The sequence below is a fragment of the Streptomyces sp. NPDC043680 genome, assembly GCF_056436685.1.
In genome coordinates this window covers 41,399-269,177 of record NZ_JBWKCE010000003.1, presented here as the reverse complement: position 1 = coordinate 269,177, position 227,779 = coordinate 41,399, and the positions used below count along the sequence as shown (strand labels likewise).

Below are 227,779 nucleotides of genomic sequence, written 5' to 3'. Positions count from 1 at the left end.
GCACGGTTTCACGTGAAACATCTCTCCCCGGCCGCGGAGGGACTCAGACCCCGGCCTCCGCTGCGATGCGCCCGCTGCGCACCGCAGCGACCAGCACCGCGTGGTCGGCCTCGCTCCGGTCCGCGTAGGCCACCGCGAACGCGGCCATGGCCTCGTCCAGCTCGTCGTTCTTGCCGCAGTACCCGGCGAGCAGCCGCGGATCGGCGCTGTGGGCGTGCGCGCGGGCCAGCAGGGCACCGGTCATGCGCCCGTAGTCGTCGATCTGGTCGGCGGCCAGCGCCGCCGGGTCCACGCTGCCCTTGCGGTTGCGGAACTGCCGCACCTGGTAGGGCCGCCCCTCCACCGTGGTCCAGCCCAGCAGGATGTCGGAGACCACCTGCATCCGCTTCTGGCCGGCCACCACCCGGCGGCCCTCGTGCTCCTCGGCGGGGGAGACGAAGCCCAGCGCCGGCAGGTACGGCAGCAGGACCGAAGGCCGGGCCTCCTTCACCTGGAGCACCAGCGGCTCGCCCCGGTGGTCGAGCAGCAGCACCACGTACGAGCGGGTCCCGACACTGCCGGTGCCCACCACCCGGAAGGCCACGTCGTGGATCGCGTACCGGGCGAGCAGCGGCAGCCGGTCGCCCTGGAGCGTGTGCAGGTACGGGCCCAGCGAGGCCGCGACGGCCGCCGCCTCGTGGTCGCCGACCCTGCGCAGCACCGGCAGGGCGTCGACGAAGCGCCGGCCCCCGTCGGGACCGATCTCGGTCGACTTGGCGGCGAACCGGGCCGAAGTGTTGTTGCGGGCCTTCTCCGAGACCCGCTCCAGGGTGCCCAGCAGATCCCGCGCATCGGTGTGCGAGACGAGCTCCTCGTCCGCAATGGCGTTCCAGGCGTCCAGGGCCGGCAGCTTGGCCAGCAGCCGCATGGTCCGGCGGTACGCGCCCACAGCGTCCAGCGCCGCGGCCCGGCAGGTGTCCTCGTCCGCGCCGGCCACCCGCCCGGCCAGCACCAAGGAGGTCGCCAGCCGCTTCAGGTCCCACTCCCAGGGGCCGAACACGGTCTCGTCGAAGTCGTTGAGGTCGATGACGAGCCGGCCGCGCGCATCCCCGTACAGCCCGAAGTTCGCCGCGTGCGCGTCACCGCAGATCTGCGCGCCGACGCCGGTCACCGGCCCGCCGGACAGGTCGTGTGCCATGAGCCCGGCCGAGCCGCGCAGGAACGCGAAGGGGTTCGCCGCCATCCGGCCCACCCGTATCGGCGCCAGCTCGGGGACCCGCCCGACGTTGGACTCCTCCACCGCGCGCACCGCGTCCGGCCGCCCGGCCGGAGCCTCGAAGTGTGCGTGGGCCGATCGCGGTACCCGGGCGCGCAGCGCCTTGCCCGCCTCCTTGGGCGACCCGGCGACCACCCGGGGCGCGAACCCCTCGACGGCGGGTATCCGCCTGCCACCCGCCGGTGCCGGTGCCGGCGCCACCGCTCTCGCCGCCGCTGCCGCCACCGCGAGCTCGTCCATCACAGCCGCCATGCCCTGCCGACCCCCACCCTCGTGTTCCCGGCCAACACCGCCTGCATGATGGCCAACATCATCAATGCGGCCCGACGGTACCTAGAGCCCGGCGTCCCTGGCCAGCAGGGCGGCCTGTACCCGGTTCTCGCAGCCCAGCTTCGCCAGGATCCGGCTCACGTAGGTCTTCACCGTCGCCTCGCTCATGTGGAGGCGCCGGCCGGCGTCCGCGTTCGACAGCCCTTCCCCGAGCAGCGCCAGCACCCCGCGCTCGCGCTCGCTCAGCCCGGCGACCCGTGCCCTCGCCTCCGCGGGGGAGATCCCGTGCCGGGCCTCGCCGCGCACCGGGTCGTGCCCGGCGGCGAGCTGGTCCACCACGTGCCGGGTCGCCCCGGGCGAGAGGTACGCGTCGCCGTTCGCGGCGGCCCGGACCGCGCCGATCAGCTCGCCGGGTGCCGAATCCTTGAGCAGGAAGCCCGCGCCGCCCTGCCGGAGCGCTCGCAGCACGTTCTCCTTCTCCCCGAACGTGGTGAGGATCAGCGCCCGTACCTCGGGAGCCGCCCGCCGCAGCTCGTCGAGCGCGCTCAGCCCGTCCATCACCGGCATCTGGATGTCCAGCAGCACGACGTCCGGCGCGTGTCCGCGGGCCAGCTCGACGGCCTCGCGGCCGTTCGCCGCCTCCGCCACGACCTCGATGTCCGACGCGGAGGTCAGGATCATCCTGATCCCGGCCCGGATCAGCGGCTCGTCGTCCGCGATCACCACTCGGATCGCCTTGGCTGTCATCCGTGCTCCTACTGCTTGACCTCGTACGCCTGCTTGTCGACGAGCTTGCCGCCCTGGAAGCAGAACCGGAAAACGGTATCGGTGGACAGACCCGAGTCCTCGCTCGACAGCAGCGCCAGGCACTGCGCCCCCTGCGGCCGGTCCGGGCCCCGGCGTTCCATGCCGTTGGTCAGGAAGCCGTCACCCTCAGGCAGCCGGGCGCGAACCGCCTCCTCCGACTCGCCCACCTGCACCCGGTCGTACTCGGCCCTGCTGATCATCGACTCGTTCACCGAGCCCACGAGCAGCACCATGACCGCCCCGACCACGATCACCAGCAGCACCACCGCCGCCACCGCTATCCCGCAGCCGAGCGCCATCCCACCGGTCCGGCTGCGCCGGCGTACGGCCAGTTCCCGGTCCACCGCCGCCCAGTCCATCGGCGGCCCGCCCGCGTGCCCGGGCACCTGCGCCTGCGCCTGCGCCTGCGCCTGCTGCCCGAAGTCGTCGGCGACCACCTCCGCCCCGGCCGGCTCCGCCCCGTAGGGCAGCACCCCGGCCACCCGGAAGCCACCGTCCTCGGTCGCGCCCGCGTGCACCATCCCGCCGACGAGCCGCGCCCGCTCCCGCAACCCCGTCAGCCCCTGCCCGCCCGAGACCACCTCGCCGGGCCCCGTCCCCGGCCCCGGCCCGTTGGCGATCTCCACCACCAGCGAGTCGTCCTCGTACCGCAGCTCCACCGAGATCGACGACCCAGAAGCGTGCTTGTACGCGTTCGTCAGCGCCTCCTGCACGATCCGGTACGCCGCGTGGTCACACGCGGCGACCAGCGGCCTCGGCTGCCCCGACGTGGTCATCCGTACGTCGGTCCCCGCGCTGCGCGCCGCATCGACGATCCCCGCGATCCCCGCCACACCCCGCGCCGCGGGCTGCGCCTCCTCCACGGGAGCCGGAGCCTCCACCCCGTCACGCAGGATCCCGACCACCTCGCGCAGCTCGTGCATGGCCGCGACCGAGGCCTGCCGCAGCACCCCCACCGCCTCCCGCTGCCGGTCGGTGAGCGCCGGATCCACCTCCAGGGCACCGGTGTGCACGGAGATCAGCGCGAGCTGGTGGCCCAGGCTGTCGTGCATGTCCTGGGCGATGCGCTGGCGCTCCCGCAGCCGGGCCTGCCCGGCTACCATCGCCCGCTCCCGCATCAGTTGGGCGTTGCGTTCCTGGAGCGCCCGCAGCAGGGTCCGGCGCTGCGACCAGTACCGGCTGGCCAGACCCGGCATCACCGTCGTCGCCAGGAACATCAGCGTAGAGAAGACGATCACCAGCACGGGTCGCATCTGCGCCCACTGCTGCACCACGCTGAGCCCGACCTCTGCGAGGAAGGCCGCGGTGAAGGCCCCCAGCGCCCGGCCCACACCGATGATCCGGCGCCCGGCCGACCAGCCCAGCAGGCTCGTGACCAGCAGCGTCCCGGGCAGGAACGGGGACACTGCCGCGCCCACCACCAAGGTCGCCACGGGCAGTCGGCGCCGCAGCAGCGTCAGCGCCACCACGACCCCGGCGCTGGCCAGCATCCGCCGCACACCGCCGTGGTCGAGCTCCTCCACCCCCAGGCCGAGCAGCGCCAGCAGCCCGGCGATCGCCAGGTCCCCCGCCAGCATCCGCCGGGTCCAGGGCTCGGGCCCCCTCAGCCAGTCCCAGCCGGCCCGCGCTCTCGCCTTCGCATCCACGCGCCCGACCCTAGACACCGCCGTCCGACCCGGACACCTCTCTTTCGTCGCGGGCCCGCCGACGAAAGTCGTCCGGATGAGACCCACCTCACACCGGAGAACACGCCAACTCGGCGCCCGGCGCCCATGATCGGCGCCCCGGGCCGTCCGGCCGGGGTCAACCACCGCAGCCACAGCGGTGGATGACAGGTGACCGGCATGACGGAAGGAAAGAAAAAATCTCGGCCGGCCCCTGCGGGAACACCACGGGAACGCCACGCCAAGGAACGGGAACGCCAAAGCGAAACGGCCGTCACCGCTTTCGCGATGACGACCGTTTCGTCGATGTGGGCGAGGGGGGATTTGAACCCCCACGTCCCGAAGGACACTGGCACCTGAAGCCAGCGCGTCTGCCGTTCCGCCACTCGCCCGAGCAGCGTCCCAGTGGTTCTTCCCTTTCGGGCCGTTCCCCTGGCGACGTCGAAACATTAGCACGTCGCAGGGGGTGGAATCACATCGCTTTCCCCGCGCTCCCCGGCCCCTCCCCGACAGGCCCCTCCCGCACCGCACTCCCGGTGCGGGACACTGTCCCCCGGGCGCCCCTACGATCCCTTGTGAGGACCAACACTCCTGCACACAGGACCTGTGGGGAACCAGCCGAATCCGCCACGCGTGGATACGATCAGTAAGCAGTACAGGGCGACAACGACGGAGGAGGTGCCCCATGGGAGTCCTGAAGCGTTTCGAGCAGCGACTCGAAGGTCTGGTGAACGGCACCTTCGCCAAGGTGTTCAAGTCCGAGGTCCAGCCCGTCGAGATCGCCGGCGCCCTCCAGCGGGAGTGCGACAACAACGCCACGATCTGGAACCGCGAGCGGACGGTCGTTCCCAACGACTTCATCGTCGAGCTCAGCACCGGTGACTACGAACGCCTCAGCCCGTACTCCGGCCAGCTCGGCGACGAGCTCGCGGGCCTCGTCCGCGACTACGCCAAGCAGCAGCGCTACAGCTTCATGGGCCCGATCAAGGTGCACCTGGAGAAGGCCGAGGACCTCGACACCGGTCTCTACCGGGTCCGCAGCCGCACCCTCGCCTCCAGCACCTCCCAGCCGCAGCCCCAGGCTCCCGCGGGCCCCCAGGGGCAGCAGGGCGGCTACGGATACCCGCCGGTCGCCGCTCCGCCCATGCCCGCAGGGCCGCCCCCGGGCCCGCCCGTGCGCCGGCCGGCCGGCAGCGGGCCGGCCCCGGCCGGCGGCGGCTCCCGGCGCCACTGGATCGAGATCAACGGCACCCGCCACCAGATTTCCCGCCCCACGCTCGTCCTCGGTCGAAGCACCGAGGCCGACGTGCGGATCGACGACCCCGGCGTATCCCGCCGGCACTGTGAGATCCGGACCGGAACGCCCTCGACGATCCAGGATCTCGGGTCCACCAACGGCATCGTGGTGGACGGGCAGCACACCACCCGCGCTACGCTCCGCGACGGCTCGCGGATCGTCGTGGGCAGCACCACCATCATTTACCGGCAAGCCGAAGGGTGAAGCGGGGGCAATGTCAGAGCTGACCCTGACGGTCATGCGGTTGGGTTTCCTGGCCGTTCTGTGGCTGTTCGTCATCGTGGCCGTCCAGGTCATCCGCAGCGACCTGTTCGGGACGCGCGTCACGCAGCGCGGCTCCCGCCGCGGCGGTGCCACCGGCGCCCCGCAGCAGGGCGGCCGCCAGCAGGCCGCGCCCCCGCAGCAGCGACAGCGCCGCGGAGCGCCCACCAAGCTCGTGGTCTCCGAGGGCACCCTCACCGGCACGACGGTGGCCCTCGCCGGGCAGACGATCACGCTGGGCCGCGCCCACGACTCCACGATCGTGCTGGACGACGACTACGCCTCCAGCCGCCATGCCAGGATCTACCCCGACCGTGACGGCCAGTGGATCGTCGAGGATCTCGGGTCCACCAACGGCACGTATCTCGACCGGACCCGGCTGACCACCCCGACGCCCATTCCGCCGGGCGCCCCGATCCGCATCGGCAAGACCGTCATCGAGCTGCGGAAGTAGTACGAGAATGAGCGAGCGGAGCGAGCGAGCCGCGGCAGTCCGTCCCCACCGGGAAACGGACCCGAGCGCGCTCCCGACCGGAGGGTGGGCAGTGTGGCTCGAGACCGGTTGTACCCGGAGTCAGCGGCGACAGGGCAGGTGCACATGAGTCTGTCCCTGCGGTTCGCCGCCGGATCCCACAAGGGCATGATCCGGGAGGGCAACGAGGACTCCGGCTATGCCGGCCCCCGTCTCCTCGCGGTCGCCGACGGCATGGGCGGCCAAGCAGCAGGCGAGGTCGCCAGCTCCGAGGTGATCTCCTCGCTCGTGCAGCTCGACGACGACGTCCCGGGCTCCGACATCCTGACCTCCCTCGCCACCGCCGTGCAGCGCGCCAACGACCAGCTGCGCGTGATGGTCGAGGAGGACGCCCAGCTCGAAGGCATGGGCACCACCCTGACCGCCCTCCTGTGGACGGGCCAGCGCCTCGGCCTCGTGCACGTCGGCGACTCCCGCGCCTACCTGCTCCGCGACGGCGTCCTCACCCAGATCACCCAGGACCACACCTGGGTGCAGCGGCTCGTCGACGAGGGCCGCATCACCGAAGAGGAAGCCACCACCCACCCGCAGCGCTCCCTGCTGATGCGCGCGCTGGGCAGCGGCGACACCGTCGAGCCCGACCTCTCGATCCGCGAGGTCCGCGCCGGCGACCGCTACCTGATCTGCTCCGACGGGCTCTCCGGCGTGGTCTCCCACCAGACCCTGGAGGAGACCCTCGCCGACTACCACGGCCCGCACGAGACCGTGCAGGCCCTGATCCAGCTCGCCCTGCGCGGCGGCGGACCCGACAACATCACCTGCATCGTCGCCGACGTCCTCGACACCGACAGCGGGGACACCCTCGCCGCCCAGCTGAGCGACACCCCGGTCGTCGTCGGCGCGGTCGCCGAGAACCAGCACCAGCTCTTCGACGGCGGCAACGCCATGCAGACCCCGGCCGGCCGCGCCGCGGGTCTGGGCCGCCAGGTTCCCCCGCCCGCCGGTGCCTTCGGGCCCCCGGGCAGCGGCGAGGCCCCCGGCTACGGATACCCCGACCAGAGCCAGGGGGGCGGCGCGTACGGCAACTTCGGCGAACCCGACCCGTACGACGACGAGGCCCGCTTCGACGACACGTACGACAACCCCCGCAGGCGCCGCAGCAAAGGGCGCAAGTGGACCACCCGCACGTTGATCCTGCTGCTGGTGGCCGGGGTCGTCGGCGGCGGTCTCTACGCCGCCCACCGGTGGACCCAGACGCAGTACTACCTCGGCGTCAAGGACAACCACGTCGCACTGTTCCGCGGCATCAGCCAGAAGCTCGGCCCGCTGGAGCTCTCCCAGGTGGAGACCGACCGCCCCGAGATCGAACTGAAGTACCTGCCGCCCTTCAAGCGCAAGCAGGTCGAGGCCACCATCAGCGAAAGCAGCCTCGCCAACGCCCGCCAGAAGATCGACGAACTCGGCGTCCAGGTCTCGGCCTGCAAGAAGGACGAGGAGCGCCGGAACGCCGAGGCGCAGAACAGCCAGACACCCGGCCCCAGCCTGACTGCCGCAGAGCAGCAGCTGGTAGGCCAGTGCGAAAAGCAGTAGTCACCCGCGGGCACAGGGGGCCTGCCACACCATGAGCGTTGTCACCAACACGACCACCATCGGCGCCATCGAGCTGCCGAGCCGGCGGAACACCGAGCTCCTGCTGCTCTGTTTCGCCGTGGTCATCCCGATCTTCGCCTACGCCAACGTGGGCCTGTCGATCCACGGCGAGCTGCCGCCCGGCATGGTCGCCTACGGCGGCGGCCTCGCCGTCCTCGCCGGCATCGCCCACCTCGTCGTACGGCGCTACGCCAAGTACGCCGACCCGCTGCTGCTGCCGATCGCCACCCTCCTGAACGGGCTCGGCTGCGTCCTGATCTGGCGGCTCGACCAGTCGCAGCGGCTCCAGAACCTGGCCAAGCGGCAGTTCGGCACGTTCTCCGAGTCAGCGCCCCGCCAGATGATGTACACGGCGCTGGCCATCGCCCTGTTCGTCGCCGTGCTGCTGCTGCTCAAGGACCACCGCACCCTCCAGCGGTTCACGTACATCTCCATGGCCGCCGCCCTGGTGCTGCTGATCCTCCCGGTGATCCCGGGGCTGGGCGCGGACGTCTTCGGCGCCAAGATCTGGATCAGCGTCGCCGGCTTCTCCATCCAGCCCGGCGAGTTCGCGAAGATCGTGATCGCGATCTTCTTCGCCGGCTACCTGATGGTGAAGCGCGACGCCCTGGCCCTGGCCAGCCGCCGCTTCATGGGCCTCTACCTGCCGCGCGGCCGCGACCTCGGCCCGATCCTGATGATCTGGGCGATGAGCCTGCTCGTCCTGGTCTTCGAGAACGACCTCGGCACCTCGCTGCTCTTCTTCGGCATGTTCGTGATCATGCTGTACGTGGCCACGGAGCGCACCAGCTGGATCGTCATCGGCCTGCTCATGAGCGTCGGCGGCGCGGCTGTCGTCGGCGCCACCGCCAGCCACGTCAAGGCCCGTGTCACCGCCTGGCTCGACCCCTTCGCCTGCTACTCCAAGTCGGGCGCCTGCGAGCAGGTCGGCCAGTCGATCATGAGCTTCGGTTCCGGCGGTGTCCTCGGCACCGGCTGGGGCCAGGGCAACTCCGACCTCATCGGCTTCGCCGCCAACTCCGACTTCATCTTCTCCACCGTCGGCGAAGAGCTCGGCCTCGCCGGGGTCATGGCCTTCCTGCTGCTCTACGGCCTGATCATCGAGCGCGGCGTACGCACCGCCCTCGCCGCCCGCGACCCCTTCGGCAAGCTGTTCGCGATCGGCCTCTCCGGCGCCTTCGCCCTCCAGATCTTCGTCGTCGCCGGCGGAGTCATGGGCCTGATCCCGCTCACCGGCATGACCATGCCCTTCCTCGCGTCCGGCGGCTCCTCCGTCCTCGCCAACTGGGCCCTCATCGGGATCCTCATCCGGATCAGCGACACCGCACGCCGCCCCGCACCGGCCCCGGCACCGTCCCCCGACTCCGAGATGACCCAGGTGGTCCGCCCGTCATGAACAAGCCCCTGCGCCGCATCTCGATCTTCTGCGGGCTGCTCATCCTCGCGCTGCTGATCCGGACCAACTGGCTCCAGTACGTCCAGGCTCAGGAGCTCAGCACCCGCAAGGAGAACCGCCGGGTCCAGATCGCCCAGTACGCGACCCAGCGCGGCAACATCATCGTCGCCGGCGGGCAGGCCATCACGGGTTCCGCCGTCACCAACGGCAGCGACTACAAGTACAAGCGGACCTACGCCGACGGCGCCCTGTGGGCACCGGTGACGGGCTACGCCTCCCAGGCGTTCGGCTCCACCCAGCTCGAATCGCTCGAAGACCAGATCCTCACCGGCAACGACGACCGGCTCTTCTTCGACCGCACCATCGGCATGTTCACCGGCGAGAAGAAGGCCGGCGGCAACGTCGTCACCACGCTGATGCCCGAGGTGCAGAAGGCCGCGTACGAGAATCTCGACACGCGCAAGGGCGCCGTCGCGGCGATCGACCCGCGCACCGGCGCCATCCTCGCCCTGGTCAGCACCCCCTCGTACGACCCCTCCACCTTCGCCGGCAACTCCAAGACGGACGAGAAGGCCTGGGTCGCCCTGAAGGACAGCGAGGACAAGCAGCTCGTCAACCGCGCCCTGCGCGAAACCTACCCGCCCGGCTCCACCTTCAAGGTGGTCACCTCCGCGGCGGCCCTGGAGAACGGCGTCGTCACCGACATCAACGCGCCGACGGACACCCCCGAGCCGTACATCCTCCCGGGCACCAAGACCCCGATGGTCAACCACGCCAGCGGATGCGAGAAGGCCAGCCTCAACGAGGCGCTGCGGGTCTCCTGCAACTCCGTCTTCGCCAACTTGGGCGACAAGGTGGGGCGGGACAACATGGTGAAGACCGCCGAGAAGTTCGGCTTCAACAACGACAAGATCGACACCCCGGTCCGCGCGTTCGCCAGCGTCTACGACAAGACGATGGGCAGGGACGGCAACGCCCAGAGCGCCATCGGCCAGTTCAACACCGCGGCCACCCCGCTCCAGATGGCCATGGTCACCGCCGCCATCGCCAACGACGGCAAGCTGATGAAGCCGTACATGGTCGACCAGCTGACGGCGCCCAACCTCGACGTGATCGAGAAGCACGAGCCGCAGGAGATGAGCCGGCCGCTCTCCGCCGCCAACGCGCAGAAGATCCAGCAGATGATGGTCAACGTCGTCGAGAAGGGCACCGGGGCCAACGCCAAGATCAAGAACGTCACCGTCGGCGGCAAGACCGGCACCGCCCAGCACGGCGAGAAGAACGCCAAGCGTCCGTACGCCTGGTTCATCTCCTACGCCGAGAACCCGGACGGCACGTCCCCCGTCGCCGTCGCCGTCGTCATCGAGGACAGCAGCGCCGACCGCGAGGACATCAGCGGCGGCGGGCTCGCCGCCCCGGTCGCCAAGGCCGTGATGGAAGCCGTACTGAAGAACAAGGGCTGACGCGCACGTGACCCAGACCACTGTTCCCGCCCGGATCCGAGCGTACGGTACCGGTCCGGTATCAGGCTGTGGTCACGAACCGATCACCGACGATCGGCCGGTAGCCTTTGCGCGAACAGCACACCGCCGGACCACACACGGGTGCGGTCGGGACTGACGGAGAGGGCTGCAACGTTATGGAAGAGCCGCGTCGCCTCGGCGGCCGGTACGAGCTGAGCCACGTGCTCGGCCGCGGTGGCATGGCCGAGGTCTACCTCGCCCACGACACCCGGCTCGGCCGTACCGTCGCCGTCAAGACCCTGCGCGCCGACCTCGCCCGCGACCCGTCCTTCCAGGCCCGGTTCCGACGCGAGGCCCAGTCGGCCGCCTCGCTCAACCACCCGGCGATCGTCGCGGTCTACGACACCGGCGAGGACTACGTCGACAACATCTCCATCCCGTACATCGTGATGGAGTACGTCGACGGCTCGACCCTGCGCGAGCTGCTGCACTCGGGCCGCAAGCTGCTGCCCGAGCGCACCCTGGAAATGACCATCGGCATCCTCCAGGCCCTTGAGTACTCGCACCGCGCCGGCATCGTGCACCGTGACATCAAGCCCGCCAACGTCATGCTCACGCGCACGGGCCAGGTCAAGGTCATGGACTTCGGCATCGCCCGCGCCATGGGCGACTCCGGCATGACCATGACCCAGACCGCGGCCGTCATCGGCACCGCCCAGTACCTCTCCCCGGAGCAGGCCAAGGGCGAGCAGGTCGACGCGCGCTCCGACCTCTACTCCGCGGGCTGCCTGCTGTACGAGCTGCTCTGCGTCCGGCCGCCGTTCATCGGCGACTCCCCGGTCGCCGTGGCGTACCAGCACGTGCGGGAAGAGCCCCAGCCGCCGTCGAACTTCGACCCCGAGATCACGCCCGAGATGGACGCGATCGTGCTGAAGGCCCTGGTCAAGGACCCGGACTACCGCTACCAGTCGGCCGACGAGATGCGCGCCGACATCGAGGCCTGCCTTGAGGGCCAGCCCGTTGCCGCGACCGCCGCCATGGGCGCCGCCGGCTACGGCTACCCCGACCAGGGCCACGGCTACGGCCACCCCGGCTACGACCAGCCCACCACCGCCCTGCGCGCCGCCGATTCCGGCGGCCAGACCTCCATGCTCCCGCCGATGCCCCCGGGCGACGGCGGATACGGGTACGGGGACCAGGGGCACGGCGGCTACGACCAGGGCCACGGCCGCCGCCAGAAGAAGAGCCGGGCCTCCACCATCCTGCTCGTCACGGCCGGCATCCTCGTGCTGGTCGGCGCGATCCTCATCGGCCGCTCCCTCTTCAGTGGCGGCGCCGACAACCGGCCCAACGTGCCGAGGCTCATCGGCCAGACCTTCGAGCAGGCGCAGAAGAGCGCCGACAATGTCGAGCTCAAGGTCGCGAAGGGACCGGACGAGCCCTGCGAGGACCAGCCCAAGGGCAACGTCTGCAAGCAGGACCCGGCGCCGGACACCAAGGTCGACAAGGGCTCCACGATCACGCTCACGATCTCCTCGGGCGCCCCCAGCGTGCCCATGATCAACGTGCTCAACCTGCAGTTCGACGAGGCGGAGAAGGCCCTCAAGGACAAGGGCTTCCAGGTCGAGCGGAAGAACCAGGAGTCCGACCGCCCGGCCGGCATCGTCCTCGACCAGAACCCCAAGAGCGGCCAGCAGGCCCAGAAGGGCTCCCTGGTCACCCTGACCGTCGCCAAGGAGCAGACCAAGGCCGAGGTCCCCAGCCTCCTCGGGAAGACCAAGGAGGAGGCGGTCAAGCTCCTCAACGACGCCAAGCTCAAGCTGGGCAGCACCACGGAGGTCGACTCCCCCGGCGCCCCGCCGAAGACGATCGTCCAGCAGCAGTACCAGCCGGGGGAGCAGGTCGCCCCGGGCACCACGGTCAACGTCTCCATCGCCAAGGCCTCGCAGCAGACCCAGGTCCCGCAGCTGGCCACCCATACGGTCGCCCAGGCCAAGGCCGAACTCGCCGCCAGGGGCCTGACCTTCGGCCGGGTGCTGGGCCCGACGGACGACAACGCGATCATCATCGCCAGCGACCCGCCCGCGAACACGCCCGTTCCGACGGGCACGGTCGTCAACGTCCAGACGATCGCCAACCAGCAGGGCGGCCAGCAAGGCGGCATCTTCGGCGGTCTCACCGGCGGCCGCCGCTAGCCGCCTGCCGCAGCCGCAGCCGCAGCCGCGAAGCATGGACGGGGCCCGGCTCCTCTCACCGAGAGGAGCCGGGCCCCGCCGTCTGCCCCGCAGGGACGACCGTCAGCGCAGCTCCGCCGGCGGCGTCCGCTGCGCGTCCACCTGCTGGGTGCGCACCAACTCGCCCCACACGACGTAGCGGAACTTGGACGTGTAGACCGGGGTGCAGGTCGTCAGCGTGATGTAGCGGCCGGGTGTGGTCCGCCCCGACTCCTTCGGGACCGGGGCCAGCACGTCCACGTCGTACTTCGACGTCTGGCGCAGCTCCGCGAAGACCTTGTACACGTACCAGGTGTCCCGCGTCTCGAAGACGACGGCGTCGCCGTTCTTCACCTTGTCGATGTCGTGGAACTTCGCCCCGTGGCCGTCGCGGTGCGCGGCCAGCGAGAAGTTCCCCTGCCGGTCCCAGGGCAGGGCCGACTTCACGGGCTCCGTGTAGTACCCGGCCACGCCGTCGTTCAGGACCTCCGGCGTCGTGCCCCGCTTCACGAGCACCTCGCCGTTCTTCATCGCCGGTACGTGCAGGAAGCCGATGCCGCCCTGGGTGTCCAGCGCACCGGGCCCGGCCGGCGCCCCCGGTGCCGGAGCCGTCAGCCACTGGCGGCGGACCTCGTCGCCCCGCGCCGACGCCTGCCGGTCCGCAAGCACGTTCGTCCACCACAGCGAGTACGCGACGAACAGGGCCAGCACCAGACCGGCCGTGATCAGGACTTCGCCCAGCAGGCTCAGGAACCCGGCGAGCACACGGCTGTTGCGGGGCGGCGGCGCGGCACGTGACACTGCTGGTTCGTCCTTACGGCGGCTTACGGGCTGGCGAGCGCGGGCGGAACGCCCTGGCTGCGGGGGCGTTCGTCGATCATCCTGCCCCATACGATCATCCGGTACGTGCTCGTGAACTCCGGCGTGCAGGTCGTCAGCGTGATGTACCGGCCCGGGGAGGTGAAGCCCGAGCCCTCCGGCACCGGCTTGATCACCGACACGTTCGTGGGGGACGTCTGCGGCAGCACCGAGGTCATCTCGTACGTGTAGTACGCGTCCCGCGTCTCGACCACGATCGGGTCGCCGGGCACCAGCCGGTTGATGTAGCGGAACGGTTCGCCGTGGGTGTTGCGGTGGCCCGCCAGGGCGAAGTTGCCCTGCCGGTCGGCAGGCATCGCCGTCTTCAGCGCCCCGTCCCCGTAGTGCCCGACCATTCCCTTGTCGAGCACCTTGGGCTTGCTGATCCCCTCGGCCACCGGCACCTTCACGTCCAGCTTGGGGATGTACAGGATCGCGAACCCCTGCCCCGGCTCGAAGGCCGAGACGGGCGGCGTGGCGGCCCCGCCCTGGTCACTCTCCCAGGTCTGGCGCAGTGAGCCCGCCGCCCCGTCCGCCGTGCGCTGCGCCAGCACGTTCGTGTACCAGAGCTGGTAGGCGACGAAGAGCAGCATCACCACGCCCAGCGTGATGAACAGCTCCCCGGCCAGTCGGCTCGCCACGATCAGCGGGCCGCCCGACGCGGGCCGCCTGCGCCGCCGCCCGCCCGCCCGGCCCCCGGGCCGGCCTCCGGCCCGCCCGCCGCCTCGTCTCCGCGTGCGCTTCGCGGCCTCCTGAGCTGCCCTGCGCCGCGCGGCCCGGCCCTCCGTGGGCACGGACGGCGCGAGCGCCGTCACGCGACGGCCTTGCCCACCACCGGGGCCAGCCCCACCGACCGCTCGACCGCTCCCGCGTCGCCGCAGCGCACCAGCCAGTTCGCGAGCATCCGGTGCCCCCACTCGGTCAGCACGGACTCGGGGTGGAACTGCACACCCTCCACGTCGTGCTCCCGGTGCCGCAAACCCATGATGATCCCGTCCTCGGTCCGCGCCGTGACCTGCAGGACGTCCGGCAGCGTCTGCGGTTCGGCCGCGAGCGAGTGGTAGCGGGTCGCGGTGAAGGGCGACGGCAGCCCCTCGAAGACGCCGAGGCCCTCGTGGACCACCGGCGAGGTCTTGCCGTGCAGCAGCTCCGGCGCCCGGTCCACGACCCCTCCGTAGGCCACCGCCATCGACTGCATGCCCAGGCACACCCCGAAGACCGGGACGCCGGTGTCGGCGCAGTGGCGGACCATGTCGATGCAGACGCCCGCCTCTTCCGGGGTTCCCGGGCCCGGCGACAGCAGGACGCCGTCGAAACCGTCCTGCGCGTGTGCGAGCTCGACCTCGTCGTTGCGCAGTACCTCGCACTCGGCGCCGAGCTGGTACAGGTACTGGACCAGGTTGAAGACAAAGCTGTCGTAGTTGTCGACCACCAGAATGCGCGCGCTCACGGAGTGGCTCCCGATCCCTCGTCCACCGTCACGTCATTGAAGGGAAGCAGCGGTTCGGCCCACGGGAAGACGTACTGGAACAGTACGAAGACCACCGCGAGGACCAGTACGAGACAGATCAGCCCGCGTACCCACGCGTTGCCCGGCAGATGCCGCCAGATCCAGCCGTACATGCCGCCCTGTTTCCTTTTCGTCCCACGTTCGTCCCATGCACCGCAAGGGCGGTACGCGAACAGACTAAAGCCAGCGGCCCGGCACGGAGGGTCAGCTCGGCAATCCCTCCGGCCTGCCCTGCCCGGCGGCGCGGGTCCCGGTCAGCTCCGCCCAGACGATCAGGCGGTGGCTGTGGCCCCATTCCGGATCGCAGGTCGTCAGCGTCAGGTAGCGGCCGGGAGCCGTGAACGGCGACCGGGCGGGGACCGGGTCGATCACGCCGACCTCGGTGGGCAGGGTCCGCAGCGGCTCGGCCCGGACGGTGTACGTGTACCAGTGCGTCGCGTCCTTGAGGATCACGGCGTCCCCGGGGCGCAGCCGCGGGATGTCCTTGAAGGGGTCCCCGTACGTCCGCCGGTGGCCCGCCACCGCGAAGTTGCCGGGGCCGCCGAGCCGGGCCGTGCCCGCGTAGTGGCCCAGGCCCTTCTTCAGCAGCTCCGCGTCGGTGCCCTCCAGGACCGGCTTGTTCCAGTCCGGGCCGAAGCGCGGGATGTACATCTCGGCGAAGGCCTGGCCGGGCGGGGGTCCGGGGTCCGCCCCGGGGGCCGCTGAGGGGGCGGGGGAGGCCCCAGGAGGCCGTGTGGGCCGCGGCTCGGGCGCGGGGGCCGCGGCGGCCGCCCCGGCCGTCCAGCGGTCGCGCAGGCGGGCCACTTCGCCGTCCATGGCCCGGTCGGCCTTGACCCCCGTCCACAGCAGCACGTACGCCACGAACAGGACGATCAGCGTGCCCGCGGTCAGGCACAGCTCGCTGAACGTCCGCAGCACCAGGCGCAGGACGGCGTCAGCGCGCGGTGGGAGCCGAGCCGGAGCTCGCACTTGAGCTTGAGCTCGGGGCCGTCGGGGATCCGTCCACCGGCTTCGCATAGTGGAGGTCCACTGTGCCGGAGTAGCCGGGGAGTTTCAGCTCCTTGTGCTCGTCCACTTTCCAGCCGAGGCCGTACGCCGCGACGTACAGCTGGTAGTTCTGCAGCGCGGGCGAGGCGCCGAGGGCCTTGCGCAGCGCGCCCGGGTCGCCGACCGCCGTCACCTTGTACGGGGGCGAGTACACCCGGCCCTGGAGGATCAGGGTGTTGCCCACGCAGCGCACCGCGCTGGTCGAGATCAGCCGCTGGTCCATGACCTGGATGCCCTGGGCGCCGCCCTGCCACAGGGCGTTCACGACGGCCTGGAGGTCCTGCTGGTGGATCACCAGGTCGTTGGGCTGCGGTTCGGGCACGTTGGGGATGCGGGCGGTGGCGTTCGGCGGGGCGTCGTTCAGGGTGACGGTGAGGCCCTTGCCGGACAGCTCGTCCGTGCCGGACGCGGTGCGCAGGGCGGCCAGCTTGGCGTCCTCGGCCTTGGTGCTGCCGTCGTCGCGCTCGGCGAGGGCGTCGACGCGACTGCGCACGGCCGCGGTGCTCTGTTCCAGCTGCGCGTTGTTCTGGCTGCGCTCGTGGATCAGGTCGGACAGCTTGAGCAGCGAGGCGTCCGTGCGGATGTTCGTACCCTTGGACGTGTTGAAACTGGTGACGAAGATCAGGCCGGCCAGGGCGAAAACGGCGGCCGTCAGCAGCCGGACGGCACCGGCCCGGGGACGGGGACCCGCGGAGGAGTCGTCGGAATTGCTCAACGTACCCTTCTCCTTCAACGCCACAGGTCCACTACGCTAACGGACGCCCGGGGCAGGCAAGGTCCCCAGCGCATCGACAGGAGAGCCCCTCGTGCCGAAGTCACGTATCCGCAAGAAGGACGACTACACGCCGCCGCCGGCGAAGCAGGCGCAGGCCATCAGGCTGACGAACCGCAGCTGGGTCGCCCCGGTCATGCTGGCGTTGTTCCTGATCGGTCTCGCGTGGATCGTCGTCTTCTACGTGACCGACACGCAGCTGCCCGTGGAGTCCCTGGGCAACTGGAACATCGTGGTCGGCTTCGGATTCATCGCGGCGGGATTCGGCGTTTCCACGCAGTGGAAGTAGGGGCTGCGTAGCGGGGCGGCCACCGCCCCGCAAGCTCTCCCCATGAGTTATCCACAGCGTCATCCACACCTGAGGAAAAGACAGAAGATCTGTGGATAACCCTGTGGAGGGTTGACGCCGGTGTGATCAGGTGAGTTCGGCCGTACGCAGCAGGATCAGCCCCGCTGCCAGCAGGAATGCGGCCGCGCAGGCCCCCCACTGGACCACCGCGCGGGCGCGGCCCGCCGGGGGCGTCACCATGCCCAGGCCGACCAGCACGCCGGTCACCAGACCACCGACGTGCGCCTGCCAGGACACCGACAGGCTCCCGCCGAAGGGCACGAAGGTCAGCACCAGCATGAGCACGACCATGGTCATCACCGGCCGCATGTCGTAGCGCAGGCGGCGCATCAACACAACCGTGGCGCCCAGCAGGCCGAAGACGGCGCCGGACGCCCCGAGGGTCGGCACGTTGGGCGGGGTCAGCAGGTAGACGAGGGCGCTTCCCCCCAGGCCGGACAGCAGGTACACGGCGAGATAACGGACCCGGCCCAGAGCGGCCTCCAGGGGCCCGCCGATGACCCACACCGCCAGCAGGTTGCCCGCGATGTGCCACCACTCGGCATGCAGGAACACCGAGGTCAGGAGCCGGTGGTACTCGCCGGTGGCCACCCCCTGGACCGGGGCGCCGAAGTACGCGGCGTACCGCCCGAGCAGCTCCAGCTGCACCACGAGCGGGGGCGCGAGCAGGCCCGCCAGGAACACCGCCGCATTGATCCCGATCAGGATCTTGGTGACGAGGTGCGGATCGCCGGAGACGACGCCGCCCGCGACCGTGCGCGGGGCGTTCGCCGCCGGGGCGTGGCCGGTGCCCGAGCCGCCGCGGACGCACTCCGGGCACTGGAAGCCGACCGAGGCGCTGATCATGCACTCGGGGCAGATGGGGCGCTCGCAGCGGGTGCAGCGGATGCCCGTGTCGCGGTCCGGGTGGCGGTAGCAGCCCGGCAGACGGTCGGTGTCCATCGGTCCCCTCGATCAGCGGCGGGGCCGGGGGTGCGCCCCGCCGGTCCGGTACGTACCGAGGACGGACGGACGGGGCGGAAGGTTCCCGGGCCGGATCAGCGCCGCTCGACGACGACGGACTGGATGATCACGTCGTCCAGGGGCCGCTCGGTGCGCGGGTTGGTCGGCAGGCCCGCGATGGTGTCCACGACCTTCTGGCTGGCCTTGTCGGTGACCTCGCCGAAGATGGTGTGCTTGCGCGTCAGCCACGCGGTGGGGGCGACGGTGATGAAGAACTGGCAGCCGTTGGTGCCCGGGCCGGCGTTGGCCATGGCCAGCAGATAGGGCTTGGTGAAGGCGAGGTCGGGGTGGAACTCGTCGGCGAACTGGTAGCCGGGGCCGCCGGTGCCGTTCCCCAGCGGGTCGCCGCCCTGGATCATGAAGCCGCTGATGACGCGGTGGAAGACGGTCCCGTCGTACAGCGGGTCCGTGGTCTTCTGACCGTCGGTGGGGCGGGTCCACTCGCGGGCCCCGGTGGCGAGCTCCACGAAATTGCGGACGGTCTTCGGCGCGTGGTTCGGCAGCAGCTCGATCTCGATGTCGCCGTGGTTCGTCTTCAGGGTGGCGTAGAGCTTCTCGGCCACGTCGGATCTGCCTTCCATAGTCATCACTGTCGGTTCCGAATCCTCCCACGCAGGGCTGTACACGGCTGAAATCCTCCACCCGTATGCCCTGTCGCGCATGCCGCGCGGCCCGGTGACAGGCATGATCCGACAAAGGGTGGAAAGGTGAACTGTGTCCGCCACCGAGGAGGAGGATCCCGTGACCCGCAAGGACAGCGTGCGCCTGGCCGCCGAGAGCGCCAGGGACAGTGCCCGGCACGCAGCGGAAGTGGTGGCGCCGTACGCAGGTAACGCCAAGGACGCGATGGTGCATTACGCACACGAGGCGAATGTACGGCTCGCACCGAAGGTCTCCCATGCCGCCGGCCAGGCCTCGCGTCAGGCCCGCATGGCGTACGACGCGCATCTGCACCCCCGCGTGAGGGCCGCCCGTCTGCACGTGCCGCCGAACGTCGACCGTGCGGCGACCATCGCGGCCAAGCAGACCCGGCGCGTGGCACGCCAGGCGGCGGACTACACCGGACCGCGGATCGAGAGCGCGCTCGCGGCGGCCCAGCCGATGGCGGAGGAGGCCGCGTCGCGGTCGGCCGCGGCGCTGGCGGCCCTGCGCGGCCAGGTGACGGCGAAGGAAGTGCAGAAGCTGGTGCGCCGCCACGAGCGGCGGGCCCGCACGGGCCGGTTCTTCAAGGGCGTCGCGGTGATCGGCCTCCTGGCCGGCGGCGCGTTCGCGGCCTGGAAGTGGTGGGACCAGCAGTCGAACCCGGACTGGCTGGTCGAGCCGCCGACGGCCACGGAGGTGTCGCGGGAGAGCGCCGCGGCCAGCTTCGACGACGAGCTGGCGGCGAAGGAGCGCGAGGCCTCGGACTCCGCCCCGGAGGACCAGCAGCCCTGACGCGCACCGGCCGATACGGCGACCGGCCGATACGGCGAGGGGCCCGGATCCGGTGGATCCGGGCCCCTCGCCGTATCGCTCGCCGTATGGACCGCCGTCGGTGGGTGCGTTCGGCGTCAGTGGGGGAGGGTGAGGACCTGGCCCGGCTGGATGAGCTCCGGGTTGGCGCCGACCACGCTCCGGTTCATGGCGTAGAGCTCGCGCCAGCGGGCCTCGTTGCCCAGTTCCCGGCGGGCGATCGAGGACAGCGTGTCACCGGACTGGACGGTGTACGTACGCTTCACGGCGCTGATCGGCGGCTCGTACGTGGGCGCCGAGGGAACGGCCTTGTGCGCCGCGGACGCCGGGGTGGGGGTGCGGTGCGGCGGGTGGCCGGCCTCCGGGGGCTTCGGCGGCGCGGACGCGGCCTTGGGCGGGGCCATGGCGGCCATCCGCTCGGCGGCCGCCTTGGTGGCCGAGACGGCGTCGGCGTACTTCGCCGCGTAGTCGGCGGAAGCGCGCCCTGCCGCCTTCTCGGCGGCCGCGTGCTTCTTCTTGTCTGACTTCAGGAAGTTGAAGAGACCCATGTCTGAACGCCTCCGGCGTGGTGTCGCCCCCCGGCTCGGTGCCTCTACCCACTCTCGGCCAGCCGACGCCGCCCGGCCCCGCGACGGACCCGTCCGGGCGACGGGCGGCTCACTGACGGGCCCTGCGGGCCGGACGCGGGCTCTCCGCGGGCTGGGCCAACTCCCCCTCCGCGAGCTGCTTAAGGGCGCTCAGCAGGGCTTCGCGGTCAGCGGCGGCCAGGGAGGCGAGGGCCTCCGCGTGGACCCGGTCGACGATGCGCCGGCTCCGGGCGGCCACGGCCGCACCTTCCTCGGTGACGGCGATGACGCGGGCCCGCCGGTCCTTGGAGGACGGCCGGCGCTCGGCCAGTCCCGCCTTCTCCAGGGCGTCGACCGTGACGACCATCGTCGTCTTGTCCATGTCGCCGATCTCGGCGAGCTGGATCTGGGTGCGTTCCTCCTCCAACGCGTGTACGAGGACGCAGTGCATGCGGGCGGTCAGCCCGATCTCGGCGAGCGCGGCCGCCATCCGGGTGCGCAGCACGTGGCTGGTGCGGTCCAGGAGGAAGGAGAGGTCGGGCTCGGTCCGGGTCGGTGCCATCGCAGTCATGGCCCCAGCGTACAACTCGATCCGAAATAAATCGTCTGCAACAAAACTATCTGCTACGGTCGCATCAGTCGCCCCGCACGGACCACGTCCTGCCCGTCCTCACCGACCGGAGAGACCGATGCCTGCCGCCACCCGCCCCGCACCCCCCTCGCCGCCCACACCCCCCACCGACCCCACCGACCCCACCGGCTCCACCGGCTCCACCGGCTCCACCGACCGGGCCCCGTCCGGGCAGCGCGGCGCGGCCGTCCGGCGTCCGCGCTCCCGCTGGACCGCCCTCGCCGTGATCTCCACCGGCATGCTGATGACGGTCCTCGACGGCAGCATCGTCACCGTCGCGATGCCCGCCATCCAGGGCGACCTCGGCTTCTCCCCCGCGGGCCTCAGCTGGGTCGTCAACGCCTACCTGGTCGCCTTCGGCAGCCTGCTGCTCCTCGCGGGCAGGCTGGGCGACCTGATCGGCCGCAAGCGGATGTTCCTCGCCGGCATCGCCGTCTTCACCGCCGCCTCGGTGCTCGCGGGGTTCGCCGCCTCTCCGGCGCTGCTGATCACCGCCCGCTTCCTCCAGGGCCTGGGCAGTGCCATGTCCTCGGCGGTGAGCCTCGGCATCCTGGTCACCCTGTTCACCGGGGCGCGGGAACGCGCCAGGGCGATCGCCGTGTTCTCCTTCACCGGCGCGGCCGGCGCCTCCCTCGGCCAGGTGCTCGGCGGCGTCCTCACCGACGCCCTCGACTGGCACTGGATCTTCTTCATCAACCTGCCCATCGGGCTCGCCGCGCTGCTGCTGGCCCTGGCCGCCCTCCCGGCCGACCGGGGACCGGGTCCGAGCGCGGGCGCCGACGTCTGGGGCGCCCTCCTGGTCACCGCCGGGTTGATGCTGGGCATCTCCACCGTGGTCGGGGTCGGGGAGCACGGCTGGACCTCCCTGCGGACCCTCGGCCTCGGGGCTCTCTCCCTGCTCCTGCTCGCCGGCTTCACCGTGCGCCAGGCCACGGCCCGTACCCCGCTGGTACCGCTGCGGATCTTCCGGTCCCGCACCGTGGTCGGCGCGAACCTGGTCCAGGTGCTCATGGTGGCCGCGCTGTTCTCGTTCCAGGTCCTGGTCGCCCTCTACCTCCAGAAGGTCCAGGGATACGGAGCCGCCGCGACCGGGCTGGCCATGCTCCCGGCCGCCGTGGCGATCGGCGCCGTCTCCCTCGGGGTCTCGGCCCGCCTGAACGCCCGCTTCGGGGAGCGCGCGGTCCTCCTGGCCGGACTCGCCCTGCTGGTCCTGGCGTTGGGCCTGCTGGTCCGGCTGCCGCTGCACGCCGTGTACGTCACCGACCTGCTCCCCGTCATGCTGCTGGCCTCCGGCTTCGGCCTGGCCCTGCCGGCCCTGACCACGCTGGCCATGTCCGGCGCCGGGGAGCAGGACGCGGGGCTCGCCTCGGGCCTTTTCAACACCACCCAGCAGATCGGCATGGCGCTCGGGGTGGCCGCCCTGTCCACCCTCGCCGCGTCCCGGACCCGCTCCCTGGGCCTCGCGGGCCGCTCCACCGCCGAGGCGCTCACCGGCGGCTACCACCTGGCCTTCGCCGCCGGCGCCGGCCTGCTCCTGACCGCCGCCGTGCTCGCCGCCGCCTTGCCGCGAAGCCCCCGCAGCCGCTGAGGCGCGTACGCAAAAAGCTCCCCTGACCCGCGTTTCCGCAGGTCAGGGGAGCTTCGATGTGGAGCTTAGGAGATTCGAACTCCTGACATCTGCCTTGCAAAGGCAGCGCTCTACCAACTGAGCTAAAGCCCCGAAAAGGTGGACGCGGCCGTCCCTCCGTGAAGGAGTGGCCGTTCCGCAGAACAGAGTACCGGGTGTACCCCCTCATCCCGCAAAATGATAGGGACTCCCGCCCCGCGACCACTCTCCGTAAGATGCTCGCGAGGTTCGCACCAGCGAAGGGGAGTAGTCAGCGTGGACGCAGTACAGCAAGAGGCCACGGCCAGAGCCAGAGAACTTCAGCGCAGTTGGTACGGGGAGCCGCTCGGCGCGCTCTTCCGTCGGCTCATAGATGACCTCGGCTTGAACCAGGCCCGCCTCGCTGCCGTCCTCGGACTGTCGGCGCCCATGCTCTCCCAGTTGATGAGCGGCCAGCGCGCCAAGATCGGGAACCCGGCCGTGGTCCAGCGGGTCCAGGCCCTGCAGGACCTGGCGGGCCAGGTGGCGGACGGCAGTGTCAGCGCCGCCGAGGCCACCGACCGGATGGACGAGATCAAGAGGACCCAGGGAGGCTCCGTCCTCAGCAACAGCGGCCAGTCCACCACCACCTCGGGCGCACCCACCGTCAAGCGCGTCGTCCGCGAGATCCAGTCGCTGCTGCGCTCGGTCTCGGCGGCCGGCGACATCATCGACGCGGCGGACTCCCTCGCCCCGAGCCATCCCGAGCTGGCAGAGTTCCTCCGGGTGTACGGCGCGGGCCGCACCGCCGACGCGGTGGCCCACTACGAGGCCCACCAGAACTGACGGTGTGACGGGGGACGGGGGACGGGCACAGCGATGGGTGAGGTCTTCGCCGGTCGGTACGAGCTGATCGACCCGATCGGCCGCGGGGGTGCGGGAGCCGTCTGGCGGGCCTGGGACCACCGCCGCCGCCGCTACGTCGCCGCCAAGGTCCTGCTCCAGAGCGACGCCCACATGCTCCTGCGGTTCGTGCGCGAGCAGGCGCTGCGCATCGACCATCCGCACGTACTGGCCCCCGCCAGCTGGGCGGCGGACGACGACAAGGTCCTGTTCACCATGGACCTCGTCGCCGGGGGCTCCCTCGGTCACGTGATCGGGGACTACGGGCCGCTGCCGCCCCGCTTCGTGTGCACCCTGCTCGACCAGCTCCTGTCGGGCCTGGCGGCGGTGCACGCGGAGGGTGTGGTCCACCGCGACATCAAACCGGCCAACCTCCTGATGGAGGCCACCGGTGGCGGGCGGCCGCACCTGCGGCTGTCCGACTTCGGCATCGCGATGCGCAAGGGCGAGCCCCGCCTCACCGAGACCGACCACGTGATGGGCACGCCCGGTTATTTCGCCCCGGAGCAACTGCTGGGCGCCGAACCCGACTTCCCCGCCGACCTCTTCGCCGTGGGGCTCGTCGCCCTCTACCTGCTGCAGGGCCGCAAACCCGACTCCCGGGCCCTGGTGGAGCGCTTCCTCGCCCACGGCACCCCCGGCGCCCCCGAGGGCGTCCCTGCGCCCCTGTGGGACGTCATCGCGAACCTCCTCCAGCCCGACCCGCAGAGCCGGTTCAAGACGGCCACAGGGGCCCGCAAGGCCCTTGCCGAGGCCGTGGAGCTGCTGCCGCCGCCCGCCCCGGACGAGGAGCCCGTGGAGGTCTTCGACCAACTCGGCCCACTCCCCCCGCCCTTCGGCCCCCAGGGCCCCCGGGACACGGCAGCGGCGGCCCCGCCGGCGGCCGCCTCCCCGACCGGGAGCTTCCACCTGGCACCCCCCGCGCAGCCCGCCCCCGTCTCCGTCACGCAGCCCGCCGCGGCCGAGCCGGCCACCTCGCCGGGTCCGGCCACCTCGCCGTACGCGGCCACCTCGCCGTACCCGGACGTCTCCCCGGACCCGGGCGTCTCCCCGTACGGGCCGACCTCCCCGTACCCGGTCACGCCGCCCCCGCCACCGCCCGTCCGTACGGGCAGGCTCGCCCCGCCGCCGCCGAAGGTCACCGCCGCCTTCCTCGTCGCCGCGCTGCTGTGCTTCGCCGTGGGCGTCTGGGCCCTGACCGGGACCTGAGCCGGGCCTGACCCGGCCCTGACCCGGCCCTGAGCCCCGGCCTCAGACCCCCGGGCGGCGCCGGGCCAGCAGCATCCAGCCGCCGAGCACCAGCAGCAGCACGGTCCCCGTGCCGAAGCCCGCGCCGGCCACCACCTGCATCACGGAGCGGGTCTCGGCCGCCTCGGCGGCCTCCGGGGCGGTGAGCCCCGCCCTGGCCGCGGTCCGGTCGTCGGCGCCGACCCCGAAGCCCGCCGCGGTCGGACTCTCCTTGTACGCCGGCGCCTTGGCCGCCGTACCGCCCACGTCCACGCGCAGGGTCAGCGGCACCGGGCTGGCGTCCTGGGTGAACTCGCCGACCTTCCGTCCCATGGTCACCGCGATGTAGTACCAGCCCGCCACGCCGGTGGCCTGCACGTCCTTGGCGTGCGAGAAGCGGTTCCCGTACGCCACCGGCGCCGTCTGCGGCAGGGCGGCCCCGGCCTGCTTCCCGTCGTACGGGACACCCTTGGACCCGATCAGGCCCCGGTAGGGGCTGTAGAGGGAGACGGTGAGCCCGTCCGAGGCGCTGCCGTACTGCTTGGTCAGCACCGCCGCGGAGAGCTCCGCGCCGACGGCGAGTTGCTGCCCCCAGTCGAGCGGGACCCGGTAGTAGCGGGTCTGGCCGGGCCGCAGGTCGTCGCTCCACACCCCGCCGCCCAGGGCCCGTGCGTCGTTGAAGCCGGTCCCGCCGGAGCGGGGAGCCGGCTCGGTGCCGGGGAGGGTCGGGGAGGCCGAGGGAGCCGCGCTCGGCGCGGGGCCGGCGGCGCTGCCGGCGGCGAGGCCGGGCTCGCGCTGGACCCGTAGCTCCAGCGGCCAGGCCGCCGGTCCCGAGTCCTTGGGCGCCTCGCGGGTGACCTTGGCGTAGTAGACGCCGGCCTGCTGGCACTCGGCGTCCTCCCGCAGCTGCCGGACGCCGACCGCGCTGATCGGGACGGGGTCGTCACCGAAGCGGGCCCGGCCGGGGTTGCCGGGACAGGGCTGCCCGTCGGTGGTCATGATCTCGACTTCGAGGTCGTCGCTGTAGGAGACCTTGGCCCCGGTGGGGGGCTGGACGACGGCCGAGACGTACACGGTGGACTTCTCGTCGAGGACGAGCCGGTAGACGCGTTCTCCGGGGGCGAGGTCGTCCCGGTAGACCGAGCCGGCTTCCAGCAGCGGGGCCCCGGCCGTGGAGGGCTTGCCCTCGATCCTCTTCGCGCCCTCGGCTCCGCGGTACGCGGGCACCGGCTGCGGAGCGCCCGTGGCGGCGTGCCCCACCCCGGCCAGCCCGACCCCGGCCAGCCCGGCCGCCACGAGCAGGGCCGCCGCCCCCGCCGGCACCGCTCTCCCCACCCGCACCATCACGCCACCCCGATTTTGCTAGCGCAAGCCAAATCTTTGCATAACGCAACTTTTTGTCACAGAACAGCACAAAGCCCCGGCCGCAGCGGCAGCCGGGGCTTCATGGATCAGCCTTCGGGTCTCACACGCCGGAACCAGAGGGCACGGAGTCGGTTGCCTCCGTCCACAGGTCCTGCTCGGCGCGGTCCGCCTGGATCTGGCGGTACACGAGGAGCCCGCCGATGGCGGCCAGTGCGACCAGGAGCAGCTTCTTCACCGCGCGACCTCGTCTTTCGTTGACGTTGGGTACTTCTGACGGCCAACAATACACACGGACCGATACCGTTCGGTGACCTGGAACCCCCGACCGGGCCCACGACAAAGACCCCCAGGCCGTGGCCTGGGGGTCTTCGACACTGTGGGGCTAACAGGATTTGAACCTGTGGCCTCATCCTTATCAGGGATGCGCTCTAACCAACTGAGCTATAGCCCCATCCGCGCTGCGCGCTGACTCCTGAAGATTAGCGCACAGACACGGTCACGCCAAAATCCGTTCCCCGCGGGCGTCCCCGCAGGTCATCCGTCGGTCATTCGTCCTCTGCGAGCGTGAGCTCCACACCGCCGACGAAGCCCGCCGACAGGTTGTAGATGAACGCGCCCAGCGTCGCCAGCGCCGTCGCCAGCACCACGTCGATGACCGCGATCACCGAAGTGAAGATCAGCACGCGCGGCAGCGACAGGAACGACTGGAGGTCGAAGCCGTTGCTCTCGTTCGAGCCGGTCGCCTCGCTGATCGTGCCGCCGACGGTCGAGAAGACGCCCATGGCGTCCATGACCATCCACAGCACCGCCGCCGCCACGATCGTGCACACGCCGAGCGCGATCGACAGCAGGAAGCTCACCTTCATCACCGACCACGGGTCGGCCTTGGCCACCCGCAGCCGCGCCTTGCGGGTCCTCGGCGTCGTACGGACCGGCGTACGCGGCTTGCGCTGCGTACCGGCCTCCGCAGACCCCCGGGGGGCACCCGGGCCCGCCGGGGCCGCGTAGGCCTGCGGCGGGTGGTAGGGCCCCGGGCCCGGCTGGCCGGCGGCCGGCGCCGTCGCGGGCGCCGGCGCGGCGGCCTGCGGGGCGCCCTGCTGCGGCTGTGAGTCGCGGTCGTCCGTCACAGTGCTCCCCTGGGAGTCCGCGGCGGGGCCACGGGCACCGCTGTCTCCAGTCTTGGCCGGTCCGGCGCCCGTGGCTCCACTCACGACTTACTCCTCGTGCTCCCCAGCCGAGGGCTGCATGCCCTCGGCGGCCTCGGCGGCCTGTCCTTCGGCTGCTTCGGTCTCGTCGACCTCGTCGGCTTCCGGGCCGGCCTCGGCGTTACGGGCGATGCCTACCACGGCATCGCGCTTGCCCAGGTTGATCAGCTGGACGCCCATGGTGTCACGGCCGGTCTCCCTGACTTCATTGACGCGCGTACGAATCACACCACCGCCGAGCGTGATGGCGAGAATCTCGTCCGTTTCGTGCACCACGAGCGCCCCGACGAGCGACCCGCGGTCCTCGACGATCTTCGCGGCCTTGATGCCCAGGCCACCGCGGCCCTGGACGCGGTACTCGTCCACCGCCGTGCGCTTGGCGTAGCCGCCGTCGGTCGCGGTGAAGACGAACGTACCGGGCCGGACCACGCTCATGGAGAGCAGTTCGTCGCCCTCGCGGAAGCTCATGCCCTTCACGCCCGAGGTCGCGCGGCCCATCGGCCGCAGTGCCTCGTCGGTCGCCGTGAAGCGGATCGACTGCGCCTTCTTGCTGATCAGCAGCAGGTCGTCCTCGGCGGACACCAGCTCCGCGCCGATCAGCTCGTCGTCGCTGCCGTCCTCCGTCTCCCGGAGGTTGATGGCGATGACACCACCCGAACGGGGCGAGTCGTAGTCCTTGAGCGCCGTCTTCTTCACCAGGCCGCCCTTGGTGGCCAGGATCAGGTACGGCGCGGCCTCGTAGTCGCGGATCGCGAGGATCTGGGCGATCTTCTCGTCCGGCTGGAAGGCCAGCAGGTTCGCGACGTGCTGCCCGCGCGCGTCGCGCCCGGCGTCCGGGAGCTCGTACGCCTTGGACCGGTAGACGCGGCCCTTGTTCGTGAAGAACAGCAGCCAGTGGTGGGTGGTGGACACGAAGAAGTGGTCGACCAGGTCGTCCTGCTTCAGCTTCGTGCCGCGCACGCCCTTGCCGCCGCGCTTCTGCGAGCGGTAGTCCTCGGTCTTGGTGCGCTTGACGTACCCGCCGTGGGTGATCGTGACGACGATGTCCTCTTCGGCGATCAGGTCCTCCATGGACATGTCGCCGTCGAAGGGCACCAGCTTGGAGCGCCGGTCGTCGCCGAACTTCTCGACGATCGCCGCCAGCTCCTCGCTGACGATGGATCGCTGCTTCTGCGGCGAGGCCAGGATCTGGTTGTACTCGTCGATCTTGGCCTGCAGCTCGTCGTGCTCGGCGACGATCTTCTGCCGCTCCAGGGCCGCCAGGCGGCGCAGCTGCATCTCCAGGATCGCGTTCGCCTGGATCTCGTCGATCTCCAGCAGGCCCATCAGGCCCTCGCGCGCGATCTCGACGGTGTTGCTGCGCCGGATCAGGGCGATGACCTCGTCGATCGCGTCCAGCGCCTTGAGCAGACCGCGCAGGATGTGCGCCCGCTCCTCCGCCTTGCGCAGGCGGAACTTCGTGCGCCGGACGATGACCTCGATCTGGTGCTGCACCCAGTGGCGGATGAACGCGTCGATCGACAGCGTGCGCGGCACGCCGTCCACCAGCGCCAGCATGTTCGCGCCGAAGTTCGTCTGCAGATCGGTGTGCTTGTAGAGGTTGTTCAGCACGACCTTGGCGACGGCGTCGCGCTTGAGCACGATCACCAGGCGCTGGCCGGTCCGGGACGAGGTCTCGTCGCGGACGTCGGCGATGCCGCCGATCTTGCCGTCCTTCACCAGGTCGGCGATCTTCTGGGCCAGGTTGTCCGGGTTGGTCTGGTACGGGAGCTCCGTGACCACCAGGCACTGGCGGTTCTGGATCTCCTCGACCTCGACCACCGCGCGCATCGTGATGGAGCCGCGGCCGGTCCGGTACGCCTCCTCGATGCCCTTGCGGCCCACGACCAGCGCGCCGGAAGGGAAGTCGGGGCCCTTGATCCGCTCCAGGAGTGCCTCCAGGAGCTCGTCGTGCGAGGCCTCCGGGTGTTCCAGCGCCCACTGCGCGCCCGCCGCGACCTCGCGGAGGTTGTGCGGCGGGATGTTGGTGGCCATGCCGACCGCGATGCCGGCGGAGCCGTTGACGAGCAGGTTCGGGAAGCGCGCCGGCAGGACCGTCGGCTCCTGGTTGCGGCCGTCGTAGTTGTCCGTGAAGTCGACGGTCTCCTCGTCGATGTCCCGGAGCATCTCCATGGCCTGCGGCATCAGCTTGCACTCGGTGTAGCGCATCGCGGCCGCCGGGTCGTTGCCCGGGGAGCCGAAGTTGCCGTTCGAGTCCACCAGCGGCATGCGCATCGACCACGGCTGGGCCAGGCGCACCAGGGCGTCGTAGATCGAGCTGTCGCCGTGCGGGTGGTAGGTGCCCATGACGTCGCCGACGACACGGGCACACTTGTAGAAGCCCTTCTCGGGCCGGTAGCCGCCGTCGTACATCGCGTACAGCACGCGCCGGTGGACCGGCTTGAGGCCGTCCCTCACGTCCGGCAGGGCGCGCGAGACGATGACGGACATCGCGTAGTCGAGGTACGAGCGCTGCATCTCCGTCTCAAGCCCCACGGGCTCGATGCGCAGCTGCGGACCTTCTTCTTCGATGTTCTCGGCGGTGGGAGTGGTTTCGTCGGCCATTGCTGGTCAGAAGTCCTTTCAGGCGGTCAGCGGAGACCGACTCAGATGTCGAGGAAGCGAACGTCCTTGGCGTTGCGCTGGATGAAGGAGCGCCGCGCCTCGACGTCCTCACCCATCAGCACCGAGAACAGGTCGTCGGCCTGAGCCGCGTCGTCCAGCGTGACCTGGCCGAGCACGCGGTGGTCCACGTCCATGGTGGTGACGCGCAGTTCCTCGGCGTTCATCTCGCCCAGACCCTTGAAGCGCTGGATCGAGTCTTCCTTGATCCGCTTGCCGTTCTGCTTGCCGAGCTCCACGAGGGCGTCGCGCTCGCGGTCGGAGTACGCGTACTCGAAGTCGTCCCGGCCCCACTTGATCTTGTACAGCGGCGGGCGGGACAGGTACACGTGCCCGGCCTCGACCAGCGGCCGCATGAAGCGGAACAGGAAGGTCAGCAGCAGGGTGTTGATGTGCTGGCCGTCGACGTCGGCGTCCGCCATCAGGATGATCTTGTGATAGCGGAGCTTCTCGATGTCGAAGTCCTCGTGCACACCCGTGCCGAAGGCGCTGATCAGCGCCTGGACCTCGGTGTTCTGGAGGATCTTGTCGATCCGGGCCTTCTCGACGTTCAGGATCTTGCCGCGGATGGGCAGGATGGCCTGGTACATGGGGTTGCGGCCGGACTTGGCCGAGCCGCCGGCGGAGTCGCCCTCGACGATGAAGATCTCGCACTTGGTCGGGTCGTTCGACTGGCAGTCGGAGAGCTTGCCCGGCAGCGAGGCGCTCTCCAGCAGGCCCTTGCGGCGGGTCAGGTCACGGGCCTTGCGGGCCGCGACGCGCGCCGTGGCCGCCTGGATGGCCTTGCGGACGATGTCCGCCGCCTCGACCGGGTTGCGGTCGAACCAGTCGTTGAGGTGCTCGTGGACGACCTTCTGCACGAAGGTCTTGGCCTCCGTGTTGCCCAGCTTGGTCTTGGTCTGGCCCTCGAACTGCGGCTCGCCCAGCTTCACCGAGATGATCGCCGTCAGACCCTCGCGGATGTCCTCGCCCGCGAGGTTGTCGTCCTTCTCGCGCAGCAGCTTCTTGTCACGCGCGTAGCGGTTGACCAGACCGGTCAGCGCCGCACGGAAGCCCTCCTCGTGCGTACCGCCCTCGTGCGTGTGGATCGTGTTCGCGAAGGAGTAGACGCCCTCCGTGTACTGCGAGTTCCACTGCATCGCGATCTCGACCGAGAGCATCCGCTCCTTGTCCTCGGCCTCGACGTCGATGACGGTCGGGTGGATCAGCTCGCCCTTGCGCGAGTTCAGGTACTTCACGAAGTCGACGATGCCGCCCTCGTAGTAGTACTTGACCGTCCGCGCCGGGGGCTCCTCGACCTCTTCCGCGCTGTCCGCGCCCATGGTCGCCTTCGCCGACTCGCGCTCGTCGGTCAGCGAGATCGTGAGGCCCTTGTTGAGGAAGGCCATCTCCTGGAAGCGGCGCGACAGCGTCTCGAAGGAGTACTCGGTCGTCTCGAAGATGTCCCCGTCGGCCCAGAACGTCACCGACGTGCCGTGCTCGTCGGTCTCCTCGTTCTGCGCCAGCGGGGCGGTCGGCACGCCCAGCTTGTAGTCCTGGGTCCAGCGGTGGCCGTCCGTCTTGACCTCGACCGCGACCTTGGTCGACAGGGCGTTCACGACGGACACACCGACGCCGTGCAGACCGCCGGAGACGGCGTAGCCGCCGCCGCCGAACTTGCCGCCCGCGTGCAGGACCGTCAGGACGACCTCGACGGCCGGCTTCCCCTCGGACGGCACGATGCCGACCGGGATACCGCGGCCGTTGTCGACCACGCGCACCCCGCCGTCGGCGAGGATCGTCACGTCGATGGTGTCCGCGTGCCCGGCCAGGGCCTCGTCGACGGAGTTGTCGACGACCTCGTACACGAGGTGGTGCAGACCGCGCTCACCGGTCGACCCGATGTACATGCCGGGCCGCTTGCGGACCGCGTCCAGGCCCTCCAGGACCTGGATCGCACTGGCGTCGTACGAGGAGGTGGCCTCGCCGTTCTCGCCGGCTGTGGACTGGTTGTCGTTGGGGTTGCCGGAATCGGCCACGAAGCGCCCTTTCTGGCACAGCACAGGCCGGACTCCGGGCCAGCAGGCATGCAAGCAGGAGCGGCTGCGTCGATCTGCGTTGTCAGCGTTTGTCAGCGTGATCCCGCGAGCGGGCGGGATTCGCTTCAGTCTACCGGTACCACGGACATGAATGGGGGTTTGCCGGTACCTGAGTCCGCATGTGCCGCCCTGAACCCGCACTCTCCGACTCCCCATATCCGGGAAGGGGCTCAAAGAGGCTCACACGGGCATTGAGCGCTTCGGCCTGTCAACCTCCCGCTACCGTGAGGGACGCCACCCGCGACCCCTCGCCGGAAGGGGCTACCCGTAGGTATCCCCGGGGCCCGTGCTCCCCGGTGCACGCCAGGGTCCGTACCCCTTGGGCCGGCCGCCCGGCCCCTGCACCTTGATCAACCGGACGGTGCCCTGCCCCAGGTCCGCGTTCAGCCGCGCCACCAGCTGCGGGGCCAGCAGCTTGAGCTGCGCCGCCCAGGCCGAGGAATCGCACCGCACGACCAGTTCACGGTCCTCGTAGCGCTCCGGTTCACAGTGCGCCGCGATCTCCGGCCCGACGATCTCCGGCCAGCGCTCCATCACACCGGCCACCGCCATCGGCATCTCCCAGCCGCGTTCCGTGCGCAGCCGGTCCAGCGCAGCCATGAGCGGCATCGGATCGCGTCCGTCGGCGCGCGCGCCCGAGCGCAGCCCGGGGTGCCGGGCGCCCTTCCGGCCGCCCGCGGCGTTGCCGCGCGCCCGGGCCTGCTCCCGCGCCGCCGCCAGGGCCTGGCGGGCAAGGTCCACGCCGGACATCTCGGGCGCCTTGCGCGGCGCGGACGCCTCGCGCGGCTCCTTCCCCTGGTCCTGGTCGCTCACAGCCGGGTCACCTCACCACCGGAGACCCCGAACCGCGCCCCCGCCAACACATCCGGAACGTCATCGTCCACAGCCGCGGTCACGAGCACCTGCTCGCCCGGGGCCACCAGCTCCGCCAGCCGCTCCCGGCGCCGCGCGTCCAGCTCTGCGAAGACGTCGTCCAGGATCAGCACCGGCTCGCCGCCCTCCGAGCGCAGCAGCTCGTACGAGGCCAGCCGCAGGGCCAGCGCGTACGACCAGGATTCGCCGTGGCTCGCGTACCCCTTCGCCGGCAGCTCCCCCAGCCGCAGCAGGACGTCGTCCCGGTGCGGGCCCACCAGGGTCACGCCCCGCTCGATCTCTTGCTTGCGCACCCCGCCGAGCGCCGCCAGCAGCGCCTCGTACAGTGCCTCGCGGGTGCGCGCCGCGCCGCTGTCCACCGCCTCGCCCGCCGAGGAGCGGTACGCCAGCCCGAGCGGGCCGCCGCCGGGCGCGAGCTGCTCGTACGCCTTGTCCGCCAAGGGCAGCAGCGCCGCGATCAGGTCGAGACGCTGAGCCAGCAGCTCCGCGCCCGCACGCGCCAGGTGCTGGTCCCACACGTCGAGGGTGGACAGGTCCATCGAGCGCCCGCCGTGCCGGCGCGCCATCGCCGCCGACTTCAGCAGGGTGTTGCGCTGCTTGAGCACCCGCTCGTAGTCCGAGCGGACCCCCGCCATCCGCGGGGAACGGGCGGTGACGAGCTCGTCCAGGAAGCGCCGGCGCTCGCCCGGGTCGCCCTTCACCAGGGCCAGGTCCTCCGGCGCGAACAGCACGGTCCGTACGATGCCCAGCACGTCCCGGGGCCTGACCTGCGAGGACCGGTTGATCCGGGCCCGGTTGGCCCGGCCGGGATTGAGTTCCAGCTCCACCAGCTGCCGGCGCTCGCCCTGCGTGACGGCGGCCCGGATGACGGCCCGTTCCGCTCCCATGCGGACCAGCGGGGCGTCGGAGGAGACCCGGTGGCTGCCCAGGGTCGCCAGGTAGCCGATGGCCTCGACCAGGTTCGTCTTGCCCTGGCCGTTGGGACCCACGAAAGCCGTGACGCCCGGGTCGAGGGGAACCTCGGCCCGGGCGTACGAGCGGAAGTCGGCCAACGAGAGATGCGTAACGTGCATACGGCGCCGACCTCCCCCGGCTTCCTGCTGTTTTCGTCCTGCTGTCGTGCTGCTTGCTGTTTGCTCTGCCCGGAGAGCCGTCCTGCTCTGCTGCGGTCCTGCCCGTGCTGCTGTGCTGCTGGCGGCTACTTCTTCTCCACCGCGTGACCGCCGAACTGGTTGCGCAGCGCGGCGATCATCTTCATCTGCGGCGAGTCGTCCTGCCGGGACGCGAACCGCGCGAAGAGCGAAGCGGTGATCGCCGGCAGCGGCACGGCGTTGTCGATCGCCGCCTCCACCGTCCAGCGGCCCTCGCCCGAGTCCTGCGCGAAGCCCTTCAGCCGCTCCAGGTGCTCGTCCTCGTCGAGGGCGTTCACCGCGAGGTCCAGCAGCCAGGAGCGGATGACCGTGCCCTCCTGCCAGGACCGGAACACCTCGCGGACGTCGGTGACCGAGTCCACCTTCTCCAGCAGCTCCCAGCCCTCGGCGTAGGCCTGCATCATGGCGTACTCGATGCCGTTGTGGACCATCTTCGCGAAGTGGCCCGCCCCGACCTTGCCGGCGTGCACCGCGCCGAACTCGCCCTCCGGCTTCAGCGCGTCGAAGATCGGCTGGACAGCGGCGACGTGCTCCTTCTCGCCGCCGTACATCAGCGCGTAGCCGTTCTCCAGGCCCCAGACCCCGCCGGAGACACCGCAGTCCACGAAGCCGATGCCCTTGGCCGCCAGCTCCTCGGCGTGCTTCTCGTCGTCCGTCCAGCGCGAGTTGCCGCCGTCCACGACGATGTCGCCGGGTGCGAGCAGCTCCCCGAGCTCGTCGACGGTGGACTGGGTCGCCGCACCGGCCGGAACCATCACCCACACCACGCGGGGGGCCTGCAGGCTGTCCACAAGTTCCGAGAGGCTGTGGACATCGGCGAGGTCCGGGTTGCGGTCGTATCCGATGACGGTGTGGCCTGCGCGGCGAATGCGCTCGCGCATGTTGCCGCCCATCTTGCCGAGACCGACGAGACCAAGCTCCATCAGGTGCTTCCTTAAGCGTTGTGGCCGTCTGTGCCGGGCCCCCGACTGCCGGGGCGCCCAGCCTCCGAGCCTACGCCGGGCCGTGCCGCACGGCCCAAGGGCGCTCCGCTCACGGGACGGGCGGATGCCGTCGGGCCCGGCCCGCAGCCTGCGAGACCGGGCCCGGTGCAGACGGTGTCAGCCGGACAGCCGGACCGGCATGATCAGGTACTTGTACGCCTCGTCCGCCTCGGCGTCGACCGCGGGGCGGCCGCTGAGCAGCGCCGGCTTGGTCGAGGTGGTGAAGCTCAGCTGCGCGGCCGGGGAGTCGATCGCGCTCAGGCCGTCCAGCAGGAAGGTCGGGTTGAAGGCGATCGAGATGTCGTCGCCCTCCAGCGTCGCGTCGACACGCTCCACAGCCTGTGCATCGTCGCTGGAGCCGGCCTCCAGGATCAGCACGCCCTGCTCGAAGCTGAGGCGGACCGGAGTGTTGCGCTCGGCGACGAGGGCCACGCGCTTGACGGCCTCGACGAACGGGGCGGTCTCGATCACGGCGATGGAGTTGAACTCCGTCGGGAACAGCGTGCGGTACTTCGGCAGGTCGCCTTCGAGCAGACGGGTCGTGGTGCGGCGGCCGGCGCCCTCGAAGCCGATGAGGCCCTCGCCCGCGCCGGACCCCGACAGCGCCAGGGTGACGGTGTCACCGCTGGTCAGGGACTTGGCAGTGTCCAGGAGCGTCTTGGCGGGCACCAGGGCCACGGCCGAGGCGTCCGGGTTCTCCGGCTTCCACAGGAACTCGCGGACCGCGAAGCGGTAGCGGTCGGTCGAGGCCAGGGTGACGCGGTCGCCCTCGATCTCGATGCGGACGCCGGTCAACACGGGCAGCGTGTCGTCACGGCCGGCGGCGATGGCGACCTGGGCGGCGGCCGAGGCGAAGACCTCGCCGGGCACGGTGCCGGTCGCGGTCGGCATCTGGGGCAGCGCCGGGTACTCCTCCACAGGCAGGGTGTGGAGGGTGAACCGGGAGGAGCCGCAGACCACGGTCGCCCGTACACCGTCTGTGGAAATCTCCACGGGGCGGTTGGGGAGGGCGCGGCAGATGTCGGCCAGCAGGCGGCCGGAGACCAGGACGGTGCCGTCCTCCTCGACGTCCGCCTCGACCGAGACGCGGGCCGAGACCTCGTAGTCGAAGCCGGAGAGGGACAGCGTCCCGTCCTCCGCCTTCAGCAGCAGGCCCGCGAGGACGGGCACCGGCGGCCGGGCCGGGAGGCTGCGGGCCGCCCAAGCCACCGCCTCCGCGAGTACGTCGCGTTCCACCCGGATCTTCACCGGAACCGCCTCCTGCTGTCGCTCGCTCGTCTGCCGGCCTGTCGTCGTCGGCCTCGGTGTCTCGATGGCTCGCTGCCGTCGGGGCCTCGATGCCGGGGACCAGTCTGACGTACGGCGCCGACAGTCGGTGCTGCTGGCGGTCAAATCGGGAGCGGGGCTTCGGGGCGGGCTTCCGGCGAGTTGTGCACAGGACCCGCTTGAAAACCGAAACCGGCCTCTCTCTCCATGGGGGTAGTAGTAGGGCCTGTGGAAACGGTGGATAACCCCGTTCTCGCAGGTCAGACCCCGTTTTTTATCCACCGGCCCTGTGGGCGGCACCGGTGGACAACCCAGGGGTGCTGTGGAGAAACAAAAGTTCTGCACAGGCCGTCCCCAGGTGACCCGCACTACTCCACAGGTGTGTCCCCAGCTTTCCCCAAGTACTCCACAGCCCAAACGTCGACTTCCGTGTGACCGCTTTCACTCGGGGCGGTGAGAGGGGGTGGCCGGTTGCCGAACAGTGGACAAGGGTGTGGGTAAGTCGTCGGATCCTGTGCACAGGATGCGGGAACCTGTGGGTCGACGGTGGACAACGGCGTGGACGGCCCTGTGGACGAAAGTTTTGTCCACAGGCTGTGGATAGTGGTTGCGCACAAATACACAGCCGACTGACCAGGGCTGATGATGCCTCAACCGGCACGCCTGTGGACAGATTGTGGGTGACGGAACCCGTCCCCAGGGTGTGGACGAAAGAAAGTCCGCGAATCTGTGGATGAGTTGCTCTCCAGGGGGCGCATTCGAACAGGTCAGGGGCGCGCGAACGAAAGAGGGCGCCCCCGGAGTGACCCGGGAGCGCCCTCTGAAAGCGTGCGGAGGAGCGGTGGCTCAGCCGTTCTTGATGCGGTTGGTGAGCTCGGTGACCTGGTTGTAGATGGAGCGCCGCTCCGCCATCAGGGCCCGGATCTTGCGGTCCGCGTGCATGACGGTGGTGTGGTCGCGGCCGCCGAACTGTGCCCCGATCTTGGGCAGGGACAGGTCCGTGAGCTCCCGGCACAGGTACATGGCGATCTGCCGGGCGGTGACCAGCACACGGCTGCGCGAGGAGCCGCACAGGTCGTCCACGGTGAGGCCGAAGTAGTCGGCGGTGGCCGCCATGATGTCCGAAGCGGTGATCTCGGGTGCGGAGTCCTCGCCGCCCGGGATCAGGTTCTTGAGGACGTCCTCGGTCAGGCCGAGGTCGACCGGCTGCCGGTTCAGGCTCGCGAAGGCGGTGACCCGGATCAGCGCCCCCTCCAGCTCCCGGATGTTGCGGGAGATCCGGGAGGCGATGAACTCCAGTACCTCCGGCGGGGCGTTGAGCTGCTCCTGGACGGCCTTCTTGCGCAGGATCGCGATACGGGTCTCCAGCTCGGGCGGCTGGACGTCGGTGATCAGGCCCCACTCGAAGCGGTTGCGGAGCCGGTCCTCCAGGGTGACGAGCTGCTTGGGCGGCCGGTCGGAGGACAGCACGATCTGCTTGTTGGCGTTGTGGAGCGTGTTGAAGGTGTGGAAGAACTCCTCCTGCGTCGACTCCTTGCTCGCGAGGAACTGGATGTCGTCGACCAGCAGGATGTCCATCTCGCGGTAGCGCTTGCGGAAGGCGTCGCCCTTGCCGTCGCGGATGGAGTTGATGAACTCGTTGGTGAACTCCTCGGAGCTCACGTAGCGCACGCGGGTGCCGGGGTACAGGCTCCGCGCGTAGTGCCCGATGGCGTGCAGCAGATGCGTTTTGCCAAGTCCCGACTCCCCATAGATGAAGAGGGGGTTGTACGCCTTCGCCGGTGCCTCGGCGACGGCCACCGCGGCGGCGTGCGCGAAGCGGTTGGACGCGCCGATGACGAAGGTGTCGAAGAGGTACTTGGGGTTGAGCCGCGCGGTCGGCTCCAGCGGCCCCGAGGTCGAGCCGCCGGAGGGGGCGGGCGGCGACGGCCGGCCGGGGGCCGGGCGCGGGGCGGACTGCTGCTCGTACTGCTGCTGCTCGTACTGGTGGGTCTTCTGGGAGTCGTACGGGGACTGCTCGTACTGCTGCTGCTCGTAGGAGCCCTGGTCGTAGCCGCCGCTCTCGGGCTGCTGGAGGTACCCGGGCTGCGGGGAGGCGTACGGATCGCGTTCGGGGAAGCCGCCGAGGCGCTGCTGCTGCCAGCCGTAGTCCTCCTGCTGGCCGCCGCGGGGCCAGGAGCCGGGCTCGGGGCGCGACTGCTGGTAGTCCGGGTAGGCGGGGCGGGCCGAGGGGAGCTGGTCGTCGGGGCCGCCGTGGCCGCCGGGACGCTGGCCGCCGTAGCCGTCGTACGCGTCGCCGCCGCGCTGCGGGGCGGGGGCGGGCGGGGCGGGCTCGCCGGCGGAGTCGTCGACGGTGATGGCGATACGGATCGGGCGGCCGCACTCACGGCTGAGCGCGTCGCTGATCAGGGGCGCGAGACGGCCTTCGAGGACCCGCTTGCCGTACTCGTTGGGGACGGCCAGGAGCGCCGTGTCGGCGACGAGGGCCAGCGGCTGGCAGCGCTCGACCCACTGCTTGTCCTTCGGCTCGATGGCCTGCTGCCCCTCCCCGAGGAGCTTTTCGAGCACCCTTGGCCACACTGCGGCAAGATCGGCAGGTACGTCAGCCACAGAGCACGCTCTCTCACAGGGGTCCCACGAATGTGTGGTTCTTTGGGACGGTCGGGACAAAAAATCCAGGGTCAGGCAACGGTAGTCAGCCCGACCGGTACGGTTCAAGTCGTTGTCCACAGCCTGTGCACAGCGCGGGGCGCTGCCGCCTCGGTTTGACCGGATGGCGTAGCCGCGCGTACCGTAACGAGGTCGAGTTGTCGATGGCTGCTGCCGCCTGCCTACCGATGGGCGAAGATCACTGATCGTGATCGTTTAGCGGTGCCACTCGGGCGAACACGCGAGTTTCCTCGTGGGCGCACGGTGACAGCCAGGCGATGTCCCGCCACAACGATTCATTCTCTGGAGCCCCCGAGTGAGCAAGCGCACCTTCCAGCCGAACAACCGCCGTCGTGCCAAGACCCACGGCTTCCGCCTGCGGATGCGTACCCGTGCCGGTCGCGCGATCCTGGCGAACCGCCGCAGCAAGGGCCGCGCCGCCCTCTCCGCGTAACAACGCGCAGGTCGTGACGTCGTGCTGTCTCCCGAAAATCGGCTGAGGCGGCGCGAGGACTTCGCGAGCGCGGTGCGCCGAGGGCGCCGGGCCGGTCGCCCGCTCCTCGTCGTCCACCTACGTACAAGCGGTGCAACGGACCCGCACGGGCCGGGGGAGACTGATCCCTCGACGCGTGCGGGTTTCGTCGTCAGCAAGGCTGTCGGCGGCGCGGTCGTACGCAACCGGGTCAAGCGTCGTCTGCGTCACCTCGTACGCGAGCGGCTCTCCGGGCTGCCCGCCGGTAGCCTGGTGGTGGTGCGGGCGTTGCCCGGTGCGGGTGAGGCCGGCGTCGACGAATTGGCCCGGGACCTGGACGCCGCTTTGCTGCGGCTCCTGGGAGGCGCGGCTCGATGAAGTACCCGCTGCTCGCTTTGATCAAGCTGTACCAGTGGACGATCAGTCCGCTGCTCGGGCCGGTGTGCCGCTATTACCCCTCGTGCTCGCACTACGGGTTCACGGCCATCGACCGGCATGGTGCGGTGAAGGGGACGGTTCTGACCGCCTGGCGGATCCTGCGGTGCAATCCGTGGTCCGCCGGTGGAGTTGATCATGTCCCACCTCGTAAACGCCCGCGTTGGCACGAGCAGCTGCGCAGTGCGTTGCGTAGATCTCGCAATGCTCAAGGAGCCTGATTAGTGGACACGATTGCCAGTCTGTTCAGCTTTATCACCACGCCCGTCTCGTGGATCATCGTCCAGTTCCACAGCCTGTACGGCGCGATCTTCGGCGCGGACAGCGGGTGGGCCTGGGGCCTGTCCATCGTGTCCCTGGTGATCTTGATCCGTATCTGCCTGATCCCGCTCTTCGTGAAGCAGATCAAGGCGACGCGCGGCATGCAGGCGCTCCAGCCGAAGATGAAGGCGATCCAGGAGCGCTACAAGAACGACAAGCAGCGTCAGTCCGAAGAGATGATGAAGCTGTACAAGGAGACGGGTACCAACCCGCTGTCCTCGTGCCTTCCCATCCTGGCGCAGTCCCCGTTCTTCTTCGCGCTGTACCACGTGCTCGCCGGCATCGCGAACGGCAAGCCGATCGGTGAGATCGACGGCCCGCTGCTGGAGAGCGCGCGCAAGGCGCACATCTTCGGCGCCCCGCTGGCCGCGAAGTTCATGGACAGCGAGGAGAAGGTCGCGGCGCTCAACGCCTCGCTGACCGACGTCCGGATCGTGACCGCGGTCATGATCATCTTGATGTCGCTGTCGCAGTTCTACACCCAGCGTCAGCTGATGCAGAAGAACGTCGACCTCTCGGTCAAGACGCCGTTCATGCAGCAGCAGAAGATGCTGATGTACATCTTCCCGCTGATCTTCGCGTTCATGGGCATCAACTTCCCCGTGGGTGTCCTTGTCTACTGGCTGACCACCAACGTGTGGACCATGGGCCAGCAGATGTACGTGATCAACCAGAACCCGACGCCGGGCAGCAAGGCGCAGGACCAGTACCTGACCCGCCTGCTGAAGCACGTCAGCACGCACGGCGACGTCAAGGGGCGGGGCAAGAAGAAGATCGTCGCGGCGATCGTGGCCAAGGGGCCGGACCGCAACGACAACGAGCGCAAGTTCATCACGTCCCTGACGAAGCAGGGTCTGGCCGCCCAGCCGGACGGTTCTGTGATCAAGAGCGTCGTGGCCACGGCCGACGCGGACTCGGCGAGCGGCAGTGCGCCCAAGCGGCAGCAGCCGAAGCGGCAGACGAAGGCGCAGCGCCAGACGCCCCCCAAGCCCTCTTCCAAGAAGTAAGAAGGAGTCCCTCCCGTGACGGAAGGCACCACCACCGCCGCCGCTGAGAGTGGCGACACCCTGACCCGCCTTGAGCAGGAGGGTGAGATCGCGGCCGACTACCTTGAGGGTCTGCTGGACATCGCCGACCTGGACGGTGACATCGACATGGACGTCGAGGCCGACCGGGCCGCGGTGTCGATCGTCAGCGACTCCGCCAGCCGTGATCTCCAGAAGCTCGTGGGTCGCGACGGAGAGGTGCTGGAGGCTCTGCAGGAGCTGACGCGCCTCGCCGTGCACCGCGAGACCGGGGACCGCAGCAGGCTGATGCTGGACATCGCCGGCTTCCGGGCGAAGAAGCGCGAGGAGCTGGCGGCCCTGGGAGCCAAGGCCGCGGCGGACGTGAAGGCGTCCGGCGAGCCGCTGAAGCTGGCGCCGATGACGCCGTTCGAGCGCAAGGTCGTTCACGACGCCGTGGCGGCCGCCGGTCTGAAGAGCGAGTCCGAGGGCGAGGAGCCGCAGCGCTTCGTCGTTGTGCTCCCGGCCTGACCGCACGTCTGAGTGTTCGGCCCCGTCTGTCTCGCAGGCGGGGCCGATGTTTGTCAGCCTGACAGTGCCGGTTCGGGCGGTGTCAGGCAGAGCAGTGCCCTTTTTCACGATCCATGCGGTACGGAAGGACGGTCCCCGTGACGGAGGCAGCGGAGCTTCCCCCGGCGCCTGAGGAGGCGCGCGCGGTATTCGGCGAGTTTTTCCCGGAAGCTGTGCGGTACGCGGAGCTGCTGGCGGACGCGGGGGTCAAGCGCGGCCTGATCGGGCCGCGTGAGGTACCGCGACTGTGGGAGCGGCACCTGTTGAACTGTGCGGTGCTCTCGGAGGTGGTGCCCGAGGGCGTCACGGTGTGCGATGTGGGTTCGGGCGCCGGCCTGCCCGGTATTCCGCTGGCCCTGGTGCGTCGGGATCTGAAGATCACGCTGCTGGAGCCGCTGCTGCGCCGGACGACGTTCCTCCAGGAGGCCGTGGAACTGCTCGGGCTGGACCATGTCACGGTGGTGCGTGGTCGGGCCGAGGAGGTGCTCGGCAAGGTGCAGCCGGTGCACGTGGTGACGGCGCGGGCGGTGGCCCCGCTGGACCGGCTGGCCGGCTGGGGTGTACCGCTGCTGCGTCCCTACGGGGAGATGCTGGCGCTGAAGGGCGACACCGCCGAGGAGGAGCTGGTGGCGGCGAAGGTCGCTCTGGCGAAGCTCGGTGTGGTGAAGACCTCGGTGCTCCAGGTGGGCGAGGGTGTGGTGGATCCGCTGTCCACGGTGGTCCGCGTGGAGGTCGGGGAGAGCCCCGGCGGGGTGCGGTTCGCGGCGAAGCGGGCCAAGGCCGCCAGGGTGGGGCGTACCCGCAGGCGTCGTTGATCCTCGGCTCTTCGGCTCTTTGCCTCCGGTGATCCCCGGCCTGCCTTTTCGGGGGTGTTGGGCCCTATAGGTATGGATTTCGGAGTGTCGTAGCGGCCCCGAGACCCCGTCCGGGCATCGTGTTTCACGTGAAACGTCGCTCTCTGCTGCACGGAATCATCAGCCGCAGTCGTGCGGCTGCGTCCCCGCTTCACCGGAAGGAAGAAGGGGGGACGGAGTTGTCCACATCGGTGGATTCATCCACAGGAGTACGGGCCCCGCTGGTTCGCGACCCCGGTGCCATGGCAGGCTCTGTTCATCGCGAGCCTGATGTCGAGGAGAGTGACACCGTGCGGTCCGACGCCAACCTCGCGGGGCCGATGGCCGACCCGGTCCCCGGTCCCCGCTCTGCATTGACGGATGTGGACGTCCCACCAGGGGCATCCCCAGCGGTGGCTGGGGGAGAAACACCGCCCCCGCCCCTGGTGGACAACGACACGCCCATTGGCCGTGCCGCCCAGATGGCGGTGGAAGCCCTCGGACGCGCCGGTGACGGGCTGCCCCGACCGGATCAGACGCGGGTCATCGTGGTGGCTAACCAGAAGGGCGGCGTCGGGAAGACCACGACGACCGTGAACCTGGCGGCCTCCCTGGCCCTGCACGGCGCTCGGGTCCTCGTGATCGACCTCGATCCGCAGGGCAATGCCTCGACGGCTCTGGGCATCGACCACCACGCGGATGTCCCGTCGATCTATGACGTGCTCGTGGACAGCCGACCGCTGCTGGAGGTCGTCCAGCCTGTGGTGGACGTGGAGGGACTCTTCTGTGCGCCGGCCACGATCGATCTGGCCGGCGCGGAGATCGAGCTGGTGTCGCTGGTGGCGCGTGAGAGCAGGCTTCAGCGGGCGATCCAGGCGTACGAGCAGCCGCTGGACTACATCCTGATCGACTGCCCGCCCTCGCTGGGACTGCTCACGGTGAACGCCCTGGTGGCCGGAGCCGAGGTACTGATCCCCATCCAGTGCGAGTACTACGCCCTGGAGGGGCTGGGCCAGCTGCTGCGTAATGTGGACCTGGTCAGGGCCCACCTGAATCCGACGTTGCACGTCTCGACGATCCTGCTGACGATGTACGACGGCAGGACCAGGCTGGCCTCGCAGGTGGCCGAGGAGGTGCGCACGCACTTCGGCAACGAGGTGCTGCGGACGAGCATCCCGAGGTCGGTGCGGATTTCCGAGGCGCCGAGCTACGGGCAGACGGTGCTCACCTATGACCCGGGTTCCAGCGGTTCCCTCTCCTACTTGGAAGCGGCGCGGGAGATCGCGCTGCGAGGGGCCGGAATTCATTACGACGCCCAGCATGCCCACACGGGCGCGGGCATGAACAGCACGCAGAGCATGGCGGAGGGGATCCAGTGAGTGAGCGACGTAGGGGTCTGGGGCGGGGGCTCGGCGCGCTGATCCCCGCGGCGCCGCAGGAGAAGACGCCGGCGGTGGCCGGCTCGGGGTCGACGTCCCCGTCGGCGGTGCCCGTGCTGACGTCGGAGCGAGGGATCGCGGCGGCGAAGCTGGCTGCGCTCGCGCAGGCCGGGTCGGCGGTAGCGGGCGATGTTTCACGTGAAACATCGGCGGTTGCGGTGGTGGCCGAGCCGGAGAAGGCCGAGTCCGATACCGACAGCGTGGCGGGAGCGACCTTCGCCGAGCTGCCGATGGATGCGATCACGCCCAACCCGCGGCAGCCCCGAGAGGTGTTCGACGAGGACGCACTGGCGGAGCTGGTCACCTCCATTCAGGAAGTCGGTCTGCTTCAGCCGGTGGTGGTGCGGCAGTCGTCTCCCGGCCGCTACGAACTGATCATGGGTGAGCGCCGGTGGCGGGCGTGCCGGGAGGCCGGACTGGAGCGCATTCCGGCGATCATCCGGGCGACGGACGACGAGAAGCTGCTGCTGGACGCCCTGCTGGAGAACCTGCACCGGGCCCAGCTGAACCCCCTGGAGGAGGCGGCCGCCTACGACCAGCTGCTCCAGGACTTCAATTGCACCCACGACCAGCTGGCAGACCGGATCGGGCGATCGCGTCCGCAGGTGTCGAACACCCTGCGCCTGCTGAAGCTGTCGCCGTCGGTGCAGCGGCGGGTGGCTGCCGGTGTCCTGTCGGCGGGGCATGCGCGGGCGCTGCTGTCGGTGGAGGAGTCCGAGGTCCAGGATCGCCTGGCACACCGGATCGTCGCCGAGGGACTGTCGGTGAGGGCGGTCGAGGAGATCGTCTCCCTGATGGGCTCCGAGAACGCGGTGGCGGTCAAGCCGAGGGGCCCTCGGGCCGGAGCCCGCGTGGCCCCGGCGCTCAGTGAGCTCGCGAACCGGCTGTCGGACCGCTTTGAAACCCGGGTGAAGGTGGACCTGGGTCAGAAGAAGGGCAAGATCACCGTCGAGTTCGCCTCGATGGAGGACCTGGAGCGGATTCTGGGAACCCTGGCACCGGGTGAGGGCCGGGTGCTGGAACAGGGACTGTCCGGGGAGTAGAGCCCAGGGGCACCGAGGGGCGGGTCATGCCAGTGGAAGCCGGCGCGGCCCGCCCCCTCGTTTGCAAGGGGCGGGCATCCGTCTCATTGTGCGCTCGAAGAACGAATGGCCTGTGGATACCATGCGGTCATGGGGCGTCGGTTGGTACCACTCACGCTGGACAACCTCCAAGACCTGCCTCCGCGTTGCCGGTCCTGTGTGTTCTGGGAGCTGGATCCGGTCACCGGGGAGGCCGCCGTCAAGGCGGGGAACTCGGCGCTGGAGAAGGAGGCGTGGATCTCGGCCGTCCTGCTGGAGTGGGGTTCATGCGGCCGGGTCGTCTACGTGGACGACGTCCCCGTGGGGTTCGTCTTGTACGCACCGCCTGCCTATGTGCCGCGGTCCACGGCATTTCCCACCAGCCCGGTGTCTCCGGATGCGGTACAGCTGATCACTGCGTGGATCATGCCCGGATACCAGGGTCAGGGGCTGGGACGGGTGATGGTCCAGACGGTGGCGAAGGATCTGCTGCGGCGGGGTTTCCGGGCCATCGAGGCGTTCGGTGATGCCCGGTGGGAGCGGCCGGCCTGTCTGCTGCCGGCGGATCACCTGCTCGCGGTGGGCTTCAAGACGGTGCGCCCGCACCCGGTGCACCCACGGCTGCGGCTCGAACTGCGTTCGACGCTGTCGTGGAAGGAAGACGTGGAGATGGCGCTGGACCGACTGCTGGGTGCGGCGCGGAAGGAACCCGCGCTGCGACCGCTGTGAGCTGCCGGGTACGGGAACGGGGCCGCCCCTTGAAGGGGCGGCCCCGTTTCACGTGAAACATTCCCGGCTACCGCCGGGCGGGCTCCGACCGTCAGGCGGTCTTGACCTCGATGAAGCCGTCCAGGTCGCGCAGGATGGCAGCCTTCGGCTTGGCGCCGACGATGGTCTTCGCGACCTCGCCGCCCTGGTAGACGTTCAGCGTCGGGATGGACATGACGCCGTACTTGGCAGCCGTGGCCGGGTTCTCGTCGATGTTGAGCTTGACGATCTCGATCTGGTCGCCGTACTCGGCCGCAATGGCCTCAAGCGAGGGAGCGATCTGGCGGCACGGACCGCACCAGGCTGCCCAGAAGTCCACCAGTACGGGCTTCTCGCTCCTGAGGACTTCGGCGTCGAAGTCGGCGTCGGTCACGTTCTTGAGGGTGCCGGCCACAGCGGCCTCCTAATTCTTCCTGCGGGGTGTGGGGTTGTGCGGTGGGGGGTGTTTGAGGGGCTTGGATCAGACCGTCGCGTGGGCCTTCTCGGCGTCCGCGAGGGCGGCGAGGAAGCGCTCGGCGTCGAGGGCAGAGGCGCAGCCAGTGCCCGCGGCGGTGATGGCCTGACGGTACGTGTGGTCCACGACGTCGCCGGCGCCGAACACGCCGGTGAGGTTGGTCCGCGTGGAGGGCGCCTCGACCTTGAGGTAGCCCTCCTCGTCCAGCGCGAGCTGGTCCTTGAACAGCTCGGTGCGCGGGTCGTGGCCGACGGCGATGAAGAGGCCGGTCACGGGCAGCTCGGAGGTCTCACCGGTCTTGGTGTTGCGCAGGGTGAGGCCGGTGAGCTTCTGCTCGCCGTGGATCTCGGCGACCTCGCTGTCCCAGGCGAACTTGATCTTCGGATCGGCGAAGGCGCGGTCCTGCATGGCCTTGGAGGCGCGCAGCGTGTCGCGGCGGTGGACGATGGTGACGGACTTGGCGAACCGGGAGAGGAAGGTGGCTTCCTCGATCGCGGTGTCGCCACCGCCGACGACGGCGATGTCCTGGTCCTTGAAGAAGAACCCGTCACAGGTCGCGCACCAGGAGACGCCGCGGCCGGAGAGCGCGTCCTCGTTGGGCAGGCCCAGCTTGCGGTGCTGCGAACCGGTGGCCACGATGACGGCCTTGGCACGGTGCACGGTGCCCGCGGTGTCCGTGACGGTCTTGATCTCACCAGTGAGGTCCACGGCCACGATGTCGTCGGGGACGAGCTCGGCGCCGAAGCGCTCGGCCTGGCCGCGCATGTTGTCCATGAGGTCGGGGCCCATGATGCCGTCTTGGAAGCCGGGGAAGTTCTCGACTTCGGTGGTGTTCATCAGCGCGCCACCGGCGGTGACGGCGCCTTCGAAGACCAGCGGCTTGAGCGAAGCGCGTGCGGTGTACAGGGCGGCGGTGTAACCGGCCGGCCCGGAGCCGATGATGATCACGTTTCGTACGTCGCTCACGGGTTTCTTCCTCGTCTCTGTGGACTGCGCGCTGCTTGCCGGGGGCCGGTGTGGAGTCCCAACCGACCCAACGGATCCTACGGCGCATGCATTCCCGGCCCGTCCCGGTACGGACCCCAAGCTGTCAGCTTCGGGGGTAGGTCCTGCTCAGCAGCAGCTTGCCGGGGACGGCCGCCGCCGAGTCCCGGCAGCCTGCGTCCACGAGGTAGGCGTCGACCCGGGCGGGCTCGCCGGGGTGCGGCAGAACGAGTAGATAGACGGGCGTGCCCTGGTAGTTGCCCTGTTCGGCGGCGAGTGGGTGGTCCGGGCGGCCGGTGGCGTCCTGGACACAGGACGGGACCGGTTCGGCGGCGGCGCGGTCGCCGGGGGCGAGCCCCGGGCCGGGGCTGGTGGTGTCCGTCCCGTACGTGTTGTTCTCGCCGGGTGCCGTCTTCGCGGTCTGCCCGGGCGTGAGGAGGCGGTGGACGCTCTCCTTCAGGCTCTGGGCGGTATAGCCACCGTCGACGGGAGCCTCCGCGGATGAGCTGGTGGCGGAGTTGCGTGCGGCGGTGTCCGGCTCGTTCGGGCCGAGCAGGTTGCCGGCCAGGAAGAATCCGAGCGCACACACTGCGGCCCCGGCGAGGCCGGTGAGGACGGCGATCCTGCGGCGGGCCCGACGGCGGCCGGGGCCGGTTGTGCCGACCGGGTGACCGGCCGGGCGCGGGGTGGCCGGACCCGCGGGCGCTGCGGATGTTTCACGTGAAACATCGCGCGGGGCTCGGGGAGCGTCGGCGGGGGCGGGCCGGGGAGTGGTGGAGTCGAGCAGCGCCTCGGCGGCGAGGGCGGCGTCGATGCGTCCCGAGACGTCGGCGGGCATACGGGGCGGCCCGGGCAGGGTGCCGAGGAGGGCGCGGATCTCCTCCAGGGACGCGAGGACGTCGGCGCACAGGTCGCACTCGGCGAGGTGGCGGCGGACTTCGGCGGTCCGGGCCGGGGAGAGGAGTCCTTCGGTCAGGTCGGAGATCTCCGAGACCTCCGGGTGCCGGATCGTGCCGGTCGTGGGAGTCACGTTCGTCCACCTCCGCCCTTCACCGTGTCTGCGTCTGACGCTGCCTGACTGGGGTCTGCCGCTGGTGGGACGGCTGCCCCCGGCGTCCGGTTCCTTCCCCCCTCGGCGTCGCTGTTATCCACGGCATTCGAGCGCAGATGAGTGACCAGCGGGACCAGTTTGGCCCGGCCGCGTGCGCACCGGCTCTTCACCGTGCCAGGGGGGACGTCGAGGATGCGGGCGGCTTCGGCGACGGGGTATCCCTGCATGTCGACGAGGACCAGAGCGGCCCGCTGGTCCGCCGGGAGGGTGCTGAGGGCGGCGAGGAGCTGGCGGTGGAGGTCATGGCGTTCCGCGGGCGCCTCGGCGGACTCGTGGGGCTCCAGGAGGTGCTCCAGGCGGTCCGTGTCGTCCAGGGGCGCAGTCCGGCGGGAGGCGGCCTTGCGGGCCCGGTCGATGCAGGCGTTCACGGTGATGCGGTGCAGCCAGGTGGTGACGGCGGATTCGCCGCGGAAGGTGTGGGCGGACCGGTAGGCGGAGACGAGTGCGTCCTGCACGGCGTCGGCGGCTTCCTCCCGGTCGCCGAGGGTGCGCAGCGCAACGGCCCACAGCCGGTCCCGGTGGCGGCGTACGAGCTCCCCGAAGGCCTCCGGATCTCCGGCCACATGCCGGGCCAGCAGCTCCTGGTCGCTGTCCCCGCTGGTCGTCGCGTCGTGCATCACACCTCCCCTCCGGAAGGGAGAGTACGGGTCGGGCGGGACGAATACGAGGGCCCGCCGCGTCGGCGGCGCAGCGGGCCCGGCGGGTGTCGCGGTCCGGTCTTATTCGGCCGTACCGAGCACCTTGATCTCGTTGATGCCGCCACGGTAGCTGTCGCCGCCCTCGGAGGGCAGGGCCGTGATGTGGATCAGCAGGTAGCGGGTCTTCACCGGGGTCTGCAGGGTCGTCTTCAAGTCCTTCCCCGTGTTGCCCAGCTTGACGATCTCGTGCGGGAAGTCCGAGAGGGAGCGCGCTGAGACGGCTTCCGGCGAGGCGGCCCGCACCTCGATCTTCTGCCCCGTCGCGTACAGGCCGACCTCAAGGCCGGCCACGTCCTGGGCGCTGCCGAGGTCGACGATGATGCCGCTGCCGTCGTCGTAGCTGGGCAGGTTGCCGAAGTTGGGGTAGCCGCGGAAGTGCAGGGTGACCCAGGCGGTCTCGGCGTCACCGTCGACGGCCTTGCCCACGTCGCCGGCCTTGATCGGATCCTTGCCGAAGACCGTGGCGTTGCCGATGGGGAGCGGCTTGCCCGGCTTGATTTCCTTGGGGGCGTCGTCGGGCTTGGTCTGCGGGTTGGAGCCGCTGTTGCCGGAGCCCCCGTTGTTGCGGTCGAGGAGTGTGTCGGCGAGCTGCCAGCTGCCCAGACCCAGGGCGGCGATCAGCAGTGCCGCGACAGCCCACTTGAGGGCCTTGCCGGTGCGGCTGTGCAGCGGTGGCGGGGGCGTGACGGCGACGGCCTGGGTGGCGGGCATGCCCGCGGGCATGGGCCGGCCGTAACTGCCCTGCTGGTAGGTGGTGTGCTGGTACTCGGGGGGCGGGGTGAACGCGGGCTCCGGCGGCCGGATGCGGGGCATCGCGGCGACGGCCTTGGCCAGTTCCTCCGGAGTGGTGCAGGGCGGCTCCTGGCGGGAGGCCGTGGCGCCGTCGTTGGCGAGGGCGCGCATCGCCAGCTCTCCCAGGCCCCGGTGGACGCCGGCGCGGACCTGGTCGGGGGCGAGGAGGCCGACGCCCTTGGGCAGGCCGGTGAGACCGTAGGCGTCGTTCTCGTACGGCCAGCGCTGGGTGAGCGCGGCGTAGAGCAGGGCGCCGATGGCCTCGGTGTCCGTGCGCTGCGGGGTGTCGCTGGTGATCCCGCGCAGGGCCGCGTTCACGGCGAGGCCGCGGATGCGGTACTGGCCGGTGGAGGTGCGCAGTATCGCGCTGGGGGTCAGGCGCAGATGGGCCAGGCCCTCGCGGTGCGCGGCGGCCATGGCTTGGGAGACCTGGCTGACGAGCTGGTAGGCCTCGTGGGCTTCGAGGGGACCGGAGGCGAGGAGGGTGGTCAGTTCGGTGGCGTCGGGCAGCCACTCGTGGACCACGTAGACGAGGTCGTTCTCCTCGACGGCGTCAAGGACGTGGACGAAGCGGGGGTCGCCGAGCAGGGCGGAGGAGCGCGCGGCGGCCAGGACGGCGCGGGCCCGCGGGTGGTCGGCGGGGAGCAGGTGGACGCCCACGGCCCGGCGTAGCTTCTCGTCCATGGCGCGCCAGCTGCTGAATCCGTCCAGACGGGTGACGCACTCTTCCAGGCGGTAGCGCCTGGCGAGCCTGTGGCCGCTGTGGAGTTCGGGTACGGCTGCGGGGGCCGTTTTTCTGCGTTCGCCGTCCTTGTCGGGCATGGATCCGTCCGCGGCTCGTCCGTTCTGGGTGTCCACCCCGTCGGCCGTGGCCTTCGCCGCATCTGCGGCCAGCGGCTTGTCGCCGCTGTTGTCGGCCACGTCGACGGCAGCCGTGCTACGTTCCGCCACCGTCGTTCCTGCCTCCCCATCCGTTACGCGCTGTCGGCCAGTCTGCGAAGCCATGCCAATTGTGCCCACAGTCCGGCCCTATGCACGACACGCGAAAGGGTCCGACGGTTGTGCGCATCAGCGCCCCAGGCGTCCACGGACCATGCCGACCATGGCGTTGAGCTCTTCGATCCGCATCCGCTTGGCAGCGACGAGGAACACGACGGCCAGAGCGACGCCTCCGGCGGCCAGCGCGGCAAGGGAACCGGTGACTCCGCTGCCGAGCCACTGGGTGACCGCGTAGGCCGCGGCGCCCGCCACGGCGGCGGCAGGGACGCACGCGCCGGTGAGGCGGGCGTAGGTGCGCATGACGTGGGCACCGTCCAGGTCGCCGCCGAGCCGGTTGCGCAGACGGCGCCAGGCGACACCGACACCGACGGTGTAGCCGAGGCCGTAGGCGGCGGCCATGCCGACCACGGCCCAGCGGGCGGGCAGCACGAAGAACGCGGCAGTGGATACGGCTGCGTTGACGCCGGCGACGATGACGGTGTTGTAGAAGGGCGTACGGGTGTCCTCGTAGGCGTAGAAGCCGCGCAGGACGACGTACTGGACCGAGTAGGGGATCAGGCCGAGGCCGAAGGCCATCAGGACGTAGCCGATGTTGCGGGCGCCCGCGCCCGAGCCGGCGTAGAGCAGGGTGGCCATCGGGACGCCGAGGGCGAGGAACGCGAAGGCGCAGGGCACGATCGCGACGGCCGAGGTCCGCAGGCCGTAGGAGATGTCGTCGCGGACCGCGGCGACGTCCCCGTCGTGCGCCGAGCGGGAGATGCGGGGCAGCACGGCCGTCATGACGGAGACGGTGATGATGGCCTGTGGCATCTGCCACAACAGGAGCGCGTAGTTGTAGGCGGTGATGCCGGTGCCCGGGTGGCCCTGCTTCTCGGCTACGGATCCGGCCCAGGTCGCGAGCTGGGTCACGACGACCAGGCCGACCTGGTTGGCCAGGACGAAGAAGAACGTCCACTTCGCCAGGCGGGCGGCCTTGCCGAGGCCGTGGCCCCTCCAGTCGAAGCGCAGCCGCGGGGTGAACCCGGCTTCGCGCAGGTAGGGCAGCATCGCGAGGGCCTGGACGGTCAGCCCCAGCAGGGTGCCGATACCGAGGAGGCGGATGCCCTCGGGGGTGACGGTGGTGGCGCTGACCCCGGAGGTGGTGAAGCCTCCGAAGGCCCAGATGAAGGCGCCGAACGTGGCGATGACGACGATGTTGTTGAGGACGGGGGTCCACATCATCGCGCCGAAGCGGCCGCGGGCGTTGAGGATCTGACCGAGGACCACATGGACGCCCATGAAGAACATGGTGGGCAGGCAGTAGCGGGCGAACGCGACCGCCACGTCCATCTGGTGGGGGTCGGAGGCGATCTTCGGCGACATCATGGTGATGAACACCGGTGCGGCGAGGACGCAGAGGGTGGTGATGGCGGCCAGGAGGACCACGACCAGGGTCAGGAGCCGGTTGGCGTAGGCCTCACCCCCGTCGCTGTCGTTCTTCATGGCCCGGACGAGCTGCGGGATGAAGACGGCGTTGAGGGCGCCGCCGCCGACCAGCACGTAGATCATCGTGGGCAGGGTGTTGGCGATCTGGTACGTGTCGTTGAACGTGCCGACGCCGATGGCTCCGGCGATGACCAGGGTCCGCAGGAAGCCGGTGATGCGGGAGACGATCGTGCCGGCGGCCATCAGGGCGCTGGACTTGAGCAGGCTGGAAGCGCGCCCTGCGGGCTTGCTCGGCGCCGGGACGGCGAGCGGGGGCTCGTCGGCGGGAGTGCCGGGCGTCGCCTGCTGGTCCCGGTAGAGGTGGGCGAAGGCGTCGGGCTCGGGCTCGGGCTCCTCATCCTCCGCCGCCTGGCTGACCAGGGAGTCCACGCCGACGAACTGCGTGGTGGCGGGGCGATCGCCGTAGGGCAGGTGGCGGGAGGGTCCGTCAGGCTCGGGCGGCGGGGTCTGGGCCCATACGCGGGGGTCGGGGGCATGGGCGGGCGTCTGCGGCGCCCCGTAGAGCGGACCGGGCTCCTGGTAGGTGCCGGGTGGCGGCGGGGGGTGTGAGGCCCGGTCGTAGAGCGCCTCGGCGACGGGGTCCTGGGCCGACAGGTCCTGCGACCGGTACGGGTCGTGCTCGTAGGCGTCCTGGAGGTACGGGTCGCGGTCCGGCGCCGGCGAAGGCACGGGAACCTGCCCGGGCACGGGGGTGCCCGGGGCAGTGCCCTGGGAGGGCGCGGGCCCGCCAGTGCCCTGCGCGCGGTCACCGTCGTACGGCGCGTTCATCGAAACCCCACCTCATCGTCCCCAGGCCGACCGGCCACGGCATCGCTCAACGGTCCACTGTCTCACCCGGGCCGGACGTGCCGGTGCTTTGCGGTCCGGTGTCCGGGGTCCCGTCACTCGGCTGCGTGCTCTCCTCTGCGGCCGCACGGGCCGCGATCCGCTTGCGGCTGGCGTACATCTTGATGCCCGCCAGAACGAGGAGGAGGACGCCGCCCGCGATGACCAGCATCACGGTGGGGGTGATCTCGGTGGCCTCGACGGTGAACTTGCGTTCCTTGCCGTAGGGCACGCCGTCCTTGGTGAAGAGCTGCGCGGTGACCTCGACAGGGCCGCTCGCGGTGGCGTTGGCGGTGAACTTTACCGTCTGGCTGTGGCCGCCCTGGACGGTCACCTCCTGCTCTGCCTGCCCGCTGTCGCCGAACATCAGGCGGGTGGGGTTGGCGGACTTCACGCGCAGGACCAGACCGTGCACGTCCTGGACGAGGCTGTTCTGGACGCTGACCGGGATGGTCGCGCTGTGCCCGGACAGGGTGGCGTCCGACTTGGGGACGACCTTGACCTTCTCGGTGAGGCCGATCAGGTAGTCCTGCACCTGGTCCCGGTAGGGCCGGGCCTCCTCGGGACGGCCGCGCCAGGAGGTCGACATCTCCCGGTTGGTGGTGTTGCCGAAGGGGATCTCGACGCGGTCGGGCGCCGTCAGGATCACCTTGAAGTGGTCCAGGGTGTTCTGGGTGGTGCGGATCTTCTCGAACGCCGAGACCGGCAGTTCCGTCTTGTGGAGGGCCTCGGGGTACTGCCCGGCTCCCGGCACCTGCGTGTTCACGCCGGTGTCGGGCTTGGCGGCGGCTGCCGCGTCGAGGTCGGCCGGCTGGGTCCAGCGGCCGGCCTGCAGGCCCCGCAGCGCCTCCGCCATCGTCTGGGCCTGGCTGGCGGACGGCATCCGCTGCGGGGTCACGACGAAGCTGCGCTGGTTGTCGGTCTTCTGCAGGTTCAGGGCGAGGCTGTGGGCGAGGAACTGCTGCACGGCCAGGGTGGAGCTCGCTGCGTTCAGCATGTCGCCCTCGAAGGCGGTGGAGAGCTCGGCGTCGGCGACGACGGCCGTGGCGCCCGCGCCGATGGGGCGGGCTGCCGAGGGCGTGTAGCCGAGGGCGCCCGTCTCCTGGAGGCTGTCGCTGCGGGTGAGGACGTTGTGGGCGCCGGCCGAGGTGGCGACATTGACGATCGCCGGGTCGATGGCGCCGTCCAGGGGCCAGGCGAAGTCGGTGGACGGAGTGACGTGCAGGACGGTCTCCACGGCCTGCTTTGCCTTGTCGGTGGCGGGCCGGAGCTGGCCCAGGGTGCCCGACACGTCCTTGCCCTGGTGGGCGAGGGAGGCGATGTCCGGGTCGGCGAACGGCAGGGCGACGACCTTCTTGCCCTGGACGGCCGCCTCCAGGGAGCTCAGCCACTGCTCGGCGACGGCCTTGTTCTTGCCCTGGACGATCCTCCCGTCGGGGGTCCGGTAGCGGTACCCCTTGGTCATCGCGTCGACCGTGTAGAGCAGGTCCGGGTCGATGACCCAGGTGACGGGCAGTTCCTTGCCGAGCGAGACCATCCGCTCCAGGCGGCCGCCGGTCCCGAGCTCGGCGGCGAGGGAGTCGTCGAGGAAGACGGGGGTCTGCACCTCGTCCGAGCCGGTCTCCGCGGTCAGATGCGTGGTGGAGATCAGCGGCCACAGGTAGGTGAGCTGGGACCGCTTGGCGGCCTGCTCCGGCTGCCAGGGCAGGAAGGTCCGCCTGATGCCGAGGACCTGTTCGTACGGGCGGCTCTCGGTCTCCCCGGACACGGAGACACCGAGCTGGTACACGCCGTCCTTGTCCAGCTCCAGCTTGGCCACCGGGACCCGCAGGGTGAACTCCTGGCCGGCCTTCGAGGGCAGCGAGGCGATCTTCACGGAGTAGGCCTGGTCGATCTCCGCCGGGTCCGTGCCCGCCCGGAAGCCGCTGCGCTCCGCCGCCTCGTCGATGGAGGACCGGTCCCCCAGCGCAGGACCGACCCGCAGCCCCACGTGGGCGCCGTTGATCGTTTCGCGGCCGGTGTTGACCACGGTGCCGGAGATGGTGAGGGTGTCGCCCTTCACCGGGGCAGCGGGGCTCAGGCCGGTCAGCTGGACGTCGACCGAGGACGTCTCGGCGGCCTGTGCCAGGGGGGCGGGAGAGTAGACCAAAGCGGCGAGCAGAGGTGTCCCGGCCAGCAGGACGATGGTGCGCCGCAGCCAGCGGCGCCGGGCAGGTGCGGGGGAGGTCCCCTGGATGTCTGCCGCCTCGGCCACGCGCTAGCCCGTCCCTCGAAGTGTCAGTGGTCGTCGTCTGTGCGTCCCCGCATGGTAACGAGACCCGCTGTGCGCGAGTGCCGCGCCTTGCTCCACATGATCGGGTCCGGCTCCGGGGTGCCGGAGGGCGGGGTGGCCACAAACGGGGAAGCTCCCGCCGGGCCGGGCACGTACCCTTTTCTGTTGTGCCGAACGCCAACGAAGACAATCCCAGTGCCCTGAGTCAGGTGCAGCGCCGCGCGGTCAGTGAACTGCTGCGGGTCGCCCCTGTCGCCGACGAGCTCGGCCGCCGTTTCCAGGAGGCGGGTTTCCGCCTCGCCCTGGTCGGCGGGTCCGTCCGCGATGCGCTGCTGGAGCGTCTCGGCAACGACCTCGACTTCACCACCGATGCCCGCCCCGAGGACGTCTTGAAGATCGTCCGGCCGTGGGCCGACTCGGTGTGGGACGTCGGCATCGCCTTCGGCACGGTCGGGGCCCAGAAAGAAGCCCGCGTCGGAGACGTGGACCGCACCTTCCAGATCGAGATCACCACGTACCGCTCCGAGGCGTACGACCGCACCTCGCGCAAGCCGGAGGTCTCCTACGGCGACTCGATCGAGGAGGACCTGGTCCGCCGTGACTTCACGGTGAACGCGATGGCGGTCGCCCTGCCGGAGAAGGAGTTCGTGGATCCGCACGGCGGGCTGAAGGATCTCCAGGCCGGCGTGCTGCGCACCCCCGGGACCCCGGAGGACTCGTTCTCCGACGACCCGCTGCGGATGCTGCGGGCGGCCCGGTTCGCCGCTCAGCTCGACTTCGAGGTGGCCCCCGAGGTGGTGGCCGCGATGCAGGCGATGTCCGACCGGATCGAGATCGTCTCGGCGGAGCGGGTGCAGGGCGAGCTGAACAAGCTGCTGCTGTCCGCGCACCCCCGCAAGGGCCTGGGGCTCCTCGTGGACACCGGGCTCGCCGCCCACGTCCTGCCCGAGCTGCCCGCGCTGCGGCTGGAGAGCGACGAGCACCACCGGCACAAGGACGTCTACGAGCACTCGCTGATCGTCCTTGAGCAGGCCATCGCGCTGGAGGAGGACGGCCCCGACCTGGTGCTGCGCCTGGCCGCCCTGCTGCACGACATCGGCAAGCCCCGCACGCGCCGGTTCGAGAGCGACGGCCGGGTTTCCTTCCACCACCACGAGGTGGTGGGCGCCAAGATGACCAAGAAGCGCATGACCGCGCTGAAGTACTCCAACGACATGGTCAAGGACGTCTCCCGGCTGGTGGAGCTGCACCTGCGCTTCCACGGTTACGGTGACGGGGAGTGGACCGACTCCGCGGTGCGCCGCTACGTCCGGGACGCCGGCCCGCTGCTGGAGCGCCTGCACAAGCTCACCCGGTCCGACTGCACCACGCGGAACAAGCGCAAGGCCAATGCCCTCTCCCGTACCTACGACGGTCTGGAGGAGCGCATTGCGCAGCTCAAGGAGCAGGAGGAGCTGGATGCGATCCGGCCCGACCTGGACGGCAACCAGATCATGCAGGTCCTGGGCGTCGGTCCCGGTCCGGTGATCGGCAAGGCCTACGCGTTCCTGCTCGACCTGCGGCTGGAGAACGGGCCCATGGGGCAGGACGAGGCGATCGCCGCCCTCAAGCAGTGGTGGGCCGCGCAGGACTGACGGCCGGTCCGTCCGCGCGGGGACTGCTCGCGCGGACGGTTGACTCAGCCTTCGGTCCGGGGCGACGTTTCACGTGAAACATCGCGCTGCCGGGCGAGGAGGACCACGGTCAGGGCGTAGAGCGCGGCGACGCTCACGATCAGCGCGACGGACCGCCCGTCGGGGGGCAGCATCAGCGCGGCCACGGCGGCGGCCCCTACGAAGGCGACGTTGACCAGCACGTCGTAGACGGAGAAGACCCGGCCCCGGTACGCGTCGTCCACACGGAACTGCACGACCGTATCGGTGGAGATCTTGGCTCCCTGGGTGGCGAGCCCGAGGACGAAGGCAGCGACCAGCATCGGGCCCGGTGCGAAGAACAGGCCGAGCGCGGGAACCAGGACCGCGGCCCCGCCGGCGCAGGCCATGGTCCAGCCCCGGGTGCCCAGCCTGCCCACCAGCCAGGGGGTGACCACGGCGGCGGCGAAGAAGCCGGCCCCTGAGGCGCCGACGGCGACGCCCAGCAGGGCGAGGCCGTCGGACTCGCTCTCCGACCAGGAGTAGCGGCAGAGCATCAGCAGGGCGACGGTCAGCGCCCCGTAGCAGAACCGCATCATCGTCATCGCGGTGAGTGCCTGGGCGGCTTCCCGCCGCCGGTGCAGGTGTCTCAGCCCCTCGGCCATCCCCCGGACGGTGAGAGCGACTGCTTCCAGGGCCGACGGGTGGGCCGCACCGGGCGGGTGGGCGGGCCCGAGGAGCCCGGCGGCCAGCCTGAGGGAGACGAGGGCCGCGCACAGGTAGAAGGCGGCACCGAGCAGGACGACGAGGGCGTTGGAGCCGGAGGCCAGCAGCCGCAGGAGGAAGGCCAGTCCCCCGCCAGCGGTGGCGGCCAGGGTTCCGGCGGTGGGGGACAGGGCGTTCGCGGTGACGAGCTGGTCGGGGGCGACGACGCGCGGCAGGGAGGCCGCGAGCCCGGCCAGCACGAAGCGGTTGACCGCGGTCACGGAGAGCGCAGAGGCGTAGAAGAGCCAGTCGGGAACGTGCGCGACGATCAGGACGGCCGTGACGCAGGCGAGGAAGGCGCGCAGGAGATTGCCGTAGAGCAAGACCTGGCGGCGGCGCCAGCGGTCGAGCAGTACCCCGGCGAAGGGGCCGATCGCCGAGTAGGGCAGCAGCAGGACCGCCATCGCCGAGGCGATGGCCGCGGGCGAGGTCTGCTTCTCCGGGGAGAAGACCACATAGGTGGCGAGCGCCACCTGGTAGACGCCGTCGGCGGCCTGGGAGAGCAGCCGTACGGCGAGCAGGTTGCGGAAATCCCTCAGGCGCAGGAGTACGCGCAGATCACGTACGACAGGCATGAGGGCAAGGGTCACACACGCGGAGGGTCCCCGGGCATATTGCCCGGGGACCCTCCGCGGAAGAACAGTCGAAGACCAGGTGGCGCTTAGCGCTCGACCTCGCCCCTGATGAACTTCTCGACGTTGGCCAGCGCCTCGTCGTCGAAGTACTGCACCGGCGGGGACTTCATGAAGTAGCTGGAGGCCGACAGGATCGGGCCGCCGATGCCGCGGTCCTTGGCGATCTTCGCGGCGCGCAGGGCGTCGATGATGACACCGGCCGAGTTCGGGGAGTCCCACACCTCAAGCTTGTACTCAAGGTTCAGCGGGACGTCGCCGAAGGCACGGCCCTCAAGGCGGACGTAGGCCCACTTGCGGTCGTCGAGCCACGCCACGTAGTCGGACGGGCCGATGTGGACGTTCTTCTCGCCGAGCTCACGGTCGGGGATCTGCGAGGTGACGGCCTGCGTCTTGGAGATCTTCTTCGACTCCAGGCGGTCGCGCTCCAGCATGTTCTTGAAGTCCATGTTGCCGCCGACGTTGAGCTGCATGGTGCGCTCAAGACGGACACCGCGGTCCTCGAACAGCTTCGCCATCACGCGGTGCGTGATGGTGGCGCCGACCTGCGACTTGATGTCGTCGCCGACGATCGGGACACCGGCCTCGGTGAACTTGTCGGCCCACTCCTTGGTGCCGGCGATGAAGACCGGGAGGGCGTTGACGAAGGCGACCTTGGCGTCGATGGCGCACTGGGCGTAGAACTTCGCCGCGTCCTCGGAGCCGACGGGCAGGTAGCAGACGAGAACGTCGACCTCGCGGTCCTTGAGGACCTGGACCACGTCGACCGGGGCCTCGGAGGACTCCTCGATCGTCATGCGGTAGTACTTGCCCAGGCCGTCCAGGGTGTGGCCGCGCTGCACGGTCACGCCCTTGTTCGGGACGTCGCAGATCTTGATGGTGTTGTTCTCGCTGGCGCCGATGGCGTCCGAGAGGTCGAGGCCGACCTTCTTCGCGTCGACGTCGAACGCGGCGACGAACTCGACGTCACCCACGTGGTAGTCGCCGAACTGGACGTGCATCAGACCGGGGACCTTGGCCGCCGGGTCGGCGTCCTTGTAGTACTCGACGCCCTGCACCAGCGAGGCGGCGCAGTTGCCCACGCCGACGATGGCTACGCGAACCGAACCCATTCCGGTTGCTCCCTGTTTGTTCTCGGACGAGGCCTGCGAGATGCAGGCCTCACTTTGCAGTTTCGTCGGGCGGACCGGATCGTCTCCGATCCCGTCCCGCCCGCTCGCTCTCGATGAGCTCGTTCAGCCAGCGCACTTCGCGCTCCACGGACTCCATGCCGTGCCGCTGCAGCTCAAGCGTGTAGTCGTCGAGGCGCTCCCGCGTCCGGGCGAGCGAGGCGCGCATCTTCTCCAGGCGCTCCTCCAGCCGGCTGCGGCGGCCCTCCAGAACCCGCATGCGCACCTCTCGCTCGGTCTGACCGAAGAAGGCGAAGCGGGCGGCGAAGGACTCGTCCTCCCAGGTTTCGGGGCCGGTGTGGGACAGGAGCTCCTCGAAGTGCTCCTTACCTGCTGCCGTCAACCGGTAGACGATCTTGGCGCGGCGCCCTGCGAGTGAAGCGGCGAGAGCGTCTTCCGGGGCGTTGCCCGGCTCTTCGATCAACCAGCCGTTGGCGACCAACGTCTTGAGGCAGGGGTAGAGCGTTCCGTAGCTGAACGCCCGGAACACCCCCAGTGAGGTGTTGAGCCGCTTGCGCAGCTCGTAGCCGTGCATGGGGGATTCGCGAAGCAGGCCGAGGACGGCGAATTCGAGGATGCCTGAGCGCCTGCTCATCCGCCTGCCCTCCTTCGCCCCTGAGTCTTTATACCGAGCTGATGTATCGGCTCGATACATCCAGACGATAGAACGACCCGTCTCCGGCGACAAGTGGCGATCTGGTGACCGGCGTCACATCACCAATTCGTACGAGGCGACTTGCCTGATTTGGGGTGAACTTCGGCACTGTTCGGGTTTTGGGCGTGCGTAGTCTGTGCGCCATGACAACGGGGGGAACCGGAACTCACCTGCCGCTTCCAGGCCACTCGCCTGCCCGAGGAGTAGTCGTTCGATGAGCGAGCACCGCCGCAAACCGCCGCAGCCCGAAGGTGGCGGACGCGCCGCGGCCCGCCGGGCCGCCCAGCAGCGCCCCGGCCGGGGCGCCGGGCCCGCACGGGACGTCCCGACCGCGTCACCCAGCGGACCCTACGCAGCGCGGCCCGGCCACGGCAGTCGCGCCGAGGCCCGCCGGGCCGCCCAACGAGGACCCGCAGGCCGCGGACGCGGCACGGGTCCGGATGGCAGAGGCGGAACCGGCCGCCCGGACAACCGGTTCATCAACTACCCGCGCTCCGACAAGGAGGGCTGGAAGCGCTTCCTGCCTTCCTGGAAGCTCGTCGGCGGCACGGCCCTGGGCTTCTTCGCGATCATCACGGCCGGCGCAGGCATCGGTATCGCCGCCGTGAACACGCCCGACCCCAACCTGGCGGCCCAGGCGCAGAACAACGTCTTCTACTGGGCGGACGAGGGCGGCCAGCCGGGAGCGCAGATGGTCGCCACCGGCGGTTCCATGAACCGCCAGATCGTTCCCATCGACCAGATCCCCAAGTCGATGCGCAACGCCGTGATCGCCGCCGAGAACGAGTCCTTCGAGACGGACAAGGGCGTCGACCCGATGGGCATCGCCCGCGCCGTGTGGAACATGGCCAAGGGCGGCTCCACCCAGGGCGGCTCCACCATCACCCAGCAGTACGTGAAGAACACGTACCTGGACTCCGACCAAACGCTCAAGCGGAAGGTCACCGAGCTCTTCATCTCGATAAAGCTGGGTGTGTACGAGGAGAAGGACACGATCCTCGCGGGCTACCTCAACACCGCCTACTACGGTCGCGACGCCTACGGCATCCAGGCGGCGGCCCGGGCCTACTTCGGCAAGGACTGCAAGGACCTCAACCCGTCCGAAAGCGCCTTCCTCGCCTCCGTCCTCAAGGGCCCGAACCTCTACAACCCCGACGGCGGCATCGGCACGGCGGCCACTCCCGAGCAGAACGAGAAGCGGGCGCGGCTGCGCTGGGCCTGGGTCCTGGACCGCGAGGTCGCGGTGGGCCGGATGGAGAAGTCCGAGCGGGACAAGTACAAGGACTTCCCGGCCCGCGTCGACTCCGAGCAGGCCCGCAGCCTCGCCGGCCAGACCGGCTACCTGGTCGAGACGGCCAAGCAGTACGTGATGAAGGTCGCCCACCTCACCCCCGAGCAGATGGCGCGGGGTGGCTACCAGATCCACACCACCTTCCAGAAGTCGAAGGTGGACGCCCTGTCCAAGGCCGTCGAGGAGACCCGCAACGACTTCCTCGACGAGAAGAAGCGCCCCGAGTACGACACCTTCGTCCAGTTCGGCGCCGCCTCGGTGGACGTCAAGAGCGGGGCGATCGTGGCCCTGTACGGCGGCCCGGGCATGGACAAGAAGTACTTCAGCAACAACGCCAACACCACCGGTGTCCCCGTCGGCTCGACCTGGAAGCCGTACGTGCTGGCGGCGGCCATGGAGTACGGCACCCAGAACTCCCGGGGCAAGGGCATCTCGGCCGACAGCAAGTACAACGCCAACGACCTGACAGTGATCAACAACCGCGACGGCAAGCCGCTGCTGGGCTCCGACGGCAAGCCGTTCCGGCAGAAGAACGAGAGCACCACCGCCTACGGGTACGTGACCCTCAACGAGGCGATGGAGAAGTCCATCAACGTGCCGTTCGCGCAGCTCGTCTTCGACGTCGGCCACAGCAAGGTCCGGCAGGTGGCCGAGTCCACGGGCATCCTCAAGGACTCGATGGACCCCAACAACAACGCCTCGTTCGCGCTGGGCACCTCGACGCCGAGCGCCATCCGCATGGCCGACTCGTACGCCACCTTCGCCGCCTCCGGCACCCACCACGAGCCCTTCTCGGTGACCAAGGTCGAGAAGGACGGCAACGCCCTGGCCGGCTTCGAGCCCCCCAAGGAAGAGCGGGCGATGAACAGCTCCATCGCCGACAACATCACCAAGGTCCTGCGCAACGTCGTCGAGAACGGCACCGGAACCAAGGTCAAGAAGCTCGGCCTCAACCGTCCCGCCGCCGGAAAGACCGGCACCACCGACCTGAACAAGTCGGCCTGGTTCGTCGGCTACACCCCGGAGCTGTCCACCTCGGTCACCCTGTTCCGCACCGACCCGAACTCGGCGGACAAGAAGCTGATCTCCATGAACGGCGTGGGCGGCATCGACTCCATCCACGGTGGCGACATCCCGGCCGCGATCTGGACCATGTACATGAAGGACGCGCTCAAGGACACCCCGGTCACCGACTTCCCCGAGGCGGACCCCATCGGCGTCACCGCGGACGCCTCCGGGGCTCCCTCCCCCACCCCCTCCGCCGTGGTCTCGCCCTCGGCGTCCCCGTCGCCCTCGATGAGCCCGTCCCCGTCTCCCAGCCCGACCCCGTCCAAGGGCGGCAAGCCGTCCTGCAAGCCGTGGGACCTGTACTGCGTGCCGGATCCCACCGGCACCCCCACGGGCGGGGGTACGGGTTCGCCGTCACCGACCGGCTCGGGCAAACCCGGCCGCCCGGGCGGCACCGGCTGGGGCAGCAGCCTCGGCACATCGGGCTAGCCCGACACGCTCCGACGAGGGCCGTCGCACCCGTTGCGGCGGCCCTCCCCCATGCCCGGCCCGGTACGGCAGGATGAGCCCATGACGAAGGTGCACGAGGACCGGCCCGTACTGCCCACCCAGCAGGACGAGGTCGCCGCGGCCGGGAGCGAGCTCATCGGCGGCCCGCTGGGCCGCTACGCCCGGACGGGCGGACACTGGCTGAACCCTGTCCGTGTGGTGGTCCTCGTGGCCCTGGGCATGTTCGCGCTGGGCATGGTCCAGAAGCTGCCCTGCTACGACTGGGCGTGGTTCCGCGGAGCCGGCTCGCAGTACACGCACGCCTGCTACTCCGACATCCCGCACCTGTTCGTCGCGCGCGGTTTCGCCGACGGTCTCACCCCCTACTTCGACCGGCTGCCCGGCGACATGGAGTACCTCGAATACCCGGTGCTGACCGGGCTCTTCATGCAGGTGGCCGCCTGGCTGACCCCCGGCGGCGGCAGCATGCAGCACCGCGAGCAGATGTACTGGATGGTCAACGCGGGCATGCTGATGGCCTGCGCCGCGGTGATCGCCGTGTGCGTGGCCCGCACCCACCGCCGCCGGCCCTGGGACGCGCTGCTCCTCGCCCTCGCTCCGGCCTTCGCGCTCACCGCGACGATCAACTGGGACCTCCTGGCGATCGCCCTGACCGCCGCCGCGATGCTCATGTGGTCGCGCGGCCGCACGCTGCTCTTCGGCATTCTGATCGGCCTGGCCACCGCGGCCAAGCTCTATCCGGTCCTGCTGCTCGGGGCGGTTTTCGTGCTCTGCTGGCGGGCCGGGAAGTGGAGGGCGTTCGGCTCCGCCGTGCTCGGGGCGGCCCTGTCCTGGCTCGTGGTGAACCTGCCCGTCATGATCCCCGCCTGGGACGGCTGGAAGAAGTTCTACACCTTCAGCCAGGAACGCCCGATCGACTTCGGATCCGTATGGCTGCTGATCTCCCAGCGCTCCGGTAACCCCCTGGAGGACGCCAACACCTATGCGACGGGCCTGACCCTGCTGCTGTGCGCGGGCATCGGCGTGCTCACGCTGACCGCCCCGCGGCGCCCGCGCTTCGCGCAGCTGGCCTTCCTGGTCGTGGCCGTCTTCATCCTGGCCAACAAGGTCTACTCGCCGCAGTACGTGCTGTGGCTCATCCCGCTCGCGGCGCTCGCCCGGCCCCGCTGGCGGGACTTCCTGATCTGGCAGGCCGGCGAGGTCGTGTACTTCCTCGGGATCTGGCTGTACCTCGCCTACACGACCAGCGGGGACAAGCACCAGGGCCTGCCGGTGGAGGGCTACCAGCTGGCCATCGCCGCCCACCTGCTGACGACCCTCTACCTGTGCGCGGTCGTCGTACGCGACATCCTGCTGCCCGACCGGGACGTCGTACGCCGGGACGGCTCGGACGACCCTTCCGGAGGCGTGCTCGACGGTGCCGAGGACGTCTTCGTGCTGTCCGACGCCGCGAGGGCGCCGCAGGATGCGGCGCCCTCGCAGGGACAGCGGGTCGAGTGGGGGACGGCCCCCCGGGACTGACCGGCGCCTCGCGCCCGTCCCGGGCGGATCAGGCGTCCAGCACCCGGTCGAACTGGGTGGTGGTGTGCCGCAGGTGCGCCACCAGCTCGTCGCCGACCTTCGGCTCCGGCGCGTCCGAGGGCACGAACAGGATCGAGACCTGCATGTGCGGCGGTTCCGCGAACCAGCGCTGCTTGCCCGCCCACACGAACGGCGACAGGTTCCGGTTGACGGTGGCCAGCCCCGCCCGGGCGACACCCTTGGCGCGGGGCATCACCCCGTGCAGGGCCTTCGGTGCCTCCAGGCCCACACCGTGCGAGGTGCCGCCCGCGACCACGACCAGCCAGCCGTCCGAAGCCGCCTTCTGCTGGCGGTAGCCGAACCGATCGCCCTTGGTGACGCGCGTGACGTCCAGGACGGCGCCGCGGTATTCGGTCGCCTCGTGGTCGCCCAGCCACAGCCGGGTGCCGATCCGGGCGCGGAAGCGGGTCTGCGGGAACTGCTGCTGCAGTCGCGCCAGCTCCTCGGCCCGCAGGTGGCTGACGAACATGGTGTGCAGCGGCAGCCGGGCCGCGCGCAGCCGGTCCATCCAGCCGATGACCTCTTCGACGGCGTCCGAGCCGTCCGGCCGGTCCAGCGGCAGGTGGAGGGCGAAGCCCTCCAGCCGGACGTCCTCGACCGCCGAGTGGAGCTGGCCCAGGTCCTGTTCGGAAATGCCGTGGCGGCGCATCGAGCTCATGCACTCGATGACCACGCGGGCGCCGACCAGGCCACGGACCCCGTCCAGTGAGGACACCGAGCGGATGACCCGGTCCGGCAGCGGCACCGGGTCCTCACCGCGCCGGAACGGGGTGAGGACGAGCAGGTCGCCGCTGAACCAGTCCTTGATGCTGGCGGCCTCGTACGTCGTCCCGACGGCCAGGATGTCGGCGCCCATCCGGGTCGCCTCCTCGCACAGCCGCTCGTGGCCGAAGCCGTAGCCGTTGCCCTTGCAGACCGGGATCAGTCCGGGGAACTGGTCCTGGACCTGCTTCTGGTGCGCACGCCAGCGCGCGGTGTCGACGTAGAGCGTGAGCGCCATGCCCGTCCGGAGCCTCTCTCGAAAAAGCTGCGTGTGCAGCGGTGCGGTGTGGTGGGTGCGGCGGCAGGTCAGCGACGGGACATGTAGATGTCGAGCGCCTTGTGCAGCATCTTGTTGAGCGGGAAGTCCCACTCGCCGACGTACTCGACGGCCTCGCCGCCCGTGCCGACCTTGAACTGGATCAGGCCGAACAGGTGGTCGTTCTCGTCCAGCGTGTCACTGATGCCGCGCAGGTCGTACACGCCGGCACCCAGAGCGTACGCATCGCGCAGCATCCGCCACTGCATCGCGTTCGAAGGCCGCACCTCGCGCTTGTGGTTGGCGGACGCGCCGTACGAGTACCAGACGTGCTGGCCGACGGTGAGCATCGTGGCGGCGGCCAGGGGCTCCCCCTCGTGCTTGGCGATGTAGAGGCGCATCCGGTTCGGGTCCTCGGAGTTGAGGGCCGTCCACTGGCGCTGGAAGTAGCTCAGGGGCCGCGGGCGGAACTTGTCGCGCTCGGCCGTGATCTCGTACAGCTCCTGCCACACCGGCAGGTCCTCGTAGCCGCCCTGGACGACCTCGACGCCGGCCTTCTCGGCCTTCTTGATGTTGCGGCGCCACAGCTGGTTGAAGCCCTTGAGGACGTCGTCCAGCGAGCGGTTGGCGAGCGGCACCTGGAAGACGTAGCGGGGCTGTACGTCGCCGAAGCCGGCGCCGCCGTCCTCGCCCTGCTGCCAGCCCATCCGGCGCAGCTTGTCGGACACCTCGAAGGCGCGGGGCTCGATGTGCGAGGCCTCCACGTCGCGCAGGCGCTTGACCTCGGGGTCCTGGATGCCGGCCTTGATGGCAGCGGCGTTCCAGCGGCGGATGACGACGGGCGGGCCCATCTTCACCGTGAACGCGCCCTGCCGCTTGAGGTGCGCCAGCATCGGCTGGAGCCACTCCTCCAGGTTCGGGGCGTACCAGTTGATGACCGGTCCCTCGGGGAGGTACGCGAGGTACCGCTTCACCTTGGGCAACTGCCGGTACAACACCAGGGCGGCGCCGACGAGTTCATCGTTCTGGTCGAACCAACCGAGGTTCTCGGACCGCCACTCGTTCTTCACGTCGGCCCACGCCGGGACCTGGCAGTGGCTCGCCGAGGGCAGGCTCTGGAGGTATCCCAGATGCTGCTCTCGGCTGATGGTCCTCAGGGACAGGCTCATGCGGGGCGTCTCCTCCGGCGGCTTCGCTGGCTATGGCGCGAAGCCTACTGCGACAAGGGCGCCACCCTTCTGGGGGACGGGCGTGCCCCGACCCCGTGGCGGGCCGGCGCCCTGTCGCGGAGGAGCCGCCGGTCAGCCCAGCCAGCCTCCGAAGAGGCCGCCGTGCGCCATACCGAGGAAGAAGCCGAAGGCCGAGGCGCCAAGGCCGATGATCAGTGCGAAGCGCTCGCGTGTCGTGGCGGAGACGAACTGTCCGTACGCGCCGGTCAGGATTCCGATCAGCCCGGTCCACGAGCTGAGCAGATGAAGGTTGTGGAAGAACGCCGTGATGAACGCCACGGCACCGAGGACCAGAGTGACCGCCAGCAGGGTGTCCTGCAGGGGGTGGGGCTTGCCGTCGGTCGAGAAGAGGGAGATCGGCTGGGACGAGGGCTGGCGACGCATTGCCTGTGCCATCGGAAGGCACCTCCTGGCTGAGCAGAGCGGTGCTGCGGTGGACACCCGCGGCCGAGCCGGGGACATAGCACCGCGCACACCCGATGCATACAGAGTGTGGCCTCCTCCTGCCGGATTTCAACCGGAAGGAGTCGAGCAGGTAGTCTGTACGGTCTGCGCGGTGTCTGCTCTGTGGGCACCGTGCGTACGCATCACGACCCTCCTGCCACGGAACGACCGTGGCCGCTGAGTCCAAAGGAGGTGGGTTCCACATGCGTCACTACGAAGTGATGGTCATCCTCGACCCCGATCTTGAGGAGCGCGCTGTCTCCCCGCTGATCGAGAACTTCCTCTCCGTCGTCCGTGAGGGCAACGGAAAGGTCGAGAAGGTCGACACCTGGGGCCGTCGTCGTCTCGCTTACGAGATCAAGAAGAAGCCCGAGGGCATCTACTCGGTCATCGACCTTCAGGCCGAGCCTGCGGTCGTCAAGGAGCTTGACCGACAGATGAACCTGAACGAGTCGGTTCTCCGGACCAAGGTCCTTCGCCCCGAGACCCACTGAACTCCGGTTCAGCGGTAATCGGGACCGAGTAGCACAGCAGCCCAGCAGCAATCCCCGCCGAGAGGTTCACCCATGGCAGGCGAGACCGTCATCACGGTCGTCGGCAATCTCGTCGACGACCCCGAGCTGCGCTTCACCCCCTCGGGTGCGGCGGTCGCGAAGTTCCGTGTCGCGTCCACCCCCCGCACCTTCGACCGTCAGACCAATGAGTGGAAGGACGGCGAGAGCCTGTTCCTGACCTGCTCGGTGTGGCGGCAGGCGGCCGAGAACGTCGCCGAGTCCCTCCAGCGGGGCATGCGCGTCATCGTGCAGGGCCGGCTGAGGCAGCGGTCGTACGAGGACCGTGAGGGTGTCAAGCGCACGGTCTACGAGCTGGACGTCGAGGAAGTCGGCCCCAGCCTGAAGAACGCCACGGCCAAGGTCGCCAAGACCACCGGTCGCGGCGGCCAGGGCGGGTACGGCGGCGGCCAGCAGCAGGGCGGCGGCGGTGGCTGGGGCGGAGCCCCCAGCGGCGGCGCACCCCAGGGCGGCGGAGCTCCCTCCGACGACCCGTGGGCGTCCAGCGCGCCGGCCGGCGGCCAGCAGCAGGGCGGCGGGGGCGGCTGGGGCGGAAGCTCCGGCGGTTCCGGCGGTGGCTACTCGGACGAGCCTCCCTTCTAGGGAAGCCCGCATCCAAACTTCTTGATCACACAGGAGAGACACAATGGCGAAGCCGCCTGTGCGCAAGCCTAAGAAGAAGGTCTGCGCGTTCTGCAAGGACAAGACCGCGTACGTGGACTACAAGGACACGAACATGCTGCGGAAGTTCATTTCCGACCGCGGCAAGATCCGTGCCCGCCGCGTCACCGGCAACTGCACGCAGCACCAGCGTGACGTCGCCACGGCCGTGAAGAACAGCCGTGAGATGGCGCTGCTGCCCTACACGTCCACCGCGCGATAAGGAAAGGGTGACCGACTAATGAAGATCATCCTGACCCACGAGGTCTCTGGCCTCGGTGCCGCCGGCGATGTCGTCGACGTCAAGGACGGTTACGCTCGCAACTACCTGGTCCCGCGCGGTTTTGCGATCCGCTGGACCAAGGGTGGCGAGAAGGACGTGGCGCAGATCCGCCGCGCCCGCAAGATCCACGAGATCGCGACCATCGAGCAGGCCAACGAGGTCAAGGCCAAGCTTGAGGGCACGAAGGTCCGTCTGGCCACCCGCTCGGGTGACGCCGGCCGTCTCTTCGGCTCCGTGACCCCGGCCGACATCGCCACGGCGATCGAGGCTTCCGGTGGTCCGAAGGTTGACAAGCGCCGCGTCGAGCTGGCTGCCCCGATCAAGACCCTCGGTTCGTACCAGGTCTCCGTGCGTCTGCACGCCGAGGTCGCCGCGAACGTGGGCGTCGAGGTTGTCGCCGCCTAAGTGCTGCGCATGAAGGGCCGCACCCTGTGGGGTGCGGCCCTTCGTCGTTCTCGTTGTTTCACGTGAAACAACGCTTCGCGCTCAGCGGGTCGCCCCCGCGACCAGCCACCGGCCCGAGCGGGCGCGGAGCTGGAGGGTGGCCATCCGGACCAGCATCATCGCCGTCATGGCCCACCACAGGGCGGTCAGACCGCCCCCCACGACGGGGACGAGCAGAGCGGCCGGGGTGAAGACCGCGAGGGTGATGAGCATGGCCCACGCCAGGTAGCGGCCGTCGCCCGCGCCCATCAGGACCCCGTCGAGCACGAACACGACCCCGGCGACCGGCTGGGCGACGGCCACGACGAGCAGAGCGGGCAGCAGGGCGTCCACGACCGTTTGGTCGCTCGTGAAGAGCGGGATGAACAGGGGACGCGCGGCGACCACCAGGGCGCCCAGCAAGACGCCGCAGACGATTCCCCACTGCACCATGCGGCGGCAGACGGCCCTGGCGCCCACGGTGTCACCGGCGCCGAGGTAGCGGCCGATGATGGCCTGCCCGGCGATGGCGATCGCGTCCAGGGCGAAGGCCAGCAGGCTCCAGAGCGAGAGCAGGATCTGGTGGGCGGCGATGTCCGCGTCGCCGAGGCGGGCCGCGACCGCGGTCGCGAGCATCAGAACGGCGCGCAGGGACAGGGTGCGGACGAGCAGGGGTACTCCGGCCTGGGCGCAGGCCCGTATGCCTGACACGTCGGGCCGCAGGGATGCCCCGTGCCTGCGGGCACCTCGGACGACCACGGCGAGGTAGACGGCTGCCATGGCGCACTGGGCGATGACCGTGCCCCAGGCCGAGCCGGCGATGCCCAGGCCGGCTCCGTAGACGAGGCCGGCGTTGAGGCCCGCGTTGAGCGCGAAGCCGCCCACGGCGACATAGAGCGGGGTCCGGGTGTCCTGGAGGCCGCGTATGACGCCGGTGGCGGCGAGGACCATGAGCATGGCCGGGATGCCGAGGGCCGAGATCCGCAGATAGGTGACTGCGTAGGGGGCGACAGTGTCGGAGGCTCCGAAGAGTGCGACGAGTTCGGGCGCCATGGGCACGACCGTGGCGACGACGGCTGTACCGAGCAGGAGGGCGAGCCAGATGCCGTCCATGCCCTGGCGGATGGCAGCCTGCAGATCGCCGGCTCCGACCCTGCGGGACACGGCCGCAGTGGTGGCGTAGGCGAGGAAGACGAAGACGCTCACGGCGGTGGTGAGCAGAGCCGCAGCGATGCCGAGGCCGGCCAGTTGGGGTGTGCCGAGGTGCCCCACGATGGCGCTGTCGGCCATGACGAACAGGGGCTCCGCGACGAGCGCGCCGAAGGCGGGGACGGCGAGCGTGAGTATCTCCCGGTCGTGCCGTCTCGGGGCAGCCTCCGGCGGGACGAGGGCTTGGGTCATGAGTCCAATCTAATCTTCCACAGGTAATAGACACAAGGCAGGAAGAGTCCTTACTCGGACACCCGCTGCGACGTTCTGGGCACCCCATTGGAGGCGAACTCGGACCTGGCGCCAAGAAAATTTCGACCCACAGGGCGTGGAGAGGGAAACGGCAGGTCAGAGGGGTGCAGGGGGTCGCCGGGTGATTTTGTCCACAGCGTCGTCCCCCGGTCCGTGCACAGCTTCCGGGGACTTACCCACAGCATTCGCTCCGTCATCCACATCTCATCCACACAGCCTGTGGATAACAAGATTGGCTGACGTCGCTCCCGGGCCTACCGTTGTGCGTTGCCCGGCTCGCCCACAGCCGATCCGGGCGTCCCGAATGTCAGAGCCGTGTCGTAGAAACTGTCGCACGGCAAGGTCCGCGTTGCGGACGGGAGGAGGCGGCGCGGTGAGCATGCCCGAGCCCTTGGACGACCCCTGGGCCGACAGCGGTCCGGGTGACCGTCTGCCCGCCCGTTCCCGCCGCGGTAGCGAGGCCCGGGACCGCAGGGATGAGCAGCACGAGCGGGGTCGCGAGGGCGGCTCCTGGGACGGCGGCGGGTTCGAGCGCGTTCCGCCGCAGGACCTCGACGCGGAGCAGTCCGTGCTCGGCGGCATGCTGCTGTCCAAGGACGCGATCGCCGACGTGGTCGAGGTGATCAAGGGCCACGACTTCTACCGGCCCTCGCACGAAACGATCTACCAGGCCATCCTCGACCTCTACGCCAAGGGCGAGCCGGCCGACCCGATCACGGTGGGCGCCGAGCTCACCAGGCGCGGCGAGATCAGCAAGGTCGGCGGAGCCTCCTACCTGCACACCCTGGTCCAGTCGGTACCGACCGCGGCGAACGCCGAGTACTACGCGGAGATCGTCCATGAGCGGGCCGTCCTGCGTCGCCTCGTCGCCGCCGGTACGAAGATCACGCAGATGGGATACGCGGCGGACGGCGACGTCGACGAGATCGTCAACAGCGCCCAAGCCGAGATCTACGCCGTCACCGAGCAGCGGACCTCCGAGGACTACCTGCCGCTGGGCGACATCATGGAGGGCGCCCTCGACGAGATCGAGGCGATCGGCTCCCGCAGCGGCCAGATGTCCGGTGTCCCGACCGGTTTCACGGACCTCGATTCGCTGACCAACGGCCTGCACCCGGGCCAGATGATCGTCATTGCCGCCCGTCCTGCCATGGGCAAGTCGACGCTCGCCCTGGACTTCGCGCGGGCCTGCTCCATCAAGAGCAACCTGCCGAGCGTGATCTTCTCGCTCGAAATGGGGCGCAACGAGATCGCGATGCGCCTGCTGTCCGCCGAGGCGCGGGTGGCGCTCCACCACATGCGTTCGGGGACGATGACGGACGACGACTGGACCCGGCTGGCCCGCCGGATGCCGGACGTCTCCGCTGCCCCTCTCTACATCGACGACTCGCCCAACCTGTCGATGATGGAGATCCGGGCCAAGTGCCGGCGCCTCAAGCAGCGCAACGACCTCTCGCTCGTCGTCATCGACTACCTCCAGCTGATGCAGTCGGGTGGTTCGCGCCGTCCCGAGAGCCGCCAGCAAGAGGTCTCGGACATGTCCCGAAACCTCAAGCTGCTGGCCAAGGAGCTTGAGGTCCCCGTGATCGCGCTGTCCCAGCTGAACCGTGGCCCCGAGCAGCGCACCGACAAGAAGCCGATGGTCTCCGACCTGCGCGAGTCGGGCTCGATCGAGCAGGACGCCGACATGGTGATCCTGCTGCACCGTGAGGACGCGTACGAGAAGGAGTCGCCCCGCGCGGGCGAGGCCGACCTGATCGTGGCGAAGCACCGCAACGGCCCGACGGCGACGATCACGGTCGCCTTCCAGGGCCATTATTCGAGGTTCGTGGACATGGCCAACACGTAACATCCGGGCATGGACGCCCACTCGGAAGTACTGGAACTACTCCCTGCCACGCGGCGCGCGCTGTGGCACCGGATTGCCGTCGCCCAGAGCGAAGGCCGGGCGCCCTCGGTGGTGGCAGCCGTCCTGCGGGACGGTGCGGTGGTCTGGGAGGGCTCCCGGACCTCGGTCGAGGGGCACGGGCCGGACGGGAACGTGCAGTACCGGATCGGTTCGATCACCAAGACCTTCACGGCCGTTCTCGTGATGCGCCTGCGGGACGAGGGCCTGCTGGGGCTCGGGGATCCCCTGGAGAAGCACCTGCCGGGGACCGGGGCCGGCGAGGTGACCGTCGGACAACTCCTGGCGCACACGGGGGGCCTGGCGGCGGAGACTCCCGGCGAGTGGTGGGAGCGGACTCCGGGTGCCCAGCGTACGGAGCTCGGGGACGTACTGGGGGAGGAGCCCTTCCGTTTCGAGCCCGGGCGGCGCCACCACTACTCCAACCCGGGCTACACCCTGCTGGGTTCACTCGTGGAGGCCGTGCGCGGCAAGCCCTGGGAAGAGGTGCTGCGGACGGAGGTGCTGGAGCCGCTGGGACTGCACCGGACGACGGCGCAGCCGCAGGCCCCGCACGCCGGCGGGTGGGCCGTGCACCCGTGGGCGGACCTCATGATGCCCGAGCCGGCGCAGGACCTGGGTCTGATGGCTGCGGCCGGTCAACTCTGGTCGACCACCCAGGACTTGGCGCGGTTCGCCCGGTTCCTGCTCCGGGGTGACGAGCAGGTCCTGAGCGCGGCGACGGTGCGGGAGATGCGGACGTCGGCGGCTCCCCCGGAGCCCGGCTTCGCCGACCTGGGATACGGGCTGGGGCTGCAGCTGGCGGAGAGCCGCGGGCGCCGGCTCGTCGGGCACAGCGGCTCGCTGCCGGGCTTCGTCGCAGGCCTGTGGATGAGCGAGGCGGACGACCTTGCGGCCGTCGTACTGGCGAACTGCACCTCCGGCCTGCCGGCCGCGACGGTGGCCATGGACCTGCTGAACCTGGTGGCGGACGCGGAGCCGCGGATCCCCGAGCCGTGGAAGCCGTTCCCCGAAGAGCACCCGGTGGAGCTGGACCTGTGCGGCCCCTGGTATTGGGGTACGGCCCCGCACCTCGTGCGGCTGACCGCCGACGGGCTCCTGCACCTGGGTCCGGTGGGCGCGCCGGGGCGTGCCGCCCGTTTCAGGGCGGAGCCGGACGGTACCTGGCGGGGCCTGGCGGGCTACTACGCGGGCGAGACGCTGCGCGCGGTACGGCGGACGGACGGTTCCATGAGCCACCTCGACCTGGGGTCGTTCGTGTTCACGCGGGAACCCTACGACCCCGAGGCACCGGTACCCGGCGGGGTGGACCCGCAGGGCTGGCGCGGCATCGGCCGGTGACACCGCACCGTCGGCTGCCTAGGCGGTGAGCTCCCGCTCCAACGGGGTGCGAAAGCGCGGGGTGATACGGGCGTCGCCCACCCACCGGCCGAGGCGGGCGGCCTCGGCGGTGATCGCCTCCTCGGCGGTGCGGCCGCGGTCGGCCAGCAGCCGCCAGACGATCTCGCCGTCGGGACGCTGCGCCCAGCCGCCGACGATCTCCCCGTTCCACCAGACCGTCGGACCGATGTTGCCGGCGTAGTCGAAGAGGACGCTCCGGTGGGCGGTGTCCAGGTGGAAGCTTCGGTCCGCCCAGCCCATGCTGCTGGGATCGAGGCCGGGGAGGAAGGCGGCCCAGGGCTCGGGGGCGGATACGGACCCGGTGTCCCCGGGGCTGACGAGAGCGAGGGTGCCGTCCTCCAGGCGGACCTGATCCGGCCCGACGGCAGCGAGGGCCTTGCGGACGTCGGTGAGCGTCCATCCGGTCCACCACGTGAGGTCGGCCTCGGTGGCCGGCCCATAGGAGCGGAGCCAGCGGCGGGCGATCTCGACGCGGGCTTCGGCGGCGGGTACGGCCGGCCAGGGTTCGGTGTGCACCCAGCGGTACTGACTGGAGGTCCAGGATCCGCGCGGCCGGTCCCGGCGGATCCTGCCGTCGGCAGCGAGCAGGCGGATGACGCGGGTGGCAACGCCGGTCTCGGTCTCGTACTTCTTGCCCCGCCCAAGGGTGATCTTTCGGCGGAGGGCCGGTACGGCGGCCGAGAGCTCGCTCCCCGTGGCAGGGCCCCCTTTATCCAGGGCGTCGAGCGCGGCTGTTTCGGCCTGGGCGAGCCAGTCGGCGTCGAGGCCTTGACCGTCCTCCTGAAGGTGCTTGAGCAGGGTGCGCCGTTCCTTCAGGGCGACGCCGCGGGCGGTGGAGGCGTATACGTACGGCGCGAGGTCGGTGGAGACGGCGAACAGGGTGTTGCGCATGCTGAGCAGCCGGACGAGGCTGACGTCCTCGTACAGCGCCTTCTCGATCACGGTGGGGCCGCCCTCCGCCAGCCGGGCACGGGCGGAGAGGAAGACGGTCGCCGCGTCCGTGGCGTGCAGGGCGACCACCGCGTCCGCCACCTCGGACACCGCGTCGGCGTGTGCCGAGGGTGCCAGACGGTGGCGACGGCCGAGCCGGTTGCGGCGCTCGGCGACCGTGATGAGGGGAAGGGCGCTCATCTTTCCGATCGTAGGCCGAGCCGCCGGTCCCGGCCCGGCCCTCGACGCTCTCGATCAGAGCGAGAGCTTGAAGCCGACGTGGGAAGCGGTGAAGCCGAGCCGCTCGTAGAAGCGGTGCGCGTCGGTGCGGGTCACGTCCGAGGTCAGCTGCACGAGTTGGCAGTTCTCCCGCCGGGACTGGTCGATGGCCCATTGGATGAGCCGGGTGCCCAGACCACTGCCCCGTTCGTCCGCGTGCACCCGTACGCCCTCGATCAGGGAGCGGGTGGCTCCCCTGCGGGACAGGCCCGGTATGACGGTGAGCTGGAGGGTGCCCACGACGCGGCCGGCGCGGACGGCGACGACCACGTGCTGGTGGGGGTCGTCCGCCAGGCGCTTGAGGGCCGCCAGGTACGGGGTGAGATCGCCGAGCGACTCCCGGGCGGCCCCGAGGGGGTCGTCCGCGAGCATCGCCACGACGGCGGGCAGGTCGTCTTCGGTGGCGGGCCGGATGTCGATCTCGGCGGCTTCGGCCATGGAGTGTTCCTTCCTGGAGCTACGGGATGTCAGGCGGGCCGGGCTGTGGCCTGATCCGCCGGACACTGCTCAGCCGGCTGCCACGGTGAGCGGGGCCCATCGACGGGTCCAGTCGCCGGGCAGTCCGGGGAGGCCGCGGGTCATGACGGCATTGAAGGCCACGGAGACCATGCCCCGGTTCTTGAGCCAGGCGAGGAGTTCCTCGTGGCGTACGTCGACGTCGGTACGCAGGGGCCGGTCGGTCGTCGCGGACAGCGCGCTGACGAGCGCCTGCGCGACGGCTGTGTCGCGGGCGACCAGCGGGCCGACGACATGGGTCTCCATGTTGGGCCAGAGCGAACCGTATCCGAGGAGGTCCCCCTCCCCGCCCTCCGCCACGAGCAGCCGATCCGCGAAAGCCGGAAGTCGCGTGATCATGTGCGTCCGGTCGGCGCCGAACACCTCGGTGTCCAGGCGGAGGATGCGCGAGATGTCCTCGGCGGCGGCAGGCCGCACCCGCAGGTCATGCGACGTCGACACTGCGGCATCGGCTCGGAAGTCTCCCACGAGCATCTCCGCGCGGCCCGTGGTCTCGAAACCGAGTTCCTCATACAGAGGGCGGCCGTACGGGGTGGCGTGCAGGGTCAGGGGGATGCCCTGGAGGACCCCGTTGCAGATGTGAGTCATCAGCCGGCGCCCCAACCCCTGGCGGGCGTACCGGTCGGCGACGAGGACCATCCCGATCGCGGCCAGGTCGGGCTTCGCGTGAGGGCTGCCGTACGAGGTGACAACGCAGGCGGCGGCCAGGCCCTGCCCGTCGGGGGCGTCCATGCCATAGCCGTTTCCGGCGGCGAGGAGGAGCCCCCACTTGTGATCCTCGGGGGGCCAGCCCCGGTCTTCGGACAGGTCGGCGCAGCGGCGGAGATCGTCCACAGTCAGCGCACGGATTGGCAGGTCGGTGAGGTGTGGTCGTGTCACCGGCTCAGCCTGGATCATCAAAGCGTGGCCCGTCCAGGGGATTTGAGCCCGATGTTTCACGTGAAACGAGCCGGTGTTCCACGGGCTGGGAGCCGTTGTTTCACGTGAAACGACGCGATGTTTCACGTGAAACGGACCTCGCTCTCGCGGCAACGAACAGGCTAGCCTCGGCTGCCATGACCCTCCTGCATCTCTTCGATCTCGACGGCACGCTGATGTACGGCTCGGCGGCACCGGTCGAGATCTCCCGGCAGCTCGGCCTGGCAGCGGAGATCGCTGAGCTGGAGCGGTCCTTCAGCGCACGGGAGATCGGGCCGCACGAGTTTTCGGTGGCCGTGCACCGGCTGTGGGCCGAGCTGACGCCTGCCCATGTCCGGGCGGCCTTCGACGGCTCTCCGTGGCTGACTGGGATCCGCGAGGTGTGGCAGGAGATCCGCGAGCGCGGGGATTACTGCGCGGTGATCTCGCTGTCGCCGTCGTTCTTCGTGGAGCTGCTGCTGGAGTGGGGTGCCCACGCCGCCCACGGCTCGGTCTTCCCCGAGGTGCCGTTCACCCGGCCTGTGGACAGGGCCGGGATCCTCACCCCGGAGGGCAAGGTGACCGTGGCGGACCAGCTGTGTGAGCGGTTCGGGGTCAGCCGCGCGGACTGTGTCGCGTACGGGGACTCCGTGACCGATGCGATCCTCTTCGAAGCCGTATCGGTGTCGGTTGCCGTCAACGCGCCCCCGTCACTCGCGGAGCGGGCGACGCACGTGTACGTGGGCCGGGATCTGCGGGAGGCGTATCAGCTGGTGCGTATGGCGCGCTCGGGAGTTGCGGCATCTTAAGGGGAAGCCGGTTCGAAACGCGGATTTTCCGCGTTTCCCCGCGAGCAGCCAGGGGGGCTGGCAGGCTGTAAAGCCCGGAACCACGGATTCGAAGGCCGTGGCGTGCTTACCGACGAGATGCTCGAAGCGAGGCACCACATGGACGCTCCGCCCACCAGACCGGCCACACGGACGGGCCGGATACCGTCCGGGGGCGGTGCGGCCGAGCCCTCTCCGGACGCGGTGCTGATCCGCCGGACCCTTGAGGAGATCGCACCGGTCGCCGACAAGATGACCTCCTACTTCTACGCCTTGGTCTTCACGGGGCATCCCGAGGTGCGCGGCATGTTCCCCGCCGCCATGGACGCACAGCGCGACCGGCTGCTGAAGGCCCTGCTGACCGCCGCCGAGCACATCGACAACCCGGACGTACTCGTCCCGTACCTGCGGCGGCTGGGCACCGGCCACCGCAAGTACGGCACGATGGCCGGGCACTATCCGGTGGTCGGTGAGGCGTTGATGGGCGCGCTGGCCCGGTACGCCGAGCGCAGCTGGGGTCCGGAAGCGGAGGCCGCGTGGGTGCGGGCCTACACGTCGATCTCCCAGATCATGATCGATGCCGCTGCCGAGGACGAGGTGAAGTCCCCGGCCTGGTGGCACGCCGAGGTGGTCTCCCATGATCTGCGGACGCCGGACATCGCGGTCCTGACGGTCCGCCCGGACCAGCCGTACGCATTCCTCGCGGGCCAGTACACGAGCCTGGAGACCCCGTGGTGGCCGCGGGTCTGGCGGCACTACTCCTTCGCCTCAGCCCCGCGAGCCGACGGACTGCTCTCGTTCCACGTCAAGGCCGTCCCGGCTGGCTGGGTCTCCAACGCCCTGGTCCGCCATGCGCGCCCCGGCGACGTGCTGCGGCTCGGTCCACCCGCCGGATCGATGGTGGTGGACCACAGCACCGACAACGGGATGCTGTGCCTGGGCGGCGGTACGGGCATCGCGCCGATCAAGGCGCTGATCGAGGACGTGGCCGAACACGGCGAGCGCCGCCCGGTCGAGGTGTTCTTCGGAGCCCGCCGGGACGACGACCTCTACGACAAGGACACCCTGCTGGGGCTCCAGCGCTCGCATCCGTGGCTGTCGGTGCGCCCGGTGGTCTGCGAGGGCCTGGCCGGACAGCTGCCCCAGGCGGTGGGCGAGCACGGGCCGTGGAGCTCGTACGACGCGTTCATATCGGGGCCGCCCGCGATGATCCGCAGCGGTGTCGACGAGCTGAAGCGGATCGGTATACCGCGTGAGCGTATCCGCTACGACGCGTTGGAGGAACTGGCGGGCGTCGCCGGCTGAGACCGGTGGGCGCCCGCCCTGCCCCGCCGGATCAGCCCAGGTCGGGGGCGTGCATGGCGCGTACGCCCTCGATGTTCCCGTCGAGGTAGTGGCGCAAGGACAGCGGGACGAGATGGACGGCGGCGATGCCGACCCGGCTGAAGGGCACGCGGACGATCTCGTACTCGCCCTCGGGCTCGTCGACCTCGGGACCGTGCCGTTGGCTGGGGTCCATCGATTCGAGGTGGCAGACGAAGAAATGCTGCACCTTGACGCCGGTCACTCCGCCACCCGCGATGTGCTCGACGGTGTCGACGAAGCAGGGCACCACGTCGGTGATCTTCGCGCCGAGTTCTTCGTGGACCTCGCGGTGGAGGGCGTCGACGACGGTGGCATCCGTGGGCTCCACCCCACCGCCGGGGGTGAGCCAGTACGGGTCGACGCCGGGCCTGGTGCGTTTGATGAGGATCAGGTCGTCACCGTCGAGCAGGATCGCGCGGGCGGTGCGTTTGACCACGGGACGTTCGGTCATGGGAGAAGAGTGGCCCAGAGTTCCGTTCCTGAAACGCGCGCCTGGGAAACGGTCCACAGGTGGGGCCCTGCCGCTGCGCCGGGTCTTACCAGTGGACGGCGGCGCGCAGCAGCTGGTCGTGGGCCCGGGCAAGGTGGGCGAGGGCGAGGCTGCCGGCGCGCACCACGAGGAACCAGGTACGCAAGGGCGGTACGGCCGGTTCCAGCAGGGCGACGATCTCCCCGCGGTCCAGCGAGTCCTGGCACAGGTAGCGGGGCAGTACCGCGAGTCCGGAGCCGGAGCGGACACATTCCAGTACCGCCCGGAGATCGGGCGCGACGACTGTGGCTGCGTCGGGGCGTGTACCGGGCCGGGTCTCGAAGACGGCGGCCCAGTAGCGGGTGACGAGCGGCAGGCTCTCGTGGACCTCGACGAGCGGAATGCCGTCGAGGGCGGCCGGCCCCTTGTCGCGGAGCCGGTCCGGATCGATGAGGGCGGCCCAGTACGGCGCAGTGACCAGGACGTGCTCCTCGTCGCACAGGGGCGTGGCGCTGAACAGGGCACCGCGGGGGCGCGCCGTGGTGACGACGAGGTCGTGGTGGCCGGAGGCCAGCCCGTCGAGGATCTCCTCCGTTCCGGTCAGCAGGGCGGTGCGCAGGGTGTGGCCCTGGCCGACGAGCGGTGCCAGGGCGGGCAGCACCCGCAGGGACAGGAACTCCGGTGGGCCGGCCAGGTGCAGGGTGCGTAACGCCCCGGCCGCCTCCCGCTCGACCTCGGTGATCCGCAGCAGGGCGTCGAGATGGGGAGCGGCCTTGTGCGCCAGTTCGTCACCGACGGCCGTGGGGGTGACTCCTCGGGCGCGGCGGTGGAACAGCGGCCGGCCCAGCTGGCGTTCGAGCGTGCGGATCTGCGAGGTGACGGCGGGCTGGGACAGCCCGAGGAGCGCGGCGGCCCGGGTGAACGAGCCGGCCCGGTGTACGGCGACGAACGTACGCAGCAGGGCCAGGTCCATGAAGGCCCCCTCTCGGTGGGACCTTCAACTATAAATATGCCGATAGGCCGCTGTCGTTACCGTGATTGGACTCTGACGCTGAGTCAACTAGCCTTGCCTTGTGGTTCTTCGTGCAGGAACCCGAGGCGGTCCGAGCCAGGAGGGGGGAGGCTCGGACCGCCGCACTGTTTCGCCTCTGCTCACACTTCCGCGGCCGCGGAATCCAGGGCGTGCAGCACATCGGCGATCAGGTCCTCGGTGTCCTCGGCCCCGGCGGAGAAGCGGATGAAGCCCTCCGGCACGGCGTCTCCGCCCCACCGTCCGCGCCGCTCCGCGGTGGACCGTACTCCGCCGAAGCTGGTGGCGTCCTCGACCAGGTGCAGGGCGGCCATGAAGCGCTCGGCGTGCGCGCGGTCCGGGAGGACGAAGGAGACGACGGAGCCGAAGCCCCGCATTTGCCGGGCGGCAGTCTTGTACGAGGGGTCCGTGGGCAGGCCCGGATAGCGCAGACCGGCCACCTCGCCGCGGTCGGTGAGCGCCTCGGCGACGGCCAGTGCATTGGCCCACTGCCGCTGGGTGCGCAGCTGGAGGGTGGCCAGGGAGCGGTGCGCGAGCCAGGCCTCCATGGGCCCCGGGATGGCGCCGACGATCTTGCGCCAGCGCCGGACAGCCGCCGCGAGCTGCGGGTCGCGGCAGACGACGTACCCGAGCAGCAGGTCGCCGTGGCCTGTCAGGCCCTTGGTGCCGCTGGCGACGGAGAAGTCCGCGCCGAGTTCCAGCGGGCGCTGGCCGAGCGGGGTGGCGAGGGTGTTGTCGACGGCCACGAGGGCGCCGCCCGCGTGGGCCGCCTCGGCCAGGCGCCGGATGTCGCAGACGTCGAGCCCGGGGTTGGACGGGGTCTCGATCCACAGAAGCCGCGTCCCGCCGAGCGCGGCGAGCTGTGCGTCGCCGCCGGTCGGGGCCGTGCGGATCTGGACGCCGTACGCCTCAAGCTGTTCCCGGACCAGCGGCAGCGCCTGGTAGCCGTCGTCGGGCAGGACGACCGTGTCGCCGGCGCGGGTCTGGGAGAGGAGGACGGCGGAGACGGCGGCCATGCCGGAAGCGAAGACGACCGTGTCCACCCCGTCCTGGCCGGGCGCCTCAAGTTCCCCGATGGCGCGTTCCAGCAGGGTCCAGGTCGGGTTGGTGTCGCGGCCGTAGGTGTACGGACCTTCGACGTCGCCGGGGAGGTGGAAATGGGCGGCGAAGACCGGCCCGGGCAGGGGCGGTTCGTTCTTGACGGGGTCGGGAAGTCCGGCGCGGACGGCCCGTGTGCCGTCGCCCGGCCGGACCGCCTCGGTCGGGGCGCCGCGGTCGCCGTCGTGCTGGTCGCGGTCGGGGTCGCTCATGCGTTGTTCAGTCCTTGTCCGGCAGGGCCATGTTCACGGCCCAGGACACGACGGAGATGATCAGGCCGCCGATCAGGGCGCTCCAGAAGTTCTCCACGTCGAAGCTGAGGTCCAGCTGCTTGGCCAGCCACGAGGTCAGGAGCAGCATCAGGGCGTTCACGACGAGGGTGAACAGGCCGAGGGTGAGGATGAACAGGGGCAGGGAAAAGAGTTTCACCACCGGCTTGACGATGAAGTTCACCACGCCGAAGACCAGTGCGACCAGAACCAGCGTCAGGGTCCTGCGGCCCAGGGAGCTGCTGTGGTCGTCCAGGGTGATGCCGGCGACCAGCCAGATGGCCACGGCGAGGGCTGCCGCGTTCGCGAGCGTCTTGACTACGAAATTCGTCATGTGTCTGATCGTGGCAGAGAAGATCCCCGTGGAACATGCGCAGATCAGCGGATGCCGGGGAACCTGACGAACACGAGGGGCACGACACGATGAAGGCCTTCCGGCTGGACGAGCTTGAGGCGGAGCGGCTCGCGAACGACGGCGCCTACCTGCAGTTCCTGCGCGAGCGGAACATGTCGGTGGGGCTGTATGCCCTCGATGCCGGCCAGAGCGACCCACAACAGCCGCACGGCCAGGACGAGGTGTACTTCGTGGTGAGCGGCCGTGCCTCCATCACGGTCGGCACGGAGACGACGGCGGTGGCCCGCGGCAGCGTGGTCTACGTTCCGGCCGGAGTCCCCCACAAGTTCCACCACATCACCGAGGACCTCAAGGTGCTCGTGGTGTTCTCGCCGCCGGAGGCGTAACGGCCCCGGTGGACGGAGGGCCGGGTCCCCCGCCCCCTAGGGGGCGGATCAGGGGACTGCGGGGGCTCGCGGGCCCCCGGCCCCGTCCGCGGACTCCTAGCATCGAGAGCAGGAAGTCACGGACGAGGAAGAGGAAGAGGTCGAGGACATGGACGGCATCCGCGAGACACTGGCAGGCATGCCCTGGTGGGTGAAGTGGGTCGCCATCCCGCTTCTGGTGGTCTTCGTGTTCGGCGGCGTCATCACCAGCATCCTCAGCGCGCTGATCGGTTTCGTCTTCAACGTGCTGCTGTTCGTCGCTCTCGTGGGCGCCCTGGTCTTCCTGGTGAAGAAGTTCAGTGGGAACGGGACGAAGTCCTCGTCCAACGAGTGGTAGGCACCTGCCCGGTAACCGCGGACTAACCCAGGTGGGCGAACATGAGGTGCGAAACCCCTCACACTGCGGGAATAGGCGGATAGAGTGGCAATCTGTGCCGATCCCTGGGCACCGAACGCCGGTAGATCCGCTCTGACCTGCGGTGATGTCTAGTACCAGCCGAGCACGACCCCCAGGAACACGGACCGTGCGGGGGCGGCCCCCGCACGGCGGGTCACTCCGAGGCCCGCTGCCACGCCTGGGGGTGAGCTTTGTCTTCGCTTCACAACGCCGGTGTGCCGACGCTGATCGGGTCGGTGCAGAGGGCGCTGAGGCTGCTCGAAGCGGTGGGTTCCCACAGTGAGGGAGCCCCGGCGAAACAACTGGCCCGCGAGGCCGGGCTCCCCCTTCCCACCGCGTACCACCTGCTGCGCACTCTCACGCACGAGGGCTATCTGCGCCGTGAGGGCGGGGTGTTCGTCCTTGGCGACGCCGCCGGGCGGCTGGCACGTGCCGGACTGCAGCAGAAACGTCGCAGCATGATCCTTGAATCACTGGCCCACTTCCGCGACGCGGTCGGCGCCCCCGTCTACTTCGCGGTGTTCCGCGAGGGTGAGATCGAGGTCGTCGGTGTCTCCGACACCCCGGCCAGCCCCGCCTGCGAGGAGTGGGCCGATTTCCGCGAGACCGGTCATGCGCACGCCATCGGGCAGTGCCTGCTGGCGCAGCTCGACGAGGAGACGCGGAAGGACTACTACGACCGCCACCCCGTCGGTCCCCTCACCGCATACACGGTCCGGGACCAACGTGCGCTGGAACACCGGATTGCGTCCCTCGGCCGGATGCAGCCGGTTACGGAGCGTCAGGAGTATGTGCTCGGCACGGTCTGCGCGGCGATCCCCATCACGGCCGGCGATACGGCCGCAACGATGGCCATTTCCCTTCCCTTGCACCATGAAGACCGGTTGTGTTTTGCAGTTGATCGACTACGGAGTGAAGTAGGCGCGCTGTTGAGCACTCTCTCGTTCTCTATCAGTATCTGAAATCTCACTCCTTGTGATCTGCGAGCGCTTACACCACCCTTGTCAAGAGGTCCCTGGGGATCATTCCTGGCCACTTCCACTACAGCGGGGTAGGCAATGCGCGAGTCGGTACAGGCAGAGGTCATGATGAGCTTCCTCGTTTCCGAGGAGCTCTCGTTCCGGATCCCAGTGGAGCTCGGGTACGACGCCCGTGATCCCTATGCCGTACGCCTGACCTTCCACCTCCCCGGAGACGCCCCCGTGACCTGGGCGTTCGGCAGAGAGCTGCTCCTCGACGGCATCAACAAGCCCTGTGGCGACGGCGATGTGCACATCGCCCCCACCGACCCCGACGAGTTGTCAGACGTCCACATCCGTCTCCAGGTCGGGCCCGACCGCGCTTTGTTCCGCGCCGGTGCCGCGCCGCTCGTCGCCTTCCTCGACCGCACCGACCGGTTGGTTCCCCTCGGCCAGGAGCGCAGCCTCGGCGACTTCGAGGGGGACCTCGACCAAGCGCTCGGCAAGATCCTCGCCGAGGCCCAGCAGAACGAGCGGAACGCCGGCTGACCTTTCGCGGCAGCGGTGTTCAGCGCTTGCGGCGTCGGCCCCGGCCCGTGCGGACCGGCCCCGAGGCCGCGGCACCGGCCGGGGCCCCCGGCCGGTCGGCGGACACGACCAGCGCCGCCAGCGCCGTGGTGACCGGGACCGAGGCCACCAGGCCGATGGACCCGACGAGGGTACGGACGATCTCCTCCGCGACGAGCTCGCTGTTGGCCACCGAGCCCATGCTGCTGTTCGCGATCGAGAACAGCAGCAGCAGGGGCAGCGCGGCGCCCGCATAGGCGAGGACCAGGGTGTTGACCACCGAGGCGATGTGGTCGCGACCGATCCGGATGGCCGCCCGGTACAAGGCACGTGACCCCATGGACGGGTCTGCCTGGTGCAGTTCCCAGACGGCCGAGGTCTGGGTGACCGTCACATCGTCGAGCACGCCCAGGGATCCGATGATGACGCCTGCGAGCAGCAGGCCGCTCATGTCGATGGCGGGGTAGAGTCCGTGGATCAGTCCGGTGTTGTCGTCCGTGTTCCCGCTCAGGAACGCCCAGTCGATGAAGAGTGAGCCCAGTAGCCCGATCAACAGCAGCGAAACCAGCGTGCCGAGGACGGCTACCGAGGTCCGGGCGGTCAGTCCGTGACACATGTAGAGCGCGATGAGCATGATCGCGCTGGCGCCGATGACCGCGACCACCAGCGGGTTGGAGCCTTGCAGGATCGCCGGAAGGATGAAGAGCGTCAGCACTCCGAAGCTGACCACCAGTGCGATCAGCGCGAACACACCGCGCATCCGGCCGACAACGACCACCGCCACGGCGAAGAGCCCGGCCAGCAGGGCCAGCGGGAGCTTGCGGTTCACGTCGATCACGGAGTACTGGAGATCCCGCGGCGCGTCCGGGGCGTAGGCCACGACCACCTCCTGGCCGTCCGCCAACTGCCTTGGGGCGCCCGGCTGGACGATCTCGATGAAGGTGCGGCCCTTTTCCGGACCGGTGTCGACCTCGACGGTGGCTTTCTTGCACTGCCCGGTCTGCGCGGCCTGCGCCTCCCGACCCTCCGGGGTGGAGGTGTTGCCGGTCGGCGGTACCTGCGAGACGTTCACCGATTTGCAGTCGACCTGTTCGAGGGCGACGACCTTGCCCTGCTGGGTCTGCCGGTCGAAGCCCACTCCGGAACGCTCGTGGGCGGGGGCGCCGCCCGGCCAGAGCACCGCCATGCCGATGAAGACCGCGGCCGCGAAGGGGATCAGTACGGCCGCGATGACCCGGCGCAGATGCCGGGAGACGGGAGCCGCCGGTCCGTGGCCGTGGCTGTGCCCATGGCTGTGCCCGGAACCGTGGGAAGGCCCGTGCGCGTGCCCCGGACTCGCGTGCGCGTGGTCCGGGTGGCCGGAGGGCTCTGGCAGATCGGCGTGGGGCTGCGGCGAGGACTTCACCGGCCGATCATCGCAAGAGTTGAGGGGGCCCACTGTTCAGCACGCCACAGATGACGCTAGCGTGGGGGCACCTTTGCACAACGCGGGAGCTCGGAGCACCGGGCTGAGAGGACGCTGATCACCGTACGCGCGCAGTTCAGGCGTAGGGGAAGAGGCTGCGTCGACCGCCGAACCTGTTACCGGGTAATGCCGGCGTAGGGAGATCAGGTCTCATGACCATTCAGGACGCACGCACGCCTGCCGTCAGCCAGGACGCCGACGGCCAGACCGAGCGCCAGCCGGGCTGGCACAAGGGGTACGTGGCGGGTTCCCGCCCCGACATCCGGGTGCCGGTCCGCCAGGTCCACCTCACCAACGGCAAGGACGTCACGCTCTACGACACGTCCGGGCCGTACACCGACCCCCAGATCGAGACCGATGTACGCCGCGGCCTGCCGCCGCTGCGGGAGAACTGGATCATCGGCCGCGGTGACACCGAGGAGTACGCGGGCCGCCCCGTCCGCCCCGAGGACGACGGCATCAAGCACACCTCGCCGCGCGGTGGCCTCAAGAACCTCGACGCGGTCTTCCCGGGCCGCCCCCGCCAGCCCCGCCGGGGTCGCGACGGCGCCGCCGTCACGCAGCTCGCCTACGCCCGCCGTGGCGAGATCACCCCGGAGATGGAGTACGTCGCCATCCGGGAGAACGTCTCCCCCGAAGTGGTCCGCGAGGAGATCGCCGCAGGGCGCGCCGTGCTTCCTGCGAACGTGAACCACCCGGAGATCGAGCCGATGATCATCGGCAAGCGGTTCCTGGTGAAGGTCAACGCCAACATCGGCAACTCCGCGGTCACCTCCTCCATCGAGGAGGAGGTGGAGAAGATGACCTGGGCGACCCGTTGGGGTGCGGACACGGTCATGGACCTCTCCACCGGACGCAACATCCACACCACCCGCGAGTGGGTGCTGCGCAACTCCCCGGTCCCGATCGGAACCGTGCCGCTGTACCAGGCGCTGGAGAAGGTCGACGGCAAGGCCGAGGACCTGACCTGGGAGATCTACAAGGACACGGTCATCGAGCAGGCCGAGCAGGGCGTCGACTACATGACGGTCCACGCAGGTGTGCTGCTCCCGTACGTGCCGCTGACGGCGCGTCGCAAGACCGGCATCGTCTCGCGCGGCGGTTCGATCATGGCGGCGTGGTGCCTCGCGCACCACAAGGAGAACTTCCTCTACACCAACTTCGAGGAGCTCTGCGAGATCCTCGCGACGTACGACGTCACGTACTCCCTCGGTGACGGCCTGCGGCCCGGGTCCATCGCGGACGCCAACGACGCGGCGCAGTTCGCCGAGCTGAAGACGCTGGGCGAGCTGAACACGATCGCCAAGCGGCACAACGTGCAGACCATGATCGAGGGTCCGGGCCACGTCCCGATGCACAAGATCAAAGAGAACATCGACCTCCAGCAGGAGATCTGCGAGGAGGCGCCGTTCTACACGCTCGGTCCGCTGACCACGGACGTCGCCCCCGCGTACGACCACATCACCTCGGGCATCGGCGCCGCGATGATCGCCTGGTGGGGCACCGCGATGCTCTGCTACGTGACGCCGAAGGAGCACCTGGGTCTGCCCAACCGCGACGACGTGAAGACCGGCGTCATCACCTACAAGATCGCGGCGCACGCAGCGGACCTGGCCAAGGGACACCCGGGCGCCCAGGAATGGGACGACGCCCTGTCGGACGCGCGGTTCGAGTTCCGCTGGGAGGACCAGTTCAACCTGGCCCTCGACCCGGACACGGCGCGCGAGTTCCACGACGAGACCCTCCCGGCCGAGCCGGCCAAGACCGCGCACTTCTGCTCCATGTGCGGTCCGAAGTTCTGCTCGATGAAGATCTCTCAGGACATCCGCCGTGAGCACGGCGGGGACCTGAAGGCCGAGGAGATCGAGGCGGGCATGGCGGAGAAATCCGCCGAGTTCGCGGCGAGCGGCAACCGCGTGTACCTGCCGCTGGCCGACTGATCCGAACGCTGACGTCGTGCTGTACCGGGGAGAGGAGGGGGCTCCCCGGTACAGCGCTTCGGCCTGAAGTGCCCCGGTCAGACCGACGCGGGGTGCGATGTTTCACGTGAAACAGGGACGGTCGGGCCGAGCCGGGCTGCGGCGAAGCCCCGGTTGGTCTCCGTCTGCCGACGATAGGACTCCGGCAGGTCGGGCAGGGCCAGCAGCCGGTCGCACATGTGCAGCGATGTCTCCATGTCACCGACCCAGTAGGCGGTGATCGAGTGCTCGAAGAGCAGGCCCCAACGGTAGACCCAGGGCTGGACGAAGAGCAGGTCCGAAGGAGCCGGGCGGTCCAGCACGGCTGCGGTCACCGCATGCGCCGCGTGGTGCCGGCCCAGCAGACGCAGCCGTGAGGCGAGCTCGTAGCAGGCCTCCAGGCGGGTGGGACGGGCTTCCCAGGCGCGGGTGAAGGCGTCCATCGCGGACGGCCAGTCGCCCGACTCCGCGCTCAGGATTCCGACCTGGAGCAGGGCGAAGTAGACCTCTTCCTCCCAGCCGCCCATCGCCGCCCGCCGCTCGTAGAGCCGGATCGCCGCCGGGGCGTCGCCCATGTCGCGCATCGTCTGGGCGAGGTAGAAGACGGTCCGGGTGTTGGAGGGGTCCCGTTGGAATTCGGCGCCCAGGAGGCGGGCGTCGCGTTCGAACTTGTCGTGACGGGAGCCGCCGTCCGCGTGGTCCTCGATCACAAGGGCGTCGAGGTTCTCCTGGATGCCGGGGCGTGCGTCGTACTCGTCGGGACGGTCGCACGTGAGGTACTCGTGGGTGACACCCTCGTACCGCCAGGGAAGGTCACCGCGGACCAGGCGCTTGATGCGGTATTCCGTCATGCCCTCGTGGCGCAGCATGTACGACTGCGCCGTGAGCGGGGGCAGCGGGCCGGTGCGGCGCAGGACGAGGTCGGCGTCGAGGAGCAGCAGGTAGTCGGCCTTGCCGAGGGCGTGCCCCACGTTGAGGCTGCGGTTGTGCCCGAAGTTGACCCAGGGTTCCTCATGGAGTTCGCCGGGGATTCCCTCCAGGCTGTTGCGGATCAGCTGCTGGGTGCCGTCCGTGGACCCGGTGTCGGAGATGACCCAGGTGTCGATGAGATCCCGTACCGAGTCGAGGCAGCGTTCGATGACGGCGGACTCGTTCTTCACGATCATGCAGAGGCAAATGGTCGGCTTCACGGCCGCTGACCCTAGGGACGGGGCAGGTCGGGGCGGAGGCGGCTCGCCGCGGCGCGGACTCGGGTGGCCCTTTGGGGCACCGCCAAGTGGGGGTGTTCCATGGGCCGTTCCGCTGACAGGCGGGCGAGCCGGAGCGCTCTTCGTGGAAGGCCTCCTCAGGATGACTCGCAGGGTCCGGCTCCATGTCCGGACTCCGCAGACCCATTCGATTCGCTGTGCGCGAGGAGCGGTACATGAGTTCTGAGGACAGGGCCCGATCGATCCTGGGGCCGTTGCCCCGACGGGCCGGCTGGCTGGCCGGTGGCACGTTCGCCTCGGTGGCGCTGGTGCTGGCGAGTATCGCGGCTCCCGCCGCCGCCGGGGCTCCGCAGCCGACGGGGACGACGGTGACTTCGGACGGCGGGGACCACTGCGGCCCACGCGACACGAAGAAGGCCGGCAGCCCGGGGAAGACCGGTCAGGTCACCAGCGGCGACCGGTGCAAGGGCCCGACCGGCCCGCGGGGCCCGCGGGGCTTCACCGGTCCGACGGGTCCCACTGGCCCGACGGGCCCGACGGGTGCGACGGGTGCGACGGGTGCCACCGGCCCGACCGGTCCGACCGGTGCGCAGGGTACTCCGGGTGCCAGCGGCCAGTGCTTCGACGTGGACGCCGTCCGGCCCGCCGCCTCCCGTGAGGTCAAGGCGGTGCTCTCCGACGGCATCACCTACGCGGGAATCCGCGACCTGACGCCGGCCCGGACTCCGTGGCGCTGGTACGACCTGACCGACACCGGGGACACCTACCCGTCAGACGCCTGCGCCGTATCGGTCTCCTCGCAGGCCAATCTCGTCAACATCGAGGTGCTGACCACGGGTGGTGAGATCTTCGAGACCCAGTGCACCATCGTGCCCGACACTCCGGACGCCCTCACCTGCAACGAGGTGTGGACCGCGGCAGACCCCCAGCCCACCGCGGGCGACAACGGTCTGGCCCGGTTCGCCAACCGGGAGCTGACCAAGGAAGACATGAACCTGCGGCCGCACGAGACCAACTAGCGTGCCGAAGGTCAACGTCACTGCGGTCCGTGCCCCGGACCGCTGAAGTCCGGGCCGGTGAAATCCGGAGGCGTGTAGCCGGGCCGGGGCCCCTGTGAGGGGGAGCCCGGACTGGTGAAGTCGGGCCGGGTGTATCCCAGGTTGGGGATGCGCCCGGCCCCTGGCATACGTGGCGGCGGATACACCGGCCCCGTGCTCGGGTCGGCCAGCGCATCCCGCAGGAACGGCATGATGCCCCGCTCCAGCAGGGCATGGCGCCAGGCCTCACGGGCCAGCGCGACGTCGTCGGGTATCGCTGCGGTCCGGGCTTCGGCCACCACCTCGGTCGCCCGGTTGCGCAGGGCCGTCACCAGCAGGGCGATCACCGCGAACAGCAGCGTCACCACGGTCAGTGCGCCGAACAGCCAGCCCGCCGTCAGCATCGTGTCGGCGAAGGCCGGCTCCGGTTCGACCATCTTCAGCGTGTAGCCGACCAGCAGGAAGATCAACATGGCGGCGCCCGCCAGGAGCGGTGCGAGCACCGCCACCACGGCGCTGATCCCCGCACCGTCGCCGTCTCCTTCCGCGTCCTCCTCGGCGAGGCCACCCTGTCCTCGGCTCCCCGCGGAGCCCGGTGTGGAGAGGATCTCGTCGCGCCGTTCCCCGCGGACCTTCACGTAGTGGTCGTACTCGGCCGCGGCCGCGGCCGTCAGCAGTGCGCTGGCCCCGACGGCCATGGTGCGCAGTTGTTCGGCGTTCAGCCGTTCGCCCAGGGCGGCGAGTTCGGGCCGGTGGTGCGCGGTGCGCAGCGCCTCGTCGAGGAGCCGATCGAACTCCGGTCGGTCTTCGGTCAGCAGGTGCGGAGCGCTGTTCATGTGCATCCCCCGATGCTCCGTGGAGGCCGGTATGCCCGCGTAGAACGAGGCGCCGGCACAAACGGAGGAGAGCCTGCTACGGATAGAGCGATGGTAGAGCGACCATGCCACGCCGTGACAGGGGCTTTCCTGAATTAACCCGCTTCTGACAACCCTCAGGCGGTCAGCGGAAGTTGCACGACCAGCAGCTTGCCCGCCATCGTGACCCCACCGTCCATCGCGATGGCGAGGCCGTCGGCGTACACATGAGGTCCGTCCACCGCCTCCGGGCCGCGGGAATCGTCGCCTTCCTCGGTACCCACCTCGCCGAGCAGGTACGGGATGGGGCTGTGCCCGTGCACGACGCGTCCGCCGCCGTAGGTGCCCAGCAGCTCGCGTACGGCTTGCGGGCCCGTCTCCTCGTCGCGGAAGGCGAAGCGCTTGGTGAACTTGCGGAACAAGTCCCAGGTGATGTCGGCGTCGTTGCGGTTGAGCAACTCGTGGATGGTGTCGTTGACGTCCTCGATGGAGTCCCCGTAGTCGAGGTAGGCGGTGGTGTCGGAGTGCAGCAGCAGGTGCCCGTCCACCAGCACGGCCGCGTCCAGCCGTGACATCCACTGCAGGTGTACGTCCTCCAGGCGCTCCATGTCGGTGCGCTGGCCGCCGTTGAGCAGCCAGGCCGCCTGGAAGGTGGCGGTGCCGGCGCCCGAGGCGACGGGGGTGTCGCCGAACCGCTTGGCGCCGATGAGCAGCAGCTCGTGGTTGCCCATGAGCGCCTTGCAGTAGCCGCCGGCCGCTGCGGCCTCGGCGGAGAGCCGCATGACGAGGTCGATGACGCCGATGCCGTCGGGGCCGCGGTCGGTGAAGTCGCCGAGGAACCAGATGCGGGCGTTGCCGGCCGACCAGTGGTGGTCGGCGTCGATGAGGCCCTGGGCCTGGAGTTCGGTGACGAGTTCGTCGAGGTAGCCGTGGACGTCGCCCACGACGTACAGCGGTCCGGGGCCGGAGGAGGGCTGGGCCTCCTGGGGCACGTACTGGACCTGGACGGTGTCCCCGGGGCCGCCCATTCCCCCGCGCGTGATGATCGGCAGGTCGCGCTGGGTGGGCGTGTAGCCCTCGGGGTCGTCCTCCTCGGGTGTCTGGCCGGCCGGCTCCTGAGTGGGCTGGGGCGCCTGGGCTGCCTGGTGGCCGGGGTGGCCCTGGTGCCCGGGCGGTCCGGAGGGCTGCGGGGGGATCGAGGGCTGCGGGGGCGCGGAGGCCTGCGCGGGCGCGGCGGGCGCGCCCTCGTCGTAGTACGCGGGGTACTCGCCGTAGACGGGAGCCTCGTCGGGAAGCCCGGCGGGCACGCCGTACGGGGCGGGCTCGGTGACCGGCACCCGGAAGTCCCGCAGCGTCTCCGTCCGCATCGCGGGTCCCTGACCGGCCCCCTGAGTCATCGACCCCTCCACCACCGTCGCGCTGCCGTACACCTGCGGACCCTCCTGCCTCCTGGGCGGAGGGTCCGTGATGTCGTGCGCCCATCATAGGAATGCGGCTCGCGCTGTGTGACGCACCAGGGGTGGTGAATCCTGGGCGGAACCGATCGTTCCTGCCGCTTTCTCCCGATTTCGGTGTTGCTGAAATCCTCGGCGGGGCCGCCGACCCCGCAGATGTGGCGGAAAGCCGGTCAATCCTGCGCCGGTGACCGGGGCGGACTGACGGTCCTACGAGGCTGCCGGCGCTGCGAGGAGGTACGGACGATGAGCTCGGTCGGGACCACCTGCTCGACCGGCCGCCCGGTGTCGACGCCCTCGATCGCGTCGATGAGCAGTTGCACGACGGCGGTGCCGATGCGGCGCGGCTTCAGGGAGAGGGTGGTGATCGGCGGTTCGGTGTTGGCGTACACCGTGGACTCGCTGCAACACACGAGCAGCAGGTCCTCGGGTACGCGCAGCCCGTAGCGCCGGGCGGCGGCCAGCAGGTCGGTGCCGTTGGGGTCGAAGAGGCCGTAGACGGCGTCGGGCCGGTCCGGGCGGGCGAGCAGCCGGTCGGCGGCGACGGCGCCGGCGCACGGGTCGTGGGCGGGGTAGGACTCGTAGACGGGGTCCTGTCCGACGCGCTCGCACCAGCTGAGGTAGGCGGTGGTGGAGAGCCGGGTGTAGGTGTCGGTGCTGGTGCCGGTCAGCAGCCCGATCCGGCGGGCACCGGCGGCGGCGAGGTGGTCGAGCAGGTTGAGTACGGCGGCCTCGTGGTCGTTGTCGACCCACGCGGTGATGGGCAGGGAGCCGGCCGGGCGGCCGTCGGAGACGACGGGGAGGCCCTGGCGGACCAGTTCGGTGACGACGGGATCGTGGTCCGAGGGATCGATGACGACGGTGCCGTCGAGGGCGACGTTGGACCACACGTCGTGCCGGGAGGTGGCGGGGAGGATCACGAGGGCGTAGCCGCGGGCGAGCGCGGCGGAGGTGGCGGCCCGCGCCATCTCGGCGAAGTACGCGAATTCGGTGAAGGTGAAAGGTTCATCCCCGTACGTCGTCACGGTCAGGCCGATGAGCCCCGACTTGCCGGTACGGAGGGTGCGGGCGGCGGCGGAGGGGCGGTAGCCCAGCCGGTCGGCGACCTCGCGAACGTGGCGGCGGGTGGCGTCGGGCAGCCGTCCCTTGCCATTGAGCGCGTCGGAGACGGTTGTGATCGAGACGCCCGCCGCAGCGGCCACGTCCCGGATGCCGGCGCGGCCCTGTCGGCCGGCGGCCCGCCGGGTGGTCTCGGTCCGGCTCACCTGATGCTTCCCTGCTGCTGTCATGGCGAGCCGATAGTAGGGCTCGGGGGGTGGGGTGGTCCGGATGCATATGCACGCGTTGACAGGCACGTTTCCGCACGGTTCGCCACCCACAATGACCTTGGAATGCAAGGCATTTGAGCGCTGATAGTGATCAGGTCGTTTGTTCGCGGGTACGGGCATGCCAAAGCGGCATGGTCTCGGGACGGTCTCAACTCACCTGTACGAGGGATGCGCGCCACGGCGCGGGCCACCGGCGCGTGCATAAATGCGTGCGCTCCCTCGCATTCCAGGCGCCTCCATTTTCGTCAGGCCGGAATCTTCATAAGGTAAGCAGTATTGAGTCGACGGCGACGTCGTACGGGACGGTCTAGGAGGACCTGCGGTGAGCGAGAAGAGCCCGAAGCTGCGCGCCGAGCTGGACGGCATTCCCACCTACAAGCCCGGGAAGCCCGCTGCCGCGGGCGGTCCCGTTGCGTACAAGCTCTCCTCCAACGAGAACCCGTACCCGCCGCTGCCCGGGGTGCTGGAGAGCGCGGTCGCGGCAGCCGGCCAGTTCAACCGCTACCCCGACATGGCCTGCACCGGCCTGGTGAACGAGCTCGCCGAGCGCTTCGGGGTGCCGGTCGAGCACATCGCCACGGGCACCGGCTCGGTCGGCGTGGCCCAGTCGCTGATCCAGTCGACGGCAGGACCGGGCGACGAGGTCATCTACGCCTGGCGGTCCTTCGAGGCCTACCCGATCATCACCCAGATCTCCGGTGCGACGGCCGTGCCGGTGCCGCTGACCGAGGGTGACGTGCACGACCTGGACGCGATGGCGGCCGCGATCACCGAGCGGACCCGGCTGATCTTCGTCTGCAACCCCAACAACCCCACCGGCACCGTCGTGCGCCGGGCGGAGCTGGAGCGCTTCCTGGACCGCGTCCCCTCGGACGTCCTGGTGGTCCTGGACGAGGCCTACAAGGAGTTCATCCGCGACCCCGAGGTCCCGGACGGCATCGAGATCTACCGCAAGCGCCCGAACGTCGCGGTGCTGCGCACCTTCTCCAAGGCGTACGGGCTGGCGGGACTGCGTGTCGGCTTCGCGATCGCGCACGAGCCCGTGGCGGCTGCGCTGCGCAAGACGGCGGTGCCGTTCGGTGTGAGCCAGCTCGCCCAGGACGCGGCGGTCGCCTCGCTGCGCGCCGAGGACGAGCTGCTGGGCCGGGTCGGCTCGCTGGTGTGCGAGCGGCAGCGGGTTTACGACGGGCTGGTCGGCCAGGGCTGGACGGTGCCGGTGACCCAGGCGAACTTCGTGTGGATGCGGCTGGGGGAGCGGACCGCCGACTTCGCGGCGGCCTGCGAGAAGGCCGGTGTGGTGGTCCGGCCGTTCCCCGGCGAGGGCCTGCGGGTCACGATCGGTGAGCCCGAGGCGAATGACGTCTTCCTGCACACGGCGGAGGCGTTCTTCAAGGAGCTGTGACCAAGGAGTTCCGACGAACGAGCTCGGGGAGCCGGCCCCCCGGAAGGCGTGGTCAGACGAGCTCCACGCGGATCGGGTCGCCGTCGCGGACGGTGGACAGCAGGCGGGGGTCGCCGTCGAACGAGCCGAGCACGTTGCACGGGCTCGCCAGGCGGCTCTCGCCTCCGCGCGAGATGGGTGTGGGGCCGTAGGGCAGCGCGAGCGCGTCGCCCTCGGTCCAGAACGCGACCGTGCCGGGGTCGACGACCTGTCGGGCGTCGGCCTCCAGCGCCACGGAGACGCCCGTGTCGAAGTAGACCTCCTCGCCCCAGGTGTTCGCGGACGCGCAGATCGGAAGGGCGTTCCCCAGGGCCTTGGCCGTGGGCGTGTCGTCAAGGGTGGCGGTGAGCTGGCCGGCGGGCCAGGAGATTCGTATCTGCATGGCCGTATTCAACAATCTGTTGAATTGGTTGGCTAGGGGGTACCCCGCCTGAAAGGTCCGAAAGACGGTGCGCCATAATGCTTGTGAATGTGAACGCGTTCACAAGCGTGTCCTGCTTCCTCCGCATATGGGGGAACCCGCCAGGCAGTCTGCCCGCTGTGACCACGGCGACGACAAGGAGAAGACGACGTGGACCTAGCTTTGGCGCCTGAGACATTGGCCCGCTGGCAGTTCGGCATCACCACCGTCTACCACTTCCTCTTCGTTCCCCTCACGATCTCGCTGGCCGCGCTGACCGCCGGCCTGCAGACCGCCTGGGTGAGGACCGAGAAGGAGAAGTACCTCAAGGCCACCAAGTTCTGGGGCAAGCTGTTCCTGATCAACATCGCCATGGGTGTGGTCACCGGCATCGTCCAGGAGTTCCAGTTCGGCATGAACTGGTCGGCCTACTCGCGGTTCGTCGGTGACATCTTCGGTGCCCCGCTGGCCTTCGAGGCGCTGATCGCCTTCTTCTTCGAGTCCACCTTCATCGGCCTGTGGATCTTCGGCTGGGACAAGCTGCCGAAGAAGATCCACCTGGCCTGCATATGGATGGTCTCGATGGGCACCGTCCTTTCCGCGTACTTCATCCTCGCGGCGAACTCCTGGATGCAGCACCCGGTCGGCTACCGGATCAACGAAGAGCGGGGCCGGGCCGAGCTCACCGACTTCTGGCTGGTGCTCACGCAGAACACCGCGCTCACCCAGTTCTTCCACACCATTACGGCGGCCTTCCTGGTCGGCGGCGCGTTCATGGTCGGCATCTCGGCCTTCCACCTGGCGCGCAAGCGCCACATCCCCGTGATGCGGACCTCGCTGCGGCTCGGCCTGATCACGCTGATCATCGCCGGCATGGGCACCGCCATCAGCGGCGACCTGCTCGGCAAGGTGATGTTCAAGCAGCAGCCGATGAAGATGGCCGCCGCCGAGGCACTGTGGGACGGCGAGGCACCCGCGCCCTTCTCCGTCTTCGCCTACGGCGACGTGGAGAAGGGCCACAACAAGGTGGCCATCGAGATCCCCGGCGTGCTGTCCTTCCTGGCCAACGACGACTTCTCCTCGTTCGTCCCGGGCATCAACGACGTCAACAAGGCGGAGCAGGAGAAGTTCGGCCCGGGCGACTACCGGCCCAACATCCCGGTCGCGTACTGGGGCTTCCGCTGGATGATCGGCTTCGGCATGGCCTCCCTCGGGGTCGGAGTGCTGGGGCTGTGGCTGACCCGGAAGAAGTTCCTGCTGCCGCCGGGCCTGCGGACCGGTGAGGACGAGGTGCCGAACCTGGTGCTGTTCAAGACCAAGGTGCTCAGCCCTCGGTTCGCCGGCTGGTACTGGGTCGTGGCGCTCTGGACCATGGCGTTCCCGCTGATCGCCAACTCCTGGGGCTGGATCTTCACCGAGATGGGCCGCCAGCCGTGGGTCGTCTACGGCGTCCTGCGCACCCGAGACGCGGTCTCCCCCGGCGTCTCCCAGGGCGAAGTCCTCACTTCGATGATCGGCTTCACCCTGCTCTACGCCGTGCTCGCCGTCATCGAGGTCAGGCTGCTGGTCAAGTACGTCAAGGCCGGGCCGCCCGAGCTCACCGAGGCCGACCTCAACCCGCCCACCAAGATCGGCGGGAACGACACCTCCGACCGGCCGATGGCCTTCTCGTACTGAGGCTGGGGAGATCACACCATGGAACTTCACGACGTCTGGTTCGTCCTCATCGCCGTCCTGTGGACCGGCTACTTCTTCCTGGAGGGCTTCGACTTCGGGGTCGGCGTACTGACCAAGCTCCTCGCCCGCGACCGCACCGAGAAGCGGGTCCTGATCAACACGATCGGGCCCGTGTGGGACGGCAACGAGGTGTGGCTGCTCACGGCGGGCGGGGCGACCTTCGCCGCCTTCCCCGAGTGGTACGCCACGCTCTTCTCCGGCTTCTACCTGCCCCTGCTGATCATCCTGATCTGCCTGATCGTCCGCGGCGTCGCCTTCGAATACCGCCACAAGCGGGACGAGGAGCGCTGGCAGACCAACTGGGAACACGCGATCTTCTGGACCTCGCTGATCCCCGCGGTCCTGTGGGGCGTGGCCTTCGCCAACATCGTGCGCGGGGTGAAGATCGACGAGCACAAGGAGTACGTCGGGACCTTCCTCGACCTGCTCAACGGCTACTCGCTGCTCGGCGGTCTGGTCACCCTCACCCTGTTCACCTTCCACGGCGCGGTCTTCGTCTCGCTCAAGACCGTCGGGGAGGTCAGGGACCGCTCGCGTGCGCTGGCCACGCGGCTGGGCGTGGTCACCGCCGCGCTGGCACTCGTCTTCCTGGGGTGGACCCAGGTCTCGCGCGGAGACGGCTGGAGCCTGTTCGCGGCGATCGTCGCCGTACTGGCGCTGGTGGCCGCCCTGGCTGCGAACCTGGCCGGGCGTGAGGGATGGTCCTTCGCCTTCTCGGGGATCACCATCGCGGCGGCCGTCGCGATGCTCTTCCTGACGCTCTTCCCGAACGTCATGCCGTCCTCCCTGGACGACGCCTGGAACCTGACGGTCACCAACGCCTCGTCCAGCCCGTACACCCTGAAGATCATGACCTGGTGCGCAGCCGTGGCGACGCCCCTCGTGCTGCTCTACCAGGGATGGACCTACTGGGTGTTCCGCAAGCGGATCGGTACGCAGCACATCGCTGATGCGCACTGACCCGACCCTGCGGCCAGACCTGCCTGACCCCCCGTCCTGAGGGATGTTTCACGTGAAACCGATCGACCCGCGTCTGCTCCGGTACGCCCGCACCACCCGCCTCTTCCTGGGCGCCGTGGTGGCTCTGGGACTTGCCGGGGCGGGGCTGGTCGTCGGTCAGGCGATGCTCATCGCCGAGATCGTGGTCGGTGCCTTCGAGAAGGGGCTGGACGGGCAGGCGCTGCGGACGCCACTGCTGCTGCTCGCGGCCGTGGCACTCGGGCGGGCCCTGCTCGCCTGGCTCACCGAGCTGGCCGCCCACCGCGCCGGGGCGGCGGTCAAGTCACAGCTGCGGACGCGGCTGCTCGACCGGTCCGCGGAGCTGGGGCCGGGCTGGCTCAGCGGTCAGCGCACGGGATCTCTGGTGGCGCTGGCCACCCGGGGGGTGGACGCCCTTGACGACTACTTCGCCCGCTATCTGCCCCAACTCGGGCTCGCAGTGGTCGTCCCGGCGGCGGTGCTGGCCCGGATCGTCACGGAGGACTGGCTCTCGGCGGCCATCATCGTGGTCACCTTGCCGCTCATCCCCCTGTTCATGGTGCTGATCGGCATGGCCACCCAGTCTCGGATGAACCGCCAGTGGCGGCTGCTGTCACGGCTCTCGGGGCACTTCCTGGACGTGGTGGCCGGGTTGCCGACGCTGAAGGTCTTCGGACGGGCCAAGGCGCAGGCCGCCTCGATCCGCCGGATCACCGACGACTACCGGCAGGCGACGATGCGGACCCTGCGCATCGCGTTCCTCTCCTCTTTCGCCCTGGAGCTGCTGGCGACGCTGTCCGTGGCACTGGTGGCCGTGGCCATCGGCATGCGGCTGGTGCACGGGGAGCTGGACCTCTATACCGGGCTGGTCATCCTGATCCTGGCGCCCGAGGCGTACCTGCCGTTGCGCCAAGTCGGCGCCCAGTACCACGCGGCTGCCGAAGGGCTCGCCGCCGCGGAGGAGATCTTCGCCGTGCTGGAGACGTCGGACACCAGGACGGGCGGTGTCGCGCCCGTACCGGCGCAGGGGCTCCGGATCGAGATCGACGGGGTCGCCGTTCGCTACGAGGGACGGGACGAGGACTCCCCCGGACCGCTCTCGCTCGTCGTCGAGCCGGGGGAGTGCGTGGCGCTCACGGGGCCGAGCGGGGTGGGGAAGACCACCCTGCTCCAGGTGCTGCTGGGGTTTGTGACCCCGACCGCCGGGCGGGTGCGGGTCGCGGGCACGGACCTGGCCGAACTGTCGTCGGCGCAGTGGCGGGAGCGGATCGCGTGGGTGCCGCAGCGCCCGCACCTCTTCGCCGGGACGATCGCGGAGAACGTACGCCTCGCCAGTGCGGGGGCTCGCGACGAAGCCGTGGCGCAGGCACTCAAGGACGCCGGTGCCTGGGAGTTCGTGAGCGGCTTGCCGCAGGGGGTCGACACGAGGCTCGGTGAAGGCGGGGCCGGGCTGTCAGCCGGCCAGCGCCAGCGGCTGGCCTTGGCGCGGGCGTTCCTCGCGGACCGGCCGGTGCTGCTGCTGGACGAGCCGACCGCGGCGCTGGACGGCGAGAGCGAGGCCGCCGTGGTGGACGCGGTCCGCCGACTGGCCGTCGGACGGACCGTGCTGCTGGTGGTGCACCGGCCGGCGCTGCTCGCCGTGGCGGACCGGGTCGTCGAGGTGGGCCCCGCCGGAGCTCTCCCCCGCCCGGCGCCGGCCCGGCAGGAGGCTGCGCCGGCCCCGGCGAGCCCTGCTCCCGCTGTTCCGGCTCCCGCTGTTCCGGCCTCGGGTGCACCGGCCTCCGGCGCGCCTGCCGAAGTGGAGGCACCGGCACCCGCGGGGGCCGCGGTCGTCGAGGGGGCCTGGGCTCAGGCACGCGGCGGCGATCCGCTCCGCCGGGTCAGGGAGCTCGCCAGGGCGTGGCAGGGGCGGTTCCGGCTCGGCCTGTTGCTCGGGGCACTCGCGGTGGGCTGCAGCGTCGGGCTGATGGCCGTCTCCGGATGGCTCATCTCACGGGCCTCCGAACAGCCGCCGGTGCTCTACCTGATGGTGGCCGTCACCGCGACGCGGGCCTTCGGGATCGGGCGGGCCGTCTTCCGGTATGCGGAGCGGCTGGTGTCCCACGACGCCGTGCTGCGGATGCTGGCCGACCTGCGCGTATCGGTGTTCCGGCGATTGGAGCGCATTGCTCCGGCCGGCCTGAGGGAGCAGCGGCGCGGGGATCTGCTGGCCCGGCTGGTGGCCGATGCCGACGCCCTCCAGGACTACTGGCTGCGCTGGCTGCTGCCGCTCGGCACCGCAGTGCTCGTCGGCACCGGCTCGGTCGGGTTCACCGCCTGGCTGCTGCCCGAGGCGGGGGCGGTGCTCGCCGTCGGGCTGATTGTCGCCGGGGTCGGGGTGCCGCTGGTCAGTGGTGCGTGTTCCCGGCGGGCGGAGCGGCGGTTGGCGCCTGCCCGGGGCGAACTGGCCACCCGGGTGGCAGACCTCCTGACCGGGACGGCCGAGCTGACCGTGGCCGGTGCTCTGGAGGGGCGCAGGGCGGACGCGAAGGAGAGCGACCGGACGCTGACCGCGATCGCTGCCCGGGGGGCGGCGGCCACCGGGCTCGGGAGCGGGCTCTCCGCCCTGGTGTGCGGGCTGACCGTGGTGCTCGCGGCCTGCTTCGCCGCGAGCGCCGTGCAGGACGGACGGTTGTCCGGGGTGGCCATGGCGGTGGCGGTGCTGACCCCGCTCGCCGCCTTCGAGGCGGTGGCCGGGCTTCCGCAGGCCGTGCAGTACCGCCAGCGGGTGCGCCGCAGCGCCGAGCGGCTCTACGAGGTCATCGACGCTCCCGCCCCGGTCACCGAACCGGAACAGCCGGCCTCCCTCCCCGCCTCCCCCTTCCCGTTGGTGCTGTCGCGGCTCTCCGCCCGCCACCCGGGACAGGAGCGCGACGCGCTGTGCGGACTGGACCTGACCCTGGAGGCGGGGCGGCGCATCGCCGTCGTCGGTGCCTCGGGGGCCGGCAAGACCACTCTGGCTCAGGTTCTGCTGCGCTTCCTGGACCCCGCCGAAGGCTCGTACACCCTGGCCGGGACCGACGCGCGCACGCTCGACAGCGACGACGTACGCCGCATCGTGGGCCTGTGCGCGCAGGACGCGCACGTCTTCGACAGCTCGGTGCGCGAGAACCTGCGGCTGGCCCGTCCGGGGGCCAGCGAAGAGGAACTGCGAGGAGCACTGGCCGCCGCCCGGCTGCTGAAGTGGGTGGACGGGCTGCCCGACGGGCTCGACACCCTGGTCGGCGAACACGGTGAGCGGATCTCGGGGGGCCAGCGGCAACGCCTGGCACTGGCCAGGGCCCTGCTGGCCGATTTCCCCGTGCTCGTCCTGGACGAGCCGGCCGAGCACGTGGACCTGGTGACCGCGGACGCCCTGACGGCGGACCTGCTGGCAGCGACCGAGGGCCGTACGACGGTGCTGATCACCCACCGTCTGGCGGGTCTGGAAGCCGTCGACGAGGTTCTCGTGCTGGACCGCGGAGCGGTCGTGCAGCGCGGGTCCTACGCCGAACTCGCCGCGGCCGAAGGGCCCCTGCGCAGGTGGGTGGAGCGGGAACGGCGGGCCGAGCGGGTACCGGCTGACTTTCCCCGGTAAAAGGGACTAACTACTCTCAAGGTCATGTCGCTGCAGGAGTCGCAGGAACCGCCGGACGCCTCACCCGGAACACAGCCGGACCCGCTGGAGGCCGCCACGCGGGCAACGCGGAGCCTGCACGGGCTGTCCACCGAGCTCACGGCCCGCGTGCCGCAACTGCTGGAGGCCATGCGCTCGGTCGGCACCGGTCTGGAACTGCACTCCACACTGGACCGCATCTGCGAGACCGCGGCCGAACTCGCCGACGCCCGCTATGCGGCGATCGGCGTCGTCGACACCGAGGGCCAGGGCCTCTCCGACTTCGTGACCTTCGGGGTCAGTGCGGAGGTGGTGCAGGAGATCGGGCACCGGCCGGACGGCAAACGCGGCCTGCTCGGGGCCCTGATCTCCCATCCCGACACCGTGCGCCTCGCCGATCTGACCAAGGATCCGCGCTCGGCCGGCTTCCCCCCGCACCACCCGCCCATGAGCACATTCCTCGGTGTTCCGATCCGGGTGCAGGGGGAGATCTTCGGCAATCTCTACCTCGCCGAGAAGAACGGCGGCGGCGAGTTCAACGACTACGACGTCCACATGGTCCGGGTCCTGGCCACCGAGGCCGGGATCGCCATCGGCAACGCCCGACTGTACGAGGCGGCCACCCAGCGGGAGCGCTGGATCGACGGCTCGGTGGCCGTCACCACTGCCCTCCTGTCGGGAGGCGACGCGGACGACGCCCTCGTCGTGGTGGCCGAACAGGCCCGCCACCTGGCCGACTCCGCCGCCGGCATTGTGATGCTGCCGGCCGAGGAGGGCGGGATGGAGATCGTCGCCGTCTCGGCGGACGACCCGGCGACCTCGCTCGGGGTGGTGATCCCGGCCGAGAGCCCAGTGGTGGCCAAGCTGCTCCAGGGCGAGCCGGTCTTCGTGACCGACGCATCGTCCGACCCACGCATGATCACCAGGCTGACCAGCCCGTACGGGCCGTGCATGATGCTGCCGCTGCACAGCGGTGGACGGGTGCTCGGCGCGCTCGTCACCCCCCGCGCCCTCGGGGAGAGGCCGTTCAGCGAGGCGGAACGCACCCTGGCCACACAGTTCGCCTCTCAGGCGGCACTTGCGCTGATGATGGCCGAGGCGCAGCGCGACCGGGAGAGGCTCGCCGTGTTCGAGGACCGCGACCGGATCGCCCGCGACCTGCACGACCTTGTCATCCAGCGGTTGTTCGCGACGGGGATGATGCTGGAGGGAGCTCAGCGCCGGTCCGTCGTGCCCGAGGTGCGCGACGGAGTGGGCAAGGCCGTGGATGAGCTGGACGTGACGATCCAGGAGATCCGCACGGCTATCTTCGCCCTCCAGCAGGGCCCGGCGGAGGTTCCCGCGGGACTGCGCACCCGGGTACTGCGGGAGATCAACATGGCTGCGGTACCGCTCGGCTTCAAGCCCGCACACCGTTTCCTCGGCCCCCTCGACACCGTCGTCGGCGAACTGGTCGGCAAGAACCTGATCGCCGCGCTGCGTGAGGCCCTGTCGAACGCGTTCCGGCACGCGGACGCGTCCCGGATCGAGGTGGTCATCGACTGCACGGTCACCCTGGCGGACGGGCGGCCCGGGGTGCGGCTGGAGGTCGCGGACGACGGCGTGGGCATCACGGAGGGCGGACGGCGCAGCGGGCTGCGCAATCTGCGCAGACGGGCCGAGTCACTGGGCGGTGCCAGCTCGTACGGCCCCGGAATCGCCGAGGACGGCGGCGGGACCACCCTGGTCTGGGAGGTCCCGCTGCAGGCCTAAGGCTCTATCCGGCGGGTGGTGCGTTCGGCGAGGATGCGCTCGATCACGACGGCGACGCCGTCTTCGTTGTTGGCGACCGTGCGGCCCGACGCGGCTGCGATCACATCCGGGTGGGCATTGCCCATCGCATACGAGGTGCCCGCCCAGCGGAGCATCTCCACGTCGTTCGGCATGTCTCCGAAGGCGACGACCTCCGCCGGGCTGATGCCGCGCTCGGCGCAGCACAGCGCGAGGGTGCTGGCCTTGGAGACGCCGAGCCCGCTGATCTCCAGGAGGGCGGTGGGGCTGGAGCGGGTGATCGACGCGTACGCACCCGCGGCGGAGCGCGCCAGAGCCAGGAAGTCGTCGGGGGTGAGCTCCGTGTGGTGCGCGAGCAGCTTGAGGACCGGCGCTGCCTTGTCGTCCGCGTCCTCCTCCAGCAGCTTCTCGGCGGCCGCCACCTGCGCGCCCGGATCCAGGAAGAAGGGCGGGTAGAGCGGCTCGTAGTTGATTCCGGTGGTCGTCTCGACCGCGAAGGAGGTCCCGGGCGCGGCGGCCCGCAGGGTCTCCACGACCGTGAGGGCAGTGGCTCGGGGGAGCGCCCTCACCTCGACGAACTCGCGGCCCGCGTGGAGATCGACCACTGCGGCGCCGTTCGCGCAGATCGCCAGTCCGTGGCCGTGGACGTGATCGCTGACCACGTCCATCCAACGGGCCGGGCGGCCGGTGACGAAGAACACCTCGATCCCGGCCTCCTCGGCGGCAGCCAGCGCGGCGACCGTGCGCAGCGACACGGACTTGTCGTCGCGCAGCAGGGTGCCATCGAGATCGGTGGCGATGAGCCGGGGAGTGGGGGCGGGCCCGTCCGGGCGCTGGGGAGCCGAGGTCACGGCTCCATCTTCGCCCATGGCACCGCGACCCCCGACCAGACCCGGTACGGGCCGTGGCCCCGATGGCGATGTTTCACGTGAAACGAGACGGCCCGATGTTTCACGTGAAACATCGGTGGAGCCTTAGTCTCGAACGCATGAGTCTGCGTCTGAGCACTGTGATCCTCCCCGTACGCCCGTGGCGTGAGGGGGGCCGGGACCAGTGGGTGCGAGCCGAGGGGCTTGGGTTTCACACCGCCTACACCTACGACCACCTGTCCTGGCGCTCCTTCCGTGACCTCCCCTGGTTTGGCGCGATCCCGACCCTGACCGCCGCGGCCGCCGCTACGGAACGGATACGTCTGGGCACGCTGGTGACCTCGCCGAACTTCCGGCACCCGGTGACCCTGGCCAAGGAGCTCATGAGCCTGGACGACATCTCCGGCGGGCGGGTCACGCTCGGCATCGGCGCCGGCGGCAACGGGTTCGATGCGACTGCCTTGGGGCAGGACTCCTGGACTCCGCGGGAGCGCGCCGATCGCTTCGCCGAGTTCGTGCCGCTGCTGGACCGGCTGCTGACCGAGCCGGCGGTCAGCGAGAGGGGCACCTTCTACTCCGCTGACGAGGCCCGCAACATCCCCGGGTGCGTGCAGCGGCCGCGGCTGCCCTTCGCGGTTGCCGCAACCGGGCCGCGCGGCCTGAAGCTCGCCGCCGCCCACGGCCAGGCCTGGGTGACGACCGGCGACCCGAAGCTGTTCGAGGCGGGCACCCCCGAACAGTCGACGGAAACCCTGCGCGGGCAGCTCGCCAAGCTGGACCAGGCCTTCGCCGAGATCGGCCGCAGTCCGGAGCCGATGGAGAAGATCCTGCTGACCGGTTTCACCCCGGAACGCAACACCCTGCTGGAGTCCGTGGACGCCTTCGTCGACTTCGCGGGCCGCCACCAGGAGCTGGGCTTCACCGAGCTGGTGATCCACGCTCCGATCCCGGACTCCGACTTCGCTGCCGACGAGAGCGTCTTCGAGAAGATCGCCACCGACGGCATGGCGCAGCTGGCCGGCTGATCCGGTTGCCCAGGCGTCATGCCGATGCCCCTGCCGCTTTCGGGCGGCAGGGGCATCGGCACGGCAGCGCGGAGATCAGGAGCTCAGCCGGTCCAGCACGTACTGCGCACGTTCCAGGAAGGCTTCGGGGGCTCCCCCGGGCAGGGCCCGCAGTTCGTCGATCAGCGCCGACATCCGGGCGGCGCCTGCTTCTTCGCGGCCCAGCTCCTGCTCGGTCCACGCCGCGTACTGCACGCACTGCAGCCGGTCTCCCAGATGGTCCGGCCCGAGTTCCGCGTAGATGCCGGCCGCGCGCTCGGACAGAGTGACCTCCTCCAGCCTCAGGGCCTCGATCTGCGCCGCAGCGGGCCGCTCGGCGGAACCCTCACCGTCCTCGTCCTCGTCCTGCTCGTACGTGGTCACCAACCGGTCGAGCACCTGCGCCGACTGCTGCCAGGTCTGAGCGAGCTCGGAACGCAGATCCCGGCGTTGCGGGGCCGCGGCCAGCGCAGCGTCCAGTACGGCCGCCGCCTCATCCATCCGCGCCCGCGCCCGTGCGACCGAGGCGTCGTCGACCTCCTCGCGCAGGTCGAGCCAGGCCAGGGAACGCAGGATCCGCACCTCGGCGACAGGCGCGTCCCCGGTGGTCCGGTGCAGCTCCAGGGACCTCTCGTACGCGGCGGCAGCTTCCTGCGGCAGCTGCGCCGCGGAGAGTTGGTCGGCGGCCGACTGGGCGAGGCTCGCCTGTGGACGCGGGTCGTCCCAGCCCCGGGTCACGTCGGCCGCCAGCAGGTACTGCTCCGCCGCTGACCGCGGGTCGCCCAGTTCCTGAAGGAGATCCCCGAGGAACTCCCGTGCGGCCACGGCCTGTCCCTCACCGTGCTCCAGCAGGTCGGGCAGCGTCGACTGCAGTACTTCCGCCGCATCGGCGGTGCGACCCTTGCGCGCATAGGCGCGGGCCAGCAGCAGCCGTGCCTGGGCTCCGCCGTCGCCGCTCAGGCCGGCCTGGTCGAACCAGTGCGCCGCACTCAGCGCGTGCTCGTCCGCCTCCTGTGCTGTGTCGGGCCGGCGCAGCAAGATGTCCGCGAGGGTGAGCCGTACGACGGCTTGGGCCTCGGCATCGACGACCTCCTCCGAGTACTCCAGCGCGGAACGCGCCGCCTCCAGGGCTTCCTCGGGCCGGCCAAGGGACAGCAGGACGCCGGCCCGCAGTACCAGCGGATCCACCGCCTGCCACGGTCGGCCGGCGGCCGCCGCCCGCGCCGCTGCCGCCGCCAGCAGCGGTACGGCCCGTTCGGGATCACCCTGCGCCAGGCCGATCCGGCCCAGCATTTCCTCGGCCTCCGCGGCCAGGTCCGGCAGGGTGCCCCCGTATGCGGCGACGAATCCGGTGAGCTCGGCCGCAAGCTCATCGTGGCCGTGGCCGTGGTGGTCGTGCTCCTCGGTACTTTCCACCGAGCGCAGGTACGACTCCACCCGCAGCGAGGTCAGTTCGGTGAGCGCGATACGGCGCTCGCGCAGCGGCTCGCCCGCATCCAGCGCCTCCGCGGACCGCCGGGCCGCCCGCACCAACTCGCGCATCCGCTCCGGAGCCGCCCCGGACTGCGCGGCCAGGGTCGCCAGCCGCAGCTCCGCCAGTGCGGCGCGCTCTGCCTGACCGAGCGCCCGGTATTCGTCGCGGACCGCTGCCAGCAGCTCGGCCGCATCCGCTGCTCCCGCGCGCGCGGCGGTCAGGGCGCGGTGGTCCGCCACGTCCGCGGCGACCAGGGGGTCCACGTCGCCCTCCGGCTGCCCGTCCAGCCGTGCGGCGACCTCGGTCCACAGGGCGTCCGCCCCCGGATGCCCTCGGTCGCGTGCCTGCCGGGCCCGCTCCACCAGCCCCGCGAAACCGTCCCCGGTGTCCGGAGCCGGCAGGGCGGCTGCCCCCGGGCGCACGGCCGAAGCCGACTCCGCCTGCGGCAGGGCCGAGCTGCGCACGCCCAGGGGGAGCGCGTCCACCAGCGGCTCCCGCCCGATCCGGGCGAGCAGCCGGTCCGACACGCGGGTGGTGCCGTTGCGCGCGTCGAACCGCCGGGCGATGTCGAGGGAGCTCGCGCGCAGCACCTCGTACAGCTCGGAGACCGTGTGCGGGACGCCCTCGTACGGGACGGCCGGGCTCTGGCCGTGGCCCAGTTCCCGGAGCCGGCGCAGCAGGACGAGGATCCCGCCGTGGAAGGCCCGCTGGTCGTCTGCGTTGGCGAGCGGGTGCAGGTGGGCGGCGTGCTCGGCGAGGATCTCCAGGCCGCGCGATTCGTTGCCGCTCAGCGCGCAGAACTCGATGTGCCTGCCGATAGTCGGCAGCAGGCTCTCGTTGCCCCGGGCCATGCGGTAGCCGCGCAGGTGGTTCGAGCGGGCCTCGTCATACCGGCCGAGCCGCAGCAGCGGCAGCAGGGAGGTGCCGAGCAGCCGGTGCGGCTCCTCGGCGCAGGTCCGCTCGCCCGAGAGCACGGGCTGCCACGTCTCCAGGGCCCGGGCATCGTCGCCGCGCAGGGCCGCGTACTGGCCCTGCCCGTTGAGTTCGCAGGCGTGGCAGTCGCTCATGTCGTCGCGGTCGGCGGCCAGCCAGGCGGCCAGCGCCCGCTCGGCCCGCTCGTCGTCGCCGATGGCGTCGGCGAGCCACAGTTCGGCCTCGCGTACCGGCCGCTCGCTGTAGCCCGCGATCCGGTAGCGGCGCTCCATCTCGTCCAGCCAGCCGGCGGCGGATTCCAGCGGGATCTCGGGGGAGTCGGTGATGGCCGAGGCCACCCACTTGAACTCCCAGAAGAGCGAGTGGGCCTCCCATTCGGAGAAGGCGCCGGGGTCCTTGTCGTACTCCTGGAGCAGCCGGGCGAACGGCACCAGCATCTTCGGCGACTCGGAGCTGTAGAGGTAGGCGTTGATCAGGTTGTCCAGAGCTTCGCGGAACAGCGCCTGGTCGCCGCTCGCCTCCGCCGCGCCGACCAGGGCCTCGGCGTGGGCGTTGCGCGCCGTCCCGTTGGGCGACTGGCGGTTCTCGTGAAGGCCCTGCTCGATCTGCTCGCGCGTCAGCATGGTCACTGGTGGCCCTCCGTGGAGTCGATGGAGTGGGTCGCCCATTCCAGGAGTCCGAGGAAGGCCCGGTTGAGCAGGGTGGAGTCGGCCGGGCGCAGCGGCCGCTGGGACATCAGCAGGGCCTGGCCGTACAGCGATTCGACCGCGGTGCCGGTCAGGGCCTCGTCGGGGAGTGCCGCGATCCGGCGGATCAGCGGGTTGTTGTGGTTGAGCACGAGGCGGGCGCGCGGCGCCGAGCCGCGGAGGGCGCCGAGGATGCCGCTCCAGAGGGAGTCGGCACTGTCCAGGGCGGCGGTCCGGTCGCGCTCCTGGCGGGCCTGGCGGTCGTCGAGGTAGAGCGCCGGCACGGAGACGGGCTGGAAGGCGCGCAGCACCACGTCGCAGCCCTGCGCCTCCAGGCGGGTGCGGGCGGTGGACAGGAAGGGCGCCAAGGCCAGTTCGGCGGAGGTGGGGACCGGGTCGAGCCGCTCGGTGACGGCACCTGCGTCCAGCTCGGCGACCTTGAGGTCCGGGCGGACCGCGGGCAGCAGGGCGAGCAGGTCGGCGTCGTACGTGTAGCCGGCGTTGATGACGCCGAGGCCGTGTGCCGCCGCGATCGGCGCGATCTGGCGGAACTCCTCCACGGTGCGTGTGAAGTGGATCTCGCTGTGGGCGGCGGTGAACTCCTGCAGGCTCATCGATCCGTCGCTGGTCTCGAACGGCAGCCAGGGGAGCATCAGGCCGAGCAACTCGGCGTCGTGCCGGGCCAGCGACTTCACACCGAGGTGGTGGACGCTCAGGAACGCGGCCAGGCGCTCCGGTTCGCTCGCCGCGAGTTCGGCGAGCCAGGCCCGGATGCTGGTGCCGAGGGCCTCCCGTACGGCGGACAGGGTCTCGTCGTCATACAGGTTCTCGCGGGAGGCGGTGGGCCGCAGCGTGTCGGTGTCCAGGACGGCGCGGACGAAGAACGCCCAGTCGGGCAGCAGGTTGTCGGCCTGGTCGGTGAGGAGCATGCCCTTGAGGTGGACGCGGTGTCCGGCCCGGTGGGCGGGACTGGTCGGCTCGGGGAGGACGTAGGCCACGCCGCGCACCCCGGCCACGGGCAGGTCGAGGTCGATGCTGTCGAGCGGGGTGAAGCCGAAGAGCTCGGCGCAGTGCCCCGCGAGCGCGACGCGGCGGGCGGCGGGGGTCGGGAAGGAGCGGTCCCACACGGCCGGCCTGTCGGTGATGGGGCGCGGCTCGCCGCCCTCGCCTTCGTCGAAGGTGATGTCGTAGGGGAGCAGGGAACCGTAGCCACGGGCGAGCTGCTCGACCTTGGCCGGAGCGGTCCACTCCTCGGCTCCCGGGCGGGCCTGCAGGATGACGGTGGTGCCGGCCTCGGGCCGCGCCTCGTGCGGCAGCTCGCGGACGGTGTACGAGCCGTCGTCCGTGGCCAGCCATTCGACGGGCGCGGCCTGGGGGTCGCGGGCGGAGCGGGTGATGACGCGGATCTGCCGGGCCACGACGAAGCAGGCGAGCAGGCCGATGCCGAACTGGCCGAGGAACTCGCGGCGGGTGTTCTCCAAGCCGCCGGCCTCGATGCCCCCGTCGCCGCCGCGCTTGGAACTGCGGCCGATGGTGGCGAGGAGCGAGTGGGCCTCGGCAGCGGTCAGGCCGATGCCGCTGTCCTCGATGGTCACCCGGCCCCCGGACGCCGACAGGCGGATGCGGATCCGCGCCTGCGGGTCGAGCGCCTGGCGGGCGGTGACGGCGTCGACGGCGTTCTGGAGCAGCTCGCGGACGTAGACGCGGGGGCTGGAGTAGAGGTGGTGCGAGAGCAGGTCGACGAGGCCGCGCAGATCGACCTGAAAGCTGGAGGGAGAGCCGGAGGGAGAGGGAGCGGAGGACGGAGAGGAAGACGGAGAAGAAGGGGATGCGGACGTCATGGGGCGTCACCTCGCGTGCACGTGAAGGGTTCGGTGATCGCGAGGTACCCCCCCTCACAGATCCCGGAATGAGGAACAGAGTAGGGCGATGATCTGACAATCTCTCCCCGAATTCCGTCGCCTCCGGGCCGCTGCCGCAGTCAGCGCAGGCGCAGGAACTGCGGCGGTACGGCATCCACCAGCCACACGCCATTGGCGCTGATCCGGAACACGTGCCCGGCGGCGCGCATGGCCGCCGCGTCCACGGCGAGCACGACGGGCCGTCCGCGCCGCGCACCGACGCGGGTTGCCGTCTCCCGGTCGGGGGAGAGGTGTACGTGGTGGCGGGCCATGGGGCGCAGGCCCTCGGTGCGGATCGCGTCCAGCGCTGCCGCGACCGTGCCGTGGTAGAGGTACGCCGGCGGCTCGGCCTCCGCGAGCCCCAGGTCCACGGAAACGGTGTGGCCCTGGCTGGCCCTGATGCGGCTGCCTTCGACGGCGAAGCGCTGCTTGTCGTTGGTGGCGACGACGTGGTCGAGCTCGGCGCGGCTGAAGGGGAAGCCGTGGGCGGCGGCCGCGCCCAGAAGGTCGTCGATCTCCACCCAGCCGTGGTCGTCGAGCACCAGTCCGATGCGTTCCGGCTGATGGCGCAGGTGTTTCGAGACGTATTTGGACACCTTCACGGTGCGCTTGTCGTCCATGACCCCAGCTTGCCGGGTGGGAGGGGCTGCGGGCAGTGCATTTTCGCGGCGGCCAGAGCCGGGGCGACCTCTACCGCCTTTCCAAGATACGGAATACATTTTCCATTGAACATCTGTCCCAGGGGGAGAACCCATGACAAGCCACGCTTCTCTGCCGCGCCGTGCCGTCGCCGAGCTCATCGGAACGGCCGGCCTTCTCGTGGTGGTGATCGGTTCCGGTATCCAGGCCGAGGGCCTCAGCCGTGACACCGGAGTCGCCCTCGTCGCCAACTCGCTCGCCTCCGCCATCGGCCTCGGGCTGATCATCACCCTGCTCGGCCCCCTCTCCGGAGCCCACCTCAACCCGGTCGTCACCCTCACCTCCTGGTGGGCCCGGCGCACCGGCGGCGCAGGGCTGGGTGGCCGGGAGGCCCTCGTGTACACCACGGCCCAAACCGTCGGCGCGATCGGCGGCGCCGTCCTCGCCGAAGCCATGTTCGGGCGCCTCCCCGGCGGCTTCTCGACCCAGATCCGCGGCGGCGGCCACCTGCTCATCGGCGAGGTCGTCGCCACCGCCGGACTCGTCCTCGTCATCCAGGGCATGGAGCGCATCGGACGCCCCCGGCTGATCCCGGCCGCGGTCGCCGCGTACATCGCCTCGGCGATCTGGTTCACCTCGTCGGGCTCCTTTGCGAACCCGGCCGGTACCGTCGGGCGCGCCTTCAGTGACTCCTTCACCGGTATCGCGCCGCAGTCGCTGCCCGGGTTCGTCGCCGCCCAGCTGCTCGGTGCGGTCGTCGGTCTCGCCCTCGCCGCCCTCCTCTACGGCAGTGCCCACCGCGGTGCGAAAGGGGCGAGAGCCGTAGTGGTGGCGGCCGGTCCCACCGCTGCCGCGAACACCTCGTACGAGGCCATCGGTTGAGTTGTCCACCGGGTTGCCCACAGGAATCCCCGGCTTGTCCACAGCCGGTTGGGTGGGTTTTGACGGCAAACGGGTGACCTGCCCTGTGGACTACTGACCGAGGTCTAGCGCCCGCCGCGGCGGGCCAACTCGTTCATCGTCCGGGCCTGGAGCTCCCGCTCCGTGGCGGCCCGGACGAACTCCCCCACGTGCTCGGGGCCGACCAGCTCCTGTACCGCGCGCACCGTCTCGGCGGGCAGCGCCACCGCCGCGGGCCCCGACGGCTGCGGGGCGCCGGCCGCGCCCAGATGCCGCTGCAAGTGCCGGGTCGCGAACAGTCGCATCGCCCGCGCCAGCTCGGCATCGACCGTCTGCTGCGCCAGGGGCCGCAGTCTCCGTACCAGCGTCGCCGCCTCCGCCGCGTCGGCGTCCGTCGGCGGCACCTGCTCCAGGTAGCGGGCGAAGACGTGCTCGGTCGTGAACTCCAGGAACCGCGAGGCTATGTGCTCCACCTGTCCGCGCAGCTCCCGCAGGTGGCCGGTGATCGCCGCCAGCGGCACCCCGGCCGCGTACAGCTCCGCTGCCACGGCCAGCTCCTGCGGCGACGGCACCAGGAACTCGTCCGGGCGCCCCGGGATCCGCTCCAGCACCCCCAGCTCGCAGGCCTCGCTCACCGCTTCGTCGTCCGGCCTGCCGCCGAAGCGCTCGTTCAGCTCGGCCCGGCTGATCCGGGCCGCCTCCTCGTCCGTCCACGGCCCGTGCACCTCGGCGACCAGTCCCAGGACGCCGCCCAGCCCGCGCCCCGCGTCCCAGGCCTCCAGCAACTCCTTGATGGAAGCCAGCGTGTAGCCGCGGTCCAGCAGGTCGGCGATCTGGCGCAGGCGCGCCAGATGCGTGTCCCGGTAGACGTTGGAGCGGCCGCGCCGCTCCGGCTTCGGCAGCAGACCGCGGTCCTGGTACGCCCGGATCGTGCGCACCGTGGCTCCGCTGTGGTGTGCGAGATCCTCGATCCGGTATTCGGCTCCTGCCTGGTCTGACAATCCGGGCTCCCTACGACATGGCGGTGGGCCGACCGCGCCCGCGGCGGCCCGGGGCGGCCGGTGGAGCCGCACGGCAGGCGGCCGCCCCTGCGCAGCAGCGAGCCCTTCTGCGAGGGATGGTACGACCGCCGGAAGAAGCCCGGTATGGCCGTGCCGCTCTCTCTCGGCGCCGGCGTCCGCGAAGGTGCCCGTGGAGGCGTCCGTGCCGGGGCTCGCACCGCCCCCTACGAGGTCACAGCCGGGGCTCCAGCCGTGCCAGCCGCCGCAGGGCGGCGGGCGCGAACCGGGACATCCACAGGGCGCCCTTGGACTCCGGGGTCACCGGCACCACCGCCTCATTGCGCACCACCGCCCGCAGGATCGCGTCGGCCACCTTCTCCGGCGGGAAGTTGCGCAGCCCGTACAGCCGCGAGGAGCGCTCCTGGCGGCGCTTCTCCTCCGCCGCGTCCACCCCGGCGAAGCGCGAGGTGGCGGTGATGTTGGTGTTGACGATGCCCGGGCATACGGCCGAGACCCCGATCGACTTCGACGCGAGTTCGGCGCGCAGGCACTGCGACAGCATCAGCACCGCGGCCTTCGAGGTGCTGTAGGCGGGCAGCGTCCTGGACGGCAGATAAGCGGCGGCGGAGGCGGTGTTGACGATGTGCCCGCCCTGGCCGCGCTCGGCCATCTGCTTCCCGAAGATGCGGCAGCCGTGGATGACACCCCACAGGTTGACGTCGAGGACCTTGCGCCAGTCCTCCGAGGTGGTCTCCAGGAAGGGGCCCGACAGGCCGATCCCGGCATTGTTGACCAGCACGTCCACGATTCCGTACGCGTCGGCGACCTTCGCCGCGAGTTTCTCCATCGCCTGTTCGTCGCTGACGTCCACGCACTCGTCCCAGGCCTCGGGGGCCCCGACCAGCCGCGCCATGTCGGCCGTACGCGCCGCGCCCTCGGCGTCCCGGTCCACGCACACCACGCGGGCACCCGCCTCGGCGAACGCAAAGGCCGTGGCCCGTCCGATGCCACTGGCAGCCCCGGTGACGAGCACCAGCCGGCCGGCGAAGCGGTCGGCATACCTGCCCGGCGCCTTGTGCTCCGGGGCCCGGGTGGCGGGGTCCTCCCGGGCGGTGACGAAGTCGGAGATCCATCCGGCCAGCTGGTCCGGCCGGGTCCGCGGTACCCAGTGCTTGGCGGACAAGGTGCGCCGCACCAGGTCCGGGGCCCACCGCTCCAGGTCGTCGTAGAGCCGCTCGGAGAGGAAGGCGTCCCCCGTCGGCGTGATCAGCTGGACCGGTACGTGCGCGTACGCATCGGGGCGCGGCCTGCGCAGCCGAGGACGGACGTTGTCGCGGTACAGCCAGGCCCCGTGGGCGGCGTCCGAGCGCAGTGAAGCGGTCGGGTAGGCGCCGGCCGGGACCTTCTCGACGCGCTCCAGGATGCGCGGCCACCGCTTGCCGAGCGGGCCGCGCCAGGCGAGCTCCGGCAGCACAGGCGTGTGCAGCATGTACACGTACCAGGACTTGGCGCCCTGGCCCAGCAACTGTGCCGCCCGCCGCGGGGTCGGACGCGTCATCCGCTTCTTGATCCAGTGCCCGAAGTGGTCGAGGGAGGGCCCGGAGATGGAGGTGAAGGAGGCGATCCGGCCTTCGGTACGGGCGACCGTGGCGAACTCCCAGCCCTGGACGGAGCCCCAGTCGTGCCCGACCACGTGCACCGGCCGGTCCGGACTGACGGCGTCCGCGACCGCGAGGAAGTCGTCGGTCAGCTTCTCCAGGGTGAATCCTCCGCGCAGCGGCTGCGGAGCCGTCGAGCGACCGTGCCCGCGTACGTCGTAGAGCACCACGTGGAAGCGGGTCGCCAGCCGCTCGGCGACCTCCGACCAGACCTCCTTGCTGTCGGGGTACCCGTGCACCAGCAGCACGGTCGGCCGGTCCGCCTCGCCGAGTTCGGCGACGCACAGCTCGACCCCGCCGGTACTCACCCGGCGTTCGCGGGCCCCCGCGAGGCTCCCACCGCTCGTCGCGCCGTCCGCCGCGCCGTAGGCGCCGGTCCTGTCCGTCCCGCTCATGCTGTCGTCTCCTCGGCCCAGCGCCGCACGTGCGGCAGATCGTCGTCCAACCAGTACGCACTCTCCTCGGGATCCCGGGAGTCGGTGACCACCAGGATCTCCTCGAATTTGGCGCCGGTCCCCCGGAAGCCCAGATGCGGCTCCACCGCCCACAGCCCTGGCTGCGGCGGATGGTCCGAGAAGTGGTACGGGCTCCACAGCGGGGACCAGCCCTCGCGGTGTCCGTGCAGGGCGTCCGAGGCCAGCCCCTTCAGGGACTGAGCGCCGAAACCGAAGGCGGTCGGGGCCCAGCGCCGTTCCTTGACGCGGCCGATCTTGTGGGCGATCACGCCGAACGGATACGCGCGGTGCCGGTTGGCATAGCCCTGCCGGACCATCAGCCGTTCGACGTTCTCGTAGATCTCCCGCAGCGGCCGGCGTTCGCGGACCTGTTCCAGGATCAGGTCGCGGTGCGGCCGCAGATCGGACATCAGCCGGTCCTGCACCGGATTCAGCCCGAGGCTGCCCGAGTAGCCGATGTCGGCCGCGTACCCCCGGTGGACCGGCGCCATGTCGAGGATGAACGGCATGCCCGGCTCCAGCTTCCGGTTCGTCGGGAAGAACTGGAGGGGGATCTTGAAGTTCGTGAAGGCGGTGCGGTCCCCGAACCAGGCGAACGGCAGGTGGAACCAGTCCCGAACCCCCCGTTCCCGCAGCCACTCCCGCTGCATCCTCGCGGCCTCGCGCTCGGTCACACCCGGCCGCAGCTGTGCCGCGACGGTCTCCGCGCACTCGTACGCAAGGCGTTGTACTTCCCTGAACCCGCGCAGCTCGGCGGAGAGGTGCGCGGTGCCTTGCTTGGTGTCCCCAGCCATGCCAGCCGTCCGTCCGTAGAGCCGTACGCACCCGAAAGTTGACATTGATGAATGTGACAATGCCTGGAGGGCACGTCAAGGCCCGTGCACAGACCTGTGGATAAAGTTGGCCGGTCCCCGTCCCTGGGCGAGGCATCGCGCCGCCGGGGCATTCCGCCGCCGGGACGTTCCGCTGCCGAGCCTCCATGTCAGCCTTGGGGCAGGGGCCGTAGTCCTCAAGGCGGAGACGGGATGGCGCTCCAGGTCTGACGATCCGCGCGGTCCGCACCACTAACGTCGGTGCCGTGACTGTCATCGCGACCGAAAGCCTGAGCAAGCGGTACCCCCGAGTGACCGCCATCGACCGGCTCTCCCTGGACATCGGGCCCGGAGTGACCGGCCTCGTGGGCGCCAACGGAGCCGGCAAGTCCACGCTGATCAAGATCCTGCTGGGACTGTCCCCCGCCACCGAGGGCCGTGCCGCCGTACTCGGACTCGACGTCGCCACCCACGGCAGCGCCATCCGCGAACGCGTCGGCTACATGCCCGAGCACGACTGCCTGCCGCCCGACGTCTCGGCCACCGAGTTCGTCGTCCACATGGCGCGCATGTCCGGCCTCCCCCCGGCCGCCGCCCGCGAGCGGACCGCCGACACCCTGCGCCACGTGGGGCTGTACGAGGAGCGCTACCGCCCCATCGGGGGTTACTCCACCGGCATGAAGCAGCGCGTCAAGCTGGCCCAGGCGCTCGTCCACGACCCCCAGCTGGTCCTGCTCGACGAGCCCACCAACGGCCTCGACCCGGTAGGCCGCGACGAGATGCTCGGCCTGATCCGCCGGGTCTACACCGACTTCGGCATCTCCGTCCTGGTCACCTCCCACCTGCTCGGCGAACTGGAGCGGACCTGCGACCACGTGGTGGTCGTCGACGGCGGCAAGCTGCTGCGCTCCAGCTCCACGAGCGACTTCACCCAGACCACCGCCACCCTCGCGGTCGAGGTCACCGACTCCGACCTCCACCCGGACGGGACGGCGGCCCTGCGCAAGGCGCTGGCCTCGGCCGGTCTCACCCTTCACGCGGGCGAGGAGCAGGGCCTGCCCGGAGCCGGCCACATCCTGCTCGTCGAGGCCACCGGCGAGGACACCTACGACACCGTCCGCGACACCGTCGCCGACCTCGGTCTCGGCCTGGTCCGCATGGAGCAGCGCCGCCACCACATCGCCGAGGTCTTCCGCGACCACGACCGCCACCAGCAGAAGGGAGCCGGTTCCGATGGCGCCTGACACCTCCACCCAGATCCACAACATCGGCTACCGGTCCTATGAGGGCGCCCGGCTCGGCCGCTCCTACGCCCGCACCTCGCTGTTCTCGCAGTCCCTGCGCGGGGCCTACGGACTCGGCCGGTCCGCCAAGTCCAAGGTCCTCCCGATGATCCTCTTCGCGGTGATGTGCATCCCGGCGCTGATCATCGTGGCCATCGCCATCGCGGTGCCCGGCTCCACCGACCTGCCGATCAAGTACACGACGTACGCCCTGACCACCCAGATGATCATCGGTCTCTACCTGGCCTCGCAGGCGCCGCAGTCGGTCTCCCGGGACCTTCGGTTCAAGACCGTGCCGCTCTACTTCTCCCGCCCCATCGAGCGGGTCGACTACGTCCTCGCCAAGTTCGCCGCGATGGCCTCGGCCCTCTTCATCCTGACCGCCACACCGCTGCTGATCATGTGGATCGGCTCCCTGCTGGCGAAATTCGACTTCGCGGACCAGACGAAGGGGTTCGCCCAGGGACTGGTGTCCGTGCTGCTGCTGTCCGTCTTCTTCGCCGGCCTCGGCCTGGTCATGGCCGCGCTCACCCCGCGCCGCGGCTTCGGTGTCGCCGCCATCATCGCCCTGCTCCTGATTCCGTACGGCGCGGTGACCGCAGTGCAGGGCATCGCCTACAACACCGGTTCCACGGGGGCCGTCGAGTGGATGGGCCTGTTCTCGCCGATCACCCTGATCGACGGCGTACAGACCGCGTTCCTCGGCGCCACCTCCGCCTTCCCCGGCGGCGAAGGCCCCTCGGCCGCAGCCGGCTCCGTCTACCTGCTCGTCGTCCTCGCCCTCATCGCCGGCTCCTACGCCGCCCTGATGGCCCGCTACCGGAAGGCCGGGCTGTGACCATCATCGACATCGACCACACCTCCCGCTGGTTCGGGAACGTCGTCGCCGTCAACGACGTGACCATGCGCATCGGCCCCGGTGTGACCGGCCTGCTGGGCCCCAACGGTGCAGGGAAGTCCACCCTCATCAACATGATGGGCGGCTTCCTCGCCCCCTCCACGGGCACCGTCACCCTCGACGGCGCGCCGATCTGGCGCAACGAGCAGGTCTACCGGCAGATCGGCGTGGTCCCCGAGCGGGAGGCCATGTACGACTTCCTCACCGGCCGCGAGTTCGTCGTCGCCAACGCCGAACTCCACGGGCTCGACGAGGCGGCGGCCCAGCGGGCCCTGGCCACCGTGGAGATGGAGTACGCCCAGGACCGCAAGATCGCGACCTACTCCAAGGGCATGCGCCAGCGCGTGAAGATGGCCTCGGCCCTCGTCCACGACCCGTCCGTGCTCCTGCTCGACGAACCGTTCAACGGCATGGACCCGCGCCAGCGGATGCAGCTCATGGACCTGCTGCGGCGCATGGGCGAGGAAGGGCGCACCGTCCTGTTCTCCTCGCACATCCTCGAAGAGGTCGAACAGCTCGCCTCCCACATCGAGGTCGTGGTCGCCGGCCGGCACGCCGCCTCCGGCGACTTCCGCAAGATCCGCCGTCTGATGACGGACCGCCCGCACCGCTACCTCGTCCGCTCCTCCGACGACCGCGCCCTCGCGGCCGCTCTAATCGCCGACCCCTCCACCGCCGGTATCGAGGTCGACGTCAAGGAAGGCGCCCTGCGCATTCAGGCGGTCGACTTCGGCCGTTTCACCGAACTGCTGCCCCGGGTCGCGCGCGCCCACGGCATCCGGCTCCTGACCGTCTCGCCCTCCGACGAGTCGCTTGAGTCGGTCTTCTCCTACCTCGTCGCGGCCTGAAGGAGCTGGCACCCATGTACAACCCCACCGTGGCCCGGCTCACCTACCGCGCCCTGCTCGGCCGTCGCCGCGCTCTGATCCTCTTCGCGCTGCCGGCCCTGCTGATCGTCATCTCCCTCGCCGTCCGCGCCTTCACGGGCCTGGACGACAAGGTCGCCGCCGACCTGCTGGGCGGCTTCGCCCTGGCGACCATGGTCCCGCTGATCGGCGTCATCGCAGGGACCGGCGCCATCGGCCCGGAGATCGACGACGGCTCGATCGTCTACCTGCTCTCCAAGCCGGTGAAGCGTCCGACGATCATCATGACGAAGCTGATCGTCGCGATCGCGGTCACCATGGCCTTCTCCGCGATCCCCACGCTGATCGCCGGCTTCATCCTCAACGGCAACGGCCAGCAGATCGCCGTCGCCTACACCGTCGCCGCGCTCGTCGCCTCGATCGCCTACAGCGCCTTGTTCCTGCTGCTGGGCACCGTCAGCCGGCATGCCGTGGTCTTCGGCCTGGTCTACGCCCTGATCTGGGAGTCCCTCTTCGGCAGCCTGGTCTCCGGGGCCAAGACCCTCAGCGTCCAGCAGTGGGCGCTGGCGCTCGCCGAGAAGGTCGCCGGGGAGGGCTACGTCGACGCCACCGTCGCCCTGCCCACTGCCGCCGTCCTGCTCTGCGCGGTCACCGTCGGCGCCACCGTCTACGCCGGCCAGAAGCTGCGCCGCCTGACCCTGGCCGGGGAGGAGTAGACCTCCGCCACGCCGACTCCGCGAACTGTGCCCCGCCCGGCCCACCGGCCAGGCGGGGCACCGTCGTACGGGGCATCATCAGTGCATGGTCGAGCACCCCGAGCCCGAGCCGTCCAGGCCCGTGCGGGCCTGGATACGCTCCTCGCCCGGGACGCACATATGGCTGCTCGTCATCGCCATCACCAGCCTCATCGTGGTGGTAGCCCCCGACCGTGTCGAACACGTCCTGCTCCACCGCCACAGCAGCAATATCCACGAGCTCACCAGGCATCCTGTCCGGGCCCTGCTCTCCAGCGCGTTCTGGATCGAGGACCCGTCCTCGCTCGCCCTCTACGCCGTCCTCTTCGAGCTCTTCCACGCACCTGTGGAACGCTGGCTCGGCACCCTGCGCTGGCTGGCCATCGTCGCGACCGCGCACATCACGGCCACCTTGGTCAGCCAGAAGGTCGTGCTGATGGCGATTGAGGACCACCGGGCCCCGCACAGCATGGTCCACGTGGTCGATGTCGGTGTGAGCTACGGGCTGGCCGCGTCCATCGGGGTCCTCACCTACCGGCTCCCCCACCCGTTGCGCTGGTTCTATCTGGCCGGAGTGGTCGCCTTCTTCGGGATCCCCCTCTTCACCGGCGGCAATTTCACCGATCTCGGGCACGCGATCTCGCTCGCCGTCGGTCTGCTCGCCTGGCCGCTGACCCGGCACCCGCACTCGGCCGACGTTTCACGTGAAACATGAAATTCGCTGGTACGGGGCTTCCTCCCGGGGCAGAGTGATCCGTGCGGGGAGTAACAAGGGTCCGGGGCAGCCACTTCGAGCGCGCCGTCCGGCGCGGGCTGCCCCGGACGCCTCGTCAGGTCCTACGCGGCGCCCAGCAGGCGCTCCAGCACCACCGCGATGCCGTCCTCCTCGTGGGAGGTCGTCACCTCGTCGGCCACCGCCTTCAGCTCCGCATGGGCATTGGCCATGGCCACTCCGTGCGCCGCCCAGCCGAACATCGGGATGTCGTTGGGCATGTCACCGAACGCGATCGTCTCCGCCGCCTTCACGCCCAGTCGGCGTGCGGCCAGCGAGAGGCCGGTCGCCTTCGTCAGGCCCAGGGGCAGTATCTCCACGATGCCCGGACCGGCCATGACGATGTCGACCAAGGCGCCCACGGTCTCCCGGGCCGCCTTGACCAGGGTGTCGTCGTCGAGTTCCGGGTGCTGGATGTACAGCTTGGTCAGCGGAGCGGCCCACACCGCTGCGGTGTCCTCCAGGTAGACGGCCGGCAGGCCTCCCTGCACCCGGTAGCCGGGCCCGAACAGCACGTCGCCGTCCAGCCCGTCCCGGCTGGCCGCCAGCGCGAGCGGCCCCACCTCTGCCTCGATCTTCGACAGCGCAAGGCCGGCCAGCTGCCGGTCCAGCGTGACCGAGGTCAGCAGCCGGTGGGCCCCCGCGTCGTAGATCTGCGCGCCCTGCCCGCACACGGCGATGCCCTTGTAGCCGAGATCGTCCAGCACGCTCCGGGTCCAGGGCACGGCCCGGCCGGTGACGATGATGTGGGCCGCGCCCGCCGCGGTGGCCGCGGCGAGCGCCTCACGGGTGCGTTCCGAGACGGTGTCGTCGCCACGCAGCAGCGTGCCGTCGAGATCGGTCGCGACGAGCTTGTACGGGAACGGGGCCGAGCTCACTTGGTGATCGGCTCCAGCACCTCGCGGCCGCCCAGGTACGGGCGGAGCACCGCAGGCACCCGAACCGAACCGTCGGCCTGCTGGTGGTTCTCCAGGATGGCGACGATCGTGCGCGGGACGGCGCAGAGGGTGCCGTTCAGCGTGGAGAGCGGAGCGGTCTTCTTGCCGTCGCGGTAGCGGATCGAAAGCCGGCGGGCCTGGAAGCCGTCGCAGTTCGAGGCGGAGGTCAGCTCGCGGTACTTGCCCTGCGTCGGGATCCACGCCTCGCAGTCGAACTTGCGCGAGGCGGAGGCACCCAGGTCGCCGGTGGCGACGTCGATCACCTGGAACGGCAGCTCCAGGCTGGTCAGCCACTGCTTCTCCCAGGCGAGGAGACGCGCGTGCTCGGCCTCGGCGTCCTCCGGTGCGACGTAGGAGAACATCTCGACCTTGTCGAACTGGTGCACGCGGAAGATGCCGCGGGTGTCCTTGCCGTAGGTACCCGCTTCGCGGCGGAAGCACGGCGAGAAGCCGGCGTACCGCAGCGGCAGCTTGTCGGCGTCGATGATCTCGTCCATGTGGTACGCGGCGAGCGGGACCTCGGAGGTGCCGACCAGGTAGTAGTCGTCCTTCTCCAGGTGGTACACGTTCTCCGCGGCCTGGCCGAGGAAGCCGGTGCCCTCCATGGCGCGCGGGCGCACCAGCGCGGGGGTCAGCATCGGGATGAAACCGGCCTCGGTGGCCTGCGCGATGGCCGCGTTGACCAGGGCCAGTTCCAGCAGGGCGCCGACACCGGTCAGGTAGTAGAAGCGCGAGCCCGACACCTTGGCGCCGCGCTCGACGTCGATGGCGCCCAGCGCCTCGCCGAGCTCCAGGTGGTCCTTGGGCTCGAAGCCCTCGGCGGCGAAGTCGCGGATCGTGCCGTGCGTCTCCAGGACGGTGAAGTCCTCCTCGCCGCCGACCGGCACGTCCTCGTGGACGATGTTGCCGAGCCGGAGCAGCAGCTGCTTGGCCGCCTCGTCCGCCTCGTTCTGCTCGGCCTCGGCGGCCTTGACGTCCGCCTTGAGCTGCTCGGCCCTCTTCAGCAGCTCCGCCCGCTCCTCCGGGGAGGCCTTGGGGATGAGCTTGCCGAGCGACTTCTGCTCATTGCGCAGTTCGTCGAAGCGCATGCCGGAGGACCTGCGGCGCTCGTCGGCGGAGAGCAGTGCGTCGACGAGCTCGACGTCCTCTCCACGGGCGCGCTGCGAGGCGCGGACACGGTCAGGGTCTTCACGGAGCAGCCGAAGGTCAATCACCCCTCCAGGCTACCGGCCTGGGCTTGGCGGCCTCACATCGATATAACGCTGCGTGTCACTATGCCCCAATTGCCGTGAATGGAAAACTGTTCGGAACTGGCGGGAACCGATCCGTCCCCTCGCGGCCCACAAAGGCGGCCCATTCCTCGAAAAGGGGCACATCATCCCCGGCCGGGTCACGCCTGAGCAGGGGCGGAGGCTCCCTTGTCCACAGGAATAGCCGACGGGGCCAGTTTATCCACAGGCTGTGTGTCGGATCTGTGGACACGGAAAGAGATCAATCTCGACCGGGAGTCGCTCAGGAAGAATCAGGGTTCAAACCACCCTCACACACTCATTCGGGTGGGAATGACTCGCTCCAAAGAGTTGGTCGAGGATACGGAGGTGACGCCGTTCACCTTCCGCTCTCCAGCGCGAAACCCGAGCCACCCGACCGATTTGTCGACTTTGCCGGTCCGGCGTGTCGACTAGTCCACAGGTCCCCATCTCGCCCTGTGGATAACTCTGTGGACAGTGCTGGGGAAAACTACGGCCGACCGTCGAGGCAGCGCGTCAGCCAGTCCGAAGCAGCCGTGAAGTCGCCGTCCGAGGTTCCCGGCCGCGGATTCCGGACGTCACCGTGAGCGACCCCCGCACGGGGATACGAACCGAGGAAGCGCACCTGCGGACAGGTCCGCTTCAGCCCCATGAGTGCCTCGCTGACACGCCGGTCGGAAATGTGGCCCTCGGCGTCCACGGCGAAGCAGTAGTTCCCGATGCCCTCGCCGGTCGGCCGGGACTGGATCAGCATCAGGTTGACCCCGCGGACGGCGAACTCCTGGAGCAGCTCCAGCAGTGCGCCGGGGTGGTCGTCGCCCAGCCAGAGCACGACCGAGGTCTTGTCGGCACCGGTCGGCGCGGCGGGCCGGGCAGGCCGGCCGACGAGCACGAAACGGGTCTCCGCGTTCTGCGCGTCGTGGATCTCGGTGACCAGCGGGACGAGCCCGTACGTGGCGGCCGCGAACTCGCCCGCGAAGGCGGCGTCGAAGCGGCCCTCCTGCACCAGCCGGGCCCCATCGGCATTGGAGGCTGCCGACTCCCACACGGCGTCGGGCAGGTTCGCCCGCAGCCAGTTGCGCACCTGCGGCTGGGCGACCGGGTGCCCGGTGACCGTCTTGACGTCCGAAAGGGGGGTCCCCGGCCGCACGAGCAGCGCGAAGGCGATGGGCAGCAGCACCTCGCGGTAGATCATCAGCGGTTCACCGGAGGCCAGCTCGTCCAGGGTGGCCGTGACGCCGCCCTCCACCGAGTTCTCGATCGGCACCAGGGCTGCGGCTGCCTCGCCGTTACGCACGGCGTCCAGGGCGGCCGGGACCGACACCATCGGGACGAGCTCCCGGGTCGCGGCTTCCGGCAGGGTGCGCAGGGCGGCCTCGGTGAAGGTGCCCTCGGGGCCGAGGTAGGTGAAGCGGGTGGCTGACATGCGATCAGCGTAATGCCGCTGCGCAGACCGCGGCGGCGGTGTCCGTCATCCGTCGAGCAGCCGCTGACCCACGTACTCCCCGGCGCGTGGACCGGGCGGGACCGCGTACAGGCCACTGGACTCGTGCCGGATGAACTGCGACAGGGCGTCTCCCCGGTCGAGCTTGCGCTGGACCGGGACGAAACCGCGCAGCGGATCGGCCTGCCAGCAGATGAAGAGGAGTCCGGCGTCGGGGCTGCCGTCCGCGGAGATCCCGTCGTGGAAGGAGAACGGGCGCCGGAGCATGGCCGCCCCCCCGTTCTGCTCGGGGGCCGAGATCCGGGCGTGCGCATTGGAGGGGATGACGGGCTTGCCGTCGGGGCCGATCTTGTCGAGCTGCATCTTCGTGGTCTCGGTGCCGCCGGTGAGCGGGGCGCCGGTGGCCTTGGTCCGTCCTATGACCTGCTCCTGCTGGGCGAGGGACTGCTTGTCCCAGTCGTCGAGGAGCATCCGGATGCGCCGCACCACGGCGTACGAGCCTCCGCCCATCCAGGCGTGTCCGGCGGGCCCGGGACCGGCAGCAGGTACGAAGATCCGCCGGTCGAAGTCGGGCTCCGAGGGCTTCGGATTGCCGGTGCCGTCGACCTGGCCCATGAGGTTGCGGGCGGTCAACGCGGTGGCGGTGGCGCCGGGGGACCGGTTGAAGCCGTTCATCTGCCAGCGGACCCGGGCGGCCTCCCCGGCCTCCTTCTGGAGGGCGCGCAGGGCGTGGAAGGCGACCAGGCCGTCGTCGGCGCCGATCTGGACCCAGAGGTCGCCGTTGCTGCGCTGGGCGTCGAGCCGGTCGGAGGAGAAGTCCGGCAGCGGGTCGAGGGCGGTGGGACGGCGGTCGGTCAGGCCGGTGCGGTCGAAGAAGGAGTGGCCGAAGCCGAAGGTGATGGTGAGGGAGCACGGCCCGGCGTCCAGGGCGATGCCGGAGTCGGCTGTCGGCGCGGTCTCCCCCGCCATGAGCCGCCGTGCGGTGTCGGACCAGCGGCGCATGAGGGCGGCGGCCTCCTTGCGCCCGGCGCCGGGCACAAGATCGAAGGCGAGGACGTGCCCCTTGGCCTGCAACGGAGTGGTGATCCCGGCCTGGTGGTCGCCGTGGAAGGCGACCTGCGTGACGCCCAGCGAGGCAAGGGATCCGGGCGGCCCGGCGGCACCATCGGTGGAGTCGCCCAGTGCGGAGTGCACCAGGGCGCCGCCGGTGGCGCCGAGCGCGAGCCCGGCCGCACCCGCGGCGCCGACGGTGCCCAGCAGTCGCCGGCGGGAGATCTCGATGTCGGGGGTCTCGATCACGGGGTCAGCCGATCTTCACGTTCTTCTGGACGGTCGTCTGGTCGATGTCGGAGGTACGGACGGTCACGTCGATCCGCCATTCCCCGGCGAACGGCAGCTGGACGCCCGATGCGCTCCAGTGGCCGGGGGCCGCGCGTTCGGGCACGAGCGGGAGGGGTCCGATCTCCTGGGCGGGGAGGGTGAAGGCGACCTTGATCTCGGGAACGTCGAGGGGGCTGCCGTCGGGGTCGTTGACCCAGAGGTGGAGGGTGTTGGCGCCGACCCGGCCGGGGTCGACTTCGAGTCGGACGGAGCCCTTGCCCTTCGCGCCGCCGGTGTCGAAGGGGAGGATGATCTTGATGGCCCGGTTGGGGACAGCCGTGGCCGAGGTGGTGCGGCCCGCCTCCTGCTCGGCGGCGCGCCCCGGCTCGGTCCCGGTGAGCACGGTGGTCACCGCGAGCAGGGCAACCGCGACGGCCGCCTCGGCAAGCGCGGAGCGGCGCAGGCCCGCACGGGAGGGATCGGCGTCGCGAGCCTGCTTCTCCCGCGCGTTCTCACGGGCGGCGCGCTGCCTGGCCAGCTGCGCGGCCCGCTTCGGGTCCTCCGCACCTGTGGCGCGGACGCCGACGGCCGATGTTTCACGTGAAACAGCGCGCCGCGTTTCACGTGAAACATCACGCTGGGGAACGAGCCGCGCCGCAGTCCCGGCCGCCGCGCCGGACAATCGCGCGGTCCAACTCCGGGAGAGATAGGCAACTGCGACCAGGACGGCCACCAGGCCGATCTTGACGAGCAGGAGCTGCCCGTAGCTCGTGCCCGTGAGAGCGGACCAGGTGCCGAGCTGACGCCAGGATTGGTAGATCCCGGTGGCCGTGAGGACCAGGACACAGACGAAGGCGACCTTGGAGAACCGCTGGACTGCCTCGCGCTCCATGTCGGGCACCTTGTGGAGGGCCACGAGCAGCGCGGTGAGCCCGCCGAGCCAGAGGGCGACGGCCATCAGGTGCACGATGTCCACCGGCATGGCGATACCGGGCTGGACGCCGGTGGAGGCGTGCTCGGCCAGAGCCCACGTGGCGGCGATACCACCGGCGACCACGGCCCCGCCGATGGCGAGGCCGAAGAACAGGTCGCTGGTGTCCTCGCTCGCGTTCTCCTTCGCGGCCGGGGTGGTCTGCCGCCGGGCGTACGCACCGAAGAGCACCGCGACGAACAGCGCGGCGGCCCCGAGGAGGAGCAGTCGGGAGACGAGGGAGGCGCCGGTCTTCGTCTCCAGTACCGACTTGAGCCCGCTCAGGTCGAGCGCATCGGCGAACTTCCCCGAGCCGGTGTACGGGTTGCGGAGCACGACCATCGCGAGGGTGGCTGCGGTGAGCGTGACCCAGCCCCGCAGGACGAGCTTCTGTAGCGGGCGCTGAGCGGCGCCCGGGCGCCAGCACAGCAGGATGAACGCGGCGCCTCCCACCAGGACGGTGAAACCGGCGTAGGCGGCGTAGCGGGCGATGCCATACGCGATGCCCACCGGACCGCCGCCCGCCTGATGGGTGGGCAGGGTGACGCTCGTGCTGGACGGTGCCCCGATGGAGAAGGTGAAGGCTCCGGAGACGGGGTGGCTGTCGGCGGAGACCGCCTGCCAGGCAACCGTGTAGGTGCCGTCCGGCAGGCCGGAGTGCAGGGCAGTGCCATAGCGGATGGTGGATCCGCTGCACATGTCCCGGAGTTCGCCGGTGTCCACCCGCTTGCCCTGGGGGTCCATGACGCGGATGGAGTCGTCGCCCATGGCGACCTGCTCCGAGAAGGAGAGGGTGACCTGAGCGGGGGCCGTGGCGACCACCGCCCCGTCCTGGGGATCGCTCGCGGTGAGTGCGGCATGTGCCGTGGCCGGCGCGGCGGCGGTGAACAGCGTTACCAGCAGGGCCGCGAGGACCAGCGTGAGCCGTGGCAGGAGCGCCGCGGGCCGGACGCGGGCCGGGGAGGGGGCGAGGGCGGTGGCCGTCATGGCGTGTCAGTACCTCGGTCCGTCAGTGGGCATTGCCATCGGTGTGAGTCGGGGCCTGGGCGTTGTACGTCCGTTCTTTGACGTCCAGCTCGACCTTCACCGGGTCGGACTTCTCGAAGCGCAGCTCGACGGTGACCTTGTCGCCGACGTTCGGCTTGCTCTTGAGCCCCATGAACATGATGTGGCTGCCGCCGCGCTCCAGCCTGAGCTCTCCGTTCGCCGGCACGTCCATGGACGGGACCTGCTGCATCTTCTGGTCCTTGGTCTCATGGATCTGCAGATCGTCGGAGAGCGCACTGGTGACCGCGGTGAGCTTGTCCGCGGTCCCGGAGCCGTTCTTGATGACCATGAACGCGCCGGCCATCTTGTCGTTCACCGGTTCCGGCATGAAGGCACCGCTGACCGTCATCTTGGGCTTGGCCCCGTCGGCCGTGGCGCCCGAGCCGGAGCCGGAGTCCGAGGAGCAGCCGGATATGGCGAATGCTGCCGTCAGGGAGAGGACGGCGGCGAGGGTGCGGGTGGTGCGGGCGTTCACGGGTTCTCTCCCTTGACGATCTTCGGCAGGTCCTTGGTGTAGTCGTCGACGGTCGTGCCCTCGCCGTAGAGGAGGTACCCCTCGTCGGTCTTGGGCGAGAACGCGATGACCTGGGCGCCGTGCATGGACACGACGCTGCCGTCGGCCTGCTTCTTGGGTGCCTCGATACCGATGCCGAGCGTGCGGGCGGCGGCCTGGATGGTGGCGAAGTCCCCGGTGAGTCCGGTGAAGGCGGGGTCCTGGGACCTGAGCCACGCGCCGAGGGAGTCGGGAGTGTCCCGCTCGGGGTCCGTGGTGACGAAGACGACCTGGAGCTGGTCCTGGTCGGCCTTGGGAAGCGCCTTCTTGGCGACGGCGATGTTGCTCATCGTCAGGGGGCAGACGTCGGGGCAGTTGGTGTAGCCGAAGTAGATGAGCGTCGGCTTGCCCTTGGTCTGCTCCCGCAGGTTCCACGGCTTGCCCGTCGTGTCCGTCAGGACGAGGTCGGGCTTGTCGAAGGGGCGGTCGAGGACGGTCGCCTTGCCGGTCTTCGACTGGCTGGTGATCTGGGTGACCGAGTCGGTCTTCGCGGTCTCGCCACCGCAGGCGGTGAGGGCGAGTGCGGCCGCCGCCACGAGGGCGGCGACCGTCACACGTGTGGTGCGCATGGAGGAATGTCCCTGGGATCGGGGATGGTCTGACTCAGGCCTACGGCCCGGCGGTACGGCAGGTCAGGAGGCGCGGCGGCGCGAGGCGATGCCGAACGCGAGCCCGCCGAGGCCGACGACGATGCCCGCGATGCCCAGGGCGCGGGCCGTCGTGTCGGAGCTGCCCGCGGCCGCCTCGTCGTGCTCGTCCTTCGTGGCGTGGCCGGCGTCGGCTGCGGCCGGCTTCTTGCCGTCGTCGTGGTTGTCGGCGGCCTTGGCGGCCGTCAGCTTCAGGACGGGCGCCGGGTTCTGCGGCTCCGCGGCGCCTTCCTTGGCCTCCTCGATCCACCGGACGACCTCGTTGTTGTCGTACGTCTGGATCGCCTTGAAGACCATCTGGTCGGCGTTCTCGGGCAGCTTGCCGACGGAGACCGGGAACTGCTGGAACTTGCCGGGCTCGATCTTGCCGCCGCTCCACGTGACCTTGGTGACGGCCTCGTTGATCTGCTTGCCGTGCACGGTGAGCGGCTTGTCGAGCTTGCTCTTCTCGACGGTCACGGTCCAGCCGGGGATGTCCTGCGGCATGACGGACGTGAGCGGCTGGTCGACCGGGAAGGTGACTTCGAGCTGCGTGGTCGAGGCGTTGTCGCGTTCGTTGGGGACCTTGAAGTTGAGCGTCGCGTAACCGCCCTTGGCGGCCTCGCCCGGCTGCACGCTGACGTGGGCGAAGGCGGGACCGGACAGGACGAGAACGGCACCGGCGGCGAGGGCGGCGGCGAAGGAGACGCGAGAGGTCTTCATGGCAGGAACACTCCACAGAGCAGGGGGTGACGGTGGATCCGGGCGCGGCGCGCGCGGAGTTCGCGGCACCGGTGCTCCCCCGGCCCGGGGAAGGGGTGCCGCGTCAGGCTGCGAGGGCGAGTCCCGCGGGCGGCCCGCGCCTGATCACCGTGTGGTGGAGTGTCGCCCGGCCGGTGTCCACGGCCGCCGCCCCGGCGGTCCGGGCAGGGCGCGGGGTACGGGCGGAGGTGCCCGGGAGTCCGGCGGCGAGGGCCCGTACGAAGGCCAGCGCGGCGCGCAGCGGACGTACGGGGTCGGATTCGGCGGAGGCCCGGGACAGTTCGAGGAGGCGGAACAGGGCCGCCTCGCCGCGCGCGAGCAGCCAGCCGACGGCGAGCGCGGCCAGCAGGTGCCCGGCCAGCATGCCGGGGCTGAACAGGGCGGTGTCCGGCGCGGAGGCGGCCTGCGCCATGGATGCATGGCCGGCATGTCCCTGCGCCGCCAGCTCAGCCGTCATGGCGGCCGGGTCCAGTCCGGCGGTCTCCAGGACCCGCCGGGCGTCGGCCGGGCTGAGCGGTACGGAGTTGCCCCCGCAGATCAACCGGGCGGCGAGGGCCGGCAGCGCGGAGTCGGAGCCGGCAGGCGCCGGGGCCGCCGCACTGTGCTGGCCGAGGCCGAACACGGTGTGCAGGCCGAGTTGCCCGGCGGTGAGTCCGACCGCGATGCCGCTCAGCGAGCGCCGGCGTCCCGCGAGCGGAGCCGCGACCGCGAACACGGCAAGGAAGGCGACGGCGAAAGCCCACCACGGGACGGTGGCGCAGGACGCCACCGCATGCCCCGCCGCGGACAGCACGACACAGACCGCGGTGAACACCGCGGCCCGGATCAACCGGAGACCGGCTCCGGCGGACGTCGTGTGGAGGGCAGTCATGGCCGGGACATCATCGCACTGCGCTCCGGCCCTTCATGCGGCAGGTCCGGAAGGTCGTGAGTGACCCCGTACGACGCCGTTCGAGGCCTACGTTCGGGCCTGCGTTCGGGCCTGCGTTCGGGCCTGCGTTCGGGCCTGCGTTCAGGGTCTACGAGGCCCGCGCGTCGGCATACACGCCCCGCCGGGAGTGCCGCATCGGCCGAATGAGGGCTCCGACGGTCGCCAGGGGCTTACGCTCCGCCCACCGCGGCAATACGTAACCGTATGAGCATCTGGTGGTCTCTCCACTTGAGGCGCGAAGCCGCGAGCGTGCCGCTCGCCAGGCGACTGCTGCTCGGGACGATGGAGACCGCGGGGGTGGACCCGGACATCTCCTTCGACCTGTCGGTGGCACTGAGCGAGGCGTGTGCGAACGCGGTGGAGCACGGCGGGCCGGTGGCCGACACCGGTTCCGGCGGGGGATCCGTTCCGGAGGCGTGCGCGGCGTACCGCGTCACGGCCTACCTGGACGGTGACTGCTGCCGGATCGAGGTGACCGATTCGGGCCCGGGTTTCCCGGCGGCGACCGTGGCCGGACACAGACCCGCGCCGGCCGCGCCCGCCACCCCTGCCGACACCGCGGAGAAGGAACACGGCCGCGGCCTGTGGCTGATCGAGGAGCTCGCCGACCACGTCAGACTGCGCAACCGCCCGGGCCAGGGCGCGGTGGTCAGCTTCGACAAGGTCCTCAAATGGCGCGAGGGAGCGCTGCTGAAGGTCTCGTAGCGCCGGCAGTCCTCGGTCCTGGCCGAGGACGTCGTGACGCACGAAGGGCGGGACCCCGCGTGGAGGTCCCGCCCTTGTGACGTGGGCGCCGCCGCCGGCGTGCCGGTGCGGCGCGGGCGTCAGCCCTTCAGTCGCGCCATCCAAGCCTCGACCTCGGCGGAGGCCCGGGGCAGTCCGGCCGACAGGTTCCGGTTGCCGTCCTCCGTGACGAGGATGTCGTCCTCGATCCGGACGCCGATGCCCCGGTACTCCTCGGGCACGGTCAGGTCGTCGGCCTGGAAGTACAGGCCGGGCTCCACGGTCAGGCACATGCCCGGCTCCAGCGTGCCGTCCACGTACGCCTCGGTGCGCGCGGCGGCGCAGTCGTGGACGTCCATGCCGAGCATGTGGCCGGTGCCGTGCAGGGTCCACCGGCGCTGCAGGCCCAGCTCCAGGACGCGCTCGACCGGGCCCTCCAGCAGGCCCCACTCGACGAGCTTCTCGGCCAGCACGTGCTGCGAGGCGTCGTGGAAGTCGCGGAACTTCGCCCCGGGCTTCACGGCCGCGATGCCGGCCTCCTGGGACTCGTACACCGCGTCGTAGATCTTGCGCTGGATGTCGGTGTAGGTGCCGTTGATCGGCAGCGTGCGCGTGACGTCCGCGGTGTAGAGGGAGTGCGTCTCGACACCCGCGTCGAGCAGGAGGAGGTCGCCGGAGCGGACGTCGCCGTCGTTGCGCACCCAGTGCAGGGTGCAGGCGTGCGGGCCGGCGGCGCAGATGGAGCCGTAGCCGACGTCGTTGCCCTCCACGCGGGCGCGCAGGAAGAAGGTGCCCTCGATGTAGCGCTCGGAGGTCGCCTCGGCCTTGTCCAGGACCTTCACGACGTCCTCGAAGCCGCGGACGGTCGAGTCGACGGCCTTCTGCAGCTCGCCGATCTCGAAGGCGTCCTTCACCGCGCGGGCCTCGGAGAGGTAGACGCGCAGTTCCTCGTCGCGCTCGGCGGTGACCTTGTCGGTCAGGGCCTTCTCGATGACGGTGTCGTGGCCGCGGACGACGCGGACCGGGCCGGTGGCCTCCGCGAGCGCGTCGGCGAGCTCGCGCACGTCCTTGGCGGGGATGCCCAGGAGCTGCTCCGCCTCGGCGAGGGAGTGGCGGCGGCCGACCCACAGCTCGCCCTGGCCGGAGAGCCAGAACTCGCCGTTCTCGCGGTCGGAGCGGGGCAGCAGGTAGATCGTGGCGGTGTGGCCGCCGGCCTCGCCCGCGGGCTCCAGGACCAGGACGCCGTTCTCGGTCTGGTCACCGGTCAGGTACGCGTACTCGGTCGCGGCACGGAAGGGGTACTCGGTGTCGTTCGAACGGATCTTGAGACGGCCCGAGGGCACGACGAGGCGCTCGCCGGGGAAGCGCGCGGACAGCGCGGCGCGGCGGGCAGCGGTGTGCGCGGCCTGGGCGATCGGCTCAAGACCGTGCAGCTCGGTGTCGGCCCAGCCGGTGCGCATGTTCTCGGCGAGTTCGTCGCTGACGCCCGGGTACAGCCCGTTCTTGCGCTGCTTGTGCTTCTTCTGGGGCTGCTCTTCTTCCGGGGTCTCCGGGGTGAGCTCGTCCGCCACGTCTTCTCCTCAGCTACGACAGGACCGGGTATGGACCGCATCCATCGTATGTGCGAAGGGAAGAGGCCAGTCGGCACATGTGATAAATCAGTCAAAACGGGCAGCGAGCAGGACGATGTCCTCCCCCCGGACCTCCGCGGACGACGCGGCCCCGACCGAGGCGAGGGTCCCGGCGCACCCGCGGTGACCAGCGGAACCAGCAGGACCGGCGGAGGCCGACACCGCGGGATCGCGCTCCGGCAGTACCGTCCGCAGGATGTGGTCGCACAGGGCGGCCGGGTCCTCGCGGGCACTGCGGGGCGCCCCCGCCGCCGCGGCGTGCAGCCTGGCGTAGGCACGGTCCATGGCATCGCCGGTACGCCGCAGGAGCCCGTCGGTGTAGAGCAGCACCGTTTCTCCAGCAGCAGGTTCGATCTCCACGCTCGGCGCTTCCCAGCAGGCGAGCATCCCGAGCGGCGCGGAGAGCGTCGTCTCCACGTACTCGGTCCGGCGCGGGCCGATGAGCAGCGGCGGGGTGTGCCCCGCCCCGGCGACGATGATCTTGCGGTGGGCCGGTTCGCAGTAGGCGAAGAGTGCGGTCGCCGAGCGCGCGGACTCGGTCAGGCGCAGCAGCAGCTCCAGGTCGGAGAGGACCGCGACCGGGTCCTCGCCCTCCATGACGGCGTACGCCCGCAGCGAGGCCCGCAGCCGGCCCATCGCGGCCACGGCGCTCGGCCCCGCCCCGGTGACGGAGCCGACGGCCAGACCGAGGGCTCCCTCGGGCAGCGGCAGGGCGTCGAACCAGTCGCCGCCGCCCTGCGGCCCGGTGTGGTGGCGGGCGGCGAGCTGCACCCCGGGGATCCGGGGGAGCCGGCTGGGCAGCAGTTCCTCGGCGACGGTGGCCAGCCAGCTGCGGGAGCGCTCCACCTCCAGCATCCGGGCCAGGTGCTCGGCGGCGTGCCGGACGTAGAGCCCGGCGAGGTCGCGCTGCCGGTCGCTCGGCTCGGCCTGCTCGTCGTAGAGCCAGACGGCCGCGCCGAGCCGCCCGGTGGCCTCGGCGACCAGCGGAAGCGCGTAGCTGGCGGCATACCCGAGTCGGGCGGCGACCTCGCGGTGGCGGGGGTCGACGGGGACGCCGTACCCGCCGAGGCCGGGGGGAGCGTCGGGCTCGGGGAGCACCTCGGAGCCGCCCTGTGCGTCGGGCAGTCCGTCGAGGATGCGGCCGTACGAGGTGGCGGCGCGCGGCACGGTCTCGATGTGCCCCAGATCCGCCCGGCCGAGGCCGAGGCCGATCGTGGTGCTGGGTCCGAGTCCGTCGGAGGGCTCAAGGACGATCAGGCCGCGGCGGGCCCCGACGAGGGCGGCTCCGGCGCGCAGGAATTCCTGGAGGGAGGATTCGAGGTCGCAGGCGCGGGCGAGGCGTTCGGTGAGCTCGTGGAGGGTGGTGAGGTCGGAGACCATGCCCGCGAGCCGGTCCTGGATCAGGGTGCCGGGGCCGGGTGCGGGAGTCGGCGCGGGGGCTGTCCGGGCGAGGGCAGGCGCGGCAGTGTGCGGGACCGTATTAACTGCTGGATCGATTCCAGCCACTTTCGGCAGATGCGGGGCGCTCATGGCGTCCGCCTTTCCACCTGGTGCGATTCGCCATATAGCATCGCAAACCCCCAGATCGTGCTGCGCCGCCATCAATGAATCCACATCTACACGCACACGAGGATCGATGTCCAGCATTGCCCAGGTGGGAATCCTGGTGTCCGTGAGACTGCAACTCACGGTCCAGCCAAGGCTAGAACTTGGCTGGAAAAAGCCGGAAGCGGACGGTTTTTGCGATCGACTGGTCGGGCGTCGGAGCGGGCCCGGGTACGTAATCGGTGGGTGTCCGGGGCCAGTTGGGGCAGCCCGGCACCAGCCGGGAGCCGCCCGGCACCGTCGGGAACCACCCGGCATCCGCCGGGAACCGCCCGGCGCGAGCCGTCGTCCTTAGCGGCGGCAGTCGGTCTCGGCGCCGGCGCGGGTCGCGTTCCGCCCCGCCACGGGGCCCTTGTAAGAAAACTGCACGAACCGTGTGAACCTGCTTCTGGCGCACAGTGACGCGAAACGTGTACGTGTGGTGAGACACCGCTTACATGGTGTGATGTGGCCCTCGGCGTTCAACGGAAAGGAACGAGCGCTCATGCGCGAGATCCTCGGAAGGCGTCTCCAGCGGCTCCGCAAGCGCCTGACATCCCTCCGTCCCGTCCCGGGACAGAGCGGTGATCCGGCCCTCCTCGACACGGCGCTCACCTGCGCGACGGCCTGGCAGTGGCCCGTGCTGCCCGGGGTCGGCCGCTCCGGTGCCGACAGCCGCCGGTGCGCCTGTCCCGACCCCGACTGCGTCGTTCCCGGCGCGCACCCCTTCGACCCGGGGCTGCTCGCGGCCACCACGGACCCCCGGATGGTCGCCTGGTGGTGGGGCAACCGGCCCGCCGCCCCGGTCCTGCTCGCCACCGGCGGCGCCGCCCCGTGTGCCGTGAGCCTGCCCGCCGCCGCTGCCGCGCGTGCCGTCGTACGGCTGGACGCGCAGGGCATGCGGCTCGGGCCGATCGTGGCCACGCCGACCCGGTGGTCCCTGCTGGTGGCGCCGTACTCGCTGGAGCGGCTCGGCGAACTCCTCTACGCCAAGGACCACGTGCCCTCCGCGCTGCGCTTCCACGGCGAGGGCGGCTACCTGTTGCTGCCGCCCTCCCCCGCGTCCGGGGGTGGGCAGGTCCGCTGGGAGCGCAGGCCCGCCGGCGCCGGGAGCCCGTGGCTGCCGGAGGTCGAGGCCGTCGTCGACGCACTGGTCGAGGCGAGCAGCGGCGCGTCCGGTGGGGGCAGCCGGCTCGCGTACTGAGCGCGGCACCGAAGCTCGCCGATCACTCGTACGGGTGTCGGCGGGACGCGTTTACAAGGGAATTGGGCGCGGGGATCTCCGCGCCCCATTCCCGCATCGCTATCTTCGCCGAATGAATCTCCGCTTGATCGGTATCAGCGCCGGTGTGCTGATCATCTTGTCGCTCCCGCTGGCGGGAGCGATCGCCGGACCCGATTTCGCCGGTCAGGATGACGGAAAAGGCGGCGGCTTGTTCTCGTCCCTCGGCTTTGCCGACCCGTCGGGCCGATCCCATAAGGCGACACCCGACGCCGCGCCCGCCCGCCCGTCCGCATCCGCGGCACCCCGCACACCCCGGCAGTCCGCCCCGACCACGGCGCCCGGCCCGACCCAGCAGCCGCATACGGACTCCCGCTGCGGCCCCGAACTGGCCGCGCCACAAGGGCTGGAGGCGCAGACCTGCATCCTGGTCAGCGAGGGCCGGACCTGGGGACGCAGCTACTACCGCAACACCAGCGGCCACCCGCTGGACGCCGTACTGACGGTGATGGGACCGGCGGGGCGCACGGTGCAGATCCGCTGCGCGGTGGGGCCGGGCGATCATCCGGGGCTCTGCGAGACGCCGCGCGAGACCTCGGCCGGGACACCCGACAGCTACTCGGCGGTTGCGGAGTTTGCAGTTCCGGATGATGAAGGGCGGCTGCTGCTGCGGTCCGGGAGCAACGCACCGGCTCCGGCGGATGGTTGACCTACCGCGGAAATGGAAGGGCCCGGTCGCTGGCGACGGGGGATGCACCAGCGACCGGGCTACAAGAACGGTAACAAGAGATCGCCTGTTCGCAAATTCGATCTCTGATATTCAGACACCGATTTGCAGACGATTAGCGGGAGTTGTGACCCCAGTCACCGGCCCTGCGGGGCGTGCGGCGGTCAGCTCAGCGTGATCTGCCGATTGGTGAGACCGCCGCGCGCCCGGCGCTCGTCCGCGGTCAGCGGGGCGTCCGACGCCAGGGCCGTGGCCAGCCGCTCCGCGAACGCGGCCGCGGGCTTCTCCACGTCGTCGGCGCTCACTCCGGTGGGCAGGTCCCAGACGGGGACCATCAGGCCGTGGGCCCGGAAGGAACCGACCAGTCGGGTGCCTTCGCCGAGCGAGGAGGCGCCGGCGGCATGCAGCCGCGCGAGGGCGTCGAGCAGCTTCTCTTCCGGGTGCGGCATGACCCAGCGCAGGTGGTTCTTGTCCGGGGTCTCGCACCAGTAGGCCGCGTCCACGCCGGCCAGCTTGACCGTCGGGATGGCGGCCGCGTTGGCGCGCTCCAGCGAGGCGGCGATCTCCGGAGAGGCGTTCTGGGCGCTCTCCGCATCCGGAATCCAGAATTCGAAGCCGCTGTGCACAACCGGCTCGAAAACGCCGTCCGTGTCCAGGAGATCCTGAAGTCGGGAGCCCTCGGCGGGAACCCGGCGAGCCGGAACGGGATTACCCGGCTCCGCCAGGAGCGCGCGCTGCAGGGTGTCCGCCATGTCCCGGGCGAGGTCCCCGGTGGTCGAGTCGTTCTGCAGGGCGAGCAGGACCGACCCGTCCTCACGGCGCAACGCGGGCCAGGCCATGGGGAGTACGGTCACCAGGGTGACGGACGGGACTCCCTCGGGCAGGCCGCCCTTGAGGGAGAGCGGGACGGTGGCCGCGGGCACGAGCTCGCGCAGCGCCACCCAGTCGCACTCGCCGGGCAGGCCCTCGAAGGGGCGCTGCACGTGCTCGGTGACGGCGTGCGCGGCGGCCGCGCCGTGGCAGGCCTTGTAGCGGCGCCCGGAGCCGCACGGGCAGGGCTCACGTGCGCCCACCACCGGGATCTCCCCGTTCTTGAGCTGCGGCTTTGCAGTCTTGGCTGCGGGGCGCTTCTTGGCCATCGTGGGTGTCTCCCGGTTGCGGCGGTACGGCTTGTGTCTGGGCGGGAGCCTAGTCGTTCGTACCGCCGGAACCGGTGTTGTGCGGCCGGGAGCACGGTCGGCGTGCGCTCCCGGAGACCGCCTGTTCGGTTGGTCTGTTCGGATGGCCTGTGCTGCGGGTCGGATCGTGCGGGCGGGTCAGGGTTCCAAATCGTCGAAGGCGGTGCTGAAGTCGATCGCCGGGGGCGCAACGCGCGTAGCGAAATCCTCGTGACGGGGCCCGCACGCGACGACCACCCATACGGTGACCTCGCCTGACGCACCGTCCCGGACACCCCAGTCCTGGGCGAGGGCACTGATGATGTTCAGCCCCCGGCCGCCGCGGGCGGTGACCGAGGGCGTGGAAGGAACCGGGCGGGTGGGACCGCCCCCGTCCGTGACCTCGACCGTCAGCCGCCCTGCCATGTCGATGCGCCATGCGGCGCGTATCTCCCCGTCCCCGATCTCGCCCGCGCCCAGCGGTCTGCCGTGTCGGCAGGCATTGCTGAGCAGTTCGGAAAGGATCAGAACGGCGTCGTCCACGACTGATTCGGACACTCCGCTGATACGCAATTGCTCACGCATGCGGTGTCTCGCCTCGCCCACGCCAGCAGGACCATGGCGTACGTCCATGCACGACGACGTGGGCACTTCCTGTGCCACCACCAACGCCACCCCCGGAACCTCCTTAGCCCCACGCCATGGTCTGGATGCCCCCCTGGCCTGGACCGGAAACCGGCCTGGCAGGGCCCTGTGACGCATTCATGACCGGCGGTTGCGGAGCGGATGCGCCGGGGCACGCCGTGTCACGAACGGGCCCTCTGTGACAGGTGGGCAAATGGGGACGTCAGCGTCCGAGCTGTGACATAACCTGCCGCGGTCGGTTCGTGATGATCGCTTCCACACCCAGATCAGCGCAGAGCTGAACATCTTCCGGCTGGTCCACTGTCCATACGTGTACGGAGTACCCCGCGCCCTGGAGCCTGCGGATGAAGCCGGGATGGTTGCGCACGATCCGCATGCCCGGTCCGGCGATCCGTACGCCGGCCGGCAGCCGCCCGTCGCGCATGCGCGGGGAGACGAACTGCATCAGGTACACGGTCGGGAGCGTCGGAGCAGCCGCCCGCACCCGGTGCAGGGAGCGCGCCGAGAAGCTCATCACGCGGACCGGGTGGGGGCCCTCGGCGGGCGGGGCGTCCAGGCCGAACCGCTTGAGGAGGAAGAGGAGGCGCTCCTCCACCTGTCCGGCCCACCGGGTCGGGTGCTTCGTCTCGATGGCGAGCTGTACCGGCCGCCCGGCGTCGGCGACCAGCTCCAGCAGCCGCTCCAGCGTGAGCACCGAGGTGCGCTCCGGGTCCGCGTCCCAGTCGGGGGACTCCTCGCGGTCCTTCCACGAGCCGAAGTCGAGGGCGGCGAGGTCGGCCAGCTCCAGGGCGGAGACGGCGCCGCGGCCGTTGGAGGTGCGGTTGACCCGGCGGTCGTGGACCAGGACCAGATGGCCGTCGGCGGTGAGCCGGACATCGCATTCAAGAGCGTCCGCGCCGTACTCGATGGCCTTGCGGTACGCGGCCAGGGTGTGCTCGGGAGCGTCCTCCGAGGCGCCTCGGTGGGCGACGACCTGGATCGGAAGCGGCGTTGCGTGGGTCACCGGGTCATGGTGCCACCGCGCGGCCTTCGGGTGACGGCCGAGTCCTGGGGATGCGCCGGAATTGCCGGAGATAAAGGATGGGGGAGACGCACAGGTCCGGCTTACAGTGCTCTGACGGGTCCTGGGCGAGGCTTGCCCCAGGAACTTGTGCGGCACGTCGAACGTTCAGTCGGGCCGAAGAGCAGGATTGTCTGAAGCCGTGTGTGACGAGGAGAGAGCGCTGTGAGCACCGAGAACGAGGGCACCGCGGCCCCTACGCCCCCCGCGGCCCCGTCGGCACCACCGGTGGCCACTCCCGCCCCCGAGACGCCCGCGTCCGCGCCGACAGCCGAGGCCCCGGCCGCTGCGGGAACCTTCGCCGGGCCGCCCGCACCCACCACCCCGCCGGCGGCGCCGGGGGCTGCTCCGGCGGTATCCGGCAGCGCGGCGCCCGCCGCTGAGCCGGTGACCCAGCAGCTTCCGCCGACCCCCGCGCCGGGCACCGAGCCCACCCAGCAGATCCCGTCCACCCCGGCACCCTCCGGCGCCCCGTCCTACCCCCAGGCGCCGGCTCCGGCCGCGCACGGAGCCGAGGGCTGGCCGCCCCCGCCGCCCGCGGTCCCGGCGTACGGTGCGGGCGGAGGCCAGGGAGGCCACGGCGGCTGGGGCACGCCCCTGACCACCGACGGCAACCCGCCCGCCAAGCCCAAGGGCAAGGGCGGCCTGATCGCGGCCGTCCTGGTGGCGGCCCTCCTCGCAGGCGGCGTGGGCGGCGGCATCGGCTACTGGGCCGCCGAGCGGGGCAATGACGGCACCGGCTCGACCACGATCTCCGCGAGCAACACCCCCAAGGACATCAAGCGGGAGGCCGGTTCGATCGCGGGCCTGGCCGCCAGCGCGCTGCCGAGCGTCGTCACCATCGAGGCCTCGGCAGGGGACGGCGAGGGCGGCACCGGCACCGGCTTCGTCTACGACCAGCAGGGCCACATCCTCACCAACAACCACGTGGTGGCCTCCGCGGCCAACGGCGGCAAGCTCTCCGCGACCTTCTCCGACGGCAAGAAGTACGAGGCCGAGGTCATCGGCCGGGCCCAGGGCTACGACGTGGCCGTGCTCAAGCTGAAGAACCCGCCGTCCGGCCTGAAGCCGCTGCCGCTCGGAGACTCCGACAAGGTCGCCGTCGGCGACCCGACGATCGCGATCGGCGCGCCCTTCGGCCTGTCCAACACCGTCACCACCGGCATCGTCAGTGCCAAGAACCGCCCGGTGGCCTCCGGCGACGGCTCCGGGAGCAAGAACTCCTACATGAGCGCGCTGCAGACGGACGCCTCGATCAACCCGGGCAACTCCGGCGGCCCGCTCCTCGACGGGCGCGGCGCGGTCATCGGCATCAACTCCGCCATCCAGTCCGCAGGCAACGGCGGCTTCGGCGGCGGCCAGGCCGGCTCGATCGGCCTCGGCTTCGCCATCCCGATCAACCAGGCCAAGAACGTCGCCGAGTCGCTGATCAAGACGGGCAAGCCGGTGTACCCGGTCATCTCGGTCTCCGTGGACCTCCAGTCCAAGGTCGAGGGCGCCAAGATCTCCGAGCAGGGCGCCCCCGCGAACGAGCTGGTCGACCCGAACGGGCCGGCCGGCAAGGCGGGCCTCAAGCCCGGTGACATCATCATCAAGTTCGGCGACAAGCCGGTCGACAGCGGGCCGACCCTGATCAGCGAGATCTGGACGTACAAGCCGGGCGACGTGGTGAAGCTGACCTACCTGCGCGACGGCAAGCCGTCCACCGTCGACATCACGCTCGGCTCGCGGGTCGGCGACAAGTAGACCCGGGGACGGGCCGGGCGCCTTGAGACCCGGACGAGCAGTGGCCGGATGGTGAGGGGCCGTAGGCGCGATAACGCCTACGGCCCCTCCCAACGTCCGCTTATGCTTCCCCTGTGTTCGATTCGCGGCATATCCGGACGTTCCACGAGGTGGTCGCCTCGGGGTCCTACTCGGCAGCCGCTCGGGTCCTCGGCTACACCCAGCCGGCGATAACCCAGCAGATGAAGGCGCTCGAACGCGCCGTCGGCACACCGCTGTTCACCCGTATCGGCCGCAGGATGAAGCTCACCGAGGCCGGGGAGTCCCTGGCCCGGCACGCCGAGTCCATCCTCGGCAGCCTCTCCGCCGCCGAGGCCCAGCTGAAGGCGTACGCCCGGCTGCGGACCGGGCGGGTCCGGCTGTGCGGCTTCCCCAGCGCCAACGTCACCCTCGTCCCCGAGGCCCTCAGCGGTCTGGCCAAGGAGCACCCGGGCATCCAAGTGGAGCTGTTGGAGGGGGAGCCGCCGGAGTCGCTGCGCAGGCTGGAGCGCGGGGAGTGCGACATCACCCTGGCCTTCACCTACCCCGGGCTGCACGAGGAGATACCGGAGGAGGTGGCCGAGGTCAGGCTGCTGGAGGACCAGTTGACGGTGCTGCTCCCGACCGGCCATCCCCTGGCCCGGCGCCGGGCGGTGCAGCTGGCCGACCTCGCGGAGGAGAAGTGGATCGCGGGCTGCCCGCGCTGCCGGGCGAACCTGCTGCACGAGTGCGCCGAGCTGGGCTTCGTGCCCGACATCCGGTTCGCGACCGACGACAACCTGGTCGTGCAGAGCATGGTCGCGCAGGGACTCGGAGTCGCGATGATGCCGGCCCTGGTGTTGCCTTCCCTGTCGTTGACCCGGGTCTGCGGGCGGGCGCTGCAGCCCGCCGCCCGGCGGCACATCGCTGCCTACGTCTACCGGGAGCACCTGCGCATACCGGCGACGGCCGTGGTGCTGGACGCGCTGAAGAGAGTGGCCTCGAACCGGGTCGGCTGCTGACCGATTCATAAGCGGGGCTAGGGAATTCGGGTCGGAACTGTCGTTGGACGTGATGGATCGGCAGCAGGACGCTGCCGGTATGACCACCACAACACCGGCCCGCACGACCGCGAGGATGGCCGCCCTCGTCCGTGAAATCCGTACGGTCGTCGACCGGGGGTTGGCCCCGGACGTGACCGCGTACCTGGTGGGCGAGCTGCTCGCCCCTCACCTGGGCAGCGACGACCTGTTGACCGAGGCGCAGCAGGAGGGCGATCCGGAGCGCTACCGCCAGCACATCCTGCATGCCGAGTCCGACGGCAGCTTCTCCGTCGTCGCCCTGGTCTGGCTTCCGGGGCAGGAGACCTGCATCCATGACCACGTGTCCTGGTGCGTGGCCGGGGTGCACCAGGGCCAGGAGAGCGAGCGTCGCTACCGCCTGGCTCCCGGTGCGGGCCCGGCCCGTCTGGTGGCGACGGAGGACGTGGTCAACGGTCAGGGGGAGGTCTGCGGATTCGCGCCGCCCGGAGACATCCACAAGGTTCGCAATTCCTGTGCGGACAAGGCGATATCGCTGCACATCTACGGCGCCGACGTCTCCCGGCTGGGTACCAGCATCCGCCGTACCTACGCGCCGCCCGTCGACTGATGGCGCTCCTCCATCGCCCGCAGAGCCTGGCAGTCCGGCATGTTTCACGTGAAACACCGTCATCCTGGCCGGGGTTGGGACTCGCCGCTGCCGGCGTGGTGGTCGCCTGGACGGTGCACCGCCTGCTGCCCGTGGTGCCGATGCTGACCGCGTCGGTGGTGCTCGGCATTGCCGTAGCCCACCTGCCGGGGCTACGAGGTGTCGTACGCGGCATCGGGCGCCCGGGCCTCTCGCTGGCCGGACGGCGCCTGATGCGGATCGGCATCGTGCTGCTGGGCCTCGGTCTGGGCCTGGACCAGGTGTTCCGGCTGGGCTGGACGACGGTGGTGATGGTGGCCGGGGTGGTTGCAGCCACCTTCTTCGGCACGCTCTGGCTGGGGCGCAGGCTCGGGCTCCCCGGCGACCAGCCGTTGCTGATCGCCACCGGGTACTCGATCTGCGGAGCCTCGGCGATCGGGGCGGTGAGCCAGGTATCGGGCAGCGACGAGGAGGACGTGGCCTCCTCGGTGGCCCTGGTGACCCTGTGCGGGACCCTGGCCATCGCAGTACTCCCCCTGCTTCAAAGCCCGTTGGGTCTCACCGATCCGGCCTTCGGCCGCTGGGTGGGCGCGAGCGTCCATGACGTCGGGCAGGTCGTGGCCACCGCCCAGAGCGCGGGCCCGGGGGCGCTGGGCGAGGCGGTGCTGGTCAAGCTGATGCGGGTGGCGCTGCTGGCCCCGTTGGTGGCGGCCGTGGCCTTTTCCGTACGGGCACGACGGCAGGGGGTACGCACCGCCTCCGGGCGGCGTCCGGCGCCGGTTCCGCTGTTCGTCGCCGGCTTCCTCGCCGCCGCCGCGCTGCGTACCACCGGGGTGCTGCCCGGCGTGGCGCTGGAGTGGGCGCACACCGCGCAGGAACTGTTGCTGGCGACAGCCCTGTTCGGCCTGGGGAGCGCGGTACACCTGCCCACGCTGGCCCGGACCGGCGGAAGGGCCGCGGTCCTGGGCCTCGGGGCCTGGGTGGTGGTGGCGGGCGCCTCGTACGCGGGGGTGTTGCTGACCGTATGAGGGAGTGTCGCTGACCGGATGCGGGGGCACGGATGCCAGGGCGGCGGATGGCAGGAGACGGATGGCGACGGGCCGGACGGCAGGGGAACGGATGAGAGTTGGCCAATTCCTGGCCGGAACCGACCGAACGTTCTGACTGTCTCCTGACTTCTCGTGCCGTGCGTGCGACCCTGCGCCCGATCCGCACCGACAGCACTTCACCCCCACCCTGTCCGGTCCGAGGGGACCGGACACGGCAGAAGGAGTCAGGCGTGATTCGTCATCGCACGGCAGCATCGGTCCTCCTGGCTGCAGGCGCCCTCCTCGCGGGCGCGCTGACGGCGGCCACCCCCTCGGCTGCCGCCGACACCCCCGCATCGTTCACGCAGCAGCACACGAAGGGCTTCTGGACCGCCGAGCGGATGCGGTCCGCGGTGCCGCTCGACGTGACGGCGGTGCCGGGGGCGGCGCGCACCCCGGTGGCCACCTCGGCCCGGCCCACCGCCATCGCTCCGACGGCTCCGTCCGCGGCGGCCTCCCCCACGTCCTTCCCGCAGGCGGGCGGTGCCTGGACGGGCGGCGGGGCGGTCGTCAAAACCTCGGGCCGGGTCTTCTTCACCTTCGGGGACCGGACCGCCTCCTGCTCCGGTGACTCCATCACCAGCGCCAACGGCAGCACGGTCATCACCGCGGGCCACTGCGTGAAGTACCAGGGCGCCTGGCACACCAACTGGATCTTCGTCCCGGGGTACGAGAACGGCAACGCCCCCTACGGCCAGTGGTCGGCCACCAAGACCTTCGCCACCGACCAGTGGGCCGCCAGCGAGGACATGAACATGGACGTCGGCCTCGCCGTCGTCGCCCCCCTGAACGGCCAGAAGCTCAGCCAGGCCGTCGGTGCCCAGGGCATCCTCTTCAACGGGGGCTACAACAAGAAGATGTACTCCTTCGGCTTCCCCGCGGCCGCACCGTACGACGGCACGAAGCTCATCTACTGCAGCGGTTCCACGGGCAAGGACTTCCTGCTCACCAAGGACCACAGCCTCGGCTGCAACATGACGGGCGGCTCCAGCGGCGGCCCCTGGTTCCAGGACTTCAACGAGTCCACGGGCCTGGGCACCCAGGTCTCGGTGAACAGCTTCGGATACACCTTCCTGCCGAACCGCATGTTCGGTCCTTACTTCGGCAACGAGGCGAAGGCGGCCTACGACAAGGCCCAGACCTCCTGACCCGCCCCAGTAGGCCTTCCCGGGAAAAGCCGGCCCCCGCCGCCCTCCCCCAGCCGGTAGGCTGTAGCCGCTCCGCCCCAGCTGGGACGGGCAGGGTGGGTTGCCCGAGCGGCCTAAGGGAACGGTCTTGAAAACCGTCGTGGCGCAAGTCACCGTGGGTTCAAATCCCACACCCACCGCCACCGACCGGTGAACGAACTGATCAGAAGGGGCGCCCCTCCAAGGGGGCGCCCCTTCGTCGTGCGGCCGGGATCGACCCGCATCGACGGCGTGGGCGCCGGGGGCCTTGGTTCTTCCGAGTGGTGTTTGTCGGAAGATCGGCGCGCGTCGGTGAAGCGGTGCGGTTGCGGACACATCATGCCGAATGTATGCAGATCCGCCCGTCGGAACTTTTGCGAATCGAGGCACCCGTCATGGCTCACCGCATCAGCGTCGCGTCCCTGTGGACCGTCGTCGTCTCCGCGCTCGTCGCGCTCCTCGCTTCCCTCGGGTTCGGTCGCAAGACCGTTCCGTCCGCCGTCGTCGTTGCCTCGCCCACCCGGCCCGTGGCTGCCGCCGTACGCCGGCCGGCCGTACCGGTGGCCCGGCGGACCTGGCGGGCGGTGATGCGGGGCAGGGCGCTCCCGCCCACCATCAAGCAGCGCATCCGCGCCGAAGCCCACGGCAAGTCGCCGTCCGTCCGCCGCTCGGCCGCCGCGGCCGGCGCAGCCGCGGACTGGCCGTTGTCACCGGCCCCGCTCGCCGCGGGCCCGTCCGGGCCGTCCCCCGCCTCCGCGGCGGCCGTGGCACCCGTGACCGCTGCGCCCGCCGGGGCAAGCAGTGCCCGTTCGGTCGGAGCCGCCCGGCAGGGGCTGGCGCTCGCCGCGTAGCTGCCGGCGGTCGGAGTGCGGTGACTGGCTGCGCCTGCGGGGCATACGGGCGCGGAGTGAGATGCCCGGCGGTGCAGGACCGCGAAGAGAGCGCGCAGGAAGCGCTCGCGGGGCGTAAAGCTTGGTATTGCGGGGCCGCAGGCCCGGGAGACGGTGGGTTCCCGGACGGCGCGGCCCTTTTCGGCGTGTTCGGGGGGACGGGCGCGGCGAAACCTTTCTGCTCGTGCCCGGCTGCCCGGCTGCCCGGCTGCCCGGCTGCCCGTACCGCCTTCCCGCGCGACCTTGACATCGACCAGGAATCTGACGGACAGTCAGATCACTCGAACGATGCGATGCCGGGAGGCCAGCACCGTGCACCTCGCCCCGACCGAAGGCCAGTTGCGGCTGCGCGCCGAGCTGCGGGAGTACTTCCACGATCTGCTGCCGGACGGACTTCCCGAGGACCCGGCGGCCCAGCGCGCACTGCTGCGCCGCATCGGCGCCGACGGACTGCTCGGCCTCGGCTGGCCCGTCGAGTACGGGGGACAAGGAAGGGGAGCCGACGAGCAGTTCGTGTTCTTCGACGAGGCCTACCGGGCCGGCGCGCCCGTCTCCATGGTCACCCTCAACACCGTCGGCCCGACCCTCATGAAGTACGGCACGCAGCAGCAGAAGGACTACTTCCTTCCGCGTATCCTCGGCGGCGAGATCGTCTTCGCCATCGGATACTCGGAGCCCGAGGCAGGCACGGACCTCGCCTCCCTGCGTACCCGCGCGGTGCGCGATGGCGGTGCGGACGGCGACTGGGTGGTCGACGGGCAGAAGATCTTCACCTCGAACGCCCAGAACGCGGACTGGATCTGGCTCGCCTGCCGGACCGATCCCGATGCCCCCAAGCACAAGGGGATCTCGATCATCCTGGTCCCCACCGACGCCCCCGGCTTCACCTGGACCCCGATCGAGACCGTCGGCGGACTCACCACCACGGCGACGTACTACGACTCCCTGCGCGTGCCCGCCGGCCATCTCGTGGGCCCCGAGCACGGCGGCTGGGGCCTGATCACCAACCAGCTCAACCATGAACGCGTGGCGCTCGCCGCCATCGGCATGCAGGCCGAGGACTTCTACGCGGCTGCCCTCGCCCGTGCCCGCACCCCGGATCCCGCCACCGGCGAGCGTCCCGCCGACCGTCCCTGGGTGCAGTCCCGGCTGGCCGAGGCGCACGCCCGGCTGGCGGCCGTACGGCTCCTGAACTGGCGCCTCGTCCAGGACGTGGGCAGCGGCACCCTCGCCCCAGGCGACGCCAGCGGCGTCAAGTTCCTCGGCACCGAGTCCGCCGTGGAGGTGTACCGGATGTGCCAGGAGGTGGTGGGCGAGGAGGCGCTCGTCCGGGGGCCTGGGCCTGAGGTCTTCGCGGGCGGCGAGCTGGAGCGGATGAACCGGGCGGCTCAGATCAACACCTTCGGCGGCGGGGTCAGCGAGGTCCAGCGGGAGATCGTCGCCATGATGCGGCTCGGCATGAAGGGGAGGAAGCGATGACCGCCACGGCGGACGACGCAGCGCAGGACGGGGGACGAGCCGGAGCGGAGGACCAGGCCGGTGCCGACGCCCGCTTCCACACGCTGCTCCGAGCCTTCGAGGGACAGCCCGCCGCCACCGCCGGACGCGGCAAGGACCCGGTCAACGAGCCGATGATCCGCCACTGGTGCGAGGCGATGGGCGATGCCAACCCCGCCTACACCGGCCCGGACGCCATCGCCCCGCCCACCATGCTGCAGGCCTGGACCATGGGCGGGCTCTCCGGCCACGGCGGCCGCTCCTCCGCCTACGACGAGCTCCTCGCGCTCCTCGACGGCGCGGGCTGCACCTCCGTCGTCGCCACCGACTGCGAGCAGGAGTACCTGCGTCCGCTGCGTCCCGGCGACGCGATCACCTACGACGCCGTCATCGAGTCGGTGTCGCCCCGCAAGAAGACCAGACTGGGCGCCGGCCACTTCGTGACCACCCGCATGGACGTCCGCGCGAACGGCGAACTCGCCGGCACCCACCGCTTCCGCATCCTCAAGTACGCACCCGCCGCCCCGCGGGACCGGCAGCAAAAGAAGCCGGCGGCGGTGGCCCGGCGCCCCCGCCCCGTGGTCAACCGGGACAACCAGGGCTTCTGGGACGGTGTCCGCGAGCACCGGCTGCTGATCCAGCGCTGCACGGCCTGTGCGACCCTCCGCTTCCCCTGGCTGCCGGGCTGCCATGCCTGCGCCGGCCTTGACTGGGACACCGTCGAGGCGTCCGGCGCCGGCACGGTCTTCTCGTACGTCGTCATGCACCACCCGCCCTTCCCGGCCTTCACCGCGCATGAAGACGGCGCCGGCGAGGCGCGGCCCTACGCGGTCGCGCTGGTCGAACTCGCCGAAGGGGTCCGGATCATCAGCAACATCAGCGGGATCCCCTACGACAAGGTCCGCATCGGGCTGCCCGTACAGCTGGAGTTCCTGCGGGTGGACGAGGACCTGGAACTGCCGGTCTTCCGGGGGAGCGAGGGCTGATGGACTTCCACCCCACCGAGGAACAGGCGGCCGCGGCCGGCCTCGCCGCCCGGATCTTCACCGACCTCGCCACCCACGAACGCCTCGCCGCGGCCGGTACCGGCAGCGACGCCGAGCTGTGGAAGGCCCTCACCACCGCCGGACTGGTCTCCGCCGTCGAGGACGTCGGCCTGCTCGGCCTGGTGCTGCTGCTGGAGGAGCAGGGTCGCACCACCGCGCAGGTCCCGTACGCCGCCACCTGCGCGTACGGAGTGCTCCCGGTCGCCGCCCACGGCAGCCCCGAGCAGCGCGCCCGCCTGCTGCCCGCGCTGGGCTCGGGCGAGGCCGTGGCCACCGGCGCCTTCCCCGCCCGCGGCCGTTTCCTCGCCTCCCCGGACGGCCGCCTCACCGGCACGGCCCCGGCCGTGCCCTGGCTGCGCGAGGCCACCCACGTCCTGGTTCCCGACGCGGACCCCGCCCTGTGGCTCGTACGTACGGACGCACCCGGCGTGCGGACCTCGGCGGTGGAGACCACCGCGCCGTGGGCGGCGGGCCGGCTGACCCTGGCCGACGCCCCGGCGGAACGGCTCGGCGGGGAGGGCGCCCATGACCAGGTGCTGGCCGCGGCGCGCACCGCCTTCGCCGGACTGCAGGCGGGCGTGTGCGCGGGCTCGCTGGCCCGCGCGGTGGAGTACACCTCCACCCGGGAGCAGTTCGGCCGGCCCCTCTCCACGAACCAGGCGGTGATGCTGCGGGCCGCCGACGCCCACATGGACACGGAGGCGATCCGGGTCACCGCGTACGAGGCCGCCTGGCGCATCGACGAGGGACTCCCGGCGCGCGAGCACGCCCTGACCGCAGCCTGGTGGGCGTCGGAGGCGGGCAAACGGGTGGTGCACGCGGGCCAGCACCTCCACGGCGGAATGGGAGCGGACCTGGACCATCCCGTCCACCGGCACTTCCTGTGGGGACGCCAGCTCGACGCCTACCTGGGGTGCGGCAGCGAACTGCTGGCCGAGCTGGGCGCGCTCCTGTCGGCCGGATCCGAGGGGGAGGCCGCATGAAGAACGCGGACGACATGAAGGGCGTGGGCGACATGGCCGACACGGAAGGCATGGACCGCAGGAGCCGGGCGGGTCGTGTGAAGGTCGGCGACGCCCTGCCGCCGCTGGAGATCGCGGTCACCCGCACGCTGATCGTCGCGGGCGCCATCGCCTCCCGCGACTACCAGGACGTGCACCACGACGCGGTCCTCGCCCGGGAGAAGGGCTCCCCGGACATCTTCATGAACATCCTGACCACCAACGGCCTGGTGGGCCGCTACATCACCGACCACTTCGGGCGGGACGCCGTCCTGCGCAAGGTGGCCATCCGCCTCGGCGCCCCCAACTACCCCGGCGACACCATGACCCTCACCGGCACCGTCGCCGCCCTCGACGGGGACACCGCCGAGATCCTGGTCGTCGGCGCGAACCGCCTCGGCCACCACGTCACCGGCACCGTCAGCGTCACCCTCGGTCCGGCGGGAGGTGTGGCATGAGCATTCGTACCCGTGACGGGCTGGGCAGGCGCGCCGCCATCGCCGGCATCGGCGCGACCGAGTTCTCCAAGGACTCCGGCCGCAGTGAGCTCCGGCTCGCCGTCGAGGCCGTGCACGCCGCCCTCGACGACGCCGGGCTCAGCCCCGCCGACGTCGACGGCATGGTCACCTTCACCATGGACACCAGCCCCGAGATCACCGTGGCCCAGGCCGCGGGCATCGGCGAGCTCTCCTTCTTCTCCCGTATCCATTACGGCGGCGGCGCGGCCTGCGCCACCGTCCAGCAGGCCGCTCTCGCCGTCGCCACCGGGGTCGCGGAGGTGGTGGTCTGCTACCGGGCCTTCAACGAACGCTCCGGCCGCCGCTTCGGCTCCGGCGTGCAGCAGCGCGAGCCCTCGGCGGAGGGCGCGGCACTCGGCTGGTCACTGCCGTGGGGGCTGCTCACCCCGGCTTCCTGGGTGGCCATGGCCGCCCAGCGGTATCTGCACGCCTACGGGCTGACCCCCGAGGCCTTCGGCCACGTCGCGGTCACCGACCGCGGGCACGCCGCGAACAACCCCGCCGCCTACTTCCACGGCAAGCCCATCACCCTCGCCGACCACGCGGCCTCGCGCTGGATCGTCGAGCCGCTGCGGTTGCTGGACTGTTGCCAGGAAACGGACGGCGGCCAGGCGATCATCGTCACGAGCCCCGAGCGGGCTCGTGACCTGCGACAGAAGCCCGCCGTGATCACCGCTGCCGCACAGGGCGCCGGCCGCCGCCAGGAGGCCATGACCTCCTTCTACCGAGACGACCTCACCGGGCTGCCCGAGATGGACGTGGTCGCACGGCAGTTGTGGCGGAACAGCGGACTGCGGCCCTCGGACATCGACGTGGGCATCCTCTACGACCACTTCACCCCGTTCGTCCTGATGCAGCTGGAGGAGTTCGGCTTCTGCAAGCCCGGCGAGGCCGCCGATTTCGTCGCGGCGGACGCGCTGCCGCTCAACACGCACGGCGGGCAGCTCGGCGAGGCGTACCTGCACGGGATGAACGGCATCGCGGAGGCCGTCCGCCAGCTGCGCGGGACCTCGGTCAACCAGGTCACGGCCGCGGAGCACGTACTCGTCACGGCCGGCACCGGGGTGCCGACCTCGGGGCTGATCCTCGGCGCCGACGGCTGACCGACAACCGGGGCCGATCCTTGGAGCCGACAGCCGGCCGGTCCCCGGGCCGGGCAGCCGACCGGCGCTCACCGCCAGTTCCGGCTCCCACGGGCACCCTTCCTCCTCCACCTTCAGGAGGTGGGGTGCGGCCTCCCCCTACAACCTGAGATGGATCCGCCTTCGGCACCTGCGGCCGATCCCAGCGGCCCGCCGCGCTTCTAGCGTGGAGCCATGACCACGCCTGTGTGCACACTCGCCTCGAATCCGACGACGTACCCGTCGTTCTCGGCGTACGTCCGGACCCGCGGGACGGTCCTGATGCGCACCGCGCGCTCGCTCACCGCCAACCCGTGCGACGCCGAGGACCTGCTCCAGACCGCGCTCGCCAAGACGTACGTCGCCTGGGACCGCATTGAGGATCACCGGGCACTGGACGGTTATGTGCGCCGGGCCCTCGTCAACACCCGCACCTCCCAATGGCGCAAGCGCAAGGTCGACGAGTTCGCCTGCGAGGAGCTGCCGGAGACCGAGGAGGCGCCGACCACCGATCCCGCGGAGGCACAGGCGCTGCGCGACGCGATGTGGCGCGCCGTGACCCGGCTGCCCGACCGGCAGCGGGCCATGGTCGTCCTGCGCTACTACGAGGACCTGAGCGAGGCCCAGACCGCCGAGCTGCTCGGCGTCTCGGTCGGCACGGTCAAGAGCGCCGTCTCCCGGGCTCTGGTCAAGCTCCGCGAGGACCCGGAGCTCACCCCGGTCCGCTGAGAATGTTTCACGTGAAACCCCCGACGTTTCACATGAAACATCGACGGAACACCGCCCCTCCTCCCGCAGCCGGGCAGCCCTGTGCGTGGTGCACCGTTGGCGGGCCTCGGGTCTGTGCATCGGGCCATGCATGGCCCCGAACAGCGAATACGCGCCGTGTTTGTCCCCCCGGGTAGTGACATGCCGACCGGTACGTGCGCAGAATCGGCTGCATCCGAAGCCGCCGCAGCGCCGCAGCGCCCACCGGGAGGACGCTTTGCTGAGCACCATGCAGGACGTACCGCTCCTCGTCACCCGCATACTCCGCCACGGGATGACGATCCACGGAAAGTCCCAGGTCACCACCTGGACCGGGGAGGCCGAGCCGCATCGCCGCAGCTTTGCCGAGATCGGTGTCCGCGCCCATCGGCTGGCCAACGCTCTGCGCGACGAGCTCGGTGTCCAGCAGGACGACCGGGTGGCCACCCTGATGTGGAACAACGCCGAGCACGTCGAGGCGTACTTCGCGATTCCCTCCATGGGTGCGGTCCTGCACACGCTCAACCTGCGGTTGCCGCCCGAGCAGCTGGTCTTCATCGTCAACCACGCGGCCGACCGAGTCGTGCTGGTGAACGGAACCCTGCTGCCGCTTCTCGCGCCGCTGTTGCCGCACCTGCCCACCATCGAACACGTCGTGGTCTCCGGGATCGGCGACCGCACGGCGCTCGACGGCATCGGCGTGCGCGTACACGAGTACGAGGAACTGATCGCGGACCGCCCCGACAGCTACGACTGGCCGGAGCTGGACGAGCGCCAGGCCGCCGCCATGTGCTACACCTCCGGCACCACCGGCGACCCCAAGGGCGTCATCTACTCCCACCGTTCGATCTACCTGCACTCCATGCAGGTCAACATGACCGAGTCGATGGGCCTGACCGACAAGGACACCAGCCTCGTCGTCGTTCCGCAGTTCCACGTGAATGCCTGGGGCCTGCCGCACGCCACGTTCATGACCGGCATCAACATGCTGATGCCGGACCGGTTCCTGCAGCCCGCCCCGCTCGCCGAGATGATCGAACGGGAGAAGCCCTCGCACGCCGCGGCCGTCCCCACCATCTGGCAGGGGCTGCTGGCCGAGGTCACCGCCAACCCGCGCGACCTGAGCTCGATGAAGCAGGTCACCATCGGCGGCGCCGCCTGCCCGCCCTCCCTGATGGAGGCCTACGACAAGCTCGGCGTCCGCCTCTGCCACGCCTGGGGCATGACCGAGACCTCCCCGCTGGGCACGATGGCGCATCCCCCGGCCGGTCTGAGCGCCGAGGAGGAGTGGCCGTACCGGATCACCCAGGGCCGCTTCCCCGCGGGCGTCGAGCCGCGGCTCGTCGGACCGGCGGGCGACATCCTGCCCTGGGACGGCGAGTCGGCCGGCGAACTGGAGGTCCGCGGCACCTGGATCGCGGGCGCCTACTACGGGGGCGCCTCCGGCGAACCGCTGCGCCCCGCCGACAAGTTCAGTGCGGACGGCTGGCTCAAGACCGGCGACGTCGGCGTGATCAGCCCCGACGGCTACCTCACCCTGACCGACCGCGCGAAGGACGTCATCAAGTCCGGCGGAGAGTGGATCTCCAGCGTGGAGCTGGAGAACGCCCTGATGGCGCACCCCGAGGTCGCCGAGGCCGCGGTCGTCGCCGTGCCGGACGAGAAGTGGGGCGAGCGCCCGCTGGCCGCTGTCGTCCTCAAGGACGGCGCGAGCGTGGACTACAGGGGGCTGCGCGTCTTCCTCGCCCAGTCCATCGCCAAATGGCAGCTGCCGGAACGCTGGACGTTCATCGAGGCCGTACCGAAGACCAGCGTCGGCAAGTTCGACAAGAAGGTGATTCGCAAGCAGTACGCGGAGGGCGAGCTGGTCGTCACGAAGCTCGACTGACGCAGTCGCCTGGTAAGTCTCCCCGGGGACGCACCGCGGTGACTTACCCGGGCCCTCGGGCCGGGAGGCTCAGCCGCGCGTGAGCCATGGCCGCAGCAGCTTGCTGACTGCGGGCATGGCCGCGTAGGTCATCAGGGTGCTGAAGACGACCGTGAAGGCGGCCGTGCGCACCACGAGGGGCAGATCCACCAGGAACGGCCCGAGCAGCGCGTTGCCGAGCAGCGAGATCGGGAAGATCGCCAGCCCGGAGCTGATCGCCATCTTCCACCGGGGCGGCGCGGGCCGGGTGGTACCCGGCTTGGCGAACCAGGTCTCCATTCCGTGCAGTTCGCGCCGGGCTATCTCGGTGTGGTGGTGGCCCTCGCAGTTCGCGAAGAAGGCCGCCCGCTCGGCGGACGCCTGCCAGCGTTCCAAGGCCCCCTGATCGCGGAAGCGGTGGACGAGGAACCAGGGCGCGCCCTCGGCCGCCGGGCGGAACAGCCCGTATCCCAGATGGTCCGGGAAGGACGCCGCGGTCTCCAGGATCCCGCGCGCCCAGTCTTCGAACGCCTCCTCGTAACCGGGCTCCACCTGTCGGGCGATGAGCAGGCTCACCTCCCCGCTGTCGGCGGGGACGGTGTGCTCGGACGTGTCGGTGAGGGCCATCGGGTCAGGATGACTAGTTGGTGCCGATCTTGGCCAGCAGGTCCACGATGCGGCCCTGTACGTCCGCGGTGGTGGCCCGCTCCGCGAGGAAGAGCACGCTCTCCCCGGACGCCAGTCGCGGCAGGTGCGACTCCTCGATGCCGGCGGTCGTGTAGACGACCAGCGGCGTGCGGTTCAGCTGCCCGTTGGCACGCAGCCAGTCCACGATCCCCGCCCGCCGCCGGCGTACCTGCATCAGGTCCATGACCACCAGGTTGGGCCTCACCTGCGTTGCCAGTTCCACCGCGTCGGTGTCGGCGCCCGCCCGCGCGACCTGGAGGCCGCGGCGTTCCAGAGCAGCCGTGAGCGCGGTCGCGATCTCGTCGTGCTCCTCGATCAGCAGCACCCGGGAGGGATGCTGCTCGCTGTCGCGCGGCGCAAGCGCCTTGAGGAGGACGGCGGGGTCCGCCCCGTACGCCGCTTCGCGCGTGGCGTGGCCGAGCCCGGCCGTGACCAGTACGGGCACCTCGGCGGCCACCGCGGCCTGCCGCAGGGACTGGAGGGCGGTACGGGTGATCGGGCCGGTCAGCGGGTCCACGAACAGCGCGGCGGGGAACGCGGCGATCTGCGCGTCCACCTCCTCGCGCGAGTGCACGATCACCGGCCGGTACCCGCGGTCGCTGAGTGCCTGCTGGGTCTGCACGTCCGGGGCGGGCCACACAAGGAGCCGGCGCGGGTTGTCCAGCGGCTCCGGAGGCAGTTCGTCGTCCACGGGCGGCGGCACGGGCCGGTTGACCACCTCGACGGCGCCTCCGGGCCCGTCCAGCGGCTCGGGGCCCTCGGCGGCGCCCGCCTCCGGGGCTCCTATCGCGAAGGCCCGGCCCTGCGGTGCGGGCTCGGCGAGCCGGCGTCGGCGGCCGGAGCCGCTCGTGGCACCGGCGCCGCCGGTCGCGTCCACCGAGATGCCCTGACCGAGGGTGCCGAGGGCACGCACGCTGATCGGCTGCGCAGGATCGGCCGGAGCGTCCTGCGGTCGGCGGGCCCCCGGCACGGCGACGGAGCCCGCGGCCTCGTCCTCCGGTGCGGTCCGGGCCCCGGGAACGGGCCAGGCAGGGGTGGCGGGCAGGGCACGCCGCCGCCCGGTCGGCTGTACGGGTTCCTCTCCGGGCGCGGTCGCGGACGGCTGCGCGGCGGCGGCCTCGGGCACGGCACCGGGCGCACCCAGCACCCGCCGCCCGCGCCGCCCGGCCGGAGTGTCGCCCGTGCCCTCGGCCGCGGCCTCGGTGTCCGCGGGTGCAGGGGCGGCGGCTGCCGGAGCCGGAGCCGCGGCGGGGGTCGGTCCGGCGGGAAGGGCGAAACCGCCCTCGGGGGCGATGGGCCGCACCGGCGCCGGGGTGGGGCCGAGCCCGGTCGCGGGCACGGGGCCGCCCGGCTGCGGCGCTGCCACGGGGCCGAGGGCGCGACGCCGCGCGGCGGGATGCTCGGTCAGTGGTACGGGCGGTACGGGCGGCACGGCGGGAACCCCGGGCACCCCCGGCACTCCGGCCACCGGAGCCCCGCTCGGCACCGGAGTCGGCTGCGGGCCCACCGGCACCGGCGGGAGCGCGGGCATGCCGGTCCCGGGCGGCGGTACGGGCCGAACGGAGCCCTCTGCGCTGCCGTCGTCGGCCCGGCCGCGGCGGCGCCCGGTCCCCAGGCCCGCCGGATTCACCGGGGACTGGGCCAGCTCAGGACCGGCCCCGGGCATACCGGCAGCACCGTCGGCACCCGGAGCCTCGCCCGCCCGCCGCCGGCCCGACGGCAGAGCCAGCGCGCCCCCGGCCTCGGCCCCGCCGGACGCCTGGCTCTCCTCGGCCGCGTCCTCCAGGAACGCGTCCACACCGCGCCGGGCCCGCCGGCGCGCGGGTGGCGACGGCTCCTCGGCGGGCTCCGGCTCCGGCTCCGGTTCCGGATCCGGCAGGGTCACCGTCCCGGCTCCCGAACCCAGCGGCAGCTCCAGCACGTACGCCCCGCCGGGAGCCCCCGGAACCTCCACGGTCTGCAAAACACCCCCGTGCGCGGTCACGATGCCCCGCACGATCGGCTCGTGCACCGGGTTCCCGCCCTCGTACGGCCCGCGCACCTCGATCCGTACGACCTCGCCGCGCTGCGCGGCGGCGACCACGATCGTCGAGTCGCTGTACCCGCTGCCCTGGGGGGTCTTGCCGGTGGCGTCCACCCCGGCGACGTCCGCGACCAGGTGCGCCAACGCGGTCGCGATCCGCTCCGCGTCGACCTCGGCCTCGATGGTCGGGGCGTGGACGGCGAACTGGACGCGGCCCGGGCCGATCAGCTCGACCGCTCCCTCGACGCCGGCCGCGACGACCCCGTTGATCAGGACGTTCTTCTTCTTCAGCTTCTCGCTGCCGGCGTCGAGCCGCTGGAAGCCGAGCACGTTGTCCACCAGCGTGGTCATCCGGGAGTACCCGGCGGCCAGGTGGTGCAGCAGCTGGTTGGCCTCGGGCCACAGCTGTCCCGCGTCGTCCGCGGCGAGCGTGGCCAGCTCACCGCGGAGCTCTTCCAGAGGCCCGCGCAGGGACTCGCCGAGGACCGCCAGCAGCTGCGCGTGCCGCGCCGCCAGCGCGTCGTAGGACCGCCGGTCGGTGAAGGTCATCACGGCGCCGACGAGCAGTTCGCCGTCCCGGACGGGCGAGGTGGTCAGGTCGACGGCGACCGGCTGCCCGGCCTTGTTCCACAGCACCTGCCCGCGGACCCGGTGCTTGCGCCCGCTGCGCAGGGTGTCGGCGAGCGGGGACTCCTCGAAGGGGAACGGCGAGCCGTCGGCCCGGGAGTGCTGGATGAGCCCGTGCAGCTCCCGGTTGCCGAGGTCGGTGGCGCGGTAGCCGAGGATCTGCGCGGCGGCCGGGTTGACGAGGACGACCCGGCCTTCGGTGTCCGTACCGACGACGCCCTCGGCGGCGGCCCGCAGGATCATCTCGGTCTGCCGCTGCGAGCGGGCGAGCTCGGCCTCGGTGTCCACCGTTTCGGAGAGATCGCGTACGACGAGCATCAGCAGCTCGTCCCCGGTGTACGGCTGCGGTTCGCGATACGCGTCGCGGCCGTCGAGGTGGGCGGCGGTGACCTCGACGGGGAACTCGGACCCGTCGGTGCGGCGCGCGATCATCCGCTTGGGCTTGGCCCGGCCGCCCTCGTCCTCACCGGGCCGGCGCATGGAGCCGGGGATCAGCTTGGAGTCGAACTCGGGGAGGAGGTCCAGTACGCCCCGTCCGACGAGAGCGGTGCCGGGGCTCTCCATCACCTCAAGGGCGATCGAATTCGCGTTGACCACCGTGCCGTTGGCGTTGACGAGCAACAGCGCGTCCGGGAGTGCGTCGAGTATTGCTGCGAGGCGAGCAGCGCCTCGGGATGGCCTGCTGCTCACGACGAGCTTCCTCCCTGACCACGACTACCGGCATGTCACGGGAGGAGTCTAAGGGCACGGCCCCGGCCCGAGGTGGCGGATGGCGGGCGGATACCGCGCATCCCGGGCATCCTCCCAGGTCAGGAGCGCTTACCCGGAAGCACAGGTTCCAACTCGTTCCAACGTGCGATCTCACACCCGTTGGTCCGCCGGAACACGGCGTCCACCTTGCGGCCTTGCCACGTTCCGGTGATGCGCGCGGTGGCCGGCCCGCCGTCCTGCATGGTGCACATCTGCCGCTCGCCGGGCTCGGCGAAGGGATCCTTGCCCTCCTTCGCGAGCTGATCCAGGCGGGCGCAGGCCTCCTCGGCCTCGGGGTGGTTCCCGCCGACGGGATCGCACTCCAGCCGGTACTCGCCGTCCGTCAGGGGGTTGCCGGTGCCGGACACGGCGACGACGAGCCGGTCGGGTGTCGCCAGCAGGCGGCCCAGCGGCAGCGGGGGAAGCGGCCCTGCGGCCGTGGCGGCCAGGGCGGAGGTGACGGCGAATGCGGCGAGACGCAGCATGGGGCACTCCAGGTCGTCCGTACGTCGTACGTCTGCTCAACGACGCGGCGGGTGCCGACGTTGCGTACGGGTCGCCGGGGTGCCGGGGTCGCCGGGCGCACCGGAGTGCACACACGTGCTCCGGGCGGGCTTAAGGCTTTGCTCCGGGGCCAGCTGTCCTAGTACCGTGGGAGCGGATTGGTGACCGGCCCTTCGACTGTGTCATCATCTGCACGCACCCTCGTACGCGGGGGTGTGCTGGAGGCGTCGCCTAGTCCGGTCTATGGCGCCGCACTGCTAATGCGGTTTGGGGCTTACCCCCCATCGAGGGTTCAAATCCCTCCGCCTCCGCACCTCACCGAAGCCCCGGTCCCCACGGACCGGGGCTTCGGTGCATTCCGGCCGCGGGCCTCCATCACCCCAACACCGTCCCGACATCCGTGCGAACCCCGCCGGATGATCTCGTTCCGGAGCGTTTCCGCAGGTCAGAACCAGTTTGGGCAATGGATTTCGCGTCCCGCCGAGGTCCATGTATTGTTGTTCTCGCAAGGCCAACGGGGCGAAAAACCCCGAGAAGCCCAAGCACTCGTAGCTTAACGGATAGAGCATCTGACTACGGATCAGAAGGTTGCAGGTTCGAATCCTGCCGAGTGCACAGCCGAAGAGGCCCCCCGGTTCGCCGGGGGGCCTCTTGCGTTGCCGGGTGGAGGGCGGGGGGTCCTCCTCGGTGAGGAGGGGGACCCGGACGGGGTTCGGGGTGGGGGTCCGTCCGGTGGGGGACGATCTCCGGCGGGGGCGTGGGTACCGTGCCGGGAGATCCGTCGAAACCGCAGGGGGGCCTCTCATGGGACTGTTCGGGAACGCGCACACCGTCGATCCGGTGTCGGCGCAGCGGGACTACGCGCGGCTGCTCGGGCACGGGGAGCGGGTGCATGCCGCGTTTCTGTTGATACGGGACACCATCCTGTTCACCGACCGGCGGCTGGTGCTGGTCGACAAGCAGGGGCTCACCGGGAAGAAGGTGGAGTACCACTCCATCCCGTACCGGAGCATCACGCACTTCTCGGTCGAGACCGCCGGCCACTTCGACCTCGACGCCGAGCTGAAGATCTGGCTCTCCGGCAGCGCGACCCCGATCGAGAAGACGTTCACCAAGGGTGTGGACATCTACGAGGTGCAGGCGATCCTCACCCAGTTCGTCGCCCGGTAGGCCGAGGGTCGGTGTGCCCCCGCGGGTCCGGTGGCTCGTCACAGGACCCGGGGGAGGCCCGTCACCGAGACGACGAGGGAGTAGAGCGACGTGGTCGCGGTGATGAAGAGGCGGTTGTTCTTCGGGCCGCCGAAGGCGATGTTCGAGACCGGTTCGGGGACGCGGAGGCGGCCGATCAGGGTGCCGTCCGGGGCGTAGCAGTGCACGCCGTTCTCCATCGCCGCCGCCCACAGCCGGCCCTGGTCGTCGAAGCGGATGTTGTCGACGGGGCGGCAGGTCGTGAAGACGCGGTCCCCGGTCAGGGTGCCCTCGTCGGTGACCTTGAAGGCGCGGATGTGGCCCGCCCGGGTGTCTGCCGCGTACAGCTCGCGCTCGTCCGGGGAGAAGACCAGGCCGTTGGGGCCCAGGAAGCCGTCCGCGACCAGGCGCACTTCCCCGGTCACCGGGTCGGCCCGGTAGAGGTTGCACGCGCCGATCTCGCTCTGGGCGCGGTGTCCCTCGTAGTCGCTGGTGATGCCGAAGTCCGGGTCGGAGAACCAGATCGAGCCGTCCGAGCGGACCACCGCGTCGTTCGGGCTGTTGAGCCGCTTGCCCTCGAAGCGGTCCGCGATGACCGTGAGGGTGCCGTTCGGCTCCGTGCGGGTGACGCGCCGGTTGCCCTGCTCGCAGGTGATCAGGCGGCCCTCGCGGTCCAGGGTGTTGCCGTTGGGGTGGCCGGCCGGGGTGCGGAAGACGGAGACCGCGTTGGTCGCCTCGTCCCAGCGCAGCATGCGGTCGTTGGGGATGTCGCTCCACACCAGTTGCCGCCAGGCCGGCAGGTACAGCGGGCCCTCCGCCCAGCGGCAGTCGTCGTACAGCCGCTCCAGGCGCGCGTCGCCGTTGGCGCAGCGGCCGGTGCGGAAGCGCTCGTCCAGGATCTCGTACAGGTTGAGATCGGCAATGGGTGACATGCTTCCCCCTAAGATGTGATTGACCGAATGGTGTTCGGCTCAGGGGTGAGATTGCAGGATCATGTACCGTCTGCGCAAGGGATTCCATGGAAACGGGATGGGAAGGGAAGATCGCGTGGACGACATCGACCGGGCGCTCGTCCTGCGTCTGCAGCAGGACGCGGGCCAGTCGTACGCCGCCCTCGGCGCCGCCGTCGGGCTCTCGGCCGGAGCCACGCACGAGCGCGTGCGCAAGCTGCGCGAGCGCGGAGTCATCCGCCGCACGACGATCGACGTGGACCCTGCGGCCGTCGGGAGCGGGGTGCTCGCCTACGTGATGGTCGACTCCAACGCCTGGATGGGGGACTCCCGCCCCGCGTTCGAGGCCATCGCCGAGATCCAGGAGGCGCACATCATCGCGGGCAGTGCGTCGGTCCTGGTCAAGGTGCGCACGGCCTCCACCGAGCAGCTCCAGGACGTGCTGCGCCGCCTCTACGCCATCGAGGGGGTCAGCGGTACGCACGCCACCGTCGTCCTGGAGACCTTTTTCGAGCGGGCCCTGCCCCTGTGACCTGGTGGTGCACCGGGATCCGGTGGAACGACGGGCGGCCCGCCATCGGGTGGTACGCCGAGGGGCGCGGCGAGCGCACCAGCCCGCTCGCCTACGGGCAGCGTCCCGCGTTCGCGGCGCGCGGGGAGCGGCGCTGCCTCGGGGTGCGCCGGGCCGGGAGGCGGACCCCGTGTCCGACCACCGCCACCGTGCCCGCCCGGGCGGGGAACGCCCAGTGCCCCGAATGCGCTCGCCTGGACCGGTCGTTCTCGGTGGCGGCCGACACCAACGCCGCCGATCCGCGGCCGTACCGGGTCTACCTCGCCTGGTTCGGGCCGGGCATGGTCAAGGTCGGCATCACCGTCGAGGAGCGCGGTCCGGTGCGGCTGCTGGAGCAGGGGGCGGTGACCTGGGCCTGGCTGGGGCGGGGGCCGCTGATGGCCGCCCGCCGCACCGAGGAGCTGCTGCGGGCGGCCCTCGGGGTGCCGGACCGGATCCCGTACGCCCGCAAGCGCGCCGTACGGGGGCACCTGCCGGCCGGGGAGGAGCGGGCCCGGGAGGTCGCCGAGCTGCATGCCCGGGCCGCCGCGCTGGCGGGATGGCCGGAATCGCTGGACCGTCTGGCCTGCGAAGTCACCGACCATGCGGGCGTCTTCGGGCTGGCGGGACTGCCCGCCCCGACGAAGGTGGTCACCGCGATGGCGCCCGGCGGGACCGTCGTCGGCCGCCTCGTCGCCGCGGCGGGTCCCGATCTGCACTTCGCGGACGGGCTCGTGGTCGACACCCGCCTGCTGGCCGGCTGGGAACTCGTCGCCCCCGGAGCCGATGCAGCCGAGGGCGCGGCAGGGGTGCCGGTCGCCGGGATCCCGCCCGTGCCCTCCGGTGACGGCGGTGGCGACGGCGGCGGGCAGGAGGGCCTCTTCTGACCGCAGCCGCGGCCGCGGCCCTGAGCGGCGGGTCAAAACTTGGATCCCTTTGGCTCCTCGGACCTCTTTCCGGTGGACATGCCGGGGGGCCTGCGCGGAGGGTGGTCGGCATGACCATCCAGCCCGTACCCGCTTTCGAACCGCCTTACGTCATGGCGGTGTTCAGCAGTGTCCGCACGTCCGAAGACACCGGCTACCCGGAGACCCTCGCCCGGATGGGCGAGATCGTCCGGGGCAATCCCGGCTTCCTCGGCTACGAGTCCGCCCGCTCCCCCGGCGGCCTCGGCATCACCGTCGCGTACTTCCGCGACCACGAGTCCCTGACCCTGTGGCGGCAGGACCTGGAGCACCAGGCGGCCATGGAGCAGGGCCGCTCCGACTGGTACGAGAGCTACACCCTGCACGTCGCCACCGTCGAGCGGAGTCACGGCTTTGTCCGCAACGGCTGAGGCGGTCCGCGCCTTCCGCGAGCGGCTCGGGCTGCCCGGACTCGTCGACGTGCACACCCACTTCATGCCCGCACGGGTCCTGGAGAAGGTGTGGGACTACTTCGACGCGGTCGGCCCGCTGACCGGTGTCGCCTGGCCCATCACCTACCGGCACGAGGAGGAGCAGCGGGTCGCGCTGCTGCGTGCGTTCGGGGTCCGCGCCTTCACCTCCATGCTCTACCCGCACAAGCCGGAGATGGCGGCCTGGCTCAACTCCTGGTCCGCGGACTTCGCCGCCCGCACTCCCGACTGCCTGCACACCGCGACCTTCTTCCCGGAGGAGCAGGCGGCCGGGTACGTCCGCCAGGCCGTCGAGGCCGGCGCCCGGGTGTTCAAGGCGCACCTCCAGGTCGGCGGGTACGACCCGAACGACGAGCGGCTCGAACCCGTCTGGGGGCTGCTCGCCGAGGCCCGGATCCCGATCGTGATCCACTGCGGTTCGGGTCCGGTTCCCGGCAAGCACACCGGGCCCGAGCCGATCGCCCGGCTGCTGGCCCGCCACCCGCGGCTGCCGCTGATCGTCGCGCACATGGGCATGCCGGAGTACGCCGACTTCCTGGACCTGGCCGACCGCCACCCCGAGGTGCGGCTGGACACCACCATGGCCTTCACCGACTTCTCCGAGCAGTTCGGCGGGTTCCCGCCGGGGGACCTCGGACGGCTGGCGGACCTCGGCGACCGGATCCTCCTCGGCACCGACTTCCCGAACATCCCCTACCCCTACGAACACCAGCTCCTCGCCCTCGAACGGCTCGGTCTCGGTGACGCCTGGCTGCGCGCCGTCTGCCATGACAACGGGGCCCGGCTGTTCGGCCTGGGCCCGAACCCCTGAGAGGCGTTTCTCAGGAAATTCACAGGGAGGAACAAGAACGCTCTCAGAGGCGGCGGCCAGCGTGGTCGCATGACAGCGACGACCACATCCCATGCGTCCACGTCCGCCGGCACGCCCACGGCCCTCGTACGGCCCGACGGCACCCCGTGCCGGGTCCTCGTCGTCGACGACGAAGCCTCGCTCTCCGAGCTGCTGTCCATGGCCCTGCGCTACGAGGGCTGCGAGGTCCGCAGCGCGGGGGACGGGGCCGGCGCGGTGCGGGCCGCGCGGGAATTCCGGCCGGACGTCGTGGTACTCGACATCATGCTCCCCGACATGGACGGGCTGGCCGTGCTCGGCCGGCTGCGCCGCGAGCTCCCGCAGGTCCCGGTGCTGTTCCTGACCGCGAAGGACTCCGTCGAGGACCGGATCGCCGGCCTGACGGCGGGCGGGGACGACTACGTCACCAAGCCGTTCAGCCTGGAGGAGGTCGTGGCCCGGCTGCGCGGACTGGTCCGCCGCTCCGGTGCGGCGCAGGCCGCACGCGGCGGCTCCGTCCTGGCCGTGGGTGACCTGCGGCTCGACGAGGACAGCCACGAGGTGTCCCGGGGCGGTCAGGAGATCCACCTGACCGCCACCGAGTTCGAGCTGCTGCGCTACCTCATGCGCAACCCGCGGCGCGTGCTGAGCAAGGCGCAGATCCTGGACCGCGTGTGGTCGTACGACTTCGGCGGCCAGGCCAATGTCGTCGAGCTGTACATCTCCTACCTTCGGCGGAAGCTGGAGAGCGGCCCCGGCCTGCCCCCGATGATCCACACCCGGCGCGGCGCCGGATACCTGATCAAGCCGGCCGAGTAGTGGCAGTGCGACGGCCGCGCCTCGCGTTCAGGGGCGGGGCCCGTTGGCTGCGCCCGCCGCGGGCCTGGTCCCTGCGGGCCCGGCTCGTCGTCTCCGCGGTGGCGCTGATCGCCGTCGTGGGCGCGGCCATCGGGGCCGTCACCACCCTCGCGCTGCGCTCCTACCTCGTCGACAAGCTCGACGAGCAGCTGCGCGTCTCCGTCGAGATGGCGACCCACGGAGCCGGCGCGGCGAAGGCCGCCCGCGACAAGGACGCCTTCATCCTGGGCCCCGGCAGCCCGCTCGGCACCGCCGGCATCCGGCTCGACGCCAACGGCAGGGCCGTCGGCACCGGCGGCCGCAGCGCCGCCGTCGGCGGCCCCGGGTACGAGCCCCGCCAGCCCCTCACCGCCGTCCAGGCCGCCGCCTTCGAGCGGGCCGCCCGCAGGGCCGCCGGACAGGACCGGCCCGAGGCCGTCGATCTGGACCTGCCGGGACTCGGTGCCTACCGGGCGCTGACCGCGCCCGACGGCAGCCTGATCCTCGGCTTCCCGCTCGCCGAGGTCGACTCCACCGTGAGCACCCTGATCGCCGTCGAGGTCTTCGTCACCCTGGCCGGCCTGATCGCCGCCTCGCTCGCCGGACAGGCCCTGGTCGGGGTCGCCCTGCGTCCGCTGCGCCGGGTGGCGGCCACCGCCACCCGCGTCTCCGAACTGCCGCTGCACAGTGGGGAACCCGACCTCCACGAGCGGGTGCCGGATGCCGAAGCCGACCCGCGCACCGAGGTCGGCCAGGTCGGCGCGGCCCTCAACCGGATGCTGGGCCACGTCTCCTCCGCCCTCACCGCCCGCCAGCAGAGCGAGATGCGGGTCCGGCAGTTCGTCGCGGACGCCAGCCATGAGCTGCGCACCCCGCTCGCCTCCATCCGCGGATACGCCGAACTCACCCGCCGCGGGCGGGAAGAGCCCGGTCCCGACACCCGGCACGCCCTCGGCCGCATCGAGTCCGAGGCGACCCGGATGACCGGCCTCGTCGAGGACCTGCTGCTGCTGGCCCGGCTCGACGCGGGCCGTCCGCTCTGCTCGACCGACACCGACCTGGCCCCGCTCGTCATCGATGCCGTCAGCGACGCCCGGGCCGCCGGGCCCGAGCACCACTGGCGCCTGACCCTCCCCGACGAGCCCGCGCCCGTCCGCGCCGACCCGGCCCGGATCCAGCAGGTCCTGGTCAACCTGCTCGCCAACGCCCGAACCCACACCCCGCCCGGCACCACTGTCACGGCCCACGTTTCACGTGAAACATCCGCCGTCCGGCTGCGGATCGAGGACGACGGGCCCGGCATCCCGCCCGCCCTGCTCCCCCATGTCTTCGAGCGGTTCGCGCGCGGCGACGCCTCGCGCTCACGCAACGCGGGCTCCACCGGTCTCGGACTCGCCATCGTCGAAGCCGTGGTGAGCGCGCACGACGGCCGGGTCGACGTACGCAGCGAGCCGGGGCGGACCTGCTTCGAAGTCCTGCTGCCCCTGGCCGCGGAACGCGAGCGCACGGAGCGGAACTCACAGACAGGGCACAGGCTCAGCACACAGCGGTGACAGCCCGCCGGGCGAGGGTCGGGGCATGCCAATCGACACCTCTCTGGGCGCCCTCCCCGCTCGGACGCACCTCGCGCCCGTGCCCGGCGAGCCCGTACTCGACGTGGTGATCCCGGTCTTCAACGAGGAGAACGACCTCGGCCCGTGCGTGCGCCGGCTCCACGACCACCTCACCCGTACCTTCCCCTACCCCTTCCGGATCACGATCGCCGACAACGCGAGCACCGACCGCACCCCGCAGGTCGCGGCCGCCCTTGCGGGCACCGTCGACGGCGTACGCAGCACCCGCCTGGAGGAGAAGGGCCGCGGCCGCGCCCTGCGCACCGTCTGGTCCCGCTCCGAGGCCCCCGTCCTCGCGTACATGGACGTGGACCTCTCCACCGACCTCAACGCGCTGCTGCCGCTGGTCGCCCCGCTGATCTCCGGACACTCCGACCTCGCCATCGGCACCCGCCTCGCCCGCTCCTCACGGGTGGTGCGCGGAGCCAAACGGGAGTTCGTCTCCCGCGCCTACAACCTGCTCCTGCGGTCCTCGCTCGCCGCCCGCTTCAGTGACGCCCAGTGCGGGTTCAAGGCCATCCGGCGGGACGTCGCCCAGCGCCTGCTGCCGCTCGTGGAGGACTCGGGCTGGTTCTTCGACACCGAGATGCTGGTGCTCGCCGAACGGGCCGGACTGCGGATCCACGAGGTGCCGGTGGACTGGGTCGACGACCCAGACTCCACCGTCCACATCGTGAAGACCGCCACCGAGGACCTCAAGGGCGTCTGGCGGGTGGGCCGGGCCCTGGCCGTGGGCGCACTGCCGCTCGACCGGCTCGCCCGCCCCTTCGGGGACGATCCGCGCGACCGCAGCGCCCTGCCCGGGCTGCCGAGCGGCCTGGCCCGCCAGCTCTTCGGCTTCTGCGCCGTCGGCGTGCTGTCCACCGTGGGCTATCTGCTCCTGTACTCCCTCTTCCGGCTCGGCACCGGCCCGCAGCTCGCCAACGCCGCCGCCCTGCTGGTCTCCTCCGTGGCGAACACCGCGGCCAACCGCCGGCTCACCTTCGGGGTCCGAGGCCGGGCCAGGGCCGTCCGCCACCAGGCGCAGGGGCTCGTCGTGTTCGCCGTCGGCCTGGCGCTGACCAGCGGCTCCCTCGCCGCGCTCGGCGCCGCCACCTCCCGCCCCGCCCACAGCACCGAACTGGCCGTCCTGATCACGGCCAACCTCGCCGCCACCGTGCTGCGGTTCCTGCTCTTCCGCGCCTGGGTCTTTCCCGATCGGCGCATCACCCCTGTGAAGGACGACATCCGATGACCACGGCCGTACCCCCCATGGACTCCCCGTTCCCGGAACGGGCCCCGACCCCGCAGTCGCCGACGACCGCCGCCGGGGCGAGCTCCGCGCACTCCCGCCGGGAGCGCCCCCGCTGGGAGCGGCCCGCCTACGCGGCGCTCCTCCTGGTCACGGCCGTCCTGCTGCTGTGGAACCTGGGCGCCTCCGGCTACGCCAACTCCTTCTACTCCGCCGCCGTCCAGGCGGGCAGCGAGAGCTGGAAGTCCTTCTTCTTCGGCTCGTCGGACGCCGGGAACTCCATCACCGTCGACAAGCCCCCGGCCGCCCTGTGGCCGATGGCCCTGTCCGTGCGGCTGTTCGGACTGGGCTCCTGGCAGATCCTCGTCCCGCAGGCTCTGATGGGCGTCGGCACCACCGCCGTGCTGTACGCCGCGGTACGCCGCCACTTCGGGCCCGCGGCAGCCCTGATCAGCAGCGCGGTCTTCGCGCTGACGCCGGTCGCCGCGCTGATGTTCCGCTTCAACAACCCCGACGCGCTGCTCACCCTGCTGCTGACGGTCACCGTCGCCTGCGTGCTGCGTGCGCTCGACGGCGCCCACACGAAGTGGCTGGTCTGGGCGGGAGTCGCGATCGGCTTCGCCTTCCTGACCAAGACCCTGCAGGCCTTCGTCATCCTGCCGCCGCTGGCCCTCGTGTACGCCGTCTGCGCACCCACCCGCTTGCGCCGCCGACTCGGGCAACTGCTGCTCGCCGGTGCCGCGATGGTGGTGGCGGGCGGCTGGTGGGTGGCGATCGTGGAGCTCTGGCCGGCGGCCTCCCGCCCGTACATCGGCGGCTCGCAGACCAATTCCTTCCTGGAGCTGACCCTCGGCTACAACGGCCTCGGCCGGATCAACGGCAACGAGACCGGCAGCGTCGGCGGCGGTGCACGCCCTGGCGGAGCCGGTGGCGGCGGTGGCGGCGGCTGGGGGGAGACCGGGATCGACCGGCTCTTCTCGGCCACCATCGGCGGTCAGATCTCCTGGCTGCTGCCCGCCGCCCTGATCATGCTGGTGGCCGGACTGGTCATCACCTGGCGGGCCCGCCGCGCCGCCGACTCCCTGGAGGGCATGGCCCGCGCCGCCTTCCTGGTCTGGGGCGGGGCGCTGCTGATCACCACCCTCGTCTTCAGCTACATGCAGGGCATCTTCCACGAGTACTACACCGTGGCGCTGGCGCCCTTCGTGGCCGCGCTCGTCGGGATGGGCACCGCGCTGCTGTGGGAGGAACGGGGCAGCCGGGCCGCCGCGGTCACGCTGTCCGGCACCCTCGCTCTGACCGCCGTGTGGTCGTACGTCCTGCTGGGGCGCTCCTCCGGCTACCTGCCGTGGCTGCGCTGGACGGTCCTGGCGGCCGGTGCGGCCGCCGCCCTCGGGCTGCTCCTCGGGGCCCGGCTCGGCCGCCGTTTCGCGGTGGGAGCGGCGGCCCTGGGCCTGGGCGCCGCCCTGGCCGGTCCGCTCGCGTACTGCCTGACCACCGTGGACTCCGCGCGCGGAGGGTCGATCGTGACGGCCGGGCCCGCGGTCGCGGGCGGCCGGATGGGCATGCGGTTCCCCGGGGGCGGGGACCTTCCGCCGGGCGCCGCCCCGCAGGGCCCCAGCCAGGGACAGCAGGGCCAGGGGCAGCAGGGACGGCAGGGCGGTCCTCAGGGAGGCCCCCGGGGCGGGGCGGGCAACGCGGCCCAGGGGTTCCCGGGCGGCGGCCCCTTCGGCGCCGGGATGCCCGGGGGAGCCACCGGAGTCCCCGGCGAGCGCTCCGGGCGCGGCGGTACCGCAGGCGGCCCCGGCGGACTGTTGAACGGTACGAAGCCCAGCGCACAGGCCACGGCGGCGCTGCGCAAGGATGCGGACGCCTACACCTGGGCGGCGGCCGCCGTCGGCGCCCAGAACGCGGCGAGCTACCAGCTGGCCTCCGGTCAACCGGTGATGCCCGTCGGCGGCTTCAACGGCAGCGACCCGTCGCCGACCCTGGTGAAGTTCCAGGAGTACGTGAAGTCCGGGAGGATCCACTACTTCATCGGTGAGGGCAACGGCTCAGGCGGCGAGGCCACGCGCGGTGGTGGTCCCGGCGGCCCGGGCGGCCCCGGCGGCTCCACGAGCACCGCCATCGCGAGCTGGGTGCGGGCCAATTTCCGCTCCGTCACCGTCGGCAGTGCCACCTTCTACGACCTGACGGCCCCTCTGAACGGCGTGTCCACCCCGTCCTGAACCAGGCGGAACGCGAGGGGCACCCTCTAGCATCAAGTGGGCGGACCGGGCATTCCGGGCTGATCCAGCTGTTGTGAGGAGGGTGCCTCCATGGTGACCGCTGCCGATTCCGGCACGACCCGAACCAGCGTGTGGCTGGCCTCCCGGCCGGCCGCCCCCGCCAGACGCCGCAGTGAGGCGCCGTCCGGCCTGGACCGGGAGCGGATCACCTGCGCGACGGTCCGGCTGCTCGACGCCGAAGGACTGGCCCGGTTCTCCATGCGGCGCCTGGCGGCCGGGCTCGGGGTCACCGCGATGTCCCTGTACTGGTACGTGGACACCAAGCACGACCTGCTCGAACTCGCCCTCGACCGGGCGCTGGGCGAGCTCACCCTGCCGCAGACCGGTCCGGCCGGGTCGGCCCCCGAGGGCTGGCCCGGCCGGCTGCGTCTGCTCGCCTTCGGCTACCGGCGGCTGCTGGCGGACCACCCCTGGGTGGCTCCGCTGACCGCGGCGTGCCCGAACATCGGCCCGCACGCCCGGGCCTTCGACGCGGCGCTGCAGCGGCTGCTCGATGCCACCGGCCTGACGGAGGGCGCCCGGACCGGCGCCCACCTGGCCGTGTCGCAGTTCCTGCACGGCTGCGGGGGCTCGATCCGGGGGGCGACCGAAGGCGACTTCGGCCTGGCGCTCGACGTCCTGATCGCCGGTATCGAGGCGAAGGCCGCCGCACGGAACGGCCTGCCGGCCCGGGGCCGGGCCTAGCGGGCCGCTCCCCGCGTGCCCCCCGGAGCGGCTATTCGGCTGCCGCGGCGGCCGGCGTCGAGGCTGCCGCCGGGGTGTGCACCGCCGGCTTCGACTTCAGGGCGACCTCCTTGATGAACAGCACCAGGATCAGCCCGAGGAGCGCACAGGGAGCGGCGTAGAGGAAGACATCGCCGACGCCGTGCCCGTACGCGGACTCGATGACCTGGCGGAACGGCGCGGGGAGCTTGTCCAGGTCGGGGATCCCTCCCCCGGCGGTGCCGCCGTGGCCCATGGCCGCCGCCTTCGGGCCGAGTGCGGCCAGCCCGTCCTTGACGTAGTGGGTGACCCGGTTGGCCATGACCGCGCCGAGCGCCGAGACGCCCATGGCGCCGCCGAGCGAGCGGAAGAAGGTGACGACGGAGCTGGCCGCGCCCAGGTCCTCGGGGGCCACCTGGTTCTGGGTGGCGAGGACCAGGTTCTGCATCATCATGCCGAGACCGAGGCCGGTCAGCGCCATGTAGACCGCGATGTGCCAGTACGGGGTGTCGTACCGCAGGGTGCCCAGCAGGCCGAGCCCGGCCGTCAGCAGGACGCCGCCGGAGACGAGCCAGGCCTTCCACTTGCCGGTCTTGGTGATCACCTGACCGGAAACCGTGGAGGAGACGAAGAGCCCGCCGATCATCGGAATCGTCAGGATTCCGGACATCGTGGGGGACTCACCTCGGGCCAACTGGAAGAACTGGCTGAAAAACACCGTGCCCGAGAACATCGCGATGCCGACGAACAGCGAGGCGGCCGAGGCGAGGCTGATGGTCTTGTTGCGGAACAGGCGCAGCGGGATGATCGGGTCGCTCGCCCGGGACTCCACGAGCACGAAGAGCACGCCGAGCACCACCGCGCCGCCGGTCATCGCAACGGTGGTCCAGGACAGCCAGCCGTACGAGTCCCCGGCCTGGGTGACCCAGATCAGCAGCAGGGAGACGGCTCCGCTGATCAGGAAGGCGCCGAGCCAGTCGACCTTGACGTCGCGGCGGACGACCGGGAGGCGCAGCGTCTTCTGCAGGACGATCAGGGCGATGATCGCGAACGGGACGCCGACGTAGAAGCACCAGCGCCAGCCCAGCCACTCGGTGTCGGTGATGACGCCGCCGAGCAGCGGACCGCCGACGGTGGCGACGGCGAACACCGCGCCGAGGTAGCCGCTGTACCGGCCGCGCTCGCGCGGGGAGATCATCGCGGCCATCACGATCTGGGCGAGGGCGGACAGGCCGCCGACGCCGATGCCCTGGACCACGCGGCAGGCGATGAGCATGCCGGTGTTCTGGGACATGCCGGCGACCACGGAGCCGAGGACATAGATGACCAGGGATATCTGGACCAGCAGCTTTTTGCTGAAGAGGTCGGAGAGCTTGCCCCAGAGCGGGGTCGCCGCCGTCATCGACAGCAGGGCCGCGGTGACGACCCAGGTGTAGGAGGACTGGGTGCCGCCGAGGTCGCTGATGATCTGCGGCAGGGCGTTGGAGACGATCGTGGACGACAGGATCGCCACGAACATGCCGAGCATGAGCCCGGACAGCGCCTTCATGATCTGCGGGTGGGTCATGGGGGCGGGGGCGGGCGCGGGCACGCCGTCGGAAGTGGTCTCCGACGGGCCGCCTGCCCGCACACCGGTGGGTGTGGGGGTAGCCATGTGGTTCCTTCGTCCGGAAGTGTCTAGAAGCTCGATCGGAGCCGGGACAGCAGGGTGTTCAGTACGTCGATGTCGTGGGCGGACCAGTCGGCGAGCGCTCTTTCGAGGGCGCCGGTGTACCGGGCGCCGAGCTCGGCGAGCAGCGCGCGGCCGGCCGGGGTGAGCCGCAGGATCCGGCAGCGGCCGTCTCCGGGGTCGATGTCGCGGGTGATCCACCCGCGGTCGGCGACGTGGGCCACGTGGCGGCTGGTCACGGAGATGTCGACGGCCATGTGGTCGGCGAGGCGGCTGAGCCGCATCTCACCGTGGCGGTCGAGCAGCGTGAGCACGGCGGCGGAGCCGGGCGGACAGTCCGCGGGGAGCATGCGGGCGAGATCACGCTTGACCGCGCCGATGCCGGTGAGCTGGCGGGCCAGCTCCTCGTAGCGGGGGGCGGTGGTCACCGGGTGTCCCCCTCTCCCTCTCGGTAGTTGTTGCTTAGGGCAACCATAGAAGCCATTGGTTGCTACAGGCAAATGAATCCGGAGGGTGGGGCGGTAAAGGAATCGGAAAACCCGCTAGGGTCCTGACCCATGGCTGCGAACCAGTACTCGAACTCGAACCACAACTCCCAGGGTCCCGAGGGCAACTACGACCCCGCGGGCAGCACCCAGATGTTCCGGGCGTTCGTCGAGGAGGCCGAGCCCGTGCGGGCGGCCGCCCCCGGCTCGCGGCGGCAGGCGAAGCCGGCCGGCTCGAAGACCGGGGCCCGGCTGGGTCTGGCCCTCGGCCTCGTGCTCCTCATCGGCGCGGTCGCCTGGCTGGCCCTGCGCTGAGCCCTTGGGTCGAGCCCGGAGCCGCGCCCTTGGGTCGAGCCCGGGGCTGAGCCCTTGGGTCAAGCCAGGGGCCGAGCCTGGGTCAAGTCCGGGGCCGAGCCTTTGGGCCGAGCGCCGGGTCAAGCCCTGGGCGCACGACGCTCAGCTCCAGGTGGCCGTGGCCCGGCGGGTCTCCACGTGCATGCCCAGGGGGACCCGCCAGGACTCCACGCAGACCGTGTAGGTCTGCGTACTCGTCGTGCCACCCGGGATGGGCGCGGGCAGCGGCTGGGACGTGGTGATCGTCGCCCAGTCGATGCCGAGGGCGCCGATGATGTGCGTCTCGAAGCCGACCGTGCCCGAACGGGCCGCCGTGCTGCCGGTGTTGGTGAATCCCACGGTCACCCGCTCGCACCAGCGGTCCGCCGCCGGAGCGCGGGTCAGCGGGCCGGGCGTCAGCCGCGCCGGAGTGGACGCGGGCGGCAGTGTGGTTCCCGGGGTGGTGCCGGGGGTGGTCCCCGGGGTGCCGCCCGGCGGGGCGCCGGGGGTGGTGGGCCGGGTGGGGGTCGGCCTCGCCCCGGGGGCGGTGGAGGGCGGCAGCGGGGCGCCGGGCGCGGTGCTCGTGGCTCCGCCCTGGGCGGAGCCGGCCGGGGGCTGGACCTCCGGTGCGCCGGGCGCCGTACGCGTGGAGGACGGGGATCCGCCCGCCGCCGACGGGCCGGAGAGCGGCTGGAACTCCACCGGGGCCTGCGGGGCGACGTTGTCGCCCGCGACCCGCTCCGGGCCGGGGGCCACCGCGCCCGCGGCCGCGTAGCCGTCGCGTACGGGGCCGCCGCAGCCGGTCAGGCCGGCGGCGGCCGTGCAGCACAGGGCGAGGAGGGTGAACGCGCGCGGTCCCATTCGCATCGCGGTAGTGTCGCTGACTCCGCGTCAGATGGGAACCCGTACGCGCTCACCGGCCGGGCGCCGCCCTCACTCGCCGATCAGGCCCACCCGCAGCTGCGCGAGCGTGCGCGTCAGCAGCCGCGAGACGTGCATCTGGGAGATGCCGACCTCCTCGCCGATCTGCGACTGGGTCATGTTCGCGAAGAACCGCAGCATGATGATCTGCCGTTCCCGGGGCGGGAGTTTGGCGAGCAGCGGCTTCAGCGACTCGCGGTACTCGACGCCTTCGAGGGCGCTGTCCTCGTAGCCGAGGCGGTCCGCGAGGGAGCCCTCGCCGCCCTCGTCCTCGGGGGAGGGCGAGTCGAGCGAGGAGGCGGTGTAGGCGTTGCCGACGGCGAGACCGTCAACCACGTCCTCCTCCGACACCCCGAGCACGGCGGCCAGTTCGGGCACCGTCGGCGAGCGGTCGAGCTTCTGTGCGAGCTCGTCGCTGGCCTTGGTGAGGGCGAGGCGCAGTTCCTGGAGGCGGCGCGGGACGCGCACGGACCAGGACGTGTCCCTAAAGAATCGTTTGATCTCGCCCACGACCGTCGGCATGGCGAACGTCGGGAACTCCACCCCGCGTTCGCAGTCGAACCGGTCGATCGCCTTGATCAGGCCGATCGTGCCGACCTGGACGATGTCCTCCATCGGCTCGTTGCGGCTGCGGAAGCGGGCGGCCGCGTACCGCACGAGGGGCAGGTTCAGCTCGATCAGGGTGTCGCGTACGTACGCCCGTTCGGGGCTGTCCGCGTCCAGGGCGGCAAGTCGCTGGAAGAGGGAGCGGGAGAGGGTGCGGGTGTCGATGGCTTCCGAGCGGTCGAACGCTGCAGGTGCTGCCGGCGCCTCGCTCTTGACGAGTGTGAGCACCTTGGAGCTGCCCTGATCTACGGACATGCCACCCCCTTGAGGTCGCGGACGGTCGCGTTGGGCGCGCCCGTCGGAGGAACGCAGCCTCCACCTGAATACCGGAGGCGGGGCTGCGGCAAACGCGGTTCCAGCAGAATGTCACATGTCGGCAACGCGCTGTAGCGCCATGTCGACATATGTCTCCAGCGACAGAGCGGAATGAGCCCGTTCTGTCGGGAAACGGTGGAGCGATCTCCACTCGTTCCGGTTAAGCCTCGATCCTGTTTGCGGATCGCAGGCGCGCGAAGCTCCGCGCGAGCAGCCGGGACACGTGCATCTGGGAGACCCCGAGCTCCGCGCTGATCTGCGACTGCGTCAGATTGTTGTAGTACCGCAGCAGCAGGATCCTTTGTTCACGTTCGGGCAGCTGTACGAGGAGGTGCCGTACGAGGTCGCGGTGCTCGACACCGGCGAGCTCGGGGTCCTCGTAACCGAGGCGGTCCAGCAGCCCGGGCAGCCCGTCACCCTCCTGGGCGGCCTCCAGCGAGGTGGCGTGGTAGCTGCGGCCGGCCTCGATGCACGACAGCACCTCCTCCTCCGTGATCCGCAGCCGCTCGGCGATCTCGGGGGTGGTCGGGGTCCGGCCGTGCAGGGTGGTGAGGTCCTCGGTGGCGGCGTTCACCTGCACCCACAGCTCGTGGAGCCGGCGCGGCACGTGGACGGTGCGGACGTTGTCGCGGAAGTACCGCTTGATCTCGCCCACGACGGTCGGCATGGCGAAGGTGGGGAACTGCACCCCGCGGTCGGGGTCGAAGCGGTCGATGGCGTTGATGAGCCCGATCGTGCCGACCTGGACCACGTCCTCCATCGGCTCGTTGCGGCTGCGGAAGCGGGCGGCCGCGTAGCGGACGAGCGGGAGGTTGGCCTCGATCAGGGCCCCGCGCACCCGGTTGTGCTCGCTGGTGCCCGGCTGGAGCCCTTTCAGCTGCCCGAACAGGACCTGGGTGAGGGCCCGGGTGTCGGCGCCCCGCCCCTGCGGCCTGGGGGCGGCCGGCGGCTCCTCGGGGGCCTGCGGGAGGGCCTCCGGCCGGGCGTGCGGGGTGTCGGCCGCCCGGGCCGCTCCGGCCGGGGCATCCGGCCGGGTGCCCGGTTGGGGGTGCGGCTGGGGGTGCGGCTGGGCCTCATGCTGGGGCGGGACCTGGGCGTCGTGGCCGCTCCCGTGCTCGGTCTGCTCCTCGGTCTGCTGCTCGGCCTGCTGCTCGACCTTCTTCTCGACCTGTCGGGTCTGCTGGACCTGGTGGATCTGCTCGATCCCGTGCTGGGAGCCGTGCTGAGGTCCGTGCTGGGGGTCCTGCTGGGGTGGCACCTGAGGCGCTGTACTGGCCGGCACGGTCACGCCACCCCTTCATGTAACTCATCCGTCAAAAGCGGTCATAGCATCACAAGACATGTGCACTGTGTGCAAGCACCGTATATCGCCGTGTTGAGGGCAAGTTGGGCATAATGGGGTGTTTTGGGTGGGGCCACGACAAGGCCGGCCCGGGCGGCGCGGGAGCGCGCCGGTAACGCAAAACCCCCCACCCGTCGGAGTGGGGGGCCGGAAGTCCGGAAGCCGCTTCAGCGTACGGGTCAGCGCACCAGTTCGGTCATGAACGCGCCGATGCCGTGGGCGGCGTCCGAAATGCCCTGGAAGCCTATTTTGACGATGTCGGCGGCCTTGACCGGCTGGGTGATGATCACGAAGAGGACGAACACCAACAGTCCACCCATGATCATCTTCTTGGTTTCCATGAGCGGTGTCGGCCTCCCCAACCGGGCTTTGCGCAGTCGGGTGAGTCTAACCGGTCATGTCCGGGCACTCACCCGGGCTCTATGGACCAACGGCCCGGCGTCCCGGGCCTTTTGCCGCTGGGTGCGCGGGGCGCGCGGCGCAGTATGGAAGACGAACCCACCGGTTCTGGCAGGAAACCGGTGGGTGAGGGACAGGGCTTCACTGCGGGCTCCGGGCCGCGGGCTTCCCCCTGACCGCGGCCCGGACGTGCAGGTCCGTCCTCGCCGGCGAAAGCGCCGGCGGGCGGCCCGGACGGCTACTGGATGGCGCCGGCCAGGCCCAGGACGGGCTCGACGGGGGCGATCACGGGCGCCAGGTGGTTCGGCAGGTCCATCAGCTGGCCGAGCTGGTTCAGCCCGGGGGTGACCATGGAGCCGATCTCCTGCACGGAGCCGGGCGTGGCCCCTTCCGGCATGTTCGGCGCCGCCTGCGGCAGGTCCGGGAGGGCGAGCGGGGCCAGGGGGGCGGCGGAGGCGGCCGGTGCGGCGAGGCCCGCGGCGGCCCCCGCGAGGGCGAAGGCGGCGAGCATGCGCTGGGTCTTGGTCATGCCGTGACAACGGCCGAGCGGGCGGCCGGTCACGCGCGGCCGCCCCCGCCCTCACCGGAGCGGAGTACGCACCGGCGGCCGTGCGGCCCGCGCCCGTTCGCACCGGCTGCCCCGAACGGCCGCGCCCGTCCGCGCCGGCGGCCCGGAACGGCCGCGTCCGTACGGGAACACCGCCGGGAGCGAGGCCGCCGCGAGCGCAAGAACGCCGCGAGCGCAAAGACGCCGAGAGCCCCGTCCCTTGCGGGGCGGGGCTCTCGGTAGAAGCGGTAGTGGAGGGATTTGAACCCCCGATGGGTTGCCCCATACTCGCTTTCGAGGCGAGCTCCTTCGGCCACTCGGACACACTACCGAGATGGATCCTAGCCTAAGGATCGGCATCCACTGAAATCGGTGTCGCCGAGCCGCCTCAGAGGTCCCTGAAGAAGTCCGTCAGCTGTTGCGCGCACTCCTCGCCGAGCACGCCGCGGACCACTTCGGGACGGTGGTTGAGCCTCCGGTCCCGTACGAGGTCCCACAGGGAGCCCGCCGCGCCCGCCTTCTCGTCCGCAGCCCCGTACACGACGCGCGCCACCCGCGACTGGACGAGCGCGCCCGCGCACATCACGCACGGCTCCAGGGTCACCACCAGGGTGCACCCCGCGAGCCGCCATTCCCCCAGCCGGGCGGCCGCCCGCCGCAGCGCCAGTACCTCGGCGTGCGCCGTCGGGTCGCCGGTGGCCTCCCGCTCGTTGTACCCGGTGGCGAGGAGACCCCCGTCCGGGCCCAGCACGACGGCGCCGACCGGCACATCGCCGGCCGGCACCGCCCGGGCGGCCTCCTGGAGCGCCAGGCGCATGGAGTCCCGCCACGGGTCCCGGACGGGATCGGGACCGTGCGTGGGGTGGTGCATGGCGATCACTAGCGGACGGCCTCCAGCACCTCGGTGGCGCCGAGGGAATCGGCGATCTCCGAGAGGGCGTCCCCGTCGAGGGTCATCAGTTGTTTGTGGCTGACGCCGAGGTCGTCGAGCAGCCGGGGGTCGCCGAGCGGACCGGCCGGGACCGGCTCCGCGCCCGACCCGACCTCCTCGTCCTCGCCGTCCTCCAGGTCGGTGAACGCCGAGATGGTGTCCTCCTCGCCGTCCTCGGTGCCGTCCAGGTCCAGTTCGTCGAGTTCGTCGTCCTCCTCGTCGCTGCCCAGCAGCTCGTCGGTCAGCATCGAGCCGTAGGAGCTGCGGGAGGCCGCGGAGGCGTTCGACACGAAGTACCGCGGGTCCTCCTCGCCGTCCACGCGGACGACGCCGAACCAGGCGTCCTCCTGCTCGATGAGGGCGACCACCGTGTCGTCGTCGACAGCGGCGGCACGGGCGAGATCGATCAGATCACTGAGGGACTCGACGTCGTCGAGTTCCATGTCGCTCGCTTCCCACCCGTCTTCGGTGCGCGCGAGCAGTGCGGCGAAATACACCGTGACTCTCCCACTGGTCATAGGCGTGCCGGTTGGAGGTCCCCCCGGCCGGAGGTGGGGAGGGTTGGAACGGCCGTCCTGCTCACCGTTTCGTGCCCCGCCCAATCGGCATCGTGGCAGAAACGGCGGCGTTGCGAGAGGTCTTCCGCGCTTGCGTCGTGCCGTGCCGTGCGCTCCGCGGGGTGCGAGGGTGCGGCGGGGCGGCCTGTCGGCCGCCGCCGATCCACCTGCGTCGCCCCGGCGCGGCGTCCCTTCGGCGGGCCGTACGGGCCGCTCCGCCGGGGCCGTACGGCGCGGTACGGATCGACCCGGCAGCTCGGCCGTGTCGCGCTCCGGGTGCCGGCCGCTACCAGCGGAAGGTGCGCATGCGCATCTGCTGGCGCATGCGCGCCGCGCGGGCGCGGCGGGGCTGGACGCGGTCGCGCAGGGCCCGCGCCTCCATCAGGTCGCGCAGGAACTGGGCCCGGCGCGCCCTTCGCTGCGCCACCGTCTCCGTCGCCTCGGACTCGTCATTCTGTTGGCTCGGCTGCGTGTCAGGCATCGGCCACCACCCCTGGCTGGTCCGGTCGTCCTCCTCCGCAGGCGCGAAGCAGACCCCCCTGCCTCCACTTTCCCCCGGGCAGGCCGATTGATGCCACCCCCGTGCAGGTCAGACGCTGTCCGACAGGGTCGGTACGACGGCCACCGGGCCGTGCGCGTGGTGCAGGACGGCGTGCGCCACCGATCCGATCATCAGGGACCCGACACTGCGCCGCGGATGGTGGCGTCCCACCACCACCAGCGCCGCCGACCGGGAGGCGGTCACCAGCCGGCCCGCGGCGTCCCCGGGGACGGCGGCCTGCTCGACCGGCACGTCGGGATACCGGGTCCGCCACGCTGCCAGCCGCTCCGTCTGGGACCTCAGCATCTCCCGTTCCGCCGGCACCGCGTCGCCGTCGTCGGCGAGGCCCTCCGGCGGGATCACCATGAAGGGGCTGTCGATCACGAGGGCCGGCGCGGGCGGGACCGCGTACGCGGAGACCACCTGGACGGTGGTCACCCGTGCGGCCGCCTCCGCGAAGGCGAAGTCCAGTACGTCGTCGGCGGTCTCGGCGGCGTGCAGGCCGAGCACCACCCGCCCGGCCGATGGCTCCGAGGCGGCCTCCACCCCGCGCGCCGCGTGCGGAACCACCACCACCGGGCAGGGGGCCGTCGCGGACACGGCGCGGCTGTTCGAGCCGAGCAGCAGGGCCGCGAAGCCGCCGCGGCCCCGGGAGCCCATGACCAGCATCCGGGCCTCGGCGCCGATCACCCTCAGGGCCTCGGGGACGGAGCCCTCCAGCGCCTCGTAGCGCACCTCGTCCGGCAGGTCGGCGGCCTTGGCCGCGGCGAGCAGGTCGCGGATCTGCTCGGCGACCGGGTCGGCGTACTGCTCGGGCTCGGAGGCGTCGGCCAGGGCGGAGCGGCGGGCCGCGTACAACTGGGAGCTGTCGGGGAGCACGTGGGCGACCAGGAGCCCGGTGCGGTGGCGCAGGGCCGCGGTCCGGGCCCATTCCAGGGCCGCCAGGCTGTGCTCGGATCCGTCGACGGCCGCGATCACCGGTGCGTTCCTCATCCGTCCAGCCTGCTGGGCGTGCGGGCGGGCCGCAATACGCGGGCCTGCGCCCCCCGGCCACCCCCAGGCCACCGCCGTCCGCAGCCCCGCCCGCCCGCCGCCGCCGCCTCGCCACCGCGCGGCCGACCGTTCGTACGCGCGCGGGTGCGCGCACCGCGTAGCCTTTTGCCTGTGGGTCGCGGAAACATGCGGCCGTTTTTGCAGGTCGCAGGTCGGAACCCGACAGCTGAGTCTTGGAGGATGTTGTGCGTTTGCAGGTCGTCGATCACCCGTTGGTGGCGCACAAACTGACCACCCTGCGCGACAAGCGCACCGACTCCCCCACCTTCCGTCGGCTCGCCGACGAGCTGGTGACCCTCCTCGCGTACGAGGCCACCCGCGACGTCCGCACCGAGCAGTCCGACATCACCACCCCGGTCGGCCCGACCACGGGTGTGAAGCTCTCGCACCCGCGCCCGCTGGTCGTGCCGATCCTGCGCGCCGGCCTGGGCATGCTGGACGGCATGGTGCGGCTGCTGCCGACCGCCGAGGTGGGCTTCCTCGGCATGGTCCGCAACGAGGAGACCCTGGAGGCCTCCACCTACGCGACGCGCATGCCGGAGGACCTCTCCGGACGCCAGGTCTACGTCGTCGACCCGATGCTGGCCACCGGCGGCACGCTCGTCGCGGCGATCCAGGAGCTGATCAAGCGCGGCGCCGACGACGTCACGGCCGTGGTGCTGCTGGCCGCGCCGGAGGGCGTCGAGGTCATGGAGCGCGAGCTCGCGGGCACGCCGGTGACGGTGGTGACGGCCGCGGTGGACGAGCGGCTCAACGAGCACGGCTACATCGTGCCGGGGCTGGGCGACGCGGGAGACCGCATGTACGGCTCGGCCGAGTAGGCAGAGCCGGTCAGGACGACAGGAACGCCGCAGGGCCGCCCTGGAGGGCGGCCCTGCGGCGTTCCGTTGGCGGCGCGGCGGCTCGGCTGCGCGGTCGGCGTGGTGGGCGTGGTCGGCGCGTCAGCAGGTCTTGGCGGGCGCGGGCTGCGGGTGAGCCAGGACGGCCAGTTCCCGGTCCGCGGTCTCCTTGGGGCTGAGCTCCTTGAAGGCGTCGCCGAGGATCAGGTCGATGTCCGCGCCCTCGCGGGCGTCGGTCTGCTGCGTGTCGCCCTCGATCTGGGTGCCCAGGACGGAGTAGGCGCCCTTGTCGGTCGTGGGGGAGCCGAGCAGTATCCCGGTGCCCGGCACCTTCTTGTCGAAGTCGGCGGGGGCGTTGCCGACCTTGCCGACGGTGAAGCCGCGCTTCTTGAGCTCGTCCCCGACGGCCTTGGCGAGTCCCGCGCGCGGCGTCGCGTTGTAGACGTTGACCGTGATCTGGCCCGGCTCGGGGAGGGTGACGGCGGGTGCGGCGGAGGCGTTGGCCGCGGCTGCCGCGGCGCCCCCCGCCTTCGGCTTGGCCGGTGTCGCCGTCGGGCAGTCCCGGCCGGCGGTGGCGTGGCGTTTTCCGCCGCTCCCGCCGCGGAAGACGTCCATGAGCTGCAGGGTCCCGTAGCCGAGCAGGGCGAGGCCAAGGACCGCTCCGAGCGCGGTGAGGACGATCCGACGGCGCCGCCGGGGCCGGCTCATGCGGGGGTAGGCCGCTCCCGTGACGCGGTACTTTCCGCCCATGCCGGGGGGAGTGAGCATGCTCATGGGCGCAGCGTAGTACCGCCCGCTGCCGATGCCCACCAAATGATGTGTTGATAGGGCAAGACCGACCCGAAAGGCGCAATCCGCGCGAACCGGAAGCGCCGGGAAAGCGCCGGGAAGCGTACGGATGGGCGGGCAGCCGGACAGGTCCTGGCGGTCAGTCCATTTCGAGGACGCGCGCGTGCAGGACCTGGCGCTGCTGGAGGGCCGCGCGTACGGCGCGGTGCAGGCCGTCCTCCAGGTAGAGGTCGCCCTGCCACTTCACGACGTGGGCGAAGAGGTCCCCGTAGAAGGTCGAGTCCTCGGCGAGCAGCGTCTCAAGGTCCAGCTGTCCCTTGGTGGTCACCAACTGGTCGAGCCGGACCGGGCGCGGGGCGACATCCGCCCACTGCCGGGTGGTTTCCCTGCCGTGGTCGGGGTACGGCCGCCCGTTTCCGATGCGCTTGAAGATCACACGGAAAGCCTACCGGGCCGGTGCCTGCGGGCGCAGCCTCGCAATCCCGGTGCAAAAGTGGCACACAGGTCCAATTCGGGAGTGACGTATGAGCGAGAGCACCGAGCCCGCGTCCCCGGCCGACCGGATCGCCGCCGGGTACGCCTTCACCGGGCCCGCGCTCGACCTGGGGGCCCTGCTCTGGGACGGGGCCTGTCTGCCCGACCGGCAGATCCGCATCCCGCTGTCCGTGCTCAACCGGCACGGCCTGGTCGCCGGCGCCACCGGAACGGGCAAGACCAAGACCCTCCAGCTCATCGCCGAGCAACTCTCGGCGAACGGCGTCCCGGTGTTCCTCGCGGACATCAAGGGCGACGTGTCGGGCATCTCGGCGCCGGGTACCCCGGGCGAGCGCGTCGCCGGGCGGGCCGCGGAGGTCGCCCAGGAGTGGCAGGGCACCGGATATCCCAGCGAGTTCTACGCGCTGGGCGGGATCGGTCCCGGCATTCCGGTACGGGCCACCGTGACGAGTTTCGGCCCGGTCCTGATGTCGAAGGTGCTCCAGCTCAACCCGACGCAGGAGCAGTCCCTCGGCCTGATCTTCCATTACGCCGATGCCAAGGGCCTGGAGCTGATCGACCTCAAGGACCTGCGCGCGGTCGTCGCCTTCCTCGTCTCCGACCAGGGCAAGGCCGAGCTCAAGGGCATCGGAGGGCTGTCCACGGCGACGGCCGGGGTGATCCTGCGGGCGCTGACCGCCTTCGAGCAGCAGGGCGCCGCCGAGTTCTTCGGGGAGCCCGAGTTCGACACCGGCGAATTCCTGCGTACGGCGCCGGACGGGCGCGGGCTGGTCTCCGTACTGGAACTCCCGGCGGTCCAGGACAAGCCGCAGCTGTTCTCCACCTTCCTGATGTGGCTGCTGGCCGACCTGTACACCGACCTGCCCGAAGTCGGCGATCTGGAGCGGCCCAAGCTGGTCTTCTTCTTCGACGAGGCGCACCTGCTCTTCCACGGCGCCTCGAAGGCCTTCCTGGAGTCCATCACCCAGACCGTGCGCCTGATCCGCTCCAAGGGGATCGGTGTGTTCTTCGTGACGCAGACCCCGAAGGACGTGCCGGCGGGCGTGCTCGGCCAGCTCGGCAACCGGATCCAGCACGCCCTGCGCGCCTTCACGCCCGACGACGCGAAGGCGCTGAAGGCGACCGTGAAGACCTTCCCCACCTCGCCGTACGACCTGGAGGAGCTGCTCACCGGGCTCGGGACGGGCGAGGCGGTGGTCACCGTACTGAGCGAGAAGGGCGCGCCGACCCCGGTGGCGGCGACCCGGCTGCGCGCCCCGCAGTCGCTGATGGGCCCGATCGGGCCGGCGGCGCTGGACCAGGCGGTGAAGTCCTCGGCGCTGTACGCCCGTTACGGGCAGCCGGTGGACCGGGAGTCGGCGTACGAGAAGATCAGCGCCGAGCAGGCGGCGGCGGAGGCGGCGGCGGAGCAGGCCGCTGCCGCGGCGGAGGCCGAGAAGCAGGCCGAGAAGGAGCAGAGGGCGGCCGCGAAGTCGGGGCGCAGGGCGCCGAAGGAGCGGTCGCTGGCCGAACAGGTCGTCGGGAGCGGCATGTTCCGCTCGCTGGCGCGCTCGATCGGAAGCCAGCTGGGCCGGGAGATCTCCCGGTCGGTCTTCGGAACGGCGAAGCGGCGCCGATGAGGTACCCGCGCTTCGGGCCGTTCGGGCCGGCCACCGGGCACAGGTGACGTATTCGGCAGCGGGAGTTCCGGACCGGGTGCTGCCGGGCGGCCGGCCGCTGACAGACTTCGACCATGCGGACCGAACTCACCGACACCACCTCCAGCAAGGTCAACCGGGCCCTGCTCGACGCCCGCCGGGCCATCGGCAGCCCCACCATGGGCCTGGTGCTGACGCTCGTCATCGCCACCGACGAGGAGAACGCGTACGACGCCGTCCGCGCGGCCTCCGAGGCCTCCCGCGAGCACCCGTGCCGGATCATCGCGGTGATCAAGCGCACCTCGCGCGGCCCGCACAAGCTCCGCCAGACCCGCCTGGACGCCGAGCTGCGGGTCGGCTCGGACGCCGGGAGCGGGGAGATCGTGGTGCTGCGGCTGCACGGGGCGCTCACCGCCCAGGCCGGTTCCGTGGTCCTGCCCCTGCTGGTGCCGGACGCGCCGGTGGTGGCCTGGTGGCCGGCCGACGCCCCCGACGACCCCGCCCGGGATCCGCTGGGCGCGCTGGCGCAGCGCCGGATCACGGACGCCGAGGCGGCGGCGGACCCCGTCGGCGTACTGGACGAGCGGGCCGGGGTCTACGCTCCCGGGGACACCGACCTGGCCTGGACCCGGCTGACGCCCTGGCGGTCCCTGCTGGCCGCCGCGCTGGACCAGAAGCCGCTTCCGGTGACGGCCGGGGCGGTGGAGAGCGAGGCCGACAACCCGAGCGCCGAGCTGCTGGCGCGCTGGCTGGAGGACCGCCTCGGGGTGCCGGTGGAGCGGATCACCACGGACGGGCCGGTGATCACGCGGGTCCGGCTGGAGACCACGGGCGGGGAGATCCAGGTGGACCGCCCGAACGGGTCCCTCGCCACCCTCGTCCTGCCGGGCAGCCCGGACCGCAAGGTGGCCCTGAAGATCCGCAGCAAGGCCGAGCTGGTCGCGGAGGAGCTGCGGCGCCTCGACGCGGACGAGGTCTACGCGTCGGCGCTGCGCAGGAGGCCGGCCCGGGCGGCGCTCTCCGCGTAGCGGTTGCCGTACGGGGCCGGCCCTCCTCGACCGCCCGCTCCGACCGCCCTCCTCGGATCAATCCACGGCTTTCCGCGCCTTGGCGGCGGCCTTCATCTCCTGCTTGTGCGCCCGTACTTTGGCCAGCGACTCCGGCCCGGTGATGTCGGCTGCCGAGCGGTAGACGTTCGCCTGCCCGTAGCCGCCGGCCGCCTCGCGCCAGCCCGTGGGTCGGACGCCCAGCTGCTTGCCCAGCAGGGCCAGGAAGATCTGCGCCTTCTGCTCGCCGAAGCCGGGCAGCGCCTTGAGCCGCTCCAGCAGTTCCTTCCCGGTCCCCACCCCGCGCCAGAGGGCCTCCGCGTCCCCGTCGTAGTGCTCGACGAGGTACGCGCACAGCTGCTGGACGCGCTTCGCCATCGATCCCGGGTAGCGGTGCACGGCCGGCTTCTCGGAGAGCAGCGCGGCGAAGGCCTCCGGGTCGTACGCGGCGATGGCGTGGGCGTCCAGGTCTTCCGCGCCGAGTCGCCGGGCGATCGTGTACGGCCCCGAGAACGCCCACTCCATCGGCACCTGCTGGTCCAGCAGCATGCCGACGAGCGCGGCGAGGGGGCTGCGGCCGAGGAGCGCGTCGGCCTCCGGCTGCTGGGCCAGCCGCATCGTGATGTCCATGCCTCCAGCGTCCCGCGCGGGCGCGTTCCCCGCGCGGTCGCCGCACCGCCCGCCTAGCGTGAGAAGCACGCGGAACGCGACCCGCGTCACACGACCCGCACCACATACGGAACGACACGACGACACAGGAGTCGATCGATCATGGCTGAGTTCCCCGAAGGCGCTCCCTGCTGGGTGGACGCGATGTTCAAGGACGTGGAGGGCGCCAAGAGCTTCTACGGCGAGGTGCTGGGCTGGACGTTCGGCGACGCGAGCAGCGAGTACGGCAACTACACCCAGGCCTACTCCGACGGCAAGGCGGTCGCGGCCGTGGTCCCGCCGATGCCGGGGGGCGACGCCCCCTCGCAGTGGTGTCTGTACTTCGCCTCGCCCGATGCCGAGGCGACAGCCGAGAAGATCAAGTCGGCGGGCGGGCAGCTGATGATGGAGCCGATGCAGGTGGGCAGCTTCGGCACGATGGTGCTGGCGAAGGAGCCGAGCGGGGCGGTGTTCGGCGTGTGGCAGCCGGGCGAGCACAGGGGCTTCGAGAAGACCGGAGAGCCGGGCGCGTACGCGTGGGCGGAGGTCTTCACGCGGGACCCGGAGAAGGCGGACGCGTTCCTGAAGGAGGTCTTCCCGTACGGCGTCCAGCGGATGGAGACCGGCGACGACCCCGAGGCGGCCGGGATGGACTACAAGATCTACAGCGTCGGCGGCCCGCAGAACCCGGTGCTCGGCCGGATGCGGATGGGCGACGAGTTCCCGCCGGAGATCCCTCCGTACATCCAGGTCTTCTTCGCCGTCCCGGACTGCGATGACGCCGTCGCCAAGGCGCAGTCGCACGGTGGGACGCTCCATTTCGGGCCGATGGACAGCCCGTTCGGCCGGTTCGCCGCGCTGACGGACCAGCAGGGAGCGGCGTTCGCGGTGATCGACATGGGGAAGACGACGGGCGAGATGCCGAAGATGTCGGACGCCTGACCTCCGCGCGGGCCTGCCGCTCCCCGCACGGCGCGGCGGGCCTCCCGCGGACCGGACGACGACACCCCTACGCAAGAGGTCGAGCACACATGAGCCTGAGCATGCGCAACCAGTTCGCCGGCACCGTCACCGCCATCACCGCCGGCCAGGCCATGGCCACGGTCAAGGTGCGGCTGGAGGGCGGCCAGCACATCACCGCCGCCATCACCAAGGACGCCGTGAAGGACCTCGGCATCGCCGACGGCTCCGCCGTCACCGCTCTCGTGAAGGCCACCGAAGTCGCGCTCGCCACCGGCCCCGTGGACGGCATCAGCATCCGCAACCAGCTCCGCGGCACCGTCTCCGACATCACCGCCGGCGCCGCCATGGCCTCCGTCAAGGTGGACGTCGACGGGGGCGGTCTGACTGCCGCGATCACCCGGGACGCCGTGGACGCGCTCGGCCTGGAGGCCGGGTCGCCGGTGGTCGCGCTGATCAAGTCCACCGAGATCGCCCTCGCGACCGCCTGAGCCCTCGGGCCCCGCGGGGCCCTCACGCCCCGCGGGTCGGCGGCGGCAGTGCGCCGAACCACACGCGGGTGACCGCGCTGACGTAGCGCGCCCCGCACCGGTCGGCCGGGACCACCAGCTGCGCGCCCGCCTCGTCGAGGTCCTCCCCGTCGAGGCGGGTCGCCAGCAGCACCGGGCTGTTGCCGAACACATGGTGCTGGGGACCGTTGGTCGCGCAGTCGAAGGTGACCGCGGCCCGGTCCGCGCCGCTGCCCGAAGGCGCGGTCGAGCCGAGTGGCGCCGAGCTTGCGGCAGCGGACGACATGCAGTGGTGAGCCCTGGTACGGCGCTGCGTGGCGAAGTCTGGGTCTGCGCGTTGCCCCAGCCGGTGGGGCCGCATCCGGTGGTCGTTCTCACGGTCAACCGGATCGCGGAACCGCTCGCCTCCGTCACGGTCGCGGGGATCAGCGGCACCTCCGGTCCGCAGGTCACCCATGTTCTGATCGGGCCTGACGAAGTACGAAGTCGTACGTGAACTGTGCGGACCTGCACACGGTGGCGAAGTCGAGGCTGCGGAGGAAGCTGGGGCTGCTGGCCCCGGGTGAGCTGCATCGTGTGGAGGACTCTGTCCGGCTGATCCTCGGGCTGCAGCGCTGACCTCAGTGCCTGACCGGTCTATGGGGGCATGACGCCGTGGATGCGGGAGAGCGTGAAGAGGCGTCCGGCTTCGCGCAGGTGGCACCAGGCTTCCAGGTAGGGCGGGTCGAGTTCCAGGCTGCTGAGGGTGCGTACGGTGCGACTGCCCGAGGTGGCGACGTACTCGACCGTGATGGCGGCGCCGGCGTCTATGGCATGGGCGAGCTGGCGGACATCGCTGTACGACAGGTGCTTCGCGTATCCGGCGACGATCTCCTCGGTGTCCGTCCCGAAGGGGACTCCGCTGCCGAAGGGGTCGGGTTCCGGCGCGGTCGGTGGTGCGGTCAGCAGCCGGACGGCCAGGACATCCATGTCGGCGGCGGTCGGGACCTCCGAGGTGCGGATGGCCGTGCTTCGGACGCCGCGCTTGGCGCCGGCCTTCCGAGGGGCCGGAACAGCAGCGGCCGCCCGCTGGGGCCGGACTTTCTCGACGCGTACGGTTCCCCCGGCCGTCTCGGCGACGGGGGCGTAGCCCTCGGCGCGGAGCGCTGCGAGGGTCGTGTCGAGTGAGCTGCGGCTGACCAACACGGTCGGCGCGAGCTGCCGCAGGCCGAGCTTGGCGAGGTTCCGATGGGCGGCGAGCTCGGTGAGGAGCGCCGGCTCCTCGCCGTGGAGGACACAGGCGGCAGGGGCGATGCGCACGCGTCCGTGCCCGCGCGCGGTGTCGGCGATGAGGTAGGACAGCGGCTGGGGCAGGGGCCCGGCGGCGATGGCAGTCAGATCAGCTGCGATGTCCTCTGGATCGCGGCCGGCGTCCAGGGCCCGTCGGATGCTGCCGGAGCTGAACCGCCACACCGAGGCCGTGCCACTGATCTCCCGGTCTGCGGTTGCATCCAGGACCAAGGCGAGCCGCGCGGCAGGTGCGCCGGCGACGACGGCGGTGAGGTCGGCGCCGATCCGGGCCACTGCGGTGGCCGGGGGCAGGAGCCGTCGGCAGGCGGCGGTCAGTCCTGGTGCGTCGTCGGCGAGCAGATGGGCGCCGAGAGCCGACAGCGCGCCTCGGGCGATCACTCCGAACAGTTCGGCCTCGCGGATGACCGCGGCGAACGGGGTGACGTCCATGGGCGAGGCGTCGGCGAGCGGGCGGTGCCAGGCCACCGTCGGTCCGAGATCGGAGGCGGCCTTCACACCCTGACCGGTCGGGAGCCGTGCCGCTGCGGCGAACAGCCCGTGGCGAGCTTGGCGGCAGCCGTTGCAGGGCGGTGCCCCCGCGAGGGCGGGGAGCGCCTTGTTGTCCTCGTCGCGCGCCTGGGTGGGGGTGAGCGGTAGGTCGCGCCACGCCTGGAGCAGCGTGGCAAGCCGCTCCGCGGGCTCCTGTTCCGCCCACACGTCGTATTCCTCTGTCGGCGCCACGAGGTCGCCGTCCCAGGCCAGCAGCCCGGCCGCATAAGCGGTCTCCAGGGTGATGCGGACCATCGCCTCGTCGGCCTGGGCGGCCTTGCCGATCCGGGCCAGCTCACGTGCGCCGATCCCACCGGACTTGAGCCTGGCCGGCGGAGTCGAGGAACAGGCCGAGAGGACCGAGGCGGCCTGCGCGGCGAACGCCGTGGCCGCGGCCGTGGCCTCCTGCTCCACCTCGGCGGGGGTGATGGGCACCAGCTGAGGGGAGGGCGGAAGCGGGTCGAAGGGGGCGTGCCAGCCGGGCCCGCGCAACGCCAGCGCGACTTCGACGGGCATGCGCGCAGGGCCGCCGTACCGGTGGCGGTCCTGGATCAGGAGTCCCCGGTCGAGTGCCCATCGCGCCCCCGGTTCGAGGACGGGGCCAGCGGTCCCGAACAGGATGACCTGCGGCTGCCTCGGCGCAGCCCCCGCTCGGTGGGCCAGCAGCTTCTGTGTGACCGCGGGTGCTCGTGCCACCACTTCGACGATGGCTTGTGGGTCGCTGTGGTGTTCCATCAAGGCGGCCAGCCGCTGCTGCTTGGTGCCCGGCGGCTTGATGCCCAGTGCCACCAGCATGCCGCGCAGCTCGTCCGAGGTCGCGCCCGTCAGCAGCTTCTCCAGGGGAGAGTCCAGCCCCAGTGGCGCGTCCCACGCCTGCCGCAGGGGTGCGGCCATGCGGAGTGTGCCGTTACCGTCCGGCCAGACCAGCGCGTGATCGGCCAGTGTCTCCAGCGCTGCGTCCAGTCCGCTGGCGGCTTCGGCGTCTGTCGCTCCCAGCAGCTCCGCCAGGGCACCAGGCGTCGCAGGTCCGCCAAGAGCTGCCAACGCCTCGGCCACCTGCAGGCACGGCAGCGTGAGCCGTGGCAGGGCGAGAGCCACCGACCCCGGGCGCTGGAGGCGGTCCGCCAGTTCCCCCACCGTGCGCGGCTCCGGTGGTGACGCCGCGTCGTTCCGCGTCGCGAGTACGCGCGCCAGGCGCGGGGCGCCGAGACGGCCCAGCCAGGGTGCCAGCGTTGATCGGGACTTCATCGAGATGCACCTCGTCGGGCCGTGCCACAACAGCACCGGAGCCGCCCCGGCACTGGCGCCCAGCATGACGCATTTGCCTTGCCGCCGGTGCCGTACGTAGGCGGATTCCCCCGAAGGGCATCGGCATCTCGCGAGCGCGTCGCTCACAGAGGCGTTGAAATTTCCCGAATTGGGAGACCGGGAGGCTTTCTGCGCCACGATGCGAAAGTCCGGGAGCAAGGCAGCCACCGCGCACCATGTGCACCGCACCATTCGCGTTGCTCTGGGAGAGGCCGTACGGCGCGGGCACATAGCCACCAACGCAGCGGAGATCGCCAAGGCTCCCCGGCTCGAAGAAGAGGACGTCGAGCCCTACACGATCGAAGAGGTACAGCGGCTCCTGCTGGAGGCGTCCAAGCTCCGAAACAGCGCGCGCTGGGTCGGCGCGTGGGCCCTCGGCCTGAGGCAGGTGTGCCCTCGGCCCGAGGCAGGGGGAGGCGCTCGGTCTCCGCTGGGAGGACGTGGACCTCGACGCGGGCTATCTGAGGACCCGGAAGAACACCAAATCGCGGGCCGGGCGCCGGACCATCGGCCTGCGGAGCCGGTCATCAAGCTGCTTCGGGCCCACCAGGAGGAGCAGGAGCGCGAGCGTCTGGAGGCCGGCGCCGATCGGGATGGCTCGGGTACGTCTTCGCGTCTCCGACCGGCGGGCCTCTGATTCCGAACACCGCTACCACCGGTGGAAGCAGCTGCTGCAGGACGCCGGGGTCCGAGACGGCAGGCTCCACGAGGCACGCCACACCGCTGCGACGGTGCTGCTCCTGCTCGGCGTCCCGGATGTCGTGGTGGACGCGATCACGGGCTGGGAGCCGGGCGGGGCTGCTCGGATGCGGGCCCGGTGCACGTGACCGGGGCCCTGCTGAAGAAGGCAGCGGGCCAGGTGGGCGAAGCCCTCTGGGGAGCATCGCCCGAAAGCAAGTGAGACGGAAACTGAGACGGACAACGTAGAAGGGCCCCGCTGCAAGCAGCGGGGCCCTTCTACAACGTGCCCGGTGAGGCACTGGCGGAGGATACGAGATTCGAACTCGTGAGGGGTTGCCCCCAACACGCTTTCCAAGCGTGCGCCCTAGGCCACTAGGCGAATCCTCCGCCGCAAACAATACAAGACGTTGAGGGGTGCTCGCGAACGTGATCGCCGGGCGGGGATCGGGCAGGGGTCCGGCTCGATTCCGGGGGCATCCATCCGCTAGGGTGGGGCCAGCCCCTCACGTGGCGCTATCTCACCCAACTCCCCCAGGGCCGGAAGGCAGCAAGGGTAAGTGGGCTCTGGCGGGTGCGTGGGGGGCGCCTTGCGTTCCGGGGCGGAGCCCGCGGGCCGCCCTAGGCCGGCAGACCGCCCCTGGCCGGCGGGCCGCCTTTGTCGGTGGGCCCGGATAACCTCGTAGACGTGTCGTCCCTTGCGCTGTACCGCCGCTACCGCCCCGAGTCGTTCGCCGAGGTCATCGGACAGGAGCATGTCACTGTCCCCCTGATGCAGGCCCTGCGGAACAACCGGGTCAATCACGCGTACCTGTTCAGCGGCCCGCGCGGCTGCGGCAAGACCACCAGCGCGCGCATCCTGGCCCGCTGCCTGAACTGTGAGCAAGGTCCCACGCCCACGCCCTGCGGGGAGTGCCAGTCGTGCCGGGACCTGGCGCGCAACGGGCCCGGGTCCATCGACGTGATCGAGATCGACGCCGCCTCGCACGGTGGTGTGGACGACGCCCGTGACCTGCGGGAGAAGGCCTTCTTCGGGCCCGCCTCCAGCCGCTACAAGATCTACATCATCGACGAGGCCCACATGGTCACCTCAGCGGGCTTCAACGCCCTCCTGAAGGTGGTCGAGGAGCCTCCGGAGCACCTCAAGTTCATCTTCGCCACGACCGAGCCCGAGAAGGTGATCGGGACCATCCGGTCCCGTACGCACCACTACCCCTTCCGGCTCGTTCCCCCCGGCACCCTGCGCGACTACCTGGGCGAGGTCTGCGGGCGCGAGGGGGCCAAGGTCGAGGACGGCGTGCTGCCGCTCGTCGTCCGGGCCGGCGCCGGGTCCGTGCGTGACTCCATGTCCGTCATGGACCAGCTGCTCGCCGGAGCCGCGGACGAGGGCGTGACCTACGCCATGGCCACCTCTCTGCTCGGGTACACCGACGGTTCGCTGCTCGACGCCGTCGTCGACGCCTTCGCCGCCGGGGACGGCGCCGCCGCCTTCGAGGTCGTCGACCGGGTGGTCGAGGGCGGCAACGACCCGCGCCGGTTCGTCGCCGACCTGCTGGAGCGGCTGCGGGACCTGGTGATCCTGGCCGCCGTGCCCGACGCCGGTGAGAAGGGGCTCATCGACGCCCCCGCCGACGTGGTGGAGCGGATGCAGGCCCAGGCCTCGGTGTTCGGGGCCGCGGAGCTGAGCCGGGCCGCCGATCTCGTCAACACCGGGCTCACCGAGATGCGGGGCGCCACCTCGCCGCGGCTGCAGCTGGAGCTGATCTGCGCGCGGGTGCTGCTGCCCGCCGCCTTCGACGACGAGCGGTCCGTGCAGGCCCGGCTCGACCGGCTGGAGCGGACCGGCGGCGGTCTCCGGCCCGGCGTCATGGTCCCCGCCGCCCAGGCCGCGGCTCCGCCCGCGATGGGCTACGTGCCCGGGCCCGAGGCGCACGCCATGGCTCCGGTGGCCGCGCTGCCCGTACACCCCGCGCCCGCACCGAGCGCGCCCGCGCCCGCGCCTGAGCCCGAGCCCGAGCCCGAGCCCGAGTCCGCGCCTGCTCCGACGCCCGCTCCGGCCCCCGCGGCCGCTGCTCCGGCCGCTGCACCCGGTGCCTGGCCCGGTGCCGCGCAGCCCGGTGCGGGCACGCCCGCGCCCGGCGCCTGGCCGGGGGCCGCGGCTCCCGCGCAGGGCTCCGCCGCGTCGGCCGGGGGCGGCTCCGCGGCCGCCGCCCGGGGGGCCTGGCCCAGCGCCGCCGCGCCCGGCCAGGGCGCCCCCGCCACCACGCCTCCCGCATCCGCCGCGACCCCGGCCCCGGCGGCCCCCACCCCCGCGGCGGCGCCCGCAGCCGGACCCGGCATGGCCGCCGGCGCCGGGCAGGTGCAGGCGATGTGGCCCGGGATCCTGGAGGCCGTCAAGAACCGCCGCCGCTTCACCTGGATCCTGCTCAGCCAGAACGCCCAGGTCACCGGCTTCGACGGGACGACCCTCCAGCTCGGCTTCCCCAATGTCGGCGCCCGCGACAACTTCGCGAGCAGCGGCAGTGAGGACGTGCTCAAGGCGGTCCTCGCCGAGCAGTTCCAGGTCCACTGGAAGATCGAAGCGGTCGTCGGAGGCGGCGGTCAGCCGCTTCCGCAGGCGTCCGCGTACGCCGCGCCGCCCGCTCCGGCGTACAGCCGGCCCGCCGCCCCGCAGGCTCCCGCGCCCGCGCAGCAGCCCCAGCAGTCGCCCCAGGCACCGCAACAGCCTCAGCCCCAGCAGCAGCCCCACCAGTCGGCTCCCGCGCCGCAGCCCCCCGTCCAGCAGGCTCCCCCTCCGGTCGCCCCCGAGGACGACGTACCGGAGGAGGACGATCCCGATCTCGTCGAGAGCGCCCTGACCGGACACGACCTCATCGTGCGTGAGCTCGGAGCCACCGTTATAGAGGAATACACGAACGAGTAGGGCCGTCTCATTGGGTGGCCGCACGAAGGGCATCCGGTCGCGCGGGCTAGGCTGCATGGCGTGAAGGTCCTCGTCATCGGCGGCGGCGCCCGCGAACACGCCCTGTGCCGCTCTCTGTCCCTCGACCCCGACGTCAACGCGCTGTACTGCGCCCCCGGCAACGCCGGCATCGCCGAGGTGGCGGAGCTGCGCCCGGTCGACGCCCTCGACGGCGCGGCCGTGGCCCGCCTCGCCACCGAGCTCGGCGTCGACCTGGTCGTCGTCGGCCCGGAGGCGCCGCTGGTGGCCGGGGTCTCCGACGCCGTCCGCGCAGCCGGCATCCCCGTCTTCGGCCCCTCCGCCGAGGCCGCGCAGCTGGAGGGCTCCAAGGCGTTCGCCAAGGAGGTGATGGCCGCCGCGGGCGTCCCGACCGCCCGCAGCTACGTCTGCACCACCGCGGAGGAGATCGACGCGGCCCTCGACGCCTTCGGCGCCCCGTACGTCGTCAAGGACGACGGGCTCGCGGCCGGCAAGGGCGTCGTGGTCACCGAGGACCGGGAGGCGGCCCGCGCCCACGCGCTCGGCTGCGACCGCGTCGTCATCGAGGAGTACCTCGACGGCCCCGAGGTCTCCCTCTTCGCCATCACCGACGGCGTCACCGTGCTGCCGCTCCAGCCCGCGCAGGACTTCAAGCGCGCGCTCGACGGCGACCAGGGCCCCAACACCGGCGGCATGGGCGCGTACTCCCCCCTGCCCTGGGCCGACGCCAAGCTGGTCGACGAGGTCATGGAGACCGTGCTCCAGCCGACCGTCGACGAGCTGCGCCACCGCGGCACGCCGTTCTCGGGACTGCTCTACGCGGGCCTCGCGATCACCTCGCGCGGCGTCCGCGTCATCGAGTTCAACGCCCGCTTCGGCGACCCCGAGACCCAGGTGGTCCTGGCCCGGCTGCGCACCCCGCTCGCGAGCGTGCTGCTGAACGCCGCCCGCGGCACCCTGGACGCCGAGCCGCCGCTCAGCTGGAGCGACGACGCTGCCGTCACGGTGGTCATCGCCTCCCACAACTACCCGGACACCCCGCGGACCGGCGACCCCATCGAGGGCCTCGCCGAGGTGGCCGCGCAGGACGGCCCCGACGCGTACGTGCTGCACGCCGGGACCCGGCGCGAGGGCGACGCGGTCGTCAGCGCGGGCGGTCGCGTGCTGTCGGTGACGGCGACCGGTTCGGATCTGGCGCAGGCCCGCGAGAAGGCGTATAAGGCCGTCGCGCGGATCCGGCTGGACGGATCCCAGCACCGTACGGACATTGCGGCCAAGGCGGCCGAAGGCCGCTGAGCAGCAGGACTCGCAGCCGCGGGCCCGGTGCGCACCCCTGTGGGCACCGGGCCCGCGCGCGTGTCCGCGTGCGAGTGCATCCAGCCGCGTTCGAACGCAGCCACCTTTACCCAAAGCCATTCCATCGGGTGATCGTCACCCGGTCCGGCTGACTGCCGCGCGCTCCCCAACTAGGGTGCGGCGCAAGCATTCCGGCACTTGGCCCACCGGCATTGCGATGTCAGTGGCGGGTGTCACAGTGGGGGAGTGAGCAAAACCGCCGCAGGGCAGAGGGGGTGAGGTCCGGCCGTGTCCGGAAACGGTTCGATCGTCGAAGTGGGCGCGCCGTCCGCGCGCTCCCGGGCCTTGGCCGTGCTGCGGGTGCGCAGCAGGGCGCTGGCCGTCGCCGTGGCGCCCGCCGCCCTCGCGGTGGTGCTCGTGAGCGCCCGGATGACGGGGCGGCTGACCGGTGCACCCTGGCCGGTGGTCACCCTCGTCGTATGCGTGCTCGCCGGGATCGTGCTGCTCGTCGGCGGCGTGTTCGCCGCGGTGGTGCTGGGCGCCCGCCCCGCCGTCACGCCGACGGTGCCGCTGACCGAGGAGGCCGCGCCCGACCTGTACCGGCTCGTGCGCGACCTCGCCGACCGGATGGACGTGCCGGCGCCCTCTGCCATAGCCCTGACCCCGGACTGCGACAGCTGGCTGGAGGACCGCACGCACGCGGCGCACCGCCGCGGCCGCGCCCGCACCTCCGCCGGCGCAACCGGACCCGCCGTGCCCGAGTCCGCGCCGGGTGCGGCGCCCGTGCTGGTGATCGGCTCGCCGTTCCTGTGGTGGATGCGGGTCGCGGAGCTGCGGGCGGTGCTCGCGCCGGTCGTCGCCGGTACGGGTCCTTCGGCGCATCCGGACATAGCCGACGCCCGTGGCTTCGTGCGGGGGCTGGACGCAGCCGTGGACGTGGGCAGCCGGCCCGGCCTGGGCTGGATCGCCCGCCCGGCCCGGCTGCTGCTGCGGCTGTGCCGGGAGGACGCCGCCGAGATGGAGCGCGGGGTGGCCGCGGCCGCCTCGGACCGGGCGCAGGGAGTGGACTACGGGCTGCGGATCGTCGCCCAGGAGCAGGTCGGCCTCGCCTACGCGGGCTGGGACCGACTGCTGACCCGGGTCGCACTGCCGGCCTGGCGGATGGGCCGCTGGCCCGCGCACCTCGATGCCGGGGTCGTCTCCGCCCTGACGGAGCTGTCGCGCCGGGACCGGCTGGCCGACGGGTTCACCGCGCGGCTGGGCGAACGGCCCGCGTGCGATCTGCTGGAGCAGCCGGGCGCGGTCGACGAGGCCGCCTCGCTGCTGGCCGCGCGGCTGTTCCACGGAGGCCCGGCCGAAGCGGGACCGGACTGGTCGCCGGTGGAGTGGGCGGCGTATCCGGAGGAGGTCGTGGACCGCAAGTGGCGGGCCGAGGCGGCCCGGCTGCATGCCGCGCTGGACGCCCTCGCCGTCCCGGCGGGCCCGGGGCCGACGCTGGACCGGGTGCTCGGCTACCTCGCGGCTCCCGGAGGCGTCGGCGCGCCCGGGGAGGCGCTGGCCGGCCGCCTCAGCGGCGATCTGGCCCGGGAGGAACGTTCCGCGGGAGCGGGCGGGGGCGACGGCGCGGGCTCCGACGCCGGGACGGTGAAGGCGCGCGGGGCGGACACGGTGCCGCTGTTCCCGCTGCAGCCGCCGCGGAGCGGGCGGGACCTGCTCGCCGACCACGTCACGGCCATGGTGTGCGCCGCGGCCGTGGACTTCGTGGGGGCGGATCCGGGTCTGGACTGGCTGGACGGCCCCATCCTCCTGATCGGCGGCGAGCGCCGCACCGACCTCGCCCCGCACGTGCTGTCCCTGGTGGAGGAGGGCGACCCCGAGCCGCTGCGCGACTGGCTGGCGGACCTCGGCGTACGCCCCGAGAAGCCGGTCCGCCTGGTCTGACCCCGGGATTCCCGGGCCCACTCCCGCCCGCGCACCCCGGTGTGAAGCGTCAATTCGCGACGAACGGTGACGGACTGGGCGCGTTATGTGATGTGCTGGGACCGGTAGCAGTTCGAAGTCCTCGACAGTGTGCCGCGCGATGGTCCGGGAACAAGCGATCCGGGGGAGCGAGGGAGGGGAGCGGTATGGGTGCGGACCCGATCCGGCGGTGGGAGTCAGGTGCCCTCGCGCACGCGGTGAACGACCCCTTCGGCCAGGGGCCCCTGCCGTGGCTGCGCGGCAGCGAGCTCTACTTCGACGACACCGGCCAGGTCGTGCCCTGGTACGTGGACCCCGCGCTGGCCCCCGGGCAGCCGCCCGCCGGCAGCACCGGCGGACCGCGGACCGCCGACGACGTGCACCGGCAGATCAAGGGCTTCTCCTCCGCCGGAGCCGTCGCGCCCGGCGAGGCCATCGACTTCCACATCACCGTGGACCCGCCCCAGCAGTTCTCCGTGGACGTCTACCGCATCGGCCATTACGGCGGCGACGGCGCCTTCAAGATCACCACCAGCCCCCGGCTCTCCGGCATCGTCCAGCCGGCCCCGCTCACCGCCGACCGCACCGTCTCCTGCCACCACTGGTGGCTGTCCTGGCGGCTCCAGGTCCCCTCCTTCTGGACCCCCGGCGCGTACGTGGCCGTCCTGACCACCACCGACGGCTACCGCTCGCACATCCCCTTCACCGTGCGGGACGACCACCCGGCCGACCTGCTCCTGCTCCTGCCCGACATCACCTGGCAGGCCTACAACCTCTACCCGGAGGACGGCCGGACCGGCGCGAGCCTCTACCACGCCTGGGACGAGGAGGGCCGGCTGCTCGGCGAGCGGGACGCCGCCGTCACCGTCTCCTTCGACCGCCCCTACGCGGGCGCGGGCCTGCCCCTCCACGTCGGGCACGCCTACGACTTCATCCGCTGGGCCGAGCGCTACGGCTACGACCTCGCCTACGCCGACGCGCGGGACCTGCACGCGGGTCGGGTCGACCCGACCCGCTACCGCGGCCTGGTCTTCCCCGGCCACGACGAGTACTGGTCCGCTCCCATGCGCCGCACCGTCGAGCGCGCCCGGGACCACGGCACCTCGCTCGTCTTCCTCTCCGCCAACACCATGTACTGGCAGGTCGAGCTCGCCCCCTCCCCCTCGGGGATCGAGGACCGGCTCCTGACCTGCCGAAAACGCCGCGGCCCGGGCCGCCCCTGCCTGTGGCGCGAGGTCGACCGCCCGGAGCAGCAGCTGCTCGGCATCCAGTACGCGGGCCGGGTCCCCGAGCCCGCGCCGCTGATCGTGCGCAATGCCACCCACTGGCTCTGGGACTCCACCGGCGCCGCCGAGAACGACGAGCTCCCGGGCCTGGTCGCCGGGGAGGCCGACCGGTACTTCCCGCGCATCCAGCTCCCCGAGCACCAGGACCGGATCCTGCTCGCGCACTCCCCGTACCTCGACACCGAGGGCACCAAACGGCACCAGGAGACCTCCCTGTACCGGGCTCCGAGCGGCGCCCTGGTCTTCGCGTCGGGCACCTTCGCCTGGTCACCGGCCCTGGACCGGCCGGGTCACGTCGACGAACGGGTCCAGCGGGCCACCGCCAACCTCCTCGACCGGATCTGCAAGCGCGACTGAGCCCCCCGCCAGGGCCGCACCCGGCCACGTACGGGACAATGGGGCTGCGCTCGTACAGAACCACAGGGAGACCCCGTGTCCGGATTCGTCGAAAAGCCCGAGCCGGTTCAGGTGCCGGGCCTCGTCCACCTCCACACCGGCAAGGTGCGCGACCTCTACCGTGACGAGGACGGCCGCCTCGTCATGGTCGCCAGCGACCGGATGTCCGCCTTCGACTGGGTGCTCCCCACCGAGATCCCGGACAAGGGGCGCGTCCTGACGCAGCTCTCCCTGTGGTGGTTCGACCAGCTCGCCGACCTCGTCCCGAACCACGTCATCAGCACCGACCTGCCGGCCGGCGCCCCCGCCGACTGGGCCGGGCGGACGCTCATCTGCCGGAACCTCGACATGGTGCCGGTCGAGTGCGTGGCCCGCGGCTACCTCACCGGCTCCGGCCTCGTCGAGTACAACCGGACGCGGACGGTCTGCGGCCTGGCCCTGCCCGAGGGCCTCGTCGACGGATCCGAGCTGCCCGCCCCGATCTTCACCCCGGCCGCCAAGGCCGAGGTCGGCGAGCACGACGAGAACGTCTCCTACGAGGAGGTCGCGCGCACCACCGGCGCCGAGACGGCCGCCCTGCTGCGCCGCACCACCCTCGACGTGTACGGCCGGGCCCGGGACATCGCCCGCGAGCGCGGGATCATCCTCGCCGACACCAAGTTCGAGTTCGGCTTCGACGCCGAGGGCACCCTGATCGCCGCGGACGAGGTGCTCACCCCGGACTCCTCGCGCTTCTGGCCGGCCGACGAGTGGGAGCCGGGCCGCACCCAGCCCTCCTTCGACAAGCAGTACGTCCGCAACTGGCTGGCCTCCCCGGCCTCCGGCTGGGACCGCACGACCGAAGTGCCGCCGCCGGCCCTCCCCGAGGAGGTCGTCGCGCAGACCCGCGCCAAGTACGTCGAGGCGTACGAGCGGCTCACCGGCCTCCCCTGGTCCTGAGGCACCGGTCCCGCCCCTCCCGGGGCGGGACCCCGCCCGAACCGGAAGAAGAACGCGAAGAAGCCCCCGGTCACAGGACCGGGGGCTTCTTCTTGTGGAGCGGACAACGAGACTCGAACTCGCGACATCCACCTTGGCAAGGTGGTGCTCTACCAACTGAGCTATGTCCGCATGCGCCGTAACGCGGGACCTACTATACCCAACCCCGCTCCCGTGCGAGACGCACTGCCGTGTGCCGGTTCTCCGCGCCCAGCTTCGTGGCCGCCGACGACAGGTAGTTGCGCACGGTCCCCTGCGAGAGCCGGGCCCGCTCCGCGATCTCCGCGACCGGCGCCCCGTCCCCCGCGAGTTCCAGGACCTCGGCCTCGCGTGCGGTCAGCGGCGAGTCCCCCGCGCTGATCGCGTCGGCCGCCAACTCCGGGTCCACATAACGCCCTCCGGCGTGGACGGTCCGGATCAGCTCGGCCAGCCGCTGCGCCGACACCGTCTTCGGCACGAAGGCCCGTACGCCGGCCGCGAGGGCCCGCTTCAGATGCCCGGGACGCCCGTGGCTGGTCACGATCATGACCCGGCAGCCCGGGAGTTCGGTCCTCAGGGATGTGGCCACACTCACACCGTCCGCCCCCGGCATCTGCAGGTCCAGCACCGCCACGTCGGGCCGGTGCGCCCGCGCCATCGCGAGGGCCTCGGGGCCGGAGGCCGCCTCGGCGACGACCAGCAGATCGTCCTCCAGCGCCAGTAGCGCGGCGAGCGCGCCGCGGATCAGGTGCTCGTCGTCGGCCAGCAGCACGCGCACGGGGTTCACGACCGCGCCTCCCGCCCGGCCGCCCCGGGGGCCGGTACGCGGGCCAGTACGCGGAACCGGCCGTCGCCGGTGGGCCCGGCCTCCAAGGTGCCGTCCACCACGGCGAGCCGCTCGCGCAGCCCGGCGAGCCCCGAACCGGGGGGCCCGGCCGGGACCCGCGCAGCCCCGGGCGCCCCGTCGTTCTCGACCAGCAGGGTCACCGCGCCCGCCCCGGCCGCCGCCAGCCGGATCACGCAGCTGCGCGCCTCACCGTGCCGCAGGACGTTCGTGGTGGCCTCCCGGACGACCCAGCCCAGGGCCGACTGCACCGCGGGGGTCGGCCGCGGGCCTTCTTCGACCTCGACCCGGCAGTCCATCCCGGCCGCGCTCAGCACCCCGCGCGCTCCCTCCAGTTCCACCGTGAGATCCGCCTCCCGGTATCCGCGTACGACGTCGCGGACCTCGCGCTGCGACTCCCGGGCGATCCGCTGCACCTCGATCATCTGGTCCACCGCCTCGGGGCGTCCGCGCCGGGCCAGCTGCACGGCCAGCTCGCTCTTGAGCGCGATCACCGCGAGGTTGCGGCCCATGACGTCGTGCAGGTCCCGCCCGAAGCGGAGCCGCTCCTCGGCCACCGCCAGCTGCGCCTGGAGCTCCCGGGCGCGGTCGAGCTCGTACACCGTCTTCAGCAGCCAGGAGGAGAAGCCGCAGGCCAGGGTGAACAGCAGGCTGCTGAAGAGGACGCCGAGCGCGTAGCCGGCCACCTCGCCGGCGGGCAGGCCCACGGCCGCTGCCGCGCCTGCCGTGGCGGCCACCGCGGCGGGGGCGACGGCGGCCATGTGCCGGGCCTTGGCCAGGGTCAGGGTCAGTGCTCCCGTCGCGAAGCCGATGGTGTTGACGACGAGGACGGGGGCCACGCCCTCGTGGACGAGGACGCCGGCGGAGCGCAGGGAGAGTACGGCGATCGCCAGCGCGCCGGTCAGCAGGCCCAGCGCGACGGCCAGCCGCACCGGGCGCTCGCGCCGCCCGATCACCCAGTCCAGAGCCTTCGAGGACAGCACCGCGGACAGGGTGACCTGGGCGACCAGGGGCAGGGCCAGGGCCCCGGTGGCGGCCGTCGAGCCCTCGGGCGCGAGCCCGATCACAAGCGCGAAGGCCTCGATCGCGGCGAAGGAGTGGAACGACCAGCGGGTGTAGAGCTCGACCTTCCCCGCGCTGCCGCGTTTCCTCCACCATCCGGTCAGCTTCGACACGGTCCCCGTCCCCCGATCACCTTTGCCGGTCACTGCGGCGCATCAGCGTATCGGGGCACACGACAAAGGCCCTGATCGATGATCAGGGCCTTTGTCCTCTGAGCGGACGACGAGACTCGAACTCGCGACATCCACCTTGGCAAGGTGGTGCTCTACCAACTGAGCTACGTCCGCATACTCGCTCCGGCCGAATGGCCGGTGGGCGATGCGAGCATCACTCTACCCGATCCACCGGAGTGGTCGGTAAAGCGTGCAGAGCGGGTGACAGGAATCGCACACTGCGCCTTCCTCCTGGAAGGAGGATGTTCTACTACTGAACTACACCCGCACGACCTTCGAGGCTGTGACCTGCGGTCTGGCCCCTCGGCGTGATCCACACACTAGCGGATCGGAGGGGGTGGATGGCAAATCGGCCGTCAGTGAGCCTCGTTGTAGGCCTCGTAGACCCGCTTCGGGATGCGGCCGCGGGGCGGCACGTCCATCTGGTGGGAGCGGGCCCAGGCCCGGACGACGGCGGGGTCCGGGGCGATGGAGGTGTGCTTGAAGGCCTTGCCGGAGCGGGCCTGCCGGCGGCCGGCGGCCACGAAGGGGGCGAGGGTCTTCCGCAGTTTCTTTGCGTTGGCCACATTGAGGTCGATCTCGTACGACTTGCCGTCGATCCCGAACACGACCGTTTCCGTCGCTTCTCCGCCGTCGATGTCGTCGGAGATCGTGACTACTACGCGCTGCGCCACGGATATCGGTCCCTTCGCGCGACGTCGCCACCCGTTGACGTGCGGTGATGTCGCCTGTATGGATGTTTCGGAGCAATGCAACTTTCGTTCCCCGTCGTGGGGCGACAAATGTCGCCGTCTCGGAGGATTCCTTTGTACCGCGATTCCCATTGCATTGCGAAGCCCAGTTAATTCTCTCCGCGTGTCCCGCCGCAATCCCGGGTGAGAGGTTTTCCGGCGGATTTTGCGAAGCGTTGGTGAAGCCGAAACCGGGCGGCGATCACGGGGCCGGGATATCTACCCGCGTAGAAATTTCGGACGGGTACGCTGAGGGAACCGCCTCCGCACCAACACCCACGGGAGTGCCCGATGGCACGCGTCGTAGTCGACGTCATGCTCAAGCCGGAGATCCTCGACCCTCAGGGCCAGGCGGTGCAGCGTGCACTGCCGCGCCTGGGCTTCGAGGGGATCGCCGACGTCCGTCAGGGGAAGCGCTTCGAGCTTGAGGTGGAGGGCCCGGTCGACCAGACCGCCCTCGACCGCATCCACAAGATGGCCGAAACGTTCCTCGCCAACACCGTCATCGAAGACTTCACCGTGAAGGTCGAGGCCTGACGGTGACCACTCGCATCGGAGTCGTCACGTTCCCCGGAACGCTCGACGACCGTGACTCGTTGCGCGCCGTCCGCCTCGCGGGGGCCGAGCCTGTCTCGCTGTGGCACCGCGACAAGGACCTGCACCAGGTCGACGCGGTCGTCCTCGCGGGCGGCTTCTCCTACGGGGACTACCTGCGCGCCGGAGCCATCTCCCGGTTCTCGCCGGTGATGGAGACCATCATCGACCAGGCCAAGGCCGGCATGCCGGTCCTCGGCATCTGCAACGGCTTCCAGGTCCTCACCGAGGCCCACCTGCTGCCGGGGGCGATGCTCCGGAACAACCACCTGCACTTCATCTGCCGCGACCAGAAGCTGCGGGTGGAGAACGCGGAGACCTCGTGGACCGGCGACTACTCCGCCGGCCAGGAGATCTCCGTACCGCTCAAGAACATGGACGGCCGCTACGTCGCCGACGAGCGGGTGCTGGACGAACTGGAGGCCGAGGGCCGCGTGGCCTTCCGGTACGTCGACATGAACCCGAACGGGTCGCTGCGCGACATCGCCGGCATCACCAACGCCGCGGGCAACGTCGTCGGCCTCATGCCGCACCCCGAGCACGCGGTCGAGCCGCTGATCGGGACGGGCCGCACCGACGGCCTCGGATTCTTCACCTCGATCCTGAAGAAGCTGGTCTCCGCATGACTCTGGACACCGTCAAGCACGCCGCCGAGACCCCGGACTCGGCGCAGCCCTGGAAGGAACTCGGCCTCAAGGAGGACGAGTACGCCCGCATCCGGGAGATCCTCGGCCGCCGCCCCACGGGCGCCGAGCTCGCCATGTACTCGGTCATGTGGTCCGAGCACTGCTCGTACAAGAGCAGCAAGGTCCACCTGAAGCAGTTCGGTGAGAAGGCCCCGCAGAACGACGCCATGCTCGTCGGCATCGGCGAGAACGCCGGCGTCGTCGACGTCGGCCAGGGCTACGCGGTCACCTTCAAGGTCGAGTCGCACAACCACCCGTCGTACATCGAGCCCTACCAGGGCGCGGCCACCGGCGTCGGCGGCATCGTCCGCGACATCCTCGCCATGGGCGCCCGCCCGGTCGCCGTCGTGGACCCGTTGCGCTTCGGCGCCGCCGACCACCCCGACACCAAGCGCGTCCTGCCGGGCGTGGTCGCGGGCATCGGCGGCTACGGCAACTGCCTCGGCCTGCCGAACATCGGCGGCGAGGTCGTCTTCGACGCCTGCTACCAGGGCAACCCGCTGGTCAACGCCGGCTGCATCGGCGTGATGAAGCACGAGGACATCCACCTCGCCAAGGCCTCCGGCCCCGGCAACAAGGTCATCCTCTACGGCGCCCGCACCGGCGGCGACGGCATCGGCGGCGTCTCGGTCCTCGCGTCCGAGACCTTCGACGACACCAAGCCGACCAAGCGCCCCGCCGTCCAGGTCGGCGACCCCTTCCAGGAGAAGCTCCTCATCGAGTGCACCCTGGAGATCTTCAAGGAGAAGCTGGTCGCGGGGATCCAGGACCTGGGCGGCGCCGGGCTCTCCTGCGCCACCTCCGAGCTGGCCTCTGCGGGCTCCGGCGGCATGCGCGTCGAGCTGGACACCGTCCCGCTGCGCGACGCGACGCTCTCGCCCGAGGAGATCCTCATGAGCGAGTCGCAGGAGCGCATGTGCGCGATCGTCGAGCCGCAGCACGTCGACCGCTTCATGGAGATCTGCGAGAAGTGGGACGTCATCGCCACCGTCATCGGTGAGGTGACCGACGGCGAGCGCCTGGAGATCTTCTGGCACGGCGAGCAGATCGTGGACGTGCCCCCGGGCACCGTCGCCCACGAGGGCCCGGTCTACCACCGCCCGTACGCCCGCCCCGACTGGCAGGACGCCCTCCAGGCCGACGACGCGGGCAAGCTGCCCCGCCCGCAGACCTCCGAGGAGCTCCGCGCGCAGGTCCTGGCCCTGGTCTCGTCCCCGAACCAGGCCTCGAAGTCCTGGGTCACCGACCAGTACGACCGTTTCGTGCAGGGCAACACCGTCCTCGCGCAGCCCGAGGACGCGGGCATGGTCCGCATCGACGAGGAGTCCAACCTCGGCGTGGCCATGGCCACCGACGGCAACGGCCGCTACGCCAAGCTCGACCCGTACACGGGTGCGCAGCTGGCGCTGGCGGAGGCGTACCGCAACGTCGCCGCGACCGGCGCCAAGCCGCTGGCCATCTCCGACTGCCTGAACTTCGGCTCCCCCGAGGACCCGGGCGTCATGTGGCAGTTCGCCGAGGCCACCCGTGGTCTCGCCGACGGCTGCCTGGAGCTGGGCACCCCGGTGACGGGCGGCAACGTCTCGCTCTACAACCAGACCGGCGACACCGCGATCCACCCGACCCCGGTGGTGGCGGTCCTCGGCGTGATCGACGACGTCAACCGCCGTACGCCGATGGCGTTCGCGGAGGCCGGCCAGCTGCTGTACCTGCTCGGTGACACGGCCGAGGAGTTCGGCGGCTCGGCCTGGTCGCAGGTCGTCCACGACCACCTGGGCGGCCTGCCGCCCAAGGTGGACCTGGCCCGCGAGAAGCTGCTCGCGGAGATCCTGATCTCCGCCTCGCGCGACGGCATGATCGACGCCGCGCACGACCTGTCCGACGGCGGCGTGATCCAGGCGCTCACCGAGTCCTGCCTGCGCGGCGGCAACGGTGCGCGGATCGTGGTCCCGGAGGGTCTGGACGCCTTCACCTTCCTCTTCTCCGAGTCGGCGGGCCGGGCCATCGTGGCCGTCCCGCGCAGCGAGGAGCTCCGCTTCACCGACATGTGCGGTGCGCGGGGTCTGCCGGCCACCCGCATCGGTGTGGTGGACGGCGAGGAGATCGAGGTCCAGGGTGAGTTCACGCTCCCCCTGGCGGAACTCCGCGAGGCCCACGAGGCGACGATCCCGGCCCTGCTGGCCTGATCCCGCTGCTCTTCCCGCGAGCCCCCGACCGGTTTCCCTCCGGCCGGGGGCTCGCGGTGTCGGTAGCGTCGCCGGGGTCGTTGCAGGGACGCGAACGGGGGGCGGGATGTTCGAACCACTGGAGCCGTCGCGCGGGGGCCCGCTGCCGGACCGGGGCCGCCGGCGCAACGCGGTCAACCTGCTGCTGGTCCTCGCGGGCGTGGGCGGTCTGGCCTTCGGAGGGTGGGCGCTGTACGACGCGTACGCGACGGGGCAGGCGCGTACGGCGAGCCGCGCGCTGATCACCCGGGCCTGCGCCGGGCTGGTGGACCCCGACGAGGTCATGCGGCTGGACGGCGGCGCCGACCGGGTGGTCCTCGGCGGCGAGGACCCGAGCACCGTCGACTTCGACACCATTCCGGACCGCTGCGTGCTGAGCCGCCTGGAGGAGGACCGCCTCGGCCAGGAGTTCACGTACGGCCATTTCACGCTGGCCCTGAAGGGGCTGCCCCAGGCCCGTGACCTGCACACGGCCGACGAAGGATGGAAGCCCCCGTTCGCCACCCTGCGCGCCGGCTCGAAGGACGATGCCACCGCCCGCACCACGCTTCCCGACCGGATGCCGCTCGGGGACGGCCGGCTCGGTGACTACGGGCCCGATGACGTCACCGTCGTGGCCCGCTGCGAGCAGCCGGCCAAGGCCGGTACGACCTCGCTGATCGTGACGGCGACCTCCCCCGGCACCCGGCACGAGGCCGAGGACCGCCCGATCCTGGCCCGCCTGGCCCGCCGGGCCGCCGAACGCGCCGCCGAGGAGTACGGCTGCCGGACGCGGCTGCCCGAACTCCCGGACCGGCTGCCCGAGCCCGTGACCGCCCTCGGGCCGGTGGGCGAGCGGGCGGACAGCTGCGGCTGGTATGCCGCCCACCTGCGGACGGCGGACCGCGAGCGGTTGCCCGACCGGGCCGCCGGCGTCCCGGGGGGAGGAGCCGCCCGCGAGGAGGGCTGCCTGCTCGCGATGAGCGCCGGCGGGAGTGGGCGGGCCCTCGGCTTCCTCACCCGTGAGGAACGGGAGGACGCCGTCACGTCCCTGCGGCACTCGCCCTGGTGGCTGCGGACCCGGTCGTATTTCGGCGACGACGCGGCCGCGGTCACCGTGCCCGGCGGGCGCAGCCCGGAACCGGTGGTCCCCGGCAGGGCGGGCCGCACCAAGGACGTGCTCTACGGCTCGATGACCTGCGAGGGGCGCCCCGCCACCCTCACCATGACCGTCCCGTACACCTACCGGCCGGTCCTCGGGCCGCGCTTGGACGAGCTGTTCAAGGCCTACGCCACCGACACCGCGACGCGGCGCGGCTGCACCGGACTCGTGCTGCCCGGGCCCGAGTAGGGTCGGGGCCATGCCGCCTGCCAAGAAGAAGCCGCGACGCTACGATCCCGCGAAGATCCGTGCGGCCGTCACCGCGCAGTTCGGGCATGTCACCGGGGCGGTGGGGGAGTTGGGGCCGGAGCAGCTGGAACGACCCAGCGGGGTCGGCGACTGGAGCGTGGCCGACCTCGCCGCGCACGTCGCCTGGATCGCGGACTCGCTGGCCTCCGGCCTGGCCCGGCCGCCCGGCGCCGTCGTCGAACTCAGCGCCGTCGAATGGCCCTTCGCCACCGCCTCCCTCGCCGGGAAGATCTCCGAGGCCGCCCGGGAGATCCTCGGCGGGGCGCCGCTGCCCGAGCTGTACGAGCGGGCGGCGGCCCGGATGGCCAAGGCGCTGGACGCGAACCCCGGCAGCCGGGTACTGGACCTGTGGGTGGGGGACATGACCCTCGCCGACTTCCTGGTCACCCGCTGCGTGGAGCTGGTGGTCCACACCGACGACCTCAACCGAGCCGCCGGACTGGACATCCCGATCGAGCGGCAGGCCCTGGCCGCCTGCACCCGGCTGCTCGCCGACGCCCTCGCGCTCAAGGCGCCGGGCGGCTCGGTCGAGGTACGGATCCCGCCCTTCGCGGTGGTCCAGTGCATCGAGGGCCCCCGGCATACCCGCGGCACCCCGCCCAACGTGGTGGAGACCGACCCGCTGACCTGGATCCGGCTGGCCACCGGCCGCGCCGACTGGACCACCGCCGTACGGGACGCCCAGGTCAGGGCCAGCGGGGAGCGGGCCGACCTGTCGGCGCTGCTGCCGGTGATGAGCTGAGCGGAACCGGCTCGGCCCGGCACCCGTCCCAGGGACATGCCCACGCTCCGGCACCTGCCCGCCGCCATGGCCGCCGTACTCGCCCTCGCCGCCACCACGACCGCCTGCGGCGGTGACGGCGCGGTGCACGGCACCCGCCCGGGCCCCGTCCTCGACGGCTCCTGGGCCGTCCAGCGCCTGACCGCGGAGGGGAAGACCCTGACCGCACCCCCCTCCGCTCAGCTGGAGTTCGCGCCGAGCGCCGACCACCGGACCGAGGCGACGGGGAACTACGGCTGCAACGGCTTCACGGCCGCGGTCACCTGGGAGAAGGGCACCGGCCCGGCCGTCATGACCGTGACCCCCGGCTCCTCCACCACCATGGCCTGCGCGGACATGCCGTTCGAGACGGCCTTCGCCCGGCTGTTCCGGGGGCGGCTGACCGTGGACGCGCCCACCGCCGACCAGCTGGCCTTGAAGACGCCCGACGGGAGCTCCCTCACCATGACCCGGGTCCCGCGCACGCCCGACGCCCCGCTCACCGCCACCGAGTGGACCGTGGAGTCCCTGATCAGCGGCGAGAGCGTGTCCTCCCTCCCGGCCGAGGCGGCGGGCAAGGCCGGCTTCTCCCTCGCCGCGGACGGGACCGCGAGCGGCCGCCTGGGCTGCAACCGGTTCAGCGCCCCGGCCACCGTCGACGGTCCGAAGGTCACCTTCGGGCCGCTCACGACGACCCGGATGGCCTGCCTCGGCCCGGCCGGCGAGGTCGAGCGTGCGTTGACCGGGCTCTTCGGCAGCGGCCCGCTCACCTGGAAGATCCAGGCCCGCACGCTGACCCTGACCGCCCCGGACGGCACGGGCCTGACCGCCCGGGCGGCCTCCGCCGCGGAGTGACCGGCCGGAGCGGCCGGCCGCGGTCCGGGCCGGGTCAGCCGGGGTACGGGAGCAGGCCCGCGTCCGTCTGCTCCCAGGCCGCCCGCAGCCGCCCCAGCAGGGCGGGTTCCAGGGCCGCCTTGTCGGCCTGCTCGCGGAGGTCCCCGGCCAGGTGGAACAGCTGGTCCCGGCCCCCCTTGCCGCGGTAGTACTTCCAGTCCCCGCGGCGCAGCGCCCGCTCCCCGCGCACCCGCCAGAACAGGTCGTGTGCGGGGGGCTCCTCCCCGCGTAGCAGGTATCCGGCCAGGCTCACGCCGTCCAGCGGGTAGGCCGGGTGCGGCCGGGCCCCGGCCAGCTCCAGCAGGGTCGCCGTCCAGTCCGGGGTGACGACCGGGACGTGGCTGACCTGGCCGCCGTCGATGCGGGCGGGCCAGCGCACGAGGGTCGGCACCCGGATCCCGCCCTCCTGGAGTGAGGCCTTGTTGCCCGAGAGCGGCCAGTTGTACGAGAAGCGCTCGCCGCCGTTGTCGCTGGCGAAGAAGACCAGGGTGTCGTTCTCCTGGCCCGAGCGCTTCAGCGCCTCCAGCACCTCGCCGACCGAGCGGTCCAGGTCCTCCACCATCTGCCGGTACTTCTCGACCGAGCCGCCGTCCTGGTGCCACAGGGCCCGTGCGTCGCCGGCCTTGATCCGGCGCTCGACCTCGGCGCTCTCCTCGGTGTCCCCGTCCGCGATCCACGGCCAGTGCGGGGTGGTGTAGTTCAGGTTCAGCAGCCAGGGCCTGCCGCCGTGGTCGCGGGAGACGTACGCGCTCGCCCGCTCGGTCAGGATCCGGGTGTAGTAGCGCAGGTCCTTGTACGCGGCGTCGCCCTCGTAGAGGTCGTACTCGCCGCCCAGCCCCAACTTGGAGTAGTACTCCAGGGCCCCGCCGAAGTTGCCGAAGAACTCGTCCCAGCCCGAGCGGGTCGGGCTGTAGTCGGGCAGGTAACCGCAGTGCCACTTGCCGATCAGGGCGGTCGCGTAGCCGGAGTCGCGCAGCAGCGAGGCCAGCGTCGGATGGGTGGGCTCCAGACCGGCGCTCCGGTCGGCGATGGGCTCCGCGAGGCCGCCCTTCGCCCGCCCCGGGTAGCGGCCCGTGTAGAGGCTGAACCGGGTCGGCGAGCAGGTCGCGGAGCCCGCGTAGGCATCGGTGAAGCGGACCCCCTGGCGGGCGAGGCGGTCCAGGTTCGGGGTCTTGATGTGCGGGGAGCCGTACGAGGACAGGTCGGCCCAGCCGAGGTCGTCACCGAGGATGAACAGGATGTTCGGCCGGCGCCCGGGGCGGCCCCGCGCCGCCCGGAACTCCCGCTCTCCGGGTCCGGCCTCCTGGGCGGCCCGGGCCGGCGCGGCGGCGCCGAGACCCGCTGCGGCCGCGGCCGCGGTCACTCCGACGGCGCCGCCGAAGGCACGCCGGGACAGGTGGTGGTCGTACGAAGACACAGCTGCTCCAAGGCACGGTCCGCCGACCCGGCCCGGCGGGGGGCGCGGGACGGCGCGCGGCGCGGCGGGGCAGGGTGGGCGAAGCGGAAAAGAGGAAGGAAAAAGGAGAGTTGCGGTTACGCAGGACAGCGACAGATGGCGCTCGCGACACGGACCAGGTCTACGTGGCGGCGCTCGACGAGGGTGACGGCACGGTCACCGTGAGGCTGCATGGGCCGAGAGCCTGTCCGAATGCCCTCGTAGATGTCAACAAGGTGATCCGAATACCGAGACGGAGCCGCCCGGTCACCCTGGGTGCTGTGACATTTCCCGGCCGTCCCCAATTCGGACCAGTGGTCGATCTCGCCTACACTCGGAGATGTGCCTCGTGGTGATGGACGACTCAACCACGACCTGCTCCCCGGCGAAAAGGGCCCCCAGGACGCTTGCGGCGTCTTCGGTGTCTGGGCTCCGGGTGAAGAGGTCGCCAAGCTCACCTACTTCGGACTGTATGCGCTGCAGCACCGTGGACAAGAGTCCGCGGGAATCGCTGTGAGCAACGGTTCCCAGATCCTCGTCTTCAAGGACATGGGCCTCGTTTCCCAGGTCTTCGACGAAACCTCTCTCGGCTCGCTCCAGGGTCATATCGCGGTCGGTCACGCCCGCTACTCGACCACCGGAGCCTCCGTCTGGGAGAACGCGCAGCCCACGTTCCGCGCGACCGCCCACGGCTCGATCGCCCTGGGTCACAACGGCAACCTGGTGAACACCGCCGAGCTCGCCGAGATGGTCGCCGACCTCCCCCGTCAGGACGGCCGCGCCACCCAGGTGGCGGCCACCAACGACACCGACCTGGTCACCGCCCTGCTCGCGGGGCAGACCGACGAGGACGGCAAGCCCCTGACCATCGAGGAGTCGGCCGCCAAGGTCCTCCCCCAGGTCAAGGGTGCTTTCTCGCTGGTCTTCATGGACGAGGGGACCCTCTACACCGCCCGTGACCCGCAGGGCATCCGCCCGCTGGTCCTCGGCCGCCTGGAGCGCGGCTGGGTGGTCGCCAGTGAGACCGCCGCCCTCGACATCTGCGGCGCCAGCTTCGTCCGCGAGGTCGAGCCGGGCGAGCTCATCGCGATCGACGAGAACGGCCTGCGCACCTCCCGCTTCGCGGAAGCAAAGCCCAAGGGCTGTGTCTTCGAGTACGTGTACCTGGCCCGCCCGGACACCGACATCGCCGGTCGCAACGTCTACCTCTCGCGTGTCGAGATGGGCCGCCGACTGGCCAAGGAAGCCCCGGTCGAGGCCGACCTGGTGATAGCGACGCCGGAGTCCGGCACGCCCGCCGCCGTCGGTTACGCCGAGGCCAGCGGGATCCCGTACGGCTCCGGCCTGGTCAAGAACGCCTACGTGGGCCGGACCTTCATCCAGCCCTCGCAGACGATCCGCCAGCTCGGCATCCGCCTCAAGCTCAACCCGCTCAAGGAAGTCATCCGCGGCAAGCGCCTCGTGGTCGTCGACGACTCGATCGTCCGCGGCAACACCCAGCGCGCCCTGGTCAAGATGCTCCGCGAGGCCGGCGCGGCCGAGGTCCACATCCGGATCTCCTCGCCGCCGGTGAAGTGGCCGTGCTTCTTCGGCATCGACTTCGCCACCCGGGCCGAGCTGATCGCCAACGGCATGACGGTGGACGAGATCGCCACGTCGCTCGGCGCGGACTCGCTCTCGTACATCTCGCTCGACGCGATGATCGAGGCGACGACCATCCAGAAGCCCAACCTCTGCCGTGCCTGCTTCGACGGCGAGTACCCCATGGAGCTGCCCGACCCGCAGCTCCTGGGCAAGCAGCTCCTGGAGAGCGAGCTCGCGGGCGGCACCGACGCCGCAGACGCGCTCCGCCGGCCGTAACGGCCCGCACCTCCCGCTCAGCCTGCGCCGGGCCCCTTTTTCCAGATCACGGGAACGCACCACTGTGCGGGGGGCCCGGCACCACAGCAGTAACGACACGAAAGCTCTCTCCTGTCATGACAGAGAAGACCACCGGTGCCAGCTACGCAGCAGCAGGTGTCGACATCGAAGCGGGAGACCGCGCCGTCGAGCTGATGAAGGAGTGGGTGAAGAAGACGCAGCGCCCCGAGGTCCTCGGCGGCCTCGGCGGCTTCGCCGGCCTCTTCGACGCCTCAGCCCTCAAGCGCTACGAGCGCCCGCTGCTCGCCTCCGCCACCGACGGGGTCGGCACCAAGGTCGACATCGCGCGCCAGATGGGCGTGTACGACACCATCGGCCACGACCTGGTCGCGATGGTCATGGACGACATCGTCGTGTGCGGTGCCGAGCCGCTCTTCATGACCGACTACATCTGCGTCGGCAAGGTCCACCCGGAGCGGGTCGCGCAGATCGTCAAGGGCATCGCCGAGGGCTGCGTCCTCGCCGGCTGCGCACTGGTCGGCGGCGAGACCGCCGAGCACCCGGGTCTGCTGGGTCCGGACGACTTCGACGTCGCGGGCGCCGGCACCGGTGTGGTCGAGTACGACCGCCTGCTCGGCGCGGATCGCATCCGTACGGGTGACGCGGTCATCGCCATGGCGTCCTCCGGCCTTCACTCGAACGGGTACTCGCTGGTTCGGCATGTCCTCTTCGACCGCGCCGGGATGTCCCTCGACCGCCACATCGAGGAGTTCGGCCGGACCCTCGGCGAGGAACTGCTGGAGCCGACCAAGATCTACTCGCTGGACTGCCTGGCCCTCACCCGGACGGCCGAGGTGCACGCCTACTCGCACATCACCGGCGGCGGCCTCGCGGCGAACCTGGCCCGGGTGATCCCGGACCACCTGCACGCCACCGTCGACCGTTCGACCTGGGCCCCCGGCGCGGTCTTCGACCTGGTGGGCAAGGCCGGTCAGGTCGAGCAGCTGGAGCTGGAGAAGACCCTGAACATGGGCGTCGGCATGATGGCCGTCGTCCCGCAGGAGTCGGTGGACGTGGCCCTCACGGCGCTGGCCGACCGGGGCGTGGACTCCTGGGTCGCCGGCGAGATCCTGGACCGCGGCGACCACACCGAGGGCGCGACCCTGACCGGTTCGTACGCGAACTGAGACAGCACGGAAACCCGGTCCGGGGCGAGGCCCTGGACCGGGTTCCGTGTTGTTCTGGCTGCTCAGCCGGGGGTCAGCTACGCGCTGCCGTCCGAGAGGTGCAGACGCCAGGCGTCAAGCGCCGCGACGCTGGTTCGACGGGCCGGACTCTTCGTCCTCGTCCTCGTCGTCGTCGTTGTACAGATCCGCGTACTTGGCGTACGGGTCGTCGTCGTCCAGATCGTCATCGACTTCGACCGGCTCGCTGACAGGCAGCAGCGGTTCCGTCGGCGATGCGCCCAGCTCGTTGGCCAGACGCGAGAGGTCAGTCCCGCCGCTGTTGTACTTCAGCTGGCGGGCGACCTTTGTCTGCTTGGCCTTGGCCCGGCCGCGCCCCATGGCTCGACCCCCTCGGTGACGGGGCTCGACGGCCCCAGAGTCTGACACGCGTTCATGGTTCGGAGCGGGCTCTCCGTGGAGAGACCGTCCGTAGGGGTTTAACGGTACCTGCTTCCGCGGCCATACGGTACGCCGCCCGCATGACGTGCCCCGGTGCAGGACCATCGAGGCGCCCCGTCCTCGCTGGTCAGCTGCGATTTTAACCCGTTCCTGGCGGGCGACCCGCCGAAGTGCAGTGAGTTCCGTCTCGCCGCAACCCCGGCGGGCGCACGCAGGGGCCCTACAGGGCCTGGGTCACGGCCTTCGCGGTGCGGGCGGCGCGGGCCTCGGCCATCCGCTGCTCGGCGATGCGGTCGGCCGCCGCGGCCGGCGGGATCCCGTCGACCTTCGCGCGAGCAAAGATCTCCAGGGTGGTGTCGAAGATCTTCGTCGCCTTGGCCTTGCACCGGTCGAAGTCGAAGCCGTGCAGCTCGTCGGCGACCTGGATGACCCCGCCCGCGTTCACCACGTAGTCGGGGGCGTAGAGGATCCCGCGGTCCGCGAGGTCCTTCTCCACACCCGGGTGGGCGAGCTGGTTGTTGGCGGCGCCGCACACGACCTTGGCCGTCAGGGCGGGCACGGTCTCGTCGTTCAGCGCACCGCCGAGGGCGCACGGAGCGTAGATGTCGAGGCCCTCGGTACGGATCAGCGCGTCCGTGTCGGCCACGGCGATGACCTGCGGGTGCTTGTCGAGGACCCGGCGGACGGACTCCTCCCGGACATCGGTGATCACGACCTCGGCACCGTCTTCGAGCAGGTGCTCGACGAGGTAGTGGCCGACCTTGCCGACGCCCGCGACGCCGACCTTGCGGCCGCGCAGGGTCGGGTCGCCCCACAGGTGCTGGGCGCTGGCCCGCATGCCCTGGAAGACGCCGAAGGCGGTGAGCACCGAGGAGTCCCCGGCGCCGCCGTTCTCCGGCGAGCGGCCGGTGGCCCAGCGGGTCTCCCGGGCCACGATGTCCATGTCCGCCACGTAGGTGCCGACGTCGCAGGCCGTCACGTAGCGGCCGCCGAGGGACTCGACGAAGCGGCCGTAGGCGAGCAGCAGTTCCTCGGTCTTGATGACGTCCGGGTCGCCGATGATCACGGCCTTGCCGCCGCCGAGGTCGAGACCGGCCATGGCGTTCTTGTACGACATGCCGCGGGAGAGGTTCAGCGCGTCGAGGACGGCCTCCTCGTCCGAGGCGTACGCGTGGAAGCGCGTGCCACCGAGGGCGGGGCCCAGGGCGGTGGAGTGGATCGCGATGACGGCCTTCAGCCCGGAGGCCCGGTCCTGGCACAGCACGACTTGTTCGTGGCCGCCCTGCTCCGAACGGAACAGGGTGTGCAGGACGCCGTCGGTCATTTCGGTCACGGTGGTGACTCCCATGGAAGAGATGCGGCGGAATGACGCCCGCCCTACGGGTGGGGGAGGGCGTGCTGGGAGCAGCGTAAGACCTCTGGGGCGTGTGCAGTCGAGCTGTCCGGAGATCGGAACACTCCCGGAGTACGCGGCCCCGCCGGAGTAGCTCCGGGCGGCGCGGGGGAGTACCTGAGCGTGACCGAATCACCCGACCCCAGGCTGCCCTCCGCGCGCTCGGCGCCGACCGTCCCGTACGCCTCCTACCTGCGCGTCTACGAGCCCTTGGCGGCCTTCGCGGAGCCGGAGCGCACGCATTGGGCCTCCTACGCCCGGCGCGGGGCCGTCCCGACCGCCCAGGACGAACTGCGCCGGTCGCTCTCCGATTTGGTGCGGGTGCCCGTGGTGGGGGTGCCGGCGCACGAGAGCGCCGACGCCTTCACCGCCGAGGTGGACGGGGTGGTGCTGGTGTGCCCGTGGCGGACCAGGCTGCGCGGCTGGCTGGCGATGCAGGAGCTGGTGGAGAACTTCCCGCTGCCGGTACTGGACGCGGCCCTGCCGCCGGGCACCAGGCGCCGGGCGGCGCAGGAGTACGAGCGCTGGCGCGAGCGGAACCCGGACGCGCGCCCGTGGATCCGCACCGCGGTGTGGCAGGTGCCGCTGCGCTGGTTCGTGCTCGTCTCCGACGAGGAGCGGGAGTACGCGCCGGGTGAACGGCTGCGCTACCGGACGCCGATGGTCCAGGCCCGCAGGCGGCTCGCGCGCGGGCTGCGCGCCCTGCGGGAGGCGGACGGCTTCGACGTGCTCGCGGAGGGGCTGGTGGAGGTGGGGAGCTGGCTGGAGGAGTTCCACCCGCGCTCGATGGTCGAACTGGACTACGGGGGCCTGGTGTACGCCCTCTCGCCCGACCGGTTGGCGGCCGACCGCTCGGCCCGCGACGTGGCGGTGGGCATCGCGGCGCTCCGTGCGGGGGACGCGGCGGGAGCGGCCGAAGCGTACGAGGAGCTGGTGGACCGCTGGCGGGAGGTCCGGGAGCGGTTGTTCGCCAACTGACGGCGTGATCCGGCCCACACTCCGGCGCCGAGGGCGCGTCGCCCGCGTACCGTGCGTATCGGTCGATCGGCCATAAGTGGCTGATCGGAGGCGGGATCGGCATATTCGGGGCCTCGTTCCGGGACCTACGTCCCGATCCGGGCCATTGCCTCAAGCGTGACGGACCGCACTAACCACACCCTTGCGTCCTTCCCCTACCCTCGTGCCAAAATAGGACAAGGAGTCCGGGGAGGGTTCCTTCCGCCCAACTAAGGGCGGAATGCTCGGCATTTGCACTCTACGGGGGGTCTGACGACTCCTGATCGCTCTGTGACTGATCGTTACAGTGAGGTGACTGTCCGTTATGGGGCGGTCCATCGGGCTTCCGCCGCTGATGAACACCTCGGAGGGCAATTCCGTCGGTTTGGCCGTCGAGGCTGGACGGATGGTGTAGTTGTAGTGCCGAGGACAAGCCGTTCGTCCTATAACCGACTCGGCCCGCGTGTGTCCATTTCGGGCAACGCGGGCCAAGGTGCAGAATTTAGAGGAAAGAACCGAGATGGTTCGGTTCTCCCGAGGAGGCCGCTCATGACCGCTCGCACCCCTGATGCCGAGCCGCTGCTGACCCCGGCTGAGGTTGCCACGATGTTCCGCGTGGACCCGAAGACGGTCACCCGTTGGGCCAAGGCTGGCAAGCTCACGTCCATCCGCACCCTGGGTGGACACCGCCGTTACCGCGAGGCCGAGGTTCGCGCACTGCTTGCGGGAATTCCGCAGCAGCGCAGCGAGGCCTGAGACCCCGCAACAGCACCCCTGTTTTAACGGGTTTATCGGATCCCCCAATCCGATGAAACCCACATGGCTTCATACGGCCGGACCTGCCCCAACAGGTTCTCCGCCGTCGATCGCGCTGGACTCCGCCGGGTCCAGCGCGATCTTTTTATGCCCAGACGAGGCCTCGCAGGGAGGGTGCCATTGCACATATTAAATCGAGCGCGCGTAGGGATGCGATAAATGTGCGGCTCCCGAAAACTCATGTGGTGAGTCCCGTCACAGTTGATCACTCTTGTACATCCGGCAATGCACCCGTAAGGGGACGTGCGGCGCAGAGCGCCTCACGCGGACGGGGGATATTCCGGAGCGCCAGGCGGGGCGCGCCGAGCGGGGCGGCCTCGGCGGGCGGGCGGCTCGAAGGGGCGGCGAGAGGCCGGACACGACGAAGCAGGGCCCGCATCCCCTGGGGGTGCGGGCCCTGCTGTTGATGCGATCCTGACGGGACTTGAACCCGCGACCTCCACCTTGACAGGGTGGCGAGCTAACCAACTGCTCCACAGGACCTTGGCTGCGAGTCAGACTGTACAGCAGGTCAGGCGGTGCGGTCGAACCGATCAGGCCGGCCTACGGGGCGAGCGCGTCCACCGCCTTCACGATCCGCTTGTCGGAGACGGGGTACGCCGTCCCCAACGCGTGCGCGAAGTAGCTGACCCGCAGCTCCTCGATCATCCAGCGGATGTCGGTGACCGCCGCCGGCACCGGCCGCCCCTTCGGGAGCTGTTCCAGCAGCCAGGCGTACTCGTCCTGCATCTCGTGGACCTTCTCCATGCGCGTGGTGTCGCGCTGGACGGCCGTGGGCATCTGCTGGAGCCGCCGGTCGGCCGCCACCAGATAGCGCATCAGGTCGGGCAGCCGGCGCAGTCCCGTGAGCGTCACGAAGCCGGGCGGTACGAGGGCCGCCAGCTGCGTTTTGACGTCCTGGAGGTTGGCCACCAAGGCGAGGCTGTTCGTGGCCTTCAGACGGCGCTCACAGGCCTGCCAGGCGGCCAGCACCTGCTGCACCTGGCCCACCGCCCGTACGGTCGTGTCCACCAGGTCGGCGCGGACGGCCTCGTAGAGCCTGCGGAAGCCCGCCTCGTCCCACGCCGGTCCGCCGTGGTCGGCGATCAGCTTGTCGGCCGCGGCCGTCGCGCAGTCGTCGAACAGCGCCTGGATGGAGCCGTGCGGGTTGCGCGACAGGGCGAGCTTCTGCTGGTTGGTGAGGTGGTCCGAGGCGAACTTCGCCGGGTTGACCGGGATGTTCAGCAGGATCAGCCGCCGGGTGCCCAGCCACATCGCCTGCTGCTGCTCGGCCTCCGTGTCGAAGAGGCGTACGGAGACGCTCGTCCCCTCGTCCACCAGCGCCGGGTACGCCTTCACCGGCTGGCCCGCCCGCCGGGTCTCGAAGACCCGGGTCAGGGTGCCGATGGTCCAGTCGGTCAGCCCCGAGCGCTCCACGGACTCCCCGCCCGCCCGCTCGGCGGTGGCCGCGGCGGCCTTGGACAGGGCCTGGCGGGCCTTCGGCTTGAGCCGCAGGCGCAGGGCCTCCAGGTCCTTGTCCTCGGCGATCTTCTTGCGGCGCTCGTCGACGATCCGGAAGGTGATCTTGAGGTGGTCCGGAATGCGGCCGAGGTCGAAGTCCTCGGCCGAGACCGGGACCCCGACCATTCGCTGGAGTTCGCGTGCCAGGGTGACCGGCAGCGGCTCCTGGAGGGGGACCGCCGTGTCCAGGAAGCGGGCCGCGAAGTTCGGCGCGGGCACGTAGTTGCGCCGGATCGGCTTGGGCAGCGAGCGGATCAGCTCCGTCACCACCTCCTCGCGCAGACCCGGGATCTGCCAGTCGAAGCCCTCGTCGGTGACCTGGTTGAGCACCTGGAGCGGAATGTGCACGGTCACACCGTCCGCGTCCGCGCCCGGCTCGAACTGGTAGGTCACGCGGAACTTCAGCTGTCCCTGGCGCCAGGTGTCCGGATAGTCGGCCTTGGTGACCCCCGCCGCCTTCTCCGTCAGCAGCATCTCGCGCTCGAAGTCGAGGAGTTCGGGCTCCTCGCGCCGCTTGTGCTTCCACCAGGAGTCGAAGTGGGCCCCGGAGACCACGTGCTCGGGGATCCGCTGGTCGTAGAAGTCGAAGAGGGTCTCGTCGTCGACCACGATGTCCCGGCGCCGCGCCCGGTTCTCCAGCTCCTCCACCTCGGTGAGGAGCTTGCGGTTGTCGGCGTAGAACTTGTGGTGCGTGCGCCAGTCGCCCTCGACCAGGGCGTTGCGGATGAACAGCTCGCGCGAGACCTCGGGATCGATCCGCCCGTAGTTGATCTTCCGCTGGGCGACGATCGGCACGCCGTACAGCGTGACCTTCTCGTACGCCATCACGGCCGCCGGATCCTTCTCCCAGTGCGGCTCGCTGTACGTGCGCTTGATCAGGTGCTGGGCGAGCGGCTCGACCCACTCCGGCTCCACCTTGGCGTTGACCCGCGCCCACAGGCGCGAGGTCTCCACCAGCTCCGCCGACATCAGGAACCTCGGCTGCTTCTTGAACAGCGCCGAGCCCGGGAAGACCGCGAACTTGGCGCCGCGGGCGCCGAGGTACTCGTTCTTGTCGGTGTCCTTCAGCCCGATGTGCGACAGCAGGCCGGCCAGCAGCGAGACGTGGACGTGCTGCTCGGGGGCGTCGGCCTCGTTGACGTGGATGCCCATCGTCTTGGCGACCGTACGCAGCTGCGAGTAGATGTCCTGCCACTCGCGGATGCGGAGGAAGTTCAGGTACTCCTGCTTGCACATCCGGCGGAAGGAGGAGGAGCCGCGCTCCTTCTGCTGCTCGCGGATGTAGCGCCACATGTTCAGGAACGACAGGAAGTCGCTGGTCTCGTCCTTGAAGCGGGCGTGGTGCTGGTCGGCCTGGGTCTGCTTGTCCGAGGGGCGCTCGCGCGGGTCCTGGATGGAAAGGGCCGCCGCGATGACCATGACCTCGCGGACGCAGTTGTTCTTGGCGGCCTCGACGACCATGCGGGCCAGACGGGGGTCGACGGGCAGCTGGGAGAGCTGGCGGCCCATCTGCGTCAGCCGCTTCTTGGGGTCCTTCTCGGACGGGTCCAGCGCGCCGAGCTCCTGGAGCAGCTGGACGCCGTCGCGGATGTTGCGGTGGTCCGGCGGGTCGATGAAGGGGAACTTCTCGATCTCGCCGAGGCCGGCCGCCGTCATCTGGAGGATCACGGAGGCGAGGTTCGTGCGCAGGATCTCCGCGTCCGTGAACTCGGGACGGGCCGCGAAGTCGTCCTCGGAGTACAGCCGGATGCAGATGCCGTCGCTGGTGCGGCCGCAGCGGCCCTTGCGCTGGTTGGCGCTGGCCTGCGAGATCCGCTCGATCGGCAGGCGCTGGACCTTGGTGCGGTGGCTGTAGCGGGAGATCCGGGCGGTGCCCGGGTCGATCACGTACTTGATGCCGGGGACGGTCAGGGAGGTCTCGGCGACGTTCGTGGCGAGGACGATCCGGCGGCCCGTGTGCTGCTGGAATACGCGGTGCTGCTCGGCGTGCGAGAGGCGGGCGTAGAGCGGCAGTACTTCCGTGAAGCGGAGCTTCTTCTTGATCAGGGCGTCCGCCGTGTCGCGGATCTCGCGCTCGCCGGAGAGGAAGACCAGGATGTCGCCCGGCCCCTCGGCCTGGAGCTCGTCGACCGCGTCGCAGATCGCGGTGATCTGGTCGCGGTCGCTGTCGTCCCCCTCCTCTTCGAGGAGCGGGCGGTAGCGGACCTCCACCGGGTAGGTGCGCCCGCTGACCTCGACGATCGGGGCGTCCCCGAAGTGCCGGGAGAAGCGCTCCGGGTCGATGGTCGCCGAGGTGATCACGACCTTCAGGTCGGGGCGCTTCGGCAGCAGCTGGGACAGGTAGCCCAGCAGGAAGTCGATGTTCAGGGACCGCTCGTGGGCCTCGTCGATGATGATCGTGTCGTACGCGCGCAGCTCGCGGTCCGTCTGGATCTCGGCGAGCAGGATGCCGTCGGTCATCAGCTTCACGAAGGTCGCGTCCTGGTCCACCTGGTCGGTGAAGCGGACCTTCCAGCCGACCGTCTGGCCGATCTCGGACTTCAGCTCCTCGGCGATGCGCTCCGCGACGGTGCGGGCGGCGATCCGGCGGGGCTGGGTGTGCCCGATCATCCCCCGGACGCCGCGGCCCAGCTCCATGCAGATCTTGGGGATCTGCGTGGTCTTGCCGGAGCCGGTCTCGCCCGCGACGATCACGACCTGGTGGTCGCGTATCGCCTCGGCGATCTCGTCCTTCTTCTGGCTGACGGGCAGGTTCTCGGGATACGTGACCTCCGGCATCCGCGAGGCACGGCCGGCCAGTCGCGCGGCGGCCTTCTCGGCCTCCGCGGCGATCTCGTCGAGCACGGCCTGCTTGGCCTCGGGCTTGCGGATGCGGCGGGCGCCTTCGAGGCGGCGGCCGAGGCGGTGCGCGTCGCGGAGGGAGATCTCACCGAGAAGCGTCTGCAGGGCGGCGAAGGAAGTAGACATACCTGGTCGAGGATCTCACCTGGTCCCGCCGGGTGGCGAACGCATTTGTCGGGGGGACCCGTACCATTTCGGGACGAGTCCCCCCGACCCCTTCCGTGAGAGGCCCCACGTATGCCGAGCAGGTCGCACCACGGCGGGTGGGGGCTGCTCGTGGCCGCCGTACTGGCCGTGCTCTGCGTCTGCGGCCCATTGCCTCCCGCCCCGACGTCGGCCGCCCCGGGCGCCCACGCCGTGGCCGCCGGGGCGGCGCGGGCGGACGGCCCGGCCCGTGCGGGCACCGCCGGCGGCGCCGCCGGCGCGCGGGTGGACGGCCCGGCGGGCGAGGTCCGGGGCGGGAGCGGGCGGTGCGCTCCGGGGTCGCAGGGGCCGGACGGGACGCCTGGTGTGCCCGCGCGGGCCGGATCGCACGCGGAGCACTGCCTCGCGGCCGCGAGCCGGCCGGTGCCCTGGGGCGGCACGGGGCCCGGAGCGGCGCCCCGCGCGCCGACGCCCGTACGCGCGCCGGGAGGGCCTGCGCCGGGGCCCGTGGAGCTGTCCGTGATGCGGGTGTAGGAGGGCCGGTCGCACGTCCGCCGGTCCGATAAACCACCCGTAGCCCTGGAGCACCCGTATGCCCTCTTCCACCCGTGCGTCCTCTTCCGCCCGGCGCAAGCCGCTGTTGATCTGCGCCGCGGTCGCCCTCACCGCCGCCGCCCTCGGGCTCGTGTCCTGGCAGGCCGCCGACTCCGACTCCGGGGACACTCCCGCCCGGCCCGCGGCCGCTTCCGCGCCCCGGACCGCCGAGTCCCCGCTCACGAAGCTCGCCCGGCGCGAGGCCGGGGACAAGCTCGCCGTCGGGCGGCCCGACGCCCCCGTCGTGCTGATCGAGTACTCCGACTTCAAGTGCGGCTACTGCGGCAAGTTCGCCCGCGACACCGAACCCGAACTGATGAGGAAGTACGTCGCCGACGGCACCCTGCGCATCGAGTGGCGCAACTTCCCGATCTTCGGCGCGGAGTCCGAGGCCGCGGCCCGGGCCGCCTGGGCGGCAGGGCAGCAGGACCGCTTCGCGCAGTTCCACGCCGCCGCCTACGCCGAGGGCGCCAAGCAGAAGGGCTTCGGCGAGGCGCGGCTCGTGGAGCTCGCCCAAGAGGCGGGCGTCCCGGACCTGGAGCGCTTCAAGAAGGACCTGGCGGGCGGGGAGGCTGCGGCCGCCCTGGCCAAGGACCAGGAGGAGGGGTACGGCATCGGCGTCAGCTCCACCCCGTCCTTCCTGGTCAACGGACGGCCCATCGCGGGCGCCCAGCCGCTCGGCGCCTTCGAGGCCGCGATCGCCGCGGCGAAGGCGCAGGCCGGCAAGTGAGCGACATCGGGTACCTGGCCGCCCTGCTGGGCGGCCTCCTCGCCCTGCTCAGCCCGTGCAGCGCGCTGCTGCTGCCGGCCTTCTTTGCGTACTCGATCGACTCCGCCTCACGGCTGCTCGCGCGGACCGGGATCTTCTACGCCGGCCTCGCGAGCACCCTCGTACCGCTGGGCGCGGCCGGCTCGTACGCCGGCCGGTTCTTCCACGGCCACCGCGACGCGCTGGTGACCGGCGGCGGCTGGCTGATCATCGGGCTCGGGCTCGCGCAGATCCTGGGCCTCGGCTTCGCCCCGAAGCGGCTCGCCCAGGTGTCGGGGCGGATCCGGCCGACCACCGCCCTGTCGGTGTACGCGCTCGGCGCGGTCTACGGGCTGGCCGGTTTCTGCGCCGGGCCGATCCTGGGCAGCGTCCTGACGGTGGCGGCAGTCAGCGGCAGCCCGGTCTACGGGGGCCTGCTGCTGGCGGTGTACGCGCTCGGCATGGCGGTGCCGCTGTTCGTGCTGGCGCTGCTGTGGGAGCGGTTCGACCTGGGGCGTCGGCGCTGGCTGCGCGGGCGGGCCGTCCGGGTGGGCCGCTTCGGGCTGCACACCACCTCGCTGCTGTCCGGGCTGTTCTTCATCACCCTGGGCGCGCTGTTCCTCGCGTACGACGGGGCAAGTGCGCTGCCGGGGCTGCTCGACGTGGACGAGTCCTTCGCGGTGGAGCAGCGGGTCCGGGCGGTCGCGGAGGCCGTCCCGGACCCGGTCCTGCTGGGGCTGGTCGCCGTCGGGGCGCTGGTCGCGGGCCTGGCGCGGTGGCGGCGCGCGGGCCGGGAGGCGGTGGACGGGGAGAGGGCGGAGAGGGAGACGGCCGGGAGGGAGTAGGGAGTAACGCGGAAGGCCCCGTCCGGGGGACGGGGCCTTCCTGTGGTGGCTGGGGCCGGGGTCGAACCGGCGACCTATCGCTTTTCAGGCGATCGCTCGTACCAACTGAGCTACCCAGCCACGAGACCGTTTCCGGCCTCAGCGATCCTGACGGGACTTGAACCCGCGACCTCCACCTTGACAGGGTGGCGAGCTAACCAACTGCTCCACAGGACCTTGCAGTGTGCGAGACAAGTCTTGCACACGGTAATGCGTACCCCCAACGGGATTCGAACCCGTGCTACCGCCTTGAAAGGGCGGCGTCCTGGGCCACTAGACGATGAGGGCTAAAGGCCCGCCTGGGCGCTTTCCAGCGCGTCGGGGACGTGAGAAGCATATGGGATGCGGGGAGGTATCGCCAAAACGGTTAACCCCGGAGGGACAATGACCGCGTGCTGGAGATGACGCGCGAGGAGTTCGAGGAGCTCGTCGCAGAGGCCCTGGACCGCATTCCGCCGGAGCTGACGCGGCTGATGGACAACGTGGCGGTGTTCGTCGAGGACGAGCCTCCCGCCGAGGTTCCCGACCTCCTCGGGCTCTACGAGGGGACCCCGCTGACCGACCGCGGCGAGTGGTACGCCGGGGTGCTGCCGGACCGGATCACGATCTACCGGAACCCCACCTTGCGGATGTGCGAGGACCGGGAGAGCGTGATCGTGGAGACGGAGGTCACCGTGGTGCACGAGATCGCCCACCACTTCGGGATCGACGACGACCGGCTGCACGCCCTGGGCTACGGATGACCCGGCCGGCGCCGGAAGCCGAGGCGATCGACCCGGATGTCGACCTCCATGTGCCCGAGCAGCGGACGGAGCCGCTGGGCCGGGTCCTCGCGGCGGTGGCGGCGGGCGGGATGCTGGGGGCGGCCGCCCGGTACGGGCTGGCGCTGCTGTGGCCGGCCGGGCCCGGGGCCTTCCCCTGGGCGACCCTCGGGACCAACACCTCGGGCTGCGCGCTGATCGGGGTGCTGATGGTGCTGATCAGCGAGGGCGGCCGGGTGGCCCCGCATCCGCTGGTCCGGCCCTTCGCCGGGGTCGGGGTGCTCGGGGGCTTCACCACCTTCTCGACCTACGCCGCGGACTTCTCGCGGCTGCTGGACGAGGGGGAGGCGGAGCGTGCGCTGGCGTACGCCGGGCTCACGGTGGTGGCGGCCCTCGGCGCGGTGTGGGCGGCAGCCTCGGCGACCCGGCGCGCGGTGCGGGGGCGCGGGTGACCTGGCTGCTGGTGCTGGCGGGCGCGGCCGTGGGGGCGCCGCTGCGCTACCTGGCGGACCGGGCGGTGCAGGAGCGGCACGATTCGGTCTTCCCGTGGGGGACCTTCGTGGTGAACGCCGCGGCCTGCCTGGTCCTCGGGCTGCTGACGGGCGCGGTGCTGGCCGGTGCGGCCTCCTCGCGGTGGCACCTGCTGCTCGGGACCGGGCTGTGCGGGGCGCTCAGTACGTACTCCACGTTCTCGTACGAGACGCTGCGGCTGGCGGAGCGCGGCTGGAAATTCCTCGCGGCCGCCAATGTGGCGGCGTCGGTGCTGGCCGGGCTGGGGGCGGTGACCCTCGGGTCGCAGGTGGGCCGGCAGCTGTTCGGCTGAGGGCGACCGGGAGCGCGCGGGGGAAGCGCGGAGGCGTCCGGGGCGCGGGGGCGTGCAGGAGCGTCCGGGGTTTCGCCGGGAGCGTGTCTCTAACGGGTCAAAGGGAGTTGGGCACATTGACCCGCTCACCGCGGACCCTGCCTGCCCTCCGGAGGTGCCCCGTGCGCCAGTTGTCCGCTTCCCTGCGACTGGCCGTCACCGCGCTCGCGGTCGCGGCCTCGGCGGGCTGCATGAGCGTGGGGGAGGATGCCGCGCAGCCCGGGCCCTCCTCCTCGGCCGGCGGCAAGAGCGCCGCCGGGGCGACCGGGGGCTCCGCCTCTGGACGGGGTTCGGGGATCCACGGCAACGGCCACGGCTCGAAGGCCGGTTCGGGGGCCGAGGAGGGCAAGCCCGGGGAGGCCGGCAAGGCGGCCGGCGCGAGTGGAGCCTCCCCGAGCCCGGGCGCGCCCGCCGGCCGCCCCGGGGCCTCGCCCTCGCCCGGCCCGGGTGGCGGGTCCGGCGGGCAGGGGCCCCAGCAGCCCTCCACGGGAGGATCCGGAGCGGGAGGTTCCGGTGGTTCCGGAGGAGGGGCCACCGGCCCGTCCCCGCAGCCGCCCACGCCCGAGCCGCCCGTGACTTCGCCCACTCCTTCCCCGACGCCGCCCGCGCAGCCGGACCCCAGCGCCTCGCCCACCGGGTAGCCGGCGGCGCGGGCCGCGGGGTCCTGCCCGTGCTGCACCGGCGCGATCTGTGCAGGTCAGGGCGGGTGCGGTCCGGGCGACTTGCCAGACCCCCGGGAGGGTGCGTATGGTTATAGATCGTTTGATCCCATTGCCCGGCGCCGAATCCGAAGAGCGCCGTGTGGCGCGTACTCTCCCTAGCCGTGGCTGACCGCATTGAGGCGGTCGATTTGCGATTCACGGAGTTTGGGCGCGTGCCGAGACTCCGGAAGGTTTCGCATTTCGCATGTCCATTTCCAGTTCTGACCGTGCCGTCATGCCCGAGAACGACTCGAACGAGATCGTCGACGCCGTAGAGGCCCTTGTGGTCACCGAGGCCATCGAGGCCGCCGAGGCGGACGAGATCATCGAGGCTCTTGAGGCCGACGTGACGACCGACCAGTCCATCGACGACGAGGCCGACGCTGACGCCGACGCCGAGCCCACCGTCACCTTCGCGGACCTCGGTCTGCCCGAGGGCGTCGTGCGCAAGCTCGCGCAGAACGGTGTCACCACCCCGTTCCCGATCCAGGCCGCGACCATCCCGGACGCCCTGGCCGGCAAGGACATCCTCGGCCGCGGCCGCACCGGCTCCGGCAAGACCCTCTCCTTCGGTCTGCCGACCCTGGCCCGCCTGGCCGGTGGCCACACCGACAAGAAGAAGCCCCGCGCGATCATCCTCACGCCGACCCGTGAGCTCGCGATGCAGGTCGCGGACGCCCTCCAGCCCTACGGCGACGTCCTCGGCCTGAAGATGAAGGTCGTCTGCGGCGGTACCTCCATGGGTAACCAGATCTACGCCCTGGAGCGCGGCGTCGACGTCCTCGTCGCCACCCCCGGCCGTCTGCGCGACATCATCAACCGCGGCGCCTGCTCCCTGGAGAACGTCGAGGTCGCGGTCCTCGACGAGGCCGACCAGATGGCCGACCTGGGCTTCCTGCCCGAGGTCACCGAACTGCTCGACCAGGTCCCGGCCGGCGGCCAGCGCATGCTCTTCTCCGCGACGATGGAGAACGAGATCGGCACGCTGGTCAAGCGCTACCTGTCCAACCCCGTCACGCACGAGGTCGACAGCGCGCAGGGCAACGTCACGACCATGACGCACCACGTCCTCGTCGTGAAGCCGAAGGACAAGGCGCCGGTCACGGCCGCCATCGCCGCCCGCAAGGGCCGCACCATCATCTTCGTCCGCACCCAGCTGGGCGCCGACCGCATCGCCGAGCAGCTCGTCGAGGCCGGCGTCAAGGCCGACGCGCTGCACGGCGGTATGACGCAGGGTGCCCGCACCCGCGTCCTCGCGGACTTCAAGGACGGCTACGTCAACGCGCTCGTCGCCACCGACGTCGCCGCCCGCGGCATCCACGTCGACGGCATCGACCTGGTCCTCAACGTGGACCCGGCCGGCGACCACAAGGACTACCTGCACCGCTCGGGCCGTACCGCCCGCGCCGGCAAGTCGGGCGTCGTGGTCTCCCTGGCCCTGCCGCACCAGCGCCGCCAGATCTTCCGCCTGATGGAGGACGCGGGCGTCGACGCCTCGCGCCACATCGTCCAAGGCGCCGGCGCCTTCGACCCGGAGGTCGCCGAGATCACCGGTGCCCGGTCGCTGACCGAGGTCCAGGCCGACTCCGCGAGCAACGCCGCGAAGCAGGCGGAGCGCGAGGTCGCCGACCTGACCAAGCAGCTGGAGCGCCTGACGCGCCGTGCCGCCGAGCTGCGCGAGGAGGCCGACCGCCTCGTCGCCCGCTCCGCCCGCGAGCGCGGCGAGGACCCGGAGGCCGCGGTGGCCGAGGCGACGGAGGCCGCCGAGGCCGAGGTCGCCGCCCAGGTCGCCGCCGCGCCGGTCGCGGAGGAGCGCCCGTCCTTCCAGGCGCGCGACGACCGCGGTGGCTACGAGCGCCGTGACAACCGCCGCGACGACCGCGGTGACCGCGGCGACCGTGGTGGCTTCCGCCGCGACGACAACCGTGACAACCGCGGTGGCGGCTTCCGCCGTGACGACCGTCCCTCGGGCGGCTTCAACCGCGATGACCGCGGTGGCGAGCGTGGCGGCTTCCGTCGCGACGACCGTCCGTCGGGTGGCTTCCGCCGCGACGACAACCGTGACAACCGCGGTGGCGGCTTCCGCCGTGACGACCGTCCCTCGGGCGGCTTCAACCGTGACGACCGCGGCGGCGAGCGTGGCGGCTTCCGCCGTGACGACCGTCCGTCGGGTGGCTTCCGCCGCGACGACAACCGTGACAACCGCGGTGGCGGCTTCCGCCGTGACGACCGTCCCTCGGGCGGCTTCAA

The 227,779-nt window shown here is 71.1% G+C and carries 201 protein-coding genes, 15 tRNA genes, 1 other RNA gene and 3 pseudogenes; 109 read left to right on the top strand and 111 right to left on the bottom strand.

What is annotated here, in order from left to right:
* Positions 1-43: 43 nt before the first annotated feature.
* The 4 genes from AC0666_RS07780 to AC0666_RS07765 all read right to left on the bottom strand — a co-directional run bounded on the left by AC0666_RS07780 (position 44) and on the right by AC0666_RS07765 (position 4,388).
* Positions 44-1,507: a DUF2252 domain-containing protein gene (locus AC0666_RS07780; RefSeq protein ID WP_478707263.1), complete on the bottom strand. Its 1,464-nt coding sequence runs from the start codon at positions 1,505-1,507 to the stop codon at positions 44-46.
* Between the two features lie 81 nt (positions 1,508-1,588).
* Entirely contained in the window at positions 1,589-2,272 is a 684-nt protein-coding gene (locus tag AC0666_RS07775; RefSeq protein ID WP_468966030.1) for a response regulator, read from the bottom strand.
* An 8-nt stretch (positions 2,273-2,280) separates the two neighbouring features.
* A complete protein-coding gene (locus AC0666_RS07770; protein WP_468966033.1) occupies positions 2,281-3,978 on the bottom strand; it encodes a sensor histidine kinase in 1,698 nt (565 codons plus the stop codon).
* Positions 3,979-4,305: 327 nt separating this feature from the next.
* Positions 4,306-4,388 (bottom strand) — tRNA-Leu (locus AC0666_RS07765).
* 293 nt (positions 4,389-4,681) lie between these two features.
* On the opposite strand from AC0666_RS07765, the gene AC0666_RS07760 reads away from it, so the two are divergent.
* The 6 genes from AC0666_RS07760 to pknB all read left to right on the top strand — a co-directional run bounded on the left by AC0666_RS07760 (position 4,682) and on the right by pknB (position 12,730).
* On the top strand, positions 4,682-5,497 hold the full coding sequence (locus tag AC0666_RS07760; protein WP_468583202.1) for an FhaA domain-containing protein: 816 nt from the start codon (positions 4,682-4,684) through the stop codon (positions 5,495-5,497).
* Between the two features lie 10 nt (positions 5,498-5,507).
* The gene (locus AC0666_RS07755; protein WP_468583203.1) at positions 5,508-6,008 is read left to right on the top strand and encodes an FHA domain-containing protein FhaB/FipA; all 501 of its coding nucleotides are present in this window, start codon (positions 5,508-5,510) and stop codon (positions 6,006-6,008) included.
* 144 nt (positions 6,009-6,152) lie between these two features.
* A complete protein-coding gene (locus AC0666_RS07750) occupies positions 6,153-7,616 on the top strand; it encodes a Stp1/IreP family PP2C-type Ser/Thr phosphatase (protein WP_468966041.1) in 1,464 nt (487 codons plus the stop codon).
* Positions 7,617-7,647: 31 nt separating this feature from the next.
* The gene (locus AC0666_RS07745; protein WP_468583206.1) at positions 7,648-9,072 is read left to right on the top strand and encodes an FtsW/RodA/SpoVE family cell cycle protein; all 1,425 of its coding nucleotides are present in this window, start codon (positions 7,648-7,650) and stop codon (positions 9,070-9,072) included.
* Complete coding sequence (locus AC0666_RS07740) at positions 9,069-10,535, top strand: peptidoglycan D,D-transpeptidase FtsI family protein (RefSeq protein WP_478707262.1); 1,467 nt, start codon at positions 9,069-9,071, stop codon at positions 10,533-10,535. Before AC0666_RS07745 ends, AC0666_RS07740 begins: the two co-directional genes overlap by 4 nt.
* 176 nt (positions 10,536-10,711) lie before the next feature.
* Positions 10,712-12,730: a Stk1 family PASTA domain-containing Ser/Thr kinase gene (gene pknB, locus AC0666_RS07735; RefSeq protein ID WP_468966049.1), complete on the top strand. Its 2,019-nt coding sequence runs from the start codon at positions 10,712-10,714 to the stop codon at positions 12,728-12,730.
* A gap of 102 nt (positions 12,731-12,832) precedes the next feature.
* On the opposite strand, the gene AC0666_RS07730 is transcribed toward pknB, so the two are convergent.
* From AC0666_RS07730 to AC0666_RS07705, 6 genes and pseudogenes are all read right to left on the bottom strand, one after another.
* Positions 12,833-13,549 (bottom strand): class E sortase, encoded by a 717-nt coding sequence (locus AC0666_RS07730; protein ID WP_478707261.1) that lies wholly within the window; start codon positions 13,547-13,549, stop codon positions 12,833-12,835.
* 23 nt (positions 13,550-13,572) lie between these two features.
* Positions 13,573-14,247 (bottom strand): annotated as a pseudogene (locus AC0666_RS07725) (class E sortase); the annotation flags it as partial.
* Between the two features lie 170 nt (positions 14,248-14,417).
* On the bottom strand, positions 14,418-15,056 hold the full coding sequence (locus tag AC0666_RS07720; RefSeq protein WP_356845662.1) for an aminodeoxychorismate/anthranilate synthase component II: 639 nt from the start codon (positions 15,054-15,056) through the stop codon (positions 14,418-14,420).
* Positions 15,053-15,229 (bottom strand): hypothetical protein, encoded by a 177-nt coding sequence (locus AC0666_RS07715; protein ID WP_356845661.1) that lies wholly within the window; start codon positions 15,227-15,229, stop codon positions 15,053-15,055. The genes AC0666_RS07720 and AC0666_RS07715 overlap by 4 nt, the downstream gene beginning before the upstream one ends.
* A 91-nt stretch (positions 15,230-15,320) precedes the next feature.
* Complete coding sequence (locus AC0666_RS07710) at positions 15,321-16,043, bottom strand: class E sortase (RefSeq protein ID WP_478707359.1); 723 nt, start codon at positions 16,041-16,043, stop codon at positions 15,321-15,323.
* Between the two features lie 7 nt (positions 16,044-16,050).
* Positions 16,051-16,878, bottom strand: coding sequence for a DUF881 domain-containing protein (locus AC0666_RS07705; protein WP_478707260.1), 828 nt, complete (start codon positions 16,876-16,878; stop codon positions 16,051-16,053).
* A 91-nt stretch (positions 16,879-16,969) separates the two neighbouring features.
* On the opposite strand from AC0666_RS07705, the gene crgA reads away from it, so the two are divergent.
* Entirely contained in the window at positions 16,970-17,224 is a 255-nt protein-coding gene (gene crgA, locus AC0666_RS07700) for a cell division protein CrgA (RefSeq protein WP_361714568.1), read from the top strand.
* A gap of 126 nt (positions 17,225-17,350) precedes the next feature.
* Here the strand turns inward: crgA and AC0666_RS07695 are convergent, their stop codons facing one another.
* Both AC0666_RS07695 and AC0666_RS07690 read right to left on the bottom strand, forming a co-directional pair.
* Positions 17,351-18,226, bottom strand: a complete 876-nt coding sequence (locus AC0666_RS07695; RefSeq protein WP_468966059.1) for a rhomboid family intramembrane serine protease — start codon at positions 18,224-18,226, stop codon at positions 17,351-17,353.
* Positions 18,227-18,321: 95 nt separating this feature from the next.
* A complete protein-coding gene (locus AC0666_RS07690) occupies positions 18,322-18,849 on the bottom strand; it encodes a peptidylprolyl isomerase (protein ID WP_468583477.1) in 528 nt (175 codons plus the stop codon).
* A 178-nt stretch (positions 18,850-19,027) separates the two neighbouring features.
* Here AC0666_RS07690 and AC0666_RS07685 point away from each other — a divergent pair, with 178 nt between their 5' ends.
* On the top strand, positions 19,028-19,720 hold the full coding sequence (locus AC0666_RS07685; RefSeq protein WP_478707259.1) for a DUF5324 family protein: 693 nt from the start codon (positions 19,028-19,030) through the stop codon (positions 19,718-19,720).
* Positions 19,721-19,836: 116 nt separating this feature from the next.
* Here AC0666_RS07685 and AC0666_RS07680 read toward each other — a convergent pair whose 3' ends face one another.
* Together AC0666_RS07680 and AC0666_RS07675 are read right to left on the bottom strand one after the other, a co-directional pair.
* Positions 19,837-20,286: a LysM peptidoglycan-binding domain-containing protein gene (locus AC0666_RS07680; RefSeq protein WP_468966062.1), complete on the bottom strand. Its 450-nt coding sequence runs from the start codon at positions 20,284-20,286 to the stop codon at positions 19,837-19,839.
* Positions 20,287-20,395: 109 nt separating this feature from the next.
* Entirely contained in the window at positions 20,396-20,875 is a 480-nt protein-coding gene (locus AC0666_RS07675) for a MarR family winged helix-turn-helix transcriptional regulator (RefSeq protein ID WP_468583219.1), read from the bottom strand.
* Between the two features lie 298 nt (positions 20,876-21,173).
* Here AC0666_RS07675 and AC0666_RS07670 point away from each other — a divergent pair, with 298 nt between their 5' ends.
* Entirely contained in the window at positions 21,174-22,523 is a 1,350-nt protein-coding gene (locus AC0666_RS07670; protein WP_478707358.1) for an MFS transporter, read from the top strand.
* A 59-nt stretch (positions 22,524-22,582) separates the two neighbouring features.
* Here the strand turns inward: AC0666_RS07670 and AC0666_RS07665 are convergent.
* Positions 22,583-22,655: transfer RNA gene (locus AC0666_RS07665), tRNA-Ala, on the bottom strand.
* Between the two features lie 162 nt (positions 22,656-22,817).
* Between AC0666_RS07665 and AC0666_RS07660 the strand changes: the two genes are divergently transcribed.
* Positions 22,818-23,366: a helix-turn-helix domain-containing protein gene (locus AC0666_RS07660; protein WP_468966067.1), complete on the top strand. Its 549-nt coding sequence runs from the start codon at positions 22,818-22,820 to the stop codon at positions 23,364-23,366.
* Between the two features lie 33 nt (positions 23,367-23,399).
* The gene (locus AC0666_RS07655) at positions 23,400-24,632 is read left to right on the top strand and encodes a serine/threonine-protein kinase (protein WP_468966070.1); all 1,233 of its coding nucleotides are present in this window, start codon (positions 23,400-23,402) and stop codon (positions 24,630-24,632) included.
* Positions 24,633-24,674: 42 nt separating this feature from the next.
* On the opposite strand, the gene AC0666_RS07650 is transcribed toward AC0666_RS07655, so the two are convergent.
* The 11 genes from AC0666_RS07650 to dnaA all read right to left on the bottom strand — a co-directional run bounded on the left by AC0666_RS07650 (position 24,675) and on the right by dnaA (position 38,800).
* Positions 24,675-25,994: a hypothetical protein gene (locus AC0666_RS07650; protein ID WP_468966073.1), complete on the bottom strand. Its 1,320-nt coding sequence runs from the start codon at positions 25,992-25,994 to the stop codon at positions 24,675-24,677.
* A 121-nt stretch (positions 25,995-26,115) separates the two neighbouring features.
* On the bottom strand, positions 26,116-26,250 hold the full coding sequence (locus tag AC0666_RS07645) for a DLW-39 family protein (protein WP_208809277.1): 135 nt from the start codon (positions 26,248-26,250) through the stop codon (positions 26,116-26,118).
* 142 nt (positions 26,251-26,392) lie between these two features.
* A tRNA-Ile gene (locus tag AC0666_RS07640) sits at positions 26,393-26,466 on the bottom strand.
* 94 nt (positions 26,467-26,560) lie between these two features.
* A complete protein-coding gene (locus AC0666_RS07635) occupies positions 26,561-27,226 on the bottom strand; it encodes a DUF3566 domain-containing protein (protein ID WP_468966076.1) in 666 nt (221 codons plus the stop codon).
* Positions 27,227-27,229: 3 nt separating this feature from the next.
* Positions 27,230-29,824 carry a DNA gyrase subunit A gene (gyrA, locus tag AC0666_RS07630; RefSeq protein ID WP_468966079.1) on the bottom strand — a complete coding sequence of 865 codons (2,595 nt, stop codon included), beginning with the start codon at positions 29,822-29,824 and terminating at the stop codon, positions 27,230-27,232.
* Positions 29,825-29,865: 41 nt separating this feature from the next.
* Positions 29,866-31,923, bottom strand: coding sequence for a DNA topoisomerase (ATP-hydrolyzing) subunit B (gene gyrB / locus AC0666_RS07625; protein ID WP_468583228.1), 2,058 nt, complete (start codon positions 31,921-31,923; stop codon positions 29,866-29,868).
* A 297-nt stretch (positions 31,924-32,220) separates the two neighbouring features.
* Positions 32,221-32,709: a DciA family protein gene (locus AC0666_RS07620; protein ID WP_468966523.1), complete on the bottom strand. Its 489-nt coding sequence runs from the start codon at positions 32,707-32,709 to the stop codon at positions 32,221-32,223.
* A 59-nt stretch (positions 32,710-32,768) separates the two neighbouring features.
* Positions 32,769-33,905, bottom strand: coding sequence for a DNA replication/repair protein RecF (gene recF / locus AC0666_RS07615; RefSeq protein WP_468966083.1), 1,137 nt, complete (start codon positions 33,903-33,905; stop codon positions 32,769-32,771).
* Between the two features lie 125 nt (positions 33,906-34,030).
* The gene (gene gnd / locus AC0666_RS07610) at positions 34,031-34,906 is read right to left on the bottom strand and encodes a phosphogluconate dehydrogenase (NAD(+)-dependent, decarboxylating) (protein WP_478707258.1); all 876 of its coding nucleotides are present in this window, start codon (positions 34,904-34,906) and stop codon (positions 34,031-34,033) included.
* Positions 34,907-35,083: 177 nt separating this feature from the next.
* Positions 35,084-36,214 (bottom strand): DNA polymerase III subunit beta, encoded by a 1,131-nt coding sequence (dnaN, locus tag AC0666_RS07605; RefSeq protein WP_356845648.1) that lies wholly within the window; start codon positions 36,212-36,214, stop codon positions 35,084-35,086.
* 864 nt (positions 36,215-37,078) lie between these two features.
* Positions 37,079-38,800, bottom strand: a complete 1,722-nt coding sequence (dnaA, locus tag AC0666_RS07600) for a chromosomal replication initiator protein DnaA (RefSeq protein WP_478707257.1) — start codon at positions 38,798-38,800, stop codon at positions 37,079-37,081.
* 397 nt (positions 38,801-39,197) lie between these two features.
* Between dnaA and rpmH the strand changes: the two genes are divergently transcribed.
* The 9 genes from rpmH to AC0666_RS07555 all read left to right on the top strand — a co-directional run bounded on the left by rpmH (position 39,198) and on the right by AC0666_RS07555 (position 45,745).
* A complete protein-coding gene (rpmH, locus tag AC0666_RS07595) occupies positions 39,198-39,335 on the top strand; it encodes a 50S ribosomal protein L34 (RefSeq protein WP_018547628.1) in 138 nt (45 codons plus the stop codon).
* Positions 39,336-39,356: 21 nt separating this feature from the next.
* Complete coding sequence (rnpA, locus tag AC0666_RS07590) at positions 39,357-39,731, top strand: ribonuclease P protein component (protein ID WP_468966094.1); 375 nt, start codon at positions 39,357-39,359, stop codon at positions 39,729-39,731.
* Entirely contained in the window at positions 39,728-40,009 is a 282-nt protein-coding gene (yidD, locus tag AC0666_RS07585) for a membrane protein insertion efficiency factor YidD (RefSeq protein WP_468583231.1), read from the top strand. Before rnpA ends, yidD begins: the two co-directional genes overlap by 4 nt.
* Positions 40,010-40,012: 3 nt before the next feature.
* On the top strand, positions 40,013-41,116 hold the full coding sequence (gene yidC / locus AC0666_RS07580) for a membrane protein insertase YidC (protein WP_361714521.1): 1,104 nt from the start codon (positions 40,013-40,015) through the stop codon (positions 41,114-41,116).
* Positions 41,117-41,131: 15 nt separating this feature from the next.
* Positions 41,132-41,644: a Jag family protein gene (locus AC0666_RS07575; protein ID WP_054227241.1), complete on the top strand. Its 513-nt coding sequence runs from the start codon at positions 41,132-41,134 to the stop codon at positions 41,642-41,644.
* A gap of 113 nt (positions 41,645-41,757) precedes the next feature.
* Positions 41,758-42,498 carry a 16S rRNA (guanine(527)-N(7))-methyltransferase RsmG gene (gene rsmG, locus AC0666_RS07570; protein ID WP_356845644.1) on the top strand — a complete coding sequence of 247 codons (741 nt, stop codon included), beginning with the start codon at positions 41,758-41,760 and terminating at the stop codon, positions 42,496-42,498.
* 281 nt (positions 42,499-42,779) lie between these two features.
* Positions 42,780-43,895, top strand: coding sequence for a ParA family protein (locus tag AC0666_RS07565; RefSeq protein ID WP_468583233.1), 1,116 nt, complete (start codon positions 42,780-42,782; stop codon positions 43,893-43,895).
* Positions 43,892-44,998, top strand: coding sequence for a ParB/RepB/Spo0J family partition protein (locus AC0666_RS07560; RefSeq protein ID WP_468583235.1), 1,107 nt, complete (start codon positions 43,892-43,894; stop codon positions 44,996-44,998). The genes AC0666_RS07565 and AC0666_RS07560 overlap by 4 nt, the downstream gene beginning before the upstream one ends.
* A 129-nt stretch (positions 44,999-45,127) precedes the next feature.
* A complete protein-coding gene (locus AC0666_RS07555; RefSeq protein ID WP_468966100.1) occupies positions 45,128-45,745 on the top strand; it encodes a GNAT family N-acetyltransferase in 618 nt (205 codons plus the stop codon).
* A 91-nt stretch (positions 45,746-45,836) separates the two neighbouring features.
* On the opposite strand, the gene trxA is transcribed toward AC0666_RS07555, so the two are convergent.
* From trxA to AC0666_RS07520, 7 genes are all read right to left on the bottom strand, one after another.
* Positions 45,837-46,178 carry a thioredoxin gene (gene trxA / locus AC0666_RS07550; RefSeq protein ID WP_356845641.1) on the bottom strand — a complete coding sequence of 114 codons (342 nt, stop codon included), beginning with the start codon at positions 46,176-46,178 and terminating at the stop codon, positions 45,837-45,839.
* A gap of 66 nt (positions 46,179-46,244) precedes the next feature.
* A complete protein-coding gene (gene trxB, locus AC0666_RS07545; RefSeq protein ID WP_468583237.1) occupies positions 46,245-47,204 on the bottom strand; it encodes a thioredoxin-disulfide reductase in 960 nt (319 codons plus the stop codon).
* A gap of 124 nt (positions 47,205-47,328) precedes the next feature.
* A complete protein-coding gene (locus AC0666_RS07540; RefSeq protein ID WP_468966105.1) occupies positions 47,329-48,252 on the bottom strand; it encodes an anti-sigma factor family protein in 924 nt (307 codons plus the stop codon).
* Positions 48,249-48,950 (bottom strand): RNA polymerase sigma factor SigM, encoded by a 702-nt coding sequence (gene sigM / locus AC0666_RS07535; RefSeq protein WP_468583239.1) that lies wholly within the window; start codon positions 48,948-48,950, stop codon positions 48,249-48,251. The genes AC0666_RS07540 and sigM overlap by 4 nt, the downstream gene beginning before the upstream one ends.
* 102 nt (positions 48,951-49,052) lie before the next feature.
* A complete protein-coding gene (locus AC0666_RS07530) occupies positions 49,053-50,774 on the bottom strand; it encodes a protein kinase family protein (RefSeq protein ID WP_468966108.1) in 1,722 nt (573 codons plus the stop codon).
* Positions 50,775-50,891: 117 nt separating this feature from the next.
* Positions 50,892-53,075, bottom strand: a complete 2,184-nt coding sequence (gene murJ, locus AC0666_RS07525) for a murein biosynthesis integral membrane protein MurJ (protein WP_468583242.1) — start codon at positions 53,073-53,075, stop codon at positions 50,892-50,894.
* A gap of 46 nt (positions 53,076-53,121) precedes the next feature.
* Entirely contained in the window at positions 53,122-55,386 is a 2,265-nt protein-coding gene (locus tag AC0666_RS07520) for a DUF6049 family protein (RefSeq protein ID WP_478707256.1), read from the bottom strand.
* Positions 55,387-55,571: 185 nt separating this feature from the next.
* On the opposite strand from AC0666_RS07520, the gene AC0666_RS07515 reads away from it, so the two are divergent.
* Positions 55,572-57,038 carry a CCA tRNA nucleotidyltransferase gene (locus AC0666_RS07515; protein WP_468583244.1) on the top strand — a complete coding sequence of 489 codons (1,467 nt, stop codon included), beginning with the start codon at positions 55,572-55,574 and terminating at the stop codon, positions 57,036-57,038.
* A gap of 44 nt (positions 57,039-57,082) precedes the next feature.
* Here the strand turns inward: AC0666_RS07515 and AC0666_RS07510 are convergent, their stop codons facing one another.
* From AC0666_RS07510 to AC0666_RS07500, 3 genes are all read right to left on the bottom strand, one after another.
* Entirely contained in the window at positions 57,083-58,375 is a 1,293-nt protein-coding gene (locus tag AC0666_RS07510; protein WP_468966114.1) for an MFS transporter, read from the bottom strand.
* A gap of 86 nt (positions 58,376-58,461) precedes the next feature.
* The gene (locus tag AC0666_RS07505; RefSeq protein WP_468583246.1) at positions 58,462-59,544 is read right to left on the bottom strand and encodes an inositol-3-phosphate synthase; all 1,083 of its coding nucleotides are present in this window, start codon (positions 59,542-59,544) and stop codon (positions 58,462-58,464) included.
* A 49-nt stretch (positions 59,545-59,593) separates the two neighbouring features.
* Positions 59,594-60,196 carry a PadR family transcriptional regulator gene (locus AC0666_RS07500; RefSeq protein ID WP_356845631.1) on the bottom strand — a complete coding sequence of 201 codons (603 nt, stop codon included), beginning with the start codon at positions 60,194-60,196 and terminating at the stop codon, positions 59,594-59,596.
* Positions 60,197-60,470: 274 nt separating this feature from the next.
* On the opposite strand from AC0666_RS07500, the gene AC0666_RS07495 reads away from it, so the two are divergent.
* Positions 60,471-63,044 carry a transglycosylase domain-containing protein gene (locus AC0666_RS07495; protein WP_468966119.1) on the top strand — a complete coding sequence of 858 codons (2,574 nt, stop codon included), beginning with the start codon at positions 60,471-60,473 and terminating at the stop codon, positions 63,042-63,044.
* Positions 63,045-63,125: 81 nt separating this feature from the next.
* Positions 63,126-64,586, top strand: a complete 1,461-nt coding sequence (locus AC0666_RS07490) for a glycosyltransferase family 87 protein (protein ID WP_478707255.1) — start codon at positions 63,126-63,128, stop codon at positions 64,584-64,586.
* A gap of 28 nt (positions 64,587-64,614) precedes the next feature.
* Here the strand turns inward: AC0666_RS07490 and AC0666_RS07485 are convergent, their stop codons facing one another.
* The 3 genes from AC0666_RS07485 to AC0666_RS07475 all read right to left on the bottom strand — a co-directional run bounded on the left by AC0666_RS07485 (position 64,615) and on the right by AC0666_RS07475 (position 67,289).
* Positions 64,615-65,646 carry an alanine racemase gene (locus AC0666_RS07485; protein ID WP_361724403.1) on the bottom strand — a complete coding sequence of 344 codons (1,032 nt, stop codon included), beginning with the start codon at positions 65,644-65,646 and terminating at the stop codon, positions 64,615-64,617.
* A gap of 68 nt (positions 65,647-65,714) precedes the next feature.
* Complete coding sequence (locus AC0666_RS07480) at positions 65,715-66,833, bottom strand: lipid II:glycine glycyltransferase FemX (RefSeq protein ID WP_361724400.1); 1,119 nt, start codon at positions 66,831-66,833, stop codon at positions 65,715-65,717.
* Between the two features lie 132 nt (positions 66,834-66,965).
* On the bottom strand, positions 66,966-67,289 hold the full coding sequence (locus AC0666_RS07475) for a hypothetical protein (RefSeq protein ID WP_468966127.1): 324 nt from the start codon (positions 67,287-67,289) through the stop codon (positions 66,966-66,968).
* Positions 67,290-67,540: 251 nt separating this feature from the next.
* On the opposite strand from AC0666_RS07475, the gene rpsF reads away from it, so the two are divergent.
* From rpsF to rplI, 4 genes are all read left to right on the top strand, one after another.
* On the top strand, positions 67,541-67,831 hold the full coding sequence (gene rpsF, locus AC0666_RS07470) for a 30S ribosomal protein S6 (protein WP_004950685.1): 291 nt from the start codon (positions 67,541-67,543) through the stop codon (positions 67,829-67,831).
* Between the two features lie 72 nt (positions 67,832-67,903).
* Entirely contained in the window at positions 67,904-68,491 is a 588-nt protein-coding gene (locus tag AC0666_RS07465; protein ID WP_356845625.1) for a single-stranded DNA-binding protein, read from the top strand.
* A gap of 43 nt (positions 68,492-68,534) precedes the next feature.
* Entirely contained in the window at positions 68,535-68,771 is a 237-nt protein-coding gene (gene rpsR / locus AC0666_RS07460; RefSeq protein WP_005315025.1) for a 30S ribosomal protein S18, read from the top strand.
* An 18-nt stretch (positions 68,772-68,789) separates the two neighbouring features.
* The gene (gene rplI / locus AC0666_RS07455) at positions 68,790-69,236 is read left to right on the top strand and encodes a 50S ribosomal protein L9 (RefSeq protein ID WP_030292603.1); all 447 of its coding nucleotides are present in this window, start codon (positions 68,790-68,792) and stop codon (positions 69,234-69,236) included.
* A gap of 81 nt (positions 69,237-69,317) precedes the next feature.
* On the opposite strand, the gene AC0666_RS07450 is transcribed toward rplI, so the two are convergent.
* Entirely contained in the window at positions 69,318-70,655 is a 1,338-nt protein-coding gene (locus AC0666_RS07450) for an MATE family efflux transporter (protein ID WP_478707254.1), read from the bottom strand.
* A gap of 433 nt (positions 70,656-71,088) precedes the next feature.
* Between AC0666_RS07450 and dnaB the strand changes: the two genes are divergently transcribed.
* Together dnaB and AC0666_RS07440 are read left to right on the top strand one after the other, a co-directional pair.
* Entirely contained in the window at positions 71,089-72,564 is a 1,476-nt protein-coding gene (gene dnaB / locus AC0666_RS07445; protein WP_468966133.1) for a replicative DNA helicase, read from the top strand.
* 9 nt (positions 72,565-72,573) lie between these two features.
* On the top strand, positions 72,574-73,962 hold the full coding sequence (locus tag AC0666_RS07440) for a serine hydrolase domain-containing protein (RefSeq protein WP_478707253.1): 1,389 nt from the start codon (positions 72,574-72,576) through the stop codon (positions 73,960-73,962).
* 18 nt (positions 73,963-73,980) lie between these two features.
* On the opposite strand, the gene AC0666_RS07435 is transcribed toward AC0666_RS07440, so the two are convergent.
* The 3 genes from AC0666_RS07435 to AC0666_RS07425 form a co-directional block, all read right to left on the bottom strand.
* Positions 73,981-75,153: a winged helix DNA-binding domain-containing protein gene (locus AC0666_RS07435; RefSeq protein ID WP_478707252.1), complete on the bottom strand. Its 1,173-nt coding sequence runs from the start codon at positions 75,151-75,153 to the stop codon at positions 73,981-73,983.
* A 54-nt stretch (positions 75,154-75,207) separates the two neighbouring features.
* Positions 75,208-75,669 carry a GNAT family N-acetyltransferase gene (locus AC0666_RS07430; protein ID WP_468966141.1) on the bottom strand — a complete coding sequence of 154 codons (462 nt, stop codon included), beginning with the start codon at positions 75,667-75,669 and terminating at the stop codon, positions 75,208-75,210.
* A gap of 69 nt (positions 75,670-75,738) precedes the next feature.
* The gene (locus AC0666_RS07425) at positions 75,739-76,626 is read right to left on the bottom strand and encodes a GNAT family N-acetyltransferase (protein ID WP_478707251.1); all 888 of its coding nucleotides are present in this window, start codon (positions 76,624-76,626) and stop codon (positions 75,739-75,741) included.
* A gap of 176 nt (positions 76,627-76,802) precedes the next feature.
* Here AC0666_RS07425 and AC0666_RS07420 point away from each other — a divergent pair, with 176 nt between their 5' ends.
* Both AC0666_RS07420 and AC0666_RS07415 read left to right on the top strand, forming a co-directional pair.
* A complete protein-coding gene (locus tag AC0666_RS07420; RefSeq protein WP_468966149.1) occupies positions 76,803-77,453 on the top strand; it encodes an HAD family hydrolase in 651 nt (216 codons plus the stop codon).
* A gap of 117 nt (positions 77,454-77,570) precedes the next feature.
* On the top strand, positions 77,571-78,776 hold the full coding sequence (locus tag AC0666_RS07415; protein WP_468966525.1) for a globin domain-containing protein: 1,206 nt from the start codon (positions 77,571-77,573) through the stop codon (positions 78,774-78,776).
* A gap of 31 nt (positions 78,777-78,807) precedes the next feature.
* Here AC0666_RS07415 and AC0666_RS07410 read toward each other — a convergent pair whose 3' ends face one another.
* From AC0666_RS07410 to AC0666_RS07395, 4 genes are all read right to left on the bottom strand, one after another.
* On the bottom strand, positions 78,808-79,287 hold the full coding sequence (locus AC0666_RS07410) for an NUDIX hydrolase (protein ID WP_361724374.1): 480 nt from the start codon (positions 79,285-79,287) through the stop codon (positions 78,808-78,810).
* Between the two features lie 85 nt (positions 79,288-79,372).
* On the bottom strand, positions 79,373-80,278 hold the full coding sequence (locus AC0666_RS07405; protein ID WP_468966153.1) for a LysR family transcriptional regulator: 906 nt from the start codon (positions 80,276-80,278) through the stop codon (positions 79,373-79,375).
* A gap of 179 nt (positions 80,279-80,457) precedes the next feature.
* Positions 80,458-81,645: a cystathionine gamma-lyase gene (locus AC0666_RS07400; RefSeq protein ID WP_468966156.1), complete on the bottom strand. Its 1,188-nt coding sequence runs from the start codon at positions 81,643-81,645 to the stop codon at positions 80,458-80,460.
* Positions 81,646-81,652: 7 nt separating this feature from the next.
* Positions 81,653-82,036, bottom strand: a complete 384-nt coding sequence (locus tag AC0666_RS07395; protein WP_468583265.1) for a phage holin family protein — start codon at positions 82,034-82,036, stop codon at positions 81,653-81,655.
* 89 nt (positions 82,037-82,125) lie between these two features.
* Here AC0666_RS07395 and AC0666_RS07390 point away from each other — a divergent pair, with 89 nt between their 5' ends.
* From AC0666_RS07390 to AC0666_RS07375, 4 genes are all read left to right on the top strand, one after another.
* Positions 82,126-82,443 (top strand): cupin domain-containing protein, encoded by a 318-nt coding sequence (locus AC0666_RS07390; protein ID WP_361724415.1) that lies wholly within the window; start codon positions 82,126-82,128, stop codon positions 82,441-82,443.
* A 148-nt stretch (positions 82,444-82,591) separates the two neighbouring features.
* A complete protein-coding gene (locus tag AC0666_RS07385) occupies positions 82,592-82,819 on the top strand; it encodes a DUF5326 family protein (protein WP_468966159.1) in 228 nt (75 codons plus the stop codon).
* Positions 82,820-83,094: 275 nt separating this feature from the next.
* Positions 83,095-83,841 carry an IclR family transcriptional regulator gene (locus AC0666_RS07380; protein ID WP_478707250.1) on the top strand — a complete coding sequence of 249 codons (747 nt, stop codon included), beginning with the start codon at positions 83,095-83,097 and terminating at the stop codon, positions 83,839-83,841.
* A 96-nt stretch (positions 83,842-83,937) separates the two neighbouring features.
* Complete coding sequence (locus AC0666_RS07375; protein WP_468966163.1) at positions 83,938-84,387, top strand: SsgA family sporulation/cell division regulator; 450 nt, start codon at positions 83,938-83,940, stop codon at positions 84,385-84,387.
* A 19-nt stretch (positions 84,388-84,406) separates the two neighbouring features.
* On the opposite strand, the gene AC0666_RS07370 is transcribed toward AC0666_RS07375, so the two are convergent.
* Entirely contained in the window at positions 84,407-85,810 is a 1,404-nt protein-coding gene (locus AC0666_RS07370) for a YibE/F family protein (protein WP_478707249.1), read from the bottom strand.
* Positions 85,811-86,022: 212 nt separating this feature from the next.
* Here AC0666_RS07370 and thiC point away from each other — a divergent pair, with 212 nt between their 5' ends.
* On the top strand, positions 86,023-87,810 hold the full coding sequence (thiC, locus tag AC0666_RS07365; protein ID WP_356845611.1) for a phosphomethylpyrimidine synthase ThiC: 1,788 nt from the start codon (positions 86,023-86,025) through the stop codon (positions 87,808-87,810).
* Positions 87,811-87,887: 77 nt separating this feature from the next.
* Here the strand turns inward: thiC and AC0666_RS07360 are convergent, their stop codons facing one another.
* The gene (locus tag AC0666_RS07360; RefSeq protein WP_478707248.1) at positions 87,888-88,994 is read right to left on the bottom strand and encodes a tetratricopeptide repeat-containing glycosyltransferase; all 1,107 of its coding nucleotides are present in this window, start codon (positions 88,992-88,994) and stop codon (positions 87,888-87,890) included.
* A 257-nt stretch (positions 88,995-89,251) separates the two neighbouring features.
* Between AC0666_RS07360 and AC0666_RS07355 the strand changes: the two genes are divergently transcribed.
* On the top strand, positions 89,252-90,055 hold the full coding sequence (locus tag AC0666_RS07355) for a hypothetical protein (RefSeq protein ID WP_468966171.1): 804 nt from the start codon (positions 89,252-89,254) through the stop codon (positions 90,053-90,055).
* A 17-nt stretch (positions 90,056-90,072) separates the two neighbouring features.
* Here the strand turns inward: AC0666_RS07355 and AC0666_RS07350 are convergent, their stop codons facing one another.
* From AC0666_RS07350 to AC0666_RS07340, 3 genes are all read right to left on the bottom strand, one after another.
* Positions 90,073-90,915 carry a hypothetical protein gene (locus AC0666_RS07350; RefSeq protein ID WP_468583274.1) on the bottom strand — a complete coding sequence of 281 codons (843 nt, stop codon included), beginning with the start codon at positions 90,913-90,915 and terminating at the stop codon, positions 90,073-90,075.
* Positions 90,916-91,064: 149 nt separating this feature from the next.
* Positions 91,065-92,339 carry a metallophosphoesterase gene (locus tag AC0666_RS07345; RefSeq protein WP_468966528.1) on the bottom strand — a complete coding sequence of 425 codons (1,275 nt, stop codon included), beginning with the start codon at positions 92,337-92,339 and terminating at the stop codon, positions 91,065-91,067.
* Positions 92,340-92,554: 215 nt separating this feature from the next.
* Positions 92,555-93,670 (bottom strand): LacI family DNA-binding transcriptional regulator, encoded by a 1,116-nt coding sequence (locus tag AC0666_RS07340; RefSeq protein ID WP_468583276.1) that lies wholly within the window; start codon positions 93,668-93,670, stop codon positions 92,555-92,557.
* A gap of 361 nt (positions 93,671-94,031) precedes the next feature.
* Between AC0666_RS07340 and hisC the strand changes: the two genes are divergently transcribed.
* Entirely contained in the window at positions 94,032-95,111 is a 1,080-nt protein-coding gene (gene hisC, locus AC0666_RS07335; RefSeq protein WP_468583277.1) for a histidinol-phosphate transaminase, read from the top strand.
* Positions 95,112-95,163: 52 nt separating this feature from the next.
* On the opposite strand, the gene AC0666_RS07330 is transcribed toward hisC, so the two are convergent.
* A complete protein-coding gene (locus AC0666_RS07330) occupies positions 95,164-95,532 on the bottom strand; it encodes a cyclophilin-like fold protein (RefSeq protein ID WP_468966175.1) in 369 nt (122 codons plus the stop codon).
* 189 nt (positions 95,533-95,721) lie between these two features.
* Between AC0666_RS07330 and AC0666_RS07325 the strand changes: the two genes are divergently transcribed.
* From AC0666_RS07325 to AC0666_RS07310, 4 genes are read left to right on the top strand one after another with little or no spacing between them, the layout of a single operon-like run.
* Positions 95,722-97,227 carry a cytochrome ubiquinol oxidase subunit I gene (locus tag AC0666_RS07325; protein ID WP_468966178.1) on the top strand — a complete coding sequence of 502 codons (1,506 nt, stop codon included), beginning with the start codon at positions 95,722-95,724 and terminating at the stop codon, positions 97,225-97,227.
* 18 nt (positions 97,228-97,245) lie between these two features.
* Positions 97,246-98,247 (top strand): cytochrome d ubiquinol oxidase subunit II, encoded by a 1,002-nt coding sequence (cydB, locus tag AC0666_RS07320; protein WP_468966180.1) that lies wholly within the window; start codon positions 97,246-97,248, stop codon positions 98,245-98,247.
* Between the two features lie 43 nt (positions 98,248-98,290).
* Positions 98,291-101,881, top strand: a complete 3,591-nt coding sequence (gene cydD, locus AC0666_RS07315) for a thiol reductant ABC exporter subunit CydD (RefSeq protein ID WP_478707247.1) — start codon at positions 98,291-98,293, stop codon at positions 101,879-101,881.
* A gap of 24 nt (positions 101,882-101,905) precedes the next feature.
* Entirely contained in the window at positions 101,906-103,651 is a 1,746-nt protein-coding gene (locus AC0666_RS07310; protein ID WP_478707246.1) for a GAF domain-containing sensor histidine kinase, read from the top strand.
* Here the strand turns inward: AC0666_RS07310 and AC0666_RS07305 are convergent.
* Positions 103,648-104,538 (bottom strand): Cof-type HAD-IIB family hydrolase, encoded by an 891-nt coding sequence (locus tag AC0666_RS07305; RefSeq protein WP_478707245.1) that lies wholly within the window; start codon positions 104,536-104,538, stop codon positions 103,648-103,650. The genes AC0666_RS07310 and AC0666_RS07305 overlap by 4 nt on opposite strands.
* Before the next feature lie 119 nt (positions 104,539-104,657).
* Between AC0666_RS07305 and AC0666_RS07300 the strand changes: the two genes are divergently transcribed.
* Positions 104,658-105,563, top strand: a complete 906-nt coding sequence (locus tag AC0666_RS07300) for an LLM class flavin-dependent oxidoreductase (protein ID WP_478707244.1) — start codon at positions 104,658-104,660, stop codon at positions 105,561-105,563.
* A gap of 75 nt (positions 105,564-105,638) precedes the next feature.
* Here the strand turns inward: AC0666_RS07300 and AC0666_RS07295 are convergent, their stop codons facing one another.
* From AC0666_RS07295 to AC0666_RS07285, 3 genes are all read right to left on the bottom strand, one after another.
* Positions 105,639-108,617, bottom strand: coding sequence for a tetratricopeptide repeat protein (locus AC0666_RS07295; protein WP_478707243.1), 2,979 nt, complete (start codon positions 108,615-108,617; stop codon positions 105,639-105,641).
* On the bottom strand, positions 108,614-110,515 hold the full coding sequence (locus tag AC0666_RS07290; protein ID WP_468966197.1) for an HSP90 family protein: 1,902 nt from the start codon (positions 110,513-110,515) through the stop codon (positions 108,614-108,616). The genes AC0666_RS07295 and AC0666_RS07290 overlap by 4 nt, the downstream gene beginning before the upstream one ends.
* 140 nt (positions 110,516-110,655) lie before the next feature.
* Complete coding sequence (locus AC0666_RS07285; RefSeq protein WP_361721082.1) at positions 110,656-111,195, bottom strand: RNA 2'-phosphotransferase; 540 nt, start codon at positions 111,193-111,195, stop codon at positions 110,656-110,658.
* Between the two features lie 133 nt (positions 111,196-111,328).
* Between AC0666_RS07285 and AC0666_RS07280 the strand changes: the two genes are divergently transcribed.
* Positions 111,329-112,096, top strand: coding sequence for an aquaporin (locus tag AC0666_RS07280; protein WP_478707242.1), 768 nt, complete (start codon positions 111,329-111,331; stop codon positions 112,094-112,096).
* A gap of 104 nt (positions 112,097-112,200) precedes the next feature.
* Here the strand turns inward: AC0666_RS07280 and AC0666_RS07275 are convergent, their stop codons facing one another.
* From AC0666_RS07275 to AC0666_RS07265, 3 genes are all read right to left on the bottom strand, one after another.
* Positions 112,201-113,115 carry a MerR family transcriptional regulator gene (locus tag AC0666_RS07275; RefSeq protein WP_468583291.1) on the bottom strand — a complete coding sequence of 305 codons (915 nt, stop codon included), beginning with the start codon at positions 113,113-113,115 and terminating at the stop codon, positions 112,201-112,203.
* A gap of 232 nt (positions 113,116-113,347) precedes the next feature.
* Positions 113,348-115,168 (bottom strand): SDR family oxidoreductase, encoded by a 1,821-nt coding sequence (locus AC0666_RS07270; RefSeq protein ID WP_468966204.1) that lies wholly within the window; start codon positions 115,166-115,168, stop codon positions 113,348-113,350.
* Positions 115,165-116,022 (bottom strand): M24 family metallopeptidase, encoded by an 858-nt coding sequence (locus AC0666_RS07265; protein WP_468583293.1) that lies wholly within the window; start codon positions 116,020-116,022, stop codon positions 115,165-115,167. Before AC0666_RS07265 ends, AC0666_RS07270 begins: the two co-directional genes overlap by 4 nt.
* 284 nt (positions 116,023-116,306) lie before the next feature.
* On the opposite strand from AC0666_RS07265, the gene AC0666_RS07260 reads away from it, so the two are divergent.
* The 5 genes from AC0666_RS07260 to AC0666_RS07240 all read left to right on the top strand — a co-directional run bounded on the left by AC0666_RS07260 (position 116,307) and on the right by AC0666_RS07240 (position 120,536).
* Positions 116,307-117,284 (top strand): ABC transporter ATP-binding protein, encoded by a 978-nt coding sequence (locus tag AC0666_RS07260; protein ID WP_361721097.1) that lies wholly within the window; start codon positions 116,307-116,309, stop codon positions 117,282-117,284.
* Positions 117,274-118,161 (top strand): ABC transporter permease, encoded by an 888-nt coding sequence (locus AC0666_RS07255; RefSeq protein ID WP_361721100.1) that lies wholly within the window; start codon positions 117,274-117,276, stop codon positions 118,159-118,161. Before AC0666_RS07260 ends, AC0666_RS07255 begins: the two co-directional genes overlap by 11 nt.
* Entirely contained in the window at positions 118,158-119,069 is a 912-nt protein-coding gene (locus AC0666_RS07250; protein ID WP_361721103.1) for an ABC transporter ATP-binding protein, read from the top strand. Before AC0666_RS07255 ends, AC0666_RS07250 begins: the two co-directional genes overlap by 4 nt.
* 14 nt (positions 119,070-119,083) lie before the next feature.
* Positions 119,084-119,803, top strand: coding sequence for an ABC transporter permease (locus tag AC0666_RS07245; protein WP_361721106.1), 720 nt, complete (start codon positions 119,084-119,086; stop codon positions 119,801-119,803).
* Between the two features lie 85 nt (positions 119,804-119,888).
* Complete coding sequence (locus AC0666_RS07240; RefSeq protein WP_478707241.1) at positions 119,889-120,536, top strand: rhomboid-like protein; 648 nt, start codon at positions 119,889-119,891, stop codon at positions 120,534-120,536.
* Between the two features lie 122 nt (positions 120,537-120,658).
* Here the strand turns inward: AC0666_RS07240 and AC0666_RS07235 are convergent, their stop codons facing one another.
* The 9 genes from AC0666_RS07235 to AC0666_RS07195 form a co-directional block, all read right to left on the bottom strand.
* Positions 120,659-121,471, bottom strand: a complete 813-nt coding sequence (locus AC0666_RS07235) for an HAD family hydrolase (protein ID WP_478707240.1) — start codon at positions 121,469-121,471, stop codon at positions 120,659-120,661.
* On the bottom strand, positions 121,468-122,745 hold the full coding sequence (serS, locus tag AC0666_RS07230; RefSeq protein WP_361721114.1) for a serine--tRNA ligase: 1,278 nt from the start codon (positions 122,743-122,745) through the stop codon (positions 121,468-121,470). Before serS ends, AC0666_RS07235 begins: the two co-directional genes overlap by 4 nt.
* A 526-nt stretch (positions 122,746-123,271) precedes the next feature.
* Positions 123,272-124,207 carry a prephenate dehydratase gene (gene pheA, locus AC0666_RS07225; RefSeq protein WP_478707239.1) on the bottom strand — a complete coding sequence of 312 codons (936 nt, stop codon included), beginning with the start codon at positions 124,205-124,207 and terminating at the stop codon, positions 123,272-123,274.
* A 45-nt stretch (positions 124,208-124,252) separates the two neighbouring features.
* Positions 124,253-125,524, bottom strand: coding sequence for an iron uptake transporter deferrochelatase/peroxidase subunit (efeB, locus tag AC0666_RS07220; protein WP_478707238.1), 1,272 nt, complete (start codon positions 125,522-125,524; stop codon positions 124,253-124,255).
* A gap of 4 nt (positions 125,525-125,528) precedes the next feature.
* Entirely contained in the window at positions 125,529-127,502 is a 1,974-nt protein-coding gene (locus AC0666_RS07215; protein ID WP_478707237.1) for a copper resistance CopC/CopD family protein, read from the bottom strand.
* Positions 127,503-127,524: 22 nt separating this feature from the next.
* On the bottom strand, positions 127,525-128,037 hold the full coding sequence (locus AC0666_RS07210) for a copper chaperone PCu(A)C (protein ID WP_468966226.1): 513 nt from the start codon (positions 128,035-128,037) through the stop codon (positions 127,525-127,527).
* Positions 128,034-128,684: an SCO family protein gene (locus AC0666_RS07205; RefSeq protein WP_468583301.1), complete on the bottom strand. Its 651-nt coding sequence runs from the start codon at positions 128,682-128,684 to the stop codon at positions 128,034-128,036. Before AC0666_RS07205 ends, AC0666_RS07210 begins: the two co-directional genes overlap by 4 nt.
* 63 nt (positions 128,685-128,747) lie before the next feature.
* Positions 128,748-129,464: a YcnI family copper-binding membrane protein gene (locus tag AC0666_RS07200; protein ID WP_468966229.1), complete on the bottom strand. Its 717-nt coding sequence runs from the start codon at positions 129,462-129,464 to the stop codon at positions 128,748-128,750.
* 103 nt (positions 129,465-129,567) lie between these two features.
* Positions 129,568-130,374, bottom strand: a complete 807-nt coding sequence (locus tag AC0666_RS07195) for a hypothetical protein (protein WP_468966232.1) — start codon at positions 130,372-130,374, stop codon at positions 129,568-129,570.
* 264 nt (positions 130,375-130,638) lie between these two features.
* On the opposite strand from AC0666_RS07195, the gene AC0666_RS07190 reads away from it, so the two are divergent.
* On the top strand, positions 130,639-131,139 hold the full coding sequence (locus AC0666_RS07190; RefSeq protein ID WP_468966235.1) for an ATP-binding protein: 501 nt from the start codon (positions 130,639-130,641) through the stop codon (positions 131,137-131,139).
* A 119-nt stretch (positions 131,140-131,258) separates the two neighbouring features.
* Here AC0666_RS07190 and AC0666_RS07185 read toward each other — a convergent pair whose 3' ends face one another.
* Both AC0666_RS07185 and AC0666_RS07180 read right to left on the bottom strand, forming a co-directional pair.
* Positions 131,259-132,728 carry an aminopeptidase P family protein gene (locus AC0666_RS07185; RefSeq protein WP_468966237.1) on the bottom strand — a complete coding sequence of 490 codons (1,470 nt, stop codon included), beginning with the start codon at positions 132,726-132,728 and terminating at the stop codon, positions 131,259-131,261.
* A gap of 87 nt (positions 132,729-132,815) precedes the next feature.
* A complete protein-coding gene (locus AC0666_RS07180) occupies positions 132,816-134,435 on the bottom strand; it encodes a PP2C family protein-serine/threonine phosphatase (protein ID WP_478707236.1) in 1,620 nt (539 codons plus the stop codon).
* Positions 134,436-134,877: 442 nt separating this feature from the next.
* On the opposite strand from AC0666_RS07180, the gene AC0666_RS07175 reads away from it, so the two are divergent.
* Positions 134,878-135,576 carry a bifunctional DNA primase/polymerase gene (locus AC0666_RS07175; protein ID WP_468966242.1) on the top strand — a complete coding sequence of 233 codons (699 nt, stop codon included), beginning with the start codon at positions 134,878-134,880 and terminating at the stop codon, positions 135,574-135,576.
* A 112-nt stretch (positions 135,577-135,688) separates the two neighbouring features.
* Positions 135,689-136,303: a hypothetical protein gene (locus tag AC0666_RS07170; RefSeq protein ID WP_478707235.1), complete on the top strand. Its 615-nt coding sequence runs from the start codon at positions 135,689-135,691 to the stop codon at positions 136,301-136,303.
* A gap of 182 nt (positions 136,304-136,485) precedes the next feature.
* On the opposite strand, the gene AC0666_RS07165 is transcribed toward AC0666_RS07170, so the two are convergent.
* The 3 genes from AC0666_RS07165 to AC0666_RS07155 all read right to left on the bottom strand — a co-directional run bounded on the left by AC0666_RS07165 (position 136,486) and on the right by AC0666_RS07155 (position 139,126).
* Positions 136,486-137,460 carry a DUF5926 family protein gene (locus AC0666_RS07165; RefSeq protein WP_468966247.1) on the bottom strand — a complete coding sequence of 325 codons (975 nt, stop codon included), beginning with the start codon at positions 137,458-137,460 and terminating at the stop codon, positions 136,486-136,488.
* 177 nt (positions 137,461-137,637) lie between these two features.
* Positions 137,638-138,240, bottom strand: coding sequence for an ATP-binding protein (locus tag AC0666_RS07160; protein ID WP_468966250.1), 603 nt, complete (start codon positions 138,238-138,240; stop codon positions 137,638-137,640).
* Positions 138,241-138,325: 85 nt separating this feature from the next.
* The gene (locus tag AC0666_RS07155; RefSeq protein ID WP_478707234.1) at positions 138,326-139,126 is read right to left on the bottom strand and encodes a glycerophosphodiester phosphodiesterase; all 801 of its coding nucleotides are present in this window, start codon (positions 139,124-139,126) and stop codon (positions 138,326-138,328) included.
* A gap of 222 nt (positions 139,127-139,348) precedes the next feature.
* Here AC0666_RS07155 and AC0666_RS07150 point away from each other — a divergent pair, with 222 nt between their 5' ends.
* The 14 genes from AC0666_RS07150 to AC0666_RS07085 all read left to right on the top strand — a co-directional run bounded on the left by AC0666_RS07150 (position 139,349) and on the right by AC0666_RS07085 (position 153,556).
* Positions 139,349-140,929, top strand: a complete 1,581-nt coding sequence (locus tag AC0666_RS07150) for a S1C family serine protease (RefSeq protein ID WP_478707233.1) — start codon at positions 139,349-139,351, stop codon at positions 140,927-140,929.
* Positions 140,930-141,042: 113 nt separating this feature from the next.
* Positions 141,043-141,948, top strand: coding sequence for a LysR family transcriptional regulator (locus AC0666_RS07145; RefSeq protein WP_468966255.1), 906 nt, complete (start codon positions 141,043-141,045; stop codon positions 141,946-141,948).
* Between the two features lie 79 nt (positions 141,949-142,027).
* Positions 142,028-142,576: a cysteine dioxygenase family protein gene (locus tag AC0666_RS07140; RefSeq protein ID WP_468583318.1), complete on the top strand. Its 549-nt coding sequence runs from the start codon at positions 142,028-142,030 to the stop codon at positions 142,574-142,576.
* A complete protein-coding gene (locus AC0666_RS07135) occupies positions 142,576-143,622 on the top strand; it encodes a YeiH family protein (protein WP_468966260.1) in 1,047 nt (348 codons plus the stop codon). The genes AC0666_RS07140 and AC0666_RS07135 overlap by 1 nt, the downstream gene beginning before the upstream one ends.
* A gap of 251 nt (positions 143,623-143,873) precedes the next feature.
* Positions 143,874-144,830 carry a trypsin-like serine peptidase gene (locus AC0666_RS07130; protein WP_468583322.1) on the top strand — a complete coding sequence of 319 codons (957 nt, stop codon included), beginning with the start codon at positions 143,874-143,876 and terminating at the stop codon, positions 144,828-144,830.
* Positions 144,831-144,924: 94 nt separating this feature from the next.
* A tRNA-Ser gene (locus tag AC0666_RS07125) sits at positions 144,925-145,012 on the top strand.
* A gap of 231 nt (positions 145,013-145,243) precedes the next feature.
* Complete coding sequence (locus AC0666_RS07120) at positions 145,244-145,699, top strand: DUF6344 domain-containing protein (protein ID WP_478707232.1); 456 nt, start codon at positions 145,244-145,246, stop codon at positions 145,697-145,699.
* Between the two features lie 351 nt (positions 145,700-146,050).
* Positions 146,051-147,217 carry an acyl-CoA dehydrogenase family protein gene (locus AC0666_RS07115; RefSeq protein ID WP_468966265.1) on the top strand — a complete coding sequence of 389 codons (1,167 nt, stop codon included), beginning with the start codon at positions 146,051-146,053 and terminating at the stop codon, positions 147,215-147,217.
* On the top strand, positions 147,214-148,221 hold the full coding sequence (locus AC0666_RS07110; RefSeq protein ID WP_468966266.1) for a bifunctional MaoC family dehydratase N-terminal/OB-fold nucleic acid binding domain-containing protein: 1,008 nt from the start codon (positions 147,214-147,216) through the stop codon (positions 148,219-148,221). The genes AC0666_RS07115 and AC0666_RS07110 overlap by 4 nt, the downstream gene beginning before the upstream one ends.
* The gene (locus tag AC0666_RS07105) at positions 148,221-149,264 is read left to right on the top strand and encodes an acyl-CoA dehydrogenase family protein (RefSeq protein WP_468966269.1); all 1,044 of its coding nucleotides are present in this window, start codon (positions 148,221-148,223) and stop codon (positions 149,262-149,264) included. The genes AC0666_RS07110 and AC0666_RS07105 overlap by 1 nt, the downstream gene beginning before the upstream one ends.
* 77 nt (positions 149,265-149,341) lie before the next feature.
* Positions 149,342-149,740, top strand: a complete 399-nt coding sequence (locus AC0666_RS07100; RefSeq protein WP_468966531.1) for a MaoC family dehydratase — start codon at positions 149,342-149,344, stop codon at positions 149,738-149,740.
* On the top strand, positions 149,737-150,903 hold the full coding sequence (locus AC0666_RS07095; protein WP_468966271.1) for a lipid-transfer protein: 1,167 nt from the start codon (positions 149,737-149,739) through the stop codon (positions 150,901-150,903). The genes AC0666_RS07100 and AC0666_RS07095 overlap by 4 nt, the downstream gene beginning before the upstream one ends.
* Before the next feature lie 213 nt (positions 150,904-151,116).
* On the top strand, positions 151,117-151,650 hold the full coding sequence (locus tag AC0666_RS07090; protein WP_361721191.1) for a SigE family RNA polymerase sigma factor: 534 nt from the start codon (positions 151,117-151,119) through the stop codon (positions 151,648-151,650).
* Between the two features lie 256 nt (positions 151,651-151,906).
* Positions 151,907-153,556 (top strand): long-chain fatty acid--CoA ligase, encoded by a 1,650-nt coding sequence (locus tag AC0666_RS07085; RefSeq protein ID WP_478707231.1) that lies wholly within the window; start codon positions 151,907-151,909, stop codon positions 153,554-153,556.
* A 69-nt stretch (positions 153,557-153,625) separates the two neighbouring features.
* Here AC0666_RS07085 and AC0666_RS07080 read toward each other — a convergent pair whose 3' ends face one another.
* From AC0666_RS07080 to AC0666_RS07070, 3 genes are all read right to left on the bottom strand, one after another.
* Entirely contained in the window at positions 153,626-154,201 is a 576-nt protein-coding gene (locus AC0666_RS07080; RefSeq protein ID WP_468966277.1) for an antibiotic biosynthesis monooxygenase, read from the bottom strand.
* Between the two features lie 13 nt (positions 154,202-154,214).
* Positions 154,215-157,601: a response regulator gene (locus AC0666_RS07075; RefSeq protein WP_468966279.1), complete on the bottom strand. Its 3,387-nt coding sequence runs from the start codon at positions 157,599-157,601 to the stop codon at positions 154,215-154,217.
* A 119-nt stretch (positions 157,602-157,720) separates the two neighbouring features.
* The gene (locus AC0666_RS07070; protein ID WP_468966281.1) at positions 157,721-158,146 is read right to left on the bottom strand and encodes an SSI family serine proteinase inhibitor; all 426 of its coding nucleotides are present in this window, start codon (positions 158,144-158,146) and stop codon (positions 157,721-157,723) included.
* A gap of 239 nt (positions 158,147-158,385) precedes the next feature.
* Between AC0666_RS07070 and AC0666_RS07065 the strand changes: the two genes are divergently transcribed.
* The 3 genes from AC0666_RS07065 to AC0666_RS07055 all read left to right on the top strand — a co-directional run bounded on the left by AC0666_RS07065 (position 158,386) and on the right by AC0666_RS07055 (position 159,335).
* Positions 158,386-158,476, top strand: a tRNA-Ser gene (locus AC0666_RS07065).
* 231 nt (positions 158,477-158,707) lie between these two features.
* Positions 158,708-158,780, top strand: a tRNA-Arg gene (locus tag AC0666_RS07060).
* Between the two features lie 189 nt (positions 158,781-158,969).
* A complete protein-coding gene (locus AC0666_RS07055) occupies positions 158,970-159,335 on the top strand; it encodes a PH domain-containing protein (RefSeq protein WP_468966285.1) in 366 nt (121 codons plus the stop codon).
* Positions 159,336-159,373: 38 nt separating this feature from the next.
* Here AC0666_RS07055 and AC0666_RS07050 read toward each other — a convergent pair whose 3' ends face one another.
* The gene (locus AC0666_RS07050) at positions 159,374-160,285 is read right to left on the bottom strand and encodes an SMP-30/gluconolactonase/LRE family protein (RefSeq protein ID WP_478707230.1); all 912 of its coding nucleotides are present in this window, start codon (positions 160,283-160,285) and stop codon (positions 159,374-159,376) included.
* 115 nt (positions 160,286-160,400) lie between these two features.
* Here AC0666_RS07050 and AC0666_RS07045 point away from each other — a divergent pair, with 115 nt between their 5' ends.
* The 9 genes from AC0666_RS07045 (at position 160,401) to AC0666_RS07005 (ending at position 169,731) form a co-directional block, all read left to right on the top strand.
* Positions 160,401-160,835 (top strand): Lrp/AsnC family transcriptional regulator, encoded by a 435-nt coding sequence (locus AC0666_RS07045; RefSeq protein WP_356845552.1) that lies wholly within the window; start codon positions 160,401-160,403, stop codon positions 160,833-160,835.
* On the top strand, positions 160,832-161,740 hold the full coding sequence (locus AC0666_RS07040; RefSeq protein ID WP_478707229.1) for a DUF2797 domain-containing protein: 909 nt from the start codon (positions 160,832-160,834) through the stop codon (positions 161,738-161,740). The genes AC0666_RS07045 and AC0666_RS07040 overlap by 4 nt, the downstream gene beginning before the upstream one ends.
* Before the next feature lie 110 nt (positions 161,741-161,850).
* The gene (locus AC0666_RS07035) at positions 161,851-162,189 is read left to right on the top strand and encodes an antibiotic biosynthesis monooxygenase family protein (protein ID WP_478707228.1); all 339 of its coding nucleotides are present in this window, start codon (positions 161,851-161,853) and stop codon (positions 162,187-162,189) included.
* On the top strand, positions 162,173-163,060 hold the full coding sequence (locus tag AC0666_RS07030; protein WP_478707227.1) for an amidohydrolase family protein: 888 nt from the start codon (positions 162,173-162,175) through the stop codon (positions 163,058-163,060). The genes AC0666_RS07035 and AC0666_RS07030 overlap by 17 nt, the downstream gene beginning before the upstream one ends.
* Positions 163,061-163,129: 69 nt before the next feature.
* Positions 163,130-163,897, top strand: a complete 768-nt coding sequence (locus AC0666_RS07025) for a response regulator transcription factor (protein ID WP_468583347.1) — start codon at positions 163,130-163,132, stop codon at positions 163,895-163,897.
* 5 nt (positions 163,898-163,902) lie between these two features.
* Complete coding sequence (locus tag AC0666_RS07020) at positions 163,903-165,468, top strand: sensor histidine kinase (protein WP_468966298.1); 1,566 nt, start codon at positions 163,903-163,905, stop codon at positions 165,466-165,468.
* Positions 165,469-165,493: 25 nt separating this feature from the next.
* On the top strand, positions 165,494-166,762 hold the full coding sequence (locus tag AC0666_RS07015) for a bifunctional glycosyltransferase family 2/GtrA family protein (RefSeq protein WP_478707226.1): 1,269 nt from the start codon (positions 165,494-165,496) through the stop codon (positions 166,760-166,762).
* Positions 166,759-168,987, top strand: a complete 2,229-nt coding sequence (locus AC0666_RS07010) for a glycosyltransferase family 39 protein (protein WP_478707225.1) — start codon at positions 166,759-166,761, stop codon at positions 168,985-168,987. Before AC0666_RS07015 ends, AC0666_RS07010 begins: the two co-directional genes overlap by 4 nt.
* A gap of 90 nt (positions 168,988-169,077) precedes the next feature.
* The gene (locus AC0666_RS07005; protein WP_468966306.1) at positions 169,078-169,731 is read left to right on the top strand and encodes a TetR/AcrR family transcriptional regulator; all 654 of its coding nucleotides are present in this window, start codon (positions 169,078-169,080) and stop codon (positions 169,729-169,731) included.
* 37 nt (positions 169,732-169,768) lie between these two features.
* On the opposite strand, the pseudogene AC0666_RS07000 reads toward AC0666_RS07005, so the two are convergent.
* Positions 169,769-171,316 (bottom strand): annotated as a pseudogene (locus AC0666_RS07000) (MDR family MFS transporter); the annotation flags it as partial.
* A gap of 113 nt (positions 171,317-171,429) precedes the next feature.
* Positions 171,430-171,846 (bottom strand): annotated as a pseudogene (locus AC0666_RS06995) (MarR family winged helix-turn-helix transcriptional regulator); the annotation flags it as partial.
* 129 nt (positions 171,847-171,975) lie between these two features.
* Here AC0666_RS06995 and AC0666_RS06990 point away from each other — a divergent pair.
* Entirely contained in the window at positions 171,976-172,218 is a 243-nt protein-coding gene (locus AC0666_RS06990; RefSeq protein WP_361715888.1) for a hypothetical protein, read from the top strand.
* A gap of 141 nt (positions 172,219-172,359) precedes the next feature.
* Here AC0666_RS06990 and AC0666_RS06985 read toward each other — a convergent pair whose 3' ends face one another.
* The 10 genes from AC0666_RS06985 to AC0666_RS06940 all read right to left on the bottom strand — a co-directional run bounded on the left by AC0666_RS06985 (position 172,360) and on the right by AC0666_RS06940 (position 179,388).
* Complete coding sequence (locus AC0666_RS06985) at positions 172,360-173,103, bottom strand: hypothetical protein (RefSeq protein WP_478707224.1); 744 nt, start codon at positions 173,101-173,103, stop codon at positions 172,360-172,362.
* Between the two features lie 66 nt (positions 173,104-173,169).
* Positions 173,170-174,018, bottom strand: coding sequence for an RNA polymerase sigma factor SigF (locus AC0666_RS06980; RefSeq protein WP_356845539.1), 849 nt, complete (start codon positions 174,016-174,018; stop codon positions 173,170-173,172).
* 220 nt (positions 174,019-174,238) lie between these two features.
* The gene (locus tag AC0666_RS06975) at positions 174,239-175,336 is read right to left on the bottom strand and encodes an RNA polymerase sigma factor SigF (protein WP_478707223.1); all 1,098 of its coding nucleotides are present in this window, start codon (positions 175,334-175,336) and stop codon (positions 174,239-174,241) included.
* Positions 175,337-175,599: 263 nt separating this feature from the next.
* Positions 175,600-175,761: a hypothetical protein gene (locus AC0666_RS06970; protein ID WP_356845537.1), complete on the bottom strand. Its 162-nt coding sequence runs from the start codon at positions 175,759-175,761 to the stop codon at positions 175,600-175,602.
* A 296-nt stretch (positions 175,762-176,057) separates the two neighbouring features.
* The gene (locus AC0666_RS06965) at positions 176,058-176,348 is read right to left on the bottom strand and encodes a hypothetical protein (RefSeq protein WP_468966317.1); all 291 of its coding nucleotides are present in this window, start codon (positions 176,346-176,348) and stop codon (positions 176,058-176,060) included.
* A 264-nt stretch (positions 176,349-176,612) separates the two neighbouring features.
* Positions 176,613-176,697, bottom strand: a tRNA-Ser gene (locus AC0666_RS06960).
* 57 nt (positions 176,698-176,754) lie between these two features.
* The gene (tadA, locus tag AC0666_RS06955) at positions 176,755-177,237 is read right to left on the bottom strand and encodes a tRNA adenosine(34) deaminase TadA (RefSeq protein ID WP_468966535.1); all 483 of its coding nucleotides are present in this window, start codon (positions 177,235-177,237) and stop codon (positions 176,755-176,757) included.
* Between the two features lie 8 nt (positions 177,238-177,245).
* Positions 177,246-177,794 carry a tRNA adenosine deaminase-associated protein gene (locus AC0666_RS06950; RefSeq protein ID WP_468583488.1) on the bottom strand — a complete coding sequence of 183 codons (549 nt, stop codon included), beginning with the start codon at positions 177,792-177,794 and terminating at the stop codon, positions 177,246-177,248.
* 346 nt (positions 177,795-178,140) lie between these two features.
* Positions 178,141-178,335 (bottom strand): hypothetical protein, encoded by a 195-nt coding sequence (locus AC0666_RS06945; protein ID WP_468966319.1) that lies wholly within the window; start codon positions 178,333-178,335, stop codon positions 178,141-178,143.
* Between the two features lie 108 nt (positions 178,336-178,443).
* On the bottom strand, positions 178,444-179,388 hold the full coding sequence (locus AC0666_RS06940) for a universal stress protein (protein WP_478707222.1): 945 nt from the start codon (positions 179,386-179,388) through the stop codon (positions 178,444-178,446).
* A 245-nt stretch (positions 179,389-179,633) separates the two neighbouring features.
* Between AC0666_RS06940 and upp the strand changes: the two genes are divergently transcribed.
* The gene (gene upp / locus AC0666_RS06935) at positions 179,634-180,269 is read left to right on the top strand and encodes a uracil phosphoribosyltransferase (protein WP_356845531.1); all 636 of its coding nucleotides are present in this window, start codon (positions 179,634-179,636) and stop codon (positions 180,267-180,269) included.
* Positions 180,270-180,389: 120 nt separating this feature from the next.
* Here upp and AC0666_RS06930 read toward each other — a convergent pair whose 3' ends face one another.
* Together AC0666_RS06930 and AC0666_RS06925 are read right to left on the bottom strand one after the other, a co-directional pair.
* The gene (locus AC0666_RS06930; protein ID WP_478707221.1) at positions 180,390-181,061 is read right to left on the bottom strand and encodes a LytR C-terminal domain-containing protein; all 672 of its coding nucleotides are present in this window, start codon (positions 181,059-181,061) and stop codon (positions 180,390-180,392) included.
* A gap of 154 nt (positions 181,062-181,215) precedes the next feature.
* The gene (locus AC0666_RS06925; RefSeq protein WP_114058229.1) at positions 181,216-181,512 is read right to left on the bottom strand and encodes a type II toxin-antitoxin system VapB family antitoxin; all 297 of its coding nucleotides are present in this window, start codon (positions 181,510-181,512) and stop codon (positions 181,216-181,218) included.
* An 88-nt stretch (positions 181,513-181,600) separates the two neighbouring features.
* Here AC0666_RS06925 and AC0666_RS06920 point away from each other — a divergent pair, with 88 nt between their 5' ends.
* On the top strand, positions 181,601-183,190 hold the full coding sequence (locus AC0666_RS06920; protein WP_478707220.1) for a helicase HerA-like domain-containing protein: 1,590 nt from the start codon (positions 181,601-181,603) through the stop codon (positions 183,188-183,190).
* A 113-nt stretch (positions 183,191-183,303) separates the two neighbouring features.
* On the top strand, positions 183,304-184,236 hold the full coding sequence (gene opcA, locus AC0666_RS06915; RefSeq protein WP_468583371.1) for a glucose-6-phosphate dehydrogenase assembly protein OpcA: 933 nt from the start codon (positions 183,304-183,306) through the stop codon (positions 184,234-184,236).
* 57 nt (positions 184,237-184,293) lie between these two features.
* On the opposite strand, the gene AC0666_RS06910 is transcribed toward opcA, so the two are convergent.
* Positions 184,294-184,884, bottom strand: a complete 591-nt coding sequence (locus AC0666_RS06910; RefSeq protein ID WP_468966330.1) for an HhH-GPD-type base excision DNA repair protein — start codon at positions 184,882-184,884, stop codon at positions 184,294-184,296.
* A gap of 141 nt (positions 184,885-185,025) precedes the next feature.
* Between AC0666_RS06910 and AC0666_RS06905 the strand changes: the two genes are divergently transcribed.
* Positions 185,026-185,844: a VOC family protein gene (locus AC0666_RS06905; RefSeq protein WP_478707219.1), complete on the top strand. Its 819-nt coding sequence runs from the start codon at positions 185,026-185,028 to the stop codon at positions 185,842-185,844.
* 89 nt (positions 185,845-185,933) lie between these two features.
* A complete protein-coding gene (locus AC0666_RS06900; RefSeq protein ID WP_468583376.1) occupies positions 185,934-186,353 on the top strand; it encodes a TOBE domain-containing protein in 420 nt (139 codons plus the stop codon).
* Between the two features lie 22 nt (positions 186,354-186,375).
* Here AC0666_RS06900 and AC0666_RS06895 read toward each other — a convergent pair whose 3' ends face one another.
* The gene (locus AC0666_RS06895) at positions 186,376-186,657 is read right to left on the bottom strand and encodes a hypothetical protein (RefSeq protein WP_478707218.1); all 282 of its coding nucleotides are present in this window, start codon (positions 186,655-186,657) and stop codon (positions 186,376-186,378) included.
* A 206-nt stretch (positions 186,658-186,863) separates the two neighbouring features.
* Between AC0666_RS06895 and AC0666_RS06890 the strand changes: the two genes are divergently transcribed.
* Entirely contained in the window at positions 186,864-186,989 is a 126-nt protein-coding gene (locus AC0666_RS06890) for a hypothetical protein (RefSeq protein WP_478707217.1), read from the top strand.
* Between the two features lie 18 nt (positions 186,990-187,007).
* Here AC0666_RS06890 and AC0666_RS06885 read toward each other — a convergent pair whose 3' ends face one another.
* The gene (locus tag AC0666_RS06885; RefSeq protein ID WP_478707216.1) at positions 187,008-189,437 is read right to left on the bottom strand and encodes a helicase-associated domain-containing protein; all 2,430 of its coding nucleotides are present in this window, start codon (positions 189,435-189,437) and stop codon (positions 187,008-187,010) included.
* Between the two features lie 500 nt (positions 189,438-189,937).
* Between AC0666_RS06885 and AC0666_RS06880 the strand changes: the two genes are divergently transcribed.
* Positions 189,938-190,324, top strand: a complete 387-nt coding sequence (locus AC0666_RS06880) for a hypothetical protein (RefSeq protein WP_478707215.1) — start codon at positions 189,938-189,940, stop codon at positions 190,322-190,324.
* 153 nt (positions 190,325-190,477) lie between these two features.
* On the opposite strand, the gene AC0666_RS06875 is transcribed toward AC0666_RS06880, so the two are convergent.
* Positions 190,478-190,565 (bottom strand) — tRNA-Ser (locus AC0666_RS06875).
* Between the two features lie 108 nt (positions 190,566-190,673).
* Here AC0666_RS06875 and ffs point away from each other — a divergent pair.
* The 6 genes from ffs to AC0666_RS06845 all read left to right on the top strand — a co-directional run bounded on the left by ffs (position 190,674) and on the right by AC0666_RS06845 (position 198,992).
* An RNA gene (gene ffs / locus AC0666_RS06870) (signal recognition particle sRNA small type) lies at positions 190,674-190,768 on the top strand.
* 95 nt (positions 190,769-190,863) lie between these two features.
* Entirely contained in the window at positions 190,864-193,098 is a 2,235-nt protein-coding gene (locus AC0666_RS06865) for a DNA polymerase III subunit gamma and tau (protein WP_478707214.1), read from the top strand.
* A 60-nt stretch (positions 193,099-193,158) separates the two neighbouring features.
* Positions 193,159-194,412, top strand: coding sequence for a phosphoribosylamine--glycine ligase (purD, locus tag AC0666_RS06860; protein WP_478707213.1), 1,254 nt, complete (start codon positions 193,159-193,161; stop codon positions 194,410-194,412).
* Positions 194,413-194,700: 288 nt separating this feature from the next.
* Positions 194,701-196,353 (top strand): hypothetical protein, encoded by a 1,653-nt coding sequence (locus AC0666_RS06855; RefSeq protein ID WP_468966350.1) that lies wholly within the window; start codon positions 194,701-194,703, stop codon positions 196,351-196,353.
* A 185-nt stretch (positions 196,354-196,538) separates the two neighbouring features.
* Positions 196,539-198,014 carry a N,N-dimethylformamidase beta subunit family domain-containing protein gene (locus tag AC0666_RS06850; RefSeq protein ID WP_478707212.1) on the top strand — a complete coding sequence of 492 codons (1,476 nt, stop codon included), beginning with the start codon at positions 196,539-196,541 and terminating at the stop codon, positions 198,012-198,014.
* A 75-nt stretch (positions 198,015-198,089) separates the two neighbouring features.
* Complete coding sequence (locus tag AC0666_RS06845; protein ID WP_468966354.1) at positions 198,090-198,992, top strand: phosphoribosylaminoimidazolesuccinocarboxamide synthase; 903 nt, start codon at positions 198,090-198,092, stop codon at positions 198,990-198,992.
* A 95-nt stretch (positions 198,993-199,087) separates the two neighbouring features.
* On the opposite strand, the gene AC0666_RS06840 is transcribed toward AC0666_RS06845, so the two are convergent.
* The 6 genes from AC0666_RS06840 to AC0666_RS06815 all read right to left on the bottom strand — a co-directional run bounded on the left by AC0666_RS06840 (position 199,088) and on the right by AC0666_RS06815 (position 201,763).
* Positions 199,088-199,163: transfer RNA gene (locus AC0666_RS06840), tRNA-Gly, on the bottom strand.
* A 22-nt stretch (positions 199,164-199,185) separates the two neighbouring features.
* The gene (locus AC0666_RS06835; protein ID WP_468966357.1) at positions 199,186-199,797 is read right to left on the bottom strand and encodes a response regulator; all 612 of its coding nucleotides are present in this window, start codon (positions 199,795-199,797) and stop codon (positions 199,186-199,188) included.
* The gene (locus AC0666_RS06830) at positions 199,794-201,029 is read right to left on the bottom strand and encodes a sensor histidine kinase (protein ID WP_478707211.1); all 1,236 of its coding nucleotides are present in this window, start codon (positions 201,027-201,029) and stop codon (positions 199,794-199,796) included. Before AC0666_RS06830 ends, AC0666_RS06835 begins: the two co-directional genes overlap by 4 nt.
* Positions 201,030-201,130: 101 nt before the next feature.
* Positions 201,131-201,203 (bottom strand) — tRNA-Gly (locus tag AC0666_RS06825).
* Between the two features lie 82 nt (positions 201,204-201,285).
* Positions 201,286-201,357: transfer RNA gene (locus AC0666_RS06820), tRNA-Gly, on the bottom strand.
* 88 nt (positions 201,358-201,445) lie between these two features.
* Positions 201,446-201,763: a histone-like nucleoid-structuring protein Lsr2 gene (locus AC0666_RS06815; RefSeq protein WP_361715824.1), complete on the bottom strand. Its 318-nt coding sequence runs from the start codon at positions 201,761-201,763 to the stop codon at positions 201,446-201,448.
* Between the two features lie 348 nt (positions 201,764-202,111).
* Here AC0666_RS06815 and purS point away from each other — a divergent pair, with 348 nt between their 5' ends.
* The 6 genes from purS to AC0666_RS06785 all read left to right on the top strand — a co-directional run bounded on the left by purS (position 202,112) and on the right by AC0666_RS06785 (position 208,330).
* A complete protein-coding gene (gene purS / locus AC0666_RS06810; protein ID WP_356845514.1) occupies positions 202,112-202,357 on the top strand; it encodes a phosphoribosylformylglycinamidine synthase subunit PurS in 246 nt (81 codons plus the stop codon).
* A 2-nt stretch (positions 202,358-202,359) separates the two neighbouring features.
* Positions 202,360-203,040, top strand: a complete 681-nt coding sequence (gene purQ / locus AC0666_RS06805) for a phosphoribosylformylglycinamidine synthase subunit PurQ (protein WP_361715821.1) — start codon at positions 202,360-202,362, stop codon at positions 203,038-203,040.
* Entirely contained in the window at positions 203,037-205,286 is a 2,250-nt protein-coding gene (purL, locus tag AC0666_RS06800) for a phosphoribosylformylglycinamidine synthase subunit PurL (protein ID WP_478707210.1), read from the top strand. Before purQ ends, purL begins: the two co-directional genes overlap by 4 nt.
* A gap of 106 nt (positions 205,287-205,392) precedes the next feature.
* Complete coding sequence (locus AC0666_RS06795) at positions 205,393-206,655, top strand: hypothetical protein (RefSeq protein WP_478707209.1); 1,263 nt, start codon at positions 205,393-205,395, stop codon at positions 206,653-206,655.
* A gap of 10 nt (positions 206,656-206,665) precedes the next feature.
* A complete protein-coding gene (locus AC0666_RS06790; RefSeq protein WP_478707208.1) occupies positions 206,666-207,457 on the top strand; it encodes a maleylpyruvate isomerase family mycothiol-dependent enzyme in 792 nt (263 codons plus the stop codon).
* Positions 207,458-207,493: 36 nt separating this feature from the next.
* Entirely contained in the window at positions 207,494-208,330 is an 837-nt protein-coding gene (locus AC0666_RS06785) for an META domain-containing protein (RefSeq protein WP_468966370.1), read from the top strand.
* 34 nt (positions 208,331-208,364) lie between these two features.
* Here the strand turns inward: AC0666_RS06785 and AC0666_RS06780 are convergent, their stop codons facing one another.
* Positions 208,365-209,786, bottom strand: coding sequence for a sulfatase-like hydrolase/transferase (locus AC0666_RS06780; protein WP_478707207.1), 1,422 nt, complete (start codon positions 209,784-209,786; stop codon positions 208,365-208,367).
* 116 nt (positions 209,787-209,902) lie between these two features.
* Positions 209,903-209,998: a putative leader peptide gene (locus tag AC0666_RS06775; RefSeq protein ID WP_361715803.1), complete on the bottom strand. Its 96-nt coding sequence runs from the start codon at positions 209,996-209,998 to the stop codon at positions 209,903-209,905.
* 148 nt (positions 209,999-210,146) lie between these two features.
* Here AC0666_RS06775 and purF point away from each other — a divergent pair, with 148 nt between their 5' ends.
* Both purF and purM read left to right on the top strand, forming a co-directional pair.
* The gene (gene purF / locus AC0666_RS06770; RefSeq protein ID WP_361715800.1) at positions 210,147-211,664 is read left to right on the top strand and encodes an amidophosphoribosyltransferase; all 1,518 of its coding nucleotides are present in this window, start codon (positions 210,147-210,149) and stop codon (positions 211,662-211,664) included.
* A gap of 116 nt (positions 211,665-211,780) precedes the next feature.
* The gene (gene purM / locus AC0666_RS06765) at positions 211,781-212,851 is read left to right on the top strand and encodes a phosphoribosylformylglycinamidine cyclo-ligase (protein ID WP_478707206.1); all 1,071 of its coding nucleotides are present in this window, start codon (positions 211,781-211,783) and stop codon (positions 212,849-212,851) included.
* Positions 212,852-212,965: 114 nt separating this feature from the next.
* Here the strand turns inward: purM and AC0666_RS06760 are convergent, their stop codons facing one another.
* The gene (locus AC0666_RS06760; RefSeq protein ID WP_361715794.1) at positions 212,966-213,229 is read right to left on the bottom strand and encodes a DUF3073 domain-containing protein; all 264 of its coding nucleotides are present in this window, start codon (positions 213,227-213,229) and stop codon (positions 212,966-212,968) included.
* 280 nt (positions 213,230-213,509) lie between these two features.
* A complete protein-coding gene (locus AC0666_RS06755) occupies positions 213,510-214,622 on the bottom strand; it encodes a Leu/Phe/Val dehydrogenase (RefSeq protein WP_468966380.1) in 1,113 nt (370 codons plus the stop codon).
* A 207-nt stretch (positions 214,623-214,829) separates the two neighbouring features.
* On the opposite strand from AC0666_RS06755, the gene AC0666_RS06750 reads away from it, so the two are divergent.
* Positions 214,830-215,660, top strand: a complete 831-nt coding sequence (locus tag AC0666_RS06750; RefSeq protein WP_468966538.1) for a DUF8083 family protein — start codon at positions 214,830-214,832, stop codon at positions 215,658-215,660.
* 567 nt (positions 215,661-216,227) lie between these two features.
* Positions 216,228-216,434: a developmental transcriptional regulator BldC gene (gene bldC / locus AC0666_RS06745; protein ID WP_003949541.1), complete on the top strand. Its 207-nt coding sequence runs from the start codon at positions 216,228-216,230 to the stop codon at positions 216,432-216,434.
* 469 nt (positions 216,435-216,903) lie between these two features.
* Here the strand turns inward: bldC and AC0666_RS06740 are convergent.
* Together AC0666_RS06740 and hrpA are read right to left on the bottom strand one after the other, a co-directional pair.
* Positions 216,904-216,977, bottom strand: a tRNA-Asp gene (locus AC0666_RS06740).
* 60 nt (positions 216,978-217,037) lie between these two features.
* Complete coding sequence (hrpA, locus tag AC0666_RS06735) at positions 217,038-220,961, bottom strand: ATP-dependent RNA helicase HrpA (RefSeq protein WP_478707205.1); 3,924 nt, start codon at positions 220,959-220,961, stop codon at positions 217,038-217,040.
* A 111-nt stretch (positions 220,962-221,072) separates the two neighbouring features.
* On the opposite strand from hrpA, the gene AC0666_RS06730 reads away from it, so the two are divergent.
* The 3 genes from AC0666_RS06730 to AC0666_RS06720 are packed head-to-tail and all read left to right on the top strand — an operon-like array spanning position 221,073 to position 223,166.
* Complete coding sequence (locus AC0666_RS06730) at positions 221,073-221,513, top strand: hypothetical protein (protein ID WP_468966385.1); 441 nt, start codon at positions 221,073-221,075, stop codon at positions 221,511-221,513.
* 58 nt (positions 221,514-221,571) lie between these two features.
* Complete coding sequence (locus AC0666_RS06725; RefSeq protein ID WP_478707204.1) at positions 221,572-222,303, top strand: DsbA family protein; 732 nt, start codon at positions 221,572-221,574, stop codon at positions 222,301-222,303.
* Positions 222,300-223,166, top strand: coding sequence for a cytochrome c biogenesis CcdA family protein (locus AC0666_RS06720; protein ID WP_478707203.1), 867 nt, complete (start codon positions 222,300-222,302; stop codon positions 223,164-223,166). Before AC0666_RS06725 ends, AC0666_RS06720 begins: the two co-directional genes overlap by 4 nt.
* A 43-nt stretch (positions 223,167-223,209) precedes the next feature.
* Here the strand turns inward: AC0666_RS06720 and AC0666_RS06715 are convergent.
* The 3 genes from AC0666_RS06715 to AC0666_RS06705 form a co-directional block, all read right to left on the bottom strand.
* Positions 223,210-223,286, bottom strand: a tRNA-Phe gene (locus tag AC0666_RS06715).
* A 22-nt stretch (positions 223,287-223,308) separates the two neighbouring features.
* Positions 223,309-223,382, bottom strand: a tRNA-Asp gene (locus AC0666_RS06710).
* Between the two features lie 38 nt (positions 223,383-223,420).
* Positions 223,421-223,493, bottom strand: a tRNA-Glu gene (locus AC0666_RS06705).
* Between the two features lie 104 nt (positions 223,494-223,597).
* Between AC0666_RS06705 and AC0666_RS06700 the strand changes: the two genes are divergently transcribed.
* The 4 genes from AC0666_RS06700 to AC0666_RS06685 all read left to right on the top strand — a co-directional run.
* The gene (locus AC0666_RS06700; RefSeq protein ID WP_361715774.1) at positions 223,598-223,948 is read left to right on the top strand and encodes a metallopeptidase family protein; all 351 of its coding nucleotides are present in this window, start codon (positions 223,598-223,600) and stop codon (positions 223,946-223,948) included.
* A complete protein-coding gene (locus AC0666_RS06695; RefSeq protein ID WP_478707202.1) occupies positions 223,945-224,418 on the top strand; it encodes a FluC/FEX family fluoride channel in 474 nt (157 codons plus the stop codon). Before AC0666_RS06700 ends, AC0666_RS06695 begins: the two co-directional genes overlap by 4 nt.
* Positions 224,415-224,789, top strand: a complete 375-nt coding sequence (gene crcB, locus AC0666_RS06690; RefSeq protein WP_468966399.1) for a fluoride efflux transporter CrcB — start codon at positions 224,415-224,417, stop codon at positions 224,787-224,789. The genes AC0666_RS06695 and crcB overlap by 4 nt, the downstream gene beginning before the upstream one ends.
* 945 nt (positions 224,790-225,734) lie before the next feature.
* On the top strand, positions 225,735-227,779 hold a 2,045-nt coding region (locus AC0666_RS06685; RefSeq protein WP_478707201.1), incomplete at its 3' end, for a DEAD/DEAH box helicase.

What these genes read in the sequence shown, in the direction of transcription:
- AC0666_RS07780 (WP_478707263.1), bottom strand. Translation starts at nt 1,507, where the DNA reads ATGGCGGCTGTGATGGACGAGCTCGCGGTGGCGGCAGCGGCGGCGAGA.
- AC0666_RS07775 (WP_468966030.1), bottom strand. Translation starts at nt 2,272, where the DNA reads ATGACAGCCAAGGCGATCCGAGTGGTGATCGCGGACGACGAGCCGCTG.
- AC0666_RS07760 (WP_468583202.1), top strand. Translation starts at nt 4,682, where the DNA reads ATGGGAGTCCTGAAGCGTTTCGAGCAGCGACTCGAAGGTCTGGTGAAC.
- AC0666_RS07755 (WP_468583203.1), top strand. Translation starts at nt 5,508, where the DNA reads ATGTCAGAGCTGACCCTGACGGTCATGCGGTTGGGTTTCCTGGCCGTT.
- AC0666_RS07750 (WP_468966041.1), top strand. Translation starts at nt 6,153, where the DNA reads ATGAGTCTGTCCCTGCGGTTCGCCGCCGGATCCCACAAGGGCATGATC.
- AC0666_RS07745 (WP_468583206.1), top strand. Translation starts at nt 7,648, where the DNA reads ATGAGCGTTGTCACCAACACGACCACCATCGGCGCCATCGAGCTGCCG.
- AC0666_RS07740 (WP_478707262.1), top strand. Translation starts at nt 9,069, where the DNA reads ATGAACAAGCCCCTGCGCCGCATCTCGATCTTCTGCGGGCTGCTCATC.
- pknB (WP_468966049.1), top strand. Translation starts at nt 10,712, where the DNA reads ATGGAAGAGCCGCGTCGCCTCGGCGGCCGGTACGAGCTGAGCCACGTG.
- AC0666_RS07715 (WP_356845661.1), bottom strand. Translation starts at nt 15,229, where the DNA reads ATGTACGGCTGGATCTGGCGGCATCTGCCGGGCAACGCGTGGGTACGC.
- AC0666_RS07695 (WP_468966059.1), bottom strand. Translation starts at nt 18,226, where the DNA reads ATGGACACCGACCGTCTGCCGGGCTGCTACCGCCACCCGGACCGCGAC.
- AC0666_RS07680 (WP_468966062.1), bottom strand. Translation starts at nt 20,286, where the DNA reads ATGGGTCTCTTCAACTTCCTGAAGTCAGACAAGAAGAAGCACGCGGCC.
- AC0666_RS07675 (WP_468583219.1), bottom strand. Translation starts at nt 20,875, where the DNA reads ATGACTGCGATGGCACCGACCCGGACCGAGCCCGACCTCTCCTTCCTC.
- AC0666_RS07670 (WP_478707358.1), top strand. Translation starts at nt 21,174, where the DNA reads ATGCTGATGACGGTCCTCGACGGCAGCATCGTCACCGTCGCGATGCCC.
- AC0666_RS07655 (WP_468966070.1), top strand. Translation starts at nt 23,400, where the DNA reads ATGGGTGAGGTCTTCGCCGGTCGGTACGAGCTGATCGACCCGATCGGC.
- AC0666_RS07650 (WP_468966073.1), bottom strand. Translation starts at nt 25,994, where the DNA reads ATGGTGCGGGTGGGGAGAGCGGTGCCGGCGGGGGCGGCGGCCCTGCTC.
- gyrA (WP_468966079.1), bottom strand. Translation starts at nt 29,824, where the DNA reads ATGGCCGACGAAACCACTCCCACCGCCGAGAACATCGAAGAAGAAGGT.
- AC0666_RS07620 (WP_468966523.1), bottom strand. Translation starts at nt 32,709, where the DNA reads ATGTCCGGCGTGGACCTTGCCCGCCAGGCCCTGGCGGCGGCGCGGGAG.
- recF (WP_468966083.1), bottom strand. Translation starts at nt 33,905, where the DNA reads ATGCACGTTACGCATCTCTCGTTGGCCGACTTCCGCTCGTACGCCCGG.
- gnd (WP_478707258.1), bottom strand. Translation starts at nt 34,906, where the DNA reads ATGGAGCTTGGTCTCGTCGGTCTCGGCAAGATGGGCGGCAACATGCGC.
- yidD (WP_468583231.1), top strand. Translation starts at nt 39,728, where the DNA reads ATGAAGTACCCGCTGCTCGCTTTGATCAAGCTGTACCAGTGGACGATC.
- rsmG (WP_356845644.1), top strand. Translation starts at nt 41,758, where the DNA reads ATGCGGTACGGAAGGACGGTCCCCGTGACGGAGGCAGCGGAGCTTCCC.
- AC0666_RS07565 (WP_468583233.1), top strand. Translation starts at nt 42,780, where the DNA reads ATGGCAGGCTCTGTTCATCGCGAGCCTGATGTCGAGGAGAGTGACACC.
- AC0666_RS07555 (WP_468966100.1), top strand. Translation starts at nt 45,128, where the DNA reads ATGGGGCGTCGGTTGGTACCACTCACGCTGGACAACCTCCAAGACCTG.
- sigM (WP_468583239.1), bottom strand. Translation starts at nt 48,950, where the DNA reads ATGCACGACGCGACGACCAGCGGGGACAGCGACCAGGAGCTGCTGGCC.
- murJ (WP_468583242.1), bottom strand. Translation starts at nt 53,075, where the DNA reads ATGAACGCGCCGTACGACGGTGACCGCGCGCAGGGCACTGGCGGGCCC.
- AC0666_RS07510 (WP_468966114.1), bottom strand. Translation starts at nt 58,375, where the DNA reads ATGCCTGTCGTACGTGATCTGCGCGTACTCCTGCGCCTGAGGGATTTC.
- AC0666_RS07505 (WP_468583246.1), bottom strand. Translation starts at nt 59,544, where the DNA reads ATGGGTTCGGTTCGCGTAGCCATCGTCGGCGTGGGCAACTGCGCCGCC.
- AC0666_RS07500 (WP_356845631.1), bottom strand. Translation starts at nt 60,196, where the DNA reads ATGAGCAGGCGCTCAGGCATCCTCGAATTCGCCGTCCTCGGCCTGCTT.
- AC0666_RS07495 (WP_468966119.1), top strand. Translation starts at nt 60,471, where the DNA reads ATGAGCGAGCACCGCCGCAAACCGCCGCAGCCCGAAGGTGGCGGACGC.
- AC0666_RS07490 (WP_478707255.1), top strand. Translation starts at nt 63,126, where the DNA reads ATGACGAAGGTGCACGAGGACCGGCCCGTACTGCCCACCCAGCAGGAC.
- AC0666_RS07485 (WP_361724403.1), bottom strand. Translation starts at nt 65,646, where the DNA reads ATGGCGCTCACGCTCTACGTCGACACCGCGCGCTGGCGTGCGCACCAG.
- AC0666_RS07480 (WP_361724400.1), bottom strand. Translation starts at nt 66,833, where the DNA reads ATGAGCCTGTCCCTGAGGACCATCAGCCGAGAGCAGCATCTGGGATAC.
- AC0666_RS07475 (WP_468966127.1), bottom strand. Translation starts at nt 67,289, where the DNA reads ATGGCACAGGCAATGCGTCGCCAGCCCTCGTCCCAGCCGATCTCCCTC.
- rpsF (WP_004950685.1), top strand. Translation starts at nt 67,541, where the DNA reads ATGCGTCACTACGAAGTGATGGTCATCCTCGACCCCGATCTTGAGGAG.
- AC0666_RS07465 (WP_356845625.1), top strand. Translation starts at nt 67,904, where the DNA reads ATGGCAGGCGAGACCGTCATCACGGTCGTCGGCAATCTCGTCGACGAC.
- rpsR (WP_005315025.1), top strand. Translation starts at nt 68,535, where the DNA reads ATGGCGAAGCCGCCTGTGCGCAAGCCTAAGAAGAAGGTCTGCGCGTTC.
- rplI (WP_030292603.1), top strand. Translation starts at nt 68,790, where the DNA reads ATGAAGATCATCCTGACCCACGAGGTCTCTGGCCTCGGTGCCGCCGGC.
- AC0666_RS07450 (WP_478707254.1), bottom strand. Translation starts at nt 70,655, where the DNA reads ATGACCCAAGCCCTCGTCCCGCCGGAGGCTGCCCCGAGACGGCACGAC.
- AC0666_RS07440 (WP_478707253.1), top strand. Translation starts at nt 72,574, where the DNA reads ATGGACGCCCACTCGGAAGTACTGGAACTACTCCCTGCCACGCGGCGC.
- AC0666_RS07435 (WP_478707252.1), bottom strand. Translation starts at nt 75,153, where the DNA reads ATGAGCGCCCTTCCCCTCATCACGGTCGCCGAGCGCCGCAACCGGCTC.
- AC0666_RS07430 (WP_468966141.1), bottom strand. Translation starts at nt 75,669, where the DNA reads ATGGCCGAAGCCGCCGAGATCGACATCCGGCCCGCCACCGAAGACGAC.
- AC0666_RS07420 (WP_468966149.1), top strand. Translation starts at nt 76,803, where the DNA reads ATGACCCTCCTGCATCTCTTCGATCTCGACGGCACGCTGATGTACGGC.
- AC0666_RS07415 (WP_468966525.1), top strand. Translation starts at nt 77,571, where the DNA reads ATGCTCGAAGCGAGGCACCACATGGACGCTCCGCCCACCAGACCGGCC.
- AC0666_RS07410 (WP_361724374.1), bottom strand. Translation starts at nt 79,287, where the DNA reads ATGACCGAACGTCCCGTGGTCAAACGCACCGCCCGCGCGATCCTGCTC.
- AC0666_RS07405 (WP_468966153.1), bottom strand. Translation starts at nt 80,278, where the DNA reads ATGGACCTGGCCCTGCTGCGTACGTTCGTCGCCGTACACCGGGCCGGC.
- AC0666_RS07400 (WP_468966156.1), bottom strand. Translation starts at nt 81,645, where the DNA reads ATGAGCGACCCCGACCGCGACCAGCACGACGGCGACCGCGGCGCCCCG.
- AC0666_RS07395 (WP_468583265.1), bottom strand. Translation starts at nt 82,036, where the DNA reads ATGACGAATTTCGTAGTCAAGACGCTCGCGAACGCGGCAGCCCTCGCC.
- AC0666_RS07390 (WP_361724415.1), top strand. Translation starts at nt 82,126, where the DNA reads ATGAAGGCCTTCCGGCTGGACGAGCTTGAGGCGGAGCGGCTCGCGAAC.
- AC0666_RS07385 (WP_468966159.1), top strand. Translation starts at nt 82,592, where the DNA reads ATGGACGGCATCCGCGAGACACTGGCAGGCATGCCCTGGTGGGTGAAG.
- AC0666_RS07375 (WP_468966163.1), top strand. Translation starts at nt 83,938, where the DNA reads ATGCGCGAGTCGGTACAGGCAGAGGTCATGATGAGCTTCCTCGTTTCC.
- thiC (WP_356845611.1), top strand. Translation starts at nt 86,023, where the DNA reads ATGACCATTCAGGACGCACGCACGCCTGCCGTCAGCCAGGACGCCGAC.
- AC0666_RS07360 (WP_478707248.1), bottom strand. Translation starts at nt 88,994, where the DNA reads ATGATCGTGAAGAACGAGTCCGCCGTCATCGAACGCTGCCTCGACTCG.
- AC0666_RS07355 (WP_468966171.1), top strand. Translation starts at nt 89,252, where the DNA reads ATGAGTTCTGAGGACAGGGCCCGATCGATCCTGGGGCCGTTGCCCCGA.
- AC0666_RS07350 (WP_468583274.1), bottom strand. Translation starts at nt 90,915, where the DNA reads ATGCACATGAACAGCGCTCCGCACCTGCTGACCGAAGACCGACCGGAG.
- AC0666_RS07340 (WP_468583276.1), bottom strand. Translation starts at nt 93,670, where the DNA reads ATGACAGCAGCAGGGAAGCATCAGGTGAGCCGGACCGAGACCACCCGG.
- AC0666_RS07330 (WP_468966175.1), bottom strand. Translation starts at nt 95,532, where the DNA reads ATGCAGATACGAATCTCCTGGCCCGCCGGCCAGCTCACCGCCACCCTT.
- cydB (WP_468966180.1), top strand. Translation starts at nt 97,246, where the DNA reads ATGGAACTTCACGACGTCTGGTTCGTCCTCATCGCCGTCCTGTGGACC.
- cydD (WP_478707247.1), top strand. Translation starts at nt 98,291, where the DNA reads ATGTTTCACGTGAAACCGATCGACCCGCGTCTGCTCCGGTACGCCCGC.
- AC0666_RS07310 (WP_478707246.1), top strand. Translation starts at nt 101,906, where the DNA reads ATGTCGCTGCAGGAGTCGCAGGAACCGCCGGACGCCTCACCCGGAACA.
- AC0666_RS07305 (WP_478707245.1), bottom strand. Translation starts at nt 104,538, where the DNA reads ATGGGCGAAGATGGAGCCGTGACCTCGGCTCCCCAGCGCCCGGACGGG.
- AC0666_RS07300 (WP_478707244.1), top strand. Translation starts at nt 104,658, where the DNA reads ATGAGTCTGCGTCTGAGCACTGTGATCCTCCCCGTACGCCCGTGGCGT.
- AC0666_RS07290 (WP_468966197.1), bottom strand. Translation starts at nt 110,515, where the DNA reads ATGACGTCCGCATCCCCTTCTTCTCCGTCTTCCTCTCCGTCCTCCGCT.
- AC0666_RS07285 (WP_361721082.1), bottom strand. Translation starts at nt 111,195, where the DNA reads ATGGACGACAAGCGCACCGTGAAGGTGTCCAAATACGTCTCGAAACAC.
- AC0666_RS07280 (WP_478707242.1), top strand. Translation starts at nt 111,329, where the DNA reads ATGACAAGCCACGCTTCTCTGCCGCGCCGTGCCGTCGCCGAGCTCATC.
- AC0666_RS07270 (WP_468966204.1), bottom strand. Translation starts at nt 115,168, where the DNA reads ATGAGCGGGACGGACAGGACCGGCGCCTACGGCGCGGCGGACGGCGCG.
- AC0666_RS07265 (WP_468583293.1), bottom strand. Translation starts at nt 116,022, where the DNA reads ATGGCTGGGGACACCAAGCAAGGCACCGCGCACCTCTCCGCCGAGCTG.
- AC0666_RS07255 (WP_361721100.1), top strand. Translation starts at nt 117,274, where the DNA reads ATGGCGCCTGACACCTCCACCCAGATCCACAACATCGGCTACCGGTCC.
- AC0666_RS07245 (WP_361721106.1), top strand. Translation starts at nt 119,084, where the DNA reads ATGTACAACCCCACCGTGGCCCGGCTCACCTACCGCGCCCTGCTCGGC.
- AC0666_RS07240 (WP_478707241.1), top strand. Translation starts at nt 119,889, where the DNA reads ATGGTCGAGCACCCCGAGCCCGAGCCGTCCAGGCCCGTGCGGGCCTGG.
- pheA (WP_478707239.1), bottom strand. Translation starts at nt 124,207, where the DNA reads ATGTCAGCCACCCGCTTCACCTACCTCGGCCCCGAGGGCACCTTCACC.
- AC0666_RS07215 (WP_478707237.1), bottom strand. Translation starts at nt 127,502, where the DNA reads ATGACGGCCACCGCCCTCGCCCCCTCCCCGGCCCGCGTCCGGCCCGCG.
- AC0666_RS07205 (WP_468583301.1), bottom strand. Translation starts at nt 128,684, where the DNA reads ATGCGCACCACACGTGTGACGGTCGCCGCCCTCGTGGCGGCGGCCGCA.
- AC0666_RS07200 (WP_468966229.1), bottom strand. Translation starts at nt 129,464, where the DNA reads ATGAAGACCTCTCGCGTCTCCTTCGCCGCCGCCCTCGCCGCCGGTGCC.
- AC0666_RS07195 (WP_468966232.1), bottom strand. Translation starts at nt 130,374, where the DNA reads ATGACTGCCCTCCACACGACGTCCGCCGGAGCCGGTCTCCGGTTGATC.
- AC0666_RS07190 (WP_468966235.1), top strand. Translation starts at nt 130,639, where the DNA reads ATGAGCATCTGGTGGTCTCTCCACTTGAGGCGCGAAGCCGCGAGCGTG.
- AC0666_RS07180 (WP_478707236.1), bottom strand. Translation starts at nt 134,435, where the DNA reads ATGCTGGACATCGATCCTCGTGTGCGTGTAGATGTGGATTCATTGATG.
- AC0666_RS07175 (WP_468966242.1), top strand. Translation starts at nt 134,878, where the DNA reads ATGCGCGAGATCCTCGGAAGGCGTCTCCAGCGGCTCCGCAAGCGCCTG.
- AC0666_RS07170 (WP_478707235.1), top strand. Translation starts at nt 135,689, where the DNA reads ATGAATCTCCGCTTGATCGGTATCAGCGCCGGTGTGCTGATCATCTTG.
- AC0666_RS07165 (WP_468966247.1), bottom strand. Translation starts at nt 137,460, where the DNA reads ATGGCCAAGAAGCGCCCCGCAGCCAAGACTGCAAAGCCGCAGCTCAAG.
- AC0666_RS07160 (WP_468966250.1), bottom strand. Translation starts at nt 138,240, where the DNA reads ATGCGTCACAGGGCCCTGCCAGGCCGGTTTCCGGTCCAGGCCAGGGGG.
- AC0666_RS07140 (WP_468583318.1), top strand. Translation starts at nt 142,028, where the DNA reads ATGACCACCACAACACCGGCCCGCACGACCGCGAGGATGGCCGCCCTC.
- AC0666_RS07135 (WP_468966260.1), top strand. Translation starts at nt 142,576, where the DNA reads ATGGCGCTCCTCCATCGCCCGCAGAGCCTGGCAGTCCGGCATGTTTCA.
- AC0666_RS07120 (WP_478707232.1), top strand. Translation starts at nt 145,244, where the DNA reads ATGGCTCACCGCATCAGCGTCGCGTCCCTGTGGACCGTCGTCGTCTCC.
- AC0666_RS07110 (WP_468966266.1), top strand. Translation starts at nt 147,214, where the DNA reads ATGACCGCCACGGCGGACGACGCAGCGCAGGACGGGGGACGAGCCGGA.
- AC0666_RS07105 (WP_468966269.1), top strand. Translation starts at nt 148,221, where the DNA reads ATGGACTTCCACCCCACCGAGGAACAGGCGGCCGCGGCCGGCCTCGCC.
- AC0666_RS07095 (WP_468966271.1), top strand. Translation starts at nt 149,737, where the DNA reads ATGAGCATTCGTACCCGTGACGGGCTGGGCAGGCGCGCCGCCATCGCC.
- AC0666_RS07090 (WP_361721191.1), top strand. Translation starts at nt 151,117, where the DNA reads ATGACCACGCCTGTGTGCACACTCGCCTCGAATCCGACGACGTACCCG.
- AC0666_RS07080 (WP_468966277.1), bottom strand. Translation starts at nt 154,201, where the DNA reads ATGGCCCTCACCGACACGTCCGAGCACACCGTCCCCGCCGACAGCGGG.
- AC0666_RS07070 (WP_468966281.1), bottom strand. Translation starts at nt 158,146, where the DNA reads ATGCTGCGTCTCGCCGCATTCGCCGTCACCTCCGCCCTGGCCGCCACG.
- AC0666_RS07055 (WP_468966285.1), top strand. Translation starts at nt 158,970, where the DNA reads ATGGGACTGTTCGGGAACGCGCACACCGTCGATCCGGTGTCGGCGCAG.
- AC0666_RS07050 (WP_478707230.1), bottom strand. Translation starts at nt 160,285, where the DNA reads ATGTCACCCATTGCCGATCTCAACCTGTACGAGATCCTGGACGAGCGC.
- AC0666_RS07035 (WP_478707228.1), top strand. Translation starts at nt 161,851, where the DNA reads ATGACCATCCAGCCCGTACCCGCTTTCGAACCGCCTTACGTCATGGCG.
- AC0666_RS07025 (WP_468583347.1), top strand. Translation starts at nt 163,130, where the DNA reads ATGACAGCGACGACCACATCCCATGCGTCCACGTCCGCCGGCACGCCC.
- AC0666_RS07015 (WP_478707226.1), top strand. Translation starts at nt 165,494, where the DNA reads ATGCCAATCGACACCTCTCTGGGCGCCCTCCCCGCTCGGACGCACCTC.
- AC0666_RS07010 (WP_478707225.1), top strand. Translation starts at nt 166,759, where the DNA reads ATGACCACGGCCGTACCCCCCATGGACTCCCCGTTCCCGGAACGGGCC.
- AC0666_RS07005 (WP_468966306.1), top strand. Translation starts at nt 169,078, where the DNA reads ATGGTGACCGCTGCCGATTCCGGCACGACCCGAACCAGCGTGTGGCTG.
- AC0666_RS06990 (WP_361715888.1), top strand. Translation starts at nt 171,976, where the DNA reads ATGGCTGCGAACCAGTACTCGAACTCGAACCACAACTCCCAGGGTCCC.
- AC0666_RS06985 (WP_478707224.1), bottom strand. Translation starts at nt 173,103, where the DNA reads ATGCGAATGGGACCGCGCGCGTTCACCCTCCTCGCCCTGTGCTGCACG.
- AC0666_RS06980 (WP_356845539.1), bottom strand. Translation starts at nt 174,018, where the DNA reads ATGTCCGTAGATCAGGGCAGCTCCAAGGTGCTCACACTCGTCAAGAGC.
- AC0666_RS06970 (WP_356845537.1), bottom strand. Translation starts at nt 175,761, where the DNA reads ATGGAAACCAAGAAGATGATCATGGGTGGACTGTTGGTGTTCGTCCTC.
- AC0666_RS06965 (WP_468966317.1), bottom strand. Translation starts at nt 176,348, where the DNA reads ATGACCAAGACCCAGCGCATGCTCGCCGCCTTCGCCCTCGCGGGGGCC.
- tadA (WP_468966535.1), bottom strand. Translation starts at nt 177,237, where the DNA reads ATGCACCACCCCACGCACGGTCCCGATCCCGTCCGGGACCCGTGGCGG.
- AC0666_RS06945 (WP_468966319.1), bottom strand. Translation starts at nt 178,335, where the DNA reads ATGCCTGACACGCAGCCGAGCCAACAGAATGACGAGTCCGAGGCGACG.
- AC0666_RS06940 (WP_478707222.1), bottom strand. Translation starts at nt 179,388, where the DNA reads ATGAGGAACGCACCGGTGATCGCGGCCGTCGACGGATCCGAGCACAGC.
- AC0666_RS06930 (WP_478707221.1), bottom strand. Translation starts at nt 181,061, where the DNA reads ATGAGCATGCTCACTCCCCCCGGCATGGGCGGAAAGTACCGCGTCACG.
- AC0666_RS06920 (WP_478707220.1), top strand. Translation starts at nt 181,601, where the DNA reads ATGAGCGAGAGCACCGAGCCCGCGTCCCCGGCCGACCGGATCGCCGCC.
- opcA (WP_468583371.1), top strand. Translation starts at nt 183,304, where the DNA reads ATGCGGACCGAACTCACCGACACCACCTCCAGCAAGGTCAACCGGGCC.
- AC0666_RS06910 (WP_468966330.1), bottom strand. Translation starts at nt 184,884, where the DNA reads ATGGACATCACGATGCGGCTGGCCCAGCAGCCGGAGGCCGACGCGCTC.
- AC0666_RS06905 (WP_478707219.1), top strand. Translation starts at nt 185,026, where the DNA reads ATGGCTGAGTTCCCCGAAGGCGCTCCCTGCTGGGTGGACGCGATGTTC.
- AC0666_RS06900 (WP_468583376.1), top strand. Translation starts at nt 185,934, where the DNA reads ATGAGCCTGAGCATGCGCAACCAGTTCGCCGGCACCGTCACCGCCATC.
- AC0666_RS06895 (WP_478707218.1), bottom strand. Translation starts at nt 186,657, where the DNA reads ATGTCGTCCGCTGCCGCAAGCTCGGCGCCACTCGGCTCGACCGCGCCT.
- AC0666_RS06885 (WP_478707216.1), bottom strand. Translation starts at nt 189,437, where the DNA reads ATGAAGTCCCGATCAACGCTGGCACCCTGGCTGGGCCGTCTCGGCGCC.
- AC0666_RS06850 (WP_478707212.1), top strand. Translation starts at nt 196,539, where the DNA reads ATGGGTGCGGACCCGATCCGGCGGTGGGAGTCAGGTGCCCTCGCGCAC.
- purS (WP_356845514.1), top strand. Translation starts at nt 202,112, where the DNA reads ATGGCACGCGTCGTAGTCGACGTCATGCTCAAGCCGGAGATCCTCGAC.
- purL (WP_478707210.1), top strand. Translation starts at nt 203,037, where the DNA reads ATGACTCTGGACACCGTCAAGCACGCCGCCGAGACCCCGGACTCGGCG.
- AC0666_RS06795 (WP_478707209.1), top strand. Translation starts at nt 205,393, where the DNA reads ATGTTCGAACCACTGGAGCCGTCGCGCGGGGGCCCGCTGCCGGACCGG.
- AC0666_RS06790 (WP_478707208.1), top strand. Translation starts at nt 206,666, where the DNA reads ATGCCGCCTGCCAAGAAGAAGCCGCGACGCTACGATCCCGCGAAGATC.
- AC0666_RS06785 (WP_468966370.1), top strand. Translation starts at nt 207,494, where the DNA reads ATGCCCACGCTCCGGCACCTGCCCGCCGCCATGGCCGCCGTACTCGCC.
- AC0666_RS06775 (WP_361715803.1), bottom strand. Translation starts at nt 209,998, where the DNA reads ATGCAGCCTCACGGTGACCGTGCCGTCACCCTCGTCGAGCGCCGCCAC.
- purM (WP_478707206.1), top strand. Translation starts at nt 211,781, where the DNA reads ATGACAGAGAAGACCACCGGTGCCAGCTACGCAGCAGCAGGTGTCGAC.
- AC0666_RS06760 (WP_361715794.1), bottom strand. Translation starts at nt 213,229, where the DNA reads ATGGGGCGCGGCCGGGCCAAGGCCAAGCAGACAAAGGTCGCCCGCCAG.
- bldC (WP_003949541.1), top strand. Translation starts at nt 216,228, where the DNA reads ATGACCGCTCGCACCCCTGATGCCGAGCCGCTGCTGACCCCGGCTGAG.
- hrpA (WP_478707205.1), bottom strand. Translation starts at nt 220,961, where the DNA reads ATGTCTACTTCCTTCGCCGCCCTGCAGACGCTTCTCGGTGAGATCTCC.
- AC0666_RS06730 (WP_468966385.1), top strand. Translation starts at nt 221,073, where the DNA reads ATGCCGAGCAGGTCGCACCACGGCGGGTGGGGGCTGCTCGTGGCCGCC.
- AC0666_RS06725 (WP_478707204.1), top strand. Translation starts at nt 221,572, where the DNA reads ATGCCCTCTTCCACCCGTGCGTCCTCTTCCGCCCGGCGCAAGCCGCTG.
- AC0666_RS06695 (WP_478707202.1), top strand. Translation starts at nt 223,945, where the DNA reads ATGACCCGGCCGGCGCCGGAAGCCGAGGCGATCGACCCGGATGTCGAC.